At 60.9% G+C, this 191,303-nt stretch carries 160 protein-coding genes, 4 tRNA genes and 2 pseudogenes (1 of these 166 cut by a window edge); 87 read left to right on the top strand and 79 right to left on the bottom strand.

What is annotated here, in order from left to right:
• Positions 1-183 precede the first annotated feature (183 nt).
• Positions 184-357 (top strand): DUF1427 family protein, encoded by a 174-nt coding sequence (locus VLA07_RS22380; protein WP_007969534.1) that lies wholly within the window; start codon positions 184-186, stop codon positions 355-357.
• A 32-nt stretch (positions 358-389) separates the two neighbouring features.
• Entirely contained in the window at positions 390-1,484 is a 1,095-nt protein-coding gene (locus VLA07_RS22375) for a quinone oxidoreductase family protein (RefSeq protein WP_442969555.1), read from the top strand.
• A 120-nt stretch (positions 1,485-1,604) separates the two neighbouring features.
• Here the strand turns inward: VLA07_RS22375 and VLA07_RS22370 are convergent, their stop codons facing one another.
• Both VLA07_RS22370 and VLA07_RS22365 read right to left on the bottom strand, forming a co-directional pair.
• On the bottom strand, positions 1,605-2,627 hold the full coding sequence (locus VLA07_RS22370) for a purine-nucleoside phosphorylase (RefSeq protein ID WP_333991389.1): 1,023 nt from the start codon (positions 2,625-2,627) through the stop codon (positions 1,605-1,607).
• Between the two features lie 15 nt (positions 2,628-2,642).
• A complete protein-coding gene (locus tag VLA07_RS22365) occupies positions 2,643-3,602 on the bottom strand; it encodes a nucleoside-specific channel-forming protein Tsx (protein ID WP_096797785.1) in 960 nt (319 codons plus the stop codon).
• A 430-nt stretch (positions 3,603-4,032) separates the two neighbouring features.
• Between VLA07_RS22365 and VLA07_RS22360 the strand changes: the two genes are divergently transcribed.
• The 4 genes from VLA07_RS22360 (at position 4,033) to mnmH (ending at position 17,330) form a co-directional block, all read left to right on the top strand.
• Complete coding sequence (locus tag VLA07_RS22360; RefSeq protein ID WP_333991387.1) at positions 4,033-14,556, top strand: autotransporter-associated beta strand repeat-containing protein; 10,524 nt, start codon at positions 4,033-4,035, stop codon at positions 14,554-14,556.
• A gap of 98 nt (positions 14,557-14,654) precedes the next feature.
• Entirely contained in the window at positions 14,655-15,020 is a 366-nt protein-coding gene (locus VLA07_RS22355) for a nuclear transport factor 2 family protein (RefSeq protein ID WP_247268291.1), read from the top strand.
• 172 nt (positions 15,021-15,192) lie between these two features.
• Positions 15,193-16,227, top strand: a complete 1,035-nt coding sequence (selD, locus tag VLA07_RS22350; protein WP_330206943.1) for a selenide, water dikinase SelD — start codon at positions 15,193-15,195, stop codon at positions 16,225-16,227.
• On the top strand, positions 16,227-17,330 hold the full coding sequence (gene mnmH / locus VLA07_RS22345) for a tRNA 2-selenouridine(34) synthase MnmH (RefSeq protein ID WP_333991384.1): 1,104 nt from the start codon (positions 16,227-16,229) through the stop codon (positions 17,328-17,330). Before selD ends, mnmH begins: the two co-directional genes overlap by 1 nt.
• 136 nt (positions 17,331-17,466) lie before the next feature.
• Here the strand turns inward: mnmH and VLA07_RS22340 are convergent, their stop codons facing one another.
• Positions 17,467-18,141, bottom strand: coding sequence for a hypothetical protein (locus VLA07_RS22340; RefSeq protein ID WP_027613858.1), 675 nt, complete (start codon positions 18,139-18,141; stop codon positions 17,467-17,469).
• A 295-nt stretch (positions 18,142-18,436) separates the two neighbouring features.
• On the opposite strand from VLA07_RS22340, the gene VLA07_RS22335 reads away from it, so the two are divergent.
• Together VLA07_RS22335 and hemB are read left to right on the top strand one after the other, a co-directional pair.
• On the top strand, positions 18,437-19,135 hold the full coding sequence (locus VLA07_RS22335) for a glutathione S-transferase family protein (protein WP_333991383.1): 699 nt from the start codon (positions 18,437-18,439) through the stop codon (positions 19,133-19,135).
• A gap of 244 nt (positions 19,136-19,379) precedes the next feature.
• Positions 19,380-20,354, top strand: coding sequence for a porphobilinogen synthase (gene hemB / locus VLA07_RS22330; protein WP_135295368.1), 975 nt, complete (start codon positions 19,380-19,382; stop codon positions 20,352-20,354).
• Between the two features lie 124 nt (positions 20,355-20,478).
• Here the strand turns inward: hemB and VLA07_RS22325 are convergent, their stop codons facing one another.
• Positions 20,479-22,014: an FAD-dependent oxidoreductase gene (locus VLA07_RS22325; RefSeq protein ID WP_333991380.1), complete on the bottom strand. Its 1,536-nt coding sequence runs from the start codon at positions 22,012-22,014 to the stop codon at positions 20,479-20,481.
• 275 nt (positions 22,015-22,289) lie between these two features.
• Positions 22,290-24,494: a TonB-dependent receptor gene (locus tag VLA07_RS22320; protein ID WP_333991378.1), complete on the bottom strand. Its 2,205-nt coding sequence runs from the start codon at positions 24,492-24,494 to the stop codon at positions 22,290-22,292.
• A gap of 324 nt (positions 24,495-24,818) precedes the next feature.
• Between VLA07_RS22320 and VLA07_RS22315 the strand changes: the two genes are divergently transcribed.
• Entirely contained in the window at positions 24,819-25,910 is a 1,092-nt protein-coding gene (locus tag VLA07_RS22315; protein ID WP_330206940.1) for a DUF1615 domain-containing protein, read from the top strand.
• 7 nt (positions 25,911-25,917) lie between these two features.
• On the opposite strand, the gene VLA07_RS22310 is transcribed toward VLA07_RS22315, so the two are convergent.
• From VLA07_RS22310 to VLA07_RS22260, 11 genes are all read right to left on the bottom strand, one after another.
• On the bottom strand, positions 25,918-26,619 hold the full coding sequence (locus VLA07_RS22310; RefSeq protein WP_333991376.1) for an anti-sigma factor: 702 nt from the start codon (positions 26,617-26,619) through the stop codon (positions 25,918-25,920).
• Complete coding sequence (locus VLA07_RS22305; protein WP_333991374.1) at positions 26,616-27,149, bottom strand: sigma-70 family RNA polymerase sigma factor; 534 nt, start codon at positions 27,147-27,149, stop codon at positions 26,616-26,618. Before VLA07_RS22305 ends, VLA07_RS22310 begins: the two co-directional genes overlap by 4 nt.
• A 179-nt stretch (positions 27,150-27,328) precedes the next feature.
• Positions 27,329-27,850, bottom strand: a complete 522-nt coding sequence (locus VLA07_RS22300; protein WP_027613866.1) for a DUF3455 domain-containing protein — start codon at positions 27,848-27,850, stop codon at positions 27,329-27,331.
• A gap of 168 nt (positions 27,851-28,018) precedes the next feature.
• Positions 28,019-29,653, bottom strand: a complete 1,635-nt coding sequence (locus VLA07_RS22295) for an ABC transporter ATP-binding protein (RefSeq protein WP_333991371.1) — start codon at positions 29,651-29,653, stop codon at positions 28,019-28,021.
• A gap of 14 nt (positions 29,654-29,667) precedes the next feature.
• On the bottom strand, positions 29,668-30,690 hold the full coding sequence (locus VLA07_RS22290) for an ABC transporter permease (RefSeq protein ID WP_096797383.1): 1,023 nt from the start codon (positions 30,688-30,690) through the stop codon (positions 29,668-29,670).
• A complete protein-coding gene (locus VLA07_RS22285; protein ID WP_247268280.1) occupies positions 30,690-31,754 on the bottom strand; it encodes a microcin C ABC transporter permease YejB in 1,065 nt (354 codons plus the stop codon). Before VLA07_RS22285 ends, VLA07_RS22290 begins: the two co-directional genes overlap by 1 nt.
• A gap of 1 nt (position 31,755) precedes the next feature.
• Entirely contained in the window at positions 31,756-33,621 is a 1,866-nt protein-coding gene (locus VLA07_RS22280) for an extracellular solute-binding protein (protein WP_333991370.1), read from the bottom strand.
• A 185-nt stretch (positions 33,622-33,806) separates the two neighbouring features.
• Positions 33,807-36,518, bottom strand: a complete 2,712-nt coding sequence (locus VLA07_RS22275) for a TonB-dependent receptor (protein WP_333991368.1) — start codon at positions 36,516-36,518, stop codon at positions 33,807-33,809.
• Positions 36,519-36,724: 206 nt separating this feature from the next.
• Entirely contained in the window at positions 36,725-37,126 is a 402-nt protein-coding gene (locus VLA07_RS22270) for an ExbD/TolR family protein (protein WP_003223575.1), read from the bottom strand.
• On the bottom strand, positions 37,126-37,833 hold the full coding sequence (locus VLA07_RS22265) for a MotA/TolQ/ExbB proton channel family protein (protein ID WP_247268277.1): 708 nt from the start codon (positions 37,831-37,833) through the stop codon (positions 37,126-37,128). Before VLA07_RS22265 ends, VLA07_RS22270 begins: the two co-directional genes overlap by 1 nt.
• Before the next feature lie 51 nt (positions 37,834-37,884).
• Positions 37,885-38,709 (bottom strand): energy transducer TonB, encoded by an 825-nt coding sequence (locus VLA07_RS22260; RefSeq protein WP_333991366.1) that lies wholly within the window; start codon positions 38,707-38,709, stop codon positions 37,885-37,887.
• A gap of 1,092 nt (positions 38,710-39,801) precedes the next feature.
• Here VLA07_RS22260 and VLA07_RS22255 point away from each other — a divergent pair.
• Positions 39,802-40,425: a glutathione S-transferase N-terminal domain-containing protein gene (locus VLA07_RS22255; RefSeq protein ID WP_027613874.1), complete on the top strand. Its 624-nt coding sequence runs from the start codon at positions 39,802-39,804 to the stop codon at positions 40,423-40,425.
• A gap of 155 nt (positions 40,426-40,580) precedes the next feature.
• Here VLA07_RS22255 and VLA07_RS22250 read toward each other — a convergent pair whose 3' ends face one another.
• A complete protein-coding gene (locus tag VLA07_RS22250) occupies positions 40,581-41,021 on the bottom strand; it encodes a CBS domain-containing protein (RefSeq protein ID WP_027613875.1) in 441 nt (146 codons plus the stop codon).
• Positions 41,022-41,350: 329 nt separating this feature from the next.
• On the opposite strand from VLA07_RS22250, the gene VLA07_RS22245 reads away from it, so the two are divergent.
• Positions 41,351-43,711: a DNA polymerase II gene (locus VLA07_RS22245; protein ID WP_333991363.1), complete on the top strand. Its 2,361-nt coding sequence runs from the start codon at positions 41,351-41,353 to the stop codon at positions 43,709-43,711.
• Here the strand turns inward: VLA07_RS22245 and VLA07_RS22240 are convergent.
• From VLA07_RS22240 to VLA07_RS22230, 3 genes are all read right to left on the bottom strand, one after another.
• Positions 43,676-44,146 carry a DUF1810 domain-containing protein gene (locus VLA07_RS22240; protein ID WP_333991362.1) on the bottom strand — a complete coding sequence of 157 codons (471 nt, stop codon included), beginning with the start codon at positions 44,144-44,146 and terminating at the stop codon, positions 43,676-43,678. The genes VLA07_RS22245 and VLA07_RS22240 overlap by 36 nt on opposite strands.
• A 28-nt stretch (positions 44,147-44,174) precedes the next feature.
• Complete coding sequence (locus VLA07_RS22235; protein WP_333991361.1) at positions 44,175-44,996, bottom strand: aldo/keto reductase; 822 nt, start codon at positions 44,994-44,996, stop codon at positions 44,175-44,177.
• A 179-nt stretch (positions 44,997-45,175) separates the two neighbouring features.
• Positions 45,176-46,324 carry an aldose epimerase family protein gene (locus tag VLA07_RS22230; RefSeq protein WP_098968068.1) on the bottom strand — a complete coding sequence of 383 codons (1,149 nt, stop codon included), beginning with the start codon at positions 46,322-46,324 and terminating at the stop codon, positions 45,176-45,178.
• A gap of 234 nt (positions 46,325-46,558) precedes the next feature.
• Here VLA07_RS22230 and VLA07_RS22225 point away from each other — a divergent pair, with 234 nt between their 5' ends.
• From VLA07_RS22225 to VLA07_RS22215, 3 genes are all read left to right on the top strand, one after another.
• Positions 46,559-47,308 carry a hypothetical protein gene (locus VLA07_RS22225; protein ID WP_027613880.1) on the top strand — a complete coding sequence of 250 codons (750 nt, stop codon included), beginning with the start codon at positions 46,559-46,561 and terminating at the stop codon, positions 47,306-47,308.
• 176 nt (positions 47,309-47,484) lie between these two features.
• Positions 47,485-48,702: an MFS transporter gene (locus VLA07_RS22220; protein WP_333991358.1), complete on the top strand. Its 1,218-nt coding sequence runs from the start codon at positions 47,485-47,487 to the stop codon at positions 48,700-48,702.
• A 211-nt stretch (positions 48,703-48,913) separates the two neighbouring features.
• Positions 48,914-49,699: a sulfite exporter TauE/SafE family protein gene (locus VLA07_RS22215; RefSeq protein ID WP_064586898.1), complete on the top strand. Its 786-nt coding sequence runs from the start codon at positions 48,914-48,916 to the stop codon at positions 49,697-49,699.
• 43 nt (positions 49,700-49,742) lie between these two features.
• On the opposite strand, the gene VLA07_RS22210 is transcribed toward VLA07_RS22215, so the two are convergent.
• Entirely contained in the window at positions 49,743-50,207 is a 465-nt protein-coding gene (locus VLA07_RS22210) for a GNAT family N-acetyltransferase (RefSeq protein WP_097087770.1), read from the bottom strand.
• A 209-nt stretch (positions 50,208-50,416) separates the two neighbouring features.
• On the opposite strand from VLA07_RS22210, the gene VLA07_RS22205 reads away from it, so the two are divergent.
• Positions 50,417-50,989: a DUF4174 domain-containing protein gene (locus VLA07_RS22205; protein ID WP_027613884.1), complete on the top strand. Its 573-nt coding sequence runs from the start codon at positions 50,417-50,419 to the stop codon at positions 50,987-50,989.
• Positions 50,990-51,128: 139 nt separating this feature from the next.
• Here VLA07_RS22205 and ampC read toward each other — a convergent pair whose 3' ends face one another.
• Positions 51,129-52,295, bottom strand: coding sequence for a class C beta-lactamase (gene ampC / locus VLA07_RS22200; protein WP_333991353.1), 1,167 nt, complete (start codon positions 52,293-52,295; stop codon positions 51,129-51,131).
• Positions 52,296-52,455: 160 nt separating this feature from the next.
• On the opposite strand from ampC, the gene VLA07_RS22195 reads away from it, so the two are divergent.
• On the top strand, positions 52,456-53,328 hold the full coding sequence (locus VLA07_RS22195) for a LysR family transcriptional regulator (RefSeq protein ID WP_247268265.1): 873 nt from the start codon (positions 52,456-52,458) through the stop codon (positions 53,326-53,328).
• A gap of 71 nt (positions 53,329-53,399) precedes the next feature.
• On the opposite strand, the gene gudD is transcribed toward VLA07_RS22195, so the two are convergent.
• Both gudD and VLA07_RS22185 read right to left on the bottom strand, forming a co-directional pair.
• A complete protein-coding gene (gene gudD, locus VLA07_RS22190) occupies positions 53,400-54,743 on the bottom strand; it encodes a glucarate dehydratase (protein WP_333991352.1) in 1,344 nt (447 codons plus the stop codon).
• 34 nt (positions 54,744-54,777) lie between these two features.
• Complete coding sequence (locus VLA07_RS22185) at positions 54,778-56,124, bottom strand: MFS transporter (protein ID WP_007965412.1); 1,347 nt, start codon at positions 56,122-56,124, stop codon at positions 54,778-54,780.
• 365 nt (positions 56,125-56,489) lie between these two features.
• Between VLA07_RS22185 and VLA07_RS22180 the strand changes: the two genes are divergently transcribed.
• Both VLA07_RS22180 and VLA07_RS22175 read left to right on the top strand, forming a co-directional pair.
• A complete protein-coding gene (locus VLA07_RS22180) occupies positions 56,490-57,203 on the top strand; it encodes a FadR/GntR family transcriptional regulator (RefSeq protein WP_333991351.1) in 714 nt (237 codons plus the stop codon).
• 92 nt (positions 57,204-57,295) lie between these two features.
• Positions 57,296-57,529 (top strand): hypothetical protein, encoded by a 234-nt coding sequence (locus VLA07_RS22175; RefSeq protein ID WP_097087777.1) that lies wholly within the window; start codon positions 57,296-57,298, stop codon positions 57,527-57,529.
• 135 nt (positions 57,530-57,664) lie between these two features.
• On the opposite strand, the gene VLA07_RS22170 is transcribed toward VLA07_RS22175, so the two are convergent.
• Positions 57,665-58,558, bottom strand: a complete 894-nt coding sequence (locus VLA07_RS22170) for a DMT family transporter (protein ID WP_333991348.1) — start codon at positions 58,556-58,558, stop codon at positions 57,665-57,667.
• Between the two features lie 101 nt (positions 58,559-58,659).
• On the opposite strand from VLA07_RS22170, the gene VLA07_RS22165 reads away from it, so the two are divergent.
• Complete coding sequence (locus tag VLA07_RS22165; RefSeq protein ID WP_333991394.1) at positions 58,660-59,523, top strand: LysR family transcriptional regulator; 864 nt, start codon at positions 58,660-58,662, stop codon at positions 59,521-59,523.
• Positions 59,524-59,641: 118 nt separating this feature from the next.
• On the opposite strand, the gene trhP is transcribed toward VLA07_RS22165, so the two are convergent.
• Positions 59,642-60,976 carry a prephenate-dependent tRNA uridine(34) hydroxylase TrhP gene (trhP, locus tag VLA07_RS22160; RefSeq protein ID WP_333991346.1) on the bottom strand — a complete coding sequence of 445 codons (1,335 nt, stop codon included), beginning with the start codon at positions 60,974-60,976 and terminating at the stop codon, positions 59,642-59,644.
• A 192-nt stretch (positions 60,977-61,168) separates the two neighbouring features.
• Between trhP and VLA07_RS22155 the strand changes: the two genes are divergently transcribed.
• Both VLA07_RS22155 and VLA07_RS22150 read left to right on the top strand, forming a co-directional pair.
• Entirely contained in the window at positions 61,169-61,855 is a 687-nt protein-coding gene (locus tag VLA07_RS22155) for a cysteine hydrolase family protein (RefSeq protein ID WP_333991344.1), read from the top strand.
• A gap of 117 nt (positions 61,856-61,972) precedes the next feature.
• Entirely contained in the window at positions 61,973-63,034 is a 1,062-nt protein-coding gene (locus VLA07_RS22150) for an AI-2E family transporter (protein WP_027613894.1), read from the top strand.
• Here VLA07_RS22150 and VLA07_RS22145 read toward each other — a convergent pair.
• From VLA07_RS22145 to VLA07_RS22135, 3 genes are all read right to left on the bottom strand, one after another.
• On the bottom strand, positions 63,031-63,213 hold the full coding sequence (locus VLA07_RS22145; RefSeq protein WP_333991342.1) for a hypothetical protein: 183 nt from the start codon (positions 63,211-63,213) through the stop codon (positions 63,031-63,033). The genes VLA07_RS22150 and VLA07_RS22145 overlap by 4 nt on opposite strands.
• 102 nt (positions 63,214-63,315) lie before the next feature.
• The gene (locus tag VLA07_RS22140) at positions 63,316-63,510 is read right to left on the bottom strand and encodes a hypothetical protein (RefSeq protein ID WP_025108897.1); all 195 of its coding nucleotides are present in this window, start codon (positions 63,508-63,510) and stop codon (positions 63,316-63,318) included.
• A 229-nt stretch (positions 63,511-63,739) separates the two neighbouring features.
• Complete coding sequence (locus VLA07_RS22135) at positions 63,740-64,090, bottom strand: hypothetical protein (RefSeq protein ID WP_007965394.1); 351 nt, start codon at positions 64,088-64,090, stop codon at positions 63,740-63,742.
• A gap of 257 nt (positions 64,091-64,347) precedes the next feature.
• Here VLA07_RS22135 and VLA07_RS22130 point away from each other — a divergent pair, with 257 nt between their 5' ends.
• Positions 64,348-65,166: a shikimate 5-dehydrogenase gene (locus VLA07_RS22130; RefSeq protein WP_333991341.1), complete on the top strand. Its 819-nt coding sequence runs from the start codon at positions 64,348-64,350 to the stop codon at positions 65,164-65,166.
• A gap of 216 nt (positions 65,167-65,382) precedes the next feature.
• On the top strand, positions 65,383-65,901 hold the full coding sequence (locus tag VLA07_RS22125; RefSeq protein ID WP_285373709.1) for a cupin domain-containing protein: 519 nt from the start codon (positions 65,383-65,385) through the stop codon (positions 65,899-65,901).
• A 133-nt stretch (positions 65,902-66,034) separates the two neighbouring features.
• On the opposite strand, the gene VLA07_RS22120 is transcribed toward VLA07_RS22125, so the two are convergent.
• A complete protein-coding gene (locus tag VLA07_RS22120; RefSeq protein ID WP_333991339.1) occupies positions 66,035-66,679 on the bottom strand; it encodes a YceH family protein in 645 nt (214 codons plus the stop codon).
• A gap of 125 nt (positions 66,680-66,804) precedes the next feature.
• On the opposite strand from VLA07_RS22120, the gene VLA07_RS22115 reads away from it, so the two are divergent.
• Positions 66,805-67,314 (top strand): DUF1993 domain-containing protein, encoded by a 510-nt coding sequence (locus tag VLA07_RS22115; protein WP_007965386.1) that lies wholly within the window; start codon positions 66,805-66,807, stop codon positions 67,312-67,314.
• Between the two features lie 148 nt (positions 67,315-67,462).
• Here the strand turns inward: VLA07_RS22115 and sstT are convergent, their stop codons facing one another.
• A complete protein-coding gene (gene sstT, locus VLA07_RS22110; protein ID WP_333991337.1) occupies positions 67,463-68,695 on the bottom strand; it encodes a serine/threonine transporter SstT in 1,233 nt (410 codons plus the stop codon).
• A gap of 337 nt (positions 68,696-69,032) precedes the next feature.
• Here sstT and VLA07_RS22105 point away from each other — a divergent pair, with 337 nt between their 5' ends.
• Entirely contained in the window at positions 69,033-70,196 is a 1,164-nt protein-coding gene (locus VLA07_RS22105; RefSeq protein ID WP_096795702.1) for an MFS transporter, read from the top strand.
• On the opposite strand, the gene nhaR is transcribed toward VLA07_RS22105, so the two are convergent.
• A complete protein-coding gene (nhaR, locus tag VLA07_RS22100; protein WP_086794737.1) occupies positions 70,191-71,090 on the bottom strand; it encodes a transcriptional activator NhaR in 900 nt (299 codons plus the stop codon). The genes VLA07_RS22105 and nhaR overlap by 6 nt on opposite strands.
• A gap of 153 nt (positions 71,091-71,243) precedes the next feature.
• Between nhaR and VLA07_RS22095 the strand changes: the two genes are divergently transcribed.
• Both VLA07_RS22095 and VLA07_RS22090 read left to right on the top strand, forming a co-directional pair.
• Complete coding sequence (locus VLA07_RS22095; protein ID WP_330206916.1) at positions 71,244-71,486, top strand: hypothetical protein; 243 nt, start codon at positions 71,244-71,246, stop codon at positions 71,484-71,486.
• Positions 71,487-71,515: 29 nt separating this feature from the next.
• Entirely contained in the window at positions 71,516-72,265 is a 750-nt protein-coding gene (locus VLA07_RS22090; RefSeq protein WP_027613902.1) for a TerC family protein, read from the top strand.
• A gap of 73 nt (positions 72,266-72,338) precedes the next feature.
• Here VLA07_RS22090 and VLA07_RS22085 read toward each other — a convergent pair whose 3' ends face one another.
• A complete protein-coding gene (locus VLA07_RS22085) occupies positions 72,339-72,494 on the bottom strand; it encodes a hypothetical protein (protein WP_179353273.1) in 156 nt (51 codons plus the stop codon).
• Positions 72,495-72,738: 244 nt separating this feature from the next.
• Between VLA07_RS22085 and VLA07_RS22080 the strand changes: the two genes are divergently transcribed.
• The 3 genes from VLA07_RS22080 (at position 72,739) to VLA07_RS22070 (ending at position 73,913) form a co-directional block, all read left to right on the top strand.
• The gene (locus VLA07_RS22080; protein WP_330206960.1) at positions 72,739-73,410 is read left to right on the top strand and encodes a peptidase C39 family protein; all 672 of its coding nucleotides are present in this window, start codon (positions 72,739-72,741) and stop codon (positions 73,408-73,410) included.
• Between the two features lie 89 nt (positions 73,411-73,499).
• Positions 73,500-73,706 (top strand): DUF6021 family protein, encoded by a 207-nt coding sequence (locus VLA07_RS22075; protein ID WP_027613904.1) that lies wholly within the window; start codon positions 73,500-73,502, stop codon positions 73,704-73,706.
• 12 nt (positions 73,707-73,718) lie between these two features.
• Positions 73,719-73,913: a hypothetical protein gene (locus tag VLA07_RS22070; RefSeq protein ID WP_047291581.1), complete on the top strand. Its 195-nt coding sequence runs from the start codon at positions 73,719-73,721 to the stop codon at positions 73,911-73,913.
• Between the two features lie 150 nt (positions 73,914-74,063).
• Here the strand turns inward: VLA07_RS22070 and pbpG are convergent, their stop codons facing one another.
• Both pbpG and folD read right to left on the bottom strand, forming a co-directional pair.
• Positions 74,064-75,002: a D-alanyl-D-alanine endopeptidase gene (gene pbpG / locus VLA07_RS22065; RefSeq protein ID WP_047597458.1), complete on the bottom strand. Its 939-nt coding sequence runs from the start codon at positions 75,000-75,002 to the stop codon at positions 74,064-74,066.
• Positions 75,003-75,231: 229 nt separating this feature from the next.
• Entirely contained in the window at positions 75,232-76,086 is an 855-nt protein-coding gene (gene folD / locus VLA07_RS22060; protein WP_003223627.1) for a bifunctional methylenetetrahydrofolate dehydrogenase/methenyltetrahydrofolate cyclohydrolase FolD, read from the bottom strand.
• A gap of 275 nt (positions 76,087-76,361) precedes the next feature.
• Here folD and VLA07_RS22055 point away from each other — a divergent pair.
• From VLA07_RS22055 to VLA07_RS22010, 10 genes are all read left to right on the top strand, one after another.
• Positions 76,362-76,438, top strand: a tRNA-Arg gene (locus VLA07_RS22055).
• 32 nt (positions 76,439-76,470) lie between these two features.
• Positions 76,471-76,546 (top strand) — tRNA-His (locus VLA07_RS22050).
• 58 nt (positions 76,547-76,604) lie between these two features.
• Positions 76,605-76,689: transfer RNA gene (locus VLA07_RS22045), tRNA-Leu, on the top strand.
• Between the two features lie 76 nt (positions 76,690-76,765).
• Positions 76,766-76,841, top strand: a tRNA-His gene (locus VLA07_RS22040).
• Positions 76,842-77,239: 398 nt separating this feature from the next.
• On the top strand, positions 77,240-78,550 hold the full coding sequence (tig, locus tag VLA07_RS22035) for a trigger factor (RefSeq protein ID WP_027614582.1): 1,311 nt from the start codon (positions 77,240-77,242) through the stop codon (positions 78,548-78,550).
• Between the two features lie 92 nt (positions 78,551-78,642).
• On the top strand, positions 78,643-79,278 hold the full coding sequence (gene clpP, locus VLA07_RS22030) for an ATP-dependent Clp endopeptidase proteolytic subunit ClpP (protein WP_007951559.1): 636 nt from the start codon (positions 78,643-78,645) through the stop codon (positions 79,276-79,278).
• A 112-nt stretch (positions 79,279-79,390) separates the two neighbouring features.
• Entirely contained in the window at positions 79,391-80,674 is a 1,284-nt protein-coding gene (clpX, locus tag VLA07_RS22025) for an ATP-dependent Clp protease ATP-binding subunit ClpX (protein ID WP_003223632.1), read from the top strand.
• 163 nt (positions 80,675-80,837) lie between these two features.
• Positions 80,838-83,234, top strand: a complete 2,397-nt coding sequence (gene lon, locus VLA07_RS22020) for an endopeptidase La (protein ID WP_003223634.1) — start codon at positions 80,838-80,840, stop codon at positions 83,232-83,234.
• A 148-nt stretch (positions 83,235-83,382) separates the two neighbouring features.
• Positions 83,383-83,655 carry an HU family DNA-binding protein gene (locus VLA07_RS22015; RefSeq protein ID WP_008077714.1) on the top strand — a complete coding sequence of 91 codons (273 nt, stop codon included), beginning with the start codon at positions 83,383-83,385 and terminating at the stop codon, positions 83,653-83,655.
• A 236-nt stretch (positions 83,656-83,891) separates the two neighbouring features.
• A complete protein-coding gene (locus tag VLA07_RS22010; RefSeq protein ID WP_103369491.1) occupies positions 83,892-85,763 on the top strand; it encodes a SurA N-terminal domain-containing protein in 1,872 nt (623 codons plus the stop codon).
• A 558-nt stretch (positions 85,764-86,321) separates the two neighbouring features.
• Here the strand turns inward: VLA07_RS22010 and VLA07_RS22005 are convergent.
• Positions 86,322-87,515 (bottom strand): MFS transporter, encoded by a 1,194-nt coding sequence (locus tag VLA07_RS22005; protein ID WP_333991316.1) that lies wholly within the window; start codon positions 87,513-87,515, stop codon positions 86,322-86,324.
• A gap of 120 nt (positions 87,516-87,635) precedes the next feature.
• On the opposite strand from VLA07_RS22005, the gene VLA07_RS22000 reads away from it, so the two are divergent.
• The 3 genes from VLA07_RS22000 to VLA07_RS21990 all read left to right on the top strand — a co-directional run bounded on the left by VLA07_RS22000 (position 87,636) and on the right by VLA07_RS21990 (position 89,891).
• A complete protein-coding gene (locus tag VLA07_RS22000) occupies positions 87,636-88,535 on the top strand; it encodes a LysR family transcriptional regulator (protein WP_333991314.1) in 900 nt (299 codons plus the stop codon).
• A 91-nt stretch (positions 88,536-88,626) separates the two neighbouring features.
• Positions 88,627-89,508 (top strand): DUF2242 domain-containing protein, encoded by an 882-nt coding sequence (locus VLA07_RS21995; RefSeq protein ID WP_333991312.1) that lies wholly within the window; start codon positions 88,627-88,629, stop codon positions 89,506-89,508.
• A gap of 251 nt (positions 89,509-89,759) precedes the next feature.
• Entirely contained in the window at positions 89,760-89,891 is a 132-nt protein-coding gene (locus tag VLA07_RS21990; protein WP_274621205.1) for a hypothetical protein, read from the top strand.
• A 4-nt stretch (positions 89,892-89,895) separates the two neighbouring features.
• Here VLA07_RS21990 and VLA07_RS21985 read toward each other — a convergent pair whose 3' ends face one another.
• Both VLA07_RS21985 and VLA07_RS21980 read right to left on the bottom strand, forming a co-directional pair.
• Entirely contained in the window at positions 89,896-90,936 is a 1,041-nt protein-coding gene (locus tag VLA07_RS21985) for an AraC family transcriptional regulator (protein WP_333991311.1), read from the bottom strand.
• Between the two features lie 3 nt (positions 90,937-90,939).
• Positions 90,940-92,070 (bottom strand): carbon-nitrogen hydrolase family protein, encoded by a 1,131-nt coding sequence (locus VLA07_RS21980; protein WP_333991310.1) that lies wholly within the window; start codon positions 92,068-92,070, stop codon positions 90,940-90,942.
• A 206-nt stretch (positions 92,071-92,276) separates the two neighbouring features.
• On the opposite strand from VLA07_RS21980, the gene VLA07_RS21975 reads away from it, so the two are divergent.
• On the top strand, positions 92,277-94,316 hold the full coding sequence (locus VLA07_RS21975; protein WP_333991309.1) for an NADPH-dependent 2,4-dienoyl-CoA reductase: 2,040 nt from the start codon (positions 92,277-92,279) through the stop codon (positions 94,314-94,316).
• A 227-nt stretch (positions 94,317-94,543) separates the two neighbouring features.
• On the top strand, positions 94,544-95,470 hold the full coding sequence (locus VLA07_RS21970) for a 1-aminocyclopropane-1-carboxylate deaminase/D-cysteine desulfhydrase (RefSeq protein ID WP_333991308.1): 927 nt from the start codon (positions 94,544-94,546) through the stop codon (positions 95,468-95,470).
• A gap of 161 nt (positions 95,471-95,631) precedes the next feature.
• Here VLA07_RS21970 and VLA07_RS21965 read toward each other — a convergent pair whose 3' ends face one another.
• The 3 genes from VLA07_RS21965 to VLA07_RS21955 form a co-directional block, all read right to left on the bottom strand.
• A complete protein-coding gene (locus VLA07_RS21965) occupies positions 95,632-96,180 on the bottom strand; it encodes a cytochrome b (RefSeq protein WP_097088200.1) in 549 nt (182 codons plus the stop codon).
• Positions 96,181-96,373: 193 nt separating this feature from the next.
• Positions 96,374-97,201: a phosphonoacetaldehyde hydrolase gene (phnX, locus tag VLA07_RS21960; protein ID WP_095138809.1), complete on the bottom strand. Its 828-nt coding sequence runs from the start codon at positions 97,199-97,201 to the stop codon at positions 96,374-96,376.
• Between the two features lie 145 nt (positions 97,202-97,346).
• A complete protein-coding gene (locus VLA07_RS21955; protein WP_166496709.1) occupies positions 97,347-98,456 on the bottom strand; it encodes a 2-aminoethylphosphonate--pyruvate transaminase in 1,110 nt (369 codons plus the stop codon).
• Positions 98,457-98,569: 113 nt separating this feature from the next.
• Between VLA07_RS21955 and VLA07_RS21950 the strand changes: the two genes are divergently transcribed.
• Complete coding sequence (locus tag VLA07_RS21950; RefSeq protein ID WP_333991305.1) at positions 98,570-99,430, top strand: LysR substrate-binding domain-containing protein; 861 nt, start codon at positions 98,570-98,572, stop codon at positions 99,428-99,430.
• A gap of 122 nt (positions 99,431-99,552) precedes the next feature.
• Here VLA07_RS21950 and VLA07_RS21945 read toward each other — a convergent pair whose 3' ends face one another.
• Positions 99,553-100,425, bottom strand: coding sequence for a LysR family transcriptional regulator (locus VLA07_RS21945; RefSeq protein ID WP_096795687.1), 873 nt, complete (start codon positions 100,423-100,425; stop codon positions 99,553-99,555).
• 270 nt (positions 100,426-100,695) lie between these two features.
• Between VLA07_RS21945 and VLA07_RS21940 the strand changes: the two genes are divergently transcribed.
• Together VLA07_RS21940 and VLA07_RS21935 are read left to right on the top strand one after the other, a co-directional pair.
• Entirely contained in the window at positions 100,696-102,021 is a 1,326-nt protein-coding gene (locus tag VLA07_RS21940; protein WP_097088193.1) for an MFS transporter, read from the top strand.
• Between the two features lie 70 nt (positions 102,022-102,091).
• Complete coding sequence (locus tag VLA07_RS21935; protein ID WP_333991303.1) at positions 102,092-103,483, top strand: FAD-dependent oxidoreductase; 1,392 nt, start codon at positions 102,092-102,094, stop codon at positions 103,481-103,483.
• A gap of 542 nt (positions 103,484-104,025) precedes the next feature.
• On the opposite strand, the gene VLA07_RS21930 is transcribed toward VLA07_RS21935, so the two are convergent.
• The gene (locus VLA07_RS21930) at positions 104,026-105,411 is read right to left on the bottom strand and encodes a type VI secretion system Vgr family protein (RefSeq protein ID WP_333991301.1); all 1,386 of its coding nucleotides are present in this window, start codon (positions 105,409-105,411) and stop codon (positions 104,026-104,028) included.
• Between the two features lie 219 nt (positions 105,412-105,630).
• Between VLA07_RS21930 and VLA07_RS21925 the strand changes: the two genes are divergently transcribed.
• Positions 105,631-106,335: a YebC/PmpR family DNA-binding transcriptional regulator gene (locus VLA07_RS21925; RefSeq protein ID WP_027614601.1), complete on the top strand. Its 705-nt coding sequence runs from the start codon at positions 105,631-105,633 to the stop codon at positions 106,333-106,335.
• A 124-nt stretch (positions 106,336-106,459) separates the two neighbouring features.
• On the opposite strand, the gene VLA07_RS21920 is transcribed toward VLA07_RS21925, so the two are convergent.
• Both VLA07_RS21920 and zapE read right to left on the bottom strand, forming a co-directional pair.
• Positions 106,460-107,773, bottom strand: coding sequence for a protein kinase (locus VLA07_RS21920; protein ID WP_333991299.1), 1,314 nt, complete (start codon positions 107,771-107,773; stop codon positions 106,460-106,462).
• 213 nt (positions 107,774-107,986) lie between these two features.
• Positions 107,987-109,108: a cell division protein ZapE gene (gene zapE, locus VLA07_RS21915; RefSeq protein ID WP_330206905.1), complete on the bottom strand. Its 1,122-nt coding sequence runs from the start codon at positions 109,106-109,108 to the stop codon at positions 107,987-107,989.
• Positions 109,109-109,393: 285 nt separating this feature from the next.
• Between zapE and VLA07_RS21910 the strand changes: the two genes are divergently transcribed.
• The 7 genes from VLA07_RS21910 to VLA07_RS21880 all read left to right on the top strand — a co-directional run bounded on the left by VLA07_RS21910 (position 109,394) and on the right by VLA07_RS21880 (position 116,008).
• A complete protein-coding gene (locus tag VLA07_RS21910) occupies positions 109,394-109,915 on the top strand; it encodes a Csu type fimbrial protein (protein WP_330206904.1) in 522 nt (173 codons plus the stop codon).
• A gap of 104 nt (positions 109,916-110,019) precedes the next feature.
• Complete coding sequence (locus VLA07_RS21905; RefSeq protein WP_096795681.1) at positions 110,020-110,553, top strand: Csu type fimbrial protein; 534 nt, start codon at positions 110,020-110,022, stop codon at positions 110,551-110,553.
• Between the two features lie 20 nt (positions 110,554-110,573).
• The gene (locus VLA07_RS21900) at positions 110,574-111,110 is read left to right on the top strand and encodes a Csu type fimbrial protein (protein ID WP_027614606.1); all 537 of its coding nucleotides are present in this window, start codon (positions 110,574-110,576) and stop codon (positions 111,108-111,110) included.
• Between the two features lie 4 nt (positions 111,111-111,114).
• The gene (locus VLA07_RS21895; protein WP_095138831.1) at positions 111,115-111,615 is read left to right on the top strand and encodes a Csu type fimbrial protein; all 501 of its coding nucleotides are present in this window, start codon (positions 111,115-111,117) and stop codon (positions 111,613-111,615) included.
• A gap of 34 nt (positions 111,616-111,649) precedes the next feature.
• Positions 111,650-112,438 carry a fimbrial biogenesis chaperone gene (locus VLA07_RS21890; protein ID WP_027614608.1) on the top strand — a complete coding sequence of 263 codons (789 nt, stop codon included), beginning with the start codon at positions 111,650-111,652 and terminating at the stop codon, positions 112,436-112,438.
• 244 nt (positions 112,439-112,682) lie between these two features.
• Positions 112,683-115,040 (top strand): fimbria/pilus outer membrane usher protein, encoded by a 2,358-nt coding sequence (locus tag VLA07_RS21885; protein WP_333991294.1) that lies wholly within the window; start codon positions 112,683-112,685, stop codon positions 115,038-115,040.
• Positions 115,037-116,008 (top strand): Csu type fimbrial protein, encoded by a 972-nt coding sequence (locus tag VLA07_RS21880; RefSeq protein ID WP_333991292.1) that lies wholly within the window; start codon positions 115,037-115,039, stop codon positions 116,006-116,008. The genes VLA07_RS21885 and VLA07_RS21880 overlap by 4 nt, the downstream gene beginning before the upstream one ends.
• Before the next feature lie 15 nt (positions 116,009-116,023).
• On the opposite strand, the pseudogene VLA07_RS21875 reads toward VLA07_RS21880, so the two are convergent.
• The 3 genes and pseudogenes from VLA07_RS21875 to VLA07_RS21865 form a co-directional block, all read right to left on the bottom strand.
• Positions 116,024-116,113, bottom strand: a pseudogene (locus VLA07_RS21875) (metal ABC transporter ATP-binding protein); the annotation flags it as partial.
• 19 nt (positions 116,114-116,132) lie between these two features.
• On the bottom strand, positions 116,133-116,888 hold the full coding sequence (locus tag VLA07_RS21870) for an anti-sigma factor family protein (protein WP_333991291.1): 756 nt from the start codon (positions 116,886-116,888) through the stop codon (positions 116,133-116,135).
• The gene (locus VLA07_RS21865) at positions 116,885-117,391 is read right to left on the bottom strand and encodes an RNA polymerase sigma factor (protein WP_027614612.1); all 507 of its coding nucleotides are present in this window, start codon (positions 117,389-117,391) and stop codon (positions 116,885-116,887) included. The genes VLA07_RS21870 and VLA07_RS21865 overlap by 4 nt, the downstream gene beginning before the upstream one ends.
• A gap of 157 nt (positions 117,392-117,548) precedes the next feature.
• Between VLA07_RS21865 and VLA07_RS21860 the strand changes: the two genes are divergently transcribed.
• The gene (locus tag VLA07_RS21860) at positions 117,549-118,643 is read left to right on the top strand and encodes a catalase family peroxidase (protein WP_096795675.1); all 1,095 of its coding nucleotides are present in this window, start codon (positions 117,549-117,551) and stop codon (positions 118,641-118,643) included.
• Positions 118,640-119,185, top strand: coding sequence for a cytochrome b (locus VLA07_RS21855; protein WP_333991290.1), 546 nt, complete (start codon positions 118,640-118,642; stop codon positions 119,183-119,185). Before VLA07_RS21860 ends, VLA07_RS21855 begins: the two co-directional genes overlap by 4 nt.
• Here VLA07_RS21855 and VLA07_RS21850 read toward each other — a convergent pair.
• Complete coding sequence (locus tag VLA07_RS21850) at positions 119,182-120,381, bottom strand: MFS transporter (RefSeq protein ID WP_333991289.1); 1,200 nt, start codon at positions 120,379-120,381, stop codon at positions 119,182-119,184. The genes VLA07_RS21855 and VLA07_RS21850 overlap by 4 nt on opposite strands.
• A 148-nt stretch (positions 120,382-120,529) precedes the next feature.
• The gene (locus VLA07_RS21845; RefSeq protein ID WP_333991287.1) at positions 120,530-121,681 is read right to left on the bottom strand and encodes a M14 family metallopeptidase; all 1,152 of its coding nucleotides are present in this window, start codon (positions 121,679-121,681) and stop codon (positions 120,530-120,532) included.
• Positions 121,682-121,777: 96 nt separating this feature from the next.
• On the opposite strand from VLA07_RS21845, the gene VLA07_RS21840 reads away from it, so the two are divergent.
• The gene (locus tag VLA07_RS21840) at positions 121,778-121,942 is read left to right on the top strand and encodes a hypothetical protein (protein WP_158556651.1); all 165 of its coding nucleotides are present in this window, start codon (positions 121,778-121,780) and stop codon (positions 121,940-121,942) included.
• Between the two features lie 218 nt (positions 121,943-122,160).
• Here the strand turns inward: VLA07_RS21840 and VLA07_RS21835 are convergent, their stop codons facing one another.
• The gene (locus VLA07_RS21835) at positions 122,161-122,499 is read right to left on the bottom strand and encodes a DUF6124 family protein (protein ID WP_097088169.1); all 339 of its coding nucleotides are present in this window, start codon (positions 122,497-122,499) and stop codon (positions 122,161-122,163) included.
• A gap of 131 nt (positions 122,500-122,630) precedes the next feature.
• Between VLA07_RS21835 and VLA07_RS21830 the strand changes: the two genes are divergently transcribed.
• Positions 122,631-123,290: a LexA family protein gene (locus tag VLA07_RS21830; protein ID WP_027614618.1), complete on the top strand. Its 660-nt coding sequence runs from the start codon at positions 122,631-122,633 to the stop codon at positions 123,288-123,290.
• Positions 123,291-123,329: 39 nt separating this feature from the next.
• Here VLA07_RS21830 and VLA07_RS21825 read toward each other — a convergent pair whose 3' ends face one another.
• The 4 genes from VLA07_RS21825 to VLA07_RS21810 all read right to left on the bottom strand — a co-directional run bounded on the left by VLA07_RS21825 (position 123,330) and on the right by VLA07_RS21810 (position 128,998).
• Entirely contained in the window at positions 123,330-125,279 is a 1,950-nt protein-coding gene (locus tag VLA07_RS21825; protein ID WP_333991283.1) for an acetyl/propionyl/methylcrotonyl-CoA carboxylase subunit alpha, read from the bottom strand.
• Positions 125,279-126,094, bottom strand: coding sequence for a gamma-carboxygeranoyl-CoA hydratase (locus tag VLA07_RS21820; protein ID WP_097088166.1), 816 nt, complete (start codon positions 126,092-126,094; stop codon positions 125,279-125,281). Before VLA07_RS21820 ends, VLA07_RS21825 begins: the two co-directional genes overlap by 1 nt.
• A 119-nt stretch (positions 126,095-126,213) precedes the next feature.
• The gene (locus tag VLA07_RS21815; protein WP_139054542.1) at positions 126,214-127,821 is read right to left on the bottom strand and encodes a carboxyl transferase domain-containing protein; all 1,608 of its coding nucleotides are present in this window, start codon (positions 127,819-127,821) and stop codon (positions 126,214-126,216) included.
• 13 nt (positions 127,822-127,834) lie between these two features.
• The gene (locus VLA07_RS21810) at positions 127,835-128,998 is read right to left on the bottom strand and encodes an isovaleryl-CoA dehydrogenase (protein WP_007961115.1); all 1,164 of its coding nucleotides are present in this window, start codon (positions 128,996-128,998) and stop codon (positions 127,835-127,837) included.
• Between the two features lie 358 nt (positions 128,999-129,356).
• On the opposite strand from VLA07_RS21810, the gene VLA07_RS21805 reads away from it, so the two are divergent.
• A complete protein-coding gene (locus VLA07_RS21805; protein WP_333991281.1) occupies positions 129,357-131,054 on the top strand; it encodes an AMP-binding protein in 1,698 nt (565 codons plus the stop codon).
• Between the two features lie 668 nt (positions 131,055-131,722).
• On the opposite strand, the gene VLA07_RS21800 is transcribed toward VLA07_RS21805, so the two are convergent.
• From VLA07_RS21800 to VLA07_RS21790, 3 genes are all read right to left on the bottom strand, one after another.
• Positions 131,723-132,622 carry a hydroxymethylglutaryl-CoA lyase gene (locus VLA07_RS21800; RefSeq protein ID WP_027614624.1) on the bottom strand — a complete coding sequence of 300 codons (900 nt, stop codon included), beginning with the start codon at positions 132,620-132,622 and terminating at the stop codon, positions 131,723-131,725.
• Positions 132,623-132,769: 147 nt separating this feature from the next.
• Positions 132,770-133,171, bottom strand: a complete 402-nt coding sequence (locus VLA07_RS21795; protein ID WP_027614625.1) for a MerR family transcriptional regulator — start codon at positions 133,169-133,171, stop codon at positions 132,770-132,772.
• A gap of 178 nt (positions 133,172-133,349) precedes the next feature.
• Entirely contained in the window at positions 133,350-134,279 is a 930-nt protein-coding gene (locus VLA07_RS21790) for a LysR family transcriptional regulator (RefSeq protein WP_027614626.1), read from the bottom strand.
• Positions 134,280-134,436: 157 nt separating this feature from the next.
• Between VLA07_RS21790 and VLA07_RS21785 the strand changes: the two genes are divergently transcribed.
• Positions 134,437-135,666 (top strand): acyl-CoA dehydrogenase, encoded by a 1,230-nt coding sequence (locus VLA07_RS21785; protein ID WP_103369464.1) that lies wholly within the window; start codon positions 134,437-134,439, stop codon positions 135,664-135,666.
• A 131-nt stretch (positions 135,667-135,797) separates the two neighbouring features.
• On the opposite strand, the gene VLA07_RS21780 is transcribed toward VLA07_RS21785, so the two are convergent.
• Positions 135,798-137,132, bottom strand: a complete 1,335-nt coding sequence (locus VLA07_RS21780; RefSeq protein ID WP_333991276.1) for a phosphate ABC transporter substrate-binding/OmpA family protein — start codon at positions 137,130-137,132, stop codon at positions 135,798-135,800.
• A gap of 188 nt (positions 137,133-137,320) precedes the next feature.
• Positions 137,321-138,133 carry an exodeoxyribonuclease III gene (gene xthA, locus VLA07_RS21775; protein WP_095138861.1) on the bottom strand — a complete coding sequence of 271 codons (813 nt, stop codon included), beginning with the start codon at positions 138,131-138,133 and terminating at the stop codon, positions 137,321-137,323.
• Positions 138,134-138,437: 304 nt separating this feature from the next.
• On the opposite strand from xthA, the gene VLA07_RS21770 reads away from it, so the two are divergent.
• The 8 genes from VLA07_RS21770 to VLA07_RS21735 all read left to right on the top strand — a co-directional run bounded on the left by VLA07_RS21770 (position 138,438) and on the right by VLA07_RS21735 (position 151,051).
• The gene (locus VLA07_RS21770) at positions 138,438-139,088 is read left to right on the top strand and encodes a GNAT family N-acetyltransferase (protein WP_007961094.1); all 651 of its coding nucleotides are present in this window, start codon (positions 138,438-138,440) and stop codon (positions 139,086-139,088) included.
• A 66-nt stretch (positions 139,089-139,154) separates the two neighbouring features.
• Positions 139,155-140,882: an autotransporter assembly complex protein TamA gene (locus VLA07_RS21765; protein ID WP_333991274.1), complete on the top strand. Its 1,728-nt coding sequence runs from the start codon at positions 139,155-139,157 to the stop codon at positions 140,880-140,882.
• Positions 140,879-144,553: a translocation/assembly module TamB domain-containing protein gene (locus VLA07_RS21760; protein WP_333991273.1), complete on the top strand. Its 3,675-nt coding sequence runs from the start codon at positions 140,879-140,881 to the stop codon at positions 144,551-144,553. The genes VLA07_RS21765 and VLA07_RS21760 overlap by 4 nt, the downstream gene beginning before the upstream one ends.
• 94 nt (positions 144,554-144,647) lie before the next feature.
• Complete coding sequence (locus tag VLA07_RS21755) at positions 144,648-145,967, top strand: HdeD family acid-resistance protein (protein ID WP_333991272.1); 1,320 nt, start codon at positions 144,648-144,650, stop codon at positions 145,965-145,967.
• A gap of 257 nt (positions 145,968-146,224) precedes the next feature.
• A complete protein-coding gene (locus VLA07_RS21750; RefSeq protein ID WP_095118200.1) occupies positions 146,225-146,707 on the top strand; it encodes a MarR family winged helix-turn-helix transcriptional regulator in 483 nt (160 codons plus the stop codon).
• Complete coding sequence (locus tag VLA07_RS21745) at positions 146,697-148,166, top strand: efflux transporter outer membrane subunit (protein WP_333991270.1); 1,470 nt, start codon at positions 146,697-146,699, stop codon at positions 148,164-148,166. Before VLA07_RS21750 ends, VLA07_RS21745 begins: the two co-directional genes overlap by 11 nt.
• A gap of 14 nt (positions 148,167-148,180) precedes the next feature.
• The gene (locus VLA07_RS21740) at positions 148,181-149,383 is read left to right on the top strand and encodes an HlyD family secretion protein (RefSeq protein ID WP_247268598.1); all 1,203 of its coding nucleotides are present in this window, start codon (positions 148,181-148,183) and stop codon (positions 149,381-149,383) included.
• A gap of 138 nt (positions 149,384-149,521) precedes the next feature.
• Complete coding sequence (locus tag VLA07_RS21735; RefSeq protein WP_047597558.1) at positions 149,522-151,051, top strand: DHA2 family efflux MFS transporter permease subunit; 1,530 nt, start codon at positions 149,522-149,524, stop codon at positions 151,049-151,051.
• 124 nt (positions 151,052-151,175) lie between these two features.
• Here the strand turns inward: VLA07_RS21735 and lpxH are convergent, their stop codons facing one another.
• Together lpxH and VLA07_RS21725 are read right to left on the bottom strand one after the other, a co-directional pair.
• Entirely contained in the window at positions 151,176-151,928 is a 753-nt protein-coding gene (gene lpxH / locus VLA07_RS21730; RefSeq protein WP_333991268.1) for a UDP-2,3-diacylglucosamine diphosphatase, read from the bottom strand.
• Positions 151,925-152,431: a peptidylprolyl isomerase gene (locus tag VLA07_RS21725; RefSeq protein ID WP_027614639.1), complete on the bottom strand. Its 507-nt coding sequence runs from the start codon at positions 152,429-152,431 to the stop codon at positions 151,925-151,927. The genes lpxH and VLA07_RS21725 overlap by 4 nt, the downstream gene beginning before the upstream one ends.
• A 251-nt stretch (positions 152,432-152,682) precedes the next feature.
• On the opposite strand from VLA07_RS21725, the gene VLA07_RS21720 reads away from it, so the two are divergent.
• Together VLA07_RS21720 and cysS are read left to right on the top strand one after the other, a co-directional pair.
• Positions 152,683-154,383 carry a glutamine--tRNA ligase/YqeY domain fusion protein gene (locus VLA07_RS21720; RefSeq protein WP_047291683.1) on the top strand — a complete coding sequence of 567 codons (1,701 nt, stop codon included), beginning with the start codon at positions 152,683-152,685 and terminating at the stop codon, positions 154,381-154,383.
• A 22-nt stretch (positions 154,384-154,405) separates the two neighbouring features.
• Positions 154,406-155,788, top strand: a complete 1,383-nt coding sequence (gene cysS, locus VLA07_RS21715; protein WP_333991267.1) for a cysteine--tRNA ligase — start codon at positions 154,406-154,408, stop codon at positions 155,786-155,788.
• A gap of 205 nt (positions 155,789-155,993) precedes the next feature.
• Here cysS and VLA07_RS21710 read toward each other — a convergent pair whose 3' ends face one another.
• A complete protein-coding gene (locus tag VLA07_RS21710) occupies positions 155,994-157,841 on the bottom strand; it encodes a sigma-54-dependent Fis family transcriptional regulator (RefSeq protein WP_333991265.1) in 1,848 nt (615 codons plus the stop codon).
• Positions 157,842-158,220: 379 nt separating this feature from the next.
• Between VLA07_RS21710 and VLA07_RS21705 the strand changes: the two genes are divergently transcribed.
• From VLA07_RS21705 to VLA07_RS21680, 6 genes are read left to right on the top strand one after another with little or no spacing between them, the layout of a single operon-like run.
• A complete protein-coding gene (locus VLA07_RS21705) occupies positions 158,221-159,315 on the top strand; it encodes an ABC transporter ATP-binding protein (RefSeq protein ID WP_095138884.1) in 1,095 nt (364 codons plus the stop codon).
• Positions 159,315-160,424 carry an ABC transporter ATP-binding protein gene (locus VLA07_RS21700; RefSeq protein ID WP_333991264.1) on the top strand — a complete coding sequence of 370 codons (1,110 nt, stop codon included), beginning with the start codon at positions 159,315-159,317 and terminating at the stop codon, positions 160,422-160,424. Before VLA07_RS21705 ends, VLA07_RS21700 begins: the two co-directional genes overlap by 1 nt.
• Positions 160,421-161,287 (top strand): carbohydrate ABC transporter permease, encoded by an 867-nt coding sequence (locus VLA07_RS21695; RefSeq protein ID WP_007961995.1) that lies wholly within the window; start codon positions 160,421-160,423, stop codon positions 161,285-161,287. Before VLA07_RS21700 ends, VLA07_RS21695 begins: the two co-directional genes overlap by 4 nt.
• 10 nt (positions 161,288-161,297) lie before the next feature.
• Positions 161,298-162,098: a carbohydrate ABC transporter permease gene (locus VLA07_RS21690; protein ID WP_027614646.1), complete on the top strand. Its 801-nt coding sequence runs from the start codon at positions 161,298-161,300 to the stop codon at positions 162,096-162,098.
• 10 nt (positions 162,099-162,108) lie between these two features.
• Positions 162,109-162,381, top strand: coding sequence for a DUF2160 domain-containing protein (locus VLA07_RS21685; protein ID WP_333991263.1), 273 nt, complete (start codon positions 162,109-162,111; stop codon positions 162,379-162,381).
• Between the two features lie 47 nt (positions 162,382-162,428).
• Positions 162,429-164,171, top strand: coding sequence for an ABC transporter substrate-binding protein (locus tag VLA07_RS21680; protein WP_115990194.1), 1,743 nt, complete (start codon positions 162,429-162,431; stop codon positions 164,169-164,171).
• A 365-nt stretch (positions 164,172-164,536) separates the two neighbouring features.
• Here VLA07_RS21680 and VLA07_RS21675 read toward each other — a convergent pair whose 3' ends face one another.
• The 4 genes from VLA07_RS21675 to VLA07_RS21660 form a co-directional block, all read right to left on the bottom strand.
• A complete protein-coding gene (locus VLA07_RS21675; protein WP_115990193.1) occupies positions 164,537-164,914 on the bottom strand; it encodes a type II toxin-antitoxin system VapC family toxin in 378 nt (125 codons plus the stop codon).
• On the bottom strand, positions 164,911-165,249 hold the full coding sequence (locus VLA07_RS21670; protein WP_333991391.1) for a type II toxin-antitoxin system Phd/YefM family antitoxin: 339 nt from the start codon (positions 165,247-165,249) through the stop codon (positions 164,911-164,913). The genes VLA07_RS21675 and VLA07_RS21670 overlap by 4 nt, the downstream gene beginning before the upstream one ends.
• 400 nt (positions 165,250-165,649) lie before the next feature.
• The gene (locus tag VLA07_RS21665; protein WP_247268605.1) at positions 165,650-167,083 is read right to left on the bottom strand and encodes a heavy metal sensor histidine kinase; all 1,434 of its coding nucleotides are present in this window, start codon (positions 167,081-167,083) and stop codon (positions 165,650-165,652) included.
• On the bottom strand, positions 167,080-167,754 hold the full coding sequence (locus VLA07_RS21660) for a heavy metal response regulator transcription factor (RefSeq protein WP_103369489.1): 675 nt from the start codon (positions 167,752-167,754) through the stop codon (positions 167,080-167,082). Before VLA07_RS21660 ends, VLA07_RS21665 begins: the two co-directional genes overlap by 4 nt.
• Positions 167,755-168,166: 412 nt before the next feature.
• Here VLA07_RS21660 and VLA07_RS21655 point away from each other — a divergent pair, with 412 nt between their 5' ends.
• From VLA07_RS21655 to VLA07_RS21620, 8 genes and pseudogenes are all read left to right on the top strand, one after another.
• Positions 168,167-169,414, top strand: a complete 1,248-nt coding sequence (locus VLA07_RS21655; protein WP_333991261.1) for a TolC family protein — start codon at positions 168,167-168,169, stop codon at positions 169,412-169,414.
• A gap of 49 nt (positions 169,415-169,463) precedes the next feature.
• Entirely contained in the window at positions 169,464-170,666 is a 1,203-nt protein-coding gene (locus VLA07_RS21650; protein WP_333991260.1) for an efflux RND transporter periplasmic adaptor subunit, read from the top strand.
• A gap of 15 nt (positions 170,667-170,681) precedes the next feature.
• Positions 170,682-173,831, top strand: coding sequence for a CusA/CzcA family heavy metal efflux RND transporter (locus VLA07_RS21645; RefSeq protein ID WP_333991259.1), 3,150 nt, complete (start codon positions 170,682-170,684; stop codon positions 173,829-173,831).
• Between the two features lie 212 nt (positions 173,832-174,043).
• A pseudogene (locus VLA07_RS21640) lies at positions 174,044-174,217 on the top strand (co-regulatory protein PtrA N-terminal domain-containing protein); the annotation flags it as partial.
• An 89-nt stretch (positions 174,218-174,306) separates the two neighbouring features.
• Positions 174,307-174,639 (top strand): DUF2790 domain-containing protein, encoded by a 333-nt coding sequence (locus VLA07_RS21635; protein ID WP_096795645.1) that lies wholly within the window; start codon positions 174,307-174,309, stop codon positions 174,637-174,639.
• Between the two features lie 460 nt (positions 174,640-175,099).
• Positions 175,100-175,480, top strand: coding sequence for a DUF6124 family protein (locus VLA07_RS21630; RefSeq protein WP_333991258.1), 381 nt, complete (start codon positions 175,100-175,102; stop codon positions 175,478-175,480).
• A gap of 289 nt (positions 175,481-175,769) precedes the next feature.
• A complete protein-coding gene (locus VLA07_RS21625; protein WP_041073246.1) occupies positions 175,770-176,060 on the top strand; it encodes a type II toxin-antitoxin system TacA family antitoxin in 291 nt (96 codons plus the stop codon).
• A complete protein-coding gene (locus VLA07_RS21620; RefSeq protein WP_052510612.1) occupies positions 176,018-176,539 on the top strand; it encodes a hypothetical protein in 522 nt (173 codons plus the stop codon). Before VLA07_RS21625 ends, VLA07_RS21620 begins: the two co-directional genes overlap by 43 nt.
• Positions 176,540-176,698: 159 nt before the next feature.
• Here the strand turns inward: VLA07_RS21620 and VLA07_RS21615 are convergent, their stop codons facing one another.
• The 3 genes from VLA07_RS21615 to VLA07_RS21605 form a co-directional block, all read right to left on the bottom strand.
• Complete coding sequence (locus VLA07_RS21615) at positions 176,699-178,024, bottom strand: OprD family porin (protein ID WP_333991257.1); 1,326 nt, start codon at positions 178,022-178,024, stop codon at positions 176,699-176,701.
• 173 nt (positions 178,025-178,197) lie between these two features.
• Entirely contained in the window at positions 178,198-178,512 is a 315-nt protein-coding gene (locus VLA07_RS21610) for a helix-turn-helix domain-containing protein (RefSeq protein ID WP_007964870.1), read from the bottom strand.
• Positions 178,502-178,852, bottom strand: a complete 351-nt coding sequence (locus tag VLA07_RS21605) for a toxin (RefSeq protein WP_007964869.1) — start codon at positions 178,850-178,852, stop codon at positions 178,502-178,504. Before VLA07_RS21605 ends, VLA07_RS21610 begins: the two co-directional genes overlap by 11 nt.
• Before the next feature lie 370 nt (positions 178,853-179,222).
• Here VLA07_RS21605 and VLA07_RS21600 point away from each other — a divergent pair, with 370 nt between their 5' ends.
• Entirely contained in the window at positions 179,223-179,687 is a 465-nt protein-coding gene (locus tag VLA07_RS21600) for a GNAT family N-acetyltransferase (protein ID WP_333991256.1), read from the top strand.
• A gap of 141 nt (positions 179,688-179,828) precedes the next feature.
• Here VLA07_RS21600 and nuoN read toward each other — a convergent pair whose 3' ends face one another.
• The 9 genes from nuoN to nuoF form a co-directional block, all read right to left on the bottom strand.
• The gene (gene nuoN, locus VLA07_RS21595) at positions 179,829-181,292 is read right to left on the bottom strand and encodes an NADH-quinone oxidoreductase subunit NuoN (protein WP_115990181.1); all 1,464 of its coding nucleotides are present in this window, start codon (positions 181,290-181,292) and stop codon (positions 179,829-179,831) included.
• Between the two features lie 7 nt (positions 181,293-181,299).
• A complete protein-coding gene (nuoM, locus tag VLA07_RS21590) occupies positions 181,300-182,832 on the bottom strand; it encodes an NADH-quinone oxidoreductase subunit M (protein ID WP_027614661.1) in 1,533 nt (510 codons plus the stop codon).
• Between the two features lie 39 nt (positions 182,833-182,871).
• Entirely contained in the window at positions 182,872-184,725 is a 1,854-nt protein-coding gene (nuoL, locus tag VLA07_RS21585) for an NADH-quinone oxidoreductase subunit L (RefSeq protein ID WP_115990180.1), read from the bottom strand.
• Positions 184,722-185,030, bottom strand: a complete 309-nt coding sequence (gene nuoK, locus VLA07_RS21580; protein WP_003223790.1) for an NADH-quinone oxidoreductase subunit NuoK — start codon at positions 185,028-185,030, stop codon at positions 184,722-184,724. The genes nuoL and nuoK overlap by 4 nt, the downstream gene beginning before the upstream one ends.
• Before the next feature lie 3 nt (positions 185,031-185,033).
• Complete coding sequence (nuoJ, locus tag VLA07_RS21575; RefSeq protein WP_003223793.1) at positions 185,034-185,534, bottom strand: NADH-quinone oxidoreductase subunit J; 501 nt, start codon at positions 185,532-185,534, stop codon at positions 185,034-185,036.
• A 9-nt stretch (positions 185,535-185,543) separates the two neighbouring features.
• Positions 185,544-186,092 carry an NADH-quinone oxidoreductase subunit NuoI gene (nuoI, locus tag VLA07_RS21570; protein WP_003223795.1) on the bottom strand — a complete coding sequence of 183 codons (549 nt, stop codon included), beginning with the start codon at positions 186,090-186,092 and terminating at the stop codon, positions 185,544-185,546.
• Between the two features lie 11 nt (positions 186,093-186,103).
• Positions 186,104-187,111: an NADH-quinone oxidoreductase subunit NuoH gene (gene nuoH / locus VLA07_RS21565; RefSeq protein WP_007964859.1), complete on the bottom strand. Its 1,008-nt coding sequence runs from the start codon at positions 187,109-187,111 to the stop codon at positions 186,104-186,106.
• Positions 187,108-189,822: an NADH-quinone oxidoreductase subunit NuoG gene (gene nuoG, locus VLA07_RS21560; protein ID WP_333991249.1), complete on the bottom strand. Its 2,715-nt coding sequence runs from the start codon at positions 189,820-189,822 to the stop codon at positions 187,108-187,110. Before nuoG ends, nuoH begins: the two co-directional genes overlap by 4 nt.
• Before the next feature lie 136 nt (positions 189,823-189,958).
• Positions 189,959-191,303, bottom strand: partial view of an NADH-quinone oxidoreductase subunit NuoF gene (nuoF, locus tag VLA07_RS21555; RefSeq protein WP_041073222.1) — the 3' portion only. Its footprint extends 11 nt past the window's final position; 1,345 of the gene's 1,356 nt are visible here — the last part of the coding sequence; its start codon lies beyond the right edge, outside the window; it ends in the stop codon at positions 189,959-189,961.

The following is a 191,303-nucleotide window of genomic DNA, read 5'->3' as shown; positions in this document are numbered from 1 at the left end:
CGCGAAAGCGGTTTGTATGTGAAGCATAAAGTGACTGACCCGCCGCCTTCGCGAGCAAGCCCGCTTCCACAGGGGATGGCAGAGAACGCGGGAATTGGCCGAAATTCAGAAGTCCTTGGCCGACACCTCTGCCGATCCTTCCCTAGACTTTGCCCATTCCTTTCACGCGGCGGAGTTTCCTCCATGAACTACCTGATTTCGCTGGCCATCGGTCTGGGTGTCGGCCTGCTCTATGGCGCACTGGACTTCCGTTCCCCGGCACCTCCGGCCATCGCGCTGGTGGGGCTGCTGGGCATGCTCGCGGGTGAGCAGCTGTGGCCAATGGGCCGGCAACTGGTCGCCGGTTGGTTGTCCTGAATGTCCTTTTTTTCCCTTTGGTGGATGTCCTCATGAAAGCACTGCAATTCGATAAAACCGGCGATCTGTCCTCCCTGCGCTTCGCCGATGTCGCCACACCCGTACCGAGTGCTGGTGAAGTGCTGGTCGAGATCAAGGCGGCCGGTCTGAACCCCAGTGATGTGAAGAACGTGCTCGGGCGATTTCCGTACACCACGTTGCCACGGATTCCCGGGCGCGATTTCGCCGGTGTCGTGGTCGAGGGGCCGCAGGCGTTGCTCGGTCAGGAAGTCTGGGGCACCGGGCGCGAGCTGGGCTTTTTCGCCGATGGCTCGCACGCGCAGTTCGTCAAACTGCCGGCCAATGGTGTGGCGCACAAACCGTCGCACTTGAGTTTCGCCCAGGCGGCCAGCCTCGGCGTGCCGTACACCACGGCGTGGGATGCGCTGGAGCGTAGCTTGGTGACGGCTGAAACCCGTTTGCTGGTGATCGGTGGCGGCGCGGTGGCCACGGCGGCATTGGCGTTGGCCAAGGTGCGCGGTGCGCAGATACTGGCAGCGGCGCGGCGGCCGGAGCAGGTCAAGGAGTTGCAGGCGCAGGGCTTCCAGACGATTCAGCTGGATAAACCCGAAGACCTCGGCGCGCAGGTCAACGCGGTGTACAGCGGCGGCGCCGACGTGATCTTCGACACCACCGGCTTCTGGCTGCCGGCCTCGGTCGCGGCATTGGCAGCCTTCGGGCGCATCGCGATCATCGCCGCACCGGTCGACGGCCATGTGCAATTGCCGGCATTGGCGTTGTACCGCAAGGGCGGTTCGGTGGTCGGGATCAACTCGCTGCTGTACGGCGTGCAAGCCTGTGCGGTGATGCTCGAGCAGTTTGGGCGGTTCTTTGATGAGGATCTGTTGCCGTTGCCGCAGGGGTTGGTGCAGGTGCCATTGGCGGAGGGGTTGGACAGCTACGCGCAGGTGAATCAGGGCAGTGGCGACNAAGCCTGTGCGGTGATGCTCGAGCAGTTTGGGCGGTTCTTTGATGAGGATCTGTTGCCGTTGCCGCAGGGGTTGGTGCAGGTGCCATTGGCGGAGGGGTTGGACAGCTACGCGCAGGTGAATCAGGGCAGTGGCGACAAGATTATCCTTATTCCCTGACACCGCAAAACAACTGTGGGAGCGGGCTTGCTCGCGAAAGCGGTGTGTCAGCGAAGCAAGTATTGGCTGATACACCGCATTCGCGAGCAAGCCCGCTCCCACATTTTTACCGTGTTGTACTCAGGATTGCGGGACGCCGTTTTCCCACGCCGACCAGTTTTTGAGAATGTCCTGCACCAGCGGATTGCCGGCGCGATAGAGGTTTTCCAGCGCCGGCACGAAGCCGCCCTGATCGGCGTACTTGAGCAGATTATCCACTTCACTGCCGCCCGGTGCCGGCCGATCAAAGTCAGAGCCGGCACGCACCACGGCCAGACGCTGCACATCCACCAGACCTTCGCGACTGGCACGCAGCAGCGCTTCATAGGTGGAGTTGTCTTCCTGTTGTGTGGTGCAGTATTCACCCTTGTTATCGGTCAGCAGTTTGGTCCAGACCTCGGCGCGTTCGCTCAGGCGTGTACCGGAGAACCAGGTGTTGCCCGCCAGCGTGTCGCAGCGCGTAACCACTGGCGGCTGATTGGCCGGGGCCGAAGGGTATTTGCGACGCCACGCTGCTGATTCCTTGCTCTCGCTCAACTCGACCTTGTGGCTCAGGGCGAAGGCTTTGGCCTGCAGTGTCGGGTTGAGTTCGAAGACTTCGGTCTTGTAGTCCAGCGGCGGTTTTTCGTTCGGACCCTTGGTGTTGATGCCCAGGTAGCCAGTCGGCCAGCTCGCCGGCGCATCGCGCGAATCCAGCTCCCATTGCGTGCCGAATTCCACCAGGTAATGCGCCCACGCAGCGGTGCCGATGGTCCCGTGTTTCGGGCTGATGCCGGCGATCCCGGCGATCAGAAACCAGCTTTTGCGCAGGTCGAATTTTGGCGACAGGGCCAGTGCCAGGGTCGAGGCGGCGGCATTGGTCTGGCCCATGCCGGTGGTCAGCAGGCACACCTGTTGCGCGTTGCAGCGGATGGTCGGGTACTCGGCGGACAGGCCCGGTACGCGGACTTCCTGCTTGAGATCGAGGCGCTCGATCCAGTGCTGTGCCTCGGGGGCGAACATGGTGATCAGTACGACTTTCGGCTGGATCGGCGCTTCAGCCGCCCACGCCGTGGAAGAGAGCAGGGCCGCAGCGGCCAGGGTCAGACGCGTCGTTGCTTGCATGAGAGTCTCCTGATTTCAGAACTGGTAGCCGATGCCGGCGTAGTAACCCCAACCGTTGGAGCGCGCGCGGAAATTACCGTCGCCAAAGTTCAGCTCGCTGCCGTCTTCCCAGTTGCCGCCGTTGTGGAAGTAACGGCCGACCAGGGTGAAACGCAAGTGGGTGAACGAATACAGCAACACGTTGGTCGCCACCGTGGCATTGGCGGTGCGCGCCGGATTGTCCTTGTGAATGTCCGAGCCGAAATCGAAGTTGGTGAAACCGATGTAGGTCAGCGACGCGCCGTTGCTGAATTTGTCGATGGGCACGATGTACTTGAGCTGCGCGCGGTAGCCGTCCCATGAATACTCATTGCTCGCGCCGTAGTTTTCCCACTGGTAGCGCCCGTACAGGTTGGCCGACAGGTTGACCCGCGAATGGGTGTCGATGTCGGTGCCGAAGCCGCTGTACAGGGTGTTGGCGCGGTTCTCCTTGCGGCTGCCGTGATCGTAGATCCAGTCGAACGCCACGTACCATTCCTTGAACGGGCCGATGGCCAGGCTGCGGCCGGCGAGGTAGTCGATAGAGATGCGCGGCTCGTGTTCCATGAACACCGGTGAGCCGTGATCCCACACGCCTTTGTCGTGGCTGTTGCCGATGTTGAAGATCTTCGGAATGTCGACGTAGCCGTACAGCTCGAACGGACCCTTGCGCCCGAAGTACTCGTATTCCAGGTAGATATCGTCGGCCGGTTGCGGCCCGAAGCTGATGTCCTTGCTGCCGATCAGCGTCAGGTCCTGATTATACCAGTCCGACAGATACGCGCCTTTTTTCGGCGGGGCAGCTTCCGGGCTGAGGGCTTCACCCTGGGCGGACTCGTCGGGCAGCGCCGGTTGCGCCAATGCGCTGTGGCTGAGAACTCCGGTAACGCCGGTCAGTAGCAGGGAAACAGCAAACGTGCGCGCAAACGGGGCGCGAAGAAGGGAAGCAACGTGCATTCAAAGTCCTTTTTTTGCGGATCGAGGCCCGGGTTCTGCGGGTCTGTACGGTTTTGTTACGAAAAAGTCGTTATAGGCAGGTAGCAAACGTTTGCACAAGGCGTACCAGTTTCTTTTAAACGCTGAAATTCTCCTGTGGGAGCGGGCTTGCTCGCGAAAGCGTCGGGTCAGCTGACACACCCTTCACAGATACACCACAGGGTTAGTCAGGTGTCGCCAAACCCAGTGTTTACTGGCCGAAACCCGCGTTCTAGACGGTTCTAGTATTAAAGTATTAACACCATTTAATCAGTGCCCCATCGCGGGGCGTCTACTAGCTTGTCAGCCAAGACGCGGTTTTGTGATGACCGTCGCAGTCTTGATTCGCGTGTGGAATAAGCACCTCTCCCACGCCTTCAAGGAAGAATTTGGCCACGACAAGGAGTAGCCCGTGGAAGCAAGGTTTGGTGTCGCCCTCGTTTCGCGTTTTTCCCCACTTTCCCTTGCTGTGCACCTGAGCGTTGCCGGGCTGTTGTTCGGCGGCGTCAGTGCACCGGCACTGGCCACATGCTCCACGGCGGGTTCCACCGTGACCTGTACCGGCGTGCCGAGTCTGCCGCTGTTTCTCAACAATTTCGCCAGTGCCACCAACGGTCTGACGGTCAACGTCAACTCCGGGGCGCAGATGAACGCGACGCTCGGCGGCCATGTGATGGACCTGACCGGGGTCAACATCAGCCTGAACAACTCCGGGACGATCGACCCGGCGCTGCTCGGGCTGGTCTCGGTGTTGAGCGGCGGTGCCTTCATCGGTACGGGCGCGACCAGTACGGTCAGCGTGCTCAACAATGCCAGCGGGATCATTCGCGGTACCGGCATGTTGCTCGGGCTCAACCTGACCAGCGTTGACGGCCTGGGCATCGCGGTGAACAACGCTGCGGCCGGCACTACCAGCATCACCAACAACGGCACCATCACCTCGACCGGACTCTCGGTCGGTGGCATCACCTTGGCCGACACCCCGGTGGTCGGTGTGTACGGCGGCTCGCAGGTCAACATGACCAACAGCAGCACCGGCGTGATCAACGGCCGGATCGCCTTCGAGACCTCGGCGGCGGGCAACACCTTCACTAACGCCGGTGCGATCACCGGCGGCGTGTCGATGGGCGCGAGCAGCACCAACACCTTTACGGCGGTGACGGGCTCTTCGGTGCAGGTCGGTGACGGCGTGCAGGTCAGCGTCGGCCTCGGCGGACTGATCGGCATCAACCTGACCTTCGCCCCGACCGGCACTGTCGATGGCGGCGCGGGCGGTACCAACAGCCTGATTCTGCAAAACCCGAGCGGTGTCGGCGGCGGCACCACCGGGGTCGGCACGGCGTCGAGCGCCACTTACGTCAACTTCAACAACCTGACCATCAACAGCGGCACCTGGACCTTGCAAGGGCCACTGGTCAGCGGCGCGACCACGCTCAATGGCGGTGTCGCCCAGTTCAACAACAACGCCACGTTCGGCAGCGGGGTGCTCACCTCCAACGGCGGGATCCTCCAGGCCAGCAACGCCGGGTTGAATCTCAGCAATCTGATCTCTCTCGGCGCCGGTGGTGTGACCGTGCAGGGCACCAACGCCACCACCCTGAGCGGGGTGATTTCCGGCAGCGGCGGCCTGAGCAAAGTCGGTTCCGGGCAACTGAGCCTCAGCGCTGCCAACACCTATCTGGGCAACACCACACTCAACGGCGGCACCGTGCAGTTGGGCAACAATCTGGCGCTGAGCACCGGTACCGTCAACGTCACCGGCGCGACCACCTTGAGCGCGCCCGGCACGATCAACCTGAACAACGCCATCAGCCTCGGCGGCACATTGACGGCCGGCGGCACCGGCGCTCTGACCCTCGGCGGCTTGATCACAGGCAACAGCGGTTTGACCAAGACCGGCACCGGCAGCCTGACCCTCAGTGGCGCCAACAGCGGCTATACCGGCACTACCACTTTGAGCGCCGGCAGCCTGCTGGTGACCAACAACAACTCGCTGGGTAGCGGCGCGCTGAACACCGCTGCCGGCACCAGTCTCGATAGCACCGCCAACGTTACCTTGGCCAACAACATCGCCATGACCGGCGCGCTCAACGTGCTCGGCAGCAATGCCCTGACCCTGGGCGGCGTCTTGTCCGGTACTGGCGGGATTACCAAATCCGGTACCGCCAGCCTGACCCTGACGGGGAACAATACCAACGCCGGCAACACGCTTCTCAACGCCGGCAGCCTGTTCGTCGGCAGCAACACCGCACTGGGGACTGGCGCGTTGAACGCCGCGGCCGGCACCACGCTGGATGCGACCACGGCGGTGACCCTGGCCAACGCTGTCGCGCTGGCGGCGGATCTGACCATTGGCGGCACCCAGGCACTGGGCCTGAGCGGGGTCGTCAGCGGCGCCGGCAATCTGATCAAGAACGGCACTGCGAGCCTCAGCCTCAGCGGCAATAACACTTTCTCCGGCGGCACCGCGCTGAATGCTGGCACGCTGATTGTCGGCTCCAACACCGCGCTGGGCGCGGGCGCATTGACCACGGCAGCAGGTACCACCCTTGATGCCAGCACAGCGGTGGCGCTGACCAACGCGGTCAGCCTCGGCGGCAACCTGAACATCGGCGGCAGCGCCAACCTGACCCTCGGCGGCATCGTCAGCGGCAGCGGCGGGCTGACCAAGAACGGCGCGGCCAATCTGATTCTCAATGGCGCCAATACTTTCCTCGGTGCCGTCGCGTTGAACGCCGGCACCATTACGGCCGGCGCGAATGCGGCGCTCGGCAGCGGCAACATCACCGTCGGCGGCGTGGCGACGCTCGACAGCAATGCGGCGGTGACACTGAACAACAACGTCATTCTCAATAACAGTCTGGGGATTGGCGGCAGCAACGCGCTGACCCTCGGTGGCGGGATCAGCGGTACCAGCCAACTGGTGAAAAACGGCGCCGCCAATCTCACCCTCAACGGCACCAATACCTACAGCGGCGGCACCACCCTGAATGCCGGCAGCCTGACCGTCGGCAATGGTGCGGCACTGGGCACCGGCGCCTTGTCGGTGGAAGGCGCGGGCACCCTCAACAGCAGTTCCGCCGTGACCCTGAACAACAACGTGATTCTCAATGCCAACCTCACCGCAGGCGGCGCCAACGCGCTGACCCTCGGCGGGGTAATCAGTGGCGCGAACGGCCTGATCAAGACCGGCGCATCGAGCCTGACCATGACCGGCAACAACACCTACACCGGCACCACGGCGCTGAATGCCGGTTCGCTGGTGGTCGGCTCCAACACCGCTCTGGGTACGGGCGCACTGAACGCGTCGAACGGCACCACGCTGGATGCAAGCACGGCGGCGACCCTGGCCAACAACGTCAACCTCGGCGGCACGCTGACTGTCGGCGGCAGCAATGCGCTGACCCTCGGCGGGGTGGTCGCCGGCATCGGTGGGCTGACCAAGAACGGCGCGGCCGACCTGACCCTCAACGGCGCCAACACCTATTTCGGCAACACTGCACTGAACACCGGCAAGCTGATTGTCGGCAGCAACACCGCGCTGGGCGTCGGTACGCTGAATGCGGCGGCCAATACCACGCTGGACGCCAACACCGCCGTCAGCCTGAACAACGCAGTGGGCCTGGCGGGAGCCTTGAATATCGGTGGCACGGCAGATCTGACCTTGACCGGTCTGGTCAGCGGCGCCGGCAGTCTGGTGAAAGACGGCGCGGCCAATCTGATTCTCAATGCGGCCAACAACTACCTCGGCGGCACCACGTTGAACGCCGGTACGCTGACCGTCGGCAACAGTTCGGCGCTGGGTTCCGGCGCTTTGACTGTCGCGGGTGCTGCCACACTGGACAGCAATTCACCGCTGGTCAGCCTCAATAACGGCGTCACTCTCAACGCTGGATTGACCGTCGGCGGCACGCAGAATCTGACCCTCGGTGGCGTCACCAGCGGCAGCGGCCAATTGATCAAGAATGGCGCAGCGAATCTGACACTCAACGGCAACAACACCTTCAGCGGCGGCACCACCCTCAACGCCGGTACCCTGACCCTGGGCAATGCCAACGGTCTGGGTAGTGGTGGCTTGACCGTCGGCGGCGCGGCGACTCTCGATAACAGCGCCTCGTTCGGCATCGGCAACGCGATCACCCTCAACGCCGGGCTGACGGTGGCCGGCAATAACGACCTGAGCCTCAACGGCATCATCGACGGCGCCGGCAGCCTGACCAAAAACGGCCTGTCGGACCTGACTCTGGCCGGCAACAACACCTTTACCGGCGCCGTGAACATCGTCTCCGGCAGCGTCACTACCCTCAACACCAACGCACTGGGCAACACTTCTGGCGTCAACATCAGTGCCGGTGCCGGCCTGAATCTCGGTAGCGATGCCAGCCTCGGCGCGCTGACCGGCAGCGGCAGTGTGCAACTGACTGGCAGCAACACGTTGACCGTCGGTGGCGGCAACGTCACCAGCACCTTTGATGGTGATCTCAGTGGCAGCGGTGGCCTGACCAAAGTCGGCACCGGCACCTTGAACCTCACTGGCATCAACGGCATTACCGGCAATACCGCGATCGATGGCGGTATCGTGAACCTGAGCGGTTCGCTGGGCAGTGCACAGGTCAACGTCAACACCGGCGGTACCCTGACCGGTACCGGCTCGGCGCTTGGCACAGTGAACATTAATAGCGGGGGCCATCTGGCGCTGTCATCGGGCAATACCTTGTCAGCCAGTGGCCTGACCCTCGGTGCCGGTAGCAACGTGGATGTGGCGCTGGGGACTCCGTCGACCAGTTCGCTGATGAACATCGGCGGCAACCTTACCCTTGACGGCAATCTCAACGTCACCGATGCCGGCGGTTTCGGCGTCGGTGTGTATCGCCTGTTCAACTACACCGGTGCCCTGACTAATCTCGGTCTGGACGTCGCCAGCGTGCCGGTCGGCTATGGCCTTGGCGATCTGGTGGTGCAGACCGGCGTGGGCAATCAGATCAATATTCAAGTGTCGGCACCGAACAGCAACATCCGTTACTGGGACGGCAGCCAGACCATCGCCAACGGCGTGGTCGATGGCGGCAGCGGCACGTGGAATGCTGTCGGCACCAACTGGACCGATGCCAATGGTCTGGTCAACCAGCCATGGGCCGGTGACTTCGCGGTATTCCAGGGGGCCGCCGGTACTGTCTCGGTGAACGGCACGCAAGCATTCACCGGCATGCAATTCCTCACCGACGGTTACACCCTGGTCAACGGCGCGGCGGGGCAATTGACCGCTGTCAACGGGACTGGCGGTACCACAGCGCTGCGGGTTGATCCGGGCGTTACTGCGACCATCGGCGTGAATATCGATGGCAGCGGCATCCTCAATAAACTCGACGCCGGTACCCTGGTGCTCAATGGCGCCAACACCTACAGCGGCGGCACGCAGCTGGACGGCGGCAAGATCATTGTCGGCAGCAACACCGCGCTGGGCAGCGGCACACTGACCGCCAACGCCGGTACGCAACTGGACAGCAACACCGCCGTAACCCTCGGCAACGCCGCCACACTCAACGGCAACCTCACCGTGGTCGGCAGCAATGCGCTGACCCTCAACGGCGTAATTGGCGGCACCGGTGGCCTGATCAAGAATGGCGCGGCGAACCTCACCCTCGGCGGCAACAACGCCTTCCTCGGGCCGGTGGCGCTGAACGCTGGCGGATTGGTTCTGGCGTCGAACTCGGCGCTGGGTTCCGGCACCTTGAACGCGGCGGGCGGCACCACGCTGGATGCGAGCACGGCGGTTTCGGTGAACAACGCGGTGAATCTGGCCGGCAATCTCGGCATTGGCGGCACCGCGGATCTGACCCTGGCCGGCACGGTCAACGGCGCCGGCAGCCTGAGCAAAAACGGCGCAGCCAACCTGACCCTCAGCGGCAACAACAACTTCCTCGGCGGCACTACCCTGAACGCCGGCACCCTGACCGCCGGTAGCAACTCAGCACTCGGCTTGGGCAACCTGACCGTGGCCGGCGCTTCGGCGCTGGACAGCAGCGCAGCAGTGAGTCTGGGCAACAACGTGGTGCTCAACGCCAACCTGAGCAACAGCGGCAGCAATAACCTGACCCTCGCTGGCGTGGTCAGTGGCGCGGGCGGGCTGATCAAGAACGGCGCCTCGAACCTGACACTCAACGGCATCAACACTTACACCGGTGGCACCACACTGAATGCCGGTACGCTGACCCTTGGCACTGGCGCCTCTCTGGGCAGTGGTGCGCTGACCGTTGCTGGTGCTTCGAGTCTCGACGCCACCGCGCCGCTGGTACTGGCCAACAACATCACCCTCAACGCCAACCTCGGTCTGACCGGTAACAACAACCTGACCCTCGGCGGTGTGATCGCCGGGGCGGGCACCCTGACCAAAAACGGTCTGGCCGACCTGACGCTATCCGGCAACAACACCTTCAGCGGCACCTTTGATGTGCAATCGGGCAGCCTCACGACACTGGGCAACTCGGCACTGGGCAGCAATGCCGGGGTCAACCTCGGCGCTGCGTCAACTCTCAATCTCGGCGGCTCGGGCAGCCTCGCCAGTCTGACCGGCAGCGGCACCGCACTGATCGGCGGCGGCAACACTCTGAGCATCGGCGGCAACAACGCCAGCAGCCTTTTCGCCGGTGTCCTCACCGGAACCGGCGAATTGAACAAGCTCGGCACCGGAACGCTGACCCTGACCGGCCTCAACAGCCTGACCGGCAACACCACGGTCAACGCCGGCACCTTGAACGTCAGCGGCTCGCTGGACAGCGCCAGTGTGCTGGTCAACAGCGGCGGCACCCTGACGGGCGGCGGCTCGCTGGGCGGCGCGGTGACCGTGGCCGACGGCGGTCATCTGGCCGGCGCCACCGGCAGCACCCTGTCGGTGAACTCGCTGGTGTTCAACGCCAACTCCAATTTCGATGTCGGACTGGGCACGCCGGTTTCCGGTGGCGGCAATGCGCTGGTGAATGTCGGCGGCAACCTGACCCTCGACGGCACCCTGAACGTCAGCGACATCGGCGGTTTCGGCAGTGGTGTGTACCGGTTGATCAACTACACCGGCGGCCTGACCGACAACGGCATGCTGATCGGCACGGTGCCGGGCAGCGTCACCCCGGGCGATCTGACTCTGCAAACCGCGCTGGCCAACCAGATCAATTTGCTGGTCACTGCACCGGGCGTCACCGTGCAGTTCTGGGACGGCAACCAACTCGTCGCCAACGGTTCGGTCGATGGCGGCAGCGGCACCTGGGGCACCGGCACCACCAACTGGACCGACGTCAACGGCACCACCAATCAGGCCTGGACCAACAACTTCGCGGTGTTCCAAGGCACGGCGGGCACGGTCACCGTGAACGGCGCACAAACCATCACCGGCATGCAGTTCGTCACCGATGGCTACAGCCTGCAGGACGGCACCGCGGGTTCGCTGAATCTGGTCAACGGTTCGTTGGGTAACGCCACGGTGCGAGTCGATCCGAACGCCACCGCGACCGTTGGCGTGGCACTCAACGGCAGCGGCACCCTCGGCAAATACGACACCGGCACGCTGGTGCTCAACGCTGCCAACGGTTACACCGGCGGCACCGCGCTCAATGGCGGCAAGATCGTCGTGGGCAACAACGCAGCGCTCGGCAGCGGTGTGTTGACCGCTGCGGACGGCACCGCGCTGGACAGCAACGCGGCCGTCACGCTGGGCAACGATGTGGTGGTGAACGGTGGCCTGACTGTCGCCGGCAGCAACGCCTTGACCCTCGACGGTGTAGTCAGTGGGGCGGGCAGCCTGATCAAGTCTGGCGCTTCGAGCCTGACCCTCAACGGCAGCAACACTTACAGCGGTGGTACTCAGCTCGCTGGCGGTACGCTAGTGCTGGGCAACAACAGCGCAATCAGCAGCGGTGCACTGAGCGTGACCGGCAACGGCAGCCTCGACAGCAGCTCGGCGCTGCAACTGGCCAACGCGATCAATCTGGGGTCGCAACTGACCCTGGCCGGCAACCAGAACACCACGCTGCTCGGCGCCATCACCGGTACCGGCAGTCTGGTGAAAAACGGCAGCGCTGACCTCGTGCTGAGTGGTGCCAATACCTACAGCGGCGGCACCACGCTGAACGCTGGCACTACCACTGGCGACATCAGCAGCCTGCAAGGCGCCATCGTCAACAACGCGGCGCTGACCTTCGCGCAGAACGCCGACGGCAGCTACACCGGCAACCTCACCGGCGCCGGCACGCTGAACAAAACCGGCACCGGCCAATTGCTCCTGACCGGTAACAACACCTTCACCGGTGATACCTCGGTGCAGGCCGGCAACCTGATCGTCAACGGCGTGCTCAACAGCGCCAACGTCAACGTCGCCAGTGGTGCGAAAGTCGGTGGCAGCGGACAACTGGGCGGCAACGTGCAACTGGCCAGCGGTGCGACGCTGACCGGTGGCGGCACGGCTACACCGTTGTCGGTCGGCTCGCTGGCGCTGTCCTCGGGCACCAACCTGGACTTCAGCCTCGGCTCGGCCGCCAGCTCCACCACGGTGGTCAACGTCGCCGGTAACCTGACCCTCGACGGCACGCTGAATATCAGCAACGCCGGCGGTTTCGGCACCGGGGTCTATCAACTGTTCCGCTACGGTGGCAGCCTGACCGACAACGGTCTGGTCTACGGCAGCCTGCCGGTATCGGCGGCCAACCTGACCCTGCAAACCGCGATCGCCAATCAGGTCAACCTGCTGGTGCAGGGCAGTCCGGGTGAAGTGCAGTTCTGGAACGGCGACACCACCAATCCTGACGGCAGTATCGGTGGCGGCAGTGGCGTGTGGGGCCCGGGCACCAACTGGACCGATCCGAGCGGCACGCAGGCGCTGGCGTCCAATGGTCAGTTCGCGGTGTTCGGTGGCCAGGCAGGTACCGTCACTGTGCAGGGCAATCAGAACTTCACTGGCCTGCAGTTCCTCTCCGCAGGTTACAGCCTGGTGCCGGGGGCTGGCGGTACGCTGACACCGGTCAACGGTGCCGACGGCAGCCTGGCGCCGGTGCGGGTCAATTCCGGGGCCAGTGCTGAAATCGACGTGCCGCTGATCGGCACCGGCGGTATCGAGAAACTCGATTCCGGCACCCTTGTACTGACTGGCGCCAACACCTACAGCGGTGGCACCACCGTCAGTGGCGGTACGCTGATCGGTAGCACCACGAGCCTGCAAGGCAACATCACCGACAACGCCACACTGGTGTTCCAGCAAAACACCGATGGCCGGTTCAACGGTGTGCTCAACGGCACCGGCGCGCTGTTCAAACGCGGCGTGAGTCGCCTGTTGATGGTCGGCAATCAACCGTTCAGCGGTACGGTTTCCGTCGATCAAGGCCTGCTGCAAGTCGGCAGCCGTGCGGCCCGGGCTTCGCTGGGCGCACAAGTCACGGTCGCCAACGGCGCAGGCCTGAGCGGTAACGGCAGCGTCGGTTCGGTGGTCAACCACGGTGTGGTGGCTTCCGGTGGCGCTGACGGCACCTTGAGCGTGGCCGGCAACCTGACCAACAGCAGCGATGGTGTACTGGCGCTGACCGTCAGCTCGCCAACCGCCACGCCACTGGCGGTGGGTGGTACGGCGGCATTGGGCGGCGGTCTGGTGGTCAACAGCCTGGCGCCGTTCACCGGCAACACCACTTACTCGCTGATCACTGCGGGCGGTGGGGTGACCGGCACCTTCAGTGCCACCGATCTGCCGCAGTACGCGTTCCTTAACAGCTCGCTGATCTACGGTGCCGACTCGGTCACCCTGGCCGTGAGCCGCAACGGCAACTCGTTCGCCGACGTCGCTGCCACGGGCAACCAGCGCGGCACCGCCACGGCACTGTCCAATAACGGGGCGGCTGGCGCGGCGTTGCAGAACCAGATCGTCAACCTCAGCGTGGCCGGTGCACGCAATGCGTTCGACAGCCTCTCCGGGGAAATCCACGCCAGCACTGCCAGCGCCATGCTTGAGGACTCGCGCTTCATCCGTGAGGCGGTCAATGACCGTATGCGCCAGCCGTCGTGCAGCGCTGCGGATGATCCACGCAGAACCCTGGCCCCGAGCGACACGCAACTGAGCAGCAACGGCTGCCATGGGGAAATGGTCGGCTGGATCCGGGCTATCGGTGCCTGGGGCGACATGGGCGGCGACAGCAACACGGCAAAAGTCGATCGCAACCTTGGCGGTTTCATGCTCGGCACCGACAAGGCGCTGGATGACACCTGGCGTGCCGGGATGGCGGCCGGCTACACCCGCAGCAACCTCAACGCGCATGATCGCAACTCGGATGCCAAGGTCGACAGCTACCACCTGGCCGGTTATCTGAACTCGCAATTCGATGCACTGGCAGTGCGCCTCGGCGCGGCTTACAGCTGGCACAGCATCGAGACCAAACGCGATGTCAGCGTCGGTACTTACAACGATCGCCTGAAGGCCGATTACGACGCGCGCAGTGCGCAGGTGTTCGGTGAAGTGGGTTACGCGATCAGCGCAGCAGGCGTTGCCATCGAACCGTTCGCCGGGCTGGCCTACGTCAACTACGACAGCGACACCGGCAAGGAAAAAGGGGGAGTGGGGCGCCTGAAGGCCGACGCCGATCAGGACATCACTTACTCGACCCTCGGTGTGCGCATCGGCAAGTTGGTGACCCTGGCCAACGGCAGCCAACTGACGCCACGCGCGGCCATCGGCTGGCGGCATGCCTACGGCGACACCAAACCTGACGCCGACCTGACCTTCATCGACGGCGGCGCCTCGTTCAGCACCCAGGGCGTACCCATCGCCAAGGACAGCGCATTGCTCGAAGCCGGCATCGACTTCCAGGTCACCCCGACCGGCAAGCTGGGCATCGGCTACTCAGGCCAGGTGTCGAGCGACAACAACGACAGCGCGTTCAACATCAGCTTCAGTCAAAGCTTCTGAATCATGGTCGAAGTACTTTAGCCGCCCGAAAGGGCGGTTTTTTTTGCACAATCGAAAGTCTTTGTGGCGAGTGATTTCTGCACTGAGGTAGGAACGAGATGGATCTGTCGAAGCATTTGTTACATCTGGAAAACCGCCTGCTGTCGCGCGCCGTGCGCGAGGATGCCGCAGAACTGGCGAGATTGATCGCGGACGACTTTGTCGAATTCGGCGCCAGCGGCGGCATCTGGAACAAGTCCGATGTGCTGGCAGCGCTGCCGCAGCAAGCATTCGCACCACGTACCGTCAGTCAGTTCACGCTCAAGCCGTTGTCGGAAGATTCGGCGCTGGTGACGTATCACTGCCATACCGTCGCTGGCGGCCAGCGGATGCCGGCGGACAGTTTGCGCAGTTCGGTATGGCGGCGGCAGGACGAGCAGTGGCAAATGGTTTTTCATCAGGGCACCTTTTGTGCCCGGCCGTGAAATCGTGGTGACCCATCGATAGCTTTCGCGAGCAAGCCCGCTCCCACAGGGGATCGCATTGCAACTAATGTGGGAGCGAGCCTGCTCGCGAAGGGGCCCGGACAGTCAGCGCAAAAATCTGCCGGCCCGCGCTCTGCTAGAATCCGCCCCATCAATTGCCAGAGACTCTCCCATGAGCGAGCCGATTCGCCTGACCCAATACAGCCACGGTGCCGGTTGTGGCTGCAAGATTTCCCCGCAGGTGCTGGAAGTGATTCTGGCCGGCAGCGGTGCGCAGAACCTTGACCCGAAACTGTGGGTCGGCAATGCCTCGCGTGATGACGCGGCGGTTTACGAGATCGATGCCGAGCGTGGTGTGGTGTCGACCACGGACTTCTTCATGCCGATTGTCGACGATCCGTTCGACTTCGGCCGGATCGCTGCGACCAATGCGATCAGCGACATCTATGCGATGGGCGGCGATCCGTTGATGGCGATTGCGATCCTCGGCTGGCCGGTGAATGTGCTGGCGCCGGAAGTGGCGCGGGAAGTGATTCGCGGCGGGCGCGCGGTGTGTGACGCCGCCGGCATTCCGCTGGCCGGCGGGCATTCAATCGATGCGCCGGAGCCGATCTTCGGCCTGGCCGTGACCGGTCTGGTGGAAAAACGCCACATGAAGCGCAACGACACCGCCACCGCCGGTTGCCTGCTGTACCTGACCAAGCCGTTGGGCATCGGCATCCTCACCACCGCCGAGAAGAAGGGCAAATTACGCCCCGGTGATGTCGGTGTGGCCCGCGACTGGATGTGCACCCTGAACAAGCCCGGCAGCCGTTTCGGCAAACTGGCCGGCGTCACAGCGATGACCGACGTTACCGGTTTCGGCCTGCTCGGGCATCTGGTGGAAATGGCCGACGGCAGCCACCTGACCGCACGTATCGGCTACAACCACGTGCCGCGTCTGGACAGCGTCGAGTACTACCTCGAACAGGGCTGTGTGCCCGGTGGCACCTTGCGCAACTTTGACAGCTATTCGAGCAAGCTCGGTCGTCTGCAGGAGTTGCACAAGCGCGTGCTGTGCGACCCGCAGACCAGCGGCGGTCTGTTGATTGCAGTTACACCGGAAGGCAACGCCGAATTCCTCGCCGTGGCTGCCGAACTGGGCCTGAACCTGGCGCCGATCGGCGAGCTGGTCGAGCGACAGACCCACGCAGTCGAGGTGAACTGATGTCACGCGACTGCACCGATTACCGCGATATTTTCCTCAACGACCGGCCGATGATGGATGCCCGTGCGCCGATCGAGTTTGCCCACGGCGCGTTTCCCGGCGTGGTCAACCTGCCGCTGATGAACGACCGCGAGCGCGAGCAGGTGGGGACTTGCTACAAGCAGCATGGACAACAAGCCGCCATCGCCCTGGGTGAGCGGCTGGTGTCTGCCGAAGTGCGGGAGCAGCGCATTCAAGGCTGGGTCGAGTTTGCCCGGGCACACCCCGACGGCTATCTGTATTGCTTTCGCGGCGGCCTGCGTTCGCAGATCGTCCAGCAATGGATCAAGGAAGAGGGCGGGATCGATTACCCGCGTGTCGGCGGTGGCTATAAGGCGATGCGTACGTTCCTGCTGGAGACGATCGATCAGGCCGTGGCCGAGTGCGATATGGTGCTGCTGGGCGGCATGACCGGCACCGGCAAGACCGAACTGCTGGTGCAATTGCGCAACGGTCTGGATCTGGAAGGTCACGCGAATCATCGGGGCTCGAGTTTCGGCAAGCGCGCCACCGGCCAACCGACCAACATCGATTTTGAAAACCGTCTGGCCGTTGATGTGCTGAAAAAACGCGCCGGCGGAATCCAGCAGTTTGTGCTGGAAGACGAGAGCCGGGTAGTCGGCAGTTGTGCCTTGCCATTGCCGCTGTACCGAGGCATGCAAGTGGCGCCGATGGTCTGGCTCGAAGACAGCCTGGAGCAGCGGGTCGAGCGGATTCTGCAGGATTACGTGATCAACCTGCACGCTGAGTTTGTCGCGGTGCATGGCGAGCAGGGCTTTGCGCTGTATGCCGAGCGGCTGATTGCGAGTTTGAACAATATCCAGCGCCGGCTGGGCGGCGAACGCCATCAGCGGATGTTCCTGCAGATGGAAGAGGCCCTGGCCGAGCAGGCGCGCAGCGGTTCGGTCGAGGCGTTCCGTGACTGGATCAGCGTGTTGCTGCGCGAATATTATGACCCGATGTATGCGTTTCAGCGTGAGAAGAAGGGCGGGCGGATTGAATTTGCCGGGGAGCGCGGGGCGGTGCTTGAGTATCTGCGTGAGCGGCTGAATCAGCGGGTTTGAGGGTGCTCTTGCGGGCCTCTTCGCGAGCAAGCCCGCTCCCACATTGGGTCTCCACTGGGCAGAAATTTCTGCCTGGCGCAGATCCCCTGTGGGAGCGGGCTTGCTCGCGAAGAGGCCGGTACAGGCAGCGCAAAACTCAAGTCGGACAGGTCGCCTTGCCGTTATCCAGCCCCTGCTTGTAGCTGTGGCTCTGCAAACTGGCCTTGCCGTTGTGCCAGGTCAGGGTCAGCACGTACAGCGAATCGAAATCGCCCGACGCCCAGTCATCGGTGATGGTCTGCTTCTCGCCGACGGCCTTGCCGGCAACCTTGTTGATCAGCTCCGGCAAATAGCCGTGCGACCAGGCGGTGTAGATCGTCGCGTTGTGGTACTTGTCCTCGATCAGTTCGCGCGCCAGATCACTGGTGTCGTTGGCAGAGAACTCGATGTTCACCGGCAGGCCGAGCTTGATCGCGGCGGGGCTGATGGTCATCAACGGACGGATGTAGCTGTAGGAGTTGTCCAGTTCGCCTTCCTCGACATTGCGTGTCGGGTTGGCGGCGAACACGTAATCGGCCTTGCCGAATTTTTCCGGCAGCAGGGTCGACAGCTCGATCGCCCGGTTCAGACCCTGACAGTTGAGCTGGCCGAGACCGCCCTCGGGTTTTTCCGCGTGGCGCAGGAAGATCAGCGTCTGCGTACCGTCCACCGGTTGCGCGCGAATCTGGCTCGATTCGAGCGACAAGGTCAGCGCACTGACTGCCAGCAGGGAGGGCAGGGCCACATAGGCGCGATGTTTGAAGCGTTTGGCGAAACTCATGAGGTTCGTCATTGAATATAGGTTCTTCAGCAAATTCGGTTGGGGCTGACCAACCCTTACACCGCGGGCTCCCAGCACCGGGTGTTGTCCATGTCGTGTGTCGCGCTTCCTTTACGAAAGGCATAGCTCAGAGTCCTCTGAGGCCGGTTTGGTTCATGCACATTACCCGCAGGATGTTACGGTTCGTGTAGGAGCTGCCGCAGGCTGCGATCTTTTGATTTGGTTTGTTAAAGCTGAATCAAAAGATCGCAGCCTGCGGCAGCTCCTACATTATGATCAGTGCTTTCCTTGTGACTGGATGTTTCCCATGACCGATCTGTCCGCGTTCCCCATCACCCAGAAATGGCCGGCGCAGTACCCCGACTGGATTCAACTCTATTCCCTGCCGACCCCCAACGGCGTCAAGGTCTCGATCATGCTCGAAGAGATCGGCCTGCCCTACGAGCCGCACCGCGTGGGTTTCGACACGCAAGACCAGATGTCCCCGGAATTTCTGTCGCTGAACCCCAACAACAAGATTCCGGCGATCCTCGACCCCCACGGCCCCGAGGATCAGCCGCTGCCGCTGTTCGAATCCGGCGCAATCCTGATCTATCTCGCCGACAAGAGCGGCCAGTTGCTCGCCCAGGAGGGCGCGCTGCGCTACGAGACGATTCAGTGGCTGATGTTCCAGATGGGCGGTATCGGCCCGATGTTTGGCCAGCTCGGTTTCTTCAACAAATTCGCCGGCAAGGACTACGAGGACAAGCGTCCGCGTGACCGCTATGTCGAGGAGAGCAGGCGCCTGCTCAACGTGCTCGACAAGCGCCTGGAAGGTCGCGACTGGATCATGGGCGAGCGCTACACCATCGCCGACATCGCCACGTTCCCGTGGGTGCGTAACCTGATCGGGTTCTATGAGGCCGGGGATCTGGTGGGCATCAGCAACTTCCCGAACGTGACCCGGGTGCTGGAGCGCTTTCTGGCTCGCCCGGCTGTGGTGCGCGGGTTGACCATTCCTTCCTGAGGCCACATTTAACCCTGTGGGAGCGGGCTTGCTCGCGAAGGCGTCGTGTCAGTCGACACGTCTTTTTCTGATACACCTCCTTCGCGAGCAAGCCCGCTCCCACAGGAATAGTGATGACGCCCGCAGATTATTGCGTCCTTGGTAACGCACTGTTGATTGATCCAGGTTTGTACCTGCGCCCACCGAAGGCATAAGCTTCGCCCCCTACGACTTTCGTCTCATCTTCCGATTTCAGGAAAGCCCCATGTCCAGCCAGTTCCCCGAAGCACGTCCCCGCCGTCTGCGCCGCAATGCGAGCCTGCGCAGCCTGTTCCAGGAAACCGAGTTCAGCCTGAATGATCTGGTGCTGCCGATTTTCGTCGAAGAAGAGATCGACGACTTCGTGCCAATCAAGAGCATGCCCGGAGTGATGCGCATTCCCGAGCGCAAGCTGGCCAGTGAAATCGAGCGTTATGCCCGTGCCGGGATCAAGTCGGTAATGACCTTTGGCGTGTCCCATCACCTGGACGCCAACGGCAGCGACACCTGGCGCGAAGAGGGACTGGTCTCGCGCATGTCGCGGATTGCCAAGGACGCGGTGCCGGAAATGATCGTGATGTCCGACACCTGCTTCTGCGAATACACCGATCACGGCCACTGCGGCGTGATGCACAACCACGAAGTCGACAACGACCAGACCCTGATCAACCTCGGGAAGCAAGCTGTGGCGGCGGCGCGTGCCGGCGCTGACGTGATCGCCCCGTCGGCGGCGATGGACGGCCAGGTGCGGGCAATTCGCCGGGCACTGGATGACGCCGGTTTCACCCAGATTCCGATCATGGCCTACTCGACCAAATTCGCCTCGGCGCTGTACGGCCCGTTCCGCGAGGCCGGCGGCAGCGCGCTGAAGGGTGATCGCAAAAGCTATCAGATGAACCCGATGAACCGCCGCGAAGCCCTGCGCGAATCGCTGCTCGACGAGCAGGAAGGCGCCGATGCGCTGATGGTCAAGCCGGCCGGTGCGTACCTCGACATCATCCGCGACATCCGTGAAGCCTCGAACCTGCCGCTGTCGGCGTATCAGGTCAGCGGCGAGTACGCGATGATCAAGTTCGGCGCGCAGGCCGGTGCAATCGACGAGGATCGCGTGGTGCGCGAAAGCCTGGGCGCGATCAAGCGCGCGGGGGCGGACCTGATCTTCACCTACTTTGCGATGGATCTGGCGCTGGCCGGGATCTGACGAATACCGCACAACCCCCTGTGGGAGCGGGCTTGCTCGCGAATGCGGTGTATCAGCAACGAATAGGTTGACTGACACGACGCCTTCGCGAGCAAGCCCGCTCCCACATTGGGACTGTGTAGAGTCAGGGGCAGTTGAAGTAGGGTCGGATCCCGTGATCCCGAAAGTACCGCTCGATCACCTTCGGATCCGCGCTGTTATCGGCTATCGCCACATAGGTATCCGGGCGCAACAGGTAAAAACCGTTACGCCCCAATCCCGCCGTTTCAAACGCCGGCCGCCAGTCGAACACGTGCAGCGACAGATGGTGTTCGTTGCACCAGGCGATCATCTCGTCGCTGGTGTCACCGTACACGTGCACCTGCCAGCAAGGCTGCCTTAGCGGTTCGTAGTTATCCCCCTCACCATCATGCGCCCACGGCAGGCGGTCACCACCGTGCACGTGGCCAGCTGTGCCCTGGCTCAGCGGCATGCCGCGGTAGTTGAGGGTGACCTGTGAGACGGTGCGAAACAGGAACTCACGGCTGGCCTCGAAGGTGGCCATTTTCGGGATCAGAAACGGGGCCAGGCGCGTGCGCAGCAGATCGGCGATGCGCCCCTCGGCGGTGACGAAAGTGAACACCTTGTCGGTGGTCGACACCAGCCGCCGGGCGAAGGCGATGCGCTCGGTTTCGTAAGTGTCGAGCAGCTTCGCCGTGGCGCTGCCGTTGAGCACGGCGGCGAGTTTCCAGGCCAGGTTGATCGCATCGCCGATGCCGGTGTTCATGCCCTGGCCGCCGGCGGGGCTGTGCACATGCGCGGCGTCGCCGAGGAGAAACGCCCGACCGCTGCGAAAATGCTCGGCCACGCGGTGATGCACGCGGTAGGTGGAGAACCAGTTGACCTCGTCGATGTGCACTTTCAGGTGCTCGATGGCGCGGCTGCTGACGTCGGCAAATTGCAGGGTTTCGGCGCGGTCGGCACGTTCGTCACGCACGGTGCCGATCAGTCGGGCGCGGCCTTCACCGGCCAGTGGAAACACCGCAAGGAAGTCCGCTTCATCCAGATCCAGGTGCAGCTCACCGTTCATCGCCGGGCCGCTGGCCTTGACGTCGGCGACGTAGAAAATCTGCTGATAGGTGCCGCCGGGAAAACCGGTGTCGAGGGTTTTGCGCACCACTGAGCGGGCGCCATCACATCCCGCCAGATAGCAGGCCTGGCAGATTTCCTGTTCGCCATCGGGCAGGCGCAAGTGCGCGGTGAGGCCGTCGCCGGTTTCTTCGAAACTCTCAAGCTCGGTGTTGCGCTCAACCGTCACGTCATAGTCTTCGAGGCGTTCGAGCAGCAGCCGTTCGTGCTGATCCTGGGGAAAGATTTCGATGAACGAGTAGGGCGTCAGGCCTTCGCCGATGCGCTGCAACGGCAACTGCGCGACCGGTTTGCCCTTTACCCAGAAATTCGCCGCCGCGACCTTGTGGCCGTTGCGCACCACGGTGTCGGCCAGGTCCAGCTGGCGGTACAACTCCAGCGTGCGCGCCTGCACCGCCAGTGCTCGTGATGTGGTGCCGGGCGCGGAGGTCTTGTCGATGATGCGCACGCGCACGCCCAGTTTGCTCAGCCACAGGGCCAGCACCAGACCGGTCGGGCCGGCACCGATGATCAGTACGTCGCTGCGGTTCATGGGCCTGTCCTCCGTTGGCTGTGGAGCAAGTATGGATCAGATGGAAAGGGTAGCCAGTGCGGGCCTCTTCGCGAGCAAGCCCGCTCCCACAGTCGAACGCATCCCAATGTGGGAGCGAGCCTGCTCGCGAAAAGGCCTTTTCAGGCACCCAAAAACCAAATAGGCCCCACAGCGGTGAAGCTGCGGGGCCTTTTTCATTTTTGGCTGAGACTCTGTGGCGAGGGAGCTTGCTCCCGCTGGACTGCGCAGCAGTCCGCTTTGCTCACAACAGCGGGTTAGAAATCGATCGTGCCCGACAACTTCGCCACCCGCGGCTCACCTTGGGTCAGATAGCCGCCCTGCGCCGATTCCCAGTATTTCTTGTTCGCAAGGTTTTCGACGCCCAGGCGCAGGGTCACGTCTTTCTGCGAAACCTTGAAGGCGTAACGCGCACCCGCGTCGAAGCGGTTCCAGGTCGGCAGGCTGAGGTTGTTGGCCGCGTCGGCGTACTGGCCGCCGGTGCGTAGCATCCGCGCATTCAGCGCCACGCCTTGCAGGCCCGGTACATCCCAGTCGGCGCCGGCGTTGAACTGGAAACTCGGCACGCCAATCGCACGGTTGCCGTCGTTGGCGCCGTTCTGGGTGTTGCGCAGTTCAGTGTCCATCAGCGTCAGGCCGCTGATCAGGCGCAGGCCATTGATCGGCTCGCCGAACACGTTCATCTCTACGCCTTTGTTGATCTGCTCGCCTTCACGCACGTAAGTGCAGGTGGCGGCGCTGTTGATTTCACAGTAGCCATCGCTCGGCTGTTCGATGCGATAGACGCCCAGGCTCGCGCCGTAAGTGCCCATGTCGACCTTGACCCCGGCCTCGGTCTGCTTGGAGCGCGCCGGTGCGTAGACTTCGTTGCCGTTGGTCACACGCAAGCCGCCGGCGCTGGTCGGCGAGGTCGGCCCCTGGGCCAGGCCTTCGATGTGGTTGGCGTAGAACGACACGTGCTCCCACGGCTTGAACACGATGCCGTAGACCGGCGTGGTGATCGATTCGTCGTAGCTCGACTTGCGGCTGCCGCTGCCGTAACTGGCGTAGTTGTAGCCTTGCACCACCAGTTGCTGACGACGTAGGCCAGCGGTGATCAGCAGGCGATCATCGAAGAAACCGAGGGTGTCGGAGAGCGCGAGGCTGCGGTTGAAGGTCTTGCCGACGATGCCCGGGTCATTGAGATCGCCGCCGGAAAAGTTGCCGACCGGCGACGGGGTTTCCACCGGGTGGTAGATGTTGTTGGCGTACTTGGTCAGGTCGAAATCATAGGCACTGCGCTGTTCGGCCCACAGACCGCTGAGGCCGAAATTGAGCTTGTGGCTGACCGCGCCGGTATTGAACTTGCCGTTGAGGCCGGCCATCAGGCTGGTGTTGTCCTCATCGTGGGGGATGAACGAGCCGGTGGTGTAGGAGGCGCCGTTGTTGCCCACCAGGGTTGTCGAGTTGTAGCGGCCGACTTCGCGGGTGTGCTTGGCGCCGCCGGCGACGTACGCGGTCCAGTTGTCGTTCAGGTCGTATTCGGCGCGGAGCATGCCGAAGGTGTCTTCGATGTCGGTGTAGCCCCACTTCGGCGCGTAGTTGGTGTCGGCCGACGGCGCGTCCGGAATGTGCGTGGCGGTGCCGAGGTTGACCGAGTTGCGGCCACCGTTGACGCGTTCTTTCTGGTAGGCGAAGTCGCCGGAAATACGCAGCGCGTCACCACGATAGTCGAGGCCGATGCTGAACAGTTTCGAGCGCTGGTTTTCGTGATCGATGCCGGTGTCGCCTTCGCGCTGCGACAGGTTGATCCGCGCGCCGAAGCGGTTGTCTTCGCCGAATCGCTGGCCGATATCGAAGTGCTGACCGATGCGACCTTCGCTGTTGATGTCGGTGGTGTAGCGACGCAGCGGCTCGTCGCCGGCACGCTTGGGCTGCAGGTTGACGCCGCCACCGATGCCGGAGCCGGTCGGGGTCACGCCGTTGATGAAAGCGTTGGGGCCTTTGAACACTTCCACGCGCTCCAGGGCGTCGGTGGAAATGATCTGCCGGGGCAGCACGCCGTACAGGCCGTTATAGGAAATGTCGTCGCCGTTGAGCGGCAAGCCGCGGATCATGAACACCTGCGCCTGGTTGGAGAAGCCCGAGGCCTGACGCACCGAGGCATCGTTGAGCAGGACGTCGGCAACGTTTTCCGCTTGCTGGTCCTGAATCAGCTGTTCGGTGTACGACGCGGCGCTGAACGGCACGTCCATCATGTCCTGATTGCCGAGCACGCCGAGCTGACCGCCACGGGCGACCTGACCACCGGCGTAGACCGGGGGCAGGGCGTTGGACGTTGGCGCTTGGGCGTTGATGTTGACGTTGTCGAGCACCAGCTCCTTGCCGTTTTCATCGGCAGCGTGAGCGGTGACAGTCAGGGAGCACAGCAGGGCGAGAAGCGTCGGGCGAAACGGGACGGCGAGTCGAGCTGGAGCGGGCATGTCGATACCTGGAGGCGTACGGCCGGTGAGAAAATTAGAACGGCGCGGGGAACTCCTTGCGCAAATACGACTCCAGGCGCAAATGATAGGAGTTCGCAGTAACGTTTTGCAAACTGTTTATCTTGCTGAAATTCCAGATCCGAATGGAAACCTGTGGTGAGGGGATTTATCTCCGATGGCGCGCGGAGCGGGTCGCTTTGATATTGGAAGGCTGCTGCGAAGTCCATCGGGGATAAATCCCCTCACCACTAAGGTCACAGTCCTAGCCTGCGTCACCCCTTTGATCGTATGGTGAACCCGCCTCAACGCACGCCAAGGAGCGCCATGCACATCCCTCGATTAATCATTACCCTTGCCGCGCTACTGGTGCTCGCCGGTTGCGCCGGCCAGCGCAGCCAGGAGCCGGCACCGCGTGCGCCGGCTGAAGTGAAGGCCGAAATAGTGCGGCTGATGCCGGCGAAAGTGCCCGACCGTCAAGGCTGGGCCACCGACATCTATGCCGCGTTCGCCGCACAGAACATCAGCCCGACCACGCAGAATCTGTGTTCGGTGCTGGCCGTGGCCGAGCAGGAATCCACCTTCCAGGTAGACCCCACGGTGCCAGGCCTGGGCAAGATCGCCCGCGACGAAATCGACCGTCGTGCCGCCAAAGTGCATATTCCCAGTCTGTTGGTCAGTGGCGCTCTGCAAGTGCGCTCCACCAACGGCAAGACCTACAGCGAACGCCTGAACGCGGCACGCAGTGAAAAAGAACTCAGCGCCATTTTTGACGACTTCATCGGCAGAGTGCCAATGGGCCGCACCTTGTTCGGCGGCTTCAACCCGGTACACACCGCCGGACCGATGCAGGTCAGCATCGAATTCGCCGAGCAGCACGCCAAGGAGTATCCGTACCCGGTAGACGGCACGATCCGCCACGAAGTGTTCACCCGCCGTGGCGGCATGTACTTCGGCATCGCCCATTTACTTGGCTACCCGGTGAGTTACCGCGAGCCGCTGTACCGCTTCGCCGACTTCAATGCCGGCTGGTACGCCAGCCGCAATGCCGCGTTCCAGAACGCCGTCAGCCGAGCTTCGGGCATCCCGCTGGCGCTGGATGGCGACTTGATTCGCTACGACTCGATCATGCCTGGCAGCACCGAACTGGCGGTGCGCACCCTCGGCAAGTCGCTGGGCATGCGCAACCCGACCATTCGCGATCAACTGGAGAAGGGTAAGACCCTGGAATTCGAAGAAACCAAACTCTACCAGCGCGTGTTCGAACTGGCCGAGAAGGCTGAAGGCAAGACCTTGCCACGCGCGGTGTTGCCGGGGATCGTTTTGCAGAGCCCGAAAATCACCCGCAAGCTGACCACGGCGTGGTTCGCCAAACGCGTGGATGAGCGCTACAAACGCTGCATGGCCAAGGCCGGTTGACGCCGGTTCAAAGCACTTTGACGGCTCGGCCAATGGCTTGAATCGGCCCGGTCGGTTTACCGATCGGCGAGCCATTGGCGCCTTCCAGCGTCAGCTCGAACAGCTGATTCGGTTGCAGCGGCGGCAATTTGTCCAGCGGCACCGACAGCGTCTGCCCCGGTTTGACCAGCCCCAGCGACACCGGCCCTTGCCAGCCGTCAGCCTTGGTCCAGAACTCCAGCGCCTTGTCCGCCGGCACTTCGACCACGCCCAGCGGGATTAACTGAATTTCCCGTGGATTACTGGCCTGAATCACCCAGCCTGGCGCCTTGTCCTGCGGCGCGACCAGCACCACCAGATAATTCGGCTTCGGCGGGGTCTGAGTCAGCAGGATCGAGCCCAAAACCAATGTGGCGGCCAAGCCGGCCGCACTCAAGCCGCGCCACAGCGGCAGCAGATTCCACCACGAGGTTGACGGCGCAGCCGGCGCTTTTTGCGCGAACCGCTCGACACTGCGCTCGATGCGCGGCCACAAGTGCGGCGAAGGCTGCTGCGTCCCGGCAAATTCGGTCAGGTCGAGCAAGCGTCGCTCCCAGGCATCCACCGCCGCTTGCAGTTCGGGGTCGTGTGGCAAGCGCTGTTGCAGTGCTTCGCGCTCCGGCGCCGACAGGGTGCCGAGCACGTATTCGCCGGCCAGTTCATCACGTTCCTGCGCCGATTCAGTGGTCATCCCATGCACTCCCGCAAAGCGTTGAGGCTGCGTTTGATCCAGGCTTTGACCGTGCCCAGCGGCGTGCCCAACCGTTGGGAAATCTGCGCGTGGCTGTAGCCGTCGACATAAGCGTGGAGGATGCAGCTTCGCCGCTGCGGGTCGAGTTGTTCCAGACAACGATGGATCCGCGCCGAATCCCCCTGCACATCGAAGGCGTCCTCGTCAGGCTCGGCATCGTGTTCTTCGTTGAACGGCGTCTCCCGGCTTTGATCACGCAGCTGGTTCAACGCCAGATGTCGGGTCACGCTGAACATCCAGCCGCGCGCTGAACCGCGCGCCGGATCAAATTGCGCCGCACCGTTCCAGATCTTGATAAACGCCTCATGCACGATGTCTTCGGCCAGCGCCGTGTCACGCACCAGCCGTTTGGCCACGCCGAGCAGGCGCGGGCCTTCCTGCACGTACAAGTCGCGCAGGGCCGACTGCTCGCCGCGGGCACAGGCAGCGAGACGGGCTTCGTAATCGAATTCAGATTCGGGCAAGGACATGTGGTGCAATCTAGCTCACATTCCGCAAACATCCAGACAACTCGGCTCTCCCTATGGACTCCTCTGTGGGAGGGGGCTTGCTCCCGAATGCAGTGTGCCAGTGAACGAGATGCTGGCTGACACGCCGCCTTCGGGAGCAAGCCCCCTCCCACAAGGAAAGATTTGAGTGGGCCAGAAACTCAGTTCGCCGCCCAGAAAATGTAGTCGGCCTGATACTTCACCACTTCCTGCTTGCCCTTGTTCGCCGCCGTGCATTCGCTGCCTGGCGCCACGCCGCCCTTGAGCGCGACACGCTGGATATAACTCACGCCGCTCATCGCGCCTTTGCCTTCAGCCGGGTTGGCCTTGACCAGTTGATAGGGCAGGTTGCCCGGGCTCGACGGAGCGACGGCCAATTGCGTGCCGGTGACTTTCGAACCGTCCTTGGCCTGCCAGGTGGCGGGCGGGCCGAAGTAGGTGCCGACCTGCTTGCCGCTGCGATCATTGAGCACCGCTTTCGGGCCGACGAAGGTCCATTCGGTCTGCCCGGCGGCGTTGGGCTTGTCGCGGCATTCGTAAGTGATCTCGCCGACGCCGGTGGTTTCCATGGCGATCTTGTGGCCTTCCGGGACTTTGATCGCATCGGGATAGCTGCTTTGGGCGAAGGTTGTCGAGGACAGGGCGAGCAAACCGGTGAGGCCAATCAGTTGAGTGATGTTCATCAGTGTTATCTCCGAAAGGGGTAGACCGCTGACAGCCGAAGAGGGCTGTTACAGGGACTACCCGTGGCGGAGGCGTTTGGATGCAGTGCCCGACAAATATTTTCCACCTCCACCGATCTCCCCCTGTGGGAGCGGGCTTGCTCGCGAAGGCGTTCTGTCAGTCGATATTCATGTCACAGGTATATCGCATTCGCGAGCAAGCCCGCTCCCACAGGGATTTGCATTGGGCGTGAGGCCGGAGGCTTTGAGCAGTTCCTGGGTGTAGGGGTGGGTTGGCGCGGCAAAAATCTCCCGCGACGAACCCTGTTCCACGACCTTGCCATCCTTGATCACCAGCAAGTCATGGGCCAGCGCATGCACCACCGCCAGGTCATGGCTGATGAACAGATAGGTCAGCCCATGCTTGATCTGCAGTTGCCGCAACAGCTCCACCACTTGTTTCTGCACCGTGCGATCCAGCGCCGAGGTCGGTTCGTCGAGCAGGATCAGCGCCGGCTCCAGCACCAGTGCACGGGCGATGGAGATGCGCTGGCGCTGGCCGCCGGAAAATTCGTGGGGGTAGCGATGACGGCTCTTGGGGTCAAGGCCGACTTCTTCGAGTACGCGAATCACCGCTGCTTCGCGCTCGGCCTCCGTGCCGATGCCGTGGGTCAGCAACCCTTCGGCAATGATCTGCTGCACCGACATACGTGGGCTCAGGCTGCCGAACGGATCCTGGAACACCACCTGAATCTGTCGCCGCAAGGGGCGCATCAAGCGTTGATTGAGCAGGCTCAGCTGCTTGTTGCCGAAGCGGATATCGCCCTCGGATTCCATCAGCCGCAGGATCGCCTGGCCCAGCGTCGATTTGCCCGAACCGGATTCGCCGACAATCCCCAACGTTTTGCCGCGTTGCAGGCGGAAACTGACTCCGTCCACGGCTTTGATGTACGCCTGCGAACGACTCAACAACGCCTTGGGCAGTGGAAACCAGACCTTCAGATCATCGACTTCCAGCAGGTTGTGCTGGTACGGGCTCGACACCGGCGCACCGCTCGGTTCAGCTTCGATCAGCAAGCGGCTGTAAGGATGCTGCGGCGCGCGAAACAGGGTCTCGCAGTCAGCCTGTTCGACGATTTCGCCGTGGCGCATCACGCACACCCGTTGCGCGATGCGCCGCACCAGATTGAGATCGTGACTGATCAGCAGCATCGACATGCCGAGCCGCTGTTGCAGTTCGATCAGCAGCTCGAGAATCTTCTGCTGCACGGTCACGTCCAGCGCCGTGGTCGGCTCATCGGCGATCAGCAGTTCCGGTTCGTTGGCCAGTGCCATCGCAATCATCACCCGTTGCCGTTGACCGCCGGAGAGCTGATGCGGATAGGCTTTCAAACGCTGCAACGGCTCGCGAATGCCCACCAGTTCCAGCAGCTCCAACGTGCGCTCACGGGCTGCGCGGCCCTTGAGGCCCTTGTGAATCTCCAGCACTTCACTGACCTGTCGCTCCACGGTGTGCAGAGGATTGAGCGAGGTCATCGGCTCCTGGAAAATCATCGCAATCCGGTTGCCGCGCAAACCGCGCATCTGCTGCTCGCTGGCGTGCAGCAAGTTCACCCCGTTATAAGCGATCGAACCGTTGCTGCTGACGGTTTTGCCCGGCAACAGGCGCAAAATCGAATGCGCCGTCACCGACTTGCCCGAGCCGGACTCGCCGACCAGCGCCAGGCATTCGCCTCGGCGGATATCGAGGTTCAAACCGTGCACCACTTCCTGCCCGGCGAAGGCGACACGCAGGTCGCGGATTTCAATCAGGTTGTCGCTCATGTCAGCTCCTCGGATCAAGATCGTGGATCAAATGCATCACGGCAAGCCTCACCGATGAACACCAACAACGACAGAATCAGCGCCAAGGCAAAAAATGCCGTCAGCCCCAGCCACGGCGCTTGCAGATTGCGCTTGGCCTGGCCAATCAGTTCGCCCAGCGAGGCGGTCCCGGCGGGCATGCCGAAACCGAGGAAATCCAGCGCGGTGAGGGTGGCGATGGCGCCGGTCAGAATGAACGGCAGGTAGGTCAGGGTGGAAGTCATCGCATTGGGCAGGATGTGCCGCAGCATCAGTTCGCTGTCGGTCAGGCCCAGCGCCCGCGCGGCTTTGACGTATTCCAGATTGCGGCCACGCAGAAACTCGGCGCGCACCACATCCACCAATGCCAGCCAGGAAAACAGCGCCATGATCCCCAGCAGCCACCAGAAACTTGGCGAGACAAACCCGGACAAGATGATCAGCAGATACAGCACCGGCAGCCCCGACCAGATCTCCAGCACCCGTTGCCCAAGCAAATCCACCCAACCGCCGTAATAACCCTGCAACGCCCCGGCAACGATGCCGACCAACGCACTGATGCCGGTGAGGATCAGCGCAAACAGAATTGAAATCCGTGTGCCGAAAATCACCCGCGCCAATACGTCCCGCGCCTGATCGTCGGTGCCCAGCCAATTGCTCGATGAGGGTGGGCTGGGTGCCGGTTCAGTCAGGTCGTAATTGACCGTGTCGTAGCTGAACGGGATCGGCGGAAACAGCATCCAGCCGCCCTGATCCTCGATCAGCCCGTGCACGTAAGCGCTGGCGTAATCCGGCTGGAACGGCAGTTCGCCGCCGAAATCGGTTTCCAGGTATTCGCTGAGGATCGGGAAGTAGTAGGCGCCGTGGTAGCGGATCACCAACGGTTTGTCGTTGGCAATCAGTTCGCCGCCGAGGCAGATCAGGCACAGGCCAATGAACAGCCACAGTGACCAGCGTCCACGGCGGTTGGCCTTGAACTGCGCGACCCGGCGCTGACCCAAAGGAGAGAGTGTAAACATCAGGCAGTCCTCGCCGAGAAGTCGATGCGTGGGTCGAGCAGGGTGTAGCAGAGGTCACCGATCAGCTTGATCAACAGGCCAAACAGGGTGAACAGAAACAGCGCGCCGAACACCACCGGATAGTCACGCGACACCGCCGCCTCGTAACTCATGCGCCCGAGGCCGTCGAGGTTGAAGATGGTTTCGATCAGCAAGGAGCCGGCGAAAAACACCTCGATCAGCGCCGAGGGCACACCGGCCACCACCAGCAGCATCGCGTTGCGAAACACGTGGCCGTAGAGCACGCGACGCTCGGTCAAACCCTTGGCCCGCGCGGTGATCACGTATTGGCGGCTGATCTCGTTGAGGAAGCTGTTTTTAGTGAGGATGGTCAGGGTGGCGAAACCGCCGATCACCAGTGCCGTGACCGGCAACACCAGGTGCCAGAGGTAGTCGCCGATCTTGCCCAGGGTGCTGAGGCTGTCGAAGTTATCCGACACCAGGCCCTGCACCGGAAACCAGTTGACGTAGCTGCCGCCGGCGAACACCACGATCAGCAGCATCGCAAACAGAAACGCCGGCATCGCGTAGCCGATGATGATCGCCGTGCTGCTCCAGACATCGAACGCGCTGCCGTTGCTGATCGCTTTGCGGATGCCCAGCGGGATTGAAATCAGGTAGGTGATCAGCGTTGCCCACAGGCCGAGCGACAACGACACCGGCAGTTTCTGCACGATCAGATCGGTGACCTTGGCGCCGCGAAAGAAACTGCTGCCCAGATCCAGCTGGGCGTAGTTTTTCAGCATCAGCCACAAGCGTTCGTGCATCGGTTTGTCGAAGCCGTAGTGGTGTTTGATTTCCTCGATCAGCGCCGGATCGAGGCCACGGCTGCTGCGCCCGGCACCGCCAACCGCGGCGACTTCGCCACCACCGCTCATGCCGTGCCCGCCGAAACCTTGCAGGCGGGCAATGGCTTGCTCCACCGGGCCGCCCGGTGCGGCCTGCACAATCACGAAGTTGACCACCAGAATGCACAGCAGCGTGGGGATGATCAGCAGCAAACGTCGACTCAGATAACGCAGCATGTCACTGGCCCCCCGCGAGCTGGGTGTGCATCTGTTGCGTGGTCAACGGCTTGGCCGAGACCTCCCACCAGGTGTTGAGGCCTTCGTCGTACGCCGGTTGCACCTGCGGCATGCCGAAGCGGTTCTGATACACCGTCGGCGTGCCCTTGGAGTAGTAGTTGGGAATCATGTAGTAACCCCATTGCAGCACCCGGTCGAGGGCGCGGGCGTAATGCACCATGGCGTCGCGGGTGTCAGCCTTGACCAGCCCGTCGATCAGTTGATCGACCGCCGGGTTGGCCAGCACCATCGAGTTCGAACTGCCGACTTGCGTGGCACTTTGTGAGGCATACAGGCTGTACAACTCGCGGCCGGGAGAGACGATCGGATCGCCGCTGCGCGGGAAACTGGTGACGATCATGTCGTAGTCCCGGGCGTTGAGCCGATTGACGTATTGCGCCGAGTCGATCCGCCGTAGATTGAGGGTGATGCCGATCTGCGCGAGGGTGCGCTTGAACGGCAGCAGCATGCGATCGAAACCGCCCTGACCGTCGAGGAAGGTGAACTCCAGAGGCTCGCCGGCGGCGTTGACCAGTCGGCTGTGTTGCGGCGTCCAGCCGGCCTCGGCGAGCAGCTTCAGAGCTTGCAGCTGCTTGTCGCGGATGTAGCCGCTGCCATCGGTTTTCGGCGCCTGATACACCGTGGTGAACACCTCGTCCGGAATCTGTCCGCGCAACGGTTCGAGGATCTTCAATTCCTCGGCGTCGGGCAGGGCGGTCGCGGCCATTTCACTCTTCGGCCAGAAGCTGTTCTGGCGTACATAAAAGCCGCGCATCATCTGCTTGTTGGTCCATTCGAAATCCCACAGCAGGCTGATCGCCTGACGCACGCGGCGATCCTGAAAGATCGGGTTTTGCAGGTTGAACACGAAGCCTTGGGCGGCGGTAGGTTTTTCCGGAGCGAGGATCGCCTGCTGCAAGCGACCGTCACGCAGCGCCGGACTGTCGTAACCCACCACATAACCGGACGAGGAAAACTCGCGGTTGTAGTCGAAAGCCCCGGCCTGCAACAGTTGCCGGGCGACGTCGGTGTCACCGTAGAAATTCACCGTGAGCGTGTCGAAGTTGTACATCCCGCGACTGACCGGCAGGTCTTTGCCCCACCAGTTCGGGTCGCGCTGGAAACTGATGCTGCGTCCGGCATCGACTTTGCTCACGCGGTACGGGCCGCTGCCCAGCGGCGGTTCGAAGCCACCGCCGTTGGCGAAATCGCGAGTCTTCCACCAGTGCTCGGGCACCACGCGCAGTGTTGCCAGGTCCAGCGCCAGGGTGCGGTTGAGGTTGTTCTTGAAGGTGAAACGCACCTGCCGTGGGCCTTCGATCAGCACGTCCTGCACGTCGGCGTATTGCTGGCGATAACTGAGGCTGCCCTTGGTCATCAGCAGGTTGAAGGTGTAGCGCACGTCTTCGGCGGTGATCGGCGTGCCATCGGCGAAGCGAGCCTTGGGGTTCAGGGTGAAGCGCACCCAGAGGCCTTCGGGATCGCGCTCCATCTGTTGCGCGACCAGACCGTAAACGGTGTAGGGCTCGTCGAGCGAACGGAACGCCAGCGGCGCATACACCCAGTCGTTGACCTGCACCACGGAAATGCCTTGATCGGCATACGGGGTGATGTAGTTGTACTGGCCGATTTCCATCGACGCACGACTGAGTGAACCGCCCTTGGGCGCGTCGGGATCGACGAAATCGAAATGCTGGAAACCCGCCGGATACTTCGGCGCCTCGCCGTACACCGTCAGTGCGTAGCTGCCGGCGGCCAGTGCCGAGGGGCCGGTGCACAGCAGTGCACTACCCAAAAGCAGGCCTGCCATGTTGCGCAAAACACTCATGCAATCACTCCTCAAAATCCCTGGAAAAGCTCAGCTCAACCTGTGGGAGATCTACTGTGGGAGGGGGCTTGCTCCCGAAGGCGGTGTGTCAGTCAACACACCCTTCACGGATATACCGCCTTCGGGAGCAAGCCCCCTCCCACAGTGGAAACATCTCCCACAGGAGAGACATCCGGTGTTTCCGGTCAGAAGTGATACGTCATGCGCGCAAACAGCGTGCGGCCCAGCGGGTCGGTGTAGCGCGGGTCATAACCGCTCTGGAAGTTGTAGGCCTGGTTGGAGAACGGCGGGTTGCGGTCGAACATGTTCTTCATCCCGGCATCGACGTCCAGCACCTTGTTGAAGGTGTAGCCGGCCGACAGGTCCCACACCGAATACGAGGCCACGCGCGCATGGGTATCGCGGTCGTAGTCGTTGTAACCGGTGGTGAAGCGGTTGGTCAGCGACGCACGAGCTGCACCGAAGGTCCAGCTGCCGGTGAGGTTGTGCTTCCAGCGCGCGATCACGCCGTCCCCTTCGAAGTCGCCGACCTTGTCGGTAAACGGGCCTTTGATGGTGCTCTGGAAGTCATAACTGTCGACGTAGGTGCCTTGCAGCCCCAGGCCGAACTGGCCGTACGGGGTGTTCGGGAAGCGGTAGTCCAGCGACACATCGACACCGTTGGTTTCGACGATGCCGAGGTTGGCGTTGCCGGTGACGATGTAGTTGAGCGTGCCGTCGGCGTTGCGCACGAAGCGATCCGGGTAGCTGCCGGCCTGATCGAACACGGTGGATTCAGGGAACGGCTGGATCTGGTTGGAAATGTGAATCCACCAGAAATCCAGCCCCACCGACAGGTTGCTGACCGGCTGATAGACGAAGCCCAGCGTCACGTTGCGCGCCTTCTCCGGAGCCAGATCTTCATTGCCGCCGATCTGATTGAGGAACTGCTGGCCGCAATCGCGCCCGCCGTTGCCGCCCGGTTGCACCACGCCACCGGTACACAGCACCGGGTCGTTGTAGTAGCCCTGGGTGTAGGTGATGCTGCGCGGCGAATACAGCTCGTAGAGCGATGGCGCACGGAAGCCTTCGCTGTACGCGCCACGCACTACCAGCTCTTTGAGCGGCTGATAACGGAACGAGTATTTCGGGTTGGTGGTGCTGCCGAAGTCGCTGTATTTATCGTGACGCACAGCGGCGGACAGTTCGAGGCTGTCGAGCACCGGCACGTTGATTTCGGCGTACGCGGCTTTCACGCTGCGGTCGCCCTCGACGCTGCCGGCCGGGTCGATGCCGAGGCTCTGGATGTCACCGGCAAACTGTTCGAAGTCCTGGTGGAATTTCTCTTTGCGGTACTCGCCACCCAGCGCCAGACCGGCGGGGCCGGCACCGAACCAGTCACCGATCTCCCGACTGACCCGCCCGTCGAAACCGGCCACGCGGCCGACGGCGGTGGAGTAGGCGCCGTGGTACATGGCCTGGTCGATGTACTGCTGACCGGCGGCCGATTGCGGGCCGAACGGGTTGAGCAGACCGCTGGCCAGACCGTTGATCATCGCCTGATCGCTGACATATCCACTGGTGACGCTGGAGACGATTTTGTTCTGGTTGTACGAGGCGCCGACGTTGTAATCCCAGCCGCCGACCAGACCGTCGAAGCTCAGCAGAAAGCGCTGGCTGGTGTTCTGGTCTTTCGATTCACGCGGGCCGGCAGCAGTCTCGCGCCAGTTCACATCGACCGGTTGCGTCGGGTCGAGGGCGAAGCCGGTCGGGCCGGGGGTGATGCCGTTGCCGGGGTAGTAGGGCGACGACGAGTCCAGGCTTAAACCGGTGAGCGGGGCCGGGCCGACAGCGGTGGCGTTGTTGTTGCGCGACCAGAAGTATTCGAGGTTGACGTTGTGGTCATCCGCCAGCTTGCCGGTGGTCTTGCCGAAGAATGACGTTTTTTCGGTTTGCGGAATCAGGTCGATGTATTCGCGGGTGCTGAAGCGGCACAAGCCGTCACGCGCCACCAGGTTCGGCCCGTTGCAATTGCTGTTGGCCAACGGGTTGGTGGCGTTGCCGTTCTGGCTGTAGTTGCCGGGGAATGCGGTGCCGGAGGTCTGGTCCAGGCCACGGCCGGGCACATAGTCGCGGGCGAAGGAGCGGTCGTTGGCGTCGAGGTTCTGCTGCTTGTTGTAGTTGAACACGCCGAGGACGTTGAAGCGGTCTTGCTCCAGGTCGCCGTAGCCCCAACTGGCGCTCATGTCTTTGGTGGCACCGCCGCCGCTGTGGGTCGGGGTTTCGCCACCGAGGGTGAGCTGGCCGTCGGTCAGGGATTTTTTGGTGATGAAGTTGATCACGCCGCCGATGGCGTCGGTGCCGTACAAGGCTGATGCGCCGTCGCGCAGAACCTCCACGCGCTCGATCGCGGCAAACGGGATCATGTTCAGATCCACCGCGCCGCCGGCCGAGTTGGTGCCCGACAAGGCGTTGTTCGCCAGGCGTCGACCGTTGAGCAGCACCAGCGTCTTGTTCGCGCCGATGCCGCGCATGTCGGCAAACGAAGCGCCACCGGTGGCAGCGCCGACCGAGCCGGCGCTGTTGTTGATCGACTGGCTGCCGGTGATCCGCTGCACCAGTTCGGCGGTGGTGGTCACGCCCTGCTTGCGCAGCTCATCGGCCTTGAGAATGGTGATCGGCACGGCCGTTTCCGCATCGACCCGGCGAATCGCCGAACCGGTCACTTCCACCCGTTGCAGTTGCGTGGTCGGCGCCACCACCGTTGCCGCAGCGGGCACGGTGGCGTTGTCATCCTCGGCGGCTTGCACAGTCCCGGCGCCCATCCCCATGGCCACCAGATACAACGGAACAAAACGGTGGCGAGAGATCGTTGCCACCAAAGGTTTGAGCGTGAAGCGTGGAGTGTTCATCAGCATGGTTGTTTCCGACTTGTCAGACGTTATCGAATTGGCCTTGTGAGCCCCTCATTGCTCCGCTTTCGGTGATACCGCGTGCGGAAAACCACTTTCTTCAAGCAAGCCGATCCCCTCCGAAGACGCCTGGCGTTTTTTCGGTCGGCTGATTGCGACGGGATTCTTCAGCGGTGCCGGGCGCGCTTCTCAAGGTGCGCCCCCCACCGCACTCAGTGGGTGGTCATCACCGAAATCTTGCTGATGCCCGAGCGTTCGATGGATGCCATGGCCTTGGCCACCTGGCCGTAGTTGACGTTGGCGTCGGCCTGCAACTGCACGCGTACTTCGGCGTCCTTGGCCTTGACCTCCTTGAGGCTGGCTTCCAGCGATTCCGGCGCCAGTTCGGTTTTCGCCAGGTAGAACTTGCCGTCCTGATCGACGCTGACCACCACTGGGTCTTTCTTTTCGGCGGGAGCGACGGCGTCGGTTTTCGGCAAATTGACCTTGATCGCATTGGTCATCAGCGGCGCGGTGACGATGAACACCACCAGCAGCACGAGCATCACATCCACCAGCGGCGTGACGTTCATTTCGCTGAGCACTTCATCGCTGTCTTGGGTAGAAAAGGACATCAGCTGGCCTCCCGCACGGCGGCTGTGGTTTTGCTGGCGATGGCCTGGCGGCTGATGGAGAACGCGCTGCGTGAGGCCAACGCATCGAAATCGTGGGCGAAGTCATCCATGTCCGCCGAGGCGAGTTTCAGGCGGCGCAGGAAGAAGTTGTAAATCAGCACTGCCGGGACCGCGACGGCGATCCCCACGCCAGTGGCGATCAGTGCATGACCGATGGGGCCGGCGACCGCTTCAAGGCTGGCCGAGCCGGTTTCGCCGATGCTTTGCAGGGCTTCCATGATTCCCCACACGGTACCGAACAGGCCAATGAACGGCGCGGTGCTGCCGATACTGGCGAGAATCGCCTGACCGTTTTCCAGCGAGCGGCGTTCCTTCTGAATCTGCTGGCGCAGGTTGCGCTCCAGGCGATCGGAACGGTTGATGGTGTGCGCCAGTTGTTGCGTGGTACGCGGCGATTCTTCCACCAGCAAGGCTTCGAAACCGCTGCTGGCGATGCGTGCCAGCGAGCCCGGATACTGGCTGGCGTGTTCGGCAGCGGTGAGCAGATCCGGCGCGCCCCAGAAGGCTTTGCTGAACTGTTTGTTCTGGGCTTTCTGGCGCAGGTATTGCGCCGACTTGACCAGCAGGATCGCCCAGCTGACCACGGAAAACAGCACCAGGCCCCAGAGCACACCGGGGACAATCATCGAAGACAGTGAATGGTTCATCGCTACACCTCGCTTGCATTAAGTCGGTTGTGAGTTCGTCGGGTTGTGCCGTTATTGCGGCAATTTGAAATCGATGGTCTGGGTGGCGAAGCCGTCAATCGGCGTGTCACCGCGTTTGGCCGGAATGAACTTCCAGTTCTTTACCGCCGCGACGGCGGCGTCATCCAGTTGCGGCTTGCCGCTGGACTTGGTCACTGTCACCGAGCCGGCGCGACCGTTGGCCAGCACCTGAATGCGCAGCACCACGCTGCCTTCCCAATTGCGCCGCAGCGCCAGCGACGGGTATTCCGGCGGCGGGTTGCCAAGGCTGGCGAGACCGGAAATCGCTGCCGATTCCTTGACCGGGCCAGGCGCGGCGGCCGGGGCTGGTGGCGCGCTCGGTGTCGCCGGCGCAGCGGGAGCGGCCGGTTGTGCCGGGGCGGGCGGAGCTTTCGGCGGCTCGACTTTCTTCACCGGTTTGGGCTTCTCGACCGGTTTCGGTTTTTCGATCGGCTTGGGTTTTTCCACCGGTTTTGGCGGTGGCTTGACCGCGTCTTCGTCTTCCACCGGTTGTTCCGGTTCCGGAGGTGGAGGGGGCGGCGGAGGCGGTGGCGGTTCCGGTGTGGGCGGTGCCGGCGGCGTCGGGCTGGTCAACTCGACGGTCATTTCCGGAATCTGCGGCGGAGTCGGCAGTGGCTCGGGCCGGGTCTGCTGGAAAAACCACCAGGCACCGCCGTGTATCAGCGCCGATACCGCCACCAGCAACAGCATTTGCTGTTTGTTCAACCCGCCGGGGTGCGAGGTATTGGCCGTGAAGGCTGGCCTGTCCGGTGACAGCGGGATTGGCGCTTCCCGTAATGACCCCGGCAGGGTTCTGTGCTTTACCGCATCGTTCATTAAAGCTCCCTCGGGTTGATGAAGGGCAATAAGGTGCCGTCCGAACATTGGGGTGATGTTCGAGTGGGTGGGTGTAACTTTCTTCAAGGTGTACGCAGGCCGATAGTTGAACTATCTATAGAACAGGGCTTGCTTACAGTTACTGGCTTAGAGCCATCGACTTCGAGTGTTCATTGGCCATTCCCTGGTTGTTCTTCTATTGCTTGAGATCAATGTTGGTGTCTCATGCTTGTGCTTTTTGCATGTAGCAACCGCTGTGCCAGATGTTGCCGAAATGTATAGGTCTTATTTCATCAGTGTTACCCATGTCGCATTTATATAAGTTTTGCCTTGGTCGTGTATTTCTCCGGCCAACAGTTTCCCGAAACTCCATTGAGTGGAGTTTTTTCAGAGGCGAGTCAGGCTCTACGCGGTATCACGCTGATCGGCGGGATAGAGCGGCGGCTTGGCTAACGGCCCGGGCACTTGCTGGTGCGCGGCGGACTGATTTGGTGCGGGTCTGTGTTTTAGCGGGTCACGACGTATGTTCCTTGTTCTTGTTTAAATGAAATCAATGTTTCCAGTGCTGAATAATTCAACTCACTGGAGCCGTTTTGGTGCACTTGCAAAGTCGCTGAAAGTTATTGTCCGACAATCCCGCCTGCGTTCATTAATACGGCGCTGGTGCAGGAATTTTTGCAGTTGTATTTAAAAAATAAATAACACGCCGTTGTCGGCGAAGCGTCATCGCCAATCACGGTGTGTGGTCATGGAGTCAGGTAATAAAGTAGAGGCACTGGCCGCCGGGACTGTTCGAATGAACTCGGCGTTGTTGATAAACAAGCAAGCAGAGGCTGATGCGGCAGAGCGTTTGAAGATTCACGCGGTGAACTCCTTGTTGCCAGCTCGGATACGCGAACTTTTGGTTCGGTATCGCACCTTACAAGAACGCGGATAGCGTTCGATGATTGCTCTTGGTGCGGGATGGGCACCGCCAGCGCTGTTTTGCGAGGTTTGAATTCGCAAGTCGCCAATGCATGGGAAAAACGTGCCAAAGCGGATACACCCGCTATAAATAGGGCTACACAGATCTGTCGAGATCGAGGAGGGGGCATGTATCAACTGTACGGACATCGCAATTCAGGTGCCGCAGCCATCGAGGCAGCGCTGGAGTTATGCCAGATCGCCTATCGCTTTATCGATATCGAAGCCTCAAGCGAAGCCGCCGAGGCACTGGCGCGCCTCAATCCACTGAAGCAGGTGCCGACCCTGCAATTGCCCGATGGCAGTGCGATCACCGAGAGTGTGGCGATTCTGATTCATCTGGGCCTGAGTTTTCCCGAGTCCGGTCTGTTGCCGGCCAAGGCTGCCGATCGCGATCAGGCGATTCGCGGCATGGTCTACATCGCCAGCAATTGCTACGCGGCCATCGGTGTCATCGATTATCCCGAGCGCTGGTTGGTGATGCCGGACGAAGCCTCACGGCAGAACCTGATGGCCGGCGCACGTGAGCGCCTGCACTGGAGCTGGGAAGTGTTTGCCGACCAGTTTTCCGCCGAGTTGTACTTGGACGACGAAACGCCCGGCGCGCTGGACGTGCTGGCGGCCGTGGTGACACGTTGGGCGGGCAGCCGCGAACACCTGCGCCAGAGCCGTCCAGGGTTTTATGCGTGGTTGCAGCGTATTGACAGGCATCCGGTGCTGGCGCCTGTCTTCGCCCGGCATTGGCCGTCCTGATCACCCGATAAACCAAAATGTAGGAGTGAACTCTGTGGTGAGGGGATTTATCCCCGATGGACTGCGAAGCGGTCCCGGCTTTTCTGGGGGGGCTTCGCGCCCCATCGGGGATAAATCCCCTCGCCACAGGGCTCACTCCTGTAAGTGGGAAGGGTCTATTCCCCGCGAATGTACTGCTCCAACTGCTTGATCAGTTCCGCCTGCTCGGCAATCGCCTCTTTTACCAGGTCACCGATCGACAGCAGGCCGATCAGTTTGCCGTTCTCCACCACCGGCAAGTGGCGCAGGCGTTTGTCGGACATGATGCCCAGGCAGGTGTCGACGGTCTGGTGGGTGTCCACGGTGATGACGTCCTTGACCATGATGTCGCGCACCGGTGTGCCCACTGACGAGCGCCCGTGCAACACCAGTTTGCGCGCGTAATCACGCTCACTGATGATGCCGACCACTTTGTCATCTTCCATCACCACCAAGGCCCCGACGTTTTTCTCGGCCATTTTCATCAGCGCTTCGAGCACCATGTGACCGGGATCGATATGGTGCACTTCCTGATTTTTCTGATCTTTGAGCTTGAGCAGTTGGGCGACGGTCTTCATGGCGGTTACTCAGGTGTTGTCGTTGTTATTCAAGCATCGTAGACGCTGGCGCGCAGAGCAAGGTGGCAAAGCGGCAGATAGCACGCAAAAAACGTCATTTGCCGGTTTTTCCGGCTCACCTCTAACCCTGTGGCGAGGGAGCTTGCTCCCGCTGGACTGCGTAGCAGGCCCAAACCCTGAGAATTCGGTTTGCCTGATACACCGAATTGCCTGGCTTTGCGACTGCTGCGCAGCCGAGCGGGAGCAAGCTCCCTCGCCACAGGGGATGGGGTTATCTCGGACGATGCCGCGTAGAATGCCTCTCTGATTCAATTCCTGAGGTTGCAGTGGTGGATTTACAGCAGGGCTTCGTCCTGACCCGGCATTGGCGCGATACCCCGGCCGGCACCGAAGTCGAGTTCTGGCTGGCGACCGACGCCGGGCCGCGTCGTGTGCGCCTGGCGTCGCAGACGTCGGTGGCGTTTATCCCTGCCGCACAACGCGAGGCGGCCGAACGCCTGCTGCACGACGAAAAGAACGTCGAACTGCGCCCGCTGGCCCTGCAGGACTTCGAACATCGCCCGGTGCTGGGCCTGTATTGCCAGCAACACGGCCAGTTGATGCGCCTGGAAACCGCGCTGTCCCGCGCCGGTGTCGATGTCTTCGAAGCCGACGTGCGCCCGCCGGAACGCTACCTGATGGAGCGCTTCATCACCGCGCCGGTGCTGTTCAGCGGCACTGCCGATGACAACGGCGTCTTGCTCAATGCCCAACTGAAACCCGACCCCAACTACCGACCGCAACTACGGCTGGTCTCGCTGGATATCGAAACCACCGAAACCGGCGAGCTGTATTCCATTGCCCTCGAAGGCTGCGGCCAGCGTCAGGTGTACATGCTCGGCGCGCCCAACGGTGACGCGAGCATCATCGACTTCGACCTCGAATACTGCGACTCACGCACGCTGATCCTGAAAAAGCTCAACGACTGGTTCGCCCTCCACGACCCCGACGCGATCATCGGCTGGAACGTCGTGCAGTTCGACCTGCGCATCCTTCACGAACACGCGCGACGCCTCGGTGTGCCGTTGAAAATCGGCCGTGGCGGTGAAGAGATGCAGTGGCGCGAACACGGCAGCCGCACGCACTACTTTGCCTCGGCAGCGGGGCGCTTGATCATCGACGGCATCGAATCGCTGCGTTCAGCGACCTGGAGTTTTCCCTCCTTCAGCCTGGAGAACGTCGCCCAGACCCTGCTCGGCGAGGGCAAGGCGATCGACAACCCGTACCAGCGCATGGATGAAATCAACCGCATGTTCGCCGAGGACAAACCGGCGCTGGCCAAGTACAACCTCAAGGACTGTGAGCTGGTGACGCGGATCTTCGCCAAGACCGAACTGCTGACGTTTCTCCTCGAACGCGCCAGCGTTACCGGCCTGCCGGCAGATCGCAGCGGCGGCTCGGTGGCGGCGTTCACCCATTTGTACATGCCGCTGATGCACCGTCAGGGTTTCGTTGCGCCAAACCTGGGCACCAATCCGCCACAGGCCAGCCCCGGCGGCTTCGTCATGGATTCGCAGCCGGGGCTGTACGAGTCGGTGCTGGTGCTGGATTACAAGAGCCTGTACCCGTCGATCATCCGCACCTTTCTGATCGACCCGGTGGGCCTGATCGAAGGCTTGCAACACCCGGACGACGCCGATTCGGTGCCGGGGTTTCGCGGTGCACGTTTTTCGCGCACCCGGCATTGCCTGCCGTCGATTGTCGCGCGGGTCGCCGAGGGCCGCGAGACCGCCAAGCGCGAGCACAACGCACCGCTGTCGCAAGCGCTGAAGATCATCATGAACGCCTTCTACGGCGTGCTCGGCTCCAGTGGTTGCCGATTTTTCGATACGCGCCTGGCATCGTCGATCACTCTGCGCGGCCACGAGATCATGTTGCGCACCCGCCAGTTGATCGAAGCGCAGGGCCACGCGGTGATCTATGGCGACACCGACTCGACTTTCGTCTGGCTGCGTCGTGCGCACGGGCAGGAGGAAGCGGCGCAGATCGGTCAGGCGCTGGTCAAGCACGTCAACGACTGGTGGCGCGAGCATGTGCGTGAGGAATACGGCCTGCAAAGTGCTCTCGAATTGCAGTACGAAACCCACTACAAACGTTTTCTGATGCCGACCATTCGCGGCGCCGAGGAGGGCAGCAAAAAGCGCTACGCCGGACTGGTGACGCGCGCCGATGGCAGTGACGAAATGGTCTACAAGGGCCTGGAAACCGTGCGCACCGACTGGTCACTGCTGGCCCGGCAGTTCCAGCAGGAACTCTACGAGCGGATCTTCCAGCGCAAGCCGTATCAGGATTACGTGCGCGATTACGTACGCAAGACCCTGGCCGGCGAGTTCGATGAACGACTGGTCTACCGCAAACGCCTGCGCCGCACCCTCGACGACTACGAACGCAACGTGCCGCCGCATGTGCGTGCAGCGCGGCTGGCCGACGATTACAACGCGCAGCAGGGTCGCCCGCGGCAGTACCAGAACGGCGGCTGGATCAGTTACGTGATCACCCTGGCCGGGCCGGAACCGCTGGAAGTGCGCCGCGCCGCGATCGACTACGACCACTACATCACCCGCCAGCTGCAACCGGTGGCGGACGCGATTCTGCCGTTTGTCGACGACGATTTCTCAACCCTGATCGGGGGGCAACTGGGCCTGTTTTGAGTCCAGCAGTTGCAGGGTCCATTCGTCGAGGATGCCGTGGAAGTAACGCTCCAGCGCCTGAGCGAACGGACAGTCGTCGGCGCTGAACTGCGCAAACAGGGTCATTGAGGAGTGGAATTTCAGGTCGTCGGGGTGGCCGAAAATCTCGGCAATCGAGCGCTGGCGGATGTTCAGTACCAGCTGCGTGCAGGTGCGCAGCCGCGCACCGAGCAGGTCGTGGGCCAGATAGGCCCGCGCCTCGTCGGCGGATTGAATGGCGAAGCGCCGGGACATTTCGCTGCCGCCCAGCCCGGCGAACTGCGGGAACACAAACCACATCCAGTGGCTACGTTTGCGCCCCTCACCGAGTTCACGCTGAACCCGTTCGAACACCGGGTCCTGCGCCTGGACGAAACGCTGCAGATTGAACGGGTCATGCTGATCAGTGCTTCTCATGACGAAGCCCTCGCCAGCGCCCAGCGACTCAGACCATCGCCAGCCGCTGCTTGCGTTGTGGCGCTTTGAATACCTGGTCCAGCGCCGCCAGGTCCCCGGCATCCAGTTGCAACTGCGCCGCTTGTGCATTGAGTTGCACGTGTTCTGGTCGCACAGCCTTGGGAATCGCAATCACACCATCCTGACGCAGAATCCACGCCAGCGAAACCTGTGCCGGGGTCACGTTGTGACGAGCGGCAATTTGCTGTAGCGCTGGTTCGGCGAGCATCGCGCCGCCCTGGCCGATCGGGCAGTACGCCATCAACGGCATGCGCTGTTGCTGGCACCAGGGCAGCAAGTCGAATTCGACGCCGCGCTCTTCCAGGTTGTACAGCACCTGATTGGTCGCGCAGGCCGGGTTGGCCAGTTCTTCGAGGTCATCGACATCGAAATTCGACACGCCCCAACGGCCGATCTTGCCGTCCTCGCGCAGGCGTTCGAAGGCTTCGACGGTTTCTTCCAGCGGATACTGGCCGCGCCAGTGCAGCAGATAGAGGTCGATGTAGTCGGTGTCGAGCCGGCGCAGACTGCGCTCGCAGGCTTGCGGGATGCCTGTGCGGCTGGCGTTGTGCGGGTAGACCTTGCTCACCAGAAACACTTGGTCGCGCAGACCGGCGATGGCTTCGCCGACGACAGATTCGGCACCGCCCTCGGCATACATTTCCGCCGTGTCGATCAGAGTCATGCCGAGTTCGATGCCTTGGCGCAGCGCGGACACTTCACGCGGGTGCGCCGAGCGATCTTCGCCCATGCGCCAGGTGCCCTGGCCAATCACTGGAACCTGCACGCCTGCCAGTTCAAGGGTACGCATTCAAACCTCCTGTGCTGATGGTCGATACCTTAGTGGGCAGCAGGATAGCGCAGGGGTTCCAATGGAGGTCGATGAACCTGTGGCGAGGGGATTTATCCCCGATGGGCGCGCAGCGCCCCCAAAAAGCAGGGTTGCTGCGCAACCCATCGGGGATAAATCCCCTCACCACAAGGCAAGTGTTATTTCGCGGAGAACTTCAACACCACGTTATGGCTGTAAGTCTGCCCCGGATCGAGACGCGTGCTCGGGAAGTCCGGCTGATTCGGCGCATCCGGATAGTGCTGCGTTTCCAGGGTAAACGCACCCCAGTGCGGATAGACCTTGCCGCCCTTGCCCTTGACCGTGCCGTCGAGGAAGTTACTGGTATAGAACTGCACACCCGGTTCGCTGGTGAACAACTGCAAATGCCGCCCTGACTGCGGATCGCTGACCTCGGCGGCGACTTTGCTCACATCACCTTTGGTATCCAGCACCCAGTTGAAATCGAAGCCACCCTGTTTCGGCTCGGCGAATTTCAGCTGCGGGTGATCGGCCTTGATGTGCGTACCAATGGCGGTGGGTTTGGTGAAGTCCATTGGTGTGCCGGCCACTGGCGCCAGTTCGCCGGTCGGGATCAGTTTGCCGGTGACCGGGGTGTAATGGCTGGCGTGCAAGGTGGCCACCTGCTTGAGGATGTCGCCATTGCCGGCACCGGCGAGGTTGAAGTAGCTGTGGTTGGTCAGGTTGAGCACGGTCGGTTTATCGGTGCTGGCCTTATAGTCGATGCGCAACTCGTTGCTGTCGGTCAGGCGATAGGTCACCTGCGTTGTGAGATTGCCGGGGAAGCCCATTTCACCGTCTGCCGACAGATAGGTGAGGGTCACGCCGACGGAATCCTTGTCCTTGGTTTCCTGCGCTTTCCAGACCTTCTTGTCGAAACCCTGAGTACCGCCATGCAAGGCGTTGGACTTGTCGTTCTGCGGCACCTGATAGCGCTTGCCGTCGAGTTCGAACGCGCCGTCCGCGAGGCGATTACCGAAACGGCCGATGGTCGCGCCGAAATACGCTGTGCCTTTCTGGTAACCCTGAACATCGTCGAAACCCAGCACCACATCGGCTGCTTTGCCGTGTTTGTCCGGCACCAGCAGTGATTGCAGGGTGGCGCCGTAGGTGATGACGGTCGCCTGCATGCCGTGGCTGTTGCGCAGGATGTATTGCTCGACGGGCGTGCCGTCATTGGTTTTGCCAAAGGCTTTGTGTTCAGCGCTGAGGCCGGCCGCGTTGGCGGAGAGGGTGGCGATCATCAGGGACAGTCCGAGGCCGGAGAGCAGGTGACGTGATTGAAGCATGGTTGACCTTCCTTTTTGTTGTTGTTTTCAAAACAGGGTAATAGTCATGCTAATTGTGGGTTGAGTCAGAATTTATAGTCGGTTGAAGGTTTAGTGCAAATATAAAGTCATACTAAATAGTTGCCGAAGGTCGGGAAATCGTGCCAGCGCTGCACTTTTCCGGATTCGGCGGCTCTATCCATGGCCAGGATGCGGCGACGCCCGCCGCACAGGAATGTGCCTGTTCGAGAATTCATGCCGAGAGTTTTTCACCCGATCGCCCGATTTTTTCGCCGCCCGTGCCTGTTGCTGGCCTGTCTGTCATCGCTGTTTGTCAGCGGTTGCACGCACCAGACCGGCAACGGTTTCATCGCTCAGATGCGTGACGGTCAACCGCAGGAATTCCTGCAGACCAGCGTCGATCGCATGGCCACGTTGGCGATGCGCGACAACCTCAACAGCCTTTATCGCCTGATGGGCAAGCTGTATTTGCGCAACCCGGAAGAACTGCGCAAGTCGGGCTTCCTCGACATCAACACGGCGGTGAAACAGGTGCGCCTTGCCGTCGAGCAGCAGCAACCGTTACCGGTGTTGGGCGGGCGCAAAGATCTGGCGGCGCTCAGCTATGCGATGAGTCCGGAGTTTCTCGGGGATCGGGTCGGCGCCTTCATCTATGCCATCGGCAGCATGCTGGTCACCGCCCACGGCAATCGCATCGAGTTCTACATGACCGATGCAATCAACCCGACCTTCGTCCACAACGCCGCGCGCAACATCGAGAAAGCCACGTGGATTCTGGCCCAGCGCCAGAACAAGGAAGGCCAGCCGCTGCTGTTCTCCAATGAAATCTCGGAGGAGGGCAGCAACCTGAGTTTCGCCACCGAGTTCGGCAAGATCGTCGCGCGGCTCGACTTGCTGGCGCAGATGCTTGATGAGCGCTACCGGCGCATCGGCCTGAACTACGCGCAGAGCCTGCTGTTCCTGAATTTCCTTCCGGTGCAGTAAGTGCGGAGATCCAATGTGGGAGCGAGCCTGCTCGCGAAAGCGATCTGCCAGGCGCTGAATCTCTGATAGATCCACCGCATTCGCGAGCAGGCTCGCTCCCACATTGATCAAATTGTGCATGGGATTTTTGTATACAATCCATCGCTACTATTGATCCAAAGGGAGCTGCACCTGTCATGACCGACTCCGCAAGCACCGACTTCAACCGTATCGACCGCGCCACCCGTGCAGAAAAACTGCCCTATGCCGCGTTGCTGGCCTTCGCCATGACCGGCTTCATCGCCATCCTCACCGAGACCCTGCCGGCCGGGCTGCTGCCGCAGATCGGCGCCGGGCTTGGGGTCAGCGAAGTGCTCGCCGGGCAACTGGTGACGCTGTATGCGCTGGGCTCGATTGTCGCGGCGATTCCGCTGACCGTCGCCACCCGGGGCTGGCCACGGCGGCGGGTGCTGTTGATGACGGTTGGCGGGTTCCTGGTGTTCAACACGGTGACCACGTTCTCCAGCCATTACGGCTTGACCCTGGCCTCGCGGTTTCTCGCCGGGATGGCGGCAGGGCTGTCGTGGGGAATCATGGCCGGCTACGCCCGTGGCATCGTGCCGGTGCACCAGCAGGGACGGGCGTTGGCAATCGCCATGCTCGGCACCCCGGTGGCGCTGTCGCTGGGCACCCCGGCGGGAACCTGGCTGGGCAACCTGATCGGTTGGCGCGCTTCGTTCGGGATCATGTCGGCGCTGGCGTTGGTGCTGGCGGCGTGGATTGTGCTGGCGGTGCCGGATCGTCCGGGTCAGGCCAGCGCCGAACGCCTGCCGTTGCTGCAATCGCTGCGTCTGCCGGGCGTACGGCCGGTGCTATTCGTGGTGCTGACCTGGATGCTCGGGCACAACATTCTCTACACCTACATCGCGCCATTCCTGATGCAGGCCGGGCTGGCCGAGCACGTCGATCTGGTGCTGCTGGTGTTCGGCCTGTGCTCGCTGGTGGGGATCTGGATCATCGGCCTGCTGGTGGACCGCTGGTTGCGCTGGCTGACGCTGATCAGCCTCGTGCTGTTTGCCGTGACCGCACTGGTGCTGGCGCTGATATCCCCGTCGCCGTGGCTGATCTACACCTGCATGGCCGTGTGGGGCCTGTCGTTCGGCGGTTCGGCGACGCTGCTGCTGACAGCCGCGGCGGATTCGGCCGGCGAGCACGTGGACGTGGTGCAAGCGATGCTCACCACTTCCTGGAACGTGGCGATTGCTGGCGGCGGCCTGTTTGGCGGGTTGTTGCTGGATCGGGCGGGGGCGATGTCGTTTCCATGGGCGTTGTTGATCCTGTCGCTGATCGCGCTGGCGACGGTGTGGATCAACCGGCATCACAGTTTCAAACCGGGCCGGCGCGTCACCGCATGACTTTGTAGGAGTGAGCCTGCTCGCGATAGCGTCTCCGCAGACAAATCATTCGTGTCTGATAAAACGCTATCGCGAGCAGGCTCACTCCTACAGTAGAGATGATGTGGATTTGAACAAAGGCATAACGATAGACCGCATCGATATATGTGGTTATATGAAAAATCGCTATGCTGCGGGCCAGATTTTTCCTGTCGTTTTTCTGGACGTCTTAATGGAATTGGCAAATTTCGGCCTGGTGATTGCCGGGCTGGTGGTGGGTTTTATTGTCGGCATGACCGGTGTCGGCGGCGGTTCGTTGATGACGCCGATCCTGCTGTGGTTCGGCATCAACCCGGCAACAGCGGTGGGCACTGACCTGCTGTATGCGGCCATTACCAAATCCAGTGGCGTGCTGGTTCACAAAAAGAACAACAACATCGACTGGGCCATCACCGGCTGGCTGACCCTCGGCAGCGTGCCGGCAGTCGCCATGACCCTGTGGTTTCTCAGCACCCTGCACACCGCGCCCGAGGCGATGAACGCGATCATCAAACAGGCCTTGGGCTTCGTGCTGTTCGCCACGGCGCTGGCGATTCTGTTCAAGAAGCGCCTGCTCGAATTCGCCCACAAACGCGCGGGCGGCAACTACAACCCGAGCGGCGCGCGCCTGAATGTAATGACGGTGATCACCGGGCTGATCCTCGGCACCATGGTCGCCCTGACCTCGATCGGCGCCGGCGCCCTCGGCACGGTCGCGCTGTTCATCCTTTATCCGCTGCTGCCAACCCGGCGCCTGGTCGGCACCGAAATCGCCCACGCCGTGCCGTTGACCCTGGTTGCCGGTCTGGGCCACGCGAGCATGGGCAACATGGACTGGGGCGTGCTGGGCTTCCTGCTGATGGGTTCGTTGCCGGGCATCTGGCTGGGCAGTCACCTGACCGGGCGCATTTCCGATGAATTGCTGCGCCCGTGCCTGGCGACCATGCTGCTGTTGATCGGCTACAAACTGGCGTTCTGATCCCGGCTCGATCTTTGAGCCGGACAAAACCTGTGGAGGAATCTCAGCTCGTAAAGGTGTACTTCATGATCGTCACCGGCAGGTCTTCGTAGACCAGATCCTCGACCACCTCCCAACCCAACCGCGCATACAGTGCTTGCGCCGCATCGGTGTACAGATACAACGTCTGTACGCCCGACGCCCTGGCTTCTTCGACAATCCGATTGACCAGCTGCGAAGCAACACCGCGTCCACGTTCCTCGGCCTTCACATAAACCCCGGCCAGCCAAGGCGTCAGCTCGGGACGGATCTTCATGTCGCTGTCGATCAGCAGCGCGCCACCGAGCAATCTGCCGTCTTCAATGGCCACCACCACGCTGGGAACCGCACCCTTGCCGCAGGCCGCGCGCATTCGCTCGGTGCGGGCTTCAAGAGTATCGCCGTCACGGAATTCGCCCCATTCCTTGAAATTGAGCGCAGCCAGTTCCTCAATCAAATGGGGGTGATCGCAAAGGTAGTCGATGTGCATGGGTTGAACTCCATTTCGTGGGCAGAACGACCACCCTAATGCGCTCATAAAAGGTAATCAAATCCGCGTCACGATTACGCCGATGCGGTTGCGCAATGACGCGGCTGACCTAAGCTTCTGACAAGGCGAAACATATTTGCCGGGCACAACCCCGGAACAATCGCCGCGATGCGCAATCATTAGAGCGTGGATATCAAAAGGAGATGCGCATGCTCATCAGGTCACTGACCCTGACACTCTTGCTGGCGATTGCCGGCCCTTTGTTCGCCGCTGACAATGACTCGCCCATAGCCGGGGATATGGGACGGGCCCGACCGTTGATTGTAATCGCACAAAGCACCGTCGACCCGGTGTGGGTGGGGCTGAAAAAGTCGCTGGAAGATCCAGCGAACAAGAAGGGCGTCGCCGACCGCAACATCAAGGTCTACACCATCCTCAATATGGCCGGACAACTCGATGGCAAGGATCTCGGCCAGCAAGACACCATGGCTTTGCTGCGGTCGCTGAAACTCGGTGCCGGCGCGTATCCTAAAGTGTTCCTGCTGGGCAAGGACGGCGAGACCAAACTGTCGGCCTCGGGCGATGAAGCGAAATCGGTGGACCTGAAGAAAATCTTCGACACGGTTGACGCGCTGCCGGCCAGCGAAAAGGAAATCAGCGCACCGACGGTCGCTGAAACCAAGGCCACCGCCGCCGAACCGGCAGCCAAGAAAGGCGAGAAGGGCGCCAAGGCGAGCAAACCGGCGAAACCGAGCAAGCCACCGGAAATGCCGGATGATTGATGGCATGGCCTGAATCAAAAAAAATGGGCGACCTCTGCCGGTCGCCCATTTTTATTGCCCGCCCAAAAAGATCGCAGCCTGCGGCAGCTCCTACATGGGATCGGTGTAGGAGCTGCCGAAGGCTGCGATCATTTGATTTTCAGTCGGCTAAAGCGCTGAGGATCGTGTGAGCAATCTTCACCCGCTCCGGAATCGGAAAGTTCTTGTTCGCCAGAATCACCACGCCGACCTCCTTCGACGGCACAAACGCCACGTAGGTCCCGAAGCCACCGGTAGAGCCGGTCTTGTTGATCAGCACATTTTTCGCCTGCGGCTGTGGCGGGTTGAGCCATTGCACCTTGTGCGGCTGCATGGCCATTTCCGTGCTGTTGCCGGCCAGCAAGCGGTCGAGGCTGATCGGGTAACGGTACATTTCCCAACCCAGGCCCTGGGTCATGTCGCCGACGCTGTAGTAGCCGGTGTGGGTGTTGGCGATAGCTTGTTGCAGCGGCGTTTCAAGGCTTGCCGGTTTCAGGTTGGCCTGCACGTAACGCAGCATGTCGGCGGCGCTGGTTTTCACGCCGTAGGCTTCTGAATCCATGGCGCCCGGGGTGACGCGCACCGGTTGATTGTTCTTGTCGTAGCCCTGCGCGTACAGGCTCATTTGTGCTTTCGGCACCTGCAGGTAAGTGTGTTGCAGGCCGAGTTTCGGCAGCAGGGTTTCGCTTATCGCCTGATCATATGACTGACCGAGGGTCTTGGCGGCCAGATAACCGAACAGGCCCAGGCTCGGGTTGGAATACAGGCGCTGGCTACCGGCCGGGAAGCCCGGTTTCCACTGTTGGTAGTAGCCGAGCATCTTCTCCGCCGAATCCCACTGGCCAGGGAATTGCAGCGGCAGGCCGCCGGCGCTGTAGGTGCCCAGTTGCAGCACGCTGATGTTGTCGAAAGCGCTACCTTTCAGTTCCGGCCAGAGTTGGCTGGCCTTGGTCGACAGGTCCAGTTTGCCGGTCGCCTGCGCATAGCCGGCCAGAGTGGCGGCGAAGGTTTTACTCACCGAGCCGATTTCGAACAGGGTGTTTTCGCTGACTTTCTGCCCCGTGTCCTTGGCAGCGACGCCGTAATTAAAGTAATGCGGTTGGCCGTTGATGGTGATGGCGACGGCGAGGCCGGGGATGTTCTGCTGCTGCATCACCGGGGTGACGGCTTTGTTCACCAGCGCTTGCAGTTGCTCGTCGCCGGGTGTGGCGGCCATGCACGCGGTGGCGCCGAAAAACAGGCCGAAAGCGCTGCAGGAAATGACTTTGCTCGGGTTGATGAAGGACATGAGTGAACCACTCTCCATGAGTGTTGAGGGTGATATCCCGCTACACTGCGGGCGATTTTGTTGTTGGGCAGCTGATCAGCGCCGACAATTTAGGCAGTCTGGCACTCGTCGACAAACGATGATATTTCGGATGAGCCATTAGAAAAATTTGGGACTGGGCATGATTCGACCTCAATTGCCGCTCAATGCACTGCGCGCGTTCGAAGCTTCGGCGCGGCATCTGAGCTTTACCCGTGCCGCCGTGGAGTTATGCGTGACTCAGGCGGCGGTGAGCCATCAGGTGAAAAGCCTCGAAGCGCAACTCAACGTCACCCTGTTCAAACGCCTGCCCCGCGGGCTGATGCTGACCAGTGAAGGCGAGACCCTGTTGCCGGTTTTGACCACGTCGTTCGATCATATCGCGCAGATGCTCGAGCGGCTGGCCGGCGGTCAGTCTCGGGAAATGTTGACCGTGGGTGCCGTCGGAACCTTTGCGGTCGGTTGGTTGCTGCCACGGCTGCCAGACTTCCAGGCGAAACATCCGCTCATAGATTTGCGGCTGTCGACTCACAACAACCGGGTCGACGTCGCCGCTGAGGGGCTGGATTACGCGATTCGTTTTGGCGCCGGGGCGTGGCACGGCATCGAGGCCACGCGTCTGCTGGATGCGCCATTGTCGGTGCTGTGCGTGCCGGAAATTGCCCGGCAGTTGCATACCCCGGGCGATCTGCTGCAACAGCGCTTGCTGCGTTCCTATCGCACCGATGAATGGCCGGAATGGTTTCACGCCGCCGGCCTGGCGACCCACGCGGCGCCGCCGCAAAGCATTGTGTTCGACTCATCGCTGGCGATGATGGAGGCCGCGCTGCAGGGCAGCGGGGTGGCGTTGGCACCGCCGCTGATGTTCGCCCGGCAACTGGCGGCGGACGTGATTCGTCAGCCGTTTGCGATTGAAATCACCACCGGCAGTTATTGGCTGACGCGCTTGCAGTCACGGCCGGAGACGGCGGCGATGACGGCGTTCAAGCAGTGGCTGGTACAAATCTCTGCCTGACACAAATCCCCCCCTGTGGGAGCGAGCAAGCCCGCTCCCACAGGGGACAGTGGTGGACTGCAGATCAGAATTCAGCGCACCAGACACGGCCGCTTGTTATCGAACGTCCACCCCGGTATCAAAAACTGCATCGCCACGCTGTCATCCCGCGCGCCGAGACCCATGCCTTTGTACAGTTTGTGGGCCTTGGCCAGCTGATCCATGTCCAGCTCCACCCCCAGCCCCGGTTTCTGCGGCACTTGCACGCAACCGTCGACAATTTGCAGCGGAGCCTTGGTCAGACGCTGGCCGTCCTGCCAGATCCAGTGCGTGTCGATGGCGGTGATGTCGCCCGGTGCCGCCGCCGCGACATGGGTGAACATCGCCAGCGAGATATCGAAGTGATTGTTGGAGTGTGAGCCCCAGGTCAGGCCCCACTCATGGCACAACTGCGCGACACGTACCGAGCCTTGCATGGTCCAGAAGTGCGGGTCGGCCAACGGAATGTCCACCGACTGCAACTGAATGGCGTGGCCCATCTCGCGCCAGTCGGTGGCGATCATGTTGGTCGCCGTCTTCAGTCCGGTTGCGCGGCGGAACTCGGCCATGACTTCGCGCCCCGAGTAACCGTTTTCTGCACCGCACGGGTCTTCGGCGTAAGCCAGCACCTTATGTTGATCGCGGCACAGGCGGATCGCTTCTTTCAGTGACCAGGCGCCGTTCGGATCGAGGGTGATGCGTGCCTCGGGAAAGCGTTCGGCCAGAGCCGTCACGGCTTCGATTTCCGCGTCGCCACTGAGCACACCGCCCTTGAGTTTGAAGTCCTGGAAACCGTATTTCGCCTGCGCCGCTTCGGCCAGACGCACCACCGCCTCGGCGCTCATGGCCTTCTCGTGACGCACGCGGAACCAGTCGTTATCGGCGTCCGGTTCGCTGCGGTAGGCGAGGTTGGTCTCGCGTTGATCGCCGACATAAAACAGATAACCGAGCATCTTCACTTGATCGCGTTGCTGGCCTTCGCCGAGCAGCGCCGCGACCGGTACGTCGAGGTGTTGCCCGAGCAGGTCGAGCAGGGCGGCTTCGAGTCCGGTGACCGCGTGGATGGTGATGCGCAGGTCGAACGTCTGCAGACCACGGCCGCCGGCATCACGTTCGGCGAAGGTCTGGCGCACCTGATTGAGGATCTTCTGATAGTTGCCGATTGTGCTGCCGAGCACCAGGCTGCGGGCGTCCTCCAGCGTCTGGCGGATGCGCTCGCCACCGGGCACTTCACCGACGCCAGTGTGGCCGGCGTTGTCCTTGAGAATGACGATATTGCGGGTGAAAAACGGCCCGTGGGCGCCGCTCAGGTTGAGCAGCATGCCGTCGTGGCCGGCCACGGGAATCACCTGCATGTCAGTGATGATTGGCGCTTTGGCAGTGTCGTGTGCGGTCATGTTTTTATCCTTGTCAGCATCTTTAAAAAGGAAGTCATGCGTGCTTTGGCGCGGCCTCGGCCACGGCGAGGTCAGCAGCGGGTTTCGGGGTGGTGCGTGCAGCGAAGACGATGATCGCGGCGATGATCGAGGTCGCGGCCAGGCCGTAGAGGCCGCCCTGAATCGAGCCGGTGTGTTCTTCGAGCAGGCCGAAGGTGGTCGGCGCGACGAAGCCGCCGAGGTTGCCTACCGAGTTGATCAGTGCGATCACTGCCGCGGCGATCCGTGCATCCAGATAGGCCTGCGGAATTGGCCAAAACAACGATGAGGCGGACTTGAAGCCCAGCGCGGCAAAACAGATCGCGACAAAGGCGAAGATCGGCCCGCCGGTGGTGGACATGAACATCCCTGCTGCGGCGATCAACAACGCGGTGGCGACCCAGGCTTGCTGGTGCTTCCACTTGGCCGAGAAAGCGGCGAAGGCGTACATGCCGACGATCGACAGCAGCCACGGGATCGAGTTGAACAGCCCGACCTGGAAGTCACTCATCTCACCCATTTTCTTGATGATGCTCGGCAGCCAGAACGTCGCGGCGTAGATCGTCAGCTGAATGAAAAAGTAGATCAGGCAGAACAGGATGATTTGCCGGTCCTTGAGCAGTTTGCCCATCGATGGGCGGATCGGCGTCGCGGCTTCGCGGGCCTTCTGTTCATCGTCGATGGCGTTGACCAGTGCGTCCTGTTCGGCGCGGGTCAGCCATTTCGCGTCGTGGGGTTTGGCGTCGAGCCAGAACCAGACGAACACGCACAGCCCGACGGAAAACATCCCCTCGATGAAGTACATCCATTGCCAGCCGTGCATGCCGAGGCCGTTGATCTGCAAGAGCAGGCCGGACAACGGGCCGGAGATCAGCGAGGCGACTGCCGAACCACTGAGGAAAATTGCAATCGCCTTGCCGCGTTCGGCGCCGGGTAGCCAGCGCGTGAAGTAGTAGATCACCCCGGGAAAGAACCCGGCCTCGGCCACGCCGAGCAGAAAGCGCAGGATGTAAAAGTGCGTTTCGTTCTGGATGAACGCCATGCCGGCGGCGACCAGGCCCCAGGTGAGCATGATGCGGGTCAGCCAGATACGCGCGCCGACTTTTTGCAAAAGCATGTTGGACGGCACTTCGAACAGCGCGTAACCGATGAAGAACAGACCGGCGCCGAAGCCGTAGGCGGCAGCCCCGATGCCCAGATCATGTTCCATGTGAGTGCGGACGAAACCGATGTTCACCCGGTCAATGTAATTGACGATGAACATGATCACGAAGAGCGGCAGGACGTGGCGTTTCACTTTCGAGATGGCGGACGCGAGTGTCGAATCGACGCCCTCGTTCATCCCGGAGACGGAGGTTTTCACTTGGTTTTCTCCCACTGATTATTTTTATGCGGGGTAGGGCTGGATGGTGCGTTGTTGATAGACATCATACAACTGAGATTTTTTGTCCTACAAGTGGGGTGGAGCGATTAAATTTGTCTGGTGAACGAATTCTTTATTTCTTTTTGGTGTTTTTCCCCGTTTTTATTGGTTTTAATCGCGGCCGTCAGACGCGCCCCTTGGGTTCACGATCCAAATGTTCAAACAGGGCGTAGCGTTTGGTTGTTGCGTTTTTTTCGTTTTATTGAGTGTTGTCATACAAGTTGAAAGTGGTTTCGGCGCTAAAATCGACTCGTCAGCCATCACGCAGTGCTACGATCGGCAAGCCCCGAAGACCGGAACCGAACATGCAAGAAGACCTCGACGCCCCCGCGCCCAAACGTGCGCACAACCTCGCACACGATCTGGTGGAAAAACTCACCCAGAGCATCCTGCTCGGCCGGCTGTCGCCCGGCGACAAGCTGCCGTCGGAGAACGCCATCGTTCAGGAACACCGCGTCAGTCGCACGGTCGTGCGCGAGGCGATTTCCAAGTTGCAGGCGTCGGGGCTGGTGGAGACGCGGCACGGCATCGGCACGTTCGTCATCGAGCGCGTCGCGGAGCAGGGCTTGCGCCTGAATGTCGACACCGCGCTCGGCGTGCGCAGCATTCTTGAATTGCGCATGGGCCTGGAGACACAGGCTGCGGCGTTGGCCGCGTCACGTCGCAGCGAGCAGCAATTGCTGCAAATGCGTCAGGCGCTGGATGACTATCAGCGTCTGCTGGACAGCAACGATAGTTGCGTCGAGGCCGACCGACGCTTTCATTTGCTTATTGCCGAAGCCACCGGCAACGTCTGCTTCAGCGAAATCATGCAGCACCTGGGCAGCGCGATGATTCCACGTCAGCGGCTCAATGCCGCCGAGCGTGGCGCGGCGGATCTGAGCAAGCTGGGGCAGTTGGCCCATCTGGAGCACGAAGCGATCCTGAATGCGATCAAGCGGCAGGATCCGGACGCGGCGCGCGCGGCCATGTGGCTGCACCTGACCAACAGCCGCGACCGTTTCAGTGCGCAGGGCTGATTGCCGTTGGTCTGCTCGATAGCACCGCCTGCGCAGGCGCGCTTCCAAGCTGTATGGCCCGGGTTCTCCGGACCTCCTTGGTGAGGTGTGTCATGGCTAATGATTTGCTGTTTCAGGGTGGTGTGTTGCCGACCGATCCAACCCGTCCGGTGCCCGGCACGGATGAGCCGACACTGGCCGATCACGATGCGCCGCCGGGCATGAGTCCGGGGCGCGATCCGTTGAGTGATGCCGATCGGCCGGAAGACTGGAAGGACCCGGCGGCGGACGATGATGATGTGCCACCGGCGGATGAGCCGACGCCATTGTCGGATGACAGGCGCTGAGGCTAACCCGGCATGAGATATTTATAGTCTGCGCCGGCCCTTTCGCGAGCAAGCTCGCTCCCACAGGTAGAACGCATCCTCTGTAGGAGTGAGCCTGCTCGCGATGGGGTCGTCGGCCTCAGTAAAAAACCTCGATCAGACCTCAATCGGTCGACCCTCCACCCGCCGCTCCAGATTCAACGCCAGCACACTGATCAGCACCACCGCCGCGCCAATCAGAACCATCAGCGCCGGCTGCTCGCCGAGGCCCACTGAAGCAATCCCCATCGCCGTCGGCGGTATCAAATAAAGTGTCATCGTCGCCCGGCTCAAGTCCACATGCCTGAGCACAAAGCCCCAGGCCAGATACGCCAGCGCGCTGGGAAACACCCCCAGCGCCAGCACCGCCCATTGCACTCGCAGTGGTGCTTTGACTACCGCCGCACCCAGTCCCGGCAGATAAATCAACAACAGCAGCGTCCCCGACCACACCGCATAACAGGCCAGACTGAAGCCGTCATAACGCCGGGCGTGATGTTTTTGCAGGGCGAAGTAAATGCTCCATGACAGCGCTGCCAGCAGGATCAGCAAGCCATGCGCGTCGATCTGCCCCAGGCCCCGATCGGCGCTGACCACGATCACCACCCCGACCAGTCCCAGCAACACGCAGCCCCATCGCCAGACACTGACCTGATCCTTGAACACGTAGCGCGCCAGCAGCGTACTGAACAGCGGGCTCGACTGCGCCAGTACGCTGGAGGCGCCGGCACTGACGCTTTGCTGGCCGATGTTCAGCGCCACGTGATGCAGGCTGACGGCAAAAAATCCCAGGGCGAACAACAGCGGCACATCGCGCGGTTGCGGCAGGCGAATGCTCTTGAACGCCGCGATCACGGCCATGAACAACGACGCCAGCAGAAACCGCAGCAACGCTAGATGCCCGGGGTCGTAGGCTTGCAGGCCGATGTGAATGCCGGTGGGTGAATAGGCCCAGCAGCCGACCACGAAGGCCATGGTCAGAATGATTTTCAAGGGAGAAGGAGACGGCATGATCGGCGCACCGCAAGGGTTGATGCGCCGAGTATCCGGGCGGTCAACAAGTCTCCACAACTGACTTATACTGCGCTGAATGTTCACTTTGAGTGATGAGTATGGAGCTGGCGCAGATCCGCATGTTCAAGACCGTGGCTGACGAGGGCAGCATTGCCCGGGCTGCTGAGAAGCTGTTTTGTGTGCCGTCGAATATCACCGCACGGATCAAGGCGCTTGAGGCGGAACTCGGCGTCGCACTGTTTCTGCGCGAGGGACGCGGGCTGCGGATCAGTCCGGCGGGACAGACGTTTCTCGCCTATGTCGAGCGGATTCTGGCGCTGACCGTCGAAGCCAAGCGCGCGGTGGATCCCGCCGCCGAACCCTCCGGGCCGCTGCGTATCGGCGCGATTGAGTCCTCGGCCACCGGGCGTTTGCCCCGACTGTTGGCCAAGTTTCACCAACGCTATCCGCAGGTGGCGCTGGAATTGACCACAGGCACCTGGGGCCAATTACTCGACGACACCGTCAGCCATCGCCTCGACGGTGCGATCGTCGCGGTGGACGTCGAGCGTTCGCAACTGAAACGCACGCCGATGTACCGCGAAGAATTGCTGCTGATTGCCTCGACGTCATTCGGCCCCGTGCGCGACATCCACGATCTGCAGGACAAAACCGTGTTCATGTGGCCGCAGGGTTGCCCGTATCGGGCGGCGCTGGAGCACTGGTTGTTGCGTCAGGGGCAGGCGCTGCCGATTGTCAGCCTGGCGAGTTATGGGGCGATTGTCGGTTGCGTGAGTGCTGGCGCCGGCGTGGCCTTGGTGCCTAAAGGCGTGTTCGAGCAATACGCCAAGGGCGCTGGATGCGTGGGGTATGAGTTTCCCGAACTGACGGCGATCGACAACCTGTTTTACTGGCACGAAAACGCCGGGGTACACCCGGCGCGTGAAGCGTTTGTGGCGATGTTGCGTGAAGAATTCCTCTGATTCCGCTACGCCCGCATTCCCTGTGTAGGAGCTGCCGAAGGCTGCGATCTTTTGACTTTGTTATTGAAGAACAAGATCAAAAGATCGCAGCCTGCGACAGCTCCTACAGGGGAGGGGGTCAAGGAGTCAGGTCGCGCATCAGCAGGCCAAAGCGCAAATCCACCGCATCCGGAATTGGCAGGTAAACCGTGTGCCCGTCGCCGGGGGCGACTTCAATGGTTTCATCCTTGGCACTCTGCAACTGGTGCAGATCGAAGTGGAAATTGCCCTTCGGAGTCATCAATTCCAGATGATCGCCCAAGGCAAAACGGTTCTTCACTTTGACCTCGGCCAACCGGTCGCGGCGCTCGCCGGTCAGTTCGCCAACGAACTGCTGGCGCTCGGACACCGAGCTGCCGTTCTGATAGTTCTGGTATTCGTCATGCACATGGCGACGCAGGAAACCTTCGGTGTAGCCGCGCTGGGCCAGTGATTCCAGATCGGTCATCAGACTGCGGTCGAACTCGCGCCCGGCCATCGCATCATCAATTGCCCGGCGATAGACCTGGGTGGTGCGTGCGCAATAGAAGTGCGATTTGGTCCGGCCCTCGATCTTCAGCGAATGCACGCCCATGCGCGTCAGGCGTTCGACATGCTGCACCGCGCGCAGATCCTTGGCGTTCATGATGTAGGTGCCGTGCTCGTCTTCAAAAGCGGGCATTAATTCATCGGGGCGATTGGCTTCCTGCAGCAGGAACACCTGATCGGTGGGCGCGCCGATGCCCAGGGTCGGCTCCGGCTGGAAGGTCTGCACGATCTCGCCGAGCTGGTTTTCCGTGGCTTGCTGCGCCGAATACTTCCAGCGGCAGGCGTTGGTGCAGGTGCCCTGATTGGCGTCGCGCTTGTTCATGTAGCCCGACAGCAGGCAGCGCCCGGAGTAGGCCATGCACAGTGCGCCATGGACGAACACTTCCAGTTCCATGCCCGGTACCTGTTCACGGATTTCGCCGATTTCTTCCAGCGACAGCTCCCGCGACAGAATGATCCGGCTCAGCCCCTGTTGCTGCCAGAACTCGACACTCGCCCAGTTCACCGTGTTGGCCTGCACCGAAAGGTGGATCGGCATCTGCGGGAAATGCCGGCGCACCAGCATGATCAGGCCCGGGTCGGACATGATCAGCGCGTCCGGCGCCATCTCGATCACTGGCGCCAGATCCTTGAGGAAGGTCTTCAGTTTGGCGTTGTGCGGGGCGATGTTGACCACCACGTAGAAGCGCTTGCCCTGTGCCTGCGCTTCGCGAATGCCGAGGGCGAGGTTGGCGTGGTCGAACTCGTTGTTGCGCACCCGCAGGCTGTAACGCGGCTGGCCGGCGTAGACCGCATCGGCACCGTAGGCGAAGGCGTAGCGCATGTTCTTCAGGGTGCCGGCAGGGGCGAGCAATTCCGGGGCGGCGAGGGGGAGGTCTGGCTTCATGGCGGCATCGGTCGCAAAAGCGCAGCAGGGTAGTGCAGTGACAAGTGCGGTTTATTGATCTGGATCTACGTTTGAGTGCGTGGACTTTATCTGTGCAGAAAGGGCACAGATCATGTGCCGGTTTCACTGTGTTCGGTGCGGCGGTGGCTGCTTAAGATTCGCTTGTCAAATCAACCGAGGCAGGACTTTCCCATGCAGAACTTTACTCGCCGCTTTCTCACCGCTTGTGCATTTTCCGGTGTAATGGCCAGCAGCGCAGCGATGGCCGACAACCACCCGACCATTCGGGCATTGTCCGGCGCTACACCGGTCGATCATCTGCCAGCGGGCAAGTCTGCGCTGGTGGTGATCGACTTCCAGAATGAATATTTCAGCGGCCGGATGCCGATCCCGGACGGTGCCGCTGCCCTGGCCAAGACTCGTGAGCTGATCACTTTCGCTGACAGTCACAAGATCCCGGTGTATCACGTGCAGCACGTTGCCCCGGCCGGCTCGCCAGTGTTTGCCATCGATGGCCAGACCGTTAAATTTCACCCGGACATGCAGCCGCGCCCGCAAGACGTGGTGCTGCAAAAGAGCACCGTCAGCGTGTTCGCCAGCACCGACCTTGACCAGCAATTGAAAAACGCCGGCATCCAGACCCTGATCATTTCCGGCCTGATGACCCACGCCTGTGTGGCGGGTGCCGCGCGGGACGCCGCGCCTTTGGGCTACAACGTGATTGTCGCGTCCGATGCCTCGGCGACCCGCGCCATCACTCGCGCCAACGGCGTGTTTATCGACAAGGATTCGCTGCACAAGGCCGCGCTGGCGGAAGTCGAAGACACCTTCGGCGACGTGTTGAGCACTGCGCAGATCGTCAAACTGCCGTTGCGCTGATTAGCCGGGCTGCATCGTCCAGGCAATCTATGCTCCATGAACAAAGATGGCACTCGCGCGCGCCCCGGCTGACTAAGGTTCGGGGCGTGCGAGACGCCTGACTGACATGGATTGGACATGAACGAAAAAACCCTGCAATTCAAATCCCTCACCGTGCTGTTGCTGTTGGTGACGGTCGCCTTCATCTGGATTCTGCTGCCGTTCTACGGCGCGGTGTTCTGGGCGGTGATTCTCGGCATTCTGTTTGCGCCGATGCAGCGCAAGTTACAGCTCAAATTTGGCTGGCGGCGCAACCTGACAGCGCTCTGCACTCTGGGCATCTGCCTGGTGATCGCGATTCTGCCGGTGATCATCCTCAGCATCCTGTTGGTGCAGGAAGGCGCGACGGTTTACAACAACATCGAAAGCGGCCAACTGGACATCGGTGCCTATCTGGCACAGTTCAAACACAGCTTGCCGCCGTATTTTCAGCATTTGCTCGATCGCTTCGGCATGGGCGAGTTGAACGGTTTGCGCGAGAAAATCGTCAAGGCGTCGATGCAGGGCAGTCAGGTGCTGGCCAGTCAGGCGTTCAGTTTCGGTCAAGGCACATTCGAGTTCGTGGTCAGCTTCGGCATCATGCTGTACCTGCTGTTTTTCTTTCTGCGCGATGGCGCCGAGCTGGTGCGCAAGGTACGCACCGCGGTGCCGTTGGAGGAGAGCCACAAGCGCCGTTTGCAGTTGAAGTTCAATCGGGTGGTGCGCGCGACGGTCAAGGGCAACCTGGTGGTGGCGGTCACTCAAGGGGCCTTGGGCGGGGCGATTTTCTGGTTTCTCGATATTCCCAGTGCGTTGCTCTGGGCCGTGCTGATGGGCTTTCTGTCGCTGTTGCCGGCGGTGGGTGCGGGGATCGTCTGGGCGCCGGTGGCGGTGTACTTCCTGCTCAGCGGGATGATCTGGCAAGGCGTGGTGCTGGGGCTGTTCGGGGTGTTTGTGATCGGTCTGGTGGACAACGTGCTGCGCCCGATCCTGGTCGGCAAGGACACGCGCATGCCCGATTACATGATCCTGATCTCGACCCTCGGCGGCCTCGCAGTGTTTGGCCTCAACGGTTTCGTGATCGGGCCGCTGATCGCAGCGCTGTTCATGTCGAGCTGGGCGCTGTTCATCGAGACCAAACCGAAAGTCCAGTTGCCTTAAGCGTGGAATGGCGTGCTGACGATTTTCTGCGACAGGGCCTGCGCCGCGGGCAGCGAAGTGAGCGGGCCGCTGATCGGCTCGCCATCGCGCACCACATACCAGCAGGCGAGCAATCCCGACGCTCTGAGCGATGCGGGGACAGCGCTGCCGACTACCGACATGATTTGAACCTGAGCCATGACAAGTACCTCCATCAATCTGTGGAGCTACCTTATGGATTCGCTGCGCTCAGGGACAATCAACGCTTTCGATAGTGGTCATTGATCACAGTGAGGACTGCATCAGTCGACAACCTGGTCGAGCATGTGCACCACTTCGCGCTCATTGAGCAGGCCCTTGTGCACGAGATTCTCCGCCAGCAGCGAAAGAAACTTGGCGCAGCGGTGGCCTTCCAGGTGTTTCAGTTCAGTCAACGCGCTGTACACCTTGCTTGAAGTGCACAGACCGACGATGCGGTGCGGATTTTGTGTAGGCATGGGTCGTCCTTGTTTTTATCAACCTGTTGTTTACGGACGGATTCAGATTGCGGTTCCGTCATGACAAATAGATGACCGTTCTGTGTTTTGCCCCCAACGGTCAAGTCCATCATGCCGACTTTAGCTGCTGGAACTGTCCTCACAGCGACCTTGGCGAGATTTTTTCAGACTCTGCCCGACCGACGGTCATAAAAAAGCCCCGCTATAAAGCGGGGCTTGTTGGTTGCGATTACCAGCGCGGGCCACCGTAGTAGCCGTGTGGCCGGCCGTAGTAGCCGCGTGGTGGGCCGTAGTAGACCGGGCCAGGCACGTAGACCGGTTGTTGCACATAGACCGGCGCCGGCTGGTAGTAGACCGGTGGCGGCGGTTGTTGCACATAAACCGGTGCCGGTTGAGCGTAAACAGGCTGTTGCACGTAGACCGGCCGGTCCTGGTTGATCAACGCGGAGCCGATGATGGCCGAGCCGACGATCGCACCAAACACTGCCGGACCCTGCCAGCCACCGCCGTGGGCTTCTGCCTGACCTGTGATAGCGAATGCACCAATCAACAAGGCCACGATGGGGAGTTTACGAATCATGATAATTCCTCGGTTCTTCGACCCGGCGTCCGGGCCTGCACCAGGCCCAAAGTTGTCGCGGGGATACTTCTATGACAGCGAAATTCTGAAAATCAGCACAGCCGCTGGGTAAATTTTGTGTAAGGTCTGTACCGGCTTCTTTACCGGCAGGTCAAAGGGGCTCGCAGCCCGTTGCAGACAGGCGCTTATGATCGTCCAGAACCCGATGGAATGGCTAACTCCGTCCATCCGAAAGTCCGTTTTGAAGGAGAAGTTTCATGCAGATGAATCCCAACAAAGACACCCAGCTGTGCATGTCCCTGTCAGGGCGCCCCGGGAACTTCGGTCTGCGGTTTCATAACCATTTGTATGAGCAGTTGGGCCTGAACTTCTATTACAAGGCGTTCAGCAGTCAGGACCTGCCGGGGGCCGTTGGCGGGATTCGTGCGCTGGGGATTCGTGGTTGCGGGGTGTCGATGCCGTTCAAGGAAGCCTGCATCGCGCTGGTCGATGAGCTGGATGCGTCGGCAGCGGCGATCCAGTCGATCAATACCATCGTCAACACCAACGGCCATCTCAAGGCTTACAACACCGATTACATCGCCATCGCGCAATTGCTGGAAACCCACGCGGTACCGCAAGACACGACGTTTGCCCTGCGCGGCAGCGGCGGCATGGCCAAAGCAGTGGCGAGTGCCTTGCGCGATGGTGGCTACAAGAATGGCTTGATCGTTGCGCGTAACGAGCGCGCCGGACGGGCACTGGCGGACTCGCTGGGCTATCGCTGGCAGGCGGAGCTCGGCGACGAGCGGCCGCAGATGCTGATCAACGTCACCCCGTTGGGCATGGACGGCGGGCCGGAGGCCGGGCAACTGGCGTTCGAGCCTGAAGTGATCCAGGCCGCCGACACGGTATTCGATGTGGTAGCGATTCCGTCGGAAACGCCGCTGATCGTGCGGGGGCGGGCCGAGGGCAAGAAGGTGATTACCGGGCTTGAAGTGATTGCGATCCAGGCGCTGGAGCAGTTTGTGTTGTACACCGGGATGCGGCCGAGTGAGGTGCAGTTTGCGGCGGCGGTGGCGTTTGCCCGGAGCTGATGAGTTGTGCTGGCTGGGCGGGCCTCTTCGCGAGCAGGCTCGCTCCCACAGTTGAATTTTTGTCATGCACAGATTGTGTGTTCGCTGTAGATCCTCTGTGGGAGCGAGCCTGCTCGCGAAGGATGCACCACGGTCTCAAGCCAGACATCCATGCCTATACTGCCTCCCCAGCCAGCCCAGACTTGCCACCCACAAAAACCGTGACCGAGGCCCGCCATGCACCCACCCATTCTCAACCTGCATCAGGTCGAACTCGAACCCTTGCCCGAAGCCCTTGCCCCGGAAGGTGAAACCGCTGGCCGCTATCAACAACGCATGGCGCGCATCGGCCAGCAGCTTGGTGCGCAGAAACTCGGCTATCGGTTGTACGCCTTGCCGCCAGGCATGCGCGGTAGTCCGTTTCACAGCCATCGGGTCAATGAAGAGATGTTCTATGTGGTGGCCGGGGAGGGCGAAGTGCGGTTAGGGGCCGAACGCTTTCCGATTCGCGCGGGCGACGTGATCGCCTGCCCGCCGGGCGGACCGGAAACGGCGCATCAGATCATCAACACCAGCGACGGGGAGCTGCGTTACCTGGCGGTCAGCACCCAGCAGCAACCGGATATCTGTGAATACCCTGACTCCAACAAATACGCGGTGATGGACAACTTCAAAGTCGATGACCAGGGCAATGCGTCAGGCTTCGTTGCCGTGGCGCGGCAGGCGGATGGTGTGGACTACTGGGATGGTGAATAAATAGAGATCTTCGGCTTGGTGCAGACCCTGTGGGAGCGGGCTTGCTCGCGAATGCAATGTGTCATTCACATCATTGCTAAATGACACACCGCATTCGCGAGCAAGCCCGCTCCCACCATAGGATTGGGGGTGATTATTCGAGACGCGCCAGGCGTTCTTCCAGTGCGGCAATTCGTGCTTCCAGCTCTTCAATGCGTTCAACTGACACACCGCTGGTCGAGCGTTCCCCAGGATTCTGCCGCGCCGCCAGGATCGCCTCGATATCTGCCGGATCGCCCAGCGCATGGGTGTAGCGGTCTTCGCGCTGACCGGCCTGACGTGGAATCAACACCGCCAGTCCGCGCGCGATCAGGCGCTCAAGCTGATGCATCACTTGCTCGGCATCTTCGAAGTCATGCATCCGGCCGCTGCGGGTCAGCAGCTCATTCACTGTCTGCGGGCCACGCAGGAACATCAGGCCAGTGAGAATCACTTGGGCCGGCACCAGTTCCAGCGCCTTGTCGAGCTTGTGCTCCCAGCGGTCGGCGCGACTGCCCATGACCAGTTTGGCGTAACCGTGGCTTTCCAGCGCCCGCAGGCTCTGGCCAACCTGGCCTTGAGTCAGGTTCATCACCGGCTCGCGGCTGGTTTTCTGATTGCAGGCCAGCACCAGCGCATTGAGGGTCAGCGGATAGGTTTCCGGGCTGGTGGCCTGTTTTTCGATCAACGCACCCAGGATGCGGATTTCCGTGGCGTTGAGCCGTGGTTCGTCGGTGGTGGTTGCAAGTTCGGTGGTCATCGCGCGTTCCCTCAGCAGTCGAAGGCGCCTAGCCTAATCCTTGGCTAACAAAAGGCAAGCCGTGTGGTCATCAAGCATGGCTATAATCGCCTCCACGTTCCACCCAGCCACTACACGAGACTGCCATGACCATTTCCCTGTACGCTGCATCCGTCCCGGTTTTTCAACAAATGCTCAACGCCCTGAGTGATGTCCTGAAAAAGGCTGAAGCCCACGCCACCGAGAAAAACATCGACCCGAACGCCTTCCTGCAAGCGCGCCTGTACCCGGACATGTTCCCGCTGGTGCGTCAGGTGCAGATCGCGGTCGACTTCGCCAAGGGCGTTTCCTCGCGTCTGGCCGAAGTCGAAATCCCGAAATATGACGACACCGAAACCACCTTCGCCGAGCTGCAGGCGCTGATCGCCAAGGTTCTGGCCTACATCGGCGAGATCAAGCCGGAGCAGATCAATGGCAAGGAAGGCATCGAGATCGTGACCCGTCCGGGCACCCCGAAAGAGAAGCGCTTCAGCGGCCAGGCTTACCTGCTGAGCTACGGTCTGCCGCAGTTCTTCTTCCACGTCACCACCACCTACGCGCTGCTGCGCCACAACGGTGTTGAAGTGGGTAAACGCGATTACATGGGCGCGTACTAAAACACCCGGCAACAAAAAGCCCGCCAAGGTTTGCGCCTTGGCGGGCTTTTGTTTTTTGTAGGAGTGAGCCTGCTCGCGATAGCGGTGTGTCATACCGAGACGATGTGACTGACACACCGCTATCGCGAGCAGGCTCGCTCCTACAGGTTTATGCGGTGCGTTGGGCTTTCGCTTCTTCACCCAGGCATGCCGCAGCGGTGAACAAAACGTCAGTCGACGAGTTCAGCGCGGTCTCGGCGGAGTCTTGCAGAACGCCGATGATGAAACCGACCGCCACCACCTGCATGGCAATCTCGCTCGGAATGCCAAACAGGCTGCACGCCAGCGGAATCAGCAGCAGCGAGCCGCCGGCCACGCCCGAGGCGCCACAGGCGCAGATCGCCGCGACGACGCTGAGCAGGATCGCGGTCGGGATGTCCACGGCAATCCCCAGCGTGTGCACGGCGGCCAGGGTCAGCACGGTGATGGTGATCGCCGCGCCGGCCATGTTGATGGTTGCGCCCAATGGGATCGAGACCGAGTAGGTGTCTTCGTGCAGGCCCAGGCGTTTACTCAGTTCCAGGTTGACCGGAATGTTCGCCGCCGAGCTGCGGGTGAAGAACGCGGTGATCCCGCTTTCGCGCAGGCACTTGAGGGTCAGCGGATACGGGTTGCGGCGCAGTTTCCAGAACACGATCAACGGGTTCATCACCAGCGCGACGAACAGCATGCAGCCCAGCAGTACGCCCAGCAGGTGCGCGTAACCGATCAGTGCGCCGAAGCCCGAGGTCGCGAGGGTCGAGGCCACCAGGCCGAAAATGCCCAGGGGGGCGAAGCGAATCACCACGCGCACGATCAGCGTCACGCCGTTGGACAGATCGCCGAGCACTTCGCGGGTGGTGTCACCGGCGTGGCGAATGGCAACGCCCATGCCGATCGCCCAGGCCAGAATGCCGATGAAGTTGGCGTTCATCAGCGCGCTGACCGGGTTGTCGACCACGCTCAACAGCAGGCTCTGCAGGACTTCCGTGATCCCGCCCGGAGCTGTCACCGCCACGTTCTCGGTGGACAGCACCAGATGCGAGGGAAACGCCATGCTGGCGATAACGGCGACCACCGCCGCAGCAAAGGTGCCGAGCAGATACAGAAACAGGATCGGCCGGATATGGGTTTCCTGACCGTGCTTGTGGTTGGCGATCGACGCCATTACCAGCACGAACACCAGAATCGGCGCCACGGCTTTCAGCGCCGAGACGAACACTTTGCCGATGAACGCCGAGCCTTTCGCCGCTTCCGGGGCGAACAGCGCCAGAGCGATACCGGCAATCAGGCCGATCAGGATCTGCGTGACCAGGCTGAGGTTTTTCAGGCGTTGCAATAGAGAAGGGGATGAAGCGGTCATAACGGCATCTCTGATTTTTTATAGGGTGCAAGGTTGCGTGAAACCGGTGATACATCGGGGGGCAGGTCACCGGCACGAACCGAAAGGGCTGACGCGCCATCAACGCTGTTAAACAGGCCGCTGAATAGGGTGTACGTTTTTCAGGGCGCGGACTTTATCACAGCGTAGGCGTTATCCTTCAGACCTGTGACGATCTGCCACCGGATTGATCGGCAAGTCGGCAGGTTTGTGCAAGTCAGTCCGGAAACACTCTGTTAAGATTCGCCATCCTCATTTTCATAGTCTGCCAGCGGGCCTTTCGGTCATCGCTGGTGTCGTCGTTTTGCTGGAGTTGCTCATGCTGTTGCCCATTCTTCTGTTGTCCGCCGCCGGATTCACGGTGCTGACCACGGAATTCGTCATCGTCGGCCTGTTGCCGGCCATTGCCCGCGACCTGGCGGTAACCATTCCGCAGGCCGGTTTGCTGGTGACTCTATTCGCTTTCACGGTGGCGATGTTCGGTCCATTTTTGACCGCGTATTTCGCCCGGTTCGAGCGGCGCAAGTTGTTCATCACGATTTTGATCATGTTCGGCCTGGCCAACACCGTTGCGGCGCTGGCGCCGAACATCTGGGTCATGGCCATCGCCCGGTTGATCCCGGCGCTCGGCCTGCCGGTGTTCTGGGCCTTGGCCAGTGAGACGGCGGTGGACATCGTCGGCCCGGATCACGCCGGCCGCGCGATTGCCAAGATCGGCTTCGGCATTGTTTGCGCGACGGTGTTCGGCATTCCGGTGGGCACGTTGATTTCCGATGCGTTCGGCTGGCGCAGTGCATTCGCGATTCTGGCGGTGATCGCTTTCGCCAAGGCCTTGCTGCTGTTTGTTTACCTGCCGAAAACCAGTCTGCATCAGCATCAGGTCAGTTTCGCTTCGCAGTTCAAGATCCTGCGCAACCCGCTGATGATCGGCCATGTGCTGTTGTCGATCCTGGTGTTCAGCGGCATGTTCACCGCTTATACCTATCTGGCCGACATTCTCGAACGTCTGGCCGGGTTCAACGGTACGGTGGTTGGCTGGTGCCTGATGGGCTTCGGTGCGGTCGGGCTGATCGGCAACTCACTGGGCGGTCGCGCGGTGGATCGTCATCCACTGGGCGCCTCGGTGTTGTTCTGCGCGTTCATGATCGCCGGCATGGTCTCGCTGGTGCCGAACATTCACTCGACGGTGGGGCTGGCGGTGGCCATGGGCATCTGGGGTATCACCCAGGCTGCGTTGTTCCTGGTCAGCCATGTACGCCTGATGAAGGCCGCACCGGAAGCGCCAGCCTTTGCCGCCTCGCTGAATATCGCCGGGGCCAACCTCGGGATCGGCCTCGGAGCGATGATCGGCGGTCGAGTGATCGACAGTGCCGGCCTCGGCTTTCTGGGGTTCGCCGCTGCCGGGTTCATTCTGTTGTCGGTGTTCCTCGCCATGGTGTTGATGACGCTCAAGCCGCGCGACGCGTGCGCTCAGGCGTCATAACGCGGTAAACAGCTCGCGTCGGGCACCTTCGGTAATCGCAACGATGCCGGGGTGCTTGACCTTGCGCTCCACCGAAATGGCATAGAACGACTCGGTCACCGCATCGGTCTGGCCAATCACTTCGACGCCGTACTGGCGTTTGACTTCATCGGCAATCACGCTCGGACCTATGAAGATCCCGCTGCCCGATTGGCCGAAGGCCTGCATCAGGGCGCTGTCATCGAACTCCCCGACGATTCGTGGCTGTATCTGTTGCTCGGCAAACCAGCGCTGCAAACGGCTGCGCACTACGGTTTCCGCGCCTGGGATCAACAGCGGTGCGCCGTTGAGGCTGCGCGGGAAATCCTGCCCGTATTGCGCCGCCAACTGCGCGGTGGCGAAGAAACTGATCCCGCATTCGCCGAGCTTCTGGCTGTAACCCTTGATGTCGAGGTGCGACGGCATCGGGCTGTCGGAAATCACCAGGTCCAGGCGCTGGATCGCCAGATCCGCCAGCAAGCGTTCGAGTTTGTCTTCGCGGCAGGTGATGCGCAGTGGCTCGTGCAGCTCCATGGTCGGCGCGATCAGGCGGTAGACGATGGATTTGGGCACCACGTCCGCCACGCCGACGCGGAACAGGATCTGCTGTTCGTTGGGCTGGGCGCGCAGCATTAGCTCCAGTTCGCCGCCTAACTGAAACATCTGCTCGGCGTAGGGCAGGGCTTGGCGTCCGGCTTCGGTCAGCTCCAGTTGGCGGCCGACCCGTTGAAACAGTTCGATGCCGTAGGTTTGTTCGAGCAGCGAAATCTGCCCGCTGATGGTTTGTGGCGTGAGGTTAAGCTGCTCGCAGGCACGCACGATGCTGCCGGTTTTGGCGACCACCCAGAAGTAATGCAGTTGTCGGTAGTTGAGCATCGAGCCACGACCTCTGTTTTGAAGGTATTGGATTCGTAAAAACCGAAGTATAGCCGCTAAAAATACGAATTTTCCTGAAGTGTTTGTCTCCCTAGAATGCCCAGCCATCGACGGGCGGTCTGTGACCCTGTCTGTTCATTCGAAGGAAGTCCCATGAAATACACAATTCCAGCGTTGATGTTTACGTCTTTACTGCTTATGGCCGGTTGCGATCAGGCCGAGAAAAGCGCCCAGCAGTTGATGGGCAAGGCCGCCGAAAGCGCCAAACAGGCGATCGACGACACGCACAAGGCTGCTGAACAAGCGCTCAGCGACGCCACCGGCGGCCTGATCGAGAAAAAAGAAATACCGGAAAAAGACGCGGAAAAATCCGAATCTTCCTCCAAGACCATCTAAACCGTCTTACACAGAGTCAGGACTGACCCATGGAATATCTGTTAGAACTCGCCGCCAGCCCCGCCGCCTGGGTTGCTTTGGCCACACTGGTGGTGATGGAAATCGTGCTCGGCATCGATAACCTGATCTTTATTTCGATCCTGACCAACAAACTGCCCGTGCAGCATCGGCAGAAGGCGCGGCGCATCGGTATCGGCATGGCGCTGATTCTGCGTCTGGCCCTGTTGAGCACCATCGCCTTCATCGTGCAGTTGACTGCCCCCGTGATCGAAATCATGGGCCAGGCGTTCTCCTGGAAGGACATGATCCTGATTGCCGGTGGTCTGTTCCTGGTGTGGAAAGCCACAACCGAGATCCATCACAGCATGGACCCGGCGCCGGAAGACCCGAAAAGCGCAACATCGACCGTGACCCTGGGCTTCGCTGCCGCGATCGGTCAGATCCTGATGCTGGACATGGTGTTCTCGATCGACAGCATCATTACTGCGGTGGGTATGACTGAGCACTTGCCGATCATGGTGATCGCAGTGGTGGTCTCGGTAATGGTGATGCTGTTTGCGGCTGAACCGCTGGCCAAGTTCATCAACGACAACCCGACGGTGGTGATGCTGGCGCTGGGCTTCCTGATCATGATCGGCATGACGCTGATCGCCGAAGGCTTCGGCGCCCACGTACCGAAAGGTTATGTGTACGCGGCCATGGCGTTCTCGGCAGCGATTGAGGTGCTGAACATGATGTCGCGCCGGGCGAAGCAGAAGAAGCTGGCTCAGCAGGCGTAAGCGCTGACCAGCCAAAAGCCCCCTGAGCGCCAAGCGTTCAGGGGGCTTTTTTATGGGCGGAACGTTTGCAGTATCAATGTGCGGTCGCGTGCCGTGCGTTGTGCTTTTGCGGTTTTTCGACCGCCACAGGTGGCTGCGGGTGATGGTGGCGCCGCGAAATCCGCAGCACGCCCCACAACATGGCAGTGGCCACGGCCAGCCAGCCGGCGATCAGCATTACGATAGTCATGGTCAGGCTCATCAGTGCCTCCTCTTTGCCCTGCGTCGGGCACTCACTTTTTCAATTCGCTCTGTTTCAGTGACAGTCTAGACAATGGGGTGTTTCAGACTATTGACCAAAGGTCGGTAATGACCAATCAGTTCGCTCTATGCAAACGATCGGTCTGCGGTTTAAGGCTATACCGCAGGCCTGCGCCGCCCTATGATCGCAGGCGTTGCCGGAACACGATGACCGGCGTCTGACGAGAGTGATGATGGTGCAGGTATTTTCTCGATTGCGAGGGGCGTTGCTGGTGGCCGGTTGCGCGGCGGTGTTGGCAGGGTGTGCGGGCAGTGTCGCGCCGCAGGTCAAGCGTCTGCCGGAGCGGGTCGAACTCAGCGGCACGTTCTATCGCGGCGAAGCCAATCAGAGTGGTCCGCAAGTGCTGGCCAGCCTGTTGTCGCAGCAAGGCATCATGATCACCCCGGGCCTGCTGGAAAAACCGTTGCATCTGCCGGGGGCACAGGATCAGTTGCAGCAGAATCTGCAGAACCTGGCCCGTGATTACGGCATGGTGGTCTACCCGCTGGACAAGAACCTGCCTGCCTTGTTGACTCAGGTGGCGGCCGGTTATCCGGTGATGGTGCGCTTTAGTGAAGGCTCGGCGTTCTGGGCTGAACCGCGTTACGCGATCCTTTCCGGTTATGACCGGCTGAAACAGAAGGTGCTGTTGCGCGCCGGGATGAATCGCCGCGAACTGATGAGTTTCAGTTCCTTTGAATCCGCCTTCGAAAAATCCGGCGGCTGGGCAGTACTGATCCAGAAACCTTCGCAGATTCCTGCCGAAGTCGACCGCGAGCGCTGGCTCAAGGCCGCGGACGAGCTGACGCAGGCCGGGCAGGAACGTGAAGCGGCGCAAGCCAGAAAGGCCTTGGCCGCACATTAAGGCTCCGTTCGTCATCTGCCGGGCACCCTCACGCCCGGCAGGCCTCTCACTGATAGAGCCCGAATGTGCGGGTGAATCAGGAGGCGAGCATGGCAGATTCCCCATCCCCGAAAGGCCCACACTCAAGCGAGCATTCGTCCGGTCATGATCTGGGTTTCGATCCGGATTCACCGGATCTCGACGATCCGCAAGTTGATCCGGTCGGCCCCGCCAAGGCGCCGCGAGACGTGCAACCGGACGACGACAGTAAACGTCCGGCCAAGCCTTACGATCCTTTGGCTGATCTGAAACCCTGAAGTGAGGTGCGTATGAGTACCGATTCCAGCTTCGACGATAAAAAACCGGACAGCGTGCCAACCACGCCTGAGGACGACGTGGATCCTGTGCTGGATCCGGACAGTCCGCTGCGCGATCCGTTGGCGCGGCCTAATGTGCTGACGCCAGATCCGAGCGCTGGTGACGGCATTCCGGACGACGACAAAATGCCGCTACCCAATGATTGAATAACGGGTATTTAACCACTGGCTGAATACCTCTGTGGCGAGGGAGCTTGCTCCCGCTGGACTGCGCAGCAGGCCTTTTCTGTTAAAAAAGAAGGTCCTCTACGCGTCCCAGCGGGAGCAAGCTCCCTCGCCACAGTTGGATTTTTCTGGTTACTTGGAGGCTTCGACCACGCCGCTCTGGCGCGACTTGAGGTTTTTCTCGGCCTTGTATTGCTGCGCAACTGCCGGAACGCTGGCGCTCCGGCCGGTTTCCATCCAGCTGCGGATTCGGCTGGCATCGGCAAAATGCGTGTACTTGCCGAACGCATCGAGAATCACCAGGGCAACCGGGCGGTTGCTCATTCGCGTCACCAGTACCAGGCAATGACCCGCCGGGTTGGTGAAGCCGGTTTTGGTGATCTTGATGTCCCAGTCAGCCTTGTTCACCAGGTGATCGGTGTTGCGGAAACCCAGGGTGTAATTGGGCTTGCGGAACGCTACGGTTTTTTCCTTGGTGGTGGTCAGCTCGCTGAGGATCGGATGCTTGCTCGCGGCGACCAGCAGTTTGCTCAAGTCGCGGGCGGTGGACACGTTGCGTTCCGACAACCCGGTCGGCTCGACATAGTGCGTATTGGTCATGCCCAGCGCTTTGGCCTTGGCGTTCATTGCGGCGATGAACGCGGCGTAACCGCCTGGATAGTGATGCGCGAGGCTGGCGGCCGCACGGTTCTCCGAGGACATCAGGGCAATCAGCAGCATCTCGCGACGCGGCAATTCGCTCTTCAGTTTGACTCGGGAGAACACGCCTTTCATTTCCGGCGTGTGGCTGATGTCGACGTCGATCCATTCGTCCATGTTCTGGTGTGCTTCAACCACCACCAGTCCGGTCATCAGTTTGCTCACCGAAGCGATCGGTACGATCACATCCGGGTTGCTCGAATAGATGACTTTATTGGTCTGCAAATCCATAAGCAGGGCGCTGCCGGAGGCGATCTTCAGTTGTGAAGCGTCGCGTGGCGCGGCGGTAGTTTCTGCGGCGTTGACCGTTGGCGTGACGAATGTGCCTGAAAAAGCAAAAACCAGGCTCAGGATCGAAAGACGAATTTTCACGCGGGCGAACTCATAAAGGTTGGATATTCCGTTAGTTTGTAACGGGTTATTTCTTCAAAGCGTCGCATTCTAGGAGTATGGCTGAAGATCTGTCGATGGTTGTTTGAATGACCTGAAAATCTCGTGAAAAGGCCTGTGAAAAGAGGGGTTTCCGGCGAACGGTTAGTGTTTTTTCTCAGATACGAAAAACCCCGCACAAGGCGGGGTTCTTTTACCGCGGAAAAACGCCTCAGGCGTGCAGGGTTTCTGCCGCGTAGAGGGTGTTTTCCAGCAGGCAAGCACGGGTCATCGGGCCAACGCCGCCGGGGACCGGAGTGATCCAGCCGGCGCGGGGCAGGGCGGTTTCATACACCACGTCACCGACCAGCTTGCCGTCGTCCTGACGGTTGATGCCGACGTCGATCACGATCGCGCCTTCCTTGATCCACTCACCCTTGACCAGTCCCGGCTTGCCGGCGGCGACCACCACCAGATCAGCGCGACCGACGTGGCCGGCCAGGTCCTTGGTGAAGCGGTGGGTGACGGTCACGGTGCAACCGGCCAGCAGCAGTTCCATCGCCATCGGGCGGCCGACGATGTTCGACGCGCCAACCACCACCGCATCCAGACCATAAAGGTCAACGCCGGTGCTTTCCAGCAAGGTCATGATGCCCTTTGGTGTGCACGGACGCAGCAGCGGAATGCGCTGGGCCAGGCGGCCGACGTTATAAGGATGGAAGCCATCGACGTCTTTGTCCGGGCGAATGCGCTCCAGCAGTTTGGAGGCGTCCAGGTGCTCGGGCAGCGGCAGTTGCAGCAGCACGCCGTCGATGGCCGGGTCGTCGTTGAGGCGATCGATCAGATCGGTCAGCGCTTCTTGAGTGGTTTCGGAAGGCAGGTCGTAGGCTTGAGAGAGGAAGCCGACCTCTTCACAGTCTTTACGCTTGTGCGAGACATAAACCTGAGAGGCAGGATCGCTGCCGACCAGGATCACCGCGAGGCCGGGAGTGCGCAGGCCTTGCTGGCGACGCTCGGCAACTCGTTGGGCGATCTGCTGGCGCAGGCTGGCGGCGATCGATTTGCCGTCGATTAGTTGTGCAGTCATTGCGCGTGATTAACCATCGAGAGGGGAAAAAAAGAGAACGCATTCTCGCATGTCAGACGGTGAGGGCAAAGGCGCTTGGTCAGCAAATTCCCCTAACTCCTTTAATTAAATGAATTTTTTTCAAAAAGGATTTGACGACCTTGGGAGCGCTCTATACTATTCGTCGCACTTGTCGGGCACAGCCTAGCACTGGTTAAGAAGGTTGAGCGGAATTAGCGTTCTGCGAAGCTGGAAAGCATTTAGTTTGTAGTCCTCCAAGAGTACAGATTAATAAGGCGCCCGTAGCTCAGCTGGATAGAGCATCCGCCTTCTAAGCGGATGGTCGCAGGTTCGAGTCCTGCCGGGTGCGCCATTAGGCAGCTTTGGCACAAGTAGCGCGATATGGTGGGCGTAGCTCAGTTGGTAGAGCACGGGATTGTGACTCCCGTTGTCGTGGGTTCGATCCCCATCGTCCACCCCATATTTCGAAAGGCGCCAGATGTAACAATCTGGCGCCTTTGCTTTAAAAAGCTTCATCTGCGGATGTGGTGGAATTGGTAGACACACTGGATTTAGGTTCCAGCGCCGCGAGGCGTAAGAGTTCGAGTCTCTTCATCCGCACCAATTAAAGCTTCATTCATGCCGCAGGCCTGATGAAGTTCAGCAAAGAAGTTGAATGGCTTTTTTGTGACGCAATATGGTGGGCGTAGCTCAGTTGGTAGAGCACGGGATTGTGACTCCCGTTGTCGTGGGTTCGATCCCCATCGTCCACCCCATATTTCGAAAGGCGCCAGATTTAACAGTCTGGCGCCTTTTTTGTTTTACGGCTGGTGGTCTGTCGCGCAGCGTTTCGGGTCGAAGGGCAGGGCGTTTCGTCGTGTTCAGGGGCTTGCTGTCAGCGTGCCGACCGCCGGCCATGTTCGCGGGATCAGCCGTCAGGGAGATGGCTCGCAGTCTCTTCTATATATAGAAGCGGTTGAAGCAGAGCCTTGGCGTGATGGTCTTTATTCGTCTTCGAGGTGGAGTGCATTGCTGCATTCACACCTATAAATGGCCTGCTGTTTTTTTACCCGTTTTCAGTAGGGTGACTTCTTGAGTTTGACCCACTAGAATGCATGCCCTTGATTCTGGGGTCGGAAACGGCCGGCTAACGTCTGTGCAACGAGGAATATCCATGCAAGTTTCTGTTGAAAATACTACTGCTCTTGAGCGCCGCATGAGCGTCACCGTGCCGGCTGAGCGCATTGAGAGCCAGGTCAACAAGCGTCTGCAGCAGACTGCCCAAAAGGCCAAGATTGCTGGCTTCCGTCCAGGCAAAGTGCCAATGAGCGAAATCAAGCGCCGTTTCGGTGCTGACGCTCGTCAGGAAGCTGTTGGTGATGTCATCCAGTCCTCCTTCTACGAAGCCGTGGTTGAGCAGAAGCTGAACCCTGCCGGTTCGCCTTCGATCGAGCCGAAGTCGCTGGAAGCTGGCAAAGACCTGGAATACGTTGCCGTATTCGAAGTGTTCCCTGAGTTCACCGTTGCCGGTTTCGACGGCATCACTGTCGAGCGCCTGAGCGCTGAAGTGGCTGACGCCGATCTGGACAAGATGCTGGACATCCTGCGCAAGCAGAACACCCGTTTTGAAGTGGCCGATCGTGCCGCTCAGAACGAAGACCAGCTGAACATTGATTTCGTTGGCAAGGTTGACGGCGAAGCCTTCGCTGGCGGCTCGGCCAAAGGCACTCAGCTGGTGCTGGGTTCCGGTCGCATGATCCCGGGCTTCGAAGAAGGCCTGGTGGGCGCTAAAGCGGGCGAAGAGCGCGTTCTGAACCTGACCTTCCCTGAGGACTATCAGAACCTGGACCTGGCCGGCAAAACCGCCGAGTTCACCGTGACGGTCAACACCGTTTCCGAGCCTAAGCTGCCAGAGCTGAACGAAGAGTTCTTCGCTCAATTCGGCATCAAGGAAAGCGGCATCGACGGTTTCCGCACCGAAGTTCGCAAGAACATGGAGCGTGAGCTGCGTCAGGCCATCAAGTCCAAGGTAAAAAATCAGGTAATGGACGGTCTGCTGGCCACCAACCCGATCGAAGTGCCGAAGGCTCTGCTGTCCAACGAAGTTGACCGTCTGCGCGTGCAGGCTGTTCAGCAGTTCGGCGGCAACATCAAGCCTGACCAACTGCCGGCCGAGCTGTTCGAAGAGCAAGCCAAGCGCCGTGTAGTGCTGGGTCTGATCGTGGCTGAAGTGGTCAAGCAATTCGACCTGAAGCCTGACGAAGCCCGCGTTCGCGAAATGATTCAGGAAATGGCTTCGGCTTACCAGGAACCTGAGCAGGTCGTGTCCTGGTACTACAAGAACGAGCAGCAACTGAACGAAGTTCGTTCGGTTGTGCTGGAAGAACAAGTTGTGGATACTGTTCTGCAGAAAGCTAGCGTGACCGACAAATCGGTCTCTTACGAAGAAGCGGTCAAGCCGGTAGAAGCTCCAAAAGCCGACTGATTGTTTTTGCGTTAAGAAGTACACACATAAGCCAGCCTTCGAGCTGGCTTATGCGTATTCAAGACATAACTATTTGGGAGTGACTGCAGAGCATGTTCCGTAATTCGTATATTCAGCAGAACTCTGATATCCAGGCCGCTGGCGGCCTGGTCCCGATGGTTGTCGAGCAATCTGCTCGTGGCGAGCGCGCCTATGACATCTACTCGCGCCTTCTGAAGGAGCGCGTAATTTTCCTGGTGGGTCCTGTAGAGGACTACATGGCCAACCTGATCTGTGCGCAATTGCTGTTCCTTGAAGCGGAAAACCCGGACAAGGACATCCATCTCTATATCAACTCACCGGGCGGTTCGGTGACAGCGGGCATGTCGATCTACGACACCATGCAGTTCATCAAGCCAAACGTCTCGACGACCTGCATTGGTCAGGCGTGCAGCATGGGTGCATTCCTGCTGACGGCCGGTGCTCCAGGCAAGCGTTTCTGCCTGCCGAACTCGCGTGTGATGATTCACCAGCCACTGGGCGGTTTCCAGGGCCAGGCCTCGGATATCGAAATCCATGCCAAGGAAATCCTCTTCATCCGCGAGCGTCTGAACACGCTGATGGCCAAGCACAGCGGTCGTACGCTTGAAGAAATCGAGCGTGACACCAACCGCGACAACTTCATGAGTGCAGAAGCTGCGAAGGAATACGGCCTGATCGACGAAGTCATCAACCAGCGTCCTGCGTAAAATAAGCAGCTCAAAATAAGGTGGGTCGGCAGGTCCGACCACCAGCGGGCTTGAAAAAGCCCGCAATAGCCTTCATCTTGTGTTGCAAGCCTATCGGATTTGGATCGAACGAATGACTGACACCCGCAACGGCGAGGACAACGGCAAGCTGCTCTATTGCTCCTTCTGTGGCAAAAGCCAGCATGAAGTGCGCAAATTGATTGCCGGCCCCTCGGTCTTTATCTGCGACGAGTGCGTCGACCTGTGCAATGACATCATCCGCGAGGAGGTGCAGGAAGCACAGGCCGAAAGCAGCGCGCATAAATTGCCTTCGCCTAAAGAAATCAGCGGCATCCTTGACCAGTATGTAATCGGTCAGGAGCGTGCGAAAAAGGTTCTGGCCGTAGCGGTGTACAACCACTACAAGCGCCTGAATCAGCGTGACAAGAAGGCTGACGACGTCGAACTCGGCAAGAGCAACATCCTGCTGATCGGCCCGACAGGCTCCGGTAAAACCCTGCTGGCCGAAACACTGGCCCGCCTGCTGAACGTTCCGTTCACCATCGCTGACGCAACCACCCTCACCGAGGCCGGTTACGTAGGTGAAGATGTCGAGAACATCATTCAGAAATTGCTGCAAAAGTGCGATTACGACGTGGAAAAGGCCCAGATGGGCATTGTCTATATCGACGAAATCGACAAGATTTCCCGCAAGTCCGACAACCCGTCGATCACCCGCGATGTTTCCGGTGAAGGCGTGCAGCAGGCCTTGCTCAAGTTGATCGAAGGCACGGTCGCTTCCGTTCCACCGCAAGGTGGTCGCAAGCATCCGCAGCAGGAATTCCTGCAGGTCGACACCCGTAACATCCTGTTCATCTGTGGCGGTGCGTTCTCTGGTCTGGAAAAGGTTATCCAAAACCGTTCCACCAAGGGCGGCATCGGTTTCAACGCAGAAGTGCGCAGCAAGGAAGAAGGCAAGAAAGTCGGTGAATCCCTGCGTGAAGTCGAGCCTGACGATCTGGTCAAGTTCGGTCTGATCCCGGAATTCGTCGGTCGTCTGCCGGTTCTTGCGACGCTGGACGAGCTCGACGAGGCTGCGTTGATGCAGATCCTCACCGAGCCGAAAAATGCTCTGACCAAACAGTATGCCAAGCTGTTCGAGATGGAAGGCGTGGATCTGGAGTTCCGGACCGACGCACTGAAATCGGTCGCCAAGCGTGCCCTGGAACGTAAAACCGGTGCCCGTGGCCTGCGTTCGATTCTCGAAGGTGTGCTGCTCGACACGATGTACGAAATCCCTTCGCAGTCTGAAGTGAGCAAAGTCGTCATCGATGAAAGCGTGATTGAAGGCAAGTCCAAGCCACTGTATATCTACGAAAACAGTGAGCCGACGGCCAAGGCAGCGCCGGACGCGTAAGCGTCCACACTGCCGGAACAAAGAAGGGGCCTTCGGGCCTCTTTTTTTTTATGTCGTTTTTTACATCCGCTTTGCGCTTGTTTTTTTTCAAGGCAGCCCCCATCTTGGTTTCAAGTTTAATTCCATCTGATTACGGCCATATGGCCGCCGTAGAGGCGAAATCATGAAGACAACCATCGAATTGCCTCTCCTGCCATTGCGTGATGTCGTGGTTTATCCGCACATGGTTATCCCGCTGTTCGTGGGGCGCGAGAAATCCATCGAAGCCCTCGAGGCCGCGATGACGGGCGACAAGCAGATCCTGCTGCTGGCCCAGAGAAACCCGGCTGACGATGATCCCGGTGAAGACGCTCTCTATCGCGTAGGTACTATCGCCACTGTGTTGCAGCTGCTGAAGCTGCCGGACGGCACCGTCAAGGTTCTGGTCGAAGGTGAGCAGCGCGGCGCTGTAGAGCGCTTCAGCGAAGTTGACGGGCATTGCCGCGCCGAAGTCTCGCTGATCGACGAAGTCGACGCCGCCGAGCGCGAATCCGAAGTGTTCGTGCGCAGCCTGCTGTCGCAGTTCGAACAATACGTGCAGTTGGGCAAGAAGGTCCCGGCTGAAGTCCTGTCGTCGCTCAACAGCATTGATGAGCCGGGTCGTCTGGTCGATACCATGGCCGCGCACATGGCGCTGAAGATCGAGCAGAAACAGGAAATCCTCGAAATCATCGATCTGTCGGCCCGGGTCGAGCACGTGCTCGCCTTGCTGGATGCCGAAATCGATCTGCTGCAAGTTGAAAAACGCATTCGCGGCCGCGTCAAAAAGCAAATGGAGCGCAGCCAGCGTGAGTACTACCTGAATGAGCAGATGAAGGCCATTCAGAAAGAGCTGGGCGACGGTGACGAAGGTCACAATGAAATCGAAGAGCTGAAAAAGCGCATCGATGCTGCCGGCCTGCCGAAAGATGCCTTGGCCAAAGCCACCGCCGAGCTGAACAAGCTTAAGCAAATGTCGCCGATGTCCGCTGAAGCCACCGTGGTGCGCTCCTACATCGACTGGCTGGTGCAGGTGCCGTGGAAGGCGCAAAGCAAGGTGCGCCTCGACCTGGCGCGTGCTGAAGACATTCTCGACGCCGATCACTACGGTCTCGAAGAGGTCAAGGAGCGCATCCTTGAATACCTCGCCGTGCAGAAGCGCGTGAAGAAGATCCGTGGCCCGGTGCTGTGCCTGGTGGGTCCTCCTGGCGTGGGTAAGACCTCGCTGGCAGAGTCGATTGCCCACGCCACCAACCGTAAATTTGTGCGTATGGCCCTCGGTGGCGTGCGTGACGAGGCGGAAATTCGTGGCCATCGCCGGACTTACATCGGTTCGATGCCAGGAAGATTGATTCAAAAGATGACAAAGGTGGGCGTACGCAACCCGCTGTTCCTGCTCGATGAAATCGACAAAATGGGCAGCGACATGCGTGGCGACCCGGCGTCGGCGTTGCTGGAAGTGCTCGATCCGGAGCAGAACCACAACTTCAACGATCACTATCTGGAAGTCGATTACGACCTGTCCGATGTGATGTTCCTGTGCACCTCGAACTCGATGAACATCCCGCCGGCATTGCTGGACCGGATGGAAGTCATTCGTCTGCCGGGCTATACCGAAGACGAAAAGATCAACATCGCCGTCAAGTACCTGTCGCCCAAGCAGATTGCCGCTAATGGTCTGAAGAAGGGTGAGCTGGAATTCGACGAGGAAGCGATCCGCGACATCATCCGTTACTACACCCGTGAAGCCGGTGTGCGTGGCCTCGAACGTCAGATCGCCAAAGTCTGCCGCAAGGCTGTGAAAGAACATGCGCTGGAAAAACGCTTCTCGGTAAAAGTGACAGCTGACCTGCTCGAACACTTCCTCGGTGTGCGTAAATTCCGCTACGGTCTGGCAGAGCAACAGGATCAGATCGGTCAGGTGACTGGCCTGGCGTGGACGCAGGTGGGCGGTGAATTGCTGACCATCGAAGCGGCTGTGGTACCGGGCAAAGGTCAACTGATCAAGACCGGTTCGTTGGGCGATGTAATGGTCGAATCGATCACTGCGGCGCTGACCGTTGTGCGCAGCCGTGCCAAAAGCCTGGGCATTCCGCTGGACTTCCATGAGAAGCGCGACACGCACATTCACATGCCGGAAGGGGCGACGCCGAAAGACGGTCCGAGCGCTGGTGTAGGCATGTGCACCGCACTGGTTTCGGCATTGACCGGGATTCCGGTGCGCGCCGATGTCGCCATGACCGGCGAAATTACCCTGCGTGGCCAAGTGTTGGCGATTGGTGGTCTGAAGGAAAAACTGCTCGCGGCTCACCGTGGCGGAATCAAGATTGTGATTATTCCGGAAGAGAACGTGCGCGATCTGAAGGAGATTCCTGACAATATCAAGCAGGATCTGCAGATTAAACCGGTTAAATGGATTGACGAGGTCCTGCAAATTGCGCTGCAATACGCGCCGGAGCCCTTGCCGGATGTGGCTCCGGAGATAGTTTCCAAGGACGAAAAACGTGAGTCTGATTCAAAGGAAAGAATTAGCACGCATTAATACGTTTTTGCCTGGGGGGCTTCCTTGACAGCTTTTTAGAGCCCTTGTTATAAAGCGGCTCTTAAGTGTCTGTAGGCCATTCAGCACTCGTTTTTGCTTTCACCAAAAAACTTAGAATCATCTCAAAATAGATATAAGGGGACTTAGAGTGAACAAGTCGGAACTGATTGATGCTATCGCTGCATCCGCTGATATCCCGAAAGCTGCTGCTGGCCGTGCGCTGGACGCTGTAATCGAATCCGTCACTGGCGCTCTCAAGGCTGGCGACTCCGTTGTTCTGGTTGGTTTCGGCACTTTCTCCGTGACTGATCGTCCAGCTCGCGTTGGTCGTAACCCACAGACCGGCAAGACGCTGCAAATCGCTGCTGCTAAAAAGCCAGGTTTCAAAGCCGGTAAAGCACTGAAAGAAGCTGTTAACTAAGTTAGTTTGTTTCAGGTTTTTACCCATCCGGGTCGGGGTCATGCCTGACTTGGCAGCGGAGCGGTAGAGCAGGTCGCTGGAACAGCCGCCTGTAACGCCGGGATCGAGGGTTCGAGCCCTGTCCGCTCCGCCAGTTACGAGAAGGCGCATCCTCGGATGCGCCTTTCTTCTATCCGGATTCTACCCACGCTCCACGGTTGCCTAATTTTTGAAGTTCAACCGTTTCTGGGGGACGCATGCTGCAGAATATCAGGGACAATTCACAAGGCTGGATTGCCAAGACCATTATCGGGGTCATCGTTGCACTGATGGCTCTGACCGGTTTCGATGCCATTTTCAAGGCCACGACGCACACCAACGATGCGGCCAAGGTCAATGGTGAAGAAATCAGCCAGAACGAGCTGAGCCAGGCCGTTGACATGCAACGCCGTCAGCTGATGCAACAACTGGGCAAGGACTTCGATGCTTCCTTGCTTGACGAAAAAATGCTCCGCGAATCGGCCCTCAAGGGCCTGATCGATCGCAAGCTGCTGCTGCAAGGCGCAGAACAATCGAAATTCGCTTTCTCCGAAGGTGCACTGGATCAGGTGATCCTGCAGACCCCTGAATTCCAGGTGGACGGCAAGTTCAGCTCCGAGCGCTTCGACCAGGTGATTCGTCAACTGGGCTACACCCGCATGCAATTCCGCCAGATGCTGGCTCAGGAAATGCTGATAGGTCAGTTGCGCGCCGGTGTTGCCGGTAGCGGCTTCGTCACCGACGCCGAAGTGCTGGCCTTTGCCCGTCTGGAAAAGCAGACCCGCGATTTCGCTTCGCTGAACGTCAAGGCCGACCCGGCCGCGGTCAAGCTGACCGACGATGAGGTCAAGGCTTACTACGACGAGCACGCCAAGGAGTTCATGACCCCTGAGCAAGTGGTCGTCGATTATGTCGAGCTGAAGAAGTCTTCGTTCTTCGACCAGGTTGCGGTCAAGGATGAAGACCTGCAGGCGGCGTATCAGAAAGAGATCGCCAACCTGTCGGAACAGCGTCGTGCTGCGCACATCCTGATCGAAGTCAACGACAAGACCACCGACGCTCAGGCCAAGGCGAAGATCGAAGAAGTCCAGGCGCGTCTGGCCAAGGGCGAGAAATTCGAAGCGCTGGCCAAGGAGTTCTCGCAGGATCCGGGTTCGGCCAACAATGGCGGTGACCTCGGTTTTGCCGGTCCTGGCGTCTATGACCCAGCTTTCGAAAAAGCCCTGTACTCGTTGAACAAGGACCAGGTGTCCGAGCCGGTGCGTACCGACTTCGGTTACCACCTGATCAAGCTGCTGGGTGTTGAAGCGCCGGAAGTTCCGACCCTGGCCAGCCTGAAAGACAAGTTGACCCGCGAGCTGAAGACTCAACAGGTCGAGCAGCGTTTTGTCGAGGCGACCAAGCAACTGGAAGACTCGGCGTTCGAAGCGTCTGACCTGGCCCAGCCTGCGGCAGATCTGAAACTGACTGTGCACACCACCAAGCCATTCGGCCGTGAAGGTGGTGAAGGCATCGCCGCCAACCGCGCGGTGGTGACGGCTGCGTTCAGTCAGGAAGTGCTGGAAGAAAACGCCAACAGCACCGGTATCGAGCTGGACCCGGAAACCGTGGTCGTGCTGCGTGCCAAGGAACATCTGAAGCCTGAGCAGTTGCCACTCGAAGCGGTGAACACGGCGATCCGTGCCCAACTGACCAAAGAGCACGCCAGCGCTGCGGCCAAGACCAAGGCTGACCAGTTGATTGCTGGTCTGCGCGATGGCAAGACTGCACTGGACAAGGCGGTTGACGGCCAGAACTGGAAGGTTGTGACGGCGGCGACCCGTGCTCAGGAAGGGGTTGACCCGACTGTGCTGCAGGCGTTGTTCCGCATGCCGAAACCGGCAGCCAAGGGCAAGCCGACGTTCAGCAGCGTGACCTTGCAGGACGGTAGTCTGATGATTGTGCGTCTGGACGGTGTGAATGAAGCGGTAGCGCCGACTGATGAAGAGAAGGCGCAGTACCGTCGTTTCCTGGCTTCGCGTGAAGGTCAGCAGGATTTTGCGGCGTTCCGTAAGCAGTTGGAGAGTCAGGCGGACATCAAGCGGTATTGATGGTTGACTGAGTGGTAACTGGAAAGCCCCGATCTATGGTCGGGGTTTTTTTTATGGTTGAGATTTGGGTGTATATCCGTTGCTTCGGGTGCTGCCGCTGGCGGTTTCGCTCTTACAGCGAGTCACCTTTTCCAGACGCCGAAAAGGTAACCCAAAAGGCTTGGCCCCGGCGTTCGGCCCTCGCCGTGGCTCGGGTTCCTTCGTTACGGGATTCATCCGGGGGCATCGCCTCCGGTTTGCTTCGCTGCACCTCCTCTCGATGTGTTTGGCTTCGCCAAACGTCGCTGCGCTCCTTCCCCCGGATAAACCCCTCCACTCAGCCTGCCGATGGGGCCGGCACGGCAAGATCAAGAGCTGCAGCCGAGCTTGCGCTCATCCTGTTGAGTGGTGAAAAGCGTGCGGTCGGCTTTTGCTTTACTGTAGGAGTGAGCCTGCTCGCGATGGCGGCCTGACAGACGACCAATCTCCAACTGCCTGCACTCAATCCCACTGTGGGAGCTGGCTTGCCAGCGAAGACGGCCGACTAGTCGCCCGACCCCTCACAGACAAACATCCCAATCACACAAACCCATAGCCCCTCGCCCTCAGCACCGCACTCAAGGTCAAAACCAGCAACCCCACAACAATCCACGGAAAACCCCCAACCCCCAGACTCCCCAGCAGCAAACCACCCGCCAGGCCACCCCCGGCAATCCCGACATTCCACAGGGTCACCAGCATCGATTGCGCCGTATCGGCAGCCTCTCCAGCGGTTTTCGCCGAGGCAGTCTGCAGCAGCGAAGGCATCGCACCAAACGCCAGGCCCCACACGGCGACGGCGAGGTAGACCACGGTCGCCGATTCTCGCCACAGCCCCAAGGCGATGGCGGAGAGCATGAACAGCAGCGTGCTGATCAGCATCAGTTCGCGTAGCCAGCGATCGATCAGGCTGCCGACGATCCATAGGCTCAGCACTGAGGCCAGGCCGAACACCAGCAGCACCCGGTCGATATCGCTGGCCAGTCCTGACGGTTGCAGGAACGGTGCGATGTAGGTGTACAGCAGGTTGTGGGCGATCACGTAGGTCAAGGTCACGAACAACACCGAGCGTACGCCGGGCAGGGTGAAGACCTGACGTAGGGGCAGGCGTTTTCCTGCGTGTTGTCCGGCAAAGTCCGGCACTTGCCAGCGCACCCAGATCACTAGCAACAGCGTCAGCGCAGTCATGATGGCGAAGCTCAGGCGCCAGCCGACCAGCGTGCCGAGTAGTGTGCCGGCCGGGATGCCCAGCGAGAGTGCCAGTGGCGCGCCAAGCATGGCGACGGTGATTGCCCGGCCTTGCAGGTGTGGGGCAACCATGCGGCTGGCGTAGCCTGCCAGCAACGCCCACAGCAGCCCGGCAAATATCCCGGCGAGCAAACGTGCGGTCAAAGTCAGCCAGTACCATTCCGACAGGGCGGTGATGCTGTTGGCGATGGCGAAGCCGCCGATGGCTGACAGCAGCAATGGCCGACGACGCCAGCTGCGGGTGACGATGGTCAGCGGGATGGCGGCGAGCATCGAGCCAATCGCGTACAGGGTGACCAGTTGCCCGATCAGTGCCTGGGAGACATTCAGCCCCGCGCTCATTTGTGGCAGCAGGCCGGCGGGCATGGCTTCGGTCAGCACCGTGATGAAACCGGCGGTGGCCAGGGCCAGCAGGGCGCCGAGGGGCAATCGTTCGCGGGTGTCGACTGGCTGGGTGAGGGCCGAGGTCAGTTGTGCGTCGTTCATGAGTCAGCGTCCATGTGCCGAAGTGGGTGAAGGCCATAGGCTAGGGCGCTGCGCAGTGGAGAAAAATGGGTTACGGTTCCGAACATATCGGACATGGATGTCGTGAATCGGAGGGGTGGAATGGACAGTCTGGGCAGTATTTCGGTGTTTGTTCAAGTCGCCGAGACCCGCAGTTTTACCGAGGCTGGGCGGCTGCAGGGCGTGTCGGCTTCAGCGGTGGGCAAAAGTATCGCCCGACTGGAGGCGCGATTGGGCGTGCGGCTGTTTCATCGCACCACCCGCAGCATCACCCTGACCAGCGAGGGCGCGCTGTTTCTTGCACGCTGTCGCAAAATTCTTGCCGAGGTGGAAGCCGCCGAGTTCGAACTCTGCGATTCCGCCTCGCAGCCCCATGGCAAACTGCGCATCAGCCTGCCGCAGGTGCACGGGCTGGTAATGCCGGTGATGAATGAGTTCATGGCGCTGTACCCGCAGATCGAGCTGGATCTGGACCTGACTGATCGCATGGTCGACGTGGTCGAGGAGGGCTTCGATGCGGTGATTCGTACCGGTCAACCACGAGATTCACGGCTGATGGCGCGGCCCTTGGGCGAGTTTCACATGGTGCTGGTGGCGAGCCCGTTGTATCTGCAGCAGCGCGGCGTACCGCAAATTCCCGCCGATCTGGCGGAGCACGCCTGCTTGCGGCACACCTTTCATGCCACCGGCAAGCTGGAGCCGTGGCCATTGATTGGCGAGGAGGGCGCGCCGGAGCCGAGCTTGCCGACGCGGCTGGTCACCACCTCCATCGAAGCCGTCAATCATGCAGCCCTGGCAGGGATGGGTATCGCCTGCCTGCCGGATTTCATGACCCATGAGGATGTGGCGCAGGGGCGCTTGCAGCGAGTGCTGGATGCGCATATGAAACACACCGGTCAGTTCTGGGTGTTGTGGCCCTCCAGTCGCCACGCCACCGCCAAATTGCGCGTCTTCATCGATCACTTGTCGCTGCGACTTTTTCCGGCAAACAAGGGTCAATAGGGTTGTAACGGCTTTAAGACACAATCCATGCGCCGCAGGGCCAAGTTCTGTTGCACAATACGCCCCGGACTGTTTTTCCTCAGGATGTTCAATGTTGATTTCAACTCCCATGCGTGTCGTTGGGTTGGCGCTGTTGTTGACCGCTGTTGCTGGCTGTTCGAAGGACAAGCCGATCTATGAGCATGAGAACTTCGATGATTCCGGCACGTTCTCGCGCAATTATCCGGTGGCCGACACCGCGAGTTGCGAGGCGGCCCGTCGTGCGTTGCTCAGCCAGGGCTACATCATCACCAGCAGTGACCCGAAACTGGTCAGTGGCCACAAGAGTTTCCAGCAGACCGGGGAAACCCACCTGGAAATCAGCTTCAACGTGGTGTGTGCCGAAGATGGCAGTGCCAAGCACCATGCCACGGTGTTCGCCAATGCCCTGCAGGATCGCTACGCGCTGAAGAAGACCAACAACTCCGCCAGTCTCGGGGTTGGCGTATTGGGTTCGGTGTCGATGCCGATCGGTTCCTCCGATGATTCGATGGTCAAGGTCGCCAGCGAAACCGTGACCTCGCAGAAGTTCTACGAGCGGTTCTTCACGCTGGTTGAGTTGTTCCTGCCAGCCGATGCGAAGAAAGCCGCGCACATCGAAGAAAAACCCAAAACCGATCTCGGTGTGCCTGAACCCAAGCCTGCCGCTGTAGCGCCGGTTACACCTGCACCGGCGGTAGAGGCAACGCCTGCACCGCCGCCAGCCGGGATTGTCGAGCCTGCCCAAAACATGACGCCGGCAGCCCCGGCAGCGACCCCGGCCCCGGTTGCGCCGACGCCAACGGGTTCTGAGCCAGTGGTGCCGCCGGCCGAGTCAGCGCCGATCACCCCGGCACCGAGTGCTGAACCTGCACCGGCCACCGAAACGATCACGCCGCCGGCCAACCCGAGCAATATCCCGCCGCCATCGGAGCCGATTCCGGCGATGCAATAAGCTGCGCGCAGCGCTCCTGTGGGAGCGGGCTTGCTCGCGAAAGCGGAGTATCAGTCAATGTATATGTTGATTGACACTGCGCTTTCGCGAGCAAGCCCGCTCCCACATTTGCTTTGTGGTGTACTCAAATCTCGTTACATTCCCCCGACAAAAATCCTGCGATAAATTCCTGACCGCCTGCTACGTTTTATTCATGAAGGCCGTGTTTCATTTTTCCTTCATACGGGCACGATAGGCTCGAGGCACTGGTCATGTGGCCGGGCTATTTTTCAAGCGGGCAGCAGGGGGATCACACGATGGACGACTATCAAGAAGAACTGCTCGAATTCCAGGCGTATGAACTGGATCAGCCAGAGCCGGCCGAAGACGCCACCGAGTTGTAAGGTGTCAGGCGGTTTTGCGGTGACTGCGGCGAAACTCGCCGGGGGTCTGTCCGCTCCAGCGCTTGAAGGCGCGTTGAAACGCCTCGGCTGAAGCAAAGCCCAGCAGGTAAGCGATCTCGCCGAACGCCAGTTCGGTGTCGCGGATGTAGGTCATCGCCAGATCACGGCGGGTGTCGTTGAGGATCGCGCGAAACTGCGTGCCTTCTTCGGCCAGTTTGCGCCGCAACGTCCAGGTCGGCAGCTTCAGGCGCGCCGCCACTTCTTCCAGGTCGGGTTCCCGGCCACCATTGAGCAACGGCCCCAACAGCTGAGTGATGCGTTCGCGCAGGCTGCGGGTGCGGGTCAGTTGCTCCAGTTCCCGTTCACACAATTGCAGCAGATGCCGCCAGGTACTCGGGCAGTGCTCGGGATTACGCTGTGCGAGGCTGTTCAGGTTCAGGCGCAATTGATTGCGTTCGGCGCCGAACTGGATTGGGCAGTCGCCCAAGACGTTGTAGGCGTCGCGATAGTCCGGCGCGTCAAATTCGATCTCGATGCGTTCGGCGCGCAGTGGCTCGCGACCGACGCTGGACAGCTGATGCAACCAGCCGGCGATGATCGAATCCACTACAAAACGGTTATAGGCGTTGTACGGACTGATCGAATAGAAGCGCAACCACGCGCCATGAGCGTCTTCGTGAAAACTCGACTGCCCGCGATAGTTGGAGCCGTACAGCGGCTCGAAGCGGATCAGGCAACGGGCGGCCTCGCGCACGGTCGGCGCCTGCGCGGCAGTGACCCCGGCGAGCCCGACCTGACTCAAGCGGCTGAGCTGGCCCATGCGCAAGCCCAGTGCCGGATCGCCGGTCAACTGAATCGCGCTGTGCCCCAGACGCATGTAGCGCGGAATCGACAACCGCGCGCCGGCCTCGGCCAGTCGCGCGGCATCCAGGCCGTATTGTTCAAGCAGCGGTTGCGGATCGGCGCCATGGCTGCGCACGGCATCAGCGAGGCTGTGCACGAAACCTACCGACAGATCCCCCAGACGCATCGGCAGCGGCTTCATGGCTTACAACCAGATATTCAGCAGACGCGCGCCACGGGCTTCGCCATCGGCGAATTGCTGACCGTTGCTGCTGAGGAAGCTTTGTCCCGAACCAGGCTTGTCCCAGAACTGGCCGCGCAGGAACACGCTCATGCCGGCGATCGCACGACTGCTCGGCGGCTGCGCGGTCAGTGTCAGGCGATGCCAGGCCTGACCTTCACTGATTTCCCCGGGCTTGAGGCTGACCGACCCCGGTGTGCTCGAACCCTTGTAACCGGCCCACGGCTGATTCCAGGCGTCGTGACCGACGACGAAGGCCGGCACCGCCACCAGTTGCGCGTCTTGCTCGTCGAGTCGGCGATAGTTGTCCGGGTACCAGCTGTCGCTGCCAATCAGCACACCCAGACGCCCGGCCGGGGTCTCGATCACGTTGATCGCGTGCTCGTCTTCGCTTCCGATCACGTCACGTTGTTCGAAGATCGGGTGCATCTGCCGCTGGGGCTGGCCCAGCGGCACGCCATCACGGCCGAATACCACGCTGCTGTTGAACAGCGCGCCGCTACCGGGCTTGAGCTGGCCATCACGAATACTCGGTTCGGGCAGGACAATGGAGCCGGCCACCAGTGTGACGTGGAATTCCTTGGCCAGACCACCGAATAACGTCTGGTAATCCTTGGCCATGGCTTTGGACTTCATGCGCAGGTGCGCGTCGTCGAGGCGATTTTCGCCCTTGGCAGTGAGCCAGGCGCGGGCGAACAGCAACGGATTGCTCGCCGCCAGCCAGTTCATCGCTTCGACCAGGGTCGGGGCCTGATACAGCTCGTCTTTCTCGCCGCTGATCATTAGCCAGGTGCCGACATGCTCGGGCAGTACCACCACGGTTTTTTCGTTGAGCAGCCCCTGATCCTGTGCCTGCTGCAGATAAGCTGCGAGTTTGCGGTGCAGGCGCTCGGGACTTTGGTAGTCGGTCGGAAACAGTTCCGGCTGGATGCCCAGCAGATTGCCACGGTCGGCGGGCGTGCCCTGATCGACCGCCAGTTTGATGCGCAGGTCCGACAGGTAATGCCCCGCCGGCCGGTCCGCCGCCCACATGGCGTAGGTGGTCAGGGCGGCAACGATGGCCATGGAGAAAAACAGATACAGAAGTTTGCGCATGAAAACCAACAACAGCCGGGTACAGGGTGTGGCGACTAGGGTAGGGCGCATACCTGCACTTGCCAAGGGGCGCTGCACATTTGGATCAATAAGTTGTCAGTTTCGGTCATTGAGTGACAGCAGTGCGACTCTTAGTCTGTCGAACATGACTGACGGGGGACGCAGAGCTCCCGCAATTTCCGTGATCGCTCGTTGTGGAGTTACCGATGACCGCCGCTCATTACCCGCACCTGTTGGCCCCGCTGGACCTGGGATTCACCACGTTGCGCAACCGCACCCTGATGGGCTCGATGCACACTGGCCTAGAAGAGAAACCGGGCGGCTTCGAACGCATGGCCGCGTACTTCGCCGAGCGTGCCCGTGGCGGCGTCGGCCTGATGGTCACTGGCGGTATCGGCCCGAACGACGAGGGCGGCGTGTACTCCGGCGCAGCCAAGCTGACCACCGAGGAAGAAGCGCTCAAGCACCGCATCGTCACTCGCGCAGTGCACGAGGCGGGCGGCAAGATCTGCATGCAGATCCTCCACGCCGGGCGGTATGCCTACAGCCCGAAACAGGTCGCGCCGAGTGCGATTCAGGCGCCGATCAACCCGTTCAAGCCCAAAGAGCTGGACGAGGAAGGCATCGAGAAACAGATCAGCGATTTCGTCACCTGCTCGGTACTGGCGCAGAGCGCCGAGTACGATGGCGTGGAAATCATGGGCTCGGAAGGTTATTTCATTAACCAGTTCCTCGCCGCGCACACCAACCACCGCACCGACCGCTGGGGCGGCAGTTATGAAAACCGCATGCGCCTGCCGGTGGAAATCGTCCGCCGCGTACGCGAAGCGGTCGGCCCGAACTTCATCATCATTTTCCGTTTGTCGATGCTTGATCTGGTCGAGGGCGGCAGCAGCTGGGAAGAGATTGTGACCCTGGCCAAAGCCATCGAGCAGGCTGGCGCGACCATCATCAACACCGGCATTGGCTGGCACGAAGCGCGGATCCCGACCATCGCCACCAAGGTGCCGCGTGCGGCGTTCAGCAAGGTCACCGCCAAGCTGCGTGGTTCGGTGAGCATCCCGCTGATCACCACCAACCGCATCAACACCCCGGAGATCGCTGAGCAGATTCTCGCCGAAGGCGATGCCGACATGGTCTCGATGGCGCGGCCGTTCCTTGCCGATCCGGACTTCGTCAACAAGGCCGCCGAAGGCCGCGCCGACGAAATCAACACCTGCATCGGTTGCAATCAGGCGTGCCTCGATCACACCTTCGGCGGCAAGCTCACCAGTTGCCTGGTCAACCCGCGTGCCTGCCATGAAACCGAGCTCAACTATTTGCCGGTGCAGCAGATCAAGAAGATCGCCGTGGTCGGTGCCGGCCCTGCCGGTCTGTCCGCCGCGACCGTGGCCGCCGAGCGTGGCCATCAGGTGACGTTGTTCGATTCGGCCAGCGAGATTGGCGGCCAGTTCAACATCGCCAAGCGCGTGCCGGGCAAGGAAGAATTCTTCGAAACCCTGCGCTACTTCAAGCGCAAGCTGCAGACCACGAATGTCGAGGTGTGCCTGAACACCCGCGTCGACGTGGCGAAACTGGTAGAGGGCGGTTACGACGAAATCATCCTCGCCACCGGCATCGCACCACGTGTGCCGGCGATTCCGGGCGTCGAGAATGCCAAGGTGTTGAGCTATCTGGACGTGATCCTTGAGCGCAAACCGGTGGGCAAGCGTGTCGCGGTGATTGGCGCGGGCGGCATCGGTTTCGATGTCTCGGAATTCCTTGTGCACGAAGGCGTGGCCACCAGTCTGGATCGCACCGCGTTCTGGAAAGAGTGGGGCATCGACACGAACCTGGAAGCGCGCGGTGGCGTGGCCGGGATCAAAGCAGCGCCGCACGCGCCGGCTCGCGAAGTGTTCCTGTTGCAGCGCAAGAAAACCAAGGTCGGTGATGGTCTGGGCAAGACCACTGGCTGGATTCACCGCACCGGTCTGAAGAACAAGCAGGTGCAGATGCTCAACAGCGTCGAATACCTGAAGATCGACGACGAAGGCCTGCACATCCGCATTGGCGAAACCGGCGAACCGCAAGTGCTGGCGGTGGACAACATCGTGATCTGCGCCGGACAGGATCCACTGCGGGATCTGCAGGACGGTCTGGTCGCGGCGGGGCAGAACGTGCACCTGATCGGCGGCGCCGATGTGGCGGCGGAGCTGGATGCCAAGCGGGCGATCAACCAGGGTTCGCGTCTGGCTGCTGAACTCTAAGCCCCACAAATCTCCAATGTGGGAGCGGGCTTGCTCGCGAAGGCGTCGTGTCAGTTGACCTATGCAATGACTGACAGACCGCATTCGCGAGCAAGCCCGCTCCCACAGTAGATTTGTGGTGTTCGCAGAATTTATGCAAGCCGCGGATCCTGTAGGAGTGAGCCTGCTCGCGATGGCGTCCTGTGAGCGACTAGAATGCCGGCTCTGCCCAGAATGATCAGTCGCCCATGCTTCTTCCTCCCGCCAACTGGCTACCCCAAGCCCCCCTCGAATTGCTTCAACTCGACTGGCTCACCAACGCCGGAATCGAGGTCGCGATCCTGCGTCTGGACCAGACCGACCCGCTGATCAGCGGCAACAAATGGTTCAAACTCGTCGAGCATCTCAAGGCCGCCGACCGCGCTGGCGCGCAGGGCGTCATCAGCCTCGGTGGTGCGCATTCCAATCATCTGCATGCGCTCGCGGCGGCGGGCAAGCGACTTGGCTTCGAAACGGTTGGCCTGTTGCGTGGCCATCCACAGCAAACGCCGACGGTCAGCGATCTGCAAGCGTTCGGCATGCAACTGCACTGGCTTGGTTACGGCGGCTATCGGGCGCGGCATGAGCCGGGGTTCTGGGAGCCGTGGCGGGCGCAGTATCCAGATTTTCATGCGGTGCCGGAGGGCGGTGGCGGATTGGCGGGCGCATTGGGCTGCAAGGTGTTGAAGGAGCAGGTGATCGCGCAACTGGGCAACCTGGGCTGGAGCAATTATCACGGCTGGTGGCTGGCCTGCGGCACCGGGACGACGCTGGCAGGGCTGGTGCTCGCAGAGGCCGGTGCGCATCCAGTGTATGGCGCACTGGCGGTGCCCGAGGATCATGGGGTGGCGCCGCAGGTGGCGGCGATTATGCAGGAGGCAGGTGTCGCTGCTGCCGACTACGAGCTGCTCGACGCCAGTCGCGGTGGCTTCGCCAAGGTTGACACGCAGCTACTTGCATTCATCGAGAGCATTGAACGCTGTAGCGGCGTTGCGCTGGAGCCGCTGTACACCGGCAAGGCGTTGCTGGCGCTCAAGGAGCGGATCGAGGCGGGCGGATTCGCGTCAGGTACACGGTTGATCTTCGTGCACACGGGTGGATTGCAAGGGCGACGAGGATTCGTTTCCTACAGTTGAACTTCTGTGGCGAGGGAGCTTGCTCCCGCTCGGCGGCGCAGCCGTCGTTGATCCAGCAAAAACGGTCTGCCTGTCAGACCACCGTTTCTGCATTCAGGTCTGCTGCGCAGCCCAGCGGGAGCAAGCTCCCTCGCCACAGGGGAATTTCACCGAGGCTATGTTCAACCGCGCTTGGGCATCATCCGCAGCAAGGTGTTATCGCCCACCACATAATGGTGATAAAGCCCCGCCAGCGCATGCAGGCCGATCAGCCAGTAGCCGATATTGCCGATCAACACATGCCAGTGCTCCACCTGCTTGGCGAATGCCTTGTCTTCATGAACCAGCAGCGGCAGATCGAAACCGTAGAACATCACCTGATGCCCCTCGGCGCTGGTGATCAGCCAGCCGAGAATCGGCATGCTGATCATGAACAGGTACAACAGCCAGTGCATCACCCGCGCCAGTAGGGTTTGCCACTGCGGCGAGGCCGGGAAGATTTTCGGTGCCGGGCCGATGCTGCGCGCTACCAGGCGAAACCACACCAGCACGAACACGGTCAGGCCGAGCATGTAGTGCACTTCGCGGATCAGCGAGCGGCCGCCACTGCCTTTGGGAAAAATCCCGCGCAACTCCATGCTGGCATACACCAGGATCAACAGGACCAGCATCAGCCAGTGCAGCAGCACGGACACGGTGCTGTAGCGGGATTCGGAACTTGTCCACGGCATACGGTGTTTCCTCACAGATCAGGGTCGCCACGTGCCGTTCTTGTGCGACGGCATGCTTTAACTGTAATCCCCTTTGGCAGATTTGCCTGAGGCTGATCGGAGTTTCACTGCGCTGAGTCAGGGCTTTAGCCAAAAAAAACGCCAGTGTCGCGAAGACCCTGGCGTTTTCTATTGTTTTGACGAAAAGGCGCGATCAGCTCGATTGCGGCATCTCACCGTTGGCCAGACGCTTGTTGATGTCGGCAATCACTTCCGGCAGGTCGCTGATGGTGTCGATCATGTAGTGCGGACGCGAATCGGCGAACAGCGCGTGGATGCGTTTGCGTTCGCTGGCCAGTTCGTCGCTGCCCAGCGCCCGGTAACCGGCATAGTCCAGGCCCAGTGCGTTGCCCGAGCAGATCAGCGCCACGGTCCACATTCCGGCGCGACGACCTTCGAGGATGCCCGGCACGGTGTCGTCGATCTTCACGCAGGCGCCGACGTCGTCGATGCCTAGGGCGATCACGTTGGCCAGGGCCTGAGCCGGCCATGGCCGACCGTTCGGCACTTCGTCGGTGGCGACTACGTGGTCGGCGACGTAGCCGTTGGTAGCGGCCAGCGCCACGACCTTGTCCATCACCTGTTTCGGGTAGCCGGAGCAGGAACCGATCTTGATCCCTTGCTGGCGCAGGTTGGCGATGGTTTCCAGTGCGCCGGGAATCAGCGCCGAGTGCTCGGCGATCTTCTCGATCTGCAGCGGCATGAAGCGGTTGTAGATCGCGGTCACGTCATCATCGGTCGGGGTGCGGCCGAAGGCTTTGCGGTAACGCTCGGCCACTTGTGGCTGATCGCACAGGGTACGAATGTGATCCCACTTGCCCATGCCCATCGGGCCACGGGCCTCTTCGATGGAGACCTGAACGTCGAATTCGGCGAAGGCTTCAACGAAGATCTGCGTCGGTGCGAACGAGCCGAAATCGACCACGGTGCCGGCCCAGTCGAGGATGGCGGCTTGCAGTTTGTTTGGGTTGGTGTAGTTCATGTTGGTCAGAATCCTGTATTGGAATGCGATTCAAACTGTAGGAGTGAGCCTGCTCGCGATAGCGGTGTGTCAGTCGCCATCGTCGGTGAATGCTGAAACGCAATCGCGAGCAGGCTCACTCCTACAAAGGGATTTTTGGTGTGGGTTAGATCTCTAGCACTTCCATCTCGCGCAGCACTTCACCCACTGCCGCCACGGCCTGGCGCATTTCGTCCGGATTGACGTGACCGATGCAGCCGACGCGGAAGGTTTCGACCTGGGTCAGTTTGCCGGGGTAGAGGATGTAGCCCTTCGCCTTGACCCGTTCGTAGAAGTCCTTGAACTGGTAACGCGGGTCTTGCGGGGCATGGAAGGTGGCGATGATCGGTGCCTGGATCGCCGCCGGCAGGAAGCTGCGCAGGCCGAGTTTGCCCATCTCTTCCATCAGCGCCTGACAGTTGGCGGCGTAGCGCGCATGACGGGCGGGCAGGCCACCTTCTTCGTTGTATTGCAGCAACGCTTCGTGCAGCGCGGCGACCACGTGGGTCGGCGGGGTGAAACGCCACTGACCGGTCTTTTGCATGTAGGTGTGCTGGTCGTACAGGTCCATCGCCAGCGAATGCGAGTTGCCGGCCGCTGCAGCCAGCGATTCTTTGCGGGCGAAGACAAACCCCATCCCCGGCACGCCTTCCAGACACTTGCCCGAAGCGGCGATCAGCGCATCGAACGGGACTTTTTGCGCATCCACCGGCAACGCGCCAAACGAGCTCATGGCGTCGATGATCAGGCGCTTGCCGTGCTGCGCAACAACGTCGGCAATCTCTGGCAGCGGGTTGAGGATGCCGGTGCTGGTTTCGCAGTGGATCAACGCGACGTGGGTGATGTCGCCATCGGCGCGCAGCAGGCGGTCGACGTCAGCGGCGGTGGTCGGTTCGTCTTCGGCGGTTTCGAAGGTGCTGAACGAGCGGCCGAGCACTTCGCAGATCTTCGCCAGACGCTTGCCATAGGCACCGTTGATCAGCACGAGGATTTTGCCGTCGCGTGGCACCAGGGTGCCGATGGCGGCTTCGACCGCGAAGGTGCCGCTGCCCTGCAACGGCACGCAGTGGTGAGTGGCGGCGCCGTTGAGGATCGCCAGCAATTGTTCGCAGAGGCTGGCGGTCAGTTGATTGAAGCGGTCATCCCATGACCCCCAGTCGACCATCATTGCCTGGCGGGTGCGGGCCGAGGTGGTCAACGGGCCGGGAGTGAGCAGGATGGGTGCGGCAGTACTCATTCGTGTGTCCTCGCGTAAGCGCTGTGGGATGAAGCTACGGGGCATACGTTGCAATTCGGCGGTCTATCAATCAAATTGTTTGTTGTTATGCCAGCCATCAGTGAGGGTTATCCATGAATCTGTTCCAGCTGCGCGCCTTCGACGCCGTGGCCCGGGAAGGCAGCTTCACCCGCGCCGCCGCGCGTCTGTTCATCAGTCAGCCGGCGGTCACCGGACACATCAAGGCGCTGGAGGAGCATTACCAGATCACCTTATTGCGCCGTACTGCACGCCGGGTGGAGCTGACCGAGGAGGGCATTAAACTGGCGGCGATCACCCGCGCCATGTTCGGTCTGGCCGAAGAAGCGCAGACCCTGCTCGAAGCCAACCGCCAGTTGCTGACTGGGCGTCTGGAGGTGGCGGCGGACGGCCCGCACATGGTCATGCCAATGCTCGCCAGCCTGCGCGCGCGCTATCCCGGGATCACGGTGAATTTGCGCCTGGGCAATGCGCAAGAAACCTTGGCGGCGCTGTTATCCGAGCATGCGGACGTGGCGGTGCTGACCGAGGTCGAACCGCGCAAAGGCTTGCATTTGCAAGCGTTGAGCGAATCGCGGATTTGCGCGCTGGTGCCGGCGGCGCATGCGTGGGCGCAGCGTGCCGGCGAAGTGAAGCTCAAGGAGCTGGATCAGGTGATCATGGTGTTGCGCGAGCCGAGTTCGATCACCCGGCGCACCTTCGATCAGGCCTGCAATCAGGCGGCGGTGCATCCGCGAGTGTTGCTGGAGCTGGACAGTCGCGAGGCGGTGACCGAAGCGGTGGCGGCGGAACTCGGGGTGGGTGTGGTGTCGTCGGTGGAGGTCAGCCATGACCCGCGGGTGGTGGCGATTCCGATCGTCGGGGACGGGTTGGTCAATCGGCACATGATTGGCTGCATGGAGCGGCGGCGGGAGTTGCGCTTGATTCAGGCGTTCTTCGGTCTGGTGCCGGCCTGATACACCGTGGTGCTCCAATCGCGAGCAGGCTCACTCCTACAAGTGTTGTGGGGAGCACATAATGTTTGACCGACATAGATCCTCTGTAGGAGTGAGCCTGCTCGCGAAGGGGCCAGACCGGTTTACCCAAGACTCTCGCGCACCATATCGAGAAATGTCGCCACCACCCGCCGCGAACTCTGCTCGCGCAAGCACACCAGCGTCTCGGTCAACCGCCGGGTGCAATCGGTGATCGGCAACGCACACACCCGCGAATCCGCGCCAAACTCCGCCGCCGACACCACCCCCACACCGATCCCCACCACCACCGCCTCGCGCGCCGCCTCCCGGCCCTCGACCTGGATTGCCGGACGAATGCGAAAACCGGCGCGGGCCATTTCTTCTTCCAGAGTCTGGCGGGTCACCGAGCCGTGTTCGCGCAGCACCAGTGGCGTGTCGTCCAGATCGGCCAGACAGATCGACTCGCGCTCGGCCCACGGGTGATGGCGCGAGACGAACGCCACCATCGGGTCGTTGCGTAGCGGCACGCACAGCAGACGTTCATCAGTGACATCGCGCCCGAGCAGCGCCAGATCGGCCTGATAGTTGAACAGGCGAAACAGCGATTCATCGGTGTTGCCGGTTTCGATCTTCACGCTGATCCCCGGATACCGCTCGCAGAACCGCGCGATCTGCGGCAGCACGTGTATCGGTGCGTCCACTGCGAGAATCAGGCTGCCAGTCTGCAACGCCTGGGATTCCTGCAGCAGTTCCTGGGCTTCAGCCTCGATCACAAACAGCCGCTGAGTAATCGCCAGCAGCCGCTCACCGAGATCGGTCAGGCGCACCGAACGCTTGTTGCGATGGAACAGCAACACACCAAAGCGCTCTTCGAGTTTGCGCACCTGGTCGGAAATTGCCGGTTGAGTGAGAAAAAGCCGTTCGGCGGCTTTGGTAAAGCTTCCATGCACGGCCACGGCGTGGAAGGCTTTGAGCTGGGCGTGGGACACCGACATGCAGCCTCCAGTAACAAGCTGAGCTTATGTGTGAAATACGATAAATCGATTTTATTTATTAAACAGTAATTGCTTTGATCCGCTCACGCCAGCGCTGACTGTCCGCTCGGACAGCAGCGTTGGCGATGAGCCTGTGCGTGCAACAACAGGACTCATCTGACCGCTATCGCCATCAGGGATGGGGCGCTGGCGCAGTGCTCAACAATAAAAAACACAGGCGTTTACTTAACGATTCTGCCGGCACACTCACACCCTGAGGTCAGAACCACAATGAACAAGCACATCGGCACCATTGCGCGTTGGCGCATGCAGATTTTCGCTGTCACCTGGCTCGCGTACGCCGCTTTCTATTTCACCCGCAAAGCGTTTTCGGTGGCCAAACTGGGCATCGCCGAAGACCCGACCTTCATGCTCGACAAGATGGCCATGGCCAACCTCGATGCGATCTATCTGGCGGCCTACGCCATCGGCCAATTCACCTGGGGCATGCTTGCCGACCGTTTCGGCCCGAGGGTCGTGGTGCTTGGCGGGCTGCTGATTTCCGCTGGTGCGGCATTGGTGATGGGCAGTTTCGCGACCTTGCCGATCTTCGCCACTTGCATGCTGATCCAGGGGCTGGCGCAGTCCACCGGCTGGTCGGGATTGTGCAAAAACCTCGGCAGTTTCTTCCCCGCGGAACAGCGCGGGCGCGTGCTAGGTCTGTGGAGTTCCTGCTATGCGTTTGGCGGTCTGGTGGCCTCGCCGTTCGCCGGCTGGTGGGCGTATACGCTGATGGGCACCTGGCATGCGGCGTTCATTTCCAGCGCGGCAGTGGTCGCGGTGGTGGCGCTGTTGTTCTTTATTTTTCAGCGCAACAAACCGGAAGACGTCGGCCTGCCGGCGGTGGAGCCGGAGCCGGAACTCAGTGCCGCGGAAACCGAAGCCAACAGCAAACTCAGTGTCTGGGAGCCGTTGAAGGAAATCCTGCGCAACCGCACGGTGCTGGTGCTGGGCCTGGCGTATTTCATGTTGAAACCGGCGCGTTACGCGATTCTGTTGTGGGGCCCGGTGATCGTCTTTGAGCAGATGCCAAGTGTCGGCAAGGTCGGCGCGGCGATCATTCCCACCTCGTTCGAACTGGCCGGTCTGCTCGGGCCGATCATGATCGGTCTGGCCTCGGACAAACTGTTCGGCGCCCGGCGGATGCCGGCCTGCGTCCTCAGTCTGCTGGCACTGACCGTAACGTTGGCGCTGTTCATGGGCGCGTTGCACACCGGCAGCGTGATGCTGGTGGTGGCGCTGCTGTTTGTCATGGGCCTGACCCTGTACGGGCCGGATTCGATGATCAGCGGCGCGGCCGCCATTGACTTCGGCAAGGCCAAGGCCGGTGCCACCGCGGCCGGTTTCGTCAACGGCTGCGGCTCTGTCGGTGCGGTGCTCGGCGGATTGCTGCCGGGTTACTTTGATTCGGTGACGGTGTTCATCGTCTTCGCCGGCTGCGCCTTGTTCTCGGCGCTGGTGCTGATTCCGCACTGGAACAGCCGCCCGGTCGGGGTGATGGAACCGCGCGCGGCCATTCCCAATTGCCCGCTGACCATCAAACCTCTGCGTAACTGAAACCCTTGCCTCGCGGCCTGCTGCGGCGTTTGCGGCAGGCTGTGTCGTGGCCATCTGACTGGAGAATCCCATGCGACCTTTTTGGCTCGAGCAAGCCTTGCAGGCCGACCCATCCGCGACGTGCCCGCCGCTGCAAGGCGAAGTGCGCACCGACGTGTGTATCGTCGGCGGCGGCTACACCGGGTTGTGGACGGCGATCATGCTCAAGCAGCAGAACCCGGAACTCGATGTGCTGCTGATCGAAGCCGACATCTGCGGCGCCGGTGCCAGTGGCCGCAACGGTGGGTGTGCGTTGTCGTGGTCGGCCAAGTATTTCACCCTCGAGCGCCTGTTCGGTGTCGAGGAGGCGGTGCGCCTGGTCAAGGAATCCGAGCGCAGCATCCACGCCATCGGCGCGTTCTGCGAACAGTTCGGCGTCGATGCCGATTACCGCCTCGACGGCACGCTGTACACCGCCACCAACAAGGCGCAGGTCGGTTCGACCGACGCCGTGATCGCGGCGCTGGAGCGTAACGGCATCAACTCGTTCACGCAGCGCCCGGTGGCCGATGTGCAGCGCATGGCGGGTTCCAGCAAGCATCTGGAGGGCTGGTTCTCGCCAGCGGCGGCCAGTGTGCAGCCGGGCAAACTGGTGCGCGGCTTGCGTCGGGTGGCGTTGCAACTGGGCGTGAAGATCCACGAGAACACTGCGATGACCGGCCTGGAGGAGGGCCGTCCGGCGCGCATTCACACCGCTGGCGGCTGCGTGATTGCCGACCGCGTGGTACTGGCGATGAACGCGTGGATGGCCCGCGCTTTTCCGCAGTTCGAACGCAGCGTGGCGATTGTCTCCAGCGACATGCTGATCACCGAGCCGCGCCCGGATCTGCTGCAGGACATCGGTTTGACCAGCGGTGTCACGGTGCTCGATTCGCGGATTTTCGTGCACTACTACCACAACACGCCGGACGGCCGGATCATGCTTGGCAAGGGGGGGAATACCTTCGCGTTTGGCGGGCGGATGCTGCCGGTGTTCGATCAGCCTTCGCCGTATGCTGGGTTGCTCAAACGCAGTCTCGGCGACTTCTTCCCGGCGTTTGTCGATGTAAAGATCGACGCGACGTGGAACGGGCCGTCGGATCGATCGGTCACCGGGTTGCCGTTTTTCGGGCAGATGAGTGCCAGTGGCAATGTGTTTTATGGCTTTGGTTATTCCGGCAGTGGCGTCGGGCCGTGTCACATGGGCGGGCAGATTCTTGCCTCGTTGGTGCAGGGGCTTGATAACCCTTGGACACGTTCGCCGTTGGTGAACGGGCCGCTGGGGTATTTTCCGCCGGAGCCGATTCGGTATCTGGGGTCGTTGATGGTGCGTAATGCGATTCGGCGCAAGGAGCGGGCTGAGGATCATGGGCGGCGGCCGCGGCATCTGGATGTGCGGTTGGCGAAGTTTGCGGCGGCGGCGGGGAAGGCTGACAAGGGGTGATTGGGGGCTGGCGAGCGCTGCGTTCTTTTGGGTTACCGAGTACATATCCGTTTCTGCGGTAACGGCTTCTTATGGTTTCGCTCTTACAGCGACTCACTTTTCCAGACGCCGAAAAGTAAGCAAAAGGCTTGGCCCCGGCGTACGGCCCTCGCCTAGGCTCGGGTTCCTTCGTTTCGGGATTCATCCGGGGGGCAGCGCCTACGGTTTGCTTCGCTGCACCTCCTCTCGATGTGTTCGACTTCGTCGAACGGTCGCTGCGCTCCCACCCCCGGATAAACCCCTTCACTCAGCCTGCCGATGGGGCCGGCACGGCAAGATCAAGAGCTTTCGGCGAGCTGACACTCGGCCATTTGAGTGGTGAAAAGCATGCGCTTGGCTTTAGCTCCCTGTGGGAGCTGGCCTGCCAGCGAAGGCGGCCTACGAGCCGACCCACCTCCAACAGCCCGCACCCAATCCATCTGTAGGAGTGAGCCTGCTCGCGATAGCGACCTCACAACCACCCAGTTTCTTCCAGGTGTTCTCAATGCCAATGTCTGCGGCGCTTACGGATCGGCACCGTGCAGCAGCCAATCGAGCAACAGGCTACTGTCGCGCGGTGGTGGTGTTTCACTCGGTGGCGCGGGACGCGTGTTGGCGAGGCACAGAATCGGTCGATCCGGGTCGCTGTCGAGGAAGCTGACCCACACCTCACTGCCGGCGCGGGGCAACTGGTGGGTGGCGAGCCGGCCGGCGCCGGTCAGTGCGATTGGCAGCCACAGGCATGCAGACTCAGTTGTCTGCGCCGGCCAGAGGTTGACGCCGATGCGCCCGCGATCATCCAGTTGCGCGGGCTGGCCGGGCGATCCCAGCACTTGTGCCAGATGGTAGCCGCCGATGTTCGGGCGCGGCTGTGCCAACGGCGGGCGAAAATCGCTTGACCAGGGCAAGGCAGTGAAGTCGTTTCGATAGCGATGCACATCAGTGGTCGGGTCGAGGATCGAGGGGTGCTGGCCCTGGTGGTGCAGTTCGGTGATCAGCCATTGTTCATTGAAGGTATTGATCGGATGCTCGCTGATCTGTAACAGATGCCCGCTGCGCAACGCGCTGCCATCGCAGGTGCCCCGGATCGAGCGCGACTGACAGCGCTGACGCTGCAGATGGCGACGGCTGCGTTGTTCGGCGTGACGCTGTTCGCCGGACAGGTTCTGCGGTGCGAGTGCGGGCACGGGATGGTTGGCCGCGTCGGTGGCGATGGCCTCCTGCCCGCGGTTGCGAATGCCGTGCGCAGCCATCAACGGTGGCGCGTCATGGCGCTGAAACAGCGTGCTGACGCGCGGTGATGGTGTGTCGTCGGTGATGCCAAACGGCACCGGCAACGGTTCCTGCGGCAGGCTGAGGTTGTCATCGGCAAACACCAGCACATGCCCGTTCGGGTGATGCTCGAAGTGATAGTGGATGCCTTCCTCCTCACACAGCCGTTGCACGAAGGCCAGGTCACTTTCTTCGTACTGGATGCAAAAGGGCCGCGGCGGGTATTGGCCGACGCTCATTTCGATCCGGTAACTGTCCGCCGGCAACTCATGCTCGCCGAGCAATTGCGCGAGGATCGTCGGCACGCTCGTTTGCACGAAGACCCGGCGCCGGGGCGGCTGGTCCAGACTCAACAGCAGCGGGACGAGGATCAGCCGGTAGCCGATGCGGTGGCTGGCGCGATGCTCGCAACTGACGCTGTGGATCAGACCGTGGATCCCGTGATCGGCGCCCAGGCGCAGGAACGCCGGTTGGCGCAGCAGACTGCCTGGGGGCAACGCCGGTGCCAGACCGATCATTTCAATTTCGAAGCGAAACGGCTGATTGAGTGCTTCCTTGCCACTGAAACGCAAGACCGGCAGGCACAGCGGGCCGTCGGTCAGGGTCAGGGTGAACGGGCTTTCCTTATCATTGAGCATTCGTACGGGCTCTGTGGGCAATACGGACGGCAGAGGGTACGAAAACGCGAGCACGAATGGTCATGGCTGGTGGGCTTTTCAGAATCGCCCTACAAGTCGTGGTGACGATGTCGATTCAACAATGATTTTTTTGGTCGATTGCCGACTTTAGGCCGTATAAACTTGGCGCCACGCGTCGGCCAATAGATGTCTCGGCGCCACAGATCAAGAGAGTGAGTAATGGGCGCACAGTGGAAGGTTAAACACAAAGAAGCGGCAGCCAACGCCAAGGGCAAGATCTTCGGCAAACTGGTGAAAGAAATCACCATCGCTGCCCGCAACGGTGCCGATACCGCCACCAACGCACACCTGCGTCTGGTGGTCGAGCAGGCCAAGAAAGCCTCGATGCCCAAGGAAACCCTGGACCGCGCCATCAAGAAAGGCGCCGGCCTGCTGGGCGAAACCGTGCAGTACCACCGCGTGACGTACGAAGGTTTCGCGCCGCATCAGGTTCCGTTGATCGTCGAGTGCGTCACCGACAACATCAACCGCACCGTCGCGGAAATCCGCGTGGCGTTCCGCAAGGGTCAACTGGGCGCTTCCGGTTCGGTGGCCTGGGACTTCAACCACGTCGGCATGATCGAAGCGTCGCCGGACACCCCGGACGCCGATCCGGAAATGGCCGCGATCGAGGCCGGTGCCCAGGACTTCGAGCCGGGCGAAGAGGGCGCGACCCTGTTCCTGACCGATCCGACCGACCTCGACGCCGTGCAGAAAGCCCTGCCTGAGCAAGGCTTCACGGTGCTGTCGGCCAAACTCGGCTACCAGCCGAAGAACCCGGTCAGCGGCCTGAGCGCCGAGCAGATGGCTGAAGTTGAAGCGTTCCTCGAAGGCCTCGACAACCACGACGACGTGCAGGACATGTTTGTCGGTCTGGCGGGCTGATTTGCTGCAAAGATAAACTGTGGCGAGGGAGCTTGCTCCCGCTCGGCTGCGCGGCAGTCGTTGTTTTTGGGACGGCTTTGCCGTCCAGCGGGAGCAAGCTCCCTCGCCACAGGATTTGCGTCAGTTAAAGCGTTTCCAGGACCTCGATCACTTCGCTGAACCCCGGCCGCGCCAGCACATCCGGCTGACAGCAACGCTGTTCCAGCGCCTCCAGCACCTCGCGTTGTTCATCGTTCAACCCCGAGTCGACGCGCGCCAGCAATTCCCCGAGCAGAACCCCGAACGCCCGCACTTCGATGCGTTGCAGTGCCCGGGTTTCCAGGTTGTCGGTGGTGGCATGGAACGACGCCGCGCCGAAATCCCCGAGCAAGCAATCGCCCTGATCGTTCAGCAGAATGTTGTGGCCGTAGAGGTCGCCGTGGGTGATGCCCTGTTGATGCAAGTGCTCGGCCGCCGAAGCGATGCCCTTGGCAATGTTCAGCGCCACTTCGGCACTGAAGCGGCAGTCCTCGGCATACACATCCCGCGAGCAGCTCGCCAGGCTCGGCAATGCAGCCAGATTGCGAAAGCTTGGGTCGATCAGTTGCATCACCAGCCCCTGTTGGCCATCGGGATGCCCGTGAATACGGCCTTCCACGCGGATCAGGTTCGGGTGCAGGCCGGCGGTGATGCAGGCGTTCATCTCGTGCAGCGGCGAACCGTCGCTGGTCATTTCACCTTTATAGAGCTTCACCGCGACCGGCACCTGCGAGCCGTCGGCGCGCTGCCACTGCGCCCGGGAAATCACCCCCGAGGCGCCTTCGCCCAGGCGCTGTTCCAGACGCAGCGCCGACCAGTCGATCAGCGGCGTGGCTTCCAGCGCGGCGGCATCGGCTTCGGTTTCCAGCGGATTGCCGGCATACGCCAGCCAGGTCAGGCTCGGCAGGGTCAGCAGCCACTGCGGCAGTTCACGCATCTGGTTGGCGGCGATGCGGATCAGCTCCAGGCGATGGCACTGGCTCATTGAGGCGGGCAACGCTTGCAGGCGATTGCCGGCCAGCAGCAGTTTTTGCAGATACGGGCGCTCACCCAGTTCGACGGGCAGGCTTTCGATGCAGTTGTCGGTCAGGATCAACCAGCGCAGCAGCGGCGGCAGTGCTGGGCCCGGCACGTGGCTGATGCGGTTGGCCTTGAAGCCGATCATCGTCAGCGCCGCGCATTTTCCGACGCATTCCGGCACCTCGGTGAAGTGGTTGTCCGAGCAAAACAGAATGCGCATCCTGGTCAGGCGATGCAGGTCGTCGGGCAGACTGCTCAAGGCGTTGCCGCTGAGGTTGAGCACCTCCAGCGTATCGGCCAGTTCGAAAATCTCCCGGGGGAACTCGGTCAGGCCGCAAGACAGATCCAGCCGGGTAATGCCCGACAACTCGCCGGCGCGCAATTGAGCAAGGGTGTGCATGGGGATGTTCACTATCAAAGGAAAGAAGCGCCGGGCGCTCGGAATGGGCGACATGATAACGGCAAAGCCGGGATTTGCATTGATCTGAACTGGAGGCCCCTTTAATTCCTGTGGGAGCGAGCCTGCTCGCGAAGGCGGAGTGTCAGTTGGCGAAATATTGGCTGACAGGACGCTTTCGCGAGCAGGCTCGCTCCCACAAGGGACTTGAGTGGGTCAGTGGGTTTCCTGCAACTGCCCCAGGCGACTGCGGGTGCGCGCCAGATCGATGGCATTCCCGCCAAGGGCCTCGCGCAGTGGCAAGCGGCTGAGCAGGGTCAGGTGCTTGTCCTGGTCGTAGAGCACGTCGATCAGGTTGATGAAGCGCTGTTGTGCAGCGATCGAGCACTCACCGAGTTCCGGCAGGTCGTCGATGATCCACTGGTCGAAACGCCGGCACAGCTCCAGGTAATCCATCACCGCCGTCGGTTGCTCGCACACGTCGCTGAAGGTGAAAGCGACCCGGCTGCCATCGCACAGGCGCGCCTGAACGTGTCGGCTGCCCACCGGCAACGCAATGGCCGGGGCACCTTCGGGCGGCAGGTTCAGCGCCTGGCGCTGGGTTGCGGTGGCTGGCCACACATAGTGGCCCTGCGTGAAAACCTGATGCGCATGGTTGCTCGCCTGGCTGCGGTAATCGTGCGGGCCGCCGACCTCCATCACTTGCATTCGGGCGTTGATCAATTCGATCACCGGTTTGAAGCGCGCGTGATAGAGCGGGTTGGGCAGCAAGCCTTCCGGCGGATAGTTGGAAGTCACCAGCAGCAGAATCCCGCGCTGGAACAAGGCCTTGAACAGGCGGGTGATGAGCATCGCATCGCCGATGTCATGCACATGAAATTCGTCGAAACACAGTACCCGGCAATCGGCTAACAGCTCGTCGAGGGTGACGCCGAGAGCGTCGTCCTGTTCGCGATGGTTGAACATGCCCTGATGCAACCGGGCAAAGAATTCATGGAAATGCACGCGCTGTTTCTGCGCGGTCGGCAGTGCCTGGAAAAAACCGTCGAGCAGCCAGCTCTTGCCGCGTCCGACCGCGCCATGCAGGTACAGGCTCGGCGGCATTTGCGGCTTGGCGCCGAACAACAGGCTGGCCTGCTGCGCCATGCAATCGATCACCCGCTGTTGGCTGTGGCTGAGGGTGTAACCCTGACTATGGGCCTTGTGCCGGAAATAGTCGCGGATCGACTGGGCATTCGCGTCATGCCCGGCATGCGCGGGCCGGCCCTTGGCGAACCAGCGGCGCAGCGCCGACCAGCGTAGGGTCAGTGGCGATCGTTTGGGCGCTCGAGAGGGCACAGTGCAGTCACTCCGTAGTCATCAAGCCGGCGCCCGGAGCGCGGCGGCGTAGTGTAACCAGAGGATGGGCCCGGCTGCATCGCGGCTCGTCGACTGTGGGCGATCACTGAACAAATTTGTGCGGGACGTACAGCTATTTTCAGCGATGTAATTCGCCGTGTTGCCAAACTTTCGAAACATATCCCGGCAGATCCATGGATCCAATCGACTGGCGGATTCGTTGTCCGTTGCTACCCTGAAACACAGTAACGTCATCCAGGATGTTCCCTCACAAGGAATGGGACAGTGATTGTACGTGTGGTGATGGGCCTGCTCGGGGTGCTTGGGGCCTCGGTGCATGCGGCGGATCTTCAGGTCGAAGTCCGCGTTGACGTGCAGCGTGGCTGCCAGTTGATCGGCCAGCAGCGCGAGGCGGGTAGCGAACAATTGGGCGTGCTGGATTTCGGCAGTACTGCGCGTCTCGACGACCCGGCCGGGCCACTGGGTGCGGCGCTGACCAACCAACGGTTGCCACGCCTGGAGTGCAACCCTGACACGCCGTATCAGCTGCGGGTCGACGGTGGCCTGCATGGCGGCGTTGGTGAGGTTCGCTATATGGCGGGGGCGGCGGGGAGCCAGCCGATTCCTTATCGGCTGTATCAGGACGCGGCGCGCCGGGTGCCGCTGGTGGTGAACGTGCCGGTCAGCGGCCGGGTGCCGGACACCGGCACGGTGGAGCTGCCGCTGTATGCGCGGATCGAGCGTCTGGCGCAGGTGCCGCAGGTCAGCCGCTATTCGGATCTGGTGAAAGTCACCGTGACCTGGTGAGTGCAGGATTTCAGGCAATCCGCTGGAGGCGGATTGCGCAGGGAAGGGGCGTTCAATCCTGAACGCAAGGTACGCAGGCATCCTGAAGGAGTAGGACGGACGCTATGACAGGCAAGCACTGGATGGTTATCGCCACGGGTACGTTGCTGTTGCTCGCTGACGACGCACAGGCGGCGATCAGTGGGCAGATCAATGCGCGGCTGATCCTGATCGCCGGGTGCGAAGTCACCAACAGCGCCACCCCGGCGATCCCGGTAAGCAATCTGGGCACCCTCGATTTCGGTCAGCAGGGGCCGACGTGGAACGCGCCGATCAAGGCCAGTCTCGACGGCGACAGCAGCGGCAAGCTGAATGTCGCCTGCAATCCTTCGGTCACCGGTTTCACCGTCACCATCGATGGCGGCAGTCACGGTGACGGCACCACCCGCCGCCTGAGCAACGGGCGCCAGACCCTGCCTTATCAACTCTTTCTGGATGCCTCCGGTAGCCAGCGCTACAGCATTGGTCAACAACACAATTTCGCTGTCACCAGCGGTGCGCAGATACCGATTCCGGTGTTTGGCACGGTGGTGGCGAATACCCGCGCGGTTCCGGCAGGTGTCTACACCGACACGCTGACGGTGACGCTCGACTGGTAACCCCGTAGAGGACGGACACCATGCGCAAGTTTGCATCAAGGATAGGTTTGTCGTTGCTCGGCCTGACGCTGGTTTCCAGTGCCCACGCCGCCACCACGGTCACCGGCCAGATCACCGCCAGCCTGACCCTGATCAGCAGCTGTCAGGTCAATGGCGCCGGCGGCTCCACCGGCCTGAACTTCGGTGCGCTGAACTTCGGCACCGCCAACAGTCTGTTCACCACCGCCAGCGGGCAGGTTCTGGGCGGTGGCGGCGGGGCGCTGTCGATTCTCTGCTCCAGCGGCACGACCCCGGTGGTCAAGGTGCGTGCCGGTGCTCACGATGGGCAGTCGCCGGGCGGCGCTCGCGCGCTGTACGACGGTGTCGCCAACTACGTGCCGTACGACTTCTACACCGATGCCGGGCATTCGCAACTGCTGCCGATCGACGGCACGATCAACCTGGCGACCAGCACTGGCGTAGCGCAGACGGTGAATATCTACGGTCAGGCGGTGGGCAAGGCCGGGTTGCCGGCGGGGACTTACACCGACACCGTCGCTGTTGAACTGACGTTCTGATGCCATGCGCCGCCAAGGCTGTGCCGCGCTGCTCCTGCTCTGTGCGGGCAGTGTGCCGCTGCCGCTGGGGGCGGCGACCAGCCAGAGCTTTCAGGTCAGCGCGACCATCACGCCGGGATGCCTGGTGGTGGGCGGGGTGTCGAATTACGGCGGACTGAATTTCGGTTCTAGTTCGGCCCTCGCGACCGGCACGGTGCAAGTGGCATTGACCGGCGGCGTGCAGTTGCAATGCACGCCGGGGGTGGCACTGAACATGACGGTCGATGGCGGCCAGTACAACAGCAGCGGTCGCCACATGCAGATCAACAGCGGCAGTGCGCGGGTGGCGTATGCGCTGTTCCGCGATGCGGCTTACAGCCAGAGCCTGGGCATCGGCCAGAGCGTGGCGGTGGCCTATAGCGATGCGAACAACATCAGCCTGCCGATTTACGGTCAGGTGCAATTGCCGGGCAATCAGCCCGGGGGGACGTACAGCGACGTGTTGCAGGTGCAGCTGTCGTGGTAAAGCGACATTTGAATGGCCGACAAGGAGCAGGTTCATGGGGGCAGTTACGTCTGGGCATTCGTTGTTGCAGGGCGCGTTGCTGGCGCTGGTCATGCTCGGGGCCGGCCATGCGCAGGCCGCCAGTTCGGTGCTGATCTGGCCGATCGATCCGGTGCTGGAGGCCGATCAACAGGCCAGTGCGCTATGGCTGGAAAACCGTGGCACGGAAACCGCCAACCTGCAGATCCGCGTGTTCGGCTGGAGCCAGAGCGGCTTTGCAGAGCAATACCAGAACCAGCGCGACGTGATCGGCAGCCCGCCAGTGGCGAAGATCGAGCCGGGGCAAAAACAACTGGTGCGCCTGACCCGGACCAAGGATGTGCCGCCGGGGCAGGAACTGGCCTACCGGATCATCATCGACGAAATCCCTTCCGCCCAGCCGCCGGCCGCCGAGGGCGGCAAAACCGCAGCCGCAATTCGTTTCCAGATGCGCTATTCGGTGCCGTTGTTTGCCTACGGCGCGGGGCTGTGGAGCAAGGAAGACAGCACCCGCCCGCGTGACCCCAAAGGTATCGGTGTGCCGCAGCTGAGCTGGCGCACGGTGGCGGTGGACGGTCGACCGTATATCGAAGTGCGCAATCAGGGCGCGGTGCATGCGCGGCTGACCGACGTGGCGATCAAACAGGGTGGACAGAGCAAGCCATTAGCCGAGGGGTTGCTGGGTTATGTGCTGCCGGGCGCGGTGATGCGCTGGCCGGCACCTGGGGCGTTGGCGAGTGAGTCGGCGTTGCAAGTGCGAGTCAATGGCGGGGTCCAGGTGCAGAGCATTGCGCCGGGACGCTGAAAAGGGAGCCATGCCGAGTGGACTTTTGTGGCGAGGGAGCTTGCTCCCGCTGGGTTGCGAAGCAGCCCCAAGCCATGTCAGGCAGTCCGCTTAAACAGTTCTGACGACGGCTGTGCCGCCGAGCGGGAGCAAGCTCCCTCACCACAATGAATGCATCGTATCGTCAAAATTCCAGAGAAAGATAACTGGCTTTGGCAAGAGTGGCATCAGGAGGATCGAGTCCATTGACGGACGTAAAGCGTGTATGAGCCCGGGATGGGCTCGTCGTATTCAGCGTCCGTTGTGGCTCATGACCGGCGCGTGTTGCCTGATGTTCGTGCAACCATCCGAGGCCGGCGAACTGCCGCCACCGCCCAGCGGCATGGAGGCCGTGAGTGATGCACAGTTGTTTCTGGAGTTGGTGGTCAATCAGATGAACACCGGGCGGGTGGTGGCGGTGCAGCAACGTGACGGGCATCTGTTTTTGCCGGCCAGCGTATTGGCTGAAACCGGGATGAAATTGCCGGGCAATCCTGGTGCTGAAGTTGATCTCGACGGCCTGCCTGGACTGCACAGCGAATACGACAGTGTCGGCCAGCGCCTGCTGCTGGTGGTGCCACCGCAGTGGCTGCCGGATCAGTTCATCGGTAATCGCGAGAACTATCCGCGCACCCCGGCGCTGAGCAGTTTCGGCGCGTTGTTCAACTATGACCTGTACCTCAACGACACCGACGATGCCGGCACTTATCTGGCGGCGTGGAACGAGGTGCGGCTGTTCGACAGTTGGGGCACGTTGTCCAACACCGGGCAGTACCGGCGCACCTTGTCCGGCGATTCGGTCAGCACACTGGACAACGGCTACCTGCGCTACGACACCACCTGGCGTTACTCCGACGACGAGCGAATGCTCACCTACGAGGGCGGGGACGTGATCAGTGGCGCCTTGCCCTGGAGCAACTCGGTGCGTCTGGGCGGTGTGCAGTTCTCGCGGGACTTTGCCGTGCGTCCGGATCTGGTCACCTATCCGCTGCCGCAGTTCGCCGGTGAGGCCGCGGTGCCGTCGTCGGTGGATCTGTTCATCAACGGCTACAAGTCGAGCAGCACCGACCTGCAACCGGGTCCGTATACCCTGACCAACATTCCCTTCATCAACGGCGCCGGTGAGGCCGTGGTGGTGACCACCGATGCGCTGGGGAGGCAGGTGTCGACCACGGTGCCGTTCTATGTCACCAGCAGTCTGCTGCAAAAAGGCCTGAGTGATTTCTCGGTGGCGGCCGGTACGTTGCGCCGCGATTACGGTTTGAAGGACTTCGGCTATGGCCCTGGCGTGACCTCCGGCAGCCTGCGCTACGGTGTCAGCGACAGCTTCACCCTGGAAAGCCACGCCGAAGCGGCTGACTCGCTGACCCTCGGCGGCATCGGCGGCAATTGGCGTCTGGGCAATTTCGGCGTACTCAACAGCGCCATCAGTCAGAGCCGGTTCGAGGGTGACGCTGGCGAGCAATTGAGCCTCGGTTATCAATACAGCAGCCAGCGCTACAGCTTTTCCTGGCAGCGCCTGCAACGCCGCGATCAGTACGCCGACCTCAGCGTGATCGACAGCCCTTATATCAGCCTCAGCCGGCGCAGCGAGCAGGCGACCCTGAGCGTCAACCTAGAGCGCTGGGGCAGCCTCGGTGCCGGTTATTTCGATGTGCGCGCGGCGGACGATTCGCGCACGCGTCTGCTCAACCTGAGCTGGAGCAAACCGCTGTGGCGCAACAGCAGCTTCTATCTGTCGGCCAACCGCGAGATCGGCAACAGCCACTGGGCGGTGCAAGCGCAACTGGTGATCCCGTTCGATCTGCGCGGTAGCCTGGCGATCAGTAGCGAGCGCAGCAAGACCGGGCAGAGTCAGCAGCGGGTCAATTACAGCCGCTCGGTACCGACCGAGGGCGGGGTGGGTTTCAATCTGGGTTACGCCAAGGGTGATGGTCCCGATTATCGCCAGGCCGACGTGACCTGGCGTCTGCAATCTGTGCAGTTGCAGGCCGGGGTCTACGGCACGTCCGAGGCCGAGACCCGTTGGGCCGATGCCAGTGGCTCGCTGGTATGGATGGACCGCCAGGTGTTCGCCGCCAATCGCATCGACGACGCGTTTGTGGTGGTCAGCACCGAAGGTTTCGCCGACATTCCGGTGCGCTACGAAAACCAGCAGGTCGGTCAAACCGATAAAAACGGCCACTTGCTGGTGCCGTGGAGCAGCGCGTACTACCGCGGCAAATACGAAATCGATCCGCTGAATCTGCCGGCCAACGTGCGCAGCCCCAACGTCGAACAGCGCATCGCCGTACGCCGTGGCAGCGGTTATTTGCTGGAGTTTCCACTGACCCGGGTGATCGCTGCGAGTATTGTGCTGGTGGATGCGCACCAGCGTGAATTGCCATTGGGTGCGGGGGTGCTTCATGAGCAGAGCGGTACGCGCACGGTGGTCGGTTGGGACGGCTTGGTCTATCTGGAAAACCTCCAGGTGCAGAACTCGTTGCAGGTGACGCTGGCCGACGGCAAGACCTGCAAGGCGCAATTCGCCGTGGACATGCAGCAAAGCCAGGTGCCGCTGATCGGCCCGTTGGTGTGCCAATGAACGCGGCGCGGATTTGCCTGTGTCTGGCGTTGCTGCTGCCGGGGATGGCGCAGGCCTTGTGTTCGGTGGTCAGCACCACGCCGGCGGCGTTCGGTTCGATCAGTTCGATTGCCGTGCGCACCACGACGCAGCCCAGTTCCACGCTCAATGCCGGGTTGAGTTGTACCGGTTCGCTGTTGTCATTGCTGACCAGCAACGACCATTTCTACGCCACCATCACCTCGACCCAGAGTGGTTTGCTCGGGCCGACCGGCGACGTCATCGGCTACACGATCTACGCCAACAACAGCACCAGCTACCCGGTCACCCGTGGCAGCGCCTTCGACTTCGCCCGTAACGGCATTATCGATGCCTTGGGATTGCTCAACGGCACCACCCCGAAAACCGTGCCGCTGTATCTGGGCACGACCATTGGCAGTAACGTCGCCGCCGGGGTTTATACGGAAACCCTGAGCATTTTCTGGAACTGGAATTACTGCTCCGGGATCGGTATCGGCAGTGTTTGTCTGGGGCGCGACATCAATAGCGGTACCGCGACGTTGACGGTGAACCTGACCGTGTCCAACGACTGCACGATTACTGCGCCGAACATTGCCTTTGGCAGTGCGCCGGTAATCAGTGCCTTTACCCCGGTGACCGGGCAGACCATCAATCTGGCCTGCACCAAGGGCAGTGCCTACAGCGTCGGTTTGAGCGACGGACAGAACCCGGCCAGTGTCGGCGGCCGGCGGCGGATGATTTCCGGGAGCAACTATCTGGCCTACGACATCTTCAAAAGCGCCGGGACTACTCGTTGGGGCAGTGTCGGCAGTGCGCGCCGGTCGAGCACTGACGCCGAGGTCAATCCAGGAAATGGTCTGGGCACCGGAAGTCAGATCTTCAACTACAACGCGAAGATCTACACCGACCAGACCACGCCGCCGGCGGGCACTTACCTGGACAATGTGGTGCTCGATGTAGGGTTCTGACTCATACGATGCCCCCTGTGGGAGCGGGCTTGCTCGCGAATGCGGTGTGTCATTCAGCAATGATGGTGACTGATCTACCGCTTTCGCGAGCAAGCCCGCTCCCACAAGGGGGAATTGCGCAGTTTCACAATGGCAGTGACTGCCTCAATTGCTGCACCGCCGGCGAATCCGTCGGGCTGACCATCGCATAGTTGTACCCGCCACCGGACCAGTAATCGGCTTTCAGATCGCCGTCGCTGCGACTGCCGCGTGGCAGGAAGGTGTTCTTCGGCCCCGGTGGCCGCACGTAGAAACTGACCTTGTGGCCGCTGCGATCCTCATACACCACCATCGCCGCCGGGCCTTCATCGGTGCTGAGCAGGCGGCCACTGACCGGTTCGAAACCGGCGGATTTCAGATCCGGCAAGCGACTGGCCTGGGTGAAATAACGGTCAAGCCAATGCTGCATGTCGCCGTCACTTGCAACCTTGTAGTCCGCCGGCAGAATTCCTTGCTGGGCAATCAATCGATAGGCTTGCAAGGCATCAGTCATGGGTAGCGTGGAAGAGCGTACGAGGGTCATTTCCCGCGCCTGCCAGCCACTGAAGCCGCCGATGCCGACCGCGATCAGCAACACCGCCGCGCTGGCCAGGTGACGCCGCGACTGACGCTTGAGGCGCTGGCGAATCAGCGTGGGATCGAGTTCCGGATTGGCCGGTTGCTGCAAGGCACCGCCCAGGGCTGCGCGCAACAACTGGGCGTCGTGCTGCCAGGCGCGCACCTGCGCGGCGGCTTCCGGGTGAGTGGTCAGCCAGGTGTCGACCAGACGCCGGTCGGCTTCGTTGAGTTGGTGATCGACGTACGCGTGCAGGTCGCGCTCGCTGGGGGGCATGCTGATCATTTGAGTATCCGCAAAGAAGGGCTGCTGATTTCGCCGTCGCTGAGCTGGCGCAAGGCCTGGCGGGCGCGGGACAGGCGCGACATCACCGTGCCTGTGGGGACGTCGAGGATGTCCGCGACTTCCTTGTAGCTCAGGCCTTCGACCGAGACCATCAGCAACAGCGCGCGTTGTTCGGTGGGCAGGCGATCGAAGGCTTGCAGGGTCGATTGGGCGATCACGGTACGCTCGGTCGAGGGTTCGGCGTCATCGCGCCCGGTGAAGAATTCGAGCATCCGCGCATAACGACGCGAGCGTCGGTGGGCGTCGAGAAACTGCCGATAGAGGATCGCGAACAGCCACGCGCGCACATCACCCTCGGCGCGTTTCGCGCTCCAGCCGGACAGGGCCCGCTCAAGGCTGGCCTGCACCAGATCGTCGGCGCTGCTACTGTTGCGGGTCAACGACACGGCAAAGCGGCGCAATCTGGGAATGATTTCTCTCAACTGTTCGTCGAATTCGCTCATGAATTTCTGCTAGTCACTACGCTGTGGACTAGGGAGACGTCTGCCGTTCGAGGTTATTCCACGTTCGGAAAAATAAATACCGGGCTATGGAATAAATCCTGATGGGGTGCGTCTTGCTGATTCTTCCTACTTGTGGCCGATGGCCCTGGAGTTATTCATGGTTGATCGCACTTCACCGCCGGGCAGGCCGTCGCGCCCGCCCTTGAGTGCCGCGAGCACAGTGTTGCGCCTGACGGCGATTGCCGTGGTCGTCGCCGCTGTTGCCGGGGCGTTTGCCTACGTGCACGGCAATCTTGACCCACAACGTCTGACGCCCAAGGCGCTGGTCGATGTGCTGGAGAAAAACAACGGTGTGCACCCCGGATTTCGCCGCAATCACGCCAAGGGCGTGTGCGTGATCGGACATTTCGAGAGCAGCGGCGAGGCGCGGGCGTTTTCTTCCGCGCAGGTGTTCAACGAGGCGCAGACGCCGGTGGTCGGGCGTTTCGCATTGCCGGCGGGGAATCCCTATGCCCCGGACAGCAGCGTGCCGATCCGCAGCCTGGCGCTGCGTTTCACCCAGGCCAACGGTCAGCAATGGCGCACCGGGATGAACAGCATGCCGGTGTTCCCGGTCGGCACTCCCGAGGCGTTCTATCAGTTGCAGCAGGCGCAGTCGCCGGATCCGGCCACGGGTAAACCGGATCCGTCGAAAGTGCCGGCATTCTTCGCCGCCCACCCGGAAGCCGTGCCGTTTCTGACGTGGGTGAAGACCGCCAAACCGTCGGCCAGCTATGCCACTGAAACCTACAACAGTGTGAATGCGTTCTATCTGGTCAACGCCAGCGGGCAGAAGCAGGCGGTGCGCTGGAGTGTCACGCCACTGGCGCGCGATGCCGCCGGAGCCTCGGCGCCGGAGGGTGCGGATTTTCTCGAGAAGGATCTGGTACAGCGCTTGGCCGAAGGGCCGTTGCGCTGGCAGCTGAATATCACCCTGGCCAACCCCGGTGATCCGGTGAACGATGCCAGCAAAACCTGGCCCGAGGGTCGCAAGGTGATCAACGCCGGCACGCTGGTGCTGGAGAAGACCCAGCCGCAACTCAGCGGCGAATGCCGCGACATCAACTACGATCCGCTGGTGCTGCCAGCCGGGATCGAAGGCTCCGACGACCCGCTGCTCGCGGCGCGTTCCGCCGGTTACGCCGATTCTTATCTACGGCGCACCAGTGAAGTCAGCCAATTGCCCGCCGCCAGACAGGAGGCTCGCCCATGAGCACGCAACCGACTCATTTCGCGCTGCTGGCGCGGCTGCTGCACTGGCTGATGGCGCTGATGATCATCGCCATGTTGTTCATTGGCGCCGGCATGGTCACTTCGGTTTCACAGCGGCATGAATGGCTGATTCATCTGCACAAACCGCTGGGGATCGCGATTCTGCTGCTGGTGGTCGTGCGTCTGTTGGTGCGGTTTTCCACTCGACAGCCGCCGCTGCCGGCGGATCTGCCGGGCTGGCAGGTGATGGCGGCCAAGGCTTCGCATGTGTTGTTGTACGCCTTGATGCTGGTGTTGCCGCTGCTCGGTTGGGCGATGATCAGTGCGTCCGGGGAGCCGGTGATGCTCAGCAATACCTTGCAGTTGCCGTCGATCCTGCCGGCCGATGCGCAAGTGTTTGCCCTGCTGCGCAAGGCGCATGGCTATCTGGCGTACCTGTTGTTCCTGACCGTGCTGTTGCACCTGGCGGCGGCGCTGTTCCATGGTTGGGTGCGTCGCGACGAGGTGCTCGACAGCATGTTGCGCGGTCGCGGTCGCGATTAACCCGTCTGTGTGGCGCACCGCTGCGGTGCGCCACTTTTCACGGTCAGCCACCAATAACCCAGCGCCACAGCATTAATAGCGGCGCCGAGCAGACACACGCCGGTCCAGCCGGCCCAGGCGTACATCGCCGTCGAGGTTATCGAACCCAATGCACTGCCGATCGAATAGAACAGCATGTAGCCGGCGGTGAGGCGGCTTTGCGTTTCGGGGCGCACGCTGTAGATCATGCTCTGGCTGGTGACGTGTACGGCCTGCAGGCCCAGATCGAGGGTGATCACCCCCAGCAACAGCGCCCACAGCGAGGACTGGGTGAGGGCGATCGGCAGCCACGAGGCGAGCATCAGCAGCAGCGACAGGCCACTGACCCATTGGCCCAGACCGCGATCAGCCAGATGTCCGGCGCGCGCGGCGGCGAGTGCACCGGCGGCGCCGGCCAAGCCGAACAGGCCAATTTCGCTATGGGATAACGACAGCGGCGGGGCGGCCAGCGGCAGCACCATCGGCGTCCACAGCACCATGGCGCTGGCAAAGGTCAGCAGCGCGAGAATCGCCCGTTGCCGCAGCACCGGCTCTTGCCTGAACAGGCTGAATACCGAAGCGATCAGCGCGCCGTAACGGCTTGCGGGCTGCGCGGCTTCATTCTTGGGCAAGACGCGCAACAGCAGCAGTGCCATCAGCAGCGTCAGCCCCGCCGACAGCAGATAGATCGCCCGCCAACCGGCCAGATCAGCCATGGCCCCGGCAATCGTGCGAGCAAGCAGAATGCCGACGACGATGCCGCTGGTGACGACGCCGACCACGCGACCGCGTTGCGCCGGGATCGCCAGGGTCGCGGCGTAGGCCACCAGCACTTGCGTCACCACCGCAAGCAAACCGGTCAGGGTCATGCCGAGCAGCAACCACGCGCTGCTGGGCGCCAGCGCGATCATCAACAGCGCGGCAGCCAAGAGCAGGGTCTGGGTGACGATCAACCGGCGTCGGTTGAGCAAGTCGCCAAGTGGCACCAGCAATACCAGGCCAATGCCGTAGCCGATCTGCGTCAGGGTAATGACAATGCCGATGGTTGCGGGCGACATGGAGAACGCCTCGGCCATGGCATCCAGCAGCGGCTGCGCGTAATACATGTTGCCCACCGCCAGCCCGCAGGCAATGGCGAACAGTAGTACCACGCTGCTTTTGAGAGGTTGAGATTGCATGCCCTGATTCCTTTTTGGGTTTCAAATTGAAACCAGAATCACGTTAAGCATTCTGGTTTTAATTTGCAACCTTGTTGGTCATGGCGTGTGATTGCGCAAAAAAAGATCGCAGGCATAGCTGCGATCTTTGGGTAGAGCGGGGGAGGGATCAGCGCAGAGTGTCGACCATGTCTGCGATGGTGGTCAGCACGTCCTTGCCCAACTGTTTCGAGCGCTTGCCCGACCAGCCCGTTTCTTTGTTCGGATGGTCGTCATGATCCTTGAACGGCATTTCCAGGGTCAGCGACAGGCAGTCATATTTCTGCCCTACAGCGTTGCAGGCCAGGGTCATGTTGGCCTGACCCGGTTCGTCGCGGGTGTAGCCATATTTGGTCTGGAAGTCTTTCGTGGTGTGCTTGAGGTGCGTGCGGAAATGCTCTTCGAGCTTCTCGATGCGCGGCGTGTAACCCGGGTTGCCTTCGCAACCGGCGGTGAACACGTGGGGAATTTCTTCATCACCGTGTACGTCGAGGAATAGATCGACGCCGTACTTTTCCATCTGCTGTTGTACGAAAAGTACCTCTGGGCTGATGTCCTGACTGGCGCTCTGCCAGGCGCGGTTCAGGTCCTGGCCCATGGCGTTGGTACGTAAATGCCCGTGGAAGGCGCCGTCCGGGTTCATGTTCGGCACCAGATACAGATCGGCGCTGGCGAGCAGCTTGTTCAGCACCGGGTCGTCGTGGCGCTCCAGGCGTTCGATCACGCCTTCCATGAACCATTCGGCCATGTGTTCGCCTGGGTGCTGTTGCGCGATGATCCAGACTTTGTGCTGGCCTTCGGCGCCGCTGCCCTTGCGCAGCAGCTGAATGTCACGACCCTCGACGCTTTTGCCGGTTGCCAGCAGTTCGGTGCCGGCCTTGGTCAGCGCTTGCTCGATCAGCCAGTCGTGACGACCTCGGCTGTAGGGTTCGAAGTAGGCGAACCAGGCGTGGGTCTGCTCGGCTTCGAGGCAGAAGCGCAGGCTGTCGCCTTCGAAACTGGTAGGAATACGAAACCAATTCACATGGTCGTAGGACGCAACAGCCTGATAGCCGGTCCAGGCTTTGTTGTAGGAGGATTGGCTGGCGTTGACCAGGCGAAACCAGTGTTCCTGATGAACATGCAGGCCGCTGGCCTTGAAGTGGAACCACTGGAAGTGAGCGCTCCGGGTATCCGGGCGAATGGCCAGAACCGGGTTGAGCGGGTTGGAGATGTCGATGACTTGGATGTTGCCGCTGTCGAAGTTGGCGCTGATGTCGAACGAAGATTTGGCCACGGTCATAATCGGTTCCTGAATATGATTTTTATGGCGGCTACTTTACACGCAAGACAGGGCTGAAACCGAGGGAAATTGCGGGTTGCGTGGGGGGCGTCTTCCATGACGCGCAAGCAGCTTAGAGAGTGTGCGATTGATTCTCAAGTGCTAATTGTCATTAGTTTGCCCCAATCGGGCCGGGCTTTGCTTGCCAAGCGATATTCTTTTGATATTATCCGCGCCATCGAATTTGCAGCACCCAAAGACTTCATTAGCCTGAAGCCATAAGCCCGAAAAACGGGAAAAAAAGACCCGGCAAAAAGCCGGGTCAAAAACCGTGATTAGCCTGATGAGGAGATAGTCCAGAAGACCGACCTAAGGTCTCTGGTCCATCGACTGATCTCGCGACCAGCTGCTTGCAATAATAATCATTATCATTTGCAAGTCAAATGTTTTTATCTGCGCGATCGGAAAATTCTTTTCTGTCCGTCCGCTTCCCGTGTCCGTCAGAGCTGTTCGCCATCAATTGAATGGTCGACCATCGCTCGCGCCATATCCACCATATGCACCACCGAAAATGCCAGGTCGCGGCTCGCGCCCTGCAGGTTTTCGGCTGCCTTGAAGGCGGTGGCGGCTGCGCAGCGCAACAGATCCGACGCGTGCACGAGGGCCTCTTCGCCGCTGAGATGGCGTTTTACATTGAAAAATCGCTCGTCGACCTCGGGTTCTGAAACAGCTGGTTTCAAGTAATAGTCCAGTGCTCGCTGCGCTGCCGCGTTGCCTTGAGGGGAGGTGAACGTGGTGTCCATTTGCAGATCGGGCAAGTCTTTGCTGCTGATATTCATGGTGAAGGGGCACTCCTTGTTCGATTGAAAGTCCGTGCTTCCAGCATAGTACGATGCGTAGTTGTGACGAGGATTTAAATACTACAATATGTGTTTTGCCGGCCGAAGGCGGGGCAAGTAAGGTGCCGCACATGGATAAATGGATTGAGTTGGTCAAGGCCAAGATGAGTGAACTCAAAATCACTCAAACAGAGCTCGGAGAGCGCGTCGGCATGTCCCAGGGCGGGATCGGCCATTGGCTGAACAAACGTCGCGAGCCGGGTATTACGGAAATGAACCGCGTATTGCAGGCGCTGGGGATGGACTTCCTTGAAGTGGTGCTGGTGATTCGCGAGCCGCAGGAGACCGACGATGACGAGATGCCGCTGGCGCAGAAGTACAACCCGTATTTCCGCTATCCGGTCAGCGATTGGCACACGCCGTGCGAATCGCGTGAGAGTGCAACCGCCGCTTACGCCCCGTCACATGACAAGCAGCGCTTCGAACTGACGGACTATCACGCCCGTGGCGCAGCGTTCTGGCTGACCGTGACGGGAAATTCGATGACCGCACCTTCAGGTCAGAGCATCGCCGAAGGCATGCTGATCCTGGTGGACCCGGAGGTGGAGGCGCTGCCCGGCAAACTGGTGATCGCCCAGTGGCAGGGCTGCGACGAAGCGATCTTCCGCAAGCTCGACGAAGAGGGCGGCCAGCGTTATCTGGTACCGCTCAATCCGACCTGGCCCAAAGCCCTGTTCACCGATGAGTGTCGAATCATCGGCGTGGTGGTTCAAGCCACGGCGCGTTTCTAGTCAGATCGATCCTCGCTCGGCGTAGGATCGATCTCCCATTTACTCGGCTTCCAGTTCCACCAAAGCGCTGCCTTCGCCGACCATTTCGCCTTCCTGGCAATACAGCGCTTTGATCACTCCCGCATGGGGCGCGCGAATGCTGTGCTCCATCTTCATCGCCTCCAGCACCACCAGTTGCGCACCGGCCTCGACCGATTGCCCGGCCTCCACCAACACCCGCACGATGCTGCCGTTCATAGGCGCAGTGAGACCGCCCTGATGGCTGTGGCTGGCGTCGACGGCGCTGATTGGGTCGAACATCTGAATACGCCGCAACTCGCCTTCCCATTGCAGGTACAGCGAATCGCCCTGACGAATGGCACGCAAGTTGCGACGTACGCCATCGTGCTCGACGACCAATGCTTCATCCGACAGTTTGGCGTTGTCGGTGCTGCCCAAGGTCAACGCCCGATCCTGACCTTCGCAGCTCAAGTGCAAGGTGACTTCCGCCGGCAACCCTGCGCGCAACCCGCTGTTCAACGCCCACGGCGAACCCAGGTCATCCGCCCGAACAGCGCCCGGCAGACTCTGCGCGAAAGCCTGCGCTGCGGTCTGCCAGAACTCATCGCTCAGCTTACCCGGAGCGGGCAGCAGCGTTTCCTGATAACGCGGAATAAACCCGGTATCCAGCTCCGCCGCAGCAAACGCGGGATGCGCGATGATCCGCCGCAGGAAGTTGATGTTGGTCTTCAAGCCGCCAATCGCGAACTCATCAAGCATGCTCAACAGCCGTAGGCGCGCCTGCTCGCGATCCTCGCCCCAGGCGATCAGCTTACCGAGCATCGGGTCGTAGAACGGCGAAATTTCATCGCCTTCTGCAACCCCGCTATCCACCCGACGCCCCGGTCCGGCGGCCGATTCACGGTAAAGCTCCAGACGTCCGGTGGCGGGCAGGAAATCATTCGACGGATCTTCGGCATACAGGCGCACTTCAATCGCATGGCCATTGAGCGGCACCTGATCCTGGGTGATCGGCAGCGCTTCACCGCGCGCCACAAGAATCTGCCACGCCACCAGATCGAGGCCAGTGATCGCTTCGGTGACCGGGTGCTCGACCTGCAAGCGCGTGTTCATCTCCATGAAGAAGAATTCGCCACGCGCATCGAGCAGAAACTCGACGGTGCCGGCACCGACGTAACCGATCGCCTGCGCCGAACGCACGGCCGCTTCGCCCATGGCGCGGCGCAGTTCCGGGGTCAGGCCCGGGGCCGGGGCTTCTTCGACGACCTTCTGGTGCCGGCGCTGGATCGAGCAATCACGCTCGTTGAGGTACAGGCAGTTGCCATGCTGATCGGCGAACACCTGAATTTCCACATGGCGTGGTTTGAGCAGGTATTTCTCCACCAGCATCCGCGAATCGCCGAACGACGACTGCGCCTCACGCTGCGCCGAGGCCAGCGCTTCGGCCAGTTGGCTGACGTCCTCAACCACTTTCATACCTTTGCCGCCGCCACCGGCCGTGGCCTTGAGCAGCACCGGATAGCCAATGCGTGCGCAGGCATCGCGGAAGGTTTCGAGATCCTGCGCCTCGCCGTGATAGCCCGGCACCAGCGGCACACCGGCGGTTTCCATCAGCGCCTTGGCTGCGGATTTGCTGCCCATCGCGTCGATGGCCGAAGCGGGCGGGCCGAGGAAAATCAGCCCGGCCTGTTCAATGGCACGGGCGAAGCCGGCATTCTCCGACAGGAAACCGTAACCCGGGTGAATCGCCTGCGCGCCGCTGGCCTTGGCCGCTGCGATCAGTTTGTCGATTTGCAGATAGCTGTCGGCGGCTTTGCTGCCCCCGAGATCAACGCGGATATCCGCCTCCCGGCTGTGCCGCGCTTCGCGGTCGGTGGCACTGTGCACGGCGACGGTGGTCAGGCCCAGCGCCTTTGCGGTACGCATGACCCGGCAAGCGATTTCGCCACGGTTAGCCACCAGCAGGGTGGTGAGAACAGGTGCGCTCATCAACGCGGCTCCTTGGTGGTGGTTGCGGTTTGCCAGCTCGGTGCACGTTTTTGCAGGAAGGCGCGCAAGCCTTCCTGGCCTTCAGGGCTGACGCGGATGCGCGCGATGGCGTTTTCGGTGTAGCGGCGCAGCGCCGGGGTCAGCGCGCCGTTACCGACTTCGCGCAACAGATCCTTGCTGGCGCGCATCGCGGCCGGACTGTTGAGCAGCAGATTGTCGATCCATTGCTCGACCGCTTGATCGAGTTCGGCAGCCGGGTAGCTGTCGGACAACAAACCGATTTCTCGCGCACGCTGCCCGCCGAAGCGCTCGGCAGTCAGCGCATAACGACGCGCGGCACGTTCGCCGATGGCCTGCACCACGAACGGACTGATCACCGCCGGCGCCAGGCCGATGCGCACTTCCGACAGACAGAATTGCGCGTCATCGGCGCCGATTGCCATGTCGCAGCAACTGATCAGCCCCAGCGCGCCGCCGAACGCCGCGCCCTGCACCACGGCCACGGTCGGGATTTTCAGCTTGGCGAGGTTGTACATCAGCTCCGCCAGTTCGCGGGCATCGTCCAGGTTGGTGTGGTAATCGAGTTCGGCCGATTGCTGCATCCACGCCAGATCGGCGCCGGCGCTGAAATGCTTGCCACGCCCGCGCACCAACAGGAAACGCAGGCTGGCGTCGCTGGCAACCTTGTCCAATGCCAGAATCAGTTCGCGGATCATTTCGGCGTTGAACGCGTTGTTCTTTTCCGCACGATTGAGCCACAGGGTGGCGAAACCCCTTGGGTCGCTCTGCAGTTCGAGGGTGTTGAAGTCGCTCATATTCTTCCGTCTCCACGGTTTCTGTGGGAGCGGGCTTGCTCGCGAAGACGGTCTGTCAGTTGCGGATACGTCGACTGATACACCGCTTTCGCGAGCAAGCCCGCTCCCACAAAAAAGCATCACATCCGGAACACGCCGAAGCGGCTCGGTTCGATAGGCGCGTTCAACGACGCGGACAAGGCCAAGGCCAGCACATCACGGGTCTGCGCCGGGTCGATGACGCCGTCGTCCCATAGGCGTGCGCTGGAGTAGTAGGGGTGACCCTGCTCTTCGTACTGGTCGAGGATCGGCTGTTTGATCTCGGCTTCCTGCGCGGCGCTGAAGGCCTGGCCGCTGCGTTCGGCCTGCTCGCGCTTGACCTGCACCAGCACGCCCGCCGCCTGCTCGGCACCCATCACGCCGATGCGCGCATTCGGCCACATCCACAGAAAACGCGGATCGTAAGCGCGCCCGCACATGCCGTAGTTACCGGCGCCGAAGCTGCCGCCGATGATCACGGTGAATTTCGGCACTTTGGCGCAGGCCACAGCGGTCACCAGTTTCGCGCCGTGTTTGGCGATGCCGCCGGCCTCATATTTCTGGCCGACCATGAAGCCGGTGATGTTCTGCAGGAACAGCAGCGGGATGCCGCGCTGGCAGGCCAGTTCGATGAAGTGCGCGCCTTTCTGCGCGGCTTCGGCGAAGAGGATGCCGTTGTTGGCGAGGATTGCGATCGGGTAGCCATGCAGGTGCGCAAAGCCGCACACCAGCGTGGTGCCGAACAGCGCCTTGAATTCATCGAACACCGAACCGTCGACCAGCCGCGCAATCACTTCGCGCACGTCGAATGGCTGTTTGGCGTCGGCCGAAACCACGCCATATAACTCGTCGCTGGCGTACAGCGGCGCAATCGGCGTGCGCTGCTGCACTTCGCCGAGCTTGCGCCAGTTGAGATTGGCGACGCTGCGGCGGGCGAGGGCGAGGGCGTGCTCGTCGCTCTCGGCGTAATGGTCGGCCACGCCGGAAATCTTGCAGTGCACATCGGCACCGCCGAGGTCTTCAGCGCTGACCACTTCACCGGTCGCGGCTTTCACCAGCGGTGGGCCGGCAAGGAAGATCGTCGCCTGATTGCGCACCATGATCGCTTCGTCCGCCATTGCCGGCACATAGGCGCCGCCCGCGGTGCACGAGCCCATGACCACGGCGATCTGCGGAATGCCCATCGCGCTCATGTTGGCCTGGTTGAAGAAGATCCGACCAAAGTGTTCGCGATCCGGGAACACTTCGTCTTGACGCGGCAGGTTGGCGCCGCCCGAGTCCACCAGATAGATGCACGGCAGGCGGTTCTGCTGGGCGATGGTCTGCGCACGCAGGTGTTTTTTCACGGTCAGCGGGTAGTACGAGCCACCTTTCACCGTCGCGTCGTTGGCGACGATCATGCACTCGACGCCTTCGACCCGGCCGATCCCGGCAATCACCCCGGCGGCTGGCACGTCTTCGCCGTACACCGCGTGCGCGGCGAGCTGGCTGATTTCCAGAAAAGGCGAGCCCGGATCGAGCAAGCGATTGATGCGTTCACGCGGTAGCAATTTACCGCGCGAGGTATGTCGTTCCTGGGCTTTCGCGCCGCCGCCCTGCGCCACTTGGGCGAGCAGGGTGTGCAGCGCGTCGACCTGTTCAAGCATCGCCGCGCTATTGGCGGCGAACTCCGCTGAACGGGGATTGAGCTGGGTATGCAGGATAGCCATGTGCAGCTCCGTTTTAGCGGGTTTCGTTGAACAGTTCGCGGCCGATCAGCATGCGCCGGATCTCACTGGTGCCGGCGCCGATTTCGTAAAGCTTGGCATCACGCAGCAGACGCCCGGCCGGGAATTCGTTGATGTAGCCGTTGCCGCCAAGAATCTGGATCGCGTCGAGGGCCATTTGCGTGGCGCGCTCGGCGGTGTAGAGGATCACCCCGGCGGCGTCCTTGCGCGTGGTTTCGCCACGCTCGCAGGCCTGAGCGACTGCATACAGGTAGGCGCGGCTGGCGTTGAGCTGGGTGTACATGTCGGCGACTTTGCCCTGGATCAGCTGGAATTCGCCGATGCTCTGGCCGAACTGCTTGCGATCGTGGATGTACGGCACGATCAGGTCCATGCACGACTGCATGATCCCGGTCGGGCCGCCGGACAGCACCACGCGTTCATAATCGAGGCCACTCATCAGCACTTTCACGCCGCCATTGAGCACACCGAGGATGTTTTCTTCCGGCACTTCGACGTCATCGAAGAACAGCTCGCAGGTGTTGGAACCGCGCATGCCGAGCTTGTCGAACTTGTTGCTGCGGCTGAAGCCTTTCCAGTCGCGTTCGACGATGAACGCGGTGATGCCGTGCGGGCCTTTTTCCAGGTCGGTCTTGGCGTAGATCACGTAGGTGTTGGCGTCAGGGCCGTTGGTGATCCAGGTCTTGCTGCCATTGAGCACGAAGCGGTCGCCGCGTTTGTCGGCGCGCAGTTTCATCGAAACCACGTCGGAGCCGGCGTTCGGCTCGCTCATGGCGAGTGCGCCGACGTGTTCGCCGCTGATCAGCTTCGGCAGGTATTTGGATTTCTGTTCGTGGTTGCCGTTGCGGTTGATCTGGTTGACGCAGAGATTGGAGTGCGCGCCGTAGGACAGCGCCACGGAAGCCGAGCCGCGGCTGATTTCTTCCATCGCCACCACGTGCGCCAGGTAACCCAGACCCGCACCGCCGTACTCTTCCGGCACGGTGATGCCGAGCAGGCCCATGTCACCGAATTTTCGCCACATGTCGGCCGGGAACAGGTTGTCGCGGTCGATCTGCGCGGCGCGTGGGGCGATCTGATCGGCGACGAAGGACTGAACCTGATCGCGCAGCATGTCGATGGTTTCACCGAGGGCGAAGTTCAGGGATGGGTAGCTCATGGGTCACCTTTTGGCTTTTTTGTAGGGTGGGGAGGGCAGTCAATGGCTCTCACCTTTACGTTAACGTAAGCCTGTGATGAATGACTGTCAATCACCCTTTACGTTAACGTCAACTTGAGCGAGAGTAGGGGCAGTTCAGGATTGAAAGCGGAGTGCTTTTGGTGGGAGCGGGCTTGTGTGGTGAGGGGATTTATCCCCGATGGTTGGCGAAGCCGACCCAAAACCTGTGAATGCGGTTCAACAGGAAAAACTGAGGGTGCGCTTCGCACACCATCGGGGATGAATCCCCTCGCCACAGTTGACTCCCGCCAAGAGCAAAATCCCGGTAAACCCACTAATAAAGACAATAGGGGTCGTCATGGATCAACCCAGTGCAAACCCGCAGCGCAGCTATACCCGTGGCTCACAGGACAAAGCCTTGCTGGCGATGACCATCGGGCAGAAGTTTGATCAGACGGTTGCGCAACACCCGCACGGCGAGGCGCTGGTCGTAAGGCATCAGCAGTTGCGCTACACCTGGCAGCAACTGGCCGATAGCGTCGACCTGCACGCCAGAGCCTTGCTGGCGCTGGGTTTGCAGACGGGAGATCGGCTCGGCATCTGGGCGCCGAACTGCGCGCAGTGGTGCATCACGCAAATCGCCACGGCGAAGATCGGCGTGATCCTGGTCAACATCAACCCGGCCTACCGCAGCTCCGAACTGGAATACGTGCTCAAGCAGTCCGGTTGCCAGTGGCTGGTGTGCGCCGGCGCTTTCAAGTCCTCCAACTACCACGCCATGCTGCAAGGGCTGGTACCGGAACTCGCAGAGCAATCCATCGGCCATTTGTGCAGCGAACGTCTGGCGGATTTGCGCGGGGTGATCAGCCTCGACGCACAGCCACCGTCGGGCTTCCTGCCGTGGTCGCAACTGGCCGATCTGGCGAGCAGTGTTTCGCCCGAACAACTGCGTGAACGCAGCGACAGCCTGCACTTCGATCAACCGGTGAATATCCAGTACACCTCCGGCACCACCGGTTTCCCCAAGGGCGCGACCCTCAGTCACTACAACATCCTCAACAACGGTTACATGGTCGGCGAAAGCATCGGCCTGACCCCGAGCGACCGCCTGGTGATCCCCGTGCCGCTGTATCACTGCTTCGGCATGGTCATGGGCAACCTCGGCTGCATCACCCACGCCAGCACCATGATTCATCCCAACGACGCGTTCGATCCGCTGCTGACCCTGCAAACCGTCGCTGAAGAAAAGGCCACCGGCCTGTACGGCGTGCCGACCATGTTCATCGCCATGCTCGATCAACCGCTGCGTGGCGAATTCGATCTGTCGAGCCTGCGTACCGGGATCATGGCCGGCGCCACGTGCCCGATCGAGATGATGCGCCGGGTCATCAGCGAGATGCACATGAGCGAAGTGCAGATTGCCTACGGCATGACCGAGACCAGTCCGGTGTCGCTGCAGACCGGACCCAACGATGAACTTGAACTGCGCGTCACCACCGTCGGCCGCACCCAGCCACAACTGGAAAGCAAAATCATCGACGAGGCGGGCAACCTGGTGCCGCGCGGCACCATCGGTGAGCTATGCACCCGCGGTTACAGTGTGATGCTCGGTTACTGGAGCAACCCGCAAGCCACGGCCGAAGCCATCGACGAGGCCGGCTGGATGCACACCGGCGATCTGGCGAGCATGAACGATGAGGGTTACGTGAACATCGCCGGGCGTAACAAGGACATGATCATTCGCGGCGGCGAGAACGTTTATCCGCGTGAGCTCGAAGAGTTTTTCTTCACCCACCCGGCGGTGGCGGACGTACAAGTGATCGGCATTCCGTGCTCGCGTTACGGCGAGGAGATTGTCGCCTGGATCAAGTTCCATCCCGGCCACAGTGCCACCGAACAAGAGCTGCAAGTGTGGTGCAAGGAGCGCATCGCCCACTTCAAGACGCCGCGTTACTTCAAGTTTGTGGAGGAGTTTCCGATGACGGTGACGGGCAAGATCCAGAAGTTTCGGATGCGTGAGATCAGTATCGAGGAGCTCCGCGAAAAGCAGGCCTGACAACAATCAAATGTAGGAGTGAGCCTGCTCGCGATAGCGGTGTCTCAGTCAATATTTGCATCGACTGACACACCGCTATCGCGAGCAGGCTCACTCCTACAAGGGGCGGCGGGGGATTCGGGAATCACAGAAAGCACAAAGGGGAGCCGAGGCTCCCCCTTAATTTTGTCGTCGCGTGCTCTTTTTTTATTATTGAGGGGCGGTCTGTTGTTGTTTTTGGCAACCGTGGCCCTTTACCGCTGTTTTTGGCGACCCCCATCCGGGGTCAAGAGCAAACGTATTTTTTTGAGCGCTGATCTGCTTTCTCGTTAAACGATCCAACCGATTCGGGAGCTACCTGAAGGTAGTTTTATTGTTCTCTGCCCGGTTGCGGGTCACTCCTGAGAGCACCCTGAAAAGCACACCTTCTCCAAAAAAATCTGTTAGCTGCGTCTCTGCCGTGTTGTTTTTGTTATGTCAGAGTCGGTACGTCTTATTTTTATTGGTTTGCTGCTTTTTATTCTTGTTATGCCATAGAGATAGCAGAAGCCGTGCCAACTTTTTAAATCCCTTTTAAATCAAGTGGTTGGGATTTTTGAAGGATTTTTCTTTCAGGGCAAACCAGACAATTTGTTTCCGTGTTACTCGACTCCGCCCACGTTTCCGACGCAGCGGTAACACCTTCGCCCTCACTGGGCGTTACGGGCCTTGGCCACACGCGAACCGCTCGGGCGACCGAGCACCGCGCTGATCTGCTGACCCGCCGCAATCAAGGCGTCCAGGTCGATACCGGTCTCGATGCCCAGGCCGTTGAGCAGATACACCACGTCTTCGGTGGCGACGTTACCGCTCGCGCCTTTGGCATACGGGCAGCCGCCGAGGCCGGCAATAGAGCTGTCGAACACCGCGATGCCTTCCAGCAGGCTGGCATAGATGTTGGCCATCGCCTGGCCGTAGGTGTCATGGAAGTGCCCGGCGAGTTTTTCCCGTGGCACTTGCGCCGACACCACTTCGAACAACCGCCGGGTCGCGCCGGCGGTGCCGGTGCCGATGGTGTCGCCGAGAGACACTTCGTAGCAGCCCATCGCATACAACTCGCGGGCGACCATCGCCACTTGTTCCGGTGCGACCTCGCCTTCATAAGGGCAACCGAGCACGCAGGACACGTAACCGCGCACGGTAACGCCGTGCTGTTTCGCGGCCTCCATGATCGGGGCGAAGCGCGCCAGACTTTCGCTGATCGAGCAATTGATGTTGCGCTGCGAGAACGCCTCGGACGCCGCAGCGAACACCGCGACTTCTTTCACACCGGCCGCCAGTGCATCTTCAAAACCGCGCAGGTTCGGCGCCAGTGCGCCGTAGGTCACGCCGGGTTTGCGCTGGATCTGCGCAAACACTTCGGCGGATCCGGCCATCTGCGGCACCCATTTCGGCGAGACAAAACTGCCGACTTCGATATAACCAAGGCCGGCGGCGCTCAGGGCGTCGACCAGTTGCACCTTGTCAGCCACGCTGATCGGTTGGGCTTCGTTCTGCAGGCCATCGCGCGGGCCGACTTCGATCAGGCGTACTTGGGAGGGGAGGGACATGGGTTGACCTGCTCATTTTCGGAATTACATGAGGTCCCTGTGGGAGCGGGCTTGCTCGCGAAGGCGGTGTATCAGATACAAAATTTGTCGCCTGACACTCCGCCTTCGCGAGCAAGCCCGCTCCCACAGGGAATGAGTTGTGGCTGATTACTGCGCTATCTGCTGGCTCTTCAGCGTCTGTTCCAACGCCTGCACGCAACGTTCTTCAGCGGTATCGAGTTCCAGCTTCATCTGTTCGATGTCGAGCAACTGCTGCTCGAGCTGTTCGCGGCGCTCGCCGATTTTTGCCAGCATGCTGTTGAGCTGTTTGGTGTTACCGCTGGACGGGTCATAGAGCTCGATCAGCTCACGGCATTCGGCCAGGGAGAAACCGATGCGCTTGCCACGCAGGATCAGCTTCAGGCTGACCTTGTCGCGCGGCGAGTAGATGCGTTCCTGGCCACGGCGCTCGGGGCTGAGCAGGCCTTGTTCTTCATAAAAGCGGATCGCCCGGGTGGTGATGTCCAGCTCGCGGGCGAGGTCGGAAATGCTGTAGGTCTGGCTGCTCATGAACGCGCTCGGGAAAAGGTCTTGGCGCTAAGCTAATGGCGAGTTGACGTTTACGTCAAGCAGGATGATCTGCGGTGTTCTTGTGGGCCTCATCGCGAGCAGGCTCACTCCTACAATTGAAACGCGGTCGTATGTAGGAGTGAGCCTGCTCGCGATGCCAGCGACTCGGTGCAAAGACTTACACCTTATCGAGCTTCTTCTCCTGCGCCGCCACCTGCTGGCACAACTCGATGATCTGCTCGCGCATCCAGCGATTGGCCGGGTCCTGGTCGGTGCTTTCATGCCAGTACAGGTGAGTCTCCAGCGGCGGCACGTCGTTGACCGGCAGGTTGAACGCATGTAAGTCGTTACGCCGGGCAAAGCGCTCGGGTACCGTCATCACCATGTCGGTCTGCTGCATGACCTGCGACGCCATCAGATAATGCTGCGAGCGCAGGGCGATCTTGCGCTGAATGCCCATTTTGCCCAGCGCCAGATCCACATAGCCCAGCCCGCTGCGGCGACTGGAGATATGGATGTGGGTCAGCGACAGATAGTCATCCAGCGACAGTTTTTCCTTGCCCGCCAGCGGATGCCCCTTGCGCATCGCACAGACGTAACGGTCTTCCATCAGCTTGACGTGGCGCACCTGCGGGTCAGTGTTGAGCGGTGCATCGACGGCGAAATCCAGACGCCCGGCGGCCAGTTCCTTGGTGGTCTCGCGGCGTTTGGACAGAAAGCTTTCGATGATCACCGTCGGCGCCAGACGCCGCAAACGCTGGAACAGCGGCGGCAGAATCACCGCCTCAGTGAGGTCGGTCATGCTGATGCGGTAAGTCTTCACCGCCTGCGCCGGGTTGAAAATCCGGCTTTCCTGCACCGACACCCGCAGCAGCGATAGCGCGTTGCGCACCGGGCCGATGATGTTCTGCGCCATCGGCGTCGGCACCATGCCCTGCGCGGTGCGCACGAACAGCGGATCGTTGAAGGTTTCGCGCAACCGCGCCAGCGCGTTGGACACCGCCGGCTGGGTAATCCCGACAATCTGCCCGGCGCGAGTCAGGTTGGCTTCGGTGTAAATCGCGTCGAAGACGATGAAAAGGTTGAGGTCGACCTTACTCAGATTCATAACGCGGCTTCTCTTGTTCTGTGGGCTGACGATCAGCGGATCATATATCGGTGATGAATGTTTATACACGCCGAGAATAGGCTAGGTAAATTATCCGCGCTGTTCTAGCATCGATTGCATGATCTGAACAACCTCTGCCTAAAGAAGGTAATTGCTCATGGATTTCGCTTATTCGCCCAAGGTGCAAGAACTGCGTGAGCGCGTGACCGCGTTCATGGACGCTTACGTTTACCCGGCCGAAGCCGTGTTCGAACGCCAGGTTGCCGAGGGCGATCGCTGGCAGCCGACCGCGATCATGGAAGAGCTCAAAGCCAAGGCCAAGGCTGAAGGGCTGTGGAATCTGTTCCTGCCGGAATCGGAACTCGGCGCCGGCCTGACCAACCTTGAATACGCACCGCTGGCGGAAATCATGGGCCGCTCGCTGCTGGGGCCGGAACCGTTCAACTGCTCGGCGCCGGACACCGGCAACATGGAAGTGCTGGTGCGCTACGCCAACGAAGAGCAGAAACAGCGCTGGCTCGAACCGCTGCTGCGCGGCGAGATCCGCTCGGCGTTCGCCATGACCGAACCGGATGTGGCCTCGTCCGACGCCACCAACATGGCCGCCCGCGCCGTGCGTGATGGCGATGAATGGGTGATCAACGGCAAGAAATGGTGGACTTCCGGTGCCTGCGATCCGCGCTGCAAGATTCTGATCTTCATGGGCCTGAGCAACCCTGACGCACCGCGCCATGCGCAGCACTCGATGATCCTCGTGCCGGTCGACACCCCCGGGGTGAAAATCGTCCGCCCGCTACCGGTATTCGGCTACGACGATGCACCGCACGGCCACGCCGAAGTGCTGTTCGACAACGTGCGCGTGCCTTACGAAAACGTCCTGCTCGGCGAAGGTCGCGGCTTCGAAATAGCTCAGGGTCGCCTGGGTCCAGGGCGGATTCACCACTGCATGCGCTCGATCGGCATGGCTGAACGTGCGTTGGAATTGATGTGCAAGCGCTCGGTGAGTCGCACCGCGTTTGGCAAGCCGTTGGCGCGTCTGGGCGGTAATGTCGACAAGATCGCCGACTCGCGGATGGAAATCGACATGGCGCGCCTGCTGACCCTGAAAGCGGCGTACATGATGGACACCGTCGGCAACAAAGTGGCCAAGAGCGAAATCGCGCAGATCAAGGTCGTCGCACCGAACGTGGCCCTGCGGGTGATCGACCGGGCGATCCAGATCCACGGCGGGGCCGGGGTTTCCAACGATTTCCCGCTGGCCTATATGTACGCCATGCAGCGCACCCTGCGCCTGGCCGACGGCCCGGACGAAGTGCACCGCGCGGCGATCGGCAAGTTCGAGATTGGCAAGTACGTGCCGAAGGAAATGCTGCGCAGCAGTCATTAAGACCGCGTCGCCGGCTTCGCGAGCAGGCTCGCTCCCACATTCGACCGCATTCCGACTGGAAGCATGCGATCAAAAGTGGGAGCGGGCTTGCTCGCGAAGGGGCCCATGCATCCAGCACACCTGCATCAGATTCAATACACCCAAACCTCAACCCGCCGATTCTTGATCCTGCCTTCATCCGCACTGTTCGCCGCCACCGGCATCAACGCGCCAAACCCGCGCACTTCGCGCATCACCACGCCGTTCTTCACCAGTTCGCGACGCACCGCCATCGCCCGCAGCTTCGACAGCAGGTCGGCGCGGGCCGGATCGTCTTTCTCGTCGCCAAAACCCACCAGCGTCACCGCGCGCTCGGTCTTGTCGTGGCGCTGTATATAGTCGAGCACCCGCGCCAGATCCTGCCGCGCCTTGTTGTCGAGGCTGGCGCTGCCTTCCTCGAAACGGAAATTCACCGTCAGACGCTGGGCATGGCGGCTGAGAGATTGATACCCCTCGGGCATCAGCGCATTCGGTGTCACGGTCATCGCGTGCACGGTCTGGCTGATGAAGCCGTTGGCCGCGACAATCTTCTGGCCCTGTGGGCTTTGCGCAAACGCCACCAGTGCCGATGCCCACGGATTCTGGTTGCCGGGCGGCAGATAAAAGAACAGGCGCCGGGACAGCGGATAGTCCTCAGTGGCAATCAGGCTGTTAAGCGGCAACATCGATTGCGATGCGCCGTCGGCAATCGCCACGGCTTTGGCCTGGCGCACATAAGGCAGACCGATGAAACCGATACCCTGCGGATCACTGCTCACCGCGTCGGACAATTGCTCGCTGGATTCGAAGCGTTTCGCACTGGAACTCAGACTTTTCCCACGCCGACCCAGCACCAGTTCCTTGAACGTGTCGTAAGTGCCGGACTGATCATCCCGCGCATATAAATGAATTGCGCCGCCGCGACCGCCGAGGTCTTCCCAGGTTTTCACCTCACCGCTGAAGATCCGCGCCAGTTGCTCGGTGTCCAGTTGCTGCAGTGGGTTGCCGGGGTGAAGGATGATCGCCAGGCCGTCGATGGCAATCACCTGCTCGGCGGCGGCGCTTTTCAGATCGCCGAGCGCTTGCAGGCTGAGCAGTTCGCTGTCCTTGATCGGGCGGGAAGAGGCGGCGAGGTCGGCACTGGCGCTTTTCAGCGCAGTGAAACCGGTGCTGGAACCGTGGGCGGCGACTTCAATCACCACCCGTTTGCCTTGGGCAGTCTGGCCGACGATGTGTTGTTCGTTGGCGGCGTCGGGGTTCTCGCGGTGAATTTTCAGCAGGCCCTGGTCCTGCAGAAAGCCTTCAACCAATGCCGGGCCGAGGTCGGCGCCAATGGTGTTGGAACCCTGAATGCGCAATGCCGGGCCGTTTTCAGGGATGGGCAGGGTGGCGGCACTGACCGTCAGCCATGCACTCGACAGAAAAACGAACAGAACACGCAGGGTCATGCCGGCACCGAATCAAGCCAAGGGGATTGCCGGGGAGATTAAGTCAGGCGCATGACCAAAACATGACAGTGATCCAATGTAGGAGTGAGCCTGCTCGCGATGGCGGAGTATCAGCCAATAAACACATCGACTGATCCACCGTCATCGCGAGCAGGCTCACTCCTACAAGGTTCTCTTAAAGCTTGAGATCAGGCCAGTTCAAGCCAGATCGGCGCATGATCCGACGGTTTTTCCATGCCGCGCAGTTCATAGTCCACGCCCGCATCCTTGACCCTTGGCAGCAAACCATGGGACGCCAGGATCACATCGATCCGCAGCCCGCGCTTCGGTTCGTCTTCAAAACCGCGGCTGCGATAGTCGAACCAGCTGAACATGTCGGTCACGTCCGGGTTCAGGTGGCGATAGCTGTCGGTCAGGCCCCAGTTTTTCAGGCGGGCCATCCACTCGCGCTCTTCCGGCAGGAAGCTGCATTTGCCGGTTTTCAACCAGCGCTTCATGTTGTCCGGGCCGATGCCGATGTCGCAGTCTTCCGGGGAAATGTTCACATCGCCCATCACCACCAGCGGCTGCTCGTTGTGGAACTGGCTTTCCAGCAGGGTTTGCAGGTCGCTGTAGAAGCGTTGCTTGGCCGGGAATTTGGTCGGGTGATCGCGGCTTTCGCCCTGCGGGAAGTAGCCGTTCATGATGGTCACCGGCACGCCATTGGCGTCGGCGAAGGTGCCCCAGATAAAGCGGCGCTGGGCGTCTTCTTCATCGCTGGCGAAGCCTTTGTGGATCGCAATCGGTTCTTTGCGCGAAAGCAGGGCGACGCCGTAATGGCCTTTCTGGCCGTGGAAATAAACGTGGTAGCCCAGCGCACGCACTTCTTCCAGCGGGAACTGGTCGTCGTGAACCTTGGTTTCCTGCAGGCCGATCACGTCCGGCTGATGCTTTTCGATCAGCGCTGCCAGCTGATGCGGACGGGCGCGCAGTCCGTTGATGTTGAAGGAAACAATCTTCATGGTCGGCAGTCCTGGCAAAAGGGCGATGCTAGCTGACATGTGGGATGGGGGCCAGTGTGGGGTGGGAGAAATCATTTTCATCTGTGGGATGTGGGTTGCCCGAGCTGACGCCATCGCGAGCAGGCTCGCTCCTACAATTGGAATGCGTACCCCCTGTAGGAGTGAGCCTGCTCGCGATGGCGGCCGCCCAGTCGATGAAGATCCCGAGTTGGTCTATACCTGTGGGGAACTGCGCCACCCGCAAAAGGTTCGTACCATCAAGAGCGCAGTCATTTGAGCCGCGCCCCGGGGGAGAATCACCGTTATGCCTGAAACCCAGACCGCCATCGCCGACATCCACATGCTCGACCGCGGTTACTCGCGCGAAGCCCGATCGCTGCTGTATCAGGCCTATCGCCACGAGCCGACCTTCGGTTACCTGTTCGAGGCCGAGCGGCCGGGTTACGAGCAGCGCGTGCGGGCCACGGTGCGGGAACTGGTCAAACAGCACTTTCTGCAGGATCAGCCGGCCATCGGCCTGTTGGTCAATGACCGTCTGATCGGCATCGCCCTGATCGCGCCGCCGCAGCGTCGCCTGGGCATCACCGAGAGTTGGGCGTGGCGCCTGCGCATGGTGCTCAGCACCGGATTCCGCTGCACCCGGCGTTATCTGGAATACCACGATGCGGTGGCCGCCTGCGTGCCCAGCGACTCGGTGCACATGCTGCCGCTGCTGGGGATTCATCCGCAGTTTCAGGGCAAACACTTCGGCGAGCAGTTGCTGACCGCCGTGCACAACTGGTGCGCAGTGGACGAAACCTCGCAAGGCGTGGTGCTCGACACCGGCAACCCGCGTTACCTGGAATTCTATAAACGCCAGGGCTACGAAGAGATCGGCGAAGTGGCCGTCGGCCCGGTGCGCGAGCACGTGTTTTTCCACGCCAATCCGCAGGTGTTACAAACTGCAACGGCTTAGCCATAGAACTTTTCAGGAAATTTCCTGTTCTATCACGCTCCCAAGCCCGTGATAGCATCCGCGCCTATGAAGTTTCCAGGAAGATTTACCAGTGGCGTGCTCATGCTGTTAACCAGCTGCGCGGCGCTGGCGCAAAGTGAATTGGACGTGCGGATCAAACCGTCCAACGATGAACTTAAAGCCAATATAGAAGGCTATATCGGCAGCCTCGGCGACCGTGACGAACAAGCCTTGCTGCGCTTCAGTCGCGGGGCCGAGGAGCAGGCGCGCAAAGCGGCGCAGGCCTTGGGTTATTACCAGCCGCAGATCGACAGTGACGTGAAGGGCGGCGAAAAACCGCGCCTGGTGCTGAACATCGATCCTGGCGAGCCGATTCGTCTGCGCAACGTCACCATCCGCGTCGACGGGCCTGCCGCCTCGCTCAAATCCTTTCGTGTGCCGAGCAGTGACACGCTCAAGTCCGGCGCCGTGCTCAACCATGGGCGTTATGAAGACGCCAAACGCCTGATCCAGAACCAGGCCTCGCGCTTCGGCTTTTTCAGTGGCCATTTCACCAGCCAGAAACTTTTGGTCGACCCGCGTGCCGGGGTGGCCGACGTTGAATTGATCTACGAAAGCGGCCCGCGTTATGCGCTGGGCAAAGTCAGTTTCGAGGGCGATACGCCGTTCGACGAAGACCTGCTGCAACGCATGGTGCCGTTCAAGGCCGGCGACCCGTATGACTCCGAGCTGATCGCCGAGCTCAATCGCGACCTGCAATCGAGCGGCTACTTCGAAGGCGTGCGCGTCGATGCGGCGCCGACGGCGGCGAAAAACGATGTGATCCCGGTAGACGTCAAACTCGACACCCGCAAGCCAAGGACCATGGGCCTGGGCCTCGGTTATTCGACCGACGTCGGCCCACGGATCAAGGCCAACTGGACCCGCCACTGGGTCAACCCGCAGGGCGACAGTTACGGCTGGGAAGCCGAGTTGTCGGCGCCACGGCAGAACGTCGGGCTGTTCTACGACATTCCGCTCGATCCGCCGCTGACCGACAAACTGCGCTGGGCCGGCGGTTATCAATACGAAGACATCGACGGCTCGGACACCCTGAGCAAGCTGCTGACCTTCGGCCCGGAATGGCACAGCAAGTTACCCAGCGGCTGGCAGCGAGTGATCTCGCTGAAATGGCAGCGTGAAGAATATGAACTTGGCGACGACTCCGGCCTCAGCACCTTGCTGATGCCCGGCATCAGTTACTCGTACCTGAAAAGCGACAACCGCATCGACCCGCACAACGGCTATCGCCTGACCTTCGAAAGCAAAGTGGCGAAGGAAGGCCTTGGCTCGGACAACAACCTTTTATATGGCACGGCGTTGATCAAAGGCCTGACCACGGTGTTCGACAACCACCGCTTCCTCGGTCGGGTGCAGGTCGGCGGCAGCGCCACCAACGGTTACAACTCGGTGCCGCCGTCGCTGCGTTTCTTCGCCGGTGGCGATCAAAGCGTGCGCGGTTACGACTACCAGAGCCTGTCCCCGGAAAACTCCAAGGGCGACCGGATTGGCGGCCGCTACATGGTGGCCGGCAGCGTCGAGTATCAGTACTCGATTGCCGAGAAGTGGCGGGTCGCGACCTTCGTCGACCAGGGCAACTCCTTCAACAAACTCGAACTGCCGAACCTCAAGACCGGGGTCGGTATCGGTGTGCGCTGGGTCTCGCCGGTGGGGCCGATCCGCCTCGACCTGGCCCACGCGCTGGACGACGACGGCGGCATCCGGCTGCACTTTTCCATGGGGCCTGAGCTGTGAAGCGTGGTTTGAAAATATCGGCACTGGCTCTGTTGGCGCTGGTGCTGTTGGTTGTAATGAGCATCAGCGCGGTACTCGGGACGCAGGCCGGCAGCCGTTGGGCGCTGAGCCTGGTGCCGGGTTTGAGCGTGGAGAATTTCCAGGGCCGTCTCGGTGGCCAATGGAGCGCCGATCATCTGCTGTGGCAGCAGGACAGCAGTCGCGTCGAGCTGAACAAGGCAATCTTCGCCTGGTCACCGCTGTGCCTGACCCGCATGACTTTGTGCATCGAACAGCTCAAGGCCGATCAGGTCATTCTGCAATTCCCGCCGAGTGAAGAAACCACTGAAAGCGGCCCGATCAAACTGCCGGATCTGCAACTGCCGGTGGCCATCGAACTCGGCGACGTACAAGTCGGCAGCCTGCTGTTCAACGGCAGCGAGCAGCTCAAGGGCTTGCAGCTGGCGGCGCACTGGACCGCCCAGGGCATGCAGATCGACAGCGTGAAACTGCAGCGCGACGACCTGAGCCTGAACCTCTCCGGCTTGCTGCAACCGACCGGCAACTGGCCGCTGAACATCGCCGGTGACCTGAGCCTGCCGTCCCCAGGCACTGGCCCATGGACGCTGGCGTTGAAAGTCGACGGCGATCTGCTGAAAACCCTCAACCTGCACGCCGACAGCCGTGGCTACCTCGACGGCCAATTGAGCGGCGAACTGCAACCGCTGGCGGAAAACCTGCCGGCCAAGGTGCGTATCACCTCCGAGGCATTCAAACCGAGCGCCGATCTGCCGGACACTCTGCAACTCAATCAACTGGTTTTGACCGGCGAAGGTGACTTGAAAAACGGTTACCAGTTAAACGGCAACGCCACGCTGCCCGCCGATAAAGGCCCGGTGGCGCTGCTGCTCAAAGGCAAGGTCGATGCCAGCGGTGCGCAGATCGCCGGCCTCGACCTGAGTGCCAATGACAAGCAAAGCCTGAAGCTCACCGGCAGCGTTGACTGGAGCAAGGGCCTCACGGCTCAGGCCAACATCAACTGGCAGGATTTTCCGTGGCATCGGCTGTATAACGAAATCGACGAACCGCAAGTCGCCTTGCGGACCTTCACTGGCGAAGTCTCCTACACCGACGGTCAGTACCTCGGTAACTTCGCCGCCGACCTCGATGGCCCGGCGGGGGCGTTCAGCCTGAGCAGTCCGTTCAGCGGCAGCCTGAAACAGATCGCCTTGCCGCAATTGAAAATGGAAGCCGGGCAGGGCAAGGCCGAAGGTCATGTCAACGTGCAGTTCGCCGATGGCATCGCCTGGGACACCGCGCTGGATCTCTCTGCGCTGAACCCGGCGTACTGGGTTGCGGAGCTGCCGGGCACCTTGGCCGGGCCACTGAAAAGCAAAGGCGAAATGAAGAACGAGCGCTTGAGCCTGACCGCCGACCTCGACCTCAAAGGCAAAATGCGCGGGCAACCGGCGATCCTCCAGGCCAAGGCTGACGGTGCCGGTGAGCAGTGGAACCTGAATGCCCTTCACATCCGCCTCGGCGATAACAGCATCAGCGGCAAGGGCAGCCTGCAACAGAAACTCACCGGCCAGATCGACATCAAACTGACGCGTCTGGCCCAGCTCTGGCCGCAGTTGCGCGGGCAGGTCACGGGTCAGGTCAACGTTGCCGGTACGCTGAAAGCACCGCAAGGCAAACTCGGCCTGCAAGGTTCGCAACTGGCGTTCCAGGACAATCGCCTGCAAAGCCTCAACCTCGATGCCACGCTCGACAGTGCGCAACGGGCGAAGATCGACCTCAAGGGCAGCGGGATTCAGGCCGGCAACACCAACCTCGGCGTGTTGACCGCCAGCGCGCAAGGCGACATCAAGAGCCAGAAACTCAACCTCGACCTGCTCGGGCCGAAGTTGAAACTGGCCCTCGGCCTTGATGGCAATCTGGACAAGGGTAACTGGCGCGGTCGTTTGGCCAGCGGCGATATTCAGGCCGGCGGCCAGGACTGGAAACTGCAGAGCCCGGCCAAACTCGAACGCCTCGCCGACGGCAAGATCAACTTCGGCGCGCATTGCTGGATGTCCGGCAATGCCAGCCTGTGCGGTGAAGATCAGCGGCTGTTGCCGGAGCCGAAACTGCGTTACCACCTCAAGCAGTTCCCGATTGAAAGCCTCGCACAATGGCTACCGAAAGACTTCGCCTGGCAGGGCAAGCTCAACGCCGACCTGCAACTGGATCTGCCGGCCAGCGGCCCCAACGGCGTGGTCAGCGTCGACGCCAGCGGCGGCACCTTGCGCATGAAGGAAAAGGATCAGTGGCTGGACTTCCCGTACCAGACCCTGAAGCTCACCAGCAAACTCACACCGAAGCGCGTCGATACCGAACTCAACTTCGTCGGCGGCAAACTCGGCGAGTTGATGGTGCAGGCACAGCTCAATCCGCTGCCGAAAAACAAACCGCTGAGCGGCTCGTTCCGTCTCTCCGGGCTGGACCTGTCGGTGGCGCGGCCGTTTGTGCCGATGGTCGAGAAACTGACCGGGCGCCTGAACGGTAGCGGCACGATTTCCGGCGGGCTGCTGGCGCCGCTGGTCAACGGCACCGTGCAACTCAGCGACGGCGAAGTGTCTGGCGCCGAGTTGCCGATGGAGTTGCAGAATCTGCAACTCACCGCGGTGATTGCCGGCGAATCGGTGCGCCTCGACGGTGGCTGGAAAAGCGGCAAGACCGGCCAGGGCAGCCTCAATGGCAACGTCGCGTGGGGGCAGGCGCTGATAGTCGATCTGGCGCTCAAGGGCACGCAATTGCCGGTCACCGTTGAACCGTACGCCAAGCTTGAAGTGGCGCCGGACCTGAAGATTTCCATGGCCGGCGATGAGCTGAAGATTGCCGGCAAGGTACAGGTGCCGCGAGGCGAAATCACCGTGCGTGAACTGCCGCCGTCGACGGTAAAAGTGTCCGACGACACGATCATCGTCGGGGCGCAGACCGAAGAGGGTAAACCACCGCTGGCGATGAAAATGGACATCGACGTGGTGGTCGGCGAAGACAAACTGAGCTTCGCCGGGTTCGGCCTGACCGCCAACCTGCAAGGTCACGTGCACATCGGCGACAACATGGACACCCGTGGCGAGCTGTGGCTCAACGACGGCCGTTACCGCGCCTATGGCCAGCGCCTGAACGTGCGTCGTGCGCGGCTGCTGTTTGCCGGCCCGATCGATCAGCCGTATCTGGACATCGAAGCGATCCGCCAGACCGACGACGTGATCGCCGGTATCCGCCTGAGCGGCAGCGCCGAGCAACCGACCACGCAAATCTTCTCTGAACCGGCGATGAGTCAGGAGCAGGCGTTGTCCTACCTGGTACTGGGACGTCCGCTGAGCACCAACGGCGAAGACAACAACATGCTCGCGCAAGCAGCATTGGGCCTGGGCTTGATGGGCAGTTCCGGGGTCACCAGTGGCCTGGCCAAGGACCTGGGGATTCAGGACTTCCAGCTCGACACCCAGGGCAGCGGCAACACCACCAGCGTGGTCGCCAGCGGCAACATCTCCGAGAAACTCAGTCTGCGTTATGGCGTCGGCGTGTTCGAGCCAGCCAACACCATCGCGCTGCGTTACAAGCTGAGCAAGAAGGTATATGTCGAAGCCGCCAGCGGTGTCGCCAGTTCGCTGGATATCTTCTACAAGCGCGATTTCTGAGAACGTGGCCAATAGCCGGGTCGTGACGCTGCGATCCGGTTTTTCTAGGATGTATTAGACTCACCGAACCCTCAAAACCTTGCCGGTTGCGCCTATGGTTCGTTTGAGTATGGTCTTGCTCGGTAATGACTTTGTCCGCAAGCGTTGGTCAGCACTGGCGCTGACCAGCATTGTCTGGGGCGCGGCCGGGGTGGCGATCTTCATCGATGCGCTGGATGGCGTTTTGTATTTTCCGCTGCATCTCTTCGGCTATCTGTTGTTGCTCGAAGCGCTGATCCTGCTGCTGGTGCCGGCCCCGCAAACCGGGACCGCTGCGGCCCTGCGTAAAGCGCGAGGTCTGGCGTTTCTCTTGCTGGGGCTGCTGATCGTTGACCGGCAACATGCTGCCGGGCTGATTCTGGCGGTGCTGTTTGGCGGGGCTTTCATCGTTGACGGGGTCTTCAGGCTGGCGGCTGCGGTGGTGGTGCGCTTTGTCGGTTGGCAATTGTCGTTGCTGGCCGGGTTGTTCGAACTCGGCTTTGGCCTGTTTATCCTTGAACCGTATCCGACGTTGTACAAGGGCACGGTGCCGTTCTGCATCGGCATGAGCCTGTTTCTCTCGGGCTGCGCGTTGTTGCGCCAAGCCGTGCGCTTCAGGCACCTGCCGCCGCTGACAAACCCTGTTGCGCTCAGTGCGCCGGCCCGCAGCGCCGCATTGGTCATTCATGTCTGGACCCCCAGCGGCACTGTCGATGACACTCTGGTGCGCAACCGTCTGCTCAATCGCTATATCGCCGCGGTCGACATCAACGGCGTGATCTCGGCCGGCCACGCGGCGCTGGAATGTGGCCCGGAGATTTACATCAGCCATTACCCGCTGGACGACATCGATCATTCGACGGGGGATTTCGTGCGCTTGCTGCGGGCGACGCCGAACAACGATGTCGCCGGGCGGTTTCTGCCGGACTATGCCGGCGAGGTGGCCGACTGGTGCCCGTCTTCGGTTCAGGTCAGTTTTGCTCACTACGACGCCCGGCGGTTGCAGGCGTTCTGGGCTGAGTATCGACAGAACAGCATATACAACCTCACCAGCCGCAACTGCTCGAGTGCCGTCGCCCACAGCCTCGAAGCAGCCCTTGAAGGGGCGATGAATCGCGGGCATTCGAGCATGCTCGATTTCGCCCGAGTGATCCTCAGCCCCGAGTTCTGGGTGGCGGCGCAGGTGCGTAAACGCGCCGAAGTGATGGCCTGGACGCCCGGTCTGGTGCTCGATTACGCCCGGGCGCTGCATGCCGCCATCGAGCCGGCACCGCCGGGCTGGCACAGCATGTATGCGGTGATCAAACGCGCCTGCGGTTATGCGCTGGCGGCCTTGCGCGGGCGCGAAGTGCATCCCCTCCAGCCGCCGGCTGTGCATCCTTCCGACAAATCCTGACCGACGTTACACCGAGTCGCTGCCTTCGCGAGCAGGCTCACTCCTACATCGGATTGCTGATCGACGCGAAGTCTGTGTTCGCAGGAGATCCCTTGTAGGAGTGAGCCTGCTCGCGATGGCGTTCTTCCATGCAGCGCAAAAACCCAGTCCACTGGTCAACTAATTACAAAGCAACCTAACTATTACGTTGACATTCGCTGCCTAGGCAGTAACATCTCGACATACATTCACTGCCTAGGCAGTTATTAGGTGAGCACATGAAGCATTTCACCCCGGACGAATTCAAACATTGCCATCTCGGTCTGTTGCTCGGCCGTGCCGCGCTGCTCAAGGACCGGATCATCGACACCCACATGGAACCTCACGGCATCACCGCCGCGCAGTTCAAGGTGTTGATCATCATGGCCCAGTTTGGCGTCGACACCCCGGCCGAGCTGTGCCGGCATCTGTCGCTGGACAGCGGTTCGATGACACGCATGCTCGATCGTCTGGAGCAGAAAGGTTTCCTGGCTCGCCAACGCAGCGAAGGCGATCGCCGTCAGGTGCAGCTCAAGCTCACCGAGCAGGGCCAGCAACTGGCCGATCGCCTGCCGCACATCGGCGCCGATGCAATGAATGAACTGGCCGGCGCCATCTCTCGTGAAGAGCTGAAAACCCTGGAATACATCCTCAAGAAAATCCTGCTGGCAGCCGGTGACCCGATCACTATCCAGCGGTTAGGTGAACACAATGAGCGGTAAAACCTTGCGCAGCAGCCTGACCCTGGTGCTGTCGGCGATGATCCTCGCCGGCTGCGCCAACTACAGCGGCCTCGACACTCAGGGCAAAAGCCTGGATGCGAAAAGCCTCAACGCCAGCCAGTCCCTCAACGGCGTGACTCTGTCGCCGGCGGCATGGCCGAAGAGCGACTGGTGGTCCAGCCTCGGCGATCCGCAACTCGACGGGCTGATCCGCGAAGCCCTGCACGACAGCCCGGACATGCAGATCGCCGAAGCGCGCGCGCATCAGGCCAGCGCCGCCGCCTATGCCGCCGATGCCGAACGCTATCCGACCCTCGACGCCAGCGCCGGCATCAGCCGTTCGCGCCTGGCCAAGGATCAGGACCCGCGAGGGCAGGGCGATGCCTACGCCACCGTGCGTAACGTCAGCGCCGGTTTCAATTACAACTTCGACCTGTGGGGCGGCCAGCGTGATGCCTGGGAAGCTGCACTCGGTCAGGCTCGCGCTGCCGAAGTCGACCGTCAGGCCGCGCAATTGACCCTCGCCGCCGACGTGGCCCGGGCCTACAGCGATCTGGGTCAGGCGCATATCGTTTACGACCTGGCCAACGACGATCTGAAACGCACCAAACAGATGCTTGATCTGAGCCAGCGCCGCTTGAGTGCCGGGATCGACAGCCAGTACCAGTTCCAGCAAACCCAAAGCCTTGAGGCCAGTTCCGAAGCCAGCCTGATCGACGCTGAAAAACGTCTGAACAGCGCGAAAATCGCCCTGGCCGTGCTGCTCGGCAAAGGCCCGGATCGCGGCAACGAAATCGCCCGGCCGAAAGTCCTGCAAGCCAGCGCCGTGGCGGTGCCGTCGGTGCTGCCGGCGGAGCTGCTCGGTCGGCGTCCGGATCTGGTCGCTGCGCGCTGGCGCGTAGAAGCGGCGAGCAAAGACATCGACTCGGCGAAAACCCGCTTCTATCCCAACTTGAACCTCACGGCCTCGGCCGGTGCCGAATCCTTGTTGGGTGACGCGATGTTCGGGTCGGCCAGTCGTTTCTTCAGCATCGCCCCGACCATTTCGGTGCCGATCTTCGACGGTGGACGCCTGCGCGCCAACCTCGATGCGCGCGACGCCAATTACGATCTGGCGGTGGCGCAGTACAACAAAAGTCTGGTGAAAGCACTGGGCGATGTCAGCGACACGATCAACCAGTTGCGTGACATCGGCCGGCAGATCGGCGCGCAGCAGCACGCCACCGAGATTGCTCAGGATTCTTACAACACCGTCGTCCAGCGTTACGGTTCCGGCATCGGCAACTACCTGGACGTGCTCAGCATCGAGCAGCAATTGCTGCAGGCCCAGCGTCAGCTGGCCAACCTCAATGCCGAGCAGATCGACCTGTCGATTCAACTGATGCAAGCGCTGGGCGGCGGCTTTCAGGGTGAAACCCTGACCGCAGCCAACGCCACCCCAGCCACGTCGCACAACTAATTCAGGTATTTGTCATGGCCACTGCCGAAAACACCCAAACTCAAACCAACACCCCCGACACCGGCAATCCGCGCAAGCGCAAATTCATGCTGCTGGTGCTGGCCGTCGTGGTCCTGCTCGCCGGGGCCGGCGTGTGGGCGTATCACGAATTCATCGGGCGCTTCAACGAAAGCACCGACGACGCCTACGTCAACGGCAACGTCGTCGAGATCACGCCGCTGGTCACCGGCACCGTGGTCAGCATTGGCGCTGACGATGGTGATCTGGTTCACGAAGGTCAGGTGTTGGTCAACTTCGACCCCAACGACGCCGAAGTCGGCCTGCAAAGCGCCCAGGCGAAACTGGCGCGTACCGTGCGTCAGGTGCGCGGTCTGTACAGCAACGTTGACGGCATGAAAGCCCAGGTCAACGCGCAACAGGCAGAAGTGCAGAAGGCTCAGGACAACTACAACCGCCGGAAGAACCTCGCCGCTGGCGGGGCGATTTCCCAGGAAGAACTGTCCCACGCCCGCGACGACCTGACCTCGGCGCAAAACGCCCTGGCCAACGCCAGGCAGCAACTGAAAACCACCAGCGCGCTGGTCGATGACACCGTGGTTTCGTCGCACCCGGACGTGATGTCCGCCGCTGCCGATCTGCGTCAGGCGTACCTGACCAACGCCCGCAGCACGCTGATCGCGCCAGTCACTGGTTACGTCGCCAAACGCACCGTGCAACTCGGTCAGCGTGTGCAGCCGGGCACCGCGCTGATGGCGGTGATTCCGCTGGATCAACTGTGGATCGACGCCAACTTCAAGGAAACCCAACTGCGTGACATGCGCATCGGCCAACCGGTGGACATCGAATCCGACATCTACGGTAGCAGCGTGAAGTACAGCGGCACCGTCGACAGCCTCGGCGCCGGTACCGGCAGCGCGTTCGCCCTGTTGCCGGCGCAGAACGCTACCGGTAACTGGATCAAGATCGTGCAGCGCGTGCCGGTGCGGATTCACATCAATGCCGAAGAACTGGCCCAGCACCCGCTGCGGGTCGGTCTGTCGACCAACGTTGAAGTGAACCTGCACGACCAGAGCGGCCCGGTGCTGGCGCAGCAACCGCCGCAAAAGGCCTCGTTCAGCACCAACGTTTACGACCGCCAACTGGCCGAGGCCGACGCGATGATTGCGCAACTGATCCACGACAACAGCGCTGCGGTGAGCAAGACCGCGCAACGCTGACCTGCACTGACCTTGTAGGAGTGAGCCTGCTCGCGATAGCGGTGTATCAGTCGAGAAAATTGGGTCTGACACACCGCTATCGCGAGCAGGCTCACTCCTACAGGGCTGCGGCGACCATCAGGTTTCATAGGATTCACAATGAGCAATAACGCCTCTTTCACGCCGCCCAGCCTGTTGCTCAGCACCATCGGCCTGTCGCTGGCGACGTTCATGCAAGTGCTCGACACCACCATCGCCAACGTGGCGCTGCCAACCATCTCCGGCAACCTCGGGGTGAGTTCGGAGCAGGGCACCTGGGTGATCACCTCGTTCGCCGTGAGCAACGCGATTGCGCTGCCGCTGACCGGTTGGCTCAGCCGCCGTTTCGGTGAGGTGAAGCTGTTTTTGTGGGCCACCATTCTGTTCGTGCTGGCCTCGTTTCTCTGCGGCATCTCCACCTCGATGCCGGAACTGATCGGTTTCCGCGTGCTGCAAGGCTTGGTGGCCGGGCCGCTGTACCCGATGACGCAAACCCTGTTGATTGCGGTCTATCCCCCCGCGAGGCGCGGCATGGCCCTGGCGTTGCTGGCGATGGTCACGGTGGTCGCGCCGATTGCCGGGCCCATTCTCGGTGGCTGGATCACTGACAGCTACAGCTGGCCGTGGATCTTCTTCATCAACGTACCGATCGGCATCTTTGCGGTGATGGTGGTGCGCTCGCAACTGGCCAAGCGCCCGGTGGAAACCAGTCGCCAACCGATGGACTACGTCGGGCTGATCACGCTGATCATCGGCGTCGGCGCGTTGCAGGTGATCCTCGACAAGGGCAATGACCTGGACTGGTTCGAGTCGAATTTCATCATCATCGGCGCGGCGATTTCGGTGATCGCCTTGGCAGTGTTTGTGATCTGGGAAATGACCGACCAGCATCCGGTGGTGAATCTGCGCCTGTTCGCTTACCGCAACTTCCGCATCGGTACGCTGGTGCTGGTGTTGGGTTACGCCGGGTTCTTCGGCATCAACCTGATCCTGCCGCAGTGGCTGCAAACCCAGATGGGTTACACCGCGACCTGGGCCGGTCTGGCGGTGGCGCCGATCGGCATTCTGCCGGTGTTGTTGTCGCCGTTTGTCGGCAAGTACGCGAACAAGTTCGACCTGCGCCTGCTGGCCGGTCTGGCGTTCCTCGCGATTGGCCTGAGCTGCTTCATGCGCGCCGAGTTCACCAACGAGGTGGACTTCCAGCACATCGCCCTGGTGCAGCTGTTCATGGGTATTGGCGTGGCGCTGTTCTTCATGCCGACCCTGAGCATCCTGATGTCCGACCTGCCGCCAAGCCAGATCGCCGACGGCGCAGGCCTTGCGACCTTCCTGCGCACCTTGGGCGGCAGCTTTGCCGCATCGCTGACCACGTGGATCTGGATCCGCCGCGCCGATCAGCATCATGCGTACATGAGCGAAAGCATCAGTACCTTCGAACCGGCGACCCGCGAGACCTTGAACCATTTAGGCGGCGCGAGCCAATCGGCTTATGCGCAGATGGATCAGATCCTCACCAGTCAGGCGTACATGCTCTCCACCGTGGATTACTTCACGTTGCTGGGCTGGGGGTTCATGGGGCTGATTCTGATTGTGTGGCTGGCGAAACCGCCGTTTGCGGCGAAGGCCGGACCGGCCGCCAGCGGTCACTAAGCAAAACGCGGTCAAAAATGTGGGAGCGGGCTTGCTCGCGAAGGCGGTGTGTCATTCAACTGAGATGTCGACTGAACCACCGCCTTCGCGAGCAAGCCCGCTCCCACATTGGTTTTGTGTTGTGTCAGATGGCAGGTGCTGCCAGTTGTGGCGGCGGAGCAAAGTCGAACGGTGCCAGGGCATACCCGTTCTCATCCACCTGCAACGCCCAACCCTGACGATCCCAGTCCCCCAGCACAATCCGCTTAGCTGCCTGCTCGCCGAGCTGCAGCTTGTGGATCGCCGGACGATGGGTGTGGCCGTGAATCAGGGTTTTCACCGCGTATTGCTGCATGATCCGCGGAATTTCCTCAGGCGTGACATCAACAATGTCATTGGCCTTCATCCGCGTCTGCGCGCGGCTTTCGCTGCGCAGCTTGCGCGCCAGTTTGTGGCGGGTGCTCAGCGGCAGGTGGCGCAGGATAAACAGAGTGATCGGGTTGCGCAGGTAGCGCCGCAGCTTCATATAGCCGACATCGCGGGTGCACAGGCTGTCGCCGTGCATCAGCAGCACCGGCTCGCCGTAAAACTGCACGACACTCGGATCCTTCAACAGCGTGCAGCCGGCTGCTTTGCAGAAGGCCTTGCCGAGCAGGAAGTCGCGATTGCCGTGCATCAGAAAGATCGCCGTGCCGCTGTCGCTCAACTGGCGCAGGGCCTGGCAGATGGAACGCTGGAAGGGCGTCATGGCGTCGTCGCCAATCCACGCCTCGAAGAAGTCGCCAAGGATATACAACGCACTCGCCGAGCGGGCGCGTCCGGCGAGCAAATCCAGAAACGCCCGGGTAATGTCCGGGCGCTCCTCTTCCAGATGCAAGTCTGAAATCAGCAATATCACGCTTCGATGATCTCGGCTTTCTCGATGATCACGTCGTCTTTCGGCACGTCCTGGTGACCGGCCTTGGAAGTGGTGGCCACGCCTTCGATCTTGTCGACCACGTCGGTACCGGCAACCACTTTACCGAACACGGCATAACCCCAGCCCTGAGCGGTCTTGGCGGTGTGGTTGAGGAAGCTGTTGTTGGTGGCGTTGATGAAGAACTGCGCCGAGGCCGAATGCGGGTCCATGGTGCGGGCCATGGCAACGGTGTACTTCTCGTTCTTCAGACCGTTGTCAGCTTCGTTCTGAATGCTTGGGCTCTTGTCTTTCTTTTCCTGCATGCCAGGCTCGAAACCGCCGCCCTGGATCATGAAGCCCTTGATCACGCGGTGGAACACTACGTTCTCGTAGTGACCTTTCTTGACGTATTCGATGAAGTTGGCAGCGGTGATTGGCGCTTTTTCCGCGTCCAGTTCGATGACGATGTCGCCGTAGTTGGTGGTCAGTTTGACTTGAGTCATGATCGCTACTCTTTATAAGGAATTCGTGGTTCTGGGACATTCAGCCCCACAACCGGTTCAGCCTGCTTCGGCCAAGGAGCGCAGTTTAGCGTGACAGGCGCGAATTTCGAGGCTGTTTTTCCAAAACCCTTCGATTAAATGCACTCCTTTATAGGCCGCGCTCTGTCAGCCCCTTGACAGCATCGGCTATGATAGCGGCTTTGTTTTGTCTGGCCCCCTTTGCGGCCGCGCACATGTAAGTCAAGGATCCTATGAGCAAGCCCACTGTCGACCCTACCTCGAATGCCAAGTCCGGCCCTGCCGTGCCGGTCAATTTCCTGCGGCCGATCATCCAGGCAGACCTGGACTCGGGCAAGCACACCCAGATCGTCACCCGTTTTCCGCCTGAGCCCAACGGCTACCTGCACATCGGCCACGCCAAGTCGATCTGCGTGAACTTCGGCCTGGCCCAGGAGTTCGGCGGCGTCACGCACCTGCGTTTCGACGACACCAACCCGGCCAAGGAAGACCAGGAATACATCGACGCGATCGAATCCGACGTCAAATGGCTGGGCTTCGAGTGGTCCGGCGAAGTGCGCTACGCCTCGCAGTATTTCGACCAGTTGCACGACTGGGCGGTCGAGCTGATCAAGGCCGGCAAGGCTTACGTCGACGACCTGACCCCTGAGCAGGCCAAGGAATACCGTGGCAGCCTGACCGAGCCGGGCAAGAACAGCCCGTTCCGCGACCGTTCGGTGGAAGAGAACCTCGACTGGTTCGCGCGCATGCGTGCCGGTGAGTTCCCGGACGGCGCCCGCGTGCTGCGCGCGAAGATCGACATGGCCTCGCCGAACATGAACCTGCGCGACCCGATCATGTACCGCATCCGCCACGCCCATCACCACCAGACCGGTGACAAGTGGTGCATCTACCCGAACTATGACTTCACCCACGGTCAGTCGGACGCCATCGAAGGCATCACCCACTCGATCTGCACCCTGGAATTCGAAAGCCATCGTCCGCTGTACGAGTGGTTCCTGGAAAACCTGCCGGTGCCGGCCAACCCGCGTCAGTACGAGTTCAGCCGCCTGAACCTGAACTACACCATCACCAGCAAGCGCAAGCTCAAGCAACTGGTCGATGAAAAGCACGTCAATGGCTGGGACGACCCGCGCATGTCGACGCTGTCCGGCTTCCGTCGCCGTGGCTACACGCCGGCGTCGATCCGCAACTTCTGCGACATGATCGGCACCAACCGGTCCGACGGCGTGGTCGATTTCGGCATGCTCGAGTTCAGCATCCGTCAGGACCTGGACGCCAACGCGCCGCGCGCCATGTGCGTGCTGCGTCCGTTGAAAGTCGTGATCACCAATTACCCGGAAGGTCAGGTCGAAAACCTCGAACTGCCGCGTCATCCGCAGAAAGAAGAACTCGGCGTGCGCCAGCTGCCGTTCGCCCGTGAAATCTACATCGACCGCGATGACTTCATGGAAGAACCGCCAAAGGGCTACAAGCGCCTGGAGCCGAACGGCGAAGTGCGTCTGCGTGGCAGCTACGTGATCCGTGCCGACGAAGCGATCAAGGACGCCGACGGCAACATCGTCGAGCTGCGTTGCTCGTACGACCCGGACACCCTCGGCAAGAACCCTGAAGGCCGCAAGGTCAAAGGCGTGATCCACTGGGTGCCGGCCGCTGCCAGCATCGAGTGCGAAGTGCGTCTGTACGATCGCCTGTTCCGTTCTCCGAACCCGGAGAAGGCCGAAGACAGCGCGAGTTTCCTCGACAACATCAACCCTGACTCACTGCAAGTGCTGACCGGTTGTCGTGCTGAGCCATCGCTTGGCAATGCACAGCCGGAAGACCGTTTCCAGTTCGAGCGCGAAGGCTACTTCGTCGCCGACATCAAGGACTCGAAACCAGGTCAGCCGGTATTCAACCGTACCGTGACCCTGCGTGATTCGTGGGGCCAGTGATTTAGCGTCAAGGAAATATAAAGTGCTGACGATCTACAACACGCTCACCAAGAGCAAAGAAGTCTTCAAGCCGCTGGATGGCAACAAGGTGCGCATGTACGTGTGCGGCATGACCGTGTACGACTACTGCCACCTCGGCCACGGCCGCAGCATGGTCGCGTTCGACCTGGTGACCCGCTGGTTGCGGTTCAGCGGTTACGACCTGACCTACGTGCGCAACATCACCGACATCGACGACAAGATCATCAATCGTGCCCGCGAGAACGGTGAGTCTTTCGACGCGCTGACCGAACGCATGATCGCCGCGATGCACGAAGACGAAGCGCGCCTGAACATCAAGAAGCCGGACATGGAGCCGCGCGCCACGGATCACATTCCGGGCATGCACGCGATGATCCAGACCCTGATCGACAAGGGCTTCGCCTACGCCCCGGGCAATGGCGACGTGTACTACCGCGTCGCCAAGTTCATGGGCTACGGCAAGCTGTCGCGCAAGAAGATCGAAGACCTGCGCATCGGTGCACGCATCGAAGTCGACGAGTCGAAAGAAGACCCGCTGGACTTCGTCCTGTGGAAAGCCGCCAAACCGGGCGAGCCGAGCTGGGAATCGCCGTGGGGCGCCGGGCGTCCGGGCTGGCACATCGAGTGCTCGGTGATGTCCACCTGCTGCCTCGGTGAAACCTTCGACATTCATGGCGGCGGCAGTGACCTCGAATTCCCGCACCACGAAAACGAAATCGCCCAGAGCGAAGCGGCCACCGGCAAGACCTACGCCAACGCGTGGATGCATTGCGGCATGATCCGTATCAATGGCGAGAAGATGTCCAAGTCCTTGAACAACTTCTTCACCATTCGTGACGTGCTCGACAAGTACCACCCGGAAGTCGTGCGTTACCTGCTGGTGTCGAGCCACTACCGCAGCGCGATCAACTACTCGGAAGACAACCTCAAGGACGCCAAGGGCGCACTCGAGCGTTTCTACCACGCGTTGAAAGGCCTGCCGAGCGTTGCTCCGGCTGGCGGCGAAGCCTTCGTCGAGCGTTTCACCACGGTGATGAACGACGACTTCGGCACGCCGGAAGCCTGCGCGGTGCTGTTCGAGATGGTGCGTGAGATCAACCGTCTGCGCGACAGCGATCTCGACGCGGCGGCCGGTCTGGCGGCACGTCTGAAAGAACTGGCGAGCGTGCTGGGCGTGTTGCAACTGGAAGCCGATAATTTCCTGCAGGCGGGCGCCGAAGGGCGTGTCGATGCCGCTGAAGTCGACGCGCTGATTGCTGCACGTCTGGCGGCACGCGCCGGCAAAGACTGGGCCGAATCCGACCGCATCCGCGACCAGCTCACCGCCATGGGCGTGGTGCTGGAAGACGGCAAGGGTGGTACGACCTGGCGTCTGGCTGACTGATTGCCTGATCCGCTTTAAAAACAAAACCCGCCGTGTGCGGGTTTTTGTTTTTGGGGGACGCTGTGGTTTTTGTGGTGACGGGACTGGCGCCTTCGCGAGCAAGCCCGCTCCCACACGGGTCATCGGTTACGCCACCAATCCTGAGTCGGTCGCAAACCCCTGTGGGAGCGGGCTTGCTCGCGAAGAGGCCCACAAGGCCGACGCATCATTCAGCCTGACGCAAGCGCTTGTACAGGGTATTACGGCTCACCCCAAGCCTGCGTGCCAGATGCGAAATATTCCCCCCGGCTGCTTTCAACTCCCGGTTCAACGCTTCCACATCATTCAGATCCAGCCCCAGCGGCTGCACGCTCTCCACCGGCTCCATCTCCAGATCGACAAAAAAGTCATCCGGCAGATGCTCCGGCCGCACCGGTTGTTCCTCGGCCATCGCCAGCGCCACCTGCATCACGCTGCTGACCTGACGCAGATTACCCGGCCACGGGTGCCGCTCGAACAGCTCCAGCACTTCGCGGCTGAGCCCGGCCCATTGCGTCGGTTCGCGATGCTGCTCCCACAGGCGTTTGAACAGCGCCTCTTTATCACTGCGCTCTCTGAGCGGTGGCAACTCCAGGGTCAGACCGCCGATGCGGTAATACAGGTCCTCACGAAACCGCCCCAGTTGCACTTGTTCGCGCAAAGAGCGGTTGGTCGCCGAGATGATCCGCAGATCCACCGCGAACAACTCGCTGCTGCCCACCGGTTGCACACAGCGCTCCTGCAACACCCGCAACAACCGCGCCTGAGTCGGCAACGGCATGTCGCCGATTTCGTCGAGGAACAGGGTGCCTTTGTCGGCTTTGCGGATCAGGCCGATGCTGCCTTTCTGGTTGGCGCCGGTGAACGCGCCTTTTTCATAGCCGAACAGTTCTGATTCCACCAGTTCGGCGGGGATCGCCGCGCAGTTGACGGCGATAAATGCCTGTTTGCTTCTCGAACTGGCCTGGTGCAGGGCTTTGACGAAGACTTCCTTGCCGACTCCGGTTTCGCCGTGGATCAGCAGCGGAATGTCTTTCTCCAGCAGGCGTTCGGCCTGACGCACGGCTTTCTCGACGCGGCTGTCGCCAAAGTGCAGGGAGTTGAGGCTGATCGTACCCGGCACTTTGATCGGTGCTGCGGTGGGCTTGGGTTCGGCAAATACCCTTGGCTGAATCGGCACTTGTTTCGGCCGCTTCAACAGGCACTGGAAGCGGTTGCGCCCGGAGGTCTGCAGGGCGAACGGCAATCCATCCGGCTGATTGATCAACTCCAGCAGCGACACGTTGAACAGGCTCTCGACACTGACCCGCGACAGGCGCACGCCGAGCAGATTGTCCGCCCGACGATTGGCCGACAGCACCTGCCCGCTCTCATCGAAAATCAACAAACCGGCCCACTGACTGTCGAGGTTGTTCAACCCGGTGTTGAAGGTCAGTTGAAAGTGCTGGCCATGGAACAGGTTGAGGATCAGCCGGTTCTCCACGGTCTGGCTCATCATCTTGACCATGCCCAGCGTGTGCGAGGGCGGCAGATAGCTGTCGCTGGACACGTCGAGTACGGCGATAACTTTGCGCTCGGCATCGAATATCGGCGCGGCGGAACCGGTCATGAAGCGGTTGGCTTTGAGAAAGTGTTCATCGTGTTCGATATGCACTGCCTGTTCGCAAGCCAGCGCGGTACCGATCGCGTTGGTGCCGCTGCAGCGCTCCATCCAGCTCGCCCCGGCGCTAAATCCTCGGGCCAGGTTCGGCTCGATAAAGCGCTGAGTGCCCCACGAGGTCAGCACCTGGCCCTGATGGTCGGCGAGCATGATCAGGCAATTGGAGTTGCTGAGGATGTTCTCGTAATACGGCAGCACTTCCTGATGGGTGGTTTGCACCAGCGCGTGGTGACGGTCGAGCAACTGCGCGATGCCGGCGGCGGGCAATTGATCGAAGGCCGGGGCGCTCTGGTGGTCAAGGCCGAAGGCGCGGCAACGTTGCCAGGAGGTCTGGACAATCGCGTCGTGGGACAGCGGCGGGGCAGGTGCGGCCATGGTGGTGGGCCTCTGAAGGGCATTTTATTGTTGTTATGGCACTGCTTTCAAAACCAACACAGATCAAAACTGTGGGAGCGGGCTTGCTCGCGAAAGCGGTATATCAGACACATTTACATCGACTGACACACCGCCTTCGCGAGCAAGCCCGCTCCCACATTGGATTTTCATCGTTCACAGAATGGGCAAAAAGCGTTCATAGAGTGTTGTTCACAATTGTTCATTGTCAATCGCCCAACTGTTCAAATGTGTTCAGCAATGAACGCCCATTCCCGGCCTTTTCAGCGCTTTTCACGACAAATCAACCACTTGCCATTTCTGGCACGAATGTCGCTCTGCTGCACAGGTCGCTTGACTCCAATAATAAAAAGGCCGAGCCATGTCACTCACCCTGGAGCACGTCAGCCGCACCGTCGAGGGCCAGACCTGGATCGACGATGCCTGCCTGAAATTCGAACCCGGATCCTTCAACGTTCTGCTCGGCCGCACGCTGTCCGGCAAGACCAGCCTGATGCGCCTGATGGCAGGCCTGGACAAGCCCGACAGCGGCCGGATCCTGATGAACGGCGTCGACGTCACCCAGCGCCCGGTACGTCTGCGCAACGTGTCGATGGTCTATCAGCAGTTCATCAATTACCCGACCATGACCGTGTTCGAGAACATCGCCTCGCCGCTGCGTCAGGCCGGTGTTTCCAAAGAAATCATTCATAGCAAAGTGCTGGAAACCGCGAAGATGCTGCGCATCGAGAAGTTCCTGCAGCGCTATCCGCTGGAGCTGTCCGGCGGTCAGCAGCAGCGCACGGCGATGGCCCGGGCGCTGGTCAAGGACGCCGAGCTGATCCTGTTCGACGAGCCACTGGTCAACCTCGACTACAAGCTGCGCGAAGAACTGCGCCAGGAAATGCGCGAGCTGTTCAAACTGCGCCACACCATTGCGATCTACGCCACCACCGAGCCCAACGAAGCGTTGGCGCTGGGCGGCACCACGACGATTCTGCACGAGGGTCGGGTGATCCAGAGCGGCCCGTCGACCTCGGTCTACCACCAGCCGCAAACCGTGCTGGCGGCGGAGCTGTTTTCCGAGCCGCCGATCAACCTGATGCCCGGGCGCATCGCCGGCAACGAAGTCAGCTTCGCCAACTTCGTGCACTTCCCGCTGAACGTCGATCTGCGCCCGGTGGGTGAGGGCGAGTTTCGCTTTGGCGTGCGCCCCAGCCATATCTCGCTGGTGCCGAGCAACGATGACGATCTGGAGTTGGCGGTGACCGTCGAAGTGGCCGAGATCAGCGGTTCGGAAACCTTCCTGCACGTGCGCAACGAGCATTTCCTGCTGGTGCTGCACCTGCCGGGGGTTCACGAATACGACGTCGATGCGCCGATCCGCATCTACATCCCGACTCACAAACTGTTCGTGTTCGATGCGCAGGGCCGTCTGGTGCAGGCACCGGGCCAACGTGTCGCGAGGGTTGCCTGATGGCCGAAATCCGTTTGCAGCACCTCGCCCACAGCTACAGCAAAACCCCGAGCGGGCCTGACGATTACGCGATCCGCGAGATGGACCACATTTGGGAGCAGGGCGGCGCGTATGCCTTGCTCGGCCCTTCGGGTTGCGGCAAATCGACCTTGCTCAACATCATTTCCGGCCTGCTCAGCCCCTCGCAAGGGCATGTGCTGTTCGATGGCAAAGCGGTCAACGACCTGACCCCGGAGAAGCGCAACATCGCCCAGGTGTTCCAGTTCCCGGTGGTCTACGACACCATGACCGTGTTCGACAACCTGGCCTTCCCCCTGCGCAATCAGGGCATGGCCGAGGCGAAAGTGCACAGCAAGGTACAGGAAATCGCCGAAGTCCTCGACCTGCAAAACCTGCTGAGCAAGAAGGCGCGCAACCTCACCGCCGACGAAAAACAGAAAGTCTCCATGGGCCGTGGCCTGGTGCGTGACGACGTCTCGGCGATCCTCTTCGACGAGCCGCTGACGGTGATCGACCCGCATCTGAAATGGAAGCTGCGACGCAAGCTCAAGCAGATCCACGAGCAGTTCAACATCACCATGGTCTACGTCACCCACGATCAGCTCGAAGCTTCGACCTTCGCCGACAAGATCGCGGTGATGTACGGCGGGCAGATCGTGCAGTTCGGCACGCCACGGGAATTGTTCGAACGGCCGAGCCACACCTTTGTCGGCTACTTCATCGGCAGCCCGGGGATGAACCTGATCGAGGTGCAGCCGCAGCCGGGCGGGGTCGGTTTCGCTTCGACGCACTTGCCACTGTCCGACGCCTTGCAACGGCATATCGAACACGGTCAGTGGAAAAATCTGAAGGTCGGCATCCGCCCGGAGTTCATCCATGTCTGGGACGAGCCGTTTGACGAGGCGATGCAGGCGCGGGTGGTTCACGTCGAAGACCTCGGCACCTACAAGATCCTCACCCTCGACCTCGACGGCGCGCCGCTCAAGGTGCGTCTGGCCGAAGACAAACCGGTGCCGCAGGGCACGGCGTACATCAGTTTTCCGGCGCAGTGGCTGATGGTTTATGCCGATGAGTTTCTGCTCGAAGCCGACGACGAGGTGCAGCCATGAACAAGGTGCAGAACAACAAGGCCTGGTGGCTGGTGTTGCCGGTGTTCCTGCTGGTGGCGTTCAGTGCGGTGATCCCGATGATGACCGTGGTCAACTATTCGGTGCAGGACATTTTCGACCAGTCCAGCCGCTACTTCGTCGGTGCCGACTGGTACAAACAGGTGCTGCTCGATCCGCGCCTGCATGACTCGCTGTTGCGTCAGTTCATTTATTCGGCCTGCGTGCTGTTGATCGAAATTCCGTTGGGTATAGCCGTCGCCTTGACCATGCCGACCAAGGGCCGCTGGTCGTCGGTGGTGCTGATCATTCTGGCGATTCCGCTGCTGATCCCGTGGAACGTGGTCGGCACCATCTGGCAGATCTTCGGCCGCGCCGATATTGGACTGCTCGGTTCGAGCCTGAATGCGCTGGGCATCAGTTACAACTACGCGGCCAACACCATGGACGCCTGGGTCACGGTGCTGGTGATGGACGTCTGGCACTGGACGTCGCTGGTGGCGCTGCTGTGTTTCTCCGGGTTGCGGGCGATTCCCGACGTGTATTACCAGGCGGCGCGGATCGACCGCGCCTCGGCGTGGGCAGTGTTCAGGCACATCCAATTACCGAAGTTGAAAAGCGTGCTGCTGATCGCGGTGATGCTGCGCTTCATGGACAGTTTCATGATCTACACCGAGCCGTTCGTGCTCACCGGCGGCGGGCCGGGCAATGCCACAACCTTCTTGAGTCAGACCTTGACCCAGATGGCCGTCGGTCAATTCGATCTGGGGCCGGCAGCGGCATTTTCGCTGGTGTACTTCCTGATCATCCTGCTGGTTTCGTGGCTGTTCTACACCGCCATGACCCATTCCGACGCCAACCGCTGAGGGCCCGGCCATGAGTAAGAGAAAGCTGATTCCGCTGCTGGTGTACATCCTGTTTCTGCTGGTGCCGATCTACTGGTTGCTGAACATGTCGTTCAAGAGCAACACCGAAATTCTCGGCGGGTTGACCCTGTTCCCCCAGGATTTCACCTGGCACAACTACAAGGTGATTTTCACCGATCCGAGCTGGTACACCGGTTATCTCAATTCACTGTATTACGTCAGCCTGAACACGGTGATCTCGCTGAGTGTGGCGCTGCCGGCGGCCTATGCGTTTTCGCGCTATCGCTTCCTCGGCGACAAGCACCTGTTCTTCTGGCTGCTGACCAACCGCATGGCGCCGCCGGCGGTGTTTCTGTTGCCGTTCTTCCAGCTTTATTCGTCGATCGGGCTGTTCGACACGCACATTGCCGTGGCCTTGGCGCACTGCCTGTTCAACGTGCCGCTGGCGGTGTGGATTCTTGAAGGCTTCATGTCTGGCGTGCCCAAGGAAATCGACGAAACCGCGTACATCGACGGCTATAGCTTTCCCAAGTTCTTCGTGAAGATTTTCATCCCGCTGATTGGCTCCGGCATCGGCGTCACGGCGTTTTTCTGCTTCATGTTTTCCTGGGTCGAACTGCTGCTGGCGCGCACGCTGACCTCGGTCAACGCCAAACCGATTGCCGCAGTGATGACCCGCACGGTGTCGGCCTCGGGCATCGACTGGGGCGTGCTGGCGGCGGCGGGGGTGCTGACCATCCTCCCGGGGATGCTGGTGATCTGGTTTGTTCGCAACCACGTGGCCAAGGGCTTTGCCCTCGGTCGGGTCTGAGGAGCGCATGATGGAATGGATGAGCTGGACCACCCCCACCGCGGGGTTCTTTATCGCCATCGGCCTGTTGCTGATGGGCATGACCTCTTGGGAATTGCGCTCGCCGAGCATCCTGCGACGCGGTTTTCTGCCGATTGCCACCACCCGTGGCGATCGCTTGTTCATCGGTCTTCTCGGCAGCGCCTACCTGCATCTGCTGGTAATCGGCGTCACCGACTGGAGCATCTGGGTAGCGTCCGCGCTGTCTCTGGTGTGGCTGTTGGTTGTGATGCGCTGGGGCTAGTCGAGTCGCTCGGCAATCGTGCTCCGTAACTCAAACTGGAGGTCTCTATGTTCGACAAAAACAATAAGCTGCGACATAGCATTTCATTGGCAGCCATGCTGGCACTCAGCGGTTTGAGCGCATCTGCCTGGGCCGATGCCTACGAAGACGCGGCGAAAAAATGGATCGGCAGCGAGTTCAAGCCGTCGACCCTGACGGCCGATCAGCAGCTCGAAGAACTGAAGTGGTTCATCAAGGCCGCCGAGCCGTTTCGCGGCATGGAAATCAAAGTGGTTTCCGAGACCCTGACCACCCACGAATACGAGTCCAAGGTGCTGGCCAAGGCGTTCACCGAAATCACCGGGATCAAGCTCACCCACGACCTGCTGCAAGAAGGCGACGTGGTGGAAAAAATGCAGACGGTGATGCAGTCGGACAAGAACATCTACGACGGCTGGGTCAACGACTCGGACCTGATCGGTACGCACTTTCGCTACGGCAAGACCGAATCGATCACCGACCTGATGGCCAACGAAGGCAAGAACTTCACCTCGCCGACCCTCGACATCAAGGACTTCATCGGCATCTCGTTCACCACCGCACCGGACGGCAAGATTTATCAGTTGCCCGATCAGCAGTTCGCCAACTTGTACTGGTTCCGCGCCGACTGGTTTGAACGCGCGGACTTGAAAGCCAAATTCAAGGAAAAGTACGGCTACGAATTGGGCGTGCCGGTGAACTGGTCAGCCTATGAAGACATCGCCAAATTCTTCAGCGAAGACGTCAAGGAAATCGACGGCAAGCGCGTCTACGGCCACATGGACTACGGCAAGAAAGACCCGTCGCTGGGCTGGCGCTTCACCGACGCGTGGTTCTCCATGGCCGGTGGCGGCGACAAGGGCCTGCCCAACGGCTTGCCGGTGGACGAGTGGGGGATTCGCGTCGAGGACTGCCATCCGGTTGGTTCCAGTGTGACCCGCGGCGGCGACACCAACGGCCCGGCGGCGGTGTTCGCCACGCAGAAATACGTCGACTGGCTCAAGGCCTACGCGCCACCGGAAGCGGCGGGCATGACCTTCTCCGAGTCGGGACCGGTGCCGTCGCAGGGCAATATCGCCCAGCAGATCTTCTGGTACACCGCGTTCACCGCCGACATGACGAAACCGGGCCTGCCGGTGGTCAACGCCGACGGCACGCCGAAATGGCGCATGGCGCCGTCGCCGCGCGGGCCGTATTGGGAGGAGGGCATGAAGCTCGGGTATCAGGACGTGGGTTCGTGGACGTTCATGAAATCCACGCCTGAGAAGCAGAAACTCGCGGCGTGGCTGTACGCGCAGTTCGTCACCTCGAAAACCGTGTCGCTGAAGAAAACCATCGTCGGCCTGACGCCGATTCGCGAGTCGGATATCAACTCGCAGGCGATGACCGATCTGGCGCCGAAACTCGGCGGTCTGGTCGAGTTCTACCGCAGCCCGGCCCGCGTGCAATGGACCCCGACCGGCACCAACGTGCCGGACTATCCGCGTCTGGCGCAACTGTGGTGGAGCCACATCGCCGAAGCGGCCAGCGGCGAGAAGACTCCGCAACAGGCGCTGGACGGCCTGGCCAAGGATCAGGACGCGATCATGACCCGCCTCGAACGCTCCAAGGCCCAAGCGGTGTGCGCCCCGAAAATGAACCCGGAACGCGACGCGCAATACTGGTTCGACCAACCGGGCGCACCAAAACCGAAACTGGCCAACGAGAAGCCGCAGGGCGAGACCGTGAGCTACAACGAACTGCTGAAATCGTGGGCGGATGCGCGTAAGTAATAGCTGAAATGTGAAAGGCGAACGGCACCGGAAGGTGCCGTTTGTTTTGTTGCCCGATCTACCGTAATCGCTTGCAGGCAAGCTCCCACAGGTTTTCTTGTTGTTCACAGACCCCAAAAACACCCCGATCCCTGTAGGAGCTGCCGCAGGCTGCGATCTTTTGCTCCTGATCTTCAAAGGCCAAGGCAAAAGATCGTAGCCTGCGGCAGCTCCTGCAGGACATCGGTCAATGCAAGCTTCATTTTTGAATTTCTTCAAAGATATCAAGCATGGGGTCAGGCCCGGGTACACCCGGATTCACTGTGTGGCTTGATGGTTGGCCTGGCAGCCAGCATTGATGTGTGACGGTGCTAGATGTGTCTTGATCAGACCAGAACAGCCAGATCGGTGTACCGAGCAACCAGAGCATCAGCCGTAAGTAACTTCATCGGTTCGGTCATCGCTGTGGCCACGATAATGCGGTCAAACGGATCGCGATGATGGTGCTCAAGATCCTTCACGGCGATGGCGTGCTCTGCAGTCACTGGCAGTTCGATAAAACCACTGTCGAGACAATATTGGCGGACTTCTTCCAGATCAATATTCAGCTTGCCGAGCCCGACCTTGATCGCCATTTCCCAGAAGGTGGCGGCGCTGATGTAGATTTCGGCGGCGTTCTCAATCAATTTTCTGGCTTTGCCGGACAGTCTGGCGTCATCACTGAGCGTCCAGAGCAAAACGTGCGTGTCGAGCAGAAGTCTCATGCTTGAGTGCCCTCAAATGCATCAAGCATGTCATCGGGCAGTGGTGAGTCGAAATCGTCGGGCGACAACAGTTTGCCTTTCATTGCGCCAATACGTTGAGCGCTGGGTTTTCCTACGGGAACGAGACGGGCCATCGCCCGGCCATGCTTGGCAATCGTGATGACTTGGCCAGCAGCGGCATCATCGACGAGTTTGGATAAATTGTTTTTGGCTTCAGCCAGCGGAACGATGATCATCAGCTCACCCCTGTATTCTGGACAAATATAGCCAGAATATTTCAGTGCTGCCAATCCGTAGACTTCTTCAGCCCATTCGCAAACGATGTCCCTGTTCATTTTTTGCCTCTCATCGGTATCCATCTGCCAGGGCCTCCACCTTAGTGCTATCTACTCAAAACTGGCTGTAGGACAAGACGGAGGTTGCGGCGAGAGCTTTCGGCGTTTGCGCGGGGATGGCAGTAAGTTGGTAAAAAATCGTACAAAAAATATCGACTGGCCCGCCGCCATCGCTGGCAAGCCAGCTCCCACAGGTTTCAGTGGTGCCCACCAAACCCAAAAACACCCCGATCACTGTAGGAGCTGCCGCAGGCTGCGATCTTTTGCTCCTGATCTTCAAAGGCCAAGGCAAAAGATCGCAGCCTGCGACAGCTCCTACAGGACATCGGTCAATGCCAGCTTCATGCTTGAGTTTCTTCAAAGGTATCAAGCATGGCGTCGAGCCCGGGTTCACCGCGACTTACTGTGGGAGCTTGCCTGCAAGCGATGGGGCCGTGGATGTCGCCGCAGGAAAACCGAGGCGGAATACGGTCATGACGCCGGGCAAGCTTTTCACCTCCGCCACCCCCTGATGCAGGCTCATGATCGAGCGCACGATTGCCAGTCCCAGCCCGGTGCTGCCCTGTGAACGCGAGCGGGCGCTGTCGACGCGGTAGAAGCGGTCGAACAGGTGCGGCAGGTGTTGCGCCTCGATGCCGGCGCCGGGATTGCTCACCAGCAGTGACGCCTGCGTCGCGCCTTGCTCGATCAGCAAGGTGATGGTTTTGCCGTTCGGGCAATGGCGCAGCGCGTTGGACAACAGATTGGAAATCGCCCGCTGGATCATCAGCCGATCGCCCAACACTGATGCGCTGCCAACAACGTTCAAATGAATCTGCTTGTCCTGCGCCGCCAGCGAAAACATCTCCGCAACCTTCGCCGCTTCCGCCTCCAGCGCCACCGCTTCAAACGGCGCCAGTGCCGACGGATGACTGACCTGCGCGAGAAACAGCATGTCCGAGACAATCCGCGCCACGCGTTCCAGCTCCTCGGTACACGACACCAGCACGTCCTGGTATTCCTCACTCGTGCGCTCGCGAGACAGCGTCACCTGGGCCTTGCCCATCAGGTTGTTGATCGGCGTGCGCAACTCATGCGCCAGGTCATCGGAGAACTGTGACAACTGCTGCACCCCGGCATCCAGTCGATGCAGCATGAAGTTGATGCCCTGCGCCAGTTCGCTCAACTCCTGCGGCATGTTCACCACCGACAGCCGATGCTCCAGATCCTGCGTCGAGACCATCGCCGCCACTTTGCGAAACTCGCGCAGCGGCGCCAATCCACGCTGCACCGCGCCCCACGCCGTCAGGCCGATGAACACCAGCAACAGCGGCAAGGCAATCAGCGTCGAGCGCAGATAGGCGCTGAGCAGCGCCTGGTCATGCGCGTTGTCCATCGACAGCAGCACCGGCACGCTGCTGCCGTCCTTGAGCCGAATCAGCTTCGACGCGGTAAGGAACTTCGCGCCCTCGTCATCGCTGCTGTCGCTATAGGCCAATTGTTCGGTGGTGGTTCGCACTGCGCGCAATTCGGCGCGTGGATCCTTGAGTCCCGAGCCGGATTTGAGCAGCGGCGTACGCAGGTTCGAACGGTCATAAATCGTCAGCGTCAGGTTGTCATGGCCCATGACCTGATCAAGCAGAATGTGCGGCTTGCCACTGACTTCGTTGGCGTCGACATACAGCGACAGGCTGTGCTCCACCTGCGCCATCTTCTTTTGCAGGCTGTCGCGGGACAGTGCATTCAGCTCATGGGTCAGGGCGAAATAGGCGAGGATCGCCAGGAATACCACCAACAACGCGCCGAGAATACTCACCGTCAGACCGAGGCGCATCGACAGGCTGGCCGGCTTCATTCCCGCGCCTCCAGCACATAGCCGACACCGCGCAGGGTGTGGATCAGTTTGTTGTCGAACGGGTCGTCGATTTTCGCCCGCAAGCGGCGGATCGAGACTTCGACCACGTTGGTGTCGCAGTCGAAATTCATGTCCCACACCAGCGAGATGATCTGCGTACGGGTCAGCACCTCGCCGGACTGGCGCATCAGCAAGTGCAGCAGGGCAAATTCCTTGGTGGTCAGGTCGATGCGCTGCGCGCCACGAAACGCCCGATGCCGGCCCGGATCCAGCTCCAGATCGGCGACTTTCAACACCTGCGGCAGCGGGATGTTTTCGCTGCGGCGCATCAGGGTACGCACCCGCGCCAGCAGTTCGGGAAACTCGAACGGCTTGACCAGATAGTCGTCGGCGCCCAGGTCCAGTCCGCGAATCTTGTCCGCCAGCCGCCCGCGCGCGGTGAGCATCATCACCCGCGTCGAGTGGGTGCGGCGCAGTTGTTCCAGCACGCCCCAGCCGTCCAGTTCCGGCAAGTTCACGTCGAGAATAATCAGGTCATAGGCCTGCTGTTGTGCCAGATGCAATCCATCGGCACCGGTGGCGGCGTGGTCAACGATATAACCACTTTCGGTCAAACCCTGATGCAAGTATTCGGCAGCTTTAAGCTCGTCCTCGACGACAAGGATTCGCATGATCTATCACCACTTTTATTTAAGGGATATTTAATTAAGGTGGCCGGGAAAGTTATGGTTTTTGTAAGGTCTTCCGGACGCTGTTCAATAACTGAATGACGAATACGGTAAAGGCTGTAGTGGCTACAGGGTCAATCTTGGAGGTCTTTAAAACGGCCATCCGCGACAGCCTGTCGCAGCCTGAATGCGCCAGCAGACATGTATTGCATTCAGGCAAGTGCTGTTCGGCAGATAACTACCGAGTATTTGTTTCCATGTATTGCGGCAAAGCCGATTGCACTTCGCATCCTAGAACAAAACAACTTTGCTGAACCGTGGATAACGGATTTGTAATGTTCCAGTCACCTTGTCGATAAGTTCAAAACCCTAACGTGGCGGCATCGAAAAATCCTGAATTAAAGGAAGTCCTCCATTGCCCGGTTTAATCGAACTGACGGCGCGATCACGCCTGAACAAAACCGCCAGCGGCCTCTTGTTGCTGGCGTGCAGCAGCCTGGCCAGCGCATCGACCCTGACACTGGATCAGGCGCTGCAAAGTGCCTTCGCCGGCAACCCCGATCTCGCTGCCGCGCAATGGGAAATCGGTATTGCCGAGGGCGATCGCCAGCAGGCCGGGCTGATCCCCAATCCCGAGGTGTCGTGGGAGGCCGAAGACACCCGGCGCGACTCGCGCACCACTACGGTGATGCTCAGCCAGCCGATTGAACTGGGCGGCAAACGCGGTGCGCGCATTGATGTCGCCAGCCGTGCGCAGGACGCCGCCGGCATTGAGCTGGAGCGCAAGCGCAATGCCTTGCGCGCCGATGTGATTCAGGCGTTCAACGGCGCGCAAACCGCGCAGCAACGCTTGCAGCTGTCGCGTCAGTCACTGCAACTGGCCGAGCACGGTTTGCGCGTTGCTCAGGGGCGCATCGAGGCCGGTAAATCATCGCCGGTCGAAGGTGCGCGAGCACAGGTGCAGCTCTCGGAAGTGCGCCTGGAGGTGAGCCGCGCCGAACGCGATCAGGCCAATGCCTATCAGCAACTGGCGCAGGTCATGGGCGCACCGTTGCCGACCTCGACCAATGTGCAAGCCGCCACGCAAAACCTCGCCACGCTGCCACCGCCCAGTCGTTTGCTCGAGCGTCTGAACCAGACTGCCGAGCTGCGTCTGGCGAAGCTGCAGATCGATCAGCGCGAAGCCTCGTTGGGCCTGGAAAAGTCGCAGCGCATTCCCGATCTGACCGTGAGCATCGGCAGTCAGTACAGCGAAACCGAGCGCGAACGGGTCAACGTGGTCGGGCTGTCGATGCCGATTCCGCTGTTCAACCGCAATCAGGGCAACGTGCTCGCCGCCGCACGCCGCACCGATCAGGCGCGGGATCTACGCAACGCCACCGAGCTGCGTTTGCGCACCGAGGTCCAGACCAGCCTTGAGCAATGGCAGACCGCCAACGGCGAAGTCAACGCGTTCAACCAGACCATCCTGCCTGCCGCACAAAGCGCAGTGGACAGCGCCACACGCGGTTTCGAAATGGGCAAGTTCGGTTTCCTCGACGTACTCGATGCCCAACGCACCCTGATCGCTGCGCGCAGCCAATACATCCAGGCCGTCAGCGAGGCGACCGACGCCCGCGTGCGCCTCGAACGGATCTTCGGCGACCTCAGCGTCAGCCCTTGAATTTCACTTTTCAGACAACTGCGCGATGGCACGGCGCAGAGGAGTTTCCATGGATAAAAAACTGATGGTGGTCGCGGTGGCGACCTTGGCGCTCGGCATTGGCATCGGTTCGATGTGGCCGGCCAATTCAACTATCGACGCGCATGCCGATGAGGCCTCCGAACACGCCGATCACGCCGATCACGCCGAGGAGGGCGCTGCCGCCGAAGGCGAAAATGCCGAAGAAGGCCACATCGAATTGAGCGCCGAGCAGATCGCCGCCGCAGGCATTCAACTGGCCGAGGCGCGTGCGCAGAGCATCAGTCTCGGCCTGTCGTTCCCGGGCGAAGTGCGCTTCGACGAGGACCGCACTGCGCACGTCGTGCCGCGCGTGCCGGGGGTGGTCGAGTCGGTGGCGGTCAACCTCGGGCAAACGGTGAAGAAGGGCCAGTTGCTGGCGGTGATTGCCAGTCAGCAGATCTCCGATCAGCGCAGTGAACAGGCCGCCGCACAACGGCGTCTGGCCTTGGCGCGCACCACTTACGAGCGCGAGAAGAAGCTGTGGCAGGACAAGATCTCCGCCGAACAGGATTTCCTCCAGGCCAAGCAGGCGTTGGAAGAGGCGGAAATCGCCATGAACAACGCCCGGCAGAAAATCAGCGTACTCAGCGGCAGCGTGGTCGCCACCGGCGGCAATCGCTACGAACTGCGCGCACCGTTCGACGGTGTGGTGGTGGAAAAACACCTGACACCGGGGGAGGTGGTCGATGAGACCACCGCGTCTTTCACCCTCTCGGATCTGTCGCGGGTGTGGGTCACGTTCGGTGTCTCGCCCAAGGATCTGACCAAAGTGCAGGTGGGCAAACCGGTGACTGTCAGCGCGCCTGAGTTAAAGGCCGAAGTGACTGGCAGCGTGGCGTACGTCGGCAGCCTGCTCGGCGAACAAACGCGCACCGCGACCGTGCGCGTGACCCTGGAGAACCCGCAGGGCTCATGGCGTCCGGGGCTGTTTGTCACCGCACTGGTCGCCACCGAGAGCCGCCAGGCCAAAGTCGCGGTGCCGGAAACCGCGATCCAGACCGTCGAGGACAAACCCACGGTGTTCGTGCGTACCGACGACGGCTTCAAGGCGCAGGCGGTGGAACTGGGCAGCCGTGCCGCCGGCCACGTGGAAGTCACCCAAGGGCTGGAACCGGGCGTGCAAGTCGCCAGCGCCGGCAGCTTCGTCCTCAAGTCGGAGCTGGGCAAAGCCTCAGCCGAGCACAGTCATTAATTCTGGAAGGTCCCCATGTTCGAACGCCTGATCCAGTTTGCCATCGAGCAACGCATCATCGTGCTGCTCGCCGTTCTGCTCATGGCCGGCCTCGGCATCGCCAGTTATCAGAAACTGCCGATCGACGCCGTGCCCGACATCACCAACGTCCAGGTGCAGATCAACACCGGCGCCGCCGGGTTCTCACCGCTGGAAACCGAGCAGCGCATCACTTTCCCGATTGAAACCGCGATGGCCGGTTTGCCGGCGCTGGAGCAGACCCGGTCGCTGTCGCGTTCGGGGCTGTCGCAGGTCACGGTGATCTTCAAGGACGGCACCGACCTGTTCTTCGCTCGCCAACTGGTCAACGAGCGTTTGCAGATCGCCAAGGAGCAATTGCCCGAGGGCGCTGAAGCGGTGATGGGGCCGATCTCTACCGGCCTAGGCGAGATCTTTCTGTGGACGGTCGAGGCGCAGGAGGGCGCGTTGAAGGACGACGGCACTGCCTACACGCCGACCGATCTGCGGGTGATTCAGGACTGGATCATCAAGCCGCAATTGCGCAACGTGCCGGGCGTCGCCGAGATCAACACCATTGGTGGTTTCGCCAAGGAATATCAGATCGCGCCGGACCCGAAACGCCTCGCCGCGTACAAGCTCACGCTCACCGATCTGAACACCGCGCTGGAGCGCAACAACGCCAACGTCGGCGCCGGGTACATCGAGCGCAGCGGCGAGCAGTTGCTGATCCGCGCACCGGGGCAAGTGGCGAGCACCGAGGACATCGCCAACATCGTCATGGCCAATGTCGATGGCACGCCGATCCGGGTGAAGAACGTCGCCACGGTGGAAATCGGCCGTGAGTTGCGCAGCGGTGCGGCCACCGAAAACGGTCGTGAAGTGGTGCTCGGTACCGTGTTCATGCTGATTGGCGAGAACAGCCGCACGGTCTCGCAAGCGGTGGCCAGCAAGCTGGAACAGATCAATAAATCCCTGCCGCAAGGCGTGATCGCGGTGCCGGTGTACGACCGCACGCACCTGGTCGACAAAGCCATCGCCACGGTGAAAAAGAACCTGATCGAAGGCGCGATTCTGGTGATCGCGATTCTGTTCCTGTTCCTCGGCAACATCCGCGCCGCGCTGATTACGGCGATGGTGATTCCGCTGTCGATGCTGTTCACCTTCACTGGCATGTTCAGCAACAAAGTCAGCGCCAACCTGATGAGCCTCGGCGCGCTGGACTTCGGGATCATCGTCGACGGTGCGGTGGTGATCGTCGAAAACACTCTGCGCCGGTTGGCTCACGCACAGCAGCATCACGGCCGTTTGCTGACTCGTGCCGAGCGTTTCAAGGAAGTGTTCGCGGCGGCGAAAGAGGCGCGCCGACCGCTGATTTTCGGCCAGTTGATCATCATGGTGGTGTACCTGCCGATCTTCGCCCTGAGCGGCGTCGAAGGGAAAATGTTCCACCCGATGGCGTTCACCGTGGTCATCGCGTTGCTCGGTGCGATGCTGCTGTCGGTGACCTTTGTGCCGGCAGCGATTGCGCTGTTCGTCACCGGCAAGGTCAAGGAAGAAGAGGGCGTGGTGATGCGCGGCGCCCGTCGGGTGTATGCGCCGGCGTTGGCCTGGGTTATGGCCCATCGCGCGGTGGCCGTGGGCGCGGCGTTGGCGGTGATCGTGCTCAGCGGCGTGCTCACCAGCCGCATGGGCAGCGAGTTTGTGCCGAGCCTCAGTGAAGGCGATTTCGCTCTGCAAGCGTTGCGCGTACCGGGCACCAGCCTGACGCAATCGGTGGACATGCAGCAGCGTTTGGAGACGCTGATCCTGGCCAACGTGCCGGAGGTTGAACGGGTGTTCGCCCGCACCGGCACGGCGGAAATCGCCTCCGATCCAATGCCGCCGAACATCTCCGACAGCTACGTGATGCTCAAACCCAAGGATCAATGGCCAGACCCGAACAAGTCCCGCGAAACCCTGATGGCCGAACTGCAAGCCGCTGCCGCGACGCTGCCGGGCAGCAACTATGAACTGTCGCAGCCGATCCAGTTGCGCTTCAACGAACTGATCTCCGGTGTGCGCAGCGATGTCGCGGTGAAGGTGTTCGGCGATGATATGGACGTGCTCAACGCCACGGCGGCGAAGATCGCGGCGGTGATGCAAAAGGTCAACGGTGCCGCTGAAGTGAAGGTCGAGCAGACCACCGGCCTGCCGGTGCTGACCATCAACATCGACCGCGACAAGGCGGCGCGTTACGGGCTCAACGTCGGTGATGTGCAGGACACCATCGCTGTGGCAGTGGGCGGGCGTCAGGCCGGCACCTTGTACGAGGGCGATCGGCGCTTCGACATGGTGGTGCGTTTGTCCGACGCCATGCGCAAGGACATCGATGGCTTGTCGGCGTTGCTGATTCCGGTGCCGGCGCTGAGCGGTGCGGCGAATCAGATCGGGTTTATCGCGCTGAAGGACGTCGCCAGCCTCGATCTGGTGCTCGGGCCGAACCAGGTCAGCCGCGAAAACGGCAAGCGTCTGGTGATCGTCAGCGCAAACGTGCGCGGGCGGGATATCGGTTCGTTCGTCAGCGAGGCCGGTGCGCTGATCGAGCGCGAGGTGCAGGTGCCGGCCGGTTACTGGACCAGTTGGGGCGGGCAGTTCGAACAACTGCAATCGGCGGCCAAGCGCTTGCAGATCGTGGTGCCGGTGGCGTTGCTGCTGGTGTTCGGCTTGCTGTTCATGATGTTCAACAATCTGAAGGACGGGTTGCTGGTGTTTACCGGGATTCCGTTTGCCTTGACCGGCGGGGTGATGGCGCTGTGGCTGAGGGATATTCCGTTGTCGATTTCCGCTGGCGTGGGGTTTATCGCGTTGTCCGGGGTGGCGGTGCTCAACGGTTTGGTGATGATCGCGTTCATTCGCAATTTGCGCGAGGAAGGAAGGTCGCTGGCGGAGGCGATCAACGTCGGTGCGTTGACGCGGTTGCGGCCGGTGTTGATGACGGCGTTGGTGGCGTCGCTGGGGTTTATTCCGATGGCGCTGGCAACCGGCACCGGTGCCGAAGTGCAGCGGCCACTGGCGACGGTGGTGATCGGCGGGATTCTGTCCTCGACGATTCTCACGTTGCTGATCTTGCCCGCGCTGTACCAGATCGCCCATCGCCGGGATGAGGACACAGTACCGTCTGAGTAGGTGATCTCCTGTGGGAGCGGGCTTGCTCGCGAAGAGGCCGTGTCAGTCGACATCAATGTTGGATGACACACCGCTTTCGCGAGCAAGCCCGCTCCCACATGGGTTCCGTGCACTGATCCGGCAGATAACGGATATGTAATTCCCCCGCCACCGTCACGAAAGGTGCGCCTTGTTACTTTGATCCCGTCAGTTACTTAAACGAGGAATCAACCATGAAATTCGCCCAACTCAGCACCTTCGCAACCGCCCTGATGCTGTCGTCACTGGCCATGGCCGAAGGCGGTGGTGACCGCACCTTCGACCGCATGATGACCGCCAATGATCGCGCGGTGGAGCTGTTCGTGGCCAAGGAACAGGCCCGCGACCCGGTCGTGGTCAACGAGAAGACGACAAGACCAAAGACCTGTAAGCCCGGCGCACTGGAACAAGCCCGTTGTCGTGTGCCGATGCCGGGCTTTTTTACGGAGGAGTAAACATGCAGTTGATCAAATGGATGACCTTCGCCGGCATCATGGCGATGTCGGTAAATGCACTGGCTGAAGGCGGCGGCGATCGCACTTTCGAACGTGCTTTCAGCGCCAACGCCAAAGCCATGGAGCAATACGCCGCCGAGCAGGGCAAAGCGGCGCCGGTGGTCAAGGAATACGAATACGGCATGAAGCTCGACGTGGTGAAAATCGTCAGCGTGGTGAAGCCGCAGCCGGCTTGCTCGGTGGTGCCGACGGCCATGACCTACGAGGACTCGCAAGGGCAACTCAATACGCTCAAGTACAGCGTGGCAGGCGTGTGCCGCAACAGCGGTGGCTAACCAACACCTAATCCCTGTAGGAGCTGCCGAAGGCTGCGATCTGTTGATCTTGGTCTTCAAAGTCAAAAGATCGCAGCCTTCGGCAGCTCCTACACGGGGCACATTTTCAGTATCACGATCTGTATTTAGATTCGGAATGTTTAAAGGTTGTGTGGGAAAAGCTGAACCTTCCCACAATGTTTTCAGGTTGTCCCTCGGACGTCCGCTCTCTAGCCTGTGTGGGTCGCTGCCAAATCAGCGATCGGGATTGGAACCCCTCGGTTAACTGACGCAAAACGCACCGTTCATGACGTATGCTTGCGCACTTTCATGTGTGCACACCGTTATGGCGGCTGTGCGCGGGAGACTTCGAGTCTGTCGGGTTTTGCTCAGTTGCCCGGGTTCCAACCTGCGTACAGCTGCCACCCCTTCGCGTGGAACCGAAAGGGCCAGCTCCACCGTCAAGCTGAGTGAAAACATTATGAAAAAGCCAACACCCAATCCGCCCGAAGCGAACGCTGCTGCAGACCCCGATCCAACATCCCCCTACGCCGCCATCGACACCCACAAACTCCACGAAGCCGCCGAGCGCGCCCTCGACTACTACCTCAAGCCCGTAGCGCCCATCATGGCCACGCCTTACACCGCCAACGCGCTGTTCCTGGTCAACCCCAACGCCGACACCGAATCCCTGCTGGCCAACGCCTGCGAATCCCTGGCCTCGGCCACGGTGATGCTCGGCGACTTCGCCGCGTTGCTGGAGGGCACGCATCGAAAGACGCTGCTCGGCATCGCTCAGGTGGTCATGCTCGGTGAACTGGCGGTGAACAAAGCGCTGGATAACGTGGAAGTCGCGACGTAGGCGAAGGTCCTTTGACGAGGATCCTTTTCTCGCCAGACCTGAATAAAATGACCGTGTATCTGAAAGCTATACGCGTATATGCATTAGCTACACGGTCGGTATAGAATCGACTCCGAAGTCGCTCTCATGGCTTCGCACCTCAAACGTTAGATCTCACGTTAAGAGCATGGCCTAATCCTCTCCGGGCCACTCAAGGAGTCAGAAAATGAAAAATAAACAAAAGCTGATGTGCTAACGCCATAAGGAGGCTCCAGCTCCAACATCACCTACCCAGATGGGAAACAGAACAATGTCCACAACTGAAAGCGTTGAAAAATCCAAACCCGTTCCAATCAACATGAGAGCGGACGAAAAGAAACGTAATCTGATCGATTTGGCAGCCGCCATGTCTGGTCGTGATCGCACAAGTTTTATCCTGGAAGCTGCCTGCCAAAAAGCTGAAGAGGTGATTCTGGATAAACGACTGTTCCTTCTCGACGACAGCGCATTTGACGCATTCGAACAGGCTATTGAAGCCAATCCGGCTCGAGGTAACGAATGCCTGCACCAACTGCTCGCTCGTCCAAAACGTTGGAGTTGACCGCGCCCGAGAAGCTCAACGACCAACACGAACTTGATGCCTTCGATTCTGGTGAGGTGACCATTGACCAATACCTGCAGAGGAAGGCGCGAAAAGCCCAATCCACCAAGCAGGCTGTTGTGTACGTCAGTTGCCTCAAAGGTACGTCGAATGTGATGGCCTACTACACGCTATCCAGCGGATCAGTCGCCCGCGCCAGCGTCATGCCGAAAAGCCGTCAACGCAACTCGCCCAGTGTCCATCCGGTAACTCTACTGGGACGTATGGGCGTAACACGGGAAGCTCAGGGCCAGGGCTTCGCCATCGATTTACTGCAAGATGCGATTGAAAGAGCTCTCAACGCGTCTCAGTCGATCGGATCCAGCGCGATAATTGTTCATCCCTTGAATGATCGGCTGTCGAGCTTTTATATCAAGTACGCGGGATTCATTCCGTGCCCCGACATTTCCCCTATAACACTGATGCTGCCTTTACGCTAAAAGCTTGGATTAATCAGCTATCCGCCAGGTTGTCTCGATAGCGGGTTGATTATGTCGCGACCGCAGAGCAAAAAAGGCGCCCCGAAGGGCGCCAAAAAATTCACCTCTGACCAAAGGAGCAAGGAGCTTCTAAAGGTGAATGGTATTGCTCGGGGAAACTCAGAGAATCGCCAGCGGATACTCGACGATCACCCGCACTTCATCCAGGTCCGACTCGAACGCCGTGGCGCGGGTAGTGGCTTGGCGCAAGCGCAGTGACAGGTCTTTCATCGAGCCGCTTTGCACCACGTATTTGACTTCGATATCACGCTCCCAACGTTTCTGATCGGTCAGCGGATTGCCCTCGGCATCGCGGCGCATGTACACGGCGTTGGCGTTGGAATAGTCGGCGTCGGTGCCACGTGCGTAACGGGTCATGAACGACAGACCGGGTACGCCGTAAGTGCTCATGTCGAGGTCATAACGCACCATCCACGAACGTTCTTTCGGCGAGTTGAAGTCGCTGTACTGGATCGAGTTGTCGAGGAAGATCGAGTCGGACTGGCGCAGGTAATCGAAGTCGTCGTTGCCGTTGTTGCGCTGGTGGGAGAGGGCGACGGAGTGCGCGCCGAGTTTCACGCCGACGCGGCCGCTCCAGATGTTGTTGTCGAACTGGCCAAGCAGTTGTTTGCCTTCGTCGACTGCCTTGTAATAGTTCAGGCCGCCGAACAGCGACAGGTCATCCGACAGCGGATAGGTCCAAGCGGTGCCGGCGTAATACTGATTCCAGGCATCCTTGAGGCGACTGGAGTACAGGCTGAAACTGAGGTTCTTGTTCAGCACGTAGTCGCCTCCGCCATAAGCGATCCACGGCGAATTGACCGGGCCGGCGTAGAACGTGGCGAAATTTTCGCGCATGTCGCTGGACACCGGTTGGCTCATCGCATGCAAACGACCGCCCTGAATCGACAGACCGTCGATGCTGGTGTTGGTCGCCGTCACACCGCGAAAGCTTTCCGGCAGCAGACGCGAATCACCTGCGGCTACCACCGGGTTGGCCGGGAACACATCACCGACCTTGACCACGGTATCGAAGGCCCGCACTTTGGCGGCGCCACCGACTTTGGTGTATTCATCCCGCGCCTGGCCGTCACGGTTGACCGGCAGCACATCGAACGAACTGCGCCCGCCGTTGCGGCCGTCACCGGTGTCGAGTTTCAAGCCGAGCATGGCAAATGCATCGACACCGAACCCGACGGTGCCTTGGGTGAAACCGGATTCGAACTTGCTGATCACCGCATGCGCCCAGGCTTCGGAATAACCGTTGCCGGTGGGGCTGGACTGGCCGTTGCGATGATCACGATTGAAGTAGAAGTTGCGGTTGAGCACCGTCAGGCTGCTGCCCTCGACAAAGCCCTCAGGCTTGTCTTCTGCAAACACCATGGACGGCCCGGAGCCGACCACCACCGCTAAAGCGGCCATCGACATTTTTGTATTGTTAACCATCAAACACTCCTTGGGTTCGGCAGAACGGGAACATGCGTCGGCGTGGTTTTATTGTTCGGCGGGGCAGGGCCCGCCGGCATTGGTCGCCGGGTAACATCGTTGCAAGCTGCGGATAACGCCAAGGTGATGGGGGAATTACAATTTCGTCATGTGGCTGGAATCAAAACCCCGTGTCAGGTCAGGGCTGCGAGTTGTTCGATTGTCTGTGGAAAACGCTCGACCAGACGGATCAGGGTTGTGGCCTGAGCATTGGGCGTAGCTCGTCCTTGCTCCCAGTTCTCGAGCGTTCGCGTATTGGTGCGTAGATACATCGCGAATACTGACCGGGAGAGATTAAGTTGCTGACGGATGGCTACCACTTCCTCAGCGGTAATCGGCATCAGTTTTGGCAGCTGAACCTTGTGGGTACGCAAGGTGATTTTGCCTTGGCGTTCATCGGCCAGTGCTTCCAGTCCATCCATCAGTTCGGAAAAAATGTCACGTTTCATAGTGGCTTCTCGCGTTGAGTTCTCTATCCAGTGTTTTTCTGAAAAGCTTTTTCTGGGCAGGCGTCAAATCGTCCTGCTCGTTTTTGTTGTAGACGGTAAAGAGCCAGAACTGATCGAAGCCTGACCACCAGTAATAAATCACTCGTAATCCGCTGCGCTTGCCTTTCCCTCTTCGTTGGTCGCTAAAGCGAATTTTACGAAGCCCGCCTGTGTCCTCGATGAGATCGCCCGCTTCCGGATTTTTCAGCAACTCCAATTGAAAGCTGCGAAACAGATCGTCATCCAGATAGTCGTCTCGGTGCTTCTGAAACACAGGCAATTCGATAAATAGAGCATCCATGTTCTGTACGTTACCTGCGTATAGTGTTGTCTCGATAATCGAATCGGTCAAGGCCTCCAGGCCGTCCTTTTCGTCCCTTTTTGAACGGTAGACTCCGGTCGTAAAAACACCTGTAGGACGTATCGGCGAGTGTGGAGAGAACATTCGATTGAGTGGAGAGGAGAATTCACAATTGACGTGTCGGAACATTCCGCAGCACTATCACCCCATGACTGCCCGACTTCGAATGACCATGATGTGCTCCTCCATGACCGCTTATGGCGGGCCATGAGGTCATACGTGTTTGTCATTTGACGTGTTACCCAAAGCCCCGCCAGCCATGGACGGGGCTTTTTCATGCTCCGTTCGCACATACCTCATGGAGAGAGAAATGTTCGACATCAGAAGAGCGACCCTGGACGATGCGCAGATCGCGTTCGAGATTAGGCGACTGGCCATCCGGCATCAATGCGTCGGCGCCTACAGCCAGCAGCAAATGCTCGACTGGACCAAAGGCGCGGCCGAAGACGGCTACGACACGCTGATGGAAAAACACTTTTATCTGGGCTGCATTGAGGGTGAGGCTGTAGCGACCGGCATGCTCGATCTGGATTACCGTGAAATCGGCGCGATCTTCATTCGCCCGGATTTCATGCAGCGTGGGCTGGGCAAGCGTGTTCTGTACTTTCTCGAAGATTTGGCGCGGGATCTTGGGCTAACCGAGGTGTGTCTGGACGCGACGTTGAACGCTGCCGATTTTTACCGGCGCTGCGGTTACGTCGGGGAGGAGAGCGCGGTTTATCAATCACCCTCGGGTCTGCAACTGGCGTGTGTACCGATGGTGAAGAGGTTGTAAAGATCAAAAGATCGCAGCCTTCGGCAGCTCCTACACAATTCCCTGTAGGAGCTGCCGCAGGCTGCGATCTTTTGACGTTAAATCCCACTAAAACAAAAACGGCACCCGAAGGTGCCGTTTCCGTTTCCAGCCAGCCGAATATCAGCCCGCCAGACCCGCCTGCTGAACCAGAGTCAGCAATGGCTGCGGGTACACACCCAGGAAGAAAGCGACCAGGGCGATGGCCAGCAGCATTACACCGCCTGCCTTCTGTTCCCAGTGCAGCTGAGCGTCGTGGCGGCGCAGGTTCGGTTCGATCAGGTACAGGGTGACCATCACGCGCAGGTAGTAGAACACGCCGATGGCGCTGCCCAGTACCAGGGAACCTACCAGCCACCATTGGTGCGACTCGACACCGGTGGCGATGATGTAGAACTTGCCGATGAAGCCAGCGGTCAGCGGAATACCGGCCAGGGACAGCATCATCACGGTCAGTACCGCGGTCAGGTACGGACGGCGCCAGAACAGGCCGCGGTACTCGTACAGCGCGTCGGCGTCACGGCCGTTGTACGGCGAGGACATCAGGGTGATCACGCCGAATGCGCCGAGGCTGGTGATCACGTAGGTGACCAGGTACACGCCGATGGCTTCCACCGCCAGGCCCTTGCTCGCCACCAAAGCGATCAGCAGGTAGCCGAAGTGCGCGATGGACGAGTAACCGAGCAGACGCTTGAGGTTGCTCTGGGTCAGGGCCAGCAAGTTACCGAACAGGATCGAGGCGACGGCGATCACGCTCAGCACGTCGCTCAGCACGCCACTGCTCGCGGCAGGGGAGATCTGGAACAGACGCACCATCACCGCGAACACCGCAACCTTGGAAGCGGTCGCAAGGAAGGCAGCCACCGGTGCCGGAGCACCTTCGTAGACGTCCGGCGTCCACAGGTGGAACGGTACCAGCGACAGCTTGAACGCCAGACCGATCAGCATCATGCCCAGACCCAACTGAGCCAGCGAGCTCGGCAGGTTGGTGGTGGCCAGCGCCTGACCGATACCGACGAAGCTCAGGGTGCCGGCGTCAGCGTAGAGCAGGGCCATACCGAACAGCAGGAACGCGGAACCCGCGGCCGACAGCACCATATACTTGATGCCGGCTTCCAGCGAACGCTTGTTGAAGAAGGCGTAAGCCACCAGACCGTAGACCGGCACCGACAGCAGTTCCAGACCGATGAACAAACCGGCCAGGTGCTGCGCGCTGACCAGAACCAGACCACCGGCGGCGGCCATCAGGATCAGCAGATACAGTTCTTCACGATTGCCCGGGTAACCCGAACCGCCATCGCCGAGGTAGGCGTGGGCGAGGGTCACACAGGCGAGGGTGGCGACCAGGATCAGCGCCATGTACAGGCAGGCGAAGGTGTCGATCTGCAGCAACGGGGTCACGGCCAGAGGCGCGACTTTCAGGGCTGGCAGGATCGACAGCAGGGCCAGGTTCAGACCGGCGACCGAGATCAGGAAGGTCTGCGAGTGGTTGCGGCGCCAGGCGATTGCCAGCATCACCACGATAATGGTGAGGCTGGTGATCAACAGTGGCGCTAGCGCAATAAAGTGTTGAATCGTGAATTCCATAGCGCTCTTACCGGGCCGAAGCGAGTTGAGTGAAGGCGGTGCCGAGCCACTGCTGCACGCCATGCATCGTGGCGGCGGAAGTGTCGAGGAACGGTTGCGGGTAGACGCCGAGGTAAATCAGCAGCGCCGCAAGGCCCAGCACCATGGTCAGTTCGCGACCGTCCATGCCGTGCAGGATCGAATCCGATTTCGACGGACCGAAGTAGGCACGGTGGATCATGATCAGCGAGTAGACCGAACCGAACACCAGACCGGAGGTGGCAATCGCGGTGATCCATGGCGCACTGGCGAACGTACCGATCAGGATCAGGAACTCGCCGACGAAGTTACCGGTACCCGGCAGACCCAGGGAGGCGGCTGCAAAGAACAGGCTGATCGCCGGCAGGTAAGCGATACGCGACCACAGACCGCCCATCTCACGCATGTCACGAGTGTGCAGACGCTCGTACAGTTGGCCGCTGAGGATAAACAGTGCCGCGGCCGACAGACCGTGCGCCAGCATCTGGATCACTGCACCTTGCAGCGCCAGTTGGCTGCCGGAGTAGATGCCGATCAACACGAAGCCCATGTGGGAAACGGACGAGAAGGCGATCAGACGCTTGATGTCGGTTTGCGCGAACGCCAGGAACGCACCGTAGAAGATCCCGATCAGACCGAGGGTCATGGCGATCGGCGCGAACTCGGCCGAGGCGTTCGGGAACAGCGGCAGGGCGAAACGCAGCAGACCGTAGGCCGCGGTTTTCAGCAGGATACCGGCGAGGTCGACGGAACCGGCAGTCGGCGCCTGGGCGTGCGCATCAGGCAGCCAAGAGTGGAACGGTACGACTGGCAGCTTGACCGCGAAGGCGATGAAGAAGCCGAGCATCAGAATGTACTCGGTGGTCATCGACATCTTGGTCTTCAACAGGTCGGCGTAGTTGAAGGTGATCACGCCGGTGTTGTTGAAGTTGACCAGCACCAGACCGAGGATCGCCACCAGCATGATCAGGCCGGAAGCCTGAGTGAAGATGAAGAACTTGGTCGCCGCGTAGATCCGGGTTTTCTTGCCGTCCGAAGAACTGTGACCCCAGAGCGCGATGAGGAAGTACATCGGCACCAGCATCATTTCCCAGAAGAAGAAGAACATGAACAGGTCGAGGGCGAGGAACACGCCGACAACGCCGCCCAGGATCCACATCAGGTTCAGGTGGAAGAAGCCAACGTGACGCTGGATCTCTTTCCACGAGCAGAGTACCGAGAGGATACCCAGCAGACCGGTCAGCAGGATCATCAACAGCGACAGGCCGTCGAGGGCCAGGTGTACGTTGATGCCGAAGCGCTGGATCCAGACGTGCTTGAACTCAAGCGCCCAGGTCGGATCGGCGCCAGGCGCCGGCGCAAATGAATAGTCACCGTGGGCCCACAGCCAGAGGCCGAGGGCGAGTTCCAGGGTCATGGTCAACAGCGCAATCCAGCGGGGGAGGGTAGCGCCGAAGCGCTCACCCATCCAGCACAGCAGGCCGCCGATGAAGGGGATCAGGATTAGCCAAGGCAGAATCATGACGGGCTCGTTTCCTTTCGCAAATTCGCAAGGTTCATATCAGACCGCTACCAGCACGATGGCGCCGATTACCAGCACGGCACCAGCAGCCATCGAGGCGGCATACCAACGCAGTTGACCGGTCTCGGTGCGGCTCAGGGCGGTGTGACCGCCTTTGGCCATACGCGGGATCAGACCGATGGTCTGGTCGAGCGGGTCTCTGCGCAGTACATGGCTGATCGCAAGGTACGGCTTGACGAACAGTTTGTCGTAGATCCAGTCGAAGCCCCAGGCAGCGAACCACCAGGCCGAAAGGAAACGGCCGACGCCGCTGTTGGCGATCGCGGTCACGAAGCGACGCTTGCCGAGGAACAGCAGGGCCGCCAGCAGGATACCGGCCAGGGCGATGGCGCCCGAAGCGATTTCCAGACTGTGCTTGGCTTCACCACCGGCATGGCCAACGCTCTCAGGCAGTACGCCGTGCAGCGGTGGAACGATCATCGCGCCGACGAAAGTCGACAGCACGATCAGCACCGACAGTGGCAGCCAGTGCGAGATGCCGTGACCGGCGTGGGCTTCAGTCTTGGCTTCACCGTGGAACGTGATGAAGATCAGGCGGAAGGTGTACAGCGAAGTCATGAACGCGCCGACCAGACCTGCGTAGAGCAGACCGTGGTTGCCGCTGGCGAACGCTTCCCAAAGGATTTCGTCCTTGGAGTAGAAACCGGCGGTGACCAGTGGCAGGGCGGCCAGTGCAGCACCACCGACGATGAAGCTGGCGTAGGCCAGTGGCAGTTTTTTCCACAGACCGCCCATCTTGAAGATGTTTTGCTCGTGGTGGCAGGCAACGATCACCGCGCCGGAAGCAAGGAACAGCAGGGCCTTGAAGAAGGCGTGGGTCATCAGGTGGAAAATCGCGCCATCCCAGGCACCAACGCCCAGCGCCAGGAACATGTAGCCGATCTGGCTCATGGTCGAGTAGGCGAGGATACGTTTGATGTCGGTCTGTACCAGTGCGGCGAAACCGGCCAGTACCAGAGTCACACCACCAACGATGCCGACCAGGTGCAGGATTTCCGGCGCCAAGGTGAACAGGCCGTGGGTACGGGCAATCAGGTAGACACCGGCGGTCACCATGGTGGCGGCGTGGATCAGTGCCGACACCGGGGTCGGACCGGCCATCGCGTCCGCGAGCCAGGTTTGCAGTGGCAGTTGCGCCGATTTACCGACCGCACCACCCAGCAGCATCAGGGTCGCCAGGGTGATCCAGAAGTCGCCGACCTGGAATTTCTGCGGTGCCAGCACCAGCAGTTCCTGGATGTTCAGCGTGCCCACTTGCTGGAACAGGATGAACAGGCCGATGGCCATGAACACGTCGCCGATCCGGGTCACGATGAAGGCCTTGAGTGCGGCGTTACCGTTGTTGCGGTTGCTGTAGTAGAAACCGATCAACAGGTACGAGCACAGGCCCACGCCTTCCCAGCCGAAGTACAGGAATAACAGGTTATCGCCGAGTACCAGGAACAGCATGCTGGCGATAAACAGGTTGGTGTACGAGAAGAAGCGCGAGTAACCCGCTTCACCGCGCATGTACCAGGACGCGAACAGGTGGATCAAGAAGCCTACGCCCACCACCACGCCGAGCATGGTGATCGACAGGCCGTCGATGTAGAGGGCGAAGTCAGGCTTGAAGCCTTCGACCGCCATCCACTTCCACAGCACCAGGGTGTAGTGACCGCCTTCGGGCGGCGCGACGTTGAATTGCCAGATGACGTAGGCGGCAACAATCGCCGACAAGCCAATGGAACCCACGCCGATCAGCGCCGAGAGGTTTTCCGACCAGCGTCCACGGGAGAACGACAGCAGCAGGAAACCGATCAGAGGGAATACAAAAGTCAGAAAGATTAGGTTCATCCGCGCATCTCACTGGCAGCGTCGATATCGAGCGTGTGGAAGCGGCGATACAGTTGCAGCAGGATCGCCAGGCCAATACTGGCCTCGGCGGCTGCCAGGCTGATCACCAGGATGAACATGATCTGTCCATCCGGTTGGCCCCAACGGGCGCCTGCAACGATGAAGGCCAGTGCAGAGGCGTTCATCATCACTTCCAGACTCATCAACACGAACAAAATGTTGCGGCGGACCATCAGGCCGACCAGACCAAGGCAGAACAGGATCCCGGCAACGGCCAATCCATGTTCGAGAGGGATAGCAGGCATGTCTTACTCCTTCGCCTCGTTACGGCCCAAATGGAACGCCGTGACGGCTGCGGCGAGCAGCAGCATCGAGGCGAGTTCGACCACCAGCAGATACGGGCCGAACAGGCTGACGCCCACGGCTTTTGCATCGACGGTGGTGTGGCCGATGGCCTGACCGCTCTGGTGAGCGAACAGCACATACAGCAGTTCGGCCAGCAGCAGGGCGGCGAGAATCACCGGGCCTGCCCAGATACCGGGCTTGAGCCAGGTGCGTTCCTGCTGAACCGAGGCCGGGCCCAGGTTCAGCATCATCACCACGAACACGAACAGCACCATGATGGCGCCAGCGTAGGCGATCACTTCCAGCACGCCGGCGAACGGCGCGCCGAGGGCGAAGAAGGTCATGGCCACGGCGATCAACGAGATGATCAGGTAGAGCAGGGCGTGCACAGGGTTGGTGTTGGTGACCACACGTAGCGTGGACACAACCGCGATACCCGATGCGAAATAGAAAGCGAATTCCATCGTTCTTCCTTAAGGCAGCAAGCTCTTCACGTTGATCGGTTCGGCTTCGTTCTGCGCAGAGCCTTTCGGCTTGCCAGCGATTGCCATACCTGCAACACGATAGAAGTTGTAATCAGGGTTTTTGCCGGGGCCGGAGATCAAAAGATCTTCTTTCTCGTACACCAGGTCCTGACGTTTGAACTCGGCCATCTCGAAATCCGGAGTCAGCTGGATTGCGGTGGTCGGACAGGCTTCCTCGCAGAGACCGCAGAAAATGCAGCGCGAGAAGTTGATACGGAAGAAGTCCGGGTACCAGCGACCGTCTTCGGTTTCAGCTTTCTGCAGCGAGATGCAACCTACCGGGCAAGCCACGGCGCACAGGTTGCAGGCTACGCAACGCTCTTCACCATCGGGGTCACGGGTCAGGACGATGCGACCACGGTAGCGTGGTGGCAGGTAGACCGGCTCTTCCGGGTATTGCAGGGTGTCGCGCTTGCGGAAGCCATGGCCGAAGACCATGACCAGGCTGCGCAACTGGGTACCGGTACCCTTAACGATGTCGCCAATATATTTGAACATGGGTCAAATCCTCACTGAACCGCAACCGCAGGTGTGTTCCACAACACAACCGCAGCGGTTATCAGCAAATTGATCAGGGTCAGTGGCAGGCAGAATTTCCAGCTGAAATCCATCACCTGGTCATAACGCGGACGCGGGATGGAAGCGCGCAGCAAGATGAACAGCATGATGAAGAACGCGGTCTTCAGTGCGAACCAGACGAAGGACAGTTGCGGCAGGATGCCGAACGGACCGTGCCAGCCACCGAAGAACAGGGTGACCAGCAGCGCCGAGATCAGGATGATGCCGATGTATTCACCGACGAAGAACATGCCCCATTTCATACCGGCGTATTCAATGTGGTAACCGTCTGCCAGTTCCTGTTCCGCTTCCGGCTGGTCGAACGGGTGACGGTGAGTCACGGCGACGCCAGCGATGAAGAAGGTACAGAAGCCGAAGAACTGCGGAATGATGAACCACAGGTTCTGCGCCTGGTACTCGACGATGTCGCGCATGTTGAACGAGCCGACCTGCACCACGATGCCCATCAGGGCCAGGCCCATGAACACTTCGTAGGACACGGTCTGCGCCGAAGCACGCAAGCTGCCGAGCAGGGCGAACTTGTTGTTGCTCGACCAGCCGGCGAACAGCACCGCGTAGACCGACAGACCGGCCATGGCGAAGAAGAACAGCAGGCCGATGTTCAGATCCGCGACGCCCCAGGTCGGGGTGATCGGGATGATCGCAAACGCGATCAGCAGGGCGGACATGGCCACCACCGGTGCCAGGGTGAAGATCACCTTGTCGGCAAACGGCGGGGTCCAGTCTTCCTTGAAGAACATCTTCAGCATGTCGGCGGCGATCTGGAACATGCCGAACGGGCCAACGCGGTTCGGGCCGTAACGGTCCTGCCACCAGCCCAGCAGGCGACGTTCGACAAAGCTGAGCAACGCGCCCGCGACCACAACGGCCAGCAGAATCACGATGGCTTTGATGACCGTCAGGATCACATCGATCACTTCAGGGGTGAACCAGGTCATTGCGCTGCCTCCTGCAGACCGTCGACGGACAGGCCGGCGAATGCCGGTGGAATGCCGGCGATGCCCGCAGGCAAGGCCACCAGACCCGCGCCCAGTTCTTCATTGATGCGCAGTGGCAGACGCAGGGTCTGGCCGGCCACGTTCAGGCTCAGCAGAGCACCATCGTTGACACCCAGGCGATCCGCTTCGGATTTGGCCAGCGCCACGTACGGAGCCGGGATGCGTTCCTGTACCGGTGCGGCTTTCGACGAGTTTTCGTCGCTGCCGAACAGGTGGTAGAACGGCACGGCCTGCCAGGTGCCCGGCGCCGGGTTGAAGGCGCGCGGAGCAGCGGCGAACCAGTTCAGCGAATCACCGGTGCTTTCGATCAGGCGGATGCCCGGGTCGCCAGCACGCAGGTGACCGCCGACTTCGTCCTGGAACTTGTTCCAGGCTTGCGGCGAGTTCCAGCCCGGCGACCAGGCGAACGGCACTTGCTGACGCGGTTCGGCCGAGCCCGAGTAACCTTCCATGGAGAAGGCGAACGCGGTGTCTTTGTCTTGCGGGGTGCGCGGTTCGTGAACGCTGATGTCGGCGCGCATCGCGGTACGACCGGAATAACGCAGCGGTTCACGCGCCAGTTTCAGACCCTTGATGCGGAACGCGGCAGACGGCGCGGCGTCGACGATACGCGCCAGTTGCTCGGTGCTCGACGCCACGGCAGCGGTGACGTGGTCGAGTTGCGTCCAGTCGATCGGTTGGTTCAGCAGGGTCGAGCGCAGGGCGTGCAGCCAGCGCCAGCCTTCGTGAACCAGGATGCTCGCATCCATGTATTGCGGATCGAAAACCTGGAAGAAGCGCTGGGCGCGACCTTCCTGGCTGACCAGCGTACCGTCGCCTTCAGCGAAACTCGCCGCTGGTAGCACCAGTTGCGCGCGGTCGGTGGTGGCGGTTTTCTGGTGGTCGGCAACGATCAATACTTTCGCAGCGTTCAGCGCGGCATCGACCTTGGCTTTCGAGGTGCGGGTGTACAGATCGTTTTCCAGCACGACGATGGCGTCGGCCTTGCCGTCGATCACGGCTTGCAGCGCCGCGTCGACCGATTCGCCACCGAGCATGGCCAGGCCAAGGCTGTTGGCTTCCGGCACGATCAGGCTGATCGAACCGTTCTTCTCGCGCAGCTTCAGGGCCTTGGCGATGTTCGCAGCGGCTTCGATCAAGGCTTTGGAACCCAGCGAAGTACCGGCGATGATCAGCGGACGTTTGGCCGCGAGCAGGGCGTCAGCGATGCGCTTGGCCAGTTCCTGGGCTTCGGCGTCCAGACCTTCAACGGCCGGGGCGCTGGCGTCCAGTGCGTGAGCCACGGCGAAACCGATGCGCGCCAGATCGTCCGGAGCGGCGTGAACGCATTCTTCGGCGATGTCGTCGAGTTTGGTTTCGGCCAGGCTGGCGATGAACAGCGGGTTCAGTTCGTGCTGGCCGATGTTCTTCACCGCGGCGTCAAGCCACGGCTGAACGCGCATGGCTTCGGCCATGTCTTCAGCTTTGCCCTTGACCGACTGACGCAGGGACAGCGCCATACGGGCGGCGGTCTGGGTCAGGTCTTCACCGAGGACGAACACGGCGTCGTGGTCTTCGATGTCGCGCATGTTCGGCACGGGCAGCGGGCTGTCTTTGAGCACTTGCAGGACCAGACGGATGCGCTCCAGTTCGGAGGCTTCGATACCGGAATAGAAGTGCTCGGCGCCGACCAGTTCACGCAGCGCGTAGTTGCTTTCGAGGCTGGCACGCGGCGAACCGATACCGACGATATTGCGCCCGCGCAGCAGATCGGCTGCCTTGTCCAGCGCCTGATCCAGGCCCAGCTTGGTGCCGTCGGCCAGCAGTGGCTGACGTGGACGGTCGGTGCGGTTGACGTAGCCATAACCGAAACGGCCGCGGTCGCACAGGAAGTACTGGTTCACCGAACCGTTGAAACGGTTTTCGATGCGACGCAGTTCGCCGTAACGCTCGCCCGGGGAAATGTTGCAACCGCTGGAGCAGCCATGGCAGATGCTCGGCGAGAACTGCATGTCCCATTTACGGTTGTAGCGCTCGGAGTGAGTCTTGTCGGTGAACACACCGGTCGGGCAGACCTCGGTGAGGTTGCCGGAGAACTCGCTTTCGAGGGTGCCGTCTTCAACGCGACCGAAGTACACGTTGTCGTGGGCGCCGAATACACCGAGGTCGGTGCCGCCGGCGTAGTCCTTGTAGAAACGCACGCAGCGATAGCAGGCGATGCAGCGGTTCATTTCGTGGGAAATGAACGGGCCCAGTTGCTGGTTCTGGTGGGTGCGTTTGGTGAAGCGATAACGGCGCTCGTTGTGGCCGGTCATCACCGTCATGTCTTGCAAGTGGCAGTGACCGCCTTCTTCGCACACAGGGCAGTCGTGCGGGTGGTTGGTCATCAGCCATTCGACAACACTGGCGCGGAACGCCTTGGATTCTTCATCGTCGATGGAGATCCAGGTGTTGTCGGTGGCAGGGGTCATGCAGGACATGACGATGCGACCACGGGTGTCGTTCTCGTCGGTGTACTGCTTGACCGCGCACTGGCGGCAGGCCCCGACGCTACCAAGCGCGGGGTGCCAGCAGAAATAAGGGATGTCGAGGCCCAGCGACAGACATGCCTGTAACAGGTTGTCTGCCCCGTCGACTTCGAGCGCTTTGCCGTCTACGTGGATAGTGGCCATGGTTCAAAGGTCTTCGTTGGCCCGGTGTCAGCGGGCGTGGCTAATGGAATCTTGTTATCCGTCCGAATCCAGTCAGCCCCGAAAGGCGTCATCGGACGAAAGGGGAAGGGCACGGACCCTTCGCCTTTTTAAGCGTTTACGCGCCGATTACGATCGGCCTTGCCAGAGGCGGGACGGCGGCGCTTGCAGGCGCGATACCGGCTTCGAACTCTGGACGGAAGTATTTGATGGCACTGCCCAACGGCTCTACGGCACCCGGTGCGTGAGCACAGAAGGTCTTGCCTGGGCCGAGGAAGCCGACCAGACCCAGCAGGGTCTCGATGTCGCCTGGCTGACCGCGGCCTTCTTCGATGGCCATCAAGAGCTTGACGCTCCATGGCAGGCCATCACGGCACGGGGTGCAGAAACCGCAGGATTCGCGAGCGAAGAACTGCTCCATGTTGCGCAGCAGGGAAACCATGTTGACGCTGTCGTCCACCGCCATCGCCAGGCCGGTACCCATCCGGGTGCCCACTTTGGCGATGCCGCCGGCGTACATTTGTGCGTCGAGGTGTTCCGGCAACAGGAAACCGGTACCGGCGCCACCTGGCTGCCAGGCCTTGAGCTTGTAACCGTCGCGCATGCCGCCGGCGTAGTCTTCGAACAGCTCACGGCCGGTGACGCCGAATGGCAGTTCCCACAGGCCAGGGTTCTTGACCTTGCCGGAGAAGCCCATGAGCTTGGTGCCCATGTCTTCACTGCCTTCGCGGGCCAACGATTTGTACCAGTCAACGCCGTCGGCAATGATCGCCGGCACGTTGCACAGGGTTTCCACGTTGTTCACGCAGGTCGGCTTGCCCCACACGCCGACGGCGGCAGGGAAGGGCGGCTTGGAGCGCGGGTTGGCGCGGCGGCCTTCGAGGGAGTTGATCAGTGCGGTTTCTTCACCGCAGATGTAACGCCCGGCGCCGGTGTGGACGAACAGTTCGAAATCGAAGCCGCTGCCCAGAATGTTTTTACCCAGCAGGCCTGCCGCCTTGGCTTCTTCCACGGCACGATTCAAGTGCTTGGCGGCGGTGGTGTACTCGCCACGCAGGAAGATGTAGCCACGGTAGGTTTTCAGTGCGCGGGCACTGATCAGCATGCCTTCGATCAGCAGATGGGGCAGTTGCTCCATCAGCATGCGGTCTTTCCAGGTGTTCGGTTCCATTTCGTCCGCGTTGCACAGCAGGTAGCGGATGTTGATGGATTCGTCCTTGGGCATCAGGCCCCACTTCACGCCAGTGGGGAAGCCTGCACCGCCGCGACCTTTGAGGCCGGCGTCTTTCACGGTCTGGACGATGTCGTCCTGAGCCATGTCGGCGAAGGCTTTGCGCGCAGCGGCGTAACCGTTCTTGGCCTGGTATTCGTCGAGCCACACGGCTTCGCCGTCGTCACGCAGACGCCAGGTCAGCGGGTGAGTCTCGGCCGAACGCTTGATGCGGTTGGCAGGACCGAAAGAT

This window comes from Pseudomonas sp. S3(2024) (assembly GCF_036861315.1).
Lineage (GTDB): Bacteria > Pseudomonadota > Gammaproteobacteria > Pseudomonadales > Pseudomonadaceae > Aquipseudomonas > Aquipseudomonas putida_A.
The sequence above is the reverse complement of the archived record's forward strand: the minus strand, read 5'-3'. Positions and strand labels throughout refer to the sequence as shown.

Bases quoted from the DNA above. Each gene is read 5' to 3' on its own strand.
- VLA07_RS21805 (WP_333991281.1), top strand. From the start codon at position 129,357: ATGGATCAACCCAGTGCAAACCCGCAGCGCAGCTATACCCGTGGCTCA.
- VLA07_RS22305 (WP_333991374.1), bottom strand. From the start codon at position 27,149: ATGTCCTTGCCCGAATCTGAATTCGATTACGAAGCCCGTCTCGCTGCC.
- VLA07_RS22325 (WP_333991380.1), bottom strand. From the start codon at position 22,014: ATGAACCGCAGCGACGTACTGATCATCGGTGCCGGCCCGACCGGTCTG.
- VLA07_RS21700 (WP_333991264.1), top strand. From the start codon at position 159,315: ATGGCCGAAATCCGTTTGCAGCACCTCGCCCACAGCTACAGCAAAACC.
- VLA07_RS21690 (WP_027614646.1), top strand. From the start codon at position 161,298: ATGAGTAAGAGAAAGCTGATTCCGCTGCTGGTGTACATCCTGTTTCTG.
- VLA07_RS22205 (WP_027613884.1), top strand. From the start codon at position 50,417: ATGCTCATCAGGTCACTGACCCTGACACTCTTGCTGGCGATTGCCGGC.
- VLA07_RS22235 (WP_333991361.1), bottom strand. From the start codon at position 44,996: ATGCGTACCCTTGAACTGGCAGGCGTGCAGGTTCCAGTGATTGGCCAG.
- ampC (WP_333991353.1), bottom strand. From the start codon at position 52,295: ATGTCCTTCATCAACCCGAGCAAAGTCATTTCCTGCAGCGCTTTCGGC.
- VLA07_RS22090 (WP_027613902.1), top strand. From the start codon at position 71,516: ATGGAATATCTGTTAGAACTCGCCGCCAGCCCCGCCGCCTGGGTTGCT.
- VLA07_RS22070 (WP_047291581.1), top strand. From the start codon at position 73,719: ATGAGTACCGATTCCAGCTTCGACGATAAAAAACCGGACAGCGTGCCA.
- VLA07_RS21965 (WP_097088200.1), bottom strand. From the start codon at position 96,180: ATGCCGTGGACAAGTTCCGAATCCCGCTACAGCACCGTGTCCGTGCTG.
- VLA07_RS21735 (WP_047597558.1), top strand. From the start codon at position 149,522: ATGAGCAATAACGCCTCTTTCACGCCGCCCAGCCTGTTGCTCAGCACC.
- VLA07_RS22075 (WP_027613904.1), top strand. From the start codon at position 73,500: ATGGCAGATTCCCCATCCCCGAAAGGCCCACACTCAAGCGAGCATTCG.
- VLA07_RS22010 (WP_103369491.1), top strand. From the start codon at position 83,892: ATGCTGCAGAATATCAGGGACAATTCACAAGGCTGGATTGCCAAGACC.
- VLA07_RS22240 (WP_333991362.1), bottom strand. From the start codon at position 44,146: ATGAGAAGCACTGATCAGCATGACCCGTTCAATCTGCAGCGTTTCGTC.
- VLA07_RS22130 (WP_333991341.1), top strand. From the start codon at position 64,348: ATGCAGATGAATCCCAACAAAGACACCCAGCTGTGCATGTCCCTGTCA.
- VLA07_RS22165 (WP_333991394.1), top strand. From the start codon at position 58,660: ATGGAGCTGGCGCAGATCCGCATGTTCAAGACCGTGGCTGACGAGGGC.
- VLA07_RS21920 (WP_333991299.1), bottom strand. From the start codon at position 107,773: ATGCACACCCTTGCTCAATTGCGCGCCGGCGAGTTGTCGGGCATTACC.
- VLA07_RS21725 (WP_027614639.1), bottom strand. From the start codon at position 152,431: ATGACTCAAGTCAAACTGACCACCAACTACGGCGACATCGTCATCGAA.
- VLA07_RS21835 (WP_097088169.1), bottom strand. From the start codon at position 122,499: ATGAATATCAGCAGCAAAGACTTGCCCGATCTGCAAATGGACACCACG.
- VLA07_RS21765 (WP_333991274.1), top strand. From the start codon at position 139,155: ATGAAGTTTCCAGGAAGATTTACCAGTGGCGTGCTCATGCTGTTAACC.
- nuoL (WP_115990180.1), bottom strand. From the start codon at position 184,725: ATGAACCTAATCTTTCTGACTTTTGTATTCCCTCTGATCGGTTTCCTG.
- folD (WP_003223627.1), bottom strand. From the start codon at position 76,086: ATGACTGCACAACTAATCGACGGCAAATCGATCGCCGCCAGCCTGCGC.
- VLA07_RS21740 (WP_247268598.1), top strand. From the start codon at position 148,181: ATGGCCACTGCCGAAAACACCCAAACTCAAACCAACACCCCCGACACC.
- VLA07_RS21800 (WP_027614624.1), bottom strand. From the start codon at position 132,622: ATGTCCCTCCCCTCCCAAGTACGCCTGATCGAAGTCGGCCCGCGCGAT.
- VLA07_RS21840 (WP_158556651.1), top strand. From the start codon at position 121,778: ATGACGCGCAAGCAGCTTAGAGAGTGTGCGATTGATTCTCAAGTGCTA.
- VLA07_RS22000 (WP_333991314.1), top strand. From the start codon at position 87,636: ATGGACAGTCTGGGCAGTATTTCGGTGTTTGTTCAAGTCGCCGAGACC.
- VLA07_RS21795 (WP_027614625.1), bottom strand. From the start codon at position 133,171: ATGAGCAGCCAGACCTACAGCATTTCCGACCTCGCCCGCGAGCTGGAC.
- VLA07_RS22115 (WP_007965386.1), top strand. From the start codon at position 66,805: ATGACCATTTCCCTGTACGCTGCATCCGTCCCGGTTTTTCAACAAATG.
- VLA07_RS21995 (WP_333991312.1), top strand. From the start codon at position 88,627: ATGTTGATTTCAACTCCCATGCGTGTCGTTGGGTTGGCGCTGTTGTTG.
- VLA07_RS21860 (WP_096795675.1), top strand. From the start codon at position 117,549: ATGGTTGATCGCACTTCACCGCCGGGCAGGCCGTCGCGCCCGCCCTTG.
- xthA (WP_095138861.1), bottom strand. From the start codon at position 138,133: ATGAAGATTGTTTCCTTCAACATCAACGGACTGCGCGCCCGTCCGCAT.
- VLA07_RS22295 (WP_333991371.1), bottom strand. From the start codon at position 29,653: ATGAGCGACAACCTGATTGAAATCCGCGACCTGCGTGTCGCCTTCGCC.
- clpX (WP_003223632.1), top strand. From the start codon at position 79,391: ATGACTGACACCCGCAACGGCGAGGACAACGGCAAGCTGCTCTATTGC.
- VLA07_RS22380 (WP_007969534.1), top strand. From the start codon at position 184: ATGAACTACCTGATTTCGCTGGCCATCGGTCTGGGTGTCGGCCTGCTC.
- VLA07_RS21855 (WP_333991290.1), top strand. From the start codon at position 118,640: ATGAGCACGCAACCGACTCATTTCGCGCTGCTGGCGCGGCTGCTGCAC.
- VLA07_RS21945 (WP_096795687.1), bottom strand. From the start codon at position 100,425: ATGTCGGTGTCCCACGCCCAGCTCAAAGCCTTCCACGCCGTGGCCGTG.
- VLA07_RS22150 (WP_027613894.1), top strand. From the start codon at position 61,973: ATGAACGAAAAAACCCTGCAATTCAAATCCCTCACCGTGCTGTTGCTG.
- VLA07_RS21675 (WP_115990193.1), bottom strand. From the start codon at position 164,914: ATGAGACTTCTGCTCGACACGCACGTTTTGCTCTGGACGCTCAGTGAT.
- VLA07_RS21930 (WP_333991301.1), bottom strand. From the start codon at position 105,411: ATGCTCAATGATAAGGAAAGCCCGTTCACCCTGACCCTGACCGACGGC.
- VLA07_RS22215 (WP_064586898.1), top strand. From the start codon at position 48,914: ATGGAATTGGCAAATTTCGGCCTGGTGATTGCCGGGCTGGTGGTGGGT.
- VLA07_RS22085 (WP_179353273.1), bottom strand. From the start codon at position 72,494: ATGACTATCGTAATGCTGATCGCCGGCTGGCTGGCCGTGGCCACTGCC.
- VLA07_RS21980 (WP_333991310.1), bottom strand. From the start codon at position 92,070: ATGCGCAAACTTCTGTATCTGTTTTTCTCCATGGCCATCGTTGCCGCC.
- VLA07_RS22365 (WP_096797785.1), bottom strand. From the start codon at position 3,602: ATGCACGTTGCTTCCCTTCTTCGCGCCCCGTTTGCGCGCACGTTTGCT.
- VLA07_RS21880 (WP_333991292.1), top strand. From the start codon at position 115,037: ATGAACGCGGCGCGGATTTGCCTGTGTCTGGCGTTGCTGCTGCCGGGG.
- VLA07_RS21820 (WP_097088166.1), bottom strand. From the start codon at position 126,094: ATGAGCGACTTCAACACCCTCGAACTGCAGAGCGACCCAAGGGGTTTC.
- VLA07_RS21710 (WP_333991265.1), bottom strand. From the start codon at position 157,841: ATGGCCGCACCTGCCCCGCCGCTGTCCCACGACGCGATTGTCCAGACC.
- VLA07_RS22265 (WP_247268277.1), bottom strand. From the start codon at position 37,833: ATGAACCATTCACTGTCTTCGATGATTGTCCCCGGTGTGCTCTGGGGC.
- VLA07_RS22225 (WP_027613880.1), top strand. From the start codon at position 46,559: ATGCCGAGAGTTTTTCACCCGATCGCCCGATTTTTTCGCCGCCCGTGC.
- VLA07_RS22220 (WP_333991358.1), top strand. From the start codon at position 47,485: ATGACCGACTCCGCAAGCACCGACTTCAACCGTATCGACCGCGCCACC.
- VLA07_RS22280 (WP_333991370.1), bottom strand. From the start codon at position 33,621: ATGAGTGTTTTGCGCAACATGGCAGGCCTGCTTTTGGGTAGTGCACTG.
- VLA07_RS22355 (WP_247268291.1), top strand. From the start codon at position 14,655: ATGGATCTGTCGAAGCATTTGTTACATCTGGAAAACCGCCTGCTGTCG.
- VLA07_RS22255 (WP_027613874.1), top strand. From the start codon at position 39,802: ATGTATCAACTGTACGGACATCGCAATTCAGGTGCCGCAGCCATCGAG.
- VLA07_RS21815 (WP_139054542.1), bottom strand. From the start codon at position 127,821: ATGGCTATCCTGCATACCCAGCTCAATCCCCGTTCAGCGGAGTTCGCC.
- VLA07_RS21670 (WP_333991391.1), bottom strand. From the start codon at position 165,249: ATGAACAGGGACATCGTTTGCGAATGGGCTGAAGAAGTCTACGGATTG.
- sstT (WP_333991337.1), bottom strand. From the start codon at position 68,695: ATGACCGCTTCATCCCCTTCTCTATTGCAACGCCTGAAAAACCTCAGC.
- VLA07_RS21645 (WP_333991259.1), top strand. From the start codon at position 170,682: ATGTTCGAACGCCTGATCCAGTTTGCCATCGAGCAACGCATCATCGTG.
- VLA07_RS21745 (WP_333991270.1), top strand. From the start codon at position 146,697: ATGAGCGGTAAAACCTTGCGCAGCAGCCTGACCCTGGTGCTGTCGGCG.
- selD (WP_330206943.1), top strand. From the start codon at position 15,193: ATGAGCGAGCCGATTCGCCTGACCCAATACAGCCACGGTGCCGGTTGT.
- VLA07_RS22275 (WP_333991368.1), bottom strand. From the start codon at position 36,518: ATGCTGATGAACACTCCACGCTTCACGCTCAAACCTTTGGTGGCAACG.
- VLA07_RS22290 (WP_096797383.1), bottom strand. From the start codon at position 30,690: ATGTTTACACTCTCTCCTTTGGGTCAGCGCCGGGTCGCGCAGTTCAAG.
- VLA07_RS21635 (WP_096795645.1), top strand. From the start codon at position 174,307: ATGCAGTTGATCAAATGGATGACCTTCGCCGGCATCATGGCGATGTCG.
- nuoG (WP_333991249.1), bottom strand. From the start codon at position 189,822: ATGGCCACTATCCACGTAGACGGCAAAGCGCTCGAAGTCGACGGGGCA.
- nuoN (WP_115990181.1), bottom strand. From the start codon at position 181,292: ATGGAATTCACGATTCAACACTTTATTGCGCTAGCGCCACTGTTGATC.
- VLA07_RS21810 (WP_007961115.1), bottom strand. From the start codon at position 128,998: ATGAGCTACCCATCCCTGAACTTCGCCCTCGGTGAAACCATCGACATG.
- VLA07_RS22135 (WP_007965394.1), bottom strand. From the start codon at position 64,090: ATGATTCGTAAACTCCCCATCGTGGCCTTGTTGATTGGTGCATTCGCT.
- VLA07_RS22285 (WP_247268280.1), bottom strand. From the start codon at position 31,754: ATGCTGCGTTATCTGAGTCGACGTTTGCTGCTGATCATCCCCACGCTG.
- VLA07_RS21755 (WP_333991272.1), top strand. From the start codon at position 144,648: ATGGTTCGTTTGAGTATGGTCTTGCTCGGTAATGACTTTGTCCGCAAG.
- VLA07_RS21895 (WP_095138831.1), top strand. From the start codon at position 111,115: ATGCGCCGCCAAGGCTGTGCCGCGCTGCTCCTGCTCTGTGCGGGCAGT.
- VLA07_RS21940 (WP_097088193.1), top strand. From the start codon at position 100,696: ATGAACAAGCACATCGGCACCATTGCGCGTTGGCGCATGCAGATTTTC.
- VLA07_RS21935 (WP_333991303.1), top strand. From the start codon at position 102,092: ATGCGACCTTTTTGGCTCGAGCAAGCCTTGCAGGCCGACCCATCCGCG.
- VLA07_RS22335 (WP_333991383.1), top strand. From the start codon at position 18,437: ATGACCGATCTGTCCGCGTTCCCCATCACCCAGAAATGGCCGGCGCAG.
- VLA07_RS22310 (WP_333991376.1), bottom strand. From the start codon at position 26,619: ATGACCACTGAATCGGCGCAGGAACGTGATGAACTGGCCGGCGAATAC.
- VLA07_RS21650 (WP_333991260.1), top strand. From the start codon at position 169,464: ATGGATAAAAAACTGATGGTGGTCGCGGTGGCGACCTTGGCGCTCGGC.
- VLA07_RS21630 (WP_333991258.1), top strand. From the start codon at position 175,100: ATGAAAAAGCCAACACCCAATCCGCCCGAAGCGAACGCTGCTGCAGAC.
- VLA07_RS22340 (WP_027613858.1), bottom strand. From the start codon at position 18,141: ATGACGAACCTCATGAGTTTCGCCAAACGCTTCAAACATCGCGCCTAT.
- VLA07_RS21970 (WP_333991308.1), top strand. From the start codon at position 94,544: ATGCTTCTTCCTCCCGCCAACTGGCTACCCCAAGCCCCCCTCGAATTG.
- VLA07_RS21990 (WP_274621205.1), top strand. From the start codon at position 89,760: ATGTGGCCGGGCTATTTTTCAAGCGGGCAGCAGGGGGATCACACGATG.
- lon (WP_003223634.1), top strand. From the start codon at position 80,838: ATGAAGACAACCATCGAATTGCCTCTCCTGCCATTGCGTGATGTCGTG.
- VLA07_RS22315 (WP_330206940.1), top strand. From the start codon at position 24,819: ATGCACATCCCTCGATTAATCATTACCCTTGCCGCGCTACTGGTGCTC.
- VLA07_RS21900 (WP_027614606.1), top strand. From the start codon at position 110,574: ATGCGCAAGTTTGCATCAAGGATAGGTTTGTCGTTGCTCGGCCTGACG.
- VLA07_RS21605 (WP_007964869.1), bottom strand. From the start codon at position 178,852: ATGGATGCTCTATTTATCGAATTGCCTGTGTTTCAGAAGCACCGAGAC.
- VLA07_RS22095 (WP_330206916.1), top strand. From the start codon at position 71,244: ATGAAATACACAATTCCAGCGTTGATGTTTACGTCTTTACTGCTTATG.
- VLA07_RS21830 (WP_027614618.1), top strand. From the start codon at position 122,631: ATGGATAAATGGATTGAGTTGGTCAAGGCCAAGATGAGTGAACTCAAA.
- VLA07_RS21825 (WP_333991283.1), bottom strand. From the start codon at position 125,279: ATGAGCGCACCTGTTCTCACCACCCTGCTGGTGGCTAACCGTGGCGAA.
- VLA07_RS21785 (WP_103369464.1), top strand. From the start codon at position 134,437: ATGGATTTCGCTTATTCGCCCAAGGTGCAAGAACTGCGTGAGCGCGTG.
- VLA07_RS22230 (WP_098968068.1), bottom strand. From the start codon at position 46,324: ATGCTTCAATCACGTCACCTGCTCTCCGGCCTCGGACTGTCCCTGATG.
- VLA07_RS21695 (WP_007961995.1), top strand. From the start codon at position 160,421: ATGAACAAGGTGCAGAACAACAAGGCCTGGTGGCTGGTGTTGCCGGTG.
- nuoH (WP_007964859.1), bottom strand. From the start codon at position 187,111: ATGACCTGGTTCACCCCTGAAGTGATCGATGTGATCCTGACGGTCATC.
- VLA07_RS21665 (WP_247268605.1), bottom strand. From the start codon at position 167,083: ATGAAGCCGGCCAGCCTGTCGATGCGCCTCGGTCTGACGGTGAGTATT.
- hemB (WP_135295368.1), top strand. From the start codon at position 19,380: ATGTCCAGCCAGTTCCCCGAAGCACGTCCCCGCCGTCTGCGCCGCAAT.
- phnX (WP_095138809.1), bottom strand. From the start codon at position 97,201: ATGAACTACACCAACCCAAACAAACTGCAAGCCGCCATCCTCGACTGG.
- VLA07_RS22005 (WP_333991316.1), bottom strand. From the start codon at position 87,515: ATGAACGACGCACAACTGACCTCGGCCCTCACCCAGCCAGTCGACACC.
- VLA07_RS22195 (WP_247268265.1), top strand. From the start codon at position 52,456: ATGATTCGACCTCAATTGCCGCTCAATGCACTGCGCGCGTTCGAAGCT.
- VLA07_RS22250 (WP_027613875.1), bottom strand. From the start codon at position 41,021: ATGAAGACCGTCGCCCAACTGCTCAAGCTCAAAGATCAGAAAAATCAG.
- VLA07_RS21610 (WP_007964870.1), bottom strand. From the start codon at position 178,512: ATGAAACGTGACATTTTTTCCGAACTGATGGATGGACTGGAAGCACTG.
- VLA07_RS22260 (WP_333991366.1), bottom strand. From the start codon at position 38,709: ATGAACGATGCGGTAAAGCACAGAACCCTGCCGGGGTCATTACGGGAA.
- VLA07_RS21790 (WP_027614626.1), bottom strand. From the start codon at position 134,279: ATGAATCTGAGTAAGGTCGACCTCAACCTTTTCATCGTCTTCGACGCG.
- VLA07_RS21750 (WP_095118200.1), top strand. From the start codon at position 146,225: ATGAAGCATTTCACCCCGGACGAATTCAAACATTGCCATCTCGGTCTG.
- VLA07_RS21890 (WP_027614608.1), top strand. From the start codon at position 111,650: ATGGGGGCAGTTACGTCTGGGCATTCGTTGTTGCAGGGCGCGTTGCTG.
- VLA07_RS21615 (WP_333991257.1), bottom strand. From the start codon at position 178,024: ATGGTTAACAATACAAAAATGTCGATGGCCGCTTTAGCGGTGGTGGTC.
- VLA07_RS21625 (WP_041073246.1), top strand. From the start codon at position 175,770: ATGTCCACAACTGAAAGCGTTGAAAAATCCAAACCCGTTCCAATCAAC.
- VLA07_RS22140 (WP_025108897.1), bottom strand. From the start codon at position 63,510: ATGCCTACACAAAATCCGCACCGCATCGTCGGTCTGTGCACTTCAAGC.
- VLA07_RS21620 (WP_052510612.1), top strand. From the start codon at position 176,018: ATGCCTGCACCAACTGCTCGCTCGTCCAAAACGTTGGAGTTGACCGCG.
- VLA07_RS21600 (WP_333991256.1), top strand. From the start codon at position 179,223: ATGTTCGACATCAGAAGAGCGACCCTGGACGATGCGCAGATCGCGTTC.
- VLA07_RS21845 (WP_333991287.1), bottom strand. From the start codon at position 121,681: ATGACCGTGGCCAAATCTTCGTTCGACATCAGCGCCAACTTCGACAGC.
- tig (WP_027614582.1), top strand. From the start codon at position 77,240: ATGCAAGTTTCTGTTGAAAATACTACTGCTCTTGAGCGCCGCATGAGC.
- VLA07_RS22300 (WP_027613866.1), bottom strand. From the start codon at position 27,850: ATGAACATCACTCAACTGATTGGCCTCACCGGTTTGCTCGCCCTGTCC.
- VLA07_RS21770 (WP_007961094.1), top strand. From the start codon at position 138,438: ATGCCTGAAACCCAGACCGCCATCGCCGACATCCACATGCTCGACCGC.
- VLA07_RS22320 (WP_333991378.1), bottom strand. From the start codon at position 24,494: ATGCCCGCTCCAGCTCGACTCGCCGTCCCGTTTCGCCCGACGCTTCTC.
- VLA07_RS22270 (WP_003223575.1), bottom strand. From the start codon at position 37,126: ATGTCCTTTTCTACCCAAGACAGCGATGAAGTGCTCAGCGAAATGAAC.
- VLA07_RS22210 (WP_097087770.1), bottom strand. From the start codon at position 50,207: ATGCACATCGACTACCTTTGCGATCACCCCCATTTGATTGAGGAACTG.
- VLA07_RS21950 (WP_333991305.1), top strand. From the start codon at position 98,570: ATGAATCTGTTCCAGCTGCGCGCCTTCGACGCCGTGGCCCGGGAAGGC.
- nuoM (WP_027614661.1), bottom strand. From the start codon at position 182,832: ATGATTCTGCCTTGGCTAATCCTGATCCCCTTCATCGGCGGCCTGCTG.
- VLA07_RS22370 (WP_333991389.1), bottom strand. From the start codon at position 2,627: ATGCAAGCAACGACGCGTCTGACCCTGGCCGCTGCGGCCCTGCTCTCT.
- VLA07_RS22155 (WP_333991344.1), top strand. From the start codon at position 61,169: ATGCAGAACTTTACTCGCCGCTTTCTCACCGCTTGTGCATTTTCCGGT.
- VLA07_RS22080 (WP_330206960.1), top strand. From the start codon at position 72,739: ATGGTGCAGGTATTTTCTCGATTGCGAGGGGCGTTGCTGGTGGCCGGT.
- VLA07_RS21985 (WP_333991311.1), bottom strand. From the start codon at position 90,936: ATGAAGCCGCTGCCGATGCGTCTGGGGGATCTGTCGGTAGGTTTCGTG.
- VLA07_RS21955 (WP_166496709.1), bottom strand. From the start codon at position 98,456: ATGAGTACTGCCGCACCCATCCTGCTCACTCCCGGCCCGTTGACCACC.
- VLA07_RS21975 (WP_333991309.1), top strand. From the start codon at position 92,277: ATGACCGCCGCTCATTACCCGCACCTGTTGGCCCCGCTGGACCTGGGA.
- nuoI (WP_003223795.1), bottom strand. From the start codon at position 186,092: ATGTTCAAATATATTGGCGACATCGTTAAGGGTACCGGTACCCAGTTG.
- nhaR (WP_086794737.1), bottom strand. From the start codon at position 71,090: ATGCTCAACTACCGACAACTGCATTACTTCTGGGTGGTCGCCAAAACC.
- VLA07_RS21660 (WP_103369489.1), bottom strand. From the start codon at position 167,754: ATGCGAATCCTTGTCGTCGAGGACGAGCTTAAAGCTGCCGAATACTTG.
- trhP (WP_333991346.1), bottom strand. From the start codon at position 60,976: ATGAAGCCAGACCTCCCCCTCGCCGCCCCGGAATTGCTCGCCCCTGCC.
- VLA07_RS22105 (WP_096795702.1), top strand. From the start codon at position 69,033: ATGCTGTTGCCCATTCTTCTGTTGTCCGCCGCCGGATTCACGGTGCTG.
- VLA07_RS21885 (WP_333991294.1), top strand. From the start codon at position 112,683: ATGAGCCCGGGATGGGCTCGTCGTATTCAGCGTCCGTTGTGGCTCATG.
- VLA07_RS21865 (WP_027614612.1), bottom strand. From the start codon at position 117,391: ATGAGCGAATTCGACGAACAGTTGAGAGAAATCATTCCCAGATTGCGC.
- VLA07_RS21905 (WP_096795681.1), top strand. From the start codon at position 110,020: ATGACAGGCAAGCACTGGATGGTTATCGCCACGGGTACGTTGCTGTTG.
- mnmH (WP_333991384.1), top strand. From the start codon at position 16,227: ATGTCACGCGACTGCACCGATTACCGCGATATTTTCCTCAACGACCGG.
- VLA07_RS22175 (WP_097087777.1), top strand. From the start codon at position 57,296: ATGGCTAATGATTTGCTGTTTCAGGGTGGTGTGTTGCCGACCGATCCA.
- gudD (WP_333991352.1), bottom strand. From the start codon at position 54,743: ATGACCGCACACGACACTGCCAAAGCGCCAATCATCACTGACATGCAG.
- nuoJ (WP_003223793.1), bottom strand. From the start codon at position 185,534: ATGGAATTCGCTTTCTATTTCGCATCGGGTATCGCGGTTGTGTCCACG.
- VLA07_RS22145 (WP_333991342.1), bottom strand. From the start codon at position 63,213: ATGGCTCAGGTTCAAATCATGTCGGTAGTCGGCAGCGCTGTCCCCGCA.
- VLA07_RS21780 (WP_333991276.1), bottom strand. From the start codon at position 137,132: ATGACCCTGCGTGTTCTGTTCGTTTTTCTGTCGAGTGCATGGCTGACG.
- VLA07_RS21870 (WP_333991291.1), bottom strand. From the start codon at position 116,888: ATGATCAGCATGCCCCCCAGCGAGCGCGACCTGCACGCGTACGTCGAT.
- VLA07_RS21850 (WP_333991289.1), bottom strand. From the start codon at position 120,381: ATGCAATCTCAACCTCTCAAAAGCAGCGTGGTACTACTGTTCGCCATT.
- VLA07_RS22170 (WP_333991348.1), bottom strand. From the start codon at position 58,558: ATGCCGTCTCCTTCTCCCTTGAAAATCATTCTGACCATGGCCTTCGTG.
- clpP (WP_007951559.1), top strand. From the start codon at position 78,643: ATGTTCCGTAATTCGTATATTCAGCAGAACTCTGATATCCAGGCCGCT.
- VLA07_RS21705 (WP_095138884.1), top strand. From the start codon at position 158,221: ATGTCACTCACCCTGGAGCACGTCAGCCGCACCGTCGAGGGCCAGACC.
- VLA07_RS22125 (WP_285373709.1), top strand. From the start codon at position 65,383: ATGCACCCACCCATTCTCAACCTGCATCAGGTCGAACTCGAACCCTTG.
- VLA07_RS21720 (WP_047291683.1), top strand. From the start codon at position 152,683: ATGAGCAAGCCCACTGTCGACCCTACCTCGAATGCCAAGTCCGGCCCT.
- VLA07_RS22120 (WP_333991339.1), bottom strand. From the start codon at position 66,679: ATGACCACCGAACTTGCAACCACCACCGACGAACCACGGCTCAACGCC.
- VLA07_RS21685 (WP_333991263.1), top strand. From the start codon at position 162,109: ATGGAATGGATGAGCTGGACCACCCCCACCGCGGGGTTCTTTATCGCC.
- nuoK (WP_003223790.1), bottom strand. From the start codon at position 185,030: ATGCCTGCTATCCCTCTCGAACATGGATTGGCCGTTGCCGGGATCCTG.
- VLA07_RS21680 (WP_115990194.1), top strand. From the start codon at position 162,429: ATGTTCGACAAAAACAATAAGCTGCGACATAGCATTTCATTGGCAGCC.
- VLA07_RS21925 (WP_027614601.1), top strand. From the start codon at position 105,631: ATGGGCGCACAGTGGAAGGTTAAACACAAAGAAGCGGCAGCCAACGCC.
- VLA07_RS22180 (WP_333991351.1), top strand. From the start codon at position 56,490: ATGCAAGAAGACCTCGACGCCCCCGCGCCCAAACGTGCGCACAACCTC.